The following is a 197,135-nucleotide window of genomic DNA, read 5'->3' as shown; positions in this document are numbered from 1 at the left end:
TGATCAACGTGGGCGACGAACTGGAAATCGTCGGCATCAAGGACACCAAGAAGACGACCTGCACGGGCGTGGAAATGTTCCGCAAGCTGCTGGATCGTGGTGAAGCCGGCGACAACATCGGCGCCCTTCTGCGCGGTATCGACCGTGACGCGGTCGAGCGTGGTCAGGTTCTGTGTAAGCCGGGTTCGGTCAAGCCGCACACCAAGTTCGAGTGCGAGGTCTACATCCTGACGAAGGATGAAGGCGGCCGTCACACCCCGTTCTTCGCCAACTACCGCCCGCAGTTCTACTTCCGCACGACGGACGTGACCGGCACGGTCGAGCTTCCCTCGGGCACCGAGATGGTGATGCCGGGCGACAACCTGAAGTTCACCGTCGAGCTGATCGCCCCGATCGCCATGGAAGACGGCCTCCGCTTCGCCATCCGCGAAGGCGGCCGCACCGTGGGTTCCGGCGTCGTCTCGAAAATCCTCGAGTGATGGGCACTGCCGTTTGAGATCGAAAGGGTCGCCTTCGGGCGGCCCTTTTTCGTTTGAACACCGATTTTTGCACCAGTCGACTTCTGCTTCTAACTATTGTGCAAGAACGTTTTCTTTGGAGGCACAAACCCATGAAGTTTCTTCTCATTCCATTATTTTGCACATTCCCGTTCGTGCTCCTCGCGCAGGATGAGCGCAGCATTGAGAACCCATATGCGCTCTATTTCGGGAAAGTCATTCGTGTCATCGACGGCGACACCATCATCGCCGAAGTCGACCTTTGGCCTGGCTTGACTCAAGAAATCGCCGTGCGGGCAAAAGGAATTGATGCGCCGGAACTCCGACGCGTCGGATGTGAGGAAGAGAGGCAGTGGGGCGAGGATGCCAAGGACCTAGTCGAAAAGTCTTACGGGCCGGGAACGCCGATCCGGTTAGAAGACATCAGCATTGACAGCTTTGGCCGCGCGATAGCCGACATTCGTCGATGGCGGTCCGATCGCTGGTTGTATTTGTCGAACGAATTGGTCGACCAGCAATTGGCTGTTGAATGGGAAGATGATCAGGATGACGTGCCATGGTGCCTGTTGGCCCAAACGCGCGAAGTCGAATAGGCGTCTCCCCTTCCCTTTTCCGCCCCGGCCCCACATTCTGCGGCCATGACCGGAACCCACATCACCTATGCCCACGTCCTGAATGGTCCCGACAAGGGACGTGCCATCACCGAAGAGGAGATGCGGCATGTGCTGAAGGACGACACGCTGGGCTGGGTGCATATCGACGGCAACCACCCGGATGCCGAGGCGTGGATCGGCGAACACCTCGACTACCTCGACCCGCAGGCGGTGGAGGCGCTGGTCGACCGGGCCTCGCGCCCCCGGCTGACACGGCTGGGCGATGGGCTGATGATCATTCTGCGCGCGATCAACTTCAACGAGGGCGAAGACCCCGAGGACATGATCTCGTTGCGGATCTGGGCCGATGCGCACCGGATCGTCACCGTGTCCCTGCGCCGGGTGCGCGCGATCGAGCGGCTGGATGCGCGGCTTTCGCAGGGCGAAGGGCCGGAGACGACGGGCGCGTTCCTCGTCACGCTGATCGAAGACCTCACCGGCAAGATCGGCGATTTCCAGACCGATCTCGACGCCAAGGCCGAGGCGCTGGAAGAGCAGATCATCGCAGAGAGCGGCGACCACCTGCGCGGCGAGGTCGTGAACCTGCGACTTCAGGTCATCGCGGCACGGCGCTTTCTCGGCCCGCAGCGGGACGTGATCCGCGCGATTGCGGAAAGCGACAACCCGGTGATCGACGCCGAGACGCACCGCGAGATCGAGGAAGAGGCGCTGAAGATGACGCGGATCGTCGAAGACCTCGACGAGCTGCGCGATCAGGCGATGATCCTGCGCGAAGAACTGTCGGGGCAGCTTTCGGACCGGCTGAACCGCAACATGTTCGTCATGTCGGTCGTCTCGGTCATCTTCCTGCCGCTCGGCTTCCTTACCGGCCTGTTCGGCGTGAACGTGGGCGGAATGCCCGGTGTGAACGATGGCGATGCATTCTACTGGCTGGTGGGCTGGCTGTCGCTGTTGGTCGGTATTCTGGTCTTTTTCCTGTGGCGCGTGCGCTGGATCAGGTTCAGTAGGCGCCGGCGCTGAGGCGGCGCGTTAACCTCTATTAACTTGGATAATCTTTCGTTTTTCAATGGTTTGTGACGATCTCAGCATTCCAGAATACTAGTATTCTAGTATCCTGTCCGAGACGCCCCATTCGCAATTCCCTTCCTCGCCGCCTGCCCTAGGCTCACCGCATGACAGACCCGACACTCCCCCGCCCCGAGGCCGTGATTTTCGACATCGGTAACGTGCTCATCACTTGGCAGCCGGAGGATCGGTACGACGAGATGATCGGGCGCGCGCGGCGCGAGGCGATGTTCGCGACTGTGGACCTGCACGCCATGAACGAACGCTTCGACCGGGGAGAGGTGTTTCGCGACGTGGTGCAGGAAACCGCCGAAACCTATCCCGAATTCCGCGACGAGATCCTGATGTGGCATGACCGCTGGCTCGACCTTGCCCGCCCGCCGATCGACCATTCCGTCCGGCTCCTGCGGGCGCTGCGGGCCAAGGGCGTGCCGGTCTTCGCGCTCACGAATTTCGGGATCGACAGCTTCGCCCTGTCCGAGGCGCGCGATACGTTTCTGACGGAGTTCGACCGGCGTTATATCTCGGGCCACATGGGCGTGACCAAGCCGGACCCGCGCATCTACGAGATGGTCGAAGACGATTGCGGGATCGAGCCCGAGCGCCTGCTATTTACCGACGACAGGCCCGACAACATCGCCACGGCGGCCCGGCGCGGGTGGCAGGTCCATCTGTTCGAGGGGCCGCAAGGGTGGGCCGACCGTCTTGTGGCGGCCGGCCTGCTGACGCCGGGTGAAGCGGCCTAGGCCAGTTCCAGCGCGTCGAGGTTCTTGTAGGAAATCTCCATCCCGTCGAGCATTCCGGTCTCCATCATCTCCTGGCGGGTCTGCGCATCCGGCAGGGTCATGGTCACGACCATATGCGTTGCCTGACCCTTGGCTTTGAAAAGCGTCTCAACCAGATTGGGCGGGGTCGGGTCAGGCAGATACATCACCTCCTCCTGCAAGATGCGGTTCGGTTCCTCGAGTTCGAGAAAAGTCCCCGTGATCGTAAAGGTATAGTCGGCCGAGGAATGGACGATCCGATATGTGCCGCCTTCGGTCGCGTCGATCTCACACTCGACCACGTTGAACGCGTCGTTCCCGGACTGCCATTTCATGAGCAGGTCCGGCTCCATATGCGCGCGCCAGACGAGCGCGGGTGGCGCGTCGAAGTCACGGGTGACGACGAGTTGCGTGTCACCGATCAGTTCGAAACTTAGGGGTTTGGGCATCGCTTCAATCCTTTTTCAAATCCTGTTTCGCCATTTCTTCGGCCAGAACCGCGTCCAGCCGGTCGTAATTCGCTGTCATGGTCTGGCGCAGCCGGTCGAGCCATGCCTCCAATTCCTCCAGCGTTCCCCCGGCCAGCCGGCAGGGGCGGCGCTGACCGTCGATTCGCCGGGTGATGAGCCCGGCCTGCTCCAGCACTTTCAGGTGGTGCGAAATCGCGGGCTGGCTGATGTCGAAGGGTGCCGCGATTTCGCTGACCGTCATTTCGCCCTTCGCCAACCCGGCAAGGATCGCACGGCGTGTCGGGTCGGACAGCGCGGCAAAGGCCGTGTCCATGTCGGGGATTGCGCCTACTGATTCCATATCCATTTATATAAACAAACATTGATAAAAGGCAAGCCTCACGCAAAGCCGTTGCGTGCCGCCCCCGCAAACGGCACACTCACCGCCAAAAGCGAGCAGTATCCATGGCTTGGTTCATCGTCGGAATTGTCGGCCTTATCGCCATCGCACCCTTCGTGCGCGAGTGGTTTCGCACGCCCGTCAGCGCCGCGCGGGGCGATGACGACGGGGGTTATGCACAGTTGTCGGACGGCAAGACCTATTACCGCTGGTTCGGCGCGCCGACCTCGCATGTCATCGTGGTGATCCATGGGCTGACGACACCGCATTGGGTGTTCTCCGGCCTCGTGCGCGGCCTGAACCTTCTGGGCTACCAAGTGCTTGCCTATGACCTTTACGGGCGAGGGCTGTCGGATCGTCCCACAAACGCCCAGACGCCGCAGTTCTTCGTGAACCAGCTCGACGAACTGCTGACCGAACAGGGGCTGGATGGCCCCGTCTCGCTCATGGGCTATTCGATGGGCGGGATCATCGCGGCCGCCTTCGCCACCGCCAATCCCGCCCGCGTGGATCGCGTCATCTTCCTCGCCACCGGCGGGATCGACTACACCCCCGGCCAGCCGCTTCGCCGGTGCGGCAACCTCGGCGTGATCGGCAACTGGCTCTGGCGGATCACCGGCCCCGGATCGCTGCGTCGCGCCGCCGCGCGCGATGCGTCACAGCCGACCGTAATCCCCGACCTCGAACAACGCATGGGGGACGAGACCGCGCGGCGGGGATACCTGCGTTCGGTCCTGTCCGCACATCGTGAAACGCTGGCCATCGATCTTGAGAACCTCCACCGCGACCTCGGCAAGACCGGCATCCCCGTTCTGGCGATCTGGGCGGGCGACGATCAGGTGATCCCGCTGACCGCGATGGGCAAGATGACCCAGTGGAACCGCACCGCCCGCCACCACGTCGTCGAGGGGGTCGGTCACGCCTTGCCCCACGCCGCCCCGAACGAGATCATCACGGCGATCACCACGTTCTTCCGCGAAGTCTGAACCTCAGAGCCTGCGCACCACGGTGTCGAGGCTCGCGGCCTCCCGATGCCTGTGCCGGCGGGTGTAGACATAGGCCGCAAAACGCGCCGTGAACCATTCCATCCGGTCCGCTTCGATGACGATCTTGTCGGTCCAGATGCAGCCCGTGCCGCTGGGCTGGATCGACAACGTATGATCCCAACGCTTGACCTGCGCGTTGTGCTCACGGCTTTGGATCACCCGCGCGTCCCGGTCGAGGAGTTCGACGAACATCGTATGGCCGGGGTTCTTCATGACGCCGAATAGCGTGATATCGACCACATAGGTTTCGCCCTCGCGCACCACGTCGTCGGGCAGGCCCTCGTACCGCGCGATCCCCTTCATCGCGTCGACCATTTCGGAGAAATGGATCGCTTCGGCAAAGACGGTGTCGGCGTCGCGGGAATAGTGCGCGGTGACGGTAATCTGCCGGGTCATTCTTAGAGCCCCTTCGTGGCACGCTCATGGGCCCGGCGCACCTTGCGGAAATAAGACTTGGCCCGGTCTCGTTTGAGCCGCGACGCGTGATCGTAGAACAGCACACCCTGCGTATGATCGACTTCGTGCTGAACACCGACCGCAAGCGGCCCCGTCGCGACGAGCGACTGCTCTTCTCCATCGCAGTCCTGATAAGCAACTTGGGCGAGATCCCGGCGCGGAATGTCCATCCAGTAATCCGGCATGGACAAACAGCCCTCGGACCCGGTCACCACCCGATCCGACAGAGCGGTGATCCTCGGGTTCACCATGGCGAGACGATGCCGCTCGCCGGACGCATCCGGCATGTCGAGCACGACAACGCGTTTCGCCACACCGATCTGCACAGCAGCCAGCCCAGCCCCCTGCTCGCGGTCGAGGATGCGAAACATCTCCGCCACCAGCGCGGCAAGGTTCGGTCCGAATGCGTCGACCGTCGCACTGGGACGCGACAGGAGCGGATGATCGATGGGAAGGATGGGATCGTCGGGCATGAGAAAGACTCCGTCAAATACGCACCGATTCAGACCCACGGTGTCAAAGACCGCAACCCCAGAAACGACAAACCCCCGGGCGGATGCCACGGGGGTCGTCCGGTCAGCAAGCCGACCTGCATTGCGTCAGAGAAGCTTAGAGCATCCCCTCGCGCTGCGCCTTTTTGCGAGCGAGCTTGCGCTGACGGCGAATGGCTTCCGCCTTCTCGCGCGCCTTCTTCTCGGAGGGCTTCTCGAAATGCTGCCGGAGCTTCATTTCACGAAACACACCCTCACGCTGAAGCTTCTTCTTCAGAGCCCGAAGCGCCTGGTCGACGTTGTTATCGCGAACCGATACCTGCATGTGGTTGTCACCACCTTTCTAGGTTTGAGTTGCAAGAGAAATTGCAGGAAGCGGCCTTATAGCGGCGATCCGCGCGCTTGTCCAGTTCGCCGGACCCGCGCAAATCCACGCCCCCGCCTTGAAGGCGCCTCGCCCACATGCCACTTATTTCCTCATGACCGATCAAGACACGCTTCTCGACGCCATTCAAATGCACGTTCCCTTCGACGGCTGGTCCGACGCCGCGCTCAGGGCTGCCTGCGAGGACACCGACACACCGCTCGACACCGCCCATGCGATGTTCCCGCGCGGGGCCGTGGACATGGCATTTGCCTATCACAAACGCGGCGACCGGCAGATGGTCGAGGCGCTTGAGGCGATGGACCTGTCCACGCTCAAGTTCCGCGAAAAGGTGACGGCGGCCGTGCGCAAACGGCTCGAAGTCGCGGATAAGGAGCTTGTGCGGCGCGGCATGGCGCTTTTCGCCCTGCCCCAGCACGCCGCCGACGGGTCACGCGCGCTTTGGGAGACCTCGGGCCTGATCTGGGACACGCTGGGCGATACCTCGCGCGATGTGAACTGGTACACGAAACGCGCGACGCTTTCGGCCGTCTATTCCTCGACCGTGCTTTACTGGCTCGGCGACGACAGCGAGGGGCACGAGGCCACCTGGGCGTTTCTTGATCGGCGGATCGAGAACGTCATGCAGTTCGAGAAGGTGAAGGGCAAGCTGCGCTCGAACGCGCTGGTCGACGTCTTCATGAAAGGACCAGGTCGCGTGCTGGACAACATCCGCGCGCCCGGCGAACACCGCACCGGATACCCCGGACGTTGGAGCACCCACCGCTGATGACCCTGCCCAAGACCATGCGCGCCGTCGAGATCACCAAGGCCGGCGCCCCCGAGGTGCTGCAACCGACCATGCGGCCCGTGCCCGCGCCGGGTCATGGCGAGATCCTCATCAAACTGGCCTATGCGGGCGTCAACCGCCCCGACGCGCTGCAACGGGCAGGCATGTATGCCCCGCCCCCGACGGCGAGCGATCTGCCGGGGCTCGAAGGCTCCGGCACCGTCGCCGCCATCGGCCCCGGTGTCACCGACTGGGCGGTGGGGGACGAGGTCTGCGCGCTCCTCCCCGGTGGCGGCTATGCCGAATACGTGACGACCCCGGCGGCCCACGCGCTGCCCATTCCCAAAGGCATGGCGCTGAAAGAGGCCGCTTGCTTGCCCGAGACCTATTACACGGTCTGGTCGAACGTGTTCATGCGCGGCGGGCTGAAGGCGGGCGAGCGGTTTCTGGTGCATGGCGGCTCCTCCGGCATCGGCACGACCGCGATCCAGCTTGCGAGCACACTCGGCGCGCGCGTCTTCACCACCGCAGGCTCGGACGACAAATGCAAGGTCTGCACCGACCTTGGGGCCGAGGTGGCAATCAATTACAAAGACGCGGATTTCGTCGAGGTCATGGCAGAAGCGGGCGGCGCGAACCTGATCCTCGACATGGTCGGCGGCAGCTATATCGCCCGCAACATCAAGGCGCTCGCAGACGAGGGCCGGATGGTCCACATCGCATTCCTGACCGGCCCCAAGGCCGAGATCAACTTCGCGCAGATCATGGCGCGGCGCCTGACGATCACCGGCTCGACCCTGCGCCCGCAGTCGGACGCCGCGAAGGCCGCCATCGCCGCCGAATTGCGCGAACACGTCTGGCCGCTTCTGGACGCGGGCCGCGTGAAGCCGATCATGGACAGCACCTATCCGCTGGACGAGGCCGCAAAGGCGCACGCCCATATGGAAAGCTCCACCCATATTGGAAAGATCGTGCTGGAAGTCTGACGCACTCAGGATCACTCCCGGCACGCATCGTCTTCTCTGGTCCTCAAATACCTCGGGGGTGCGGGGGCAGCGCCCCCGCTTCGGTCGGATGGGCTTCAGCCCATTCGAAACCGCTCAGTGCCGCTTGCCGCCGTGATGAATGTCGCCCGTCGTCAGCACCGGCGAGGCGTCGATATCTTCGGCGTCCAGCATCGCCGCCACGCGCTCCAGCGACGCGATGATCTGCGCCTGCTCCCAGTCCTCCAGCGCCTCGAACTTGCGCACGTAACGCTGTTGCAGCGCATCGGGGGCTTCGTCGACGGTCGCCTGACCTTCGGCCGTGATCGTCACGTTGGTCTGGCGCCGGTCGCGCTCCGACCGCTCGCGGGTCACGAGGCCACGCGCCACCAGCTTGTCCACCAGGGCGGTGATGGTCGCTTGGCTCACGCCCATGCGGGTCGCGATGTCCGACGGGGTCGCGTGCCCGATCTCGCCCACGATCTGAAGCGCACGGAACTGCGCGGCGGTCAGCTTGGCCGCATTGGCCAGCTCTTTGCCGTAAAGCTCGGTCGCGCGCAGGATGCGCCGCAGGGCGATCAGGCTGATATCGGTCCGGTCCATCCCATCTCCTTCCAAGAGCTTTGATGGCATAGCGAGGAGGTCTGAAGCAATCATGTTACTTAGATAGACTAATCTTTCATGAATTAAAGGTTTTGAGTCGCTCATTTACTAAGTAAATTCACGCGATTTCCCCATAAAACTGGCGATTTCAGCCAAATTCCGGCATTTTTTCCTTTGAAGGTTGAAACAAAACGCCGCCCAAACTACTTTAGTCTACAAAGGAACTTTGGAGAGGACCGAAACATGCATACTGCGAAAGACCTTCCCCGATCCGGAAAGCTCCGCCTTCGGAAGCCGAATTCCGAGGACGGAGCGCAAATCTGGGACTTGATCCGCGAGTGCAAGCCGCTCGACGAGAACTCCGTCTACTGCAACCTGCTGCAATGCGACCATTTCCGTGACACTTGCGTGGTGGCGGAACTGGACGGCGACATTGTCGGCTGGATTTCCGGCTATCTCGTGCCGAACGAAGAGGCGCTCTTCGTGTGGCAGGTGGCTGTAAGCTCCAAGGCCCGGGGTATGGGTTTGGGTGGCCTGATGCTGGACGAAATCTTCGGTCGCGAAGAATGCGACGATGCCAACGTCCTCAAGACCACCATCACGAAAGACAACGACGCCTCGTGGGCGCTGTTCAAGAAGTTCGCGAAACGCCACGGCGGCGAGCTCGAGGACGAAGCTCATTTCAAAAAGGACGATCACTTCGAAGGCCGTCACGACACCGAACACATGGTGACGATCACGCTGCCGGACGAGGATGACATGGCGAAGGCCGCGTAATCGACGCGGCCCCCCGTCCTTTTCACAATCAGACATCGAAGGAACACGTTATGACGACAGACAAACAGTCTGCGAACAATCCCGTTTTTGAACGCCGCGAGTCGGAAGCCCGCTCGTACTGCCGCGGTTTCCCGACCACCTTCGCCAAGGCGCAAGGCTCGATCATGACCGCGACGGACGGCACCGAGTACATCGACTTTCTCGCCGGGTGTTCGTCCCTGAACTACGGCCACAACGACGCCGACATGAAGGCGGCGCTGGTCGAGCACATCACGAACGACGGCATCGCCCATGGCCTTGACATGTACACCGAGGAAAAGGCGAAGTGGCTCGAAGCCTACGAGAACATCGTGCTCAAGCCGCGCGGCATGGACGACTACAAGGTGATGATGACGGGTCCGACCGGCACCAACGCCGTCGAGGCCGCGATGAAGCTCGCCCGCAAGATCACGGGCCGTCGCAACATCATCTCATTCACCAACGGCTTCCACGGCATGACCATGGGTTCGCTGTCGCTGACCGGCAATGCCGGCAAGCGTGGCGGCGCGGGCACGCCGCTGGGTGGCGTGACCCATATGCCCTACGAGGGCGCGATGGGCGAAGGCGTGGATACGCTCGCTTTCATCGAAACGATGCTGGACAACGGCTCGTCCGGCGTCGACGCTCCGGCCGCGTTCATCTTCGAACCCGTGCAGGGCGAAGGCGGTTTGAACGCTGCGTCGAAGGAATGGATGGAAGGCATCGCCAAGCTTGCCAAGAAACATGGCGCGCTGCTGATCGTCGACGACATTCAGGCGGGCATCGGCCGCACCGGCAAGTACTTCGGCTTCGAAGGCATGGACATCGAGCCGGACCTCATCACCCAGGCGAAATCGCTGTCGGGGTTCGGTCTGCCGTTCGCCTGCCTGCTCATCAAGCGCGAGTATGACGTGTGGAAGCCCGCCGAGCACAACGGCACCTTCCGCGGCAACACCCATGCTTTCGTCACGGGCCGTGTCGCGCTGGAGAAATACTGGGCCGACAAGGACGCGATGGAAGCTTCGACCGCCGAGAAGGCCGAGATCCTCGAAAAAGGTCTCGGGAAACTCGCCGACCTCGTGCCGGGCGCCTACCTCAAGGGCCGTGGCTTCATGCGCGGTGTCGACATGGGCAGCGGTGAGCTGGCCGGAGACATCTGCGCCCGCGCCTTCGAAAAAGGCCTCATCATCGAGACGTCGGGTGCCGACGACGAGGTGGTCAAGGTGCTCGCCGCGCTGAACATCCCGAACGACGAGCTTCAGAAGGGTCTCGACATCGTTGTCGACGCCGCCCGCGAAGTGCTGAACGAAAATCACAAATACGCTGCGGAGTAACGACACATGCTTATTCGCGACTTCAACGAACTGAAGAACACCGACAAGTCCGTCTCGGACGCGCGCTGGAACTCCGTGCGGATGCTTCTCGCCGATGACGGTATGGGCTTCTCGTTCCACATCACCACGATCGAGGGCGGTTCGGAGCACACGTTCCACTACAAGAACCACTTCGAGAGCGTCTACTGCATCTCGGGCAAGGGTCGGATCACCGACCTCGCCAAGAACGAGACGCATGAGATCAAACCGGGTGTCATGTACGCGCTCAACGAGCACGACAAGCACACGCTGGTGGCCGATGAAACGCTGGTGCTGGCCTGCTGTTTCAACCCGCCGGTGACCGGCAAGGAAGTGCATCGCGAAGATGGCTCCTACGCCGCGCCCGACGAAGACGCTGCCTGAAAACGGGGAAAGACCAATGTCTGACCGAAATCATACTGTCGAAAAGATCGGCGGCACGTCGATGAGCCGCGTGAATGAGCTGCGCGATACGCTGCTCATTCGCGAAGGCGATCTTTATAACCGCGTGTTCGTCGTCTCTGCTTTCGGCGGGATCACCAACCTGCTGCTGGAACACAAGAAAACGGGTGAGCAAGGCGTTTATGCCGCGTTCGCCGACAGCGAAACCGACGACCACGCCTGGATGGCCGCGCTGAAGAAAACCGGCGCGGCGATGGAAGAGGCGCATCGCGCGGTGCTCGACCATCCGGCCGACATCGCGGACGCGAACGACTTCGTGGCCGAACGGATGGCGGGCGCACGGTCGTTCCTGATCGACCTCGGCCGCCTGTGCTCCTACGGCCACTTCCGGCTGACCGAGCATATGTCGATGGTGCGCGAGCTTCTGTCGGGTCTGGGCGAGGCGCATTCCGCCTATGTCACGACCCTGATGCTGAAGCGTGCCGGCGTGTCGGCCCGTTTCGTCGACCTGTCCGGTTGGCGCGACGAGGGCGACTGCGACCTGAACGAGCGCATCGAAAAGGGTCTGGCTGACGTCGATCTGGCTACCGAGATGCCCATCGTCACCGGCTATGCCCAGTGCAAGGAAGGGCTGATGAAGGAATACGACCGGGGCTACTCGGAAGTGACCTTCGCCCGCATCGCGGCGCAGACCCATGCGAAAGAGGCGATCATCCACAAGGAGTTCCACCTTTCGTCCGCCGACCCGAACCTCGTCGGCGAAGACAACGTGCGCAAGCTGGGCCACACGAACTACGATGTGGCCGACCAGTTGTCGAACCTCGGGATGGAGGCGATCCACCCCTCGGCAGCCAAGATGCTGCGTCAGGCCGACGTGCCGCTGCGCGTGACCAACGCGTTCGAGCCGGAAGATCCGGGCACCCTGATCGACGACAGCCGCGGCGATACGCCGGGGGTCGAGATCGTGACCGGGCTGGATGTTATCAGCATCGAAGTGTTCGAACAGGACATGGTGGGCGTGAAGGGCTACGACACGACCATTCTGGAGGCGCTCAAGCGTCACAAGGTCTGGATCGTGTCCAAGACGTCGAACGCGAACACCATCACGCATTACGTCAAAGGCTCGCTCAAGGCCGTGAAGCGCGTGGAGGCCGACGTTCAGGAACGCTTCCCGCAGGCCGAGATCAAGATCCGCAGCCAGTGCATCGTGTCGGCCATCGGTCGTGACCTGCGCAAGCAGTCGGTGCTGGGTCGTGGCCTTGCCGCGCTGGACGAAGCCGGGCTGGACGTGATCGCCGCCCACGCGACGCCGCGCAACGTGGACGTCCAGTTCCTGATGCCGCGCGACGAAGCGGACGAGGCCATCAAGGTTCTCCACCGTGCGCTGGTCGAACAGGAAAAAAAAGACCAGCTGCGTGAAGCAGCGTAAGGCATTGCCTGACACTCCAAAGTTCCAAAAAGAACGTCAGGCATAGACTGAGGCCCCCCGGTGACGAGCCGGGGGGTCTTTTTTGTGTGGATCAACTTTGTCTAGGTGGAAAGTAAAAGGTCCGAACGTCTGTCCAATTTGAAGCATCTTCAGAGTACTGCAAAATGTAGAACCCTGGCGCACTAAACGTCACATCCTTTTTACCGAAAACAATTGTGCCCACCACGGTCATTTCATGCTCGGAAAGAACGTCTTCGTCCGAGTTTTCGCCTGTTAGGTCCATGTCAACCTGGAGCGGCACATCGTCTCCGCCTTCAGCAACTAGCCTAAACACAATTGAGGTTGTGTCGGTGATCCCAGCTTCCAGATAGAATGCCAATCTAGCCACCGTAGTCTCTGCGTTCGCATCCAACTCTGGACCTATGGGCGCGGCGCCCAACACTATTGAGCGCCCGGACGCTTCCTGTCTTACCTCGTCACAAAGAACGGCGTTGAAGACGTCAATTGACAACGAAATCGCCCCCTTTGACATACACATGCGTAGCAGCCAGTGAGGCTTTCTCCGTGCGAACCCGCTTCACAGGATGATCAATGCCAGAGACATTCCTCGCAAAATGGAGCATCACGCTCTGATGCGCCCAACTATTGAAAGCTTGAGCCGTTCCCAAATCATGGTGCCTTCGCAACACATGGCCGACGTATTCATTCATGGTCTTACCCTGCGACTTGGCACAGATTGCAAGATCACGATGTAGCTCCGGGGTGACGCGGACGTTGAACGCCCCTTTGAAAGGAACATCCGGATCGACGCCCAGTTCTAAACAGTCCTGCAAATAGTCATCCACAGCGGATTCGAAAGCTATCTTGAGCCCTGATGGCGTTTCCGCTTCGTAGTTGACCAAATCCCGAATGTGCAGAAGTTTGCCAAATAGAAGGTCGTCATTTACATCGACCTCTACTGAACCGACATAACCCTTATATTTCAACATCATATCAGACTCGCTTCCGTCAAGATATCGTGCACCTGCTTCACTGCATACCGTTTCATCGTAGGCTCAGGGTGAGGGCGGTGAAGGTTGATGGTTGGAAGTCCATCACCTCGGAACTTTACGCGTGACCCACTCCCTTGGCGCTCTTCGTAGCCGAGGTGGTTCAGCAATTGCTTCAGCTCTTTCCACTCGAAATCCTTCGGCTGAGACTTCAGTCTTTCCACTAGCTTTTCGCGCGCGGTCATCAGCCCCTCATCCGCGTAACTAGATTTAGTTACTGTACTACTCTTCCAGAACACGCAATGATAAAAATGTGACAACTTTTTGCTAATACGTCAAAAAGAAGCCGAAACTCTCCTCATCCCCGCACCACCGACACCGCCTGATAGATCAGGTTCGCGGGCGCCTGCGACTCCATGAAGGCGATGTCGTAGGCGTCGCGGCCCACTGCGATCTTGGCCAGCGTGTCGGGTGTGCCCATGCCGGTCGGGTCAACGAGGTGCCATGCCCCGTCGAGCCAAACCTCGGCCACCGCGTGGAAATCGGCGGGCCAGACGTCTGGGCCGTAGGCGGCGACCATGCGGGCCGGGATTTGCGCGGCGCGGACCATGGCGCAGATCAGGTGGGCGTAGTCGCGGCAGACGCCCTGACGGCCCGCGAAGGTTTCGAGGACGTTGGTGTCCGCATCCGAGCTGCCGGGCACGTAGGACAGGTTGTGTTCGATCCAGTCGCGGATCGCGGCGACCTTGGCCCCGCCCGTCAGATCACCGAAACGCTTGCCGACGAAGGCCACGAACTTGTCCGACTGCACGTAGCGCGACGGGCGCAGGTAGGGCGCGACTTCGGAGGGCAGTTGGTGGATCGGCACGGCGGACAGGCTGTCCAGCGGCACGTTCTTGCGCGTCACGTCCACCTTGGCCTGATAGGTCAGATACATCTCGTTGCCCGGCACCCGCGCCCAGACCCGCTGGCCGACACCGGAATCGCCCGTGATCCGGTCGATGGTCGCATCCCCGAAGGTGATCCATTCTTCCGCGATTTCCTGCCCGTCGGTATGCGCCGCCTCCAGCGCCAGAAAGACGGTATTCGCCTGCGTGAAGCCGTAGTGCATGGTGACGTCGATGTTCAGGCGCATTGGCGGCTCCACAAGGTTTGGTGACAAGAAACGGGCGCGCTTCGCCAACCCTCACGGGTGGGGAGCGGTTCCGATGTCGGTTTCAGTCAGGGTGTTTCGCCGCCCCACTATCCGGCCTTCGCGCGGCGATCAATGGGGGATTGCGGTGTGGTCCGGCGCCGCGCCCTCGATCCCTCAGTTTCGCAGCACGCTCCCCTCGAACCCGAGGATGTAGTCAGACCCGAACGCACGCGCGGGGGTGAGGAAACCGGGGGCCGTCTGCCCCTCGGACACCGCCTCGGCGATCCGTGTCGCGGTGAGGCTGGTCAGGTGGTAACCCTCGGCGGTCGTCATGACGTGCTGCACGCTATCGCCCTTGGCGTTCTCGGCGCGGCCATAGACGATGCACCGCCCGGTGGACCGTGCTGTGGCGTCGGGGCCTTCCGGCATTCGCGCAAGCACCCGGTTTACGATCGGGCGTCCGGCACCGGCCAGAAAACGGCGCAGGAAAAGCGGCAGCTTCAAAAGCGTCACCATATCCTTGGGCGGGACGAGAAAGACCTCGATGTTCGGAATGCCGGTCGTATGCCAGGCCGTCACGATGTCGCCCCAACTGATCGCGGCCACCCGCTCCGGCCCCTCGCCCATGTCCAGCGTGGAAAAGACACCGCCGGGACGCGGCACAAGGTCGCCGTCGCGGCGCACGTAGGGCGGGTTGCCCAGATGCGGGATCGAGGACATCGCGGTCCCGCGCGACGCCTGCGCCATGCCTTTGAAGGCGAGCGTCAGCTTGTTCGCATCCGGCAGGCGTTCCTTGAGCATCGCCGCCATGCAGTCGGTCGGCACCACGTCGAAGCCGGTCCCCGGCATGATCGTGATCCCCGCAGCCTTGGCCCGTTCATCCAGCGCGGCGCAGCCCGCGAGCACGTCGATTTCACCGGTGATGTCGAGATAATGGGTGTGCGTCGCAAGGCAGGCCTCCGTCAGCGCCGCGTAGGTTTCGCGAAACGGCCCGGCGCAGTTCAGCAGCGTGTCGATTCCGTCGAGGGCCGCGCGGGTCGCCGCACGGTCATCGACGCCGAAGGCCACCCATTCCAGCCCGAGATCCTCGGCAAGCGGCCCCAGCCTCGTCGCGTCGCGCCCGCCGAGGCGCGGGGTCAGACCCATCTTCACCGCTTCGCGCGCGATCAGTTCGCCTGTGTAGCCATAGGCCCCGTAGATCAGGATCTGCCCTGCCATTCCGTCCTCCCCGGTCCCCCGTGGGCCGACGCTAGCAGATCGCAAACGGCCTGTCCCAATCTGTGCCTAGCGGACGGGTTCCACCACCTCGTCGCTGACCATCGGTTCGGCGGCGAGGATCACGTCGAGCGGATCGTGCTCCGCCACCCAATGCCCCGGCGCGATCTGGTTCAGTCGCGGCGTATAGTCCTCGTTCCCGGCCCGCAGCTTGGACGGGAGGAACCTGAGCGCGGCTTTCGGGTCCAGTGGCGAGGGCAGTTCACCGGGGATGCGGATACGTTCCCGCGTGCGTTCCAGTTCCGGGTCCGGAATCGGAACCGCGGAAATCAGCGCCTTGGTGTAGGGGTGCACCGGATCTTCGACCACGGTCCCGGCGTCCGCCAGTTCCACGATGCGACCGAGATAGAGCACCATGATCCGGTTCGAAATCGCGCGCACGACGGACAGGTCGTGGCTGATGAAGATCATCGACATGCCGAACTCGGCCTGAAGGTCTTTCAGCAGCCGCACGATCTGGGCCTGAATCGAGACGTCGAGGGCCGAAACAGCCTCGTCACAGATGATGAGCTTGGGCTTGTTGATCATGGCGCGGGCGATGCCGACGCGCTGGTTCTGACCGCCCGACAGCTCATGCGGGTAACGGTTGAACATGCCGCGTTCCAGACCCACGCGGTCCATCATCGCCAGCACTTCGTCCTTGCGCTGGGACTTCGACAACTCCGGGCGGAAGGTCTTGAGCGGCTCGGCGATGCTGTCGGAAATCGTCATGCGCGGGTCGAGCGAGGCGAGCGGGTCTTGAAACACCAACTGCATGTCCTTGCGCGACTTGGTCAGCGCGCGTTTGTCGAGGTCCGTGAAGGACGACCCGAGCCACGACACCGCGCCGCCCGTGGGTTCGATCAGGCGCAGCACGGCGCGCGCCAGCGTGGACTTGCCGCAGCCGCTCTCGCCCACGACCCCCAGCGTCTCGCCCTTGGCAAGGTCGAAGGTCACGCCGTTCACGGCCTTGAGCGGGATGGTCCGCCCGAACAACCCGCCCTTCACGCGGATCGGGAAATGCACCTGAATGTCGTCGGCGGACAGAAGCGGTTCGGCGGTCTCTGCCGTCCCCTCCGGCGCGCCCTCGTCGTCGATGCGCGGCATCGCGTCGAGCAACTTTTTCGTATAGTCGTGTTTCGGCGCGTTGAAGACCTGCATCACGTCGCCGGACTCGACATATTCGCCCAGCTTCATCACCTCGATCCGGTCGCACATGCGTGCCACCACGCCCATGTCATGCGTGATGAGCGCGATGGCCGTCCCGCTCTGGGTCTGCAATTCGTGCATGAGGTCGAGAATTTCGGCCTGCACCGTCACGTCGAGCGCCGTGGTCGGCTCGTCCGCGATCAGCAGCTTCGGCTCGCACAGCATGGCCTGCGCGATCATCACACGCTGGCGCATCCCGCCCGACAGTTCGTGCGGATACTGCGTCATGCGCCGCTCGGCCTCGGGGATCTGCACGCGATTGAGCCAGTCGAGGCAGGCCCGCCGCGCCGCCGATCCCGACAGTCCCTTATGCACCTTCAGCACCTCGGCCATCTGGTCGCCGACCTTAAGGTGGGGCGTCAACGCAGTGAGCGGGTCCTGAAAGATCATGCCGACGTCCGATCCGCGCAGGCGGTTCAGCTTGCCGACGGGCAGGTTCAGGATTTCGTTCCCTTGAAACGTCACCGATCCGGTGGCGCGGCCATTGGGCGGCAAAAGGCCCATCGCGGCCATGAAGCTTTGCGACTTGCCGGAGCCGGATTCACCGACGATGCCAAGGCATTCGCCGGCCTGGATGTCGAAGGACACGCCTTTGACGGCCTGAACCTCGCCGTCCGGGGTCGAGAAAGAAACGCGCAGGTCGCGGGCGGACAACACGGTCATATCAGCGGTCCTTCGGGTCGAGTGCATCGCGCAGACCGTCACCGATGAAGAACATGGTGATGATGATCGCGACGTAGAAAAACAGGGGGAACAAAAGCTGCCATGTGGTGCCATAGGCCATCGTCCCGGCCCCTTCCGAGATCAGCTTGCCGAGCGACGTGTAGGGTTCGGAAATCCCCAGCCCGAGGAACGAGATGAACGACTCGGTCAGGATCATCTCGGGCACGAGGAGCGAGGCATAGACGATCACGACGCCGATCAGGTTGGGCAGGATGTGACGGATCATGATCTGCACCTCGGACACGCCGGAAGCGCGCGCGGCTTCGATGAATTCTCGGGTCTTCAGCGACAGGGTCTGGGCGCGCACGATCCGGCTCATCGTCAGCCAGCCGACCGCACCCAGCGACACGAAGAGCATGAAGAACGAGCGTCCGGCGATGACCAGCAGCAGAATGATGACGAGGGTCAGCGGAATCGCCAGCAGAATGTCGACGAACCGCATCATGGCGCTGTCGACCCGGCCCCCCACGTAGCCCGCGACAAGCCCATAGGTCGTGCCGATAATGAGCGCGGTGAGCGCCCCCACGAGACCCACGAGCAGCGAGGTGCGCGTCGCCTGAATGACCCGCGAATACAGGTCGCGGCCAAGCTCATCCAGACCGAAGAAGTGGCCGTTGGCGATGGACGGCGCGCCCTCGGACGCGATGTTGCCCATCCGGTCCCAGTCGATCTCTTCGTTCGACCACTGGGCGAAGAGCGGGCCGACGATCACGAAGATCACGATCAGGGCGAGCACGAAGACGCTCGCCATCGCGGCCTTGTTTTGAACGAACCGGATCTGCGCGTCTTTCAGGAGCGAGCGGCCCTTGACCGGGATCTGGTCGGTGAAATCGTCCGCCACGGCGGCGGCACGTTGGGAGCTTCCGAAAACCATGTCGTTTCCCCCTCAGTAACGGATCTTGGGATCGAACCACGCATAGGCGAGGTCGGTGATGAGGTTCACGAACACGGTGAGCGTGCCGTAAAGGATCGTGACGCCCAGAAGCACGGCGTAGTCGCGGGTGAGCGCCGATCCGACATAGGCCGCGCCAAGACCGCCGGTCGAGAAGTAGAGGTCGACGAAGACCGAGCCGGTGAGCACGTAGACGAAGACCGGACCAAGATAGCTGACCACCGGCAGAAGCGTGGGTTTCATCGCGTGGCGCCAGATCACCGTGCGGGTCGGCAGGCCCTTGGCCCGCGCCGTGCGGATGAAGTTGGAGTTCAGCACTTCGAGCATCGAGGAACGCGTGAGGCGCGCGATGTTGCCCATGTATGAGGTCGAAAGCGCGATCACCGGCATGATGAGGTATTGCCACTGCCCGCCGTTCCAGCCGCCGCCCGGCAGCCAACCCAGCCAAAGCGTGAAGACGAGGATCAGGATCGGGCCCATGATGAAGTTGGGCAGCGCCTGTGCGCCGATGCCCATGCTGACGGCGGCGTAGTCGATCCACGAATTGTGCCGGATCGCGGCGGCGACGCCAAGGCCGACGCCCACCACCGTCGCCGCGATGAAGGACAGCGATCCGTAAGTCAGCGAAATCGGGAAACCCTGCGCGATGATGTCGTTCACGTCGCGGTCCTTGAACTTGAACGACGGGCCGAAATCGAAATGCAGGACGATGTTGGTCAGGTAGTCCCAGAGTTGCTTCCAAAGCGGCTGATCCAGCCCGTAGCGCGCTTCGAGGTTGGCGAGCACGGCGGGCGGCAGGGGGCGTTCCGAGGTGAACGGGCCGCCGGGCGCATACTGGATCAGGAAGAACGAGGCGATGATGAGGATCAGGATCGTCGGGATCGCGATCAGAAGTCGCCGGATGATGTAGGAAACCACGGGCCACCCTTTTGGAAAATGGGGTGCGCGCCCCGGACGGTCCGGGGCGCGCGCGTTTCAACGATGTGAAAGGCTCTGATTACTCGGCGATCTTGTAGAGATCTTTCGAGTACCAGTTCTGTTCGACGTTATCGACGGGCCAGCCGCCCAGATCGCTGTCGAGCATGTAGACACCGGCGTAGTGATAGATCGGGATCACCGGCATCTCTTCGTAAAGGATTTCCTCGACCTCGGTGTAGAGCGGCGAGGTGTCGTCGGACGTCTTGGCCTGTTCCAGCAGTTCGTCGACGCGCTCGTTTGAATACTTGCCGTCGTTGTAACCCGACTGGCTGTCGAGCAGGTCGAGGAAGGTCGAGGCTTCGTTGTAGTCGCCGCACCATGCGCCGCGAGCCATTTCGAAGTTCTGGTTGCCGCGCTCTTCAAGGAACACTTTCCATTCCATGTTGGCGAGCGTCGCCTGAACGCCCAGCTTCTGCTTCCAAAGCTGGCTCAGGGCCACCGCGACTTTCTCATGCGCTTCCGAGGTGTTGTAGACCATCTCGAATTCCAGCGGATTGTCGGGGCCGTAGCCCGCTTCGGCCAGAAGGTCTTTGGCCATCTGGTCGCGTTCCGCCTGGCTCATCTCGGTCCACGGCAGGGTCGGCGGCTCGAAGCCCGCGACGGCGGCCGGGGTGAAGGTATAGGCCGGGGGCTGCCCGCCCTGCATCACCTTCTCGACGATGATGTTGCGGTCCACGGCCATGGCGAGCGCCTTGCGCACGTTCACGTCCTTGAACGCTTCGGGGCCGGAATCGGACACGTTGAAGGTGTAGTAGTAGTTACACAGACGCGGGAAACTCACCGCCTCGTCCGGGTATTCTTCGGAGAGGGACGGATACTGACCGGCCGGAATGTCGGTGCGGTCGAGTTCGCCGGCGAGGTAACGGGTCAGCGCCACATTCTCGTCGTTGATGACGAGAGCCACGACACGGTCGATGATCGTGTTCTCGTTGTCCCAATACATCTCGTTGCGCACGCGCACCGAACGCTCGCCCGGCAGGTGCTCTTCCAGCACGTAGGCGCCGTTCGAGACGATGTTCTCCGGCTTGGTCCATTCGCTGCCATGCTCTTCGATCACCGACTGCGGCGACGGGAAGGTGGTGGAATGGGTGGTCATCTGCGGGAAGTAGGGCAGCGGCGCGGTCAGTTTGACCTCGAGCGTGTAGTCGTCGATCGCGGTCACGCCGAGTGTTTCGGGATCGGCTTCGCCCGCGACGATCTCCGACGCGTTCTCAAGCGACATCAGCTCCATGAACCACTGATAGGGGGACGCGGTTTCGGGGTCCGCCGCACGACGCCAGGCATAGACGAAATCGTTCGCCGTCACCGGGTCGCCGTTCGACCACTTGGCGTTCTCACGCAGGGTGAAGGTGTAGGTCTTCTTGTCCTCGGACGCCTCGTAGCCGGTGGCAACGCCCGGCACCAGATTGCCGTCGGCATCCTGGTTCATCAGGCCCTCGAACAGGTCGCGCACCACGTCCGAGCCATCGACGTCTTCGACGATCTGCGGGTCGAGCGACGAGAATTCGTCAAGCTGGCGGTATGTGAAGGTCTGGTCGTCGGCAAGGGTCACACCCTCGGGCACGTGGCTTTCCGCCAGCGCCGCGCCGGTCAGCATGGTGGTCGACATAAGCGCCGCCAATGCCAATTTGCTCATATGTTTCATTTCGCGTTCTCCCTGTTTTGATGAGGTGCGGTTGTCGCCCTTGGGCGGCCCCGATCTTTTTTCCGATCGGTCAACTCTAACCGGGACTAGTCTTCCGGCAAGGTGATGCAAGCCTTACGCGACGAAAGCCTGCGGGAATTTGCTCAAATATTAGCGAGAACGCCGCGTCCACCCTGTCTCAGATAGAAAAACGGCGCGAATCCGTTCGGTATACCGTTGCACACATTGACTTGTGAGCGGTCGTGAATTAGGCGGTCAGCAACCTCACGCGGGGTGGATTCTCCCCTCGCGTCACCCCGATCCAGCGGAGAGCGACACATGGCCAACGGCGATACCCCCGACATCATCTACACCCAGGTGGACGAAGCCCCGGAACTGGCGAGCCACTCGCTCCTCCCGATCATCCGGTCCTTCGCGCAGGCGGCGGATATCGACGTCGCGATCCGCAACATCTCGCTCGCGGGCCGGGTTCTGTCCCAGTTCCCCGACATGCTGACCGACGAGCAGAAGGTCGAAGACGACCTCGCCGTTCTCGGTGAGATCGTGAAGCAGCCGGGCGCCAACGTCATCAAGCTGCCCAACATCTCGGCCAGCCAGCCGCAGCTCGACGCCGCGATCAAGGAGCTTCAGGAACAGGGCTACAAGCTGCCCGACTATCCCTATGAGCCGTCGACCGACGCCGAGAAGGATATCAAAGCGCGATACGACGCCGTCAAAGGCTCCGCCGTGAACCCGGTGCTGCGCGAAGGCAACTCGGACCGCCGCGCCGCCAAGGCGGTGAAGAACTACGCCAAGGCCAACCCGCATTCGATGGGCGACTGGGCCAAGGATTCCAAGACCACCGTCGCCTCGATGCCGGGCAACGACTTCTTCGCGAACGAAAAGTCGGCCACCATCACGGCCGAGCAGGCCGGTGGCGCCAAGATCGTGTTCCTGTCCGATGACGGCAACAGCCGCACGCTGAAGGACGGTCTCAAGTACGAAGAAGGCACCGTGGTCGACGCGACCTTCATGTCCGCCGCGACCCTGCGCGACTTCATCCGCGCCGAGATCGACAGCATGGAGCCGGGGGTTCTGTTCTCGGTCCACCTCAAGGCCACGATGATGAAGGTCTCGGACCCGATCATCTTCGGCCATTTCGTCGCGATCTATCTGGAAGAGTTCATCTCGAAGCACGGCGAAAAGCTGAAGGAACTGGGCTGGAACCCGAATTCGGGCATCGGTGCGCTGGAAAGCAAGATCGAAGGCGACGAAGACCTGAAAGCCGACCTCAAGGCCGTGATGGACAAGCGGCCCCCGATGTACATGGTCGACTCGGATCGCGGCATCACCAACCTGCACGTGTCGTCGGACGTCATCATCGACGCCTCCATGCCCGCCGTGATCCGCGCGGGCGGCATCGGCTGGGGCCCGGACGGGAAGGCCGCGCCGACCAAGTGCTGCATCCCCGACAACTGCTATGCGCCGGTCTATGACGAGACGATCGAATACTTCAAAGAAAACGGCAAACTCGACGTCACCACCTGTGGTGCCGTGTCGAACGTGGGCCTGATGGCGCAGAAGGCCGAAGAATACGGCTCGCACCCGACCACCTTCGAAATCCCGGCCTCGGGCAAGGTCCGCATCGTTCTGGACAACGGTGACATCCTGCACGAGCACTCGGTGAACGAGGGCGACATCTGGCGTTCGGCCACCGCCAAGAAAGCGCCGATCCTCGACTGGATCCAGCTGGGCATCGACCGCACCAAGGCGACGGGCAAGGCCGCCTTCTGGCTGGACGCGAACCGGGCGCATGACGCGGAGCTCATCAAATACGTCGAGCCCGCGCTGAAAGAGGCCGGGATCGACATTCCGATCATGGCCCCGCGCGAAGCCACCCGTTTCACGCTCGAGACGATGGTTAAGGGCGAGGATTGCGTGACGATCACCGGCAATGTGCTGCGTGACTACCTCACCGACCTGTTCCCGATCCTCGAGCTTGGCACCTCGGCCAAGATGCTGTCGATCGTGAAGCTGATGAACGGCGGCGGCCTGTTCGAAACCGGCGCGGGCGGTTCGGCCCCCAAGCACGTGCAGCAGCTGGTGGAAGAGAACCACCTGCGCTGGGACTCGCTGGGTGAGTTCTGTGCGCTGGGTGAAAGCCTCAAATTCCTTGCCGATGCGCGTGGCAATGCCAAGGCGCAGGTGCTGGGCGACGCGGTGGACGTGGCCACGCAGAAGGTGCTGGAAAACGGCAACTCGCCGGAGCGCAAGGTCGGCCAGCCCGACAACCGCACCTCGCACTACTGGTTCGCCCGTTACTGGGCCGAGGCGCTGGCGGCGCAAGACACCGACGCCGACCTCGCCGCGCATTTCCAGCCCGTTGCGGCGGCTATGGTCGAGAACGAGGCGACGATCCTCGAAGAACTGATGGCCGGTCAGGGCGAAGCGGTCGATCTGGGCGGCTACTACCACCCCGACGAACCCAAGACCTTTGCCGTCATGCGCCCCTCGGCGACGCTGAACGGCATCATCGACTAAGGGTCGGTAGGATGGACTGACGAAGGGGCGTGCTGCGGCGCGCCCCTTTTCGTTTGCCGCCTGTGACTAGCCGGGCGAGCGCCTGCCCGTGGGGTGGCGCTCCGAACCTTCATGGTTAGCGCTTTATCCAAGCCAAGACCGGACGACCTCAATCCTCGCGCGAACGTCTACACAGCGCCAGCCCGCGGGAACGGGCAGGCGTTCGTCCGGCGGCCTGACGGCCTTGATTCCGGACGGATCAGAGACCCAACTTCGAAACCACCTCGGCCACCCGTTCCGCATTATCCCGCGCCACGCTCCCGTCCTTGTTCACCAGCGAATTCTCGAAACCCACCCGGCACTTGCCGCCCGCCTTATGCGCGGCGCGCAGACAGTCGGTTTCGCCCCGACCGAAGGCGCAGAGCATCCAGTCCGGCTCCAGCCGCTCGCGTTTCATCCAATCGGTGAAGGGCTTGAGCATCGAGGGTTTCGACACCTGCCCATCGACATAGCGCCCGAGCACAAAGATCAGTTGCAGCGCGGGGTCGCGCAGCAGGCCCTCGGGCAGAGTTGCGGCGAGGCCTTCGGCATCGGCCACGTCATAGAGGATGTGCTGCACCGCGATCCCGCGTTCGGCGGCATAGGCGTAGAACGAAGGCGCGCCCTCTTCCCGCGTGATTTCGCGCCAGGCCGCCGACACCAGCCGCGCCCCGGAATGAAGCGCCACGTATTTCTGGTGGCCGGGGTCATAGCGCCCGCCCGCCTCGGTCGTGATCTGAACGGGAAGCGCGGGGAGTTCGCGCGCCAGATGCTCCAGCGCCTCACGATAGGCGCCACTGTCCAACAGATGCCCGCCCTCGATGTCGCGCAGGTGCAGGTGCAGCCCGTCCGCCCCGGCGGCCATACAGGCGCGGGCGGTTTCGGTCACCTCATGCAAGGTGATCGGGAGCGCGGGATGATCGGTCTTGGTCTTGGTCGCCCCGTTGGGTGCAACCATCAGCGACGGCAGGCTCACAGCACCGCCCCGAACGCCTGACCCAGCTTGTCCACCAATTCGCCCAACTGGTCGTCGGTCAGGATGAAGGGCGGCGCGAGCAACACGTGGTCGCCCTGCACCCCGTCGATGGTGCCGCCCATCGGATAGCAGATGAGCCCGGCCTCGAAGGCCGCCGCCTTGACCTTTTTGTTGATGCCCAGCGCCGGGTCGAACGGTGCCTTGGTCTCGCGATCCGCGACGATTTCGAGACCCCGGAACATGCCGCGCCCCCTGATATCGCCGATATGGGGATGCTGACCGAAGGCCTCGACCAGCGCAGCCCCCAGTTTCTCGCCCATATCCGCCGCCCGCGCGGCCATGCCACCGTCAGTCAGTTTGGTCACGACCACGTCCGCCGCCGCCGTCGCCATCGGGTGGCCGATGTAGGTGTGGCCGTGCTGGAAAAAGCCCGAGCCATTCTGGAAGGCGTCGAAAATGCGCGCGGTGCAAAGCGTCGCGCCAATCGGCTGGTAGCCAGCGCCCAGCCCCTTGGCGATGGTCACGATGTCGGGCGACACCCCGTCCTGCTCGCAGGCGAAAAGCGTGCCGGTCCGGCCCATACCGCACATGACCTCGTCAAGAATCATGAGGATGCCGTAGCGGTCGCAGATTTCGCGGATGCGCTTGAAATAGCCCGGCACCGCAGGCACCGCGCCCATCGTCGCGCCGACCACGGGCTCCGCGATAAAGCCGATGACGGTGTCAGGGCCGACGCGCAGAAGCTCGGCCTCCAACTCGTCCGAGACGCGCTGGCCGTAGGCCACCAGATCCTCGCCCTCCTCCTGCCCGCGATAGGCGTAGCAGGGGGCGATGTGGCTGGTTTCGACCATCAGCGGCTGGAACTGCGCGCGCCGCCACGCATTGCCGCCCGTGCCCAGCGCACCCAGCGTGTTGCCGTGATAGCTTTGCCGCCGCGCGATGAAACGCCCCCGGCTTTCCTCGCCGATCTCGACGAAATACTGCCGCGCCATTTTCAGCGCCGCTTCCACCGCCTCGGACCCGCCGGAGACGAAATAGACCTTGTCCAAGCCTTCGGGTGCATGGGCGATCAGGCGGTCCGCAAGCCGTTCCGCCGGTTCGGAGGTGAAGAAACCGGTGTGGGCGAAGGGAATCGCATCGGCCTGCGCCTTGATCGCCGCGATCACGTCGGGGTCGGAGTGCCCCAGACAGGACACGGCCGCGCCGCCCGAGCCGTCGAGATAGGGTTTTCCAGCCTTATCAAAGATATAGACCCCCTCACCGCGCGTCGCGACGGGGGGTGTTTGTTTGGCGGAACGATGAAAAACGTGGCTCATGGCCTTGGACTCCGGGACCGACTCGGTCGATTGCACGGTTTCAGCATGAAACAGATGGTTCACACGTTGACAAGATATGAAACAGATGAAACGGTCCGAGTCGGGTGTTTCAGTTTCGCCGGGGTAACTTTTCGTGCTGCACAGTTTTGAGGAACGATTGGCCTCGAATTACGACGCGCTGTCGGCGCGGCTGCGCGAAGCGGGCGATTACATCGCCGCCAACCCTCTCGACACCGCCACCCGGTCGCTTCGGGCCGTGGCTGACCACTCCGGCCTTGCCCCGGCGACTTTCACCCGCCTGTCCAAGGCGCTGGGTTACGAGAATTTCGAGGAATTGCGCGAAGGGATGCGGCGGCGGCTTGAACGGCGCCAAGCCAGTTTCGCAGCCCGTGCCGACGCGCTTCAGGGGGCGAGCGACGGGGGAAGCGCCGACCTGATCCGCCGGACCCGCGAAGCATCGCTGACCAATATCGACCGCCTGACGGACGAGATCGACACCGCGAAATTCGACACCATCGCCGATCACCTTCATGCCGCGCGACGGGTCGTGCTGCTTGGCGGTCTCGGCTCCACGGCCATTGCGGAATACGCCGCCTACATGGGCAACTTCCTGGGGGACAACTGGATGCCCGCAGGGCGCATGGGGGCCTCGGTCGGGGCGGCGCTCTCAGACCTCGATCGGCGCGACGCGCTGATCGTCTTCACCAAGCCCCCCTTCGCGAACACGTCGATCCGGGCCGCGGAATTCGCGCGGGCGCGGGGCGTCTACGTGCTCGTCGTCACCGATACGCACACCTGCCCCGCCCTGCGACATGCGTCGGCGCGGGTCGTCGTGCCGACCGAAAGCCCCAATTTCTTTTCGTCCTACGTGGCGACCATGTTCTTCGTGGAAACACTGATGGCCATGATCGCGCAACGCGCAGGACCCACCGCGACCGAACGGATCGCGGATGTCGAGACCGCGAACCGCGCCTTGGGCGAGGTGATCGGCCTCTGAACCACAAGACCAACCAAACTAACGGGAGAAAGATATGACAAAGCATCTCAGATACGGGCTCGCCGCCCTCGCCACCGTGGCCTTCACGGCCCCGGCGATGGCGCAGGAAGAGTTCATCACCATCGGCACCGGCGGCGTCACGGGTGTCTACTACCCGACGGGCGGCGCGATCTGCCGTCTGGTGAACAAGGGGCGCAAAGATCACGGCATCCGCTGTTCGGTCGAATCGACGGGTGGCTCGGTCTACAACGTGAACACGATCAAGGAAGGCGAGCTCGAGTTCGGCGTCGCCCAGTCCGACATCCAGTACAACGCTTATAACGGTGTGGTGCAGTTCGAAGACGGGGCCTTCGAAGGCCTGCGCGCCGTGTTCTCAGTCCACCCGGAGCCGTTCACGGTCGTTGCGCGTGCCGATGCCGGCATCACGACCTTCGACGACCTCAAGGGCAAGCGTGTCAACATCGGCAACCCCGGGTCGGGCCAGCGCGCCACGATGGAAGTGCTGATGGAGAAGATGGGCTGGACCGCCGATGACTTCGCGCTCGCGTCCGAGCTGAAGGCCGCCGAACAGTCCGCCGCCCTGTGCGACAACCAGATCGACGCGATGGTCTACACCGTCGGCCACCCGTCGGGGTCCATTCAGGAAGCCACCACCGCCTGCGACTCGGTCCTCGTCGAGGTGTCGGGCGACGCCGTGACGGCGCTGGTCGACGAATTCCCGTTCTACCGGACCGCCACCATCCCCGGCGGCATGTATCGCGGCAATGACGAAGACACGATGACCTTCGGTGTCGGCGCGACCTTCGTCACCTCGGACGCGGTGTCGGAAGATGCCGTCTATGCGGTCGTCTCGTCGGTCTTCGAGAACTTCGAGGACTTCAAGGGCCTGCACCCGGCCTTCGCGAACCTCGTGCCCGAAGAGATGATCTCGGCCGGTCTGTCCGCGCCGCTGCATCCGGGCGCCGAGAAGTACTACAAAGAAAAAGGCTGGATGGAATAATCCAACCCGTGCCGATCAGGAGGGCGGTCCGCCGCCCTCCCCTCCCAAAGTAAATCAACGATTTCTGAGCGCCGATCTGGCCGGGACGGAGGGACCATGTCCGACAAGGAAAACCGAGCACTGAACGAACAGGAGCTTCAGGAGCTCGTCGCGGCCTCAGACAGCGGAGCGCGTTCCGTTCCGGGCTATCTGGGCATCTTCATCGCGGCCGTCGCGTTGATCTGGTCGATTTTCCAGGTTCTGCTCGCCTCGCCCTGGGCGCCCTATATCCTGCCCTCCGACGCGATCAACAACTCGCGCCAGATCCACCTCGCCTTCGCGATCTTCCTGTCCGCGATGGCCTATCCGCTGTTCAAGCGCGCGCCCAAGCACAAAGTGCCGTGGTATGACTGGGTGCTCGCCATCGGCGGTGCCCTCCTCGCGCTGTACGGCTATTTCTTCTACGACAAGATCGTTTCGAACGGCGGGCTGGCCGACCAGACCGATGCCATCGCATCGCTCGCCGGACTGGCCCTGCTGTTCATCGCCGCTTACCGGACCCTTGGCCCGGTGATGGTGATCCTCGCCATGATCTTTCTTGCCTACGTGTTCTTCGGATCGTCCGACGTGGTGCCGGAGCAGATCCGATGGGCCGGCGCGAGCCTGCGCAAGGCCATGTCGCATATGTGGATCACGTCCGAGGGCGTGTTCGGCATCGCGCTGGGCGTTTCGACCCGGTTCGTCTTTCTCTTCGTCCTCTTCGGGGCGCTTTTGGACAAGGCGGGCGCGGGCAACTACTTCATCAAGATGGCTTTCGGCGCGCTCGGCCACCTGCGCGGCGGCCCTGCCAAGGCGGCGGTCGTCGGCTCGGCGGCCACCGGCCTGATCTCTGGTTCGTCCATCGCCAACGTCGTGACCACCGGCACCTTCACCATCCCGCTGATGAAGCGGGTGGGCTTTTCGTCGGAAAAGGCCGGGTCGGTCGAGGTCGCATCCTCGGTCAACGGTCAGATCATGCCCCCCGTCATGGGCGCGGCGGCGTTCCTGATGGTCGAATATGTCGGCATCTCTTACGTCGAGGTCATCACCCACGCCTTCCTGCCCGCGATCATCTCCTACATCGCGCTGGTCTATATCGTGCATCTCGAAGCGGTGAAGAACCGGATGCCGACGCTTGGCGACAAGGTCGTCAAGTTGTGGCGCACCGTCTTGGGCATGTTCCTGTTCTTCGCGGGCTTTGCGATCCTGTGCTACGCGACGCAATTCCCCGTCCGCCTCGTCACGTCGATGGTGCCGACCGGGTCGGGCTGGATTCTCGCCGCGCTTCTGGGGCTGGTCTACCTTGGCCTGATCTACCTCGCCTCGACCGTGCCGGATCTGGAGCCCGACGATCCGAATTCGGAAAACGTCGAGCTGCCGCACATCCCCAGCATCTACAAGTCGGGGCTTTACTACCTGCTCCCGATCATCGTGCTGGTCTATTTCCTGATGATCGAGCGCAAGTCGCCGGGCCTGTCGGCGTTCTGGGCCACCTTCCTGCTTTTCGGCATCCTGCTGACCCAGCGGATGCTCAAGGCGATGTTCCGGGGTGAATCGGCTGCGGTCGGCAAGCTCAAGGACGGGCTTTTCGACCTCGTCGCCGGCCTGATCGACGGCGCGCGCAACATGATCGGCATCGGCCTTGCCACCGCGACCGCCGGGATCATCGTGGGCACCGTGTCGCTCACCGGGATCGGTCAGGTCATGGCGGACTTTGTCGAGTTCCTGTCGGGCGGCAACCTGATCCTGATGCTGATCTTCGTGGCGATCCTGTCGCTGATCCTCGGGATGGGCCTGCCGACGACCGCGAACTACATCGTCGTATCGTCGCTGATGGTCGCCGTCGTTGTGGAGCTTGGCGCGCAATCCGGCCTTGTCGTGCCGCTGATCGCCGTTCACCTTTTCGTCTTCTACTTCGGGATCATGGCGGACGTGACACCCCCCGTGGGGCTTGCGAGTTTCGCGGCCGCCGCCGTGTCGGGGGGCGACGCGATCAAGACGGGCTTCACCGCGTTCTTCTACAGCCTGCGCACCGTGGCCCTGCCCTTCGTGTTCATCTTCAATACCGACCTTCTGTTGATCGACGTGACGCTGGTGCAGGGGATACTCGTGTTCATCGTCGCGACCATCGGCATCCTGATCTTCACCGCCGCGACGATGGGATGGTTCCTGACGAAAAACCGGATCTGGGAAACGGTGGCGATGCTTCTGATCGCCTTCACCCTGTTCCGCCCCGGCTTCTTCATGGACATGATCCAGCCACCTTATGACGAGGTGGAGCCGACGGCGCTGGAGCAACGTCTGGAACAGGCCCCGGCGGGGCGCGACCTGCGCGTCGTGATTTCGGGCCCCGACTTCGACACGCTCGAGATGAAGGATCTGACCGTCGTCCTTACCGTGCCCGAAGTCGAGGGCGCGCAGGCTCGGCTGGATGAATGGGGTCTCCTGCTCCTGCCCGAAGGCGATCAGGTCATTCTCGAAGAGCCGATGTTCGGCACGCCGCTGTCGGATCAGCTTGCCTCGTTCGACTTCTACGGTGACGAACCCGTCACGATCTCGGCGGTGCGCGCACCTGCCGAGCAATTGCCGAAGGAGTTGATGTTCATCCCGGCGCTGGCGCTCATGGCGCTGATCGCCTTCCTCCAGTCCCGCCGCGCCGAAACGGCGGCCCCTGCCCGCAAAGGAGTGCCGGCATGACCATCAAGACCGTGCTCTGTGCCATCGACATCAACCGGCCCGAAGCCGAAGCGATCGTGCTGAGACGCGCGCACAAGATCGCCGAGGCCGAGGGAGCTCAACTCGACGTCATCACGGTCGTGCCCGATTACGGCATGTCGGTGGTCGGCGGCTACTTCGACGAGAAGCACACGCAAAAGGCCGTGGAACACGCCCATGCGCTGCTTTGCGACGCGGTGGGCAAGGTGCTGGGCGAAGAGGCCAACGCGGCCTGCCGCCACGTGGTCGCGGTCGGCAAGGCTTATCAGGAAATCCTCAAGGTGGCGGAAAAGGACGAGGCCGATCTGATCGTCCTCGGGGCCCATGACCCCGATCTGTCCGACTATCTTCTCGGCCCCAACGCGGCTCGGGTGGTGCGCCACACCAAGGCGTCGGTCTACGTGGTGCGGGAAGTCTGACACGAAAAGGGCGGCTCTTGCCGCCCTTCTCAGTGCTGATGCAGATCGTGGGGATGCGGCTCATACGCCGGATCGTATCCCGGCGGCGGCGCGGACGGCTTGGTCGTCTTGCGCGCGGCCATGCCGGCTGAAATGCCCTGAATAAAGGCCGTGCCGAGCGTTCCGACCGCGGCGACACCGGCGGCAGGCGCGACCGTCGAAACAGGTGCGTTCACGCTGGGCGCCATCGAAATCTTCGCGCGGCTGGTGCGGGTCATGGCAAGGCAGATCAGGCCGAGACCCACGAAAATCCCGCCGAAAATCAGCGCCAGTTGCATCGGCTCGAAGAACGCGGAAAGCGCGATCCAGCCCGCGACGGCGAGAAAGGCGAAGCCCACGAACAGCATGATGCCGCTCGCCACACCGAACATGGTGCGACGAACGGCAAGTCTGATGCGGTATTCAAGCGCGGCGATCATTTGCGCGCCAGAAACAGCCCGACGATGAAGCCGACACCGGCGGCGATCCCCACGGCGGCCGCCGGGTTTTCACGAACCTGGTTTTCGGCGTTGCGATAGGCCGCGACGGTCGCGTCCTGCGCGTCGGCATAGGCCTTTTCACCCTGCGCCCGCGCTTTCTTGGCGGTCGCGGATGCGCGGTACTTGGCTTCGGCACCGGCAGTGGTGGTCAGGTCCTTGAGCGTGGCGGTCAGCGACGACACGTCGGTTTTCAGCGAAGCGACCTGTGCTTCGAGGTCTTTGACGTGGCTGTCCATTGCTTTTCCATTCGAACTTTGTGCGGCAGTGGCCATTGGGAAAACTCCTTCCGGGGTGGTCTGTCCATTCAGGGGTCCAACGCATGCGCGCGGGCGCTGTTCCACCACCAGCAGATTCTTTTTCGGAACTTTCCTGACCCCGGCTCAGTTTCAAATCCAATGATCCGCGCCGCATGGCGCACCCTGTAACAACTTGAAAGAAGGAGGTTTCGTCATGCTCGGTTGGGCTCTCACATTCCTCGTCATCGCCATCATCGCCGCCGTGTTCGGCTTCGGTGGCATCGCTTCGGCCTCGGCCGGGATCGCGCAGATTCTGTTCTTCGTGTTCCTCGTCCTGTTCGTCGTCGCCCTCATCGCCCGTGCGGTGCGTGGTCGGCGCGTGTAGGCCGGACAAGACCCTGAAAAGGTGGGGCGCTCCCGTACCTCGGGCGCCCCATTTTTTTTGCGCTTCAGTCCTTCGGGGCCTCGCCCCCGAACAGCGACTGATAAAACCCTTCAGCCACAAGTCGATGTCCGAAGAAATTCGGATGGAACGTCCCCGAGACCGAGGTGTTGCGCGTCGCGACCCGCACGAGGCTCGGCTGGATCAACACGCTGTCGTTCGCCGTTCGGATCGCGCGCCCGGCGACGCGGTACCCGTAGGGGTCGAGGTCTTCGATGTTCCAGTGACCGGGCCGCCCTTGGGGCACGAGATGCGGCAGCGCCAGATGTTCGCCGGTCCACCAGCCGTGACCCACGAAGGCATCGCGCGTTTCGCACACGAAACTGATCCCGAGCTCCTGCGCCGTATCCGCCAGCCTGACCCGGAAGGTGTCGAAGAAATCCAGCGCCTTCCACGCTTCTTCCTCGGTCACCACGTATTCCCATTGTTTCGTCCACGAGATCACGCGCGTCGCCTCGTCGATCCCGTTCCAGGCACTGAGATCGTCATAGGTATCGCTTTGTGCGCCATAGACGACCTGATCCGTATAGCGCAGCCGCGCGCAGGGCGGCGTAACCGGCGGGACGGTGCGCAAGGGGTCTGGATATTGCGCCATGGAAATCGCCTCGGCCGGAACCCCGAGCCGGTGCTTGAGGATCGAGACCGCCAGCGAAAAACGCTGGTCAATGCCGCCGACAAGCTGCCCGTTCCGCTCGGTCCCGGTCAAAAGGTCCATCGCGTCATAGCCATTGGCACCACGCAGACGGGCGCAGCGCGCATAGGCCGCCGGGTGCAATCTTTTGTCCGCCTGATAGACCGGCGGCGGGCAGACCGCTGGGGCCGCGATGGATTTCAGCCAGCTATCCTCGTAATCGACCGGCAGAATGTAGTAGCGCACCATCTCGCCGAAGGCGACGTCATTGCCGCCGATGGACAGAAACACATGGTCCGGCACCCTGAGTTCGTCACAGTCCATCAACCCGTCGTGCGGATAGGATCGGCTGATCCCCCCCGCCTCGCGCGCCGGGCGCATCCAGGGTTCCGAGCGCCCCCCCGGTGCAAGCTCGGTTCCCCTATAAGTCCTTTCGAAGTCGCGGATCGAAAGTCCGCCCAGTTCCTCGTCCGTCACCGGGAAATAATCGGGATGGGCGCGGTGGCGCGGGTTCTGCGAAAGCCCCCCGGCGCACAGATCCTGCACCACCGCGTTGACCTGAGCATATCTCAGCCAGACCGGCCCGTCGGACCCCTCTTCGATCACGCGACGTTGCGGGAAGATGAGCCCGTCGAAAATCTCGGCCCCGCTGCACGAATAATGCAGAAACGACACGAACCGATGCGGGTCTTCGGAGGCAAGGCGCAGCGCGGTCAGGCCCTGGTAAGAGAAAAAGCTGCGATGGCAGGTGTTGTCGATCCAGCGCCGATCCGGTCCGGGTTCAAGGAATTGGCTGCGCCGTTCCGCAAGCCAGCCGATGTCGTTGGAATTGGGAAACCGCAGCGGTTTCCATTCGGCCGGCAGATCCGGGTTCCCCTCGCCCGACGAATAGGAATCGCCCACCCCGACGATCACCATGTGCTCGGGCTTGATCCAGGCCAGCACGGTTTCCCCCCCGACCTCAACGGAAACGAAACTGCCCCTGAGCGGCACACGTGTATCGAAAGGCGCATCGCAGGGCTGCGGCGCCCCCCCTTCCCACATGCACATCGCGCCCTCGGCAAGCGGGTCTTCGCCCTCGACCGTCAGCCGGAACCGGGCGGAAACGGTCGTCTGCGGGTCTTTCTCGTGCTTCACGAACCGCGTGACCCGCGGCGAATGAAGCTGGCGTATCGGATCCCAATGAAGCGGCGCACCCGACCGGATGGCATCGGCATAGGGCGATTTCATGCCGCCGGGCCTGCGGTCGAGCCGGGCGTGCCAGCCGTCGAAACCCCCGTCCTCTTCGCGCAGCCGATACTCCTGAAACACGGCGGAAGGCAGGTTCAGCGCCTCGAACGGGCCGAACCGATTGGTGATTTCCCAGTCGATCCGATAATCCGGCGCGGCGGTCGCCCCGCTTGCGACCAATGCCGCGACGATCCCCGAAAAAACCAACCTCATCCCGAATGCCATGACGCGACCCCGCAAAATACGACGGGGCCGATCTTAACGCCCCTGCCCGGCAGGTGAAGGCGTCGGCGCGACAAAAAAAGCGGCGCTCCCGAGGGTGGGGAACGCCGTTTCGCACCTTTAGTGTGGCTGGCTCAGGTCTCCAGCGTCTCGGTCGAGGAGAAGAACATCGCCTGGCTGACGGCCGAGCGCACCTGATCCTCGGAATAGGGTTTGGTGATGACGAAGGCCGGTTCGGGCCGCTCGCCGGTCAGGAGCCGTTCGGGGAAGGCGGTGATGAAGATCACCGGAATGTCCCCCGCGCTCTTGAGGATCGCGTTCACCGCGTCGATACCCGAGGAGCCGTCGGCAAGCTGAATGTCCGACAGGATCAGGTCCGGCGTCTCTTTGCCCGCCAGATCGACGGCACCGCGTTCGGTCCGGGCGACGCCGGTGATCGCGTGGCCCATGTCGGCCACGATATCCTGAAGGTCCATCGCGATAATCGCCTCGTCCTCGATGACGAGGATGCGACCCTTCACGCTGTCTTCCATCTCGCGCCGTGCGACGGTGATGAGGTGGTTCACCTCGTCCTCGTCGAGGTCCATGACCTTGGCGATGTCCGAGGTCGGAAACTCCTCGACCGTGTAAAGCAGCAACGCCTCGCGGGTGTTGGTCGTCAGCTTGGCCAGATGACGCTGGGCGCGGGCATGAATGCCCTCTTCCCCAACTTCGACCGGCGAGCCGGAGCTTGACCAGATCTGGTGGAACGCGCGGAACAGCGCGACCTTGTGGTCATAGCCGAGTTCAAAGACCGAGCGATCTTCGAGCAACGCCTCAAGCGTGGCCGCCGCATAGGTGTCGCCGGTCTTCTGGCTCCCGGTCAGTGCACGCGAGTAGCGCCGCAGATACGGAAGCAGCGCGGCGATCTTGACTGAGAGAAATTCTGTATCGGAGTCGGGCATCCCATCCATCCCTGTTTATTTCCCCATTTTTTTCACGTTCGTCGGGAACAAAACACGCCGGACCGGGTTTGGTTCCCGAAGACGGCAAAAAAAGTGTGCGCAATCGAGGCAGATAAGAAACGATGGGACACGGACGACTATGACCAAGGACAACGATAAGGATCGCTGGGACGAAAAGATCGACCAGAACCTCCGGAAAGTCTTTCAAAGCAAGCTAGACGAAGATGTACCGGACAAGTTCATGGAACTGTTGGCGCAACTGCGCGAGCAGGACGATCAGGGGTCCGCTCATGGCAAATGATGTGCGACCTGTGGACCCGCGCGAAGCCGTTGTCGAGCATCTGCCGGCGATGCGTGCCTTTGCCGCGAGCCTGACGCGAAACTCCGCCGCCGCCGACGACCTCGTGCAGGACACGATCGTCAAGGCATGGAAAAACTTCGACAAATTCAAACCGGGCACCAACCTGCGCGCGTGGTTGTTCACCATCCTGCGCAACACCTTCTACTCGGACCTGCGCAAGAAAAAGCGTGAGGTCGAAGATGTGGACGGTGCCATGGCCAGCACGCTCAGCGAAAAGCCCCACCATGACGGACGGCTCGCGATGGCGGATTTCGAAAAGGTCTTCGCCGAACTGCCGGTCGAGCAGCGCGAAGCGCTGATCCTCGTCGGCGCCTCGGGCATGTCCTATGAGGAAGCCGCCGAGACCTGTGGCGTCGCCATCGGCACGATCAAGAGCCGGATCAACCGGGGCCGTGCCCGGCTGGCCGAGCTTCTCGAACTGAACGATGACGATGGACTGGAACTTACCGACAGCGCGACCATGGCCGTCCTGAATTCCGGAATGCAAGTGAGGAAGACCGGTCATTGATCAATACGTTCCGGGAACGGAGCCGGTCGCTTACCTTTCGGATCGCCGGTCTCCTTGCCATCGCGCTCTTGCCCGTTGGCCTCATTTCCGTTGCCACCACCTATCAACTGCTGGATCGCGCCGACCGCGATCTGGCGGACACGCTTCTGGCGCTCACGTCTGACGCCGCCGCCGAACAGGAGGCGGCGATCAGAACCGCGACGGGCGTGGCCAAGACCGTCGTGACCATGATCCCGGTCCTGCGCGAAGCGGGGTATCCGTGCGAGCAACCGATGTCCGCGCTGCTCAGGGACACGCCCGAGCTGTCCTTCATCGGGTATGTCGGGCGCAACGGCGATATTCTGTGTGCCTCCGACGCGATGGGGTCGAGCCTGGCAGAGCGGCCCCTGCACAAGGAATTCGTCGACAACCCCGGCCCGCGCGTCAAATTCTCGCTGCGCGGTTCGATCAGCCAGACCTCGGTCATCGTCGTGTCGCTTCCGGTCATCAATGGCGGCGATTACGACGGCTATGTCGTCGCCTCGCTGCCGCACCGCAGTCTCACGACACCGACCATCACGGATGAAGAGGCGGCGAGTCGCCCCCTCGAACTCATCACCTTCAATGGCGATGGCGAGGTTCTCACCTCGTCTTCGGACGCGACCAACCTGTCGGCGAACCTGCCTGCGAACCGATCCCTCCGGGCGCTTGCCGCCGGTGGCAGCGAAGTGGCCTTCATCGCCGAAAACGCGCGCGGCCAGCGCCGCGTGTTCGCGCTCGTCCCCATTGTGCAGGGACAGGTCTATGCACTGGGAAGCTGGCAGTACCGCCGCAACACCGTGGCCAACGGCATGAGTTTCGGCACCTCGATGCTGTTTCCCCTGCTCATGTGGCTCGTCAGCCTTCTGGTCGCGTTCTACGCCGTGCAGCGCATGGTCATCAAACCGACACGCAACCTGCGCGCCCGGATGCTTCAATTCATGCGCTCGCGCAAACTCGTCGAACCGCGGGCCGACCGCCGTCTGCCGACGGAAATCCGGGACATGGAAGAAACCTGGATGCGGCTGGCCGAGAACATCCTGCATGACGAGGCCGAGCTTTACGACACGATCCACCAGCGCACCGTTCTGTTGAAAGAGGTGCATCACCGGGTGAAGAACAACCTTCAGCTCATCGTGTCGATCCTCGGCATGAAGATCCGCAAGGCGCGCACGCCGGCGATCAAATCCGCACTCGGCGATATTCAGCAACGGGTCATGTCCATCGCCCGCGTCCACCAGAACCTTTACGAGACATCGACGGCCGAACGGGTGCGGGCGGGCGAACTGCTCCAGACCATCGTCGCCCAGATGGTGAAATCCGCCCAGACCGGGGACTCCACCGACGTGCGGCTCGAAGCGCATTACGACGACTGCGAGGTTTACCCGGATCAGGCGGTGCCCCTATCGCTCGCCGTTTCGGAACTGGTCACCAATGCGCTCAAACACATGGGGCCGACGAGCACGGGAGAAACGCCGGTCATCGAGGTCCGGCTGGACTGTGCACCGGGAACGGACCGGGGCGTGGTGACCGTGCGAAACACGCTGGCGCTCGACCGGGAAGAGCCTGAGGACGACGTATCCACCGGGCTGGGCGAGCAACTCGTGCGCGCTTTCGTGGGCACGATGGAGGCCAAGGTCACCCGCGACCAGACCGACACCCATTACTCTGTCGTCATCGACTTCCCGATCCACGGTTTCGACGCCGAGATCATTCCCTCGGACCACACGCATCCGCCGATCCCGGTCGGGAACCGTTAGACGAGATCGAACGTTTCGCTTGCATGCTGCAACGAAAGGAGGCTCCCGATGAACTGGGACCAAGTGCAAGGCAAGTGGAAGCAGATCAAAGGTGACGCGCAGACCCATTGGGGCGAGCTCACCAATGACGACCTCGACGTGATCAACGGCGACCGGACCAAGCTGGAAGGCATCCTTCAGGAGCGCTACGGCAAGTCCAAGGAAGAGGTCCAGCGGGAAGTCGACGACTGGCTCAACGCCGCCTAATCCCGCCCCCTGAAACGCGAAAAGCCCCGCCTGAGCGGGGCTTTTCTTTTGTCCATCGTGGCCGGATCAGGCCGGGCAGGCCGCCTTGTAACGGTTGCCGGCGCTGTCCTGATAGATGCACATATTGCGCTCGTCCGCCGCGCGACCGATCAGGTTGCCTGCGGCCGCACCGGTCGCCGCACCCACGGCTGCACCCGCGAGCGAGCCCGAGGTCAGACCGCCGATCGCAGCACCCGTGGCCGCACCGACCGCCGTTCCGGTTGTCTGGTTCTGGGTTTCACACCCGGCGAGGAAAAGGGCCGAAGCGGCAGCGACCGCGAAAATTGGGGCTTTCATGATTGTCTCCTACGTTCCCTGTTTTTTGCAAGATTCGATGCAACACTAACAAACCTTGCGACAGATTTGTTCCGAAGTTTCCGTAGGTTCCGCAAATAAGCGGAGAGTCACCGGGAACCGCAGGGCCTGTCGGGTGGTTACCCATACCGCCATGCTAGACACACTCGCCCAAGAATTCTCGACCACCACGTTCCTGCCGCTGGGCATCCTCGCCCTCCGTCTGGCGGGCGCCTTGCTGTTGTGCGGCCTCATCGGGTTCGAACGCGAGGCGCGCGACCGCCCGGCGGGACTGCGCACACATATGCTCGTCGGCATGGCCGCCGCCGTCTACTGCATCCTGATGCTGGAACTCATGAACCGGGGCGAGGCCTGGGGCGACGGGGCACGCTATGACCCGATCCGCGTGATCGAGGCGGTGACCGCCGGTGTCGCCTTTCTTGCCGCCGGGATGATCGTCTTCAGCGGCGGCAAGGTTCAGGGCCTGACGACCGGCGCCTCACTCTGGCTGGCGGCCTCGGTCGGTCTGGCCTGCGGGCTGGGCCTCTGGGCGCTGGCGCTGATGGTCACCCTGCCCGCTATCACGATCGTCTGGCTCGTCGGCATCGCCGAACGGCGCCTTCAGGGGCGCGAGCGATCCGGATAGGCCACCGCCGCCAGCCGCTGTTCGAACCCGGCCATCGCCGGTTCCACAAGCGAGAAGACCAGCCAGTCGGCCATGTGGCGTTTGCAGATCCGCGATCTGAGTGCAGGTGTGAGCTTCGCCGCCTGCCCCGCCGCCGCTTCGGAGATGTCGCTCAGCGTCGGCAGGTTGTGCGAGCGCCGGAAATGTTCGAGCGAGGCCGAAACATGCTCGCTCACCCCGAGGAAGGAATAGGTCGACACCAGCCGCTCCAGCATCTCCGACACATTGCCCGCCTTGCCCACGAGTTGCGCAAGCTGCGGGTTCGCGGGGGCGCCGTCGACATAGGCCTCGAACGTCGGAAACTCCTCCAGAAACGCCGCGTGGTCCGGGTTGTCCGGCGACGATTGCGCGACGTAGTCGGAAAACAGCCGGTCCGCCGGATTGCGAATGAAGCTCGCGAATTGCACTTCGCTGGCCCCTTTTACAACCTCGGACAACCGCTTGAACTTGAGCGGCCCGGCAAGAGCCTGACGCAAACGCCCCTTGGCCGCCTCCCGCGCGTCGAGCGCCGCCTGCCACTCGGCCTTGAGGTCCCCGCCCAACGCATTGGCCCCGATGGTCCGCGTTCGGTCGAACACGCCCTTGAGCGTGCCCATCACGGCATTGCCCGCCGTCATCGGCACATGGACGAAAAACAGGATGTCGCGGTCGGTGCCGAACGATCCGGGGATCACCCGGCCCGGGTCAAAGCGCGCCAGTATCCGATCGGCCAGCCCGTTGGGCAGCGCACCCAGCGCCACCTCGGTCTCGGCCCTCAGATCGGCGGGCTGGTGTGCGGCAAAGGATGCGGGCGATGCACCATCGCCCTCACCCACAGGGGCGATCCCGCGACGGTCGCGGGCGTTCAGTCGAACCAGATCTTGCAGTCTGTGGGACATGATACCTCCTACCAGTCTCCCGCGTTCTCCATCGAAGCCCACGGCTCTTGTTTCTCAAGCGCGGGGCCGTCCTGAATCAATTCCACGGAAATATTATCAGGGGATTTAAAGAACGCCATGCGACCATCGCGCGGCGGGCGATTGATCGTCACGCCCGCGTCCATCAGCTTCTGACAGAAGCCGTAGATGTCATCGACCTTGTAGGCCAGATGCCCCCAGCTGCGCCCGGTCTTGTAGGTCTCATCCGAATCCCAGTTGTAGGTCAGCTCGAGCTCGGGCGCGGTCGTCGCCTCGGCGCTCTCCTTGTCCTTGGGCGCGGCGAGAAAGACGAGCGTGAACTTGCCCTCGGGCACATCCTTGCGCCGGATCTCGACCATGCCGACCTTGTTCACCCAGAAATCGAGGCTTTCTTCCAGATCGGTCACACGGACCATCGTGTGCACATAGCGCATGGGAACTCCTTTTCGTTTCCCAACAGGTAAGAAAGGAACGGGTTCACCTCAACCAAAGGTTTCACGAACCCACGGAAACGTGGCGTTGGGCGATCAGGGCGCCCCGGCGCCGACGACGGACATGGCGACGATCCCCAGCCCGAACCCCGCCAGCGCCGCCAGCGACGGGGCTTCGCTGTATTTCAGGTGCGCTTTCACCGCGATGTCTTCGAATGTCAGGAACAGGATGCCCCCCGCGGCGGCGAGCATGATGCTCCCGGTGACCGCAGGCAATTCGCTCAGAAACAGGAACCCGACCGCCGCCGCGATCGGTCCGACTGCGGCCAGCGCGAAAAAGGCGCCCGTCACCCGCGCCGCGCTGCGTTTGCCATGCGCCATCATCTCGCGGAAGGCATTGAACGCTTCCGGCAGGTTCTGCGCCCCGATGAAAAAGGCCAGAAGCGCGCCGTTTCCCGACCCCGTCGCCATCAGCGCCCCCAGCGCCAATGCCTCGGGCACGAAATCGGTCAGCATCGCGCTCAGTTGCGCGTTAGCCGCGCGCCCACGGGCCTTGCGACGCCGTTCGATCAGCGCGAACAGCGCCCCGCCGGCAAAGAACGCAGCCAGCCCCGGCCCGAGCGGGAGAAGCTCCAGCCCATCCGGGACAAGAACGAATGCGACAGCCGAGACGAGGATGCCCCCCGCCAGCGCGATCATGCTGTGGCGGAACTCCTGCTCGAGCCAGCGGGGCTGAAGCCGTTCGATCCGTGCCAGCGCCCCGCCAAGCGGGATCATCAATCCGACGGCGGCGCCATAAAGAAGCGCAAGAATGAAATCGGGCATCACAGACCCTCCCAGAACCGCCGGGCCCCGTCAAACCGGCGCGCCCGGCGCCCGCCGGAACCCGTGCCGCTTTCCCGTCACAGCCCGTCCGGCAGGCGTTCGTAGAAGGCCCACATCCGGTCCACCGGGGCGCGGCAATAGCTCCAGCGCATCAGGAACCCCGGAAAATGGTCGCTGTTGGAAAGCTCCAGCCGCCCCCAATACCACGACCCCATGTATTCCACGTCGCAGCGCACGTCCGACAGGTCCTCGGCCCAGTAGCCTTCAAACACGTGATCGGTGAATTCGAGCCAGAAGCGCCCGTTGTCCTCGGAATAATTGCCGTCGTAGCGCGACCCGTTCTGAAAGACCCAGACCTCGCCCCATTCGGTGTCCCAAGCGCCACCGATGGTCTCCATCGTCTCCCAGTCCTGCGCCACCACACCGCTCGCGCACATCACCGCAAAACCGACAATCGCCCCTAACTTCCGCAAAACGCCCCTCCTGCCCTATCCTGTCAGGCTAGCATCACCCGCCACACATCCGAACCCCAAACGAGCCCCCGTCCAACCTTCTCTGTTTCAAAAATACTTCGGAGGGGGGTTTGGGGGAGGCTGGCCTCCCCCCAACGGGTCGGCGCAGGCGTCAGCCTGCGACGAAACCACTATCGCGGGCCGAGGTGCTTTTCGCCGCGCGCCTTGGACAGCGCGATCTGGCGCTGGCGTTCGCGAAACCGCTCGCGCCGGGCGTCGTCATAGTCGTCGATGCATTGGTGGCAGGACACGCCCTCTTCGTACTCGGGCCGGGCCTTGTCTTCGGGCAGGATCGGGCGGCGGCAGGCATGGCACATCTCATGCGGGCCTTCGACCAGCCCATGCCCCACGCTCACGCGTCCGTCGAAGACGAAGCATTCGCCGTGCCAGAGGCTTTCGTCCTCGGGCACCTCTTCGAGATACTTGAGGATGCCGCCCTTGAGGTGAAAGACGTCCTCGACCCCCTGCCCGATCAGGTAGTTCGTCGATTTTTCGCATCGGATGCCCCCGGTGCAGAACATCGCGATCCGTTTGTTGTGGAAGCGATCCTTGTTCGCCTCCCACCACGCCGGGAAATCGCGAAAGCTCGCGGTTTCGGGGTCGACCGCACCGTCGAACGTGCCGATGGCGACCTCGTAGTCATTCCGGGTGTCGATCGCGGCCACATCGGGCGCCGAAATCAGGGCGTTCCAGTCGGCGGGGTCAACGTAGTGGCCGACCGAGGCGCGCGGGTCGACGTCGGGCTGGCCCATCGTCACGATCTCTCGCTTGAGCCGCACTTTCATCCGTCCGAACGGCTGCTCGGATGCCTGCGAGAGTTTATAGTCGAACCCGGCACAGCCCGGCAGCGCGTTGATATAGGCGACAAGCTCGCGGATCGCCGCGTCTGTCCCGGCCACGGTCCCGTTGATCCCCTCGCGCGCGAGCAGCAGCGATCCGGTGATCCCGCGCTCGCAACAGAACTTCGCCAACGGCCCCTTGATCGCGGCGGGGTCGTCGAACGGCGTGAAGTGATACAGGGCGCAGACGGTGAACATGGCGCGGGGCTTACGCCCGGCGCCGGTTCCGATCAAGTCTCTCTGGTGGGCGTGCGACGCTCAGTAGCGATAGCCACGGGTCAGCGCCACGCGGGCCTGAAGCGACTGGAGCAGGCTGTCGAACGCCTCGCGGCTGCCGAGGGCCGAGCCCGAAATGGTCAGGTTGCCGTCCATATGCCGGATCTCGATCACACGGGTGCCGGAGACCGAACGCGTCTTGATGTCGGAAATGCCCTTGTAGGTCAGGCGCAGAACGGCGGGATTGTCAGGCTGGGCCGGGGCCGAGATCGCCTCGTTGTCCAGCACGATCGGCGCCTTCTGTTCCGACGGGCGCATCCAGTTGCGCACTTCGTCAAAGGTGACCCAGCCGGTCACCAGCCCGAGCACGCCATAGGCGAAGGTCGCCCCTTGCGGGCCGAAGGTCACCGCGCCCAGATCGAGGCTCCCGTTGTGGGTCATCGCCATATAGGCGGCCCAGACCGTAATCAGCCCGCAGATCACCATCAGCAGAAAGCCCTTGGCGGTCGTCAGCGTATATTCGTAGGTTTCGTGGGTCATTCGTCGAAATCCGGGAGTGGCAGCACATTCGATGGGATGAATCTCGCCCCGGATTGAGGCGGCATTTGGGCCGGATCGGTGCATTGTCTTGAATTTGCCGGGGCGCTGCGCCAAATCGAAACGCAACACGGAGGAGCCCATGATCCGCACCCTCGCCTTGTGCATTGCCCTTCTGCCTCTGGCCGCGGCGGCCCCGGCTCAGGTGCCGACCTCGACCGCGCAGATGCAACTGTCCTTCGCGCCGGTCGTCGAACAGGCCGCCCCGGCTGTCGTGAACATCTATGCCTCGCGCGTGATCGAACGGCGCAACCCCTTTGCGGACGATCCGTTTTTCTCGCAGTTTTTCAGGGACTTCGAGATTCCGCCCCAACAGCAGAACTCGCTCGGCTCCGGCGTGATCGTGGGGGACGGTCTGGTCGTGTCCAACTACCACGTCGTCGGCAACGCGACCGACATCCAGATCGTTCTGGCCGACCGCCGCGAATACGCGGGCACACTGGTTCTGGCCGACGAGGCCGCCGATCTGGCCGTGATCCGGCTCGAAGATGCGCCCGATCTGCCCGCGCTCGACTTTGCCGATTCCGATGCGCTTGCCGTCGGCGACCTCGTGCTTGCCATCGGCAACCCCTTCGGCGTGGGTCAGACCGTGTCGTCGGGCATCATCTCCGGCCTTGCGCGGACCGGGCAGGGCGGCGGGGCACTGCTTCAGGGCGGGCGTTATTTCATCCAGACCGATGCGCCGATCAACCCCGGCAATTCCGGCGGCGCGCTGGTCGATATGAACGGTGACCTCGTGGGGATCAACACGCAGATCGTCACCCGATCTGGCGGGTCGAACGGCATCGGCTTCGCGATCCCCGCGAACCTCGTGAAACAGGTGGTCGCTCAGGCCGCCGAGGGCAAAGACCGGTTCGAGCGGCCATGGTCCGGGGTCGAGGTGCAGGTCGTCGATGCCTCGCTCGCCGGCGCTCTGGGGCTCGACCTGCCTATGGGCGTCCTGATCCGCTCGATTTCCAAGGACAGCCCCTTTGCGGCGGCCGGGCTGAAGACGGGCGACGTGATCGTGGCGATCGAGGATTTGCCGGTGAATGCCGCCGCCGAACTCGACTTCCGCCTCGCCACCTACCCGATGGGGGAAAAGGTGTCGGTTCGCTATCTGAATGCCGATGGCTATCACACCGCCCGCGTGACGCTCGTGGCCGCCCCGCGCGGGACGCTCGCGGCGCTGGCCACCATTTCCGTGCCCGGCCCATTTCAGGGTCTGACCCTGTCGCCGCTGTCCCCGGACATCGCGCGCAACCTCGGGCAACCGATGGACGCGATCGGCGTGGTGGTGGTCAATGCCGAAGGGCCCGCCCAGCGCACCGGGTTCCAGCGCGGCGACGTGATCCACGCGGTCAACCAGATCAGCGTCACATCGGCCGATGAGCTTCAGGCCGTAGTCGAAAGCGGGTCACGGTGGTGGCGGGTCGACTTTTCGCGCGGCGGGCGGCGCATCACGGCCCGGTTCAACGGGTGACGGCATGACCGACGCGCTCATCGTCATCGATGTTCAGAACGACTTCTGCCCCGGTGGTGCGCTTGCGGTGGACGGCGGGGACGAGATCGTGCCGGGCATCAACCGGCTGATCCGCGACTTTCCCATCCGCGTGTTCACGCAGGACTGGCATCCGGCCGGCCACAGTTCCTTTGCCTCGTCCCATCCCGGCAAGGCGCCGTTGGAAATGGTCGACATGGACTATGGGCCGCAGGTGCTCTGGCCCGACCATTGCGTGCAGGGCACCGATGGCGCGGCGTTCCACGAAGACCTGATGACGGACCCTGCCGACCTGATCCTTCGCAAGGGGTTTCGGCCCGAGATCGACAGCTATTCGGCCTTTTTCGAGAACGATCACCGCACGTCCACCGGGCTGGAGGGATACCTGCGCAGTCGGGGCGCGACACGGCTGACCTTCGTCGGGCTGGCGACCGATTTCTGTGTCGGCTGGTCGGCGATGGACGCCACGCGGCTTGGCTTCGCGGTGACGGTGCGGCTGGACCTGTGCCGGGCCATCGACGCGGACGGGTCGCTCGACACGGCACTGGCCGGCATGAGCGACGCCGGCGTTACGCTGATCGGTTAGAGATAGCGTTCTTCGAGCTTTGCCGTGCCCGTCACGCCGAGAGATGCCCTGTGGACCGCCAGCCACTCCGCGGCCGTGTCGGACCCAAGTCCGTGCAGGTCCGTGAGCAAGGACCATGAAGGGAACATCTTGGATTTCGGGTCGAACTCCCGCATCGCGATCTCGTTCTGGATTTCATGCAGGCGCAGGTTCGCGATCGACTGGATGAACGGCACGCCGCAGACCGGCGGCCGCCCGTCCAGTTCCGCCTTCAGCAAGGCGATGGCGCGAATGTCCTTGGTCAGCGTCTGGTTGAAGGTCAGTTCCGAAATCCGGTCCGGTATACGGTCCGGCGAGGACGGGGTGCGCCTGCGGTTGATCGGGTTGACCGTGACCAGCACGAGGTCGTGGTTCCCGCTTTCCTGCACAAGCTGCACCAGCGGCGGATTGGCGGAATAACCCCCGTCCCAATAGTCCTCGCCCTCGATCTCGACCGCCGGAAAGGCCAGCGGCAGGCAGGCCGAGGCGATGACCGCCTCCAGCGTCACGTCGTCGTTTCGAAAAATGCGCGCGGCACCGGAGCGGGCATTGGTGGCCGAAATGAAGATGCGCGGCGCGTCCGGGCGCCGGAGCGCCGCGAAATCGACGTGATCGCGCACGATCTCTTCCAACAGCATCTGTGCGGGCCGCCCGTTCTGCGGATGCGGGGTCAGCGACAGTTGTGCGCCGGAGATCAGGTTCAGCCAGGACGCCGTGGCCGACGTCCACTTCGGGAAAGCGTCGAAGACCGCGATGAACGGCGCGAGTTGCCGTGCGCCCCGGTTCACGGCCTCCCAGAACGACGCGAGCGACCGCCGCGCACCGTCCCGGCCCCCGACGGCGAGACCGGAGGCCGCGACGACCGCGTTCATCGCGCCCGCCGAGGCGCCGGAAATCGCGGTGATGTCGATGCTCTCGTCAGCGAGGAGTCGGTCGAGCACACCCCAGGTGAAGGCGCCATGTGCCCCGCCGCCCTGAAGCGCCACATCCAGTTTCACGGCATTGATCGTCGTTCCGTCCATCACCCGGCCTTTCCTTGCTGCATTGCAGCATACTCCGGATATAGGGCACTCGCGAACGAATTGCGAAGCCCCCGCGCGTCACGAGACCGTGGGGTCGCAAATCGTGCGCTTGCGCGCGCAGCTTTTGCGCCACCCTGCCTTGCGGCAGGTCGACGCGGTGGGGAGGCCAGCCTCCCCAGCCGGTCCTTTGCGGGGCAAAGCACCGGCTCCCCTCCGAGGTTTCGGGAAACAGAGAAGATCAGGGGGTGATCACCAGTTTTCCGGCGATCTCGCCGGCCCCCATGCGGTTCAGTGCGGCGGGCGCGTCCGCGAGCGGGGCGGTTTCGCCGATATGGGGCGTGATGTCGCCGCTTGCGACGAGGGCGACCATGCGCCGGGTCATGTCGGGGCCCTGCGGAACCATGAGGAGGCCGGTGCGCTTTGGCGGCAGCGCGCCCGCGATGATGAATCTGGTGGCACCTCCGACGAGGCGGTATTGGCCCGTTGGTGTCAGGCATCCGGCGACGGTCCGCATCGGCCGGGTCGCGACAAGGTCGAGGATGTTGTCGAATGTGGTGGACAGCGTGGCGAAGTCCGTCTTGCGGTAGTCGATCAGGTGATCCGCACCCGCCGCGTGCATCACCACCTGTTTCGCGGCATTGTCCACGGCCCAGACCTCGGCCCCCGCGCGTTTCGCCATCTGGATCGCGAGCGGCCCTGCGCCGCCCCCGCCGCCGTTGATCAGCACCCGTTGGCCGGGAGCGAGCTTGCCCTCGAATGCCTCGATGGTGATGGCACCGGATTGGGGAAGGGCGGCGGCGGTCGTGAAATCCATGTCGTCGGGGAGGCGCACCCAGCGGTCGGTCTTGGCCACGCAAAAGCCGGCGAAGCCCCCGAAGCTTTCGAACGTGTCGGCCACCACGCGCTCGCCCACGGAAAACCCCGTGACGCCTTCGCCCACCGCGTCGACCACGCCCGCGACGTCGGAGCCTGCCACCCGCACCCGCATGACCATTCGGGCCAGCCGCCCGTAAAATGGCCGCCCGGTCGCGAATTCCCAATCGGACGCGTTCGCTCCGCAGGCCATGACCCGGACGCGGACCTCTCCGCGCCGCACGGTTGGCTCCGCGATGTCCTCCACCCGGAACGCATCCGCCCCGTAGCCGCGCATCACAACCGCCTTCATGCTTGAAATCCCCTGCCGCCCCGGCTCACATGCGGATCATGGTCGACATAGCCTCACGCGTCTACAATCACACTTGGAAGATCGATCCGATCGTCCGGTCGCTGATCGACACCGATTTCTACAAACTCCTGATGTGTCAGTCGGTTCATCGCAACCACCCCGACACGCAGGTCACGTTCCAGCTCATCAACCGGGCGACCGAGGTGCCGCTCGCAACCCTGATCGACGAGGAGGAGTTGCGGGAGCAGTTGGATCATATCCGCACGCTGTCACTGACCCGTGGCGAGAGCACATGGATGCGCGGGAACACGTTCTACGGCCAGCGCCAGATGTTCCGCCCGGAGTTCATGGAGTGGTTCGAGGGGCTGCGCTTGCCGCCCTACCACCTGACGCGCGTGGGCGATCAGTATGAGCTGACGTTCGAAGGCGCGTGGCCCGAGGTCATGTTGTGGGAAATCCCCGCCCTCGCCGTTCTCATGGAACTGCGTTCCCGCGCCGTGCTGCGCGACATGGCGCGGTTCGAGCTGGAGGTGCTCTATGCCCGCGCCATGACGCGGCTGTGGGAAAAGGCCGAGCTTCTGCGCGGCCTGCCCGGCCTGAAGCTCGCCGATTTCGGCACCCGGCGGCGGCACAGCTTTCTGTGGCAGGACTGGGCGGTGCAGGCGATGGTGGAGCGGCTTGGCCCGGCGTTCGTCGGCACGTCCAACTGCCTGATCGCCAAGAACCGCGATCTTGAGGCGATCGGGACCAATGCGCATGAACTGCCGATGGTGACGGCGGCGCTGGCGGAGGATGACGCCGCGCTGGCCCACGCGCCCTATGACGTACTGGCGGACTGGCATGAGGAGCATTCGGGGAACCTGCGCATCATCCTGCCCGACACCTACGGGACCAAGGGGTTCTTGGACAACGCGCCCGACTGGCTGGCCGGGTGGACGGGCATCCGCGTGGATTCCGGCGACCCGGTGGAGGGGGCCGAGACGGCGATCCGCTGGTGGCAGGAGCGGGGCGAGGACCCTGCCGAGAAGATGGTGATCTTTTCCGACGGGCTGGACGTGGAGGAGATCGAGCGGCTGCACGGCCTGTTCGCAGACCGCGTGCGCGTCAGCTTCGGCTGGGGCACGCTTCTGACCAACGATTTTCGCGGACTGGCCCCGGACGACGCGCTGGCGCCGTTTTCTCTTGTGTGTAAGGCCGTCGCCGCCGAGGGGCGGCCCACAGTGAAGCTCTCGGATAACCCGGCGAAGGCGATGGGGCCTATTGACGAAGTGGCCCGGTATAAGCGGGTGTTCGGGGTTGGGGATCAGGTTGAGCGGGAGGTTGTGGTTTAAACGTGAAGCGGCGGGCTATTCTTAAGATTCCATAGATTCTTCATATGTGAGACCTCATCCTCTGAAAGTTCTGAAAAAACCTCTGAAAAGCGTCCCGCCATTTCAGAGAGAAGCTTTGTAGGCAACGCAACTGGAAAGTGTCCGTCCAAAAAGGTATAAAAAAAACTGTCGTCGTCTCTATACTCTTAGATCATTCTAGCCTCTTTCTCCGCTTTGAAGCCGGATATTTCGCCGGGGAAGTTTGGGTCTGAGAAGTACCTGTTATAAGCGGCCCTTTCTCGCAGTGAACGGAGCTCGGTGTACACTGCCTCAGTATCCTCAGAGAGGAACCAAGGAGAAGATGCTGAAAGGTCTCGGAGTGCATTCCAATTATATATGTGGCTAGACCGACCGCCTTTTCTAACGTCTCCAGTGTCTACGTTCGCGCAGAACTCGCCCTTGTTTGAAAAAGTTACAACATTAACATCAAGCAGTAGTGCCTTGACCGCATAGAAAGCGCAGTAGTAGAGCTTGATTATGGCCCAACTGGCGCATCCTTTCCGAACACCGTTCAGTGCTTCGGAATACGAAATGAATGCCGCCTTCGAAAGACTCTTTATATCCGATCTGACATACTGGGATATCTCGGAGCTTAGATAGCTTGCGTAGTTGAGTTGAAAGTGTCTCAGCTGAACTCCAGACGGCTTTTGGTCGAGCAAGGCTACCGATATTCGCGCCAGATTTGACATCAAACATTAAACCTTAAACCGTTGCTTGCCGGTCTTTCCGACAAATGCCTCCTGAAGTCGTTCCCGTATGTAGGTGACAGCATCTGAGCCACCCCGCCCTTTGACCTCAGACTGAAATATCAAGTTGCTGGACGACAGCTCCAATGCCTCCGACATTGTTTCCTTTTCAAATGAGTCGGTAACTCGGCAGTAGTCTATCATCTTTGTCCGAAAAAACTCGACCGCTCCAATGAAACCAGATGCATACAGAAATGCGTTATTCCTGTCGCTCCAGTACTTCCCATACTTATCGGCCAATGCCGAAAAGTAGTTTGAAAAAATCTGTTTTTGCAACTCAAGCTCTATAGCACCAATTTGGTCCAATATGGCCTTTTCCTCAACCAGCGGCTTAATCGCTGAAACAGCCGTGGAAAGCGCTACGCCTCCTCGTTGACGTTTTGCGTTCGGAAGCTTAATCCAACCTTCGTATGGCTGGTCCGGCCCGCTTATGAAAGACACGATGTCACCTGCCCTAAGGGCACCCGGGTCAACGAGATCTGTTCCCGCGACACCGTACAGGTCGAAAACAAGGCTTTTTGGTGCGGGTCTTTGCTCGGTGTTAATTGAGATAAAGATTCGTGCGCTCTTCGGTGTGTCTAAATTTTCGTAGATGGCAACGGGGACAACGATGCGGCCTACTTTGTTGTCTTCCTCAATTGCAGCCTGCAACCCAGCGACTCGATGCTGGCCGTCAATAATTTGGGCTGATCGATCGCCTTCACCGACGGACACCTTCCCGTTCTGTTTTCTCAAAGGGCCCTTAACCCAGTTTAAGACAATACTTGCTGGGAAATCACCGCCTTTAAGTGCGAAGTCTCTAATACCTGAAATTCGGGAGTTGTTCAGGATCCTCTGCACCGCACCTTCTTCTTCATCTTGCCGACGGACGGCAGCATATGCGATTTTGACCAGATGTTCAGCTGGAATTGCGGTCAATATGAATTCATCATCGCCCTGTTTAACTGGAATATAGGGATAATCTGCCACGTGGACGTTCCTTCTACTTCAATCAAACTGCTTCGCTTCAACGGTCAATGCGAAATCTAGAAACAGTTAGTATCTGGGTGGTGCAGCCGTTAGATCACAGAAGCCTATGAGTTTGTTTGTGAAACAAAAAGCGTTGGACAGGCAACCTATTTCTAAGGCGATTACGGCCCCCTCACTCCTCCACCTTCCCCCGGAGCGCTTTCACCTCCCCCCGCTTCTTCTTCGCGTCCACGCGTTTGCGCTTCTGGTTGGCGGACACCTTCGTCGGCACGCGTGCCTTTGGCGCCACCAGCGCCTTTCGCACCAGGTCCGCCAGCCGCTCCTCGGCCAGCTCTCTGTTCCGCGCCTGTGACCGGGTGTCCTGCACGAAGACGATCAGCGCGCCGTCGGTCGTCCAGCGCCGCCCGGCCAGCCGCTTGAGCCGCCGTTTCACCGGGTCCGGCAGGTGCGGCGAGCGTTCGGCCTCGAACCGCAGTTCGACCGCCGTTGACACCTTGTTCACGTTCTGCCCGCCGGGGCCCGAGGCGCGCACGAAGGACTCGGTGAGTTCCCAGTCCTGAATGGTGATCTGGTCGTTTACGCGGATCATCACTGACTCATACTGAATTCATATGGGTTTCATATGGAAATATCCGGGCGTTTTTTGACCCCCGAACGCGAAAAGGGCCACCGCTGGGGTGGCCCTTCGAGAAGTCTGGAGGTGGGGCCGGTTAGACACTGTCAGCCTAGCCCGCTACCAACCGAGGGCTGCCCCGGTTGGGCGCTTCTACTTTGTCCCGGCACCTCTCTCCGTGAATTCTCTAGACATGGACACCTCCTTTCCTCGAGTTGAATAACGATAAGAAAAGGGTGCCACATATCTGGTATGGGTCAACATTTTTTACGCAGGATTTGGTGAAAGTTTCGCGACAAGCACACGAAACGGCACAAGTGCCACCAAAGCGAGCGAAAGTTTGACAAGCCAGTCGGCAAAGGCGAGGCTGACCCAGAGCGGGACCACGCCGCCGACGCCCAGAAATGGGACGGCTTCGGTCGCCCAAGACGTCTCCAAGGTCGCGTTTTCACTGAAGAAAACGCCGATGGAGGCGGAAAAGGCGATGGAGAAGAACAGCACCGTATCGACCGCCGACCCGATGAGGGTTGAGGCCAAGGGCGCGCGCCACCAGCGGCCGCCGCGCAGGCGGTCGAAGATGGCGACGTCCAGAAGCTGCGCGGTCAGGAACGCGATGCCGGAGCCGACGGCCACGCGCAAAGATACGGCGGCGAATTCATAGCCGTCGCCCTGCAACATGATCTGGCTGCCGATCAGCGAGCAGACGACGCCGACAAGGAAGCCCGTAAAGACGACGCGGCGCGCGGCCTGCACGCCGTAGACGCGGTTCATCACATCGGTCACGAGGAACGCGATGGGATAGGTGAACGCGCCCCAGGTCAGCCAGTTGCCGAGCAGGAATTGGACGAGGATGTTCGAGGCCACCACGACGGCGGCCATGGCAAGAATGCCGGGAAGAATGCGGGTCATGTGTTTGATCCGTTTTGACATGGTGGTCGGAGACATGGCCCTGCTCATGCAGGACGGGCGGGGCCTACAGGTTCTCGTCGTCCGGATCAAGCGTTTCGTCGGATTGGTTGTCCTCGGGCGGCGGCAGGTCGCCCGGCACGATGTACTCGACGATCTCGTTCTTCTGAAAAAAGCGGTGGTTGTCGTCGGAGATCATGGTGATGCGCATGTCGCCCAGCGCGTCCTGCCAGACCGCGATGCCTTCGAGGTTGTCGTGCGTGCGCGGCTGGGTTTCGAGCAGGGTGATCTCACCGTCGAGCGTATCCTCGCCCAGATCGAAGCGGCGCACGCGGGAGGCGAAGCCAAGCTGTGACGACGACAGGCGGCGTTCGAGCAGGTAGAAGCGCCCGTCCGGGCCGATGTCGGCACCGACGGGCAGGAAATCGCCCCGGCGCGGGATGGTGAAGGGGATCGTCCATTCGCCGTCACGATACCGGAACACGTCGAAGGGCCGGGGCAGTTCGCCCGAGCGTTCGGGCAGGGTATAAAGCGCGCCGTCGGCATCGATCGCCAATGCCTCGAGCGAGGAATTGTTCTGGAGATCCTTGAAGCCTTCGGCGCGCGGCAGGTGGACCGCGCGGTCGACGGCGGCGTCGTTGTATTCGTTGATCCTGTGCTCGGCCTCGAACGACACGAACACGCGGCCATCGGGGGCGACCGCCAGACCTTCGCTGTCGTCCCAATAGCGCGGAAGCGGGTCGCCGTCGGTGTGGGTCAGCGTCAGGATCGGCCCCGTCTCGGTCCCGATCAACCAGCCGTTCGCGTTGCGCAACAGCCGCCCCGAAACGATCAGGCCGCGATCCGATACGGTGACGAAGCCGACCCCGTCGGGATCGACCTCGAACCCCGACCAGCCGCCGAAGGACTCGTCCGCAATCGACCAGAGCGTGCTGGAGGCGAATTGGGCGGGCTGCGGCGATTGGGCGATGGCGGAGGGCGCCAGCGCGAAGGCGGTTATTGCGACTGCAAGACGGCGGCGCATTGCTGAGGCAGATCCGCGAGGCGGATTTCACGGCGCGGCTGCGGGGCCGGCGCATTCGGGTCCGGTGGCGGCGGGTTGAGGATGTTGGCGACCCACTGACGCGCGTCGTCACACCCGTCACCCGGTGGCGGCGGATCTTGGTTCGTGCAGCCGGACATGCCGGCAGGGCAGTTCAGGCGCACGTGGAAATGATAGTGGTGACCGTACCAGGGCCGGATCTTGCGCAGGTAGGACCGGTCGCCGGTCTCGTCGTTGCACATCTGAACCTTGGCGCCGGGAAACACGAAGATGCGCGCGACGCGCGGGTCGGAGGCGGCGGCCTTCAGCACCTGATGATGCTGCGGCGTCCAGTTCTCGTTCACATAGGCACCGTTGGCGCGACGGGTCGAGATCGACGACAGGTTCTCGCGCTCGGTCGGGGTCAGGTCGAGCCGCGTGGGCGGCAGCATCCAGATGTCGGCGTCCAGCCCGATCTGGTGGCTGGCGTGTCCCGTCAACATCGGCCCGCCACGGGGCTGGCTCATATCCCCCACATAAAGCCCGGCCCAGCCCGGCTGACGCGCGGCCTTGGCGGACAGATCCTTGACGTAGTCGATCAGCTGCGGATGACCCCAGTTCCGGTTGCGGCTAAGGCGCATCGCCTGCCACGTCGGCCCGGTTTCGGGCAGTTGCGCCCCACCGGCAAGGCACCCTTTGGAGTAGAACCCCCACGCCGCCGGTGTCTGCGCCGACGGCCCGGATTTATGGCCGAACAGTTGCTTCGCCGGTTCGTTCGCGGTCGAGATGATTTCGCGCGCGGCGGTCAGGTCGTATTCGCTTGCGGGCGGGGCCTTGCCGCTTACCGGACGGTTGTCCGACGAACAGGCCAGAAGCGCGCCCGTCAGCGCGACGGTCGCGACAAGCGCACGGGGAATGCGGCGGATCATGGGGTGGTGAACTCCTCTCCATCCGGTCGCACCCAGACTAACAGAACGAGTCCCAGAAGAAAGAGCAGGATGAGAGGGGATACGCCAAGTCTCGCCGACCCGGTGATGGTCGTGGCGAGCCCGATCAGGGCGGGCGCGATGAAGGCGGTCGCGCGGCCCGACAGACCGTAGAGGCCGAAGTATTCGGTGGGCGAAGCCGGGTCGGCATGGCGCACCATGAGCGAGCGGGACGCGGCCTGAAGCGTGCCGCCCATGCCGCCGATCACGATGCCCGCGCCGAACATGATGATGTCCGGCAGCTTGGAGCTTTCGGCGAGCGCGATGCCGAAAACCGACTGCCGGTCCATGAACACGATGGTCACGATGACGAGGCTCAGGCCGAGGATCGCGCCGACGATCACCGGCTTGGGTCCGATGGAGCTGTCGACCTTGCCGCCGAGCCACGAGAACAGGGCGGCGGAGATCGCCGAGATGATGCCGAAGATCCCGATGGACGTGACCTGCCAGTCGAGGACGAGCGTCGCGTAAACGCCGCCGAAACCGTAAAGCCCGTTCAGCGCGTCGCGATAGAACATCGACGAAAGCAGGAAGTTCAAGAGCGACCGGCGATCCTTGAGCGCGCGCAGCGAACGGCCCAGCCCGCCGAGGGCTTTGGATATGGAATGCTTGCGGCGCGGCAGGTCGTCTTCGCGCACCCACAGGAAGTAAGGCACCATGAAGACGATGAACCAGATCGCGACGAACGGCCCGACGAACCGCGTGCCCTCACGCGTCGAACCGTCGAGGAGGCCGAACGCGGGCTCCAGACCGATCAGGGTCTTGCCGTTGTCACCCTCGGCGAAGATCGCGAGCATGATGATGAGCGCGACGATCCCGCCGACATAGCCGAAAGCGAAGCCGGAACCCGAGGTTTTGCCGACCTCGCTATCCTCGACCAATCCGGGCAACTGGCCGTTGACGAAGATCAACGCGAATTCAGCGCCGATGAAACCGATGCCGAACGCGAACAGCATCAGCCACATATTCCCGCCCGCAGGATCGGTATACCAAAGCGACCAGGCACCGACGACGTAGAGCAGCGTGAACAGGTAAATCCACGGGCGGCGGCGGCCCGACGTGTCCGCAAGCGCCCCAAGGATCGGCCCGCCGAACCCGATGATGAGACCCGTGATCGTCAGGCACATCGACCAAACGGTCTGGGCCCGCGCATCCGCGGCCTGTTCGGCCATCCCGGACGACAGAAAGAACGCCGTCGCGACCGTGGCGAAGAAGGGCCCGTAGATGAATGTGAGCAGAACGGTGTGATACGGCTGGCTCGCCCAGTCGAACCAGTACCAGCCCCATATGCGCTTCCTGTCCCCGGTGGCCATCTGCCCCTCCCACCTCATTATGGTTAACTGTATGGCCGGAGTTATACCTTAGAAGCAAGCACCTTACGTTGGGGAAGGATTAGAATTCCGGCGGCCATGGCCGGTGGGTATCAGCCTCGATCCAGCCCGAAACCCAGTCTGGCAAGGGCGGCGACTTGAGATCGGGATAGCCCATGGCCGCGAGCACACGGTCCGTCGTCACGATCCCGTTTCGGTCGGTCGTGGCGGTCCGCACGAGGATATGGTTGGCGCAGGTCTCGCCCTTCCACATCGACTGCTCGATATAGGAAAACTTGTCGTCCCAGCCGATCAGCCGGGTCCGCAGTTCGATCCGGTCGAACATCTTGACCCGGCGGCGGTACATGACGCTCGCCCCCGCGACCGCGCCGCCCCATTTCTGCTTCGCGGTGGTCTGCGCGATGCCCGTGCGGATACCGAACGGAACGCGGCCCAGATCGAACAGGGTCAGCGTGCGCCCGTTGTTCAACTCCATGAACATATCCAGATCCCACGGCCAACAGATGTGGTGGCTGACGTGAACCCCGTCGATGGGTAGCCGCGACTGGCCGAACGATTTGACGATTTCCTTGGCGAGACGGACGAAGGGATACATGGGGCGCTCCTTTGTCCCCGCGTGCTGCGCCTGCGAAAAGCGCGCGTCAACCGTTCCCGCGCGTCACACTTGCGCTCGCGCCCCCGTGCCCCTAGGTCAGTGCACGGACAAAGAACGGACCGCCCATGCTTTCGATAATGCAAATCCTCCTGGCCATCCTGAACGTGATCTGGTTCATCGTGATCGTTCACATCATCATGTCGTGGCTGATCAACTTTCAGGTTCTCAACCTCGGGCAGCGGTTCGTGGCGCAGGTCTGGTATGGGCTGAACCGGCTCGTCGATCCGGTCTATTCGCGCATTCGCCGCTTCATGCCGGACATGGGCGGGCTCGATCTGTCGCCGGTCATCGTGCTGCTCGCGCTCTTCGCGATCCGCACGGTCATTCAGAACAACATGTACCACTTCTACTAGGTTGCGAGGGGCACGGGTTGTGGCTAAACCCGGCCCATGCCCCGCGACCTCGACCTTCTGAAATCCGTCTTCGGCTTCGACGCCTTCCGACCGGGTCAGGATGAGATCGTGTCGGCGGTGACGGCGGGCGAAGATACGCTGGCCATCATGCCGACGGGCGGCGGCAAATCCCTCTGCTACCAGCTTCCCGCTTTGTTGCGCGACGGCGTAACGGTCGTCATTTCCCCCCTTATCGCCTTGATGCGCGATCAGGTCCGCGCCCTGCGGGCCGTAGGGGTCGAAGCGGGCGCGCTGACCTCCGGCAACACCGAGGAAGAGACGGACGAGGTGTTCCGTGCGATATCCGAGGGCCGGTTGAAGCTTCTTTACATGGCGCCCGAACGGCTTGCCTCCGGCGGGACCGTCAACCTGCTCAAACGTGCGGGCGTGACGCTGATCGCCGTGGACGAGGCGCATTGCGTCAGCCAATGGGGCCACGACTTCCGCCCCGACTATCTTCGGATCGGTGATCTCAAATCCGCGCTTGGCGTGCCGCTTGCCGCCTTCACCGCCACGGCGGACGAAGAAACGCGGGCCGAGATCGTCACCAAGCTGTTCGCGGGCAAGGCGCCGCGCAGCTTTTTGCGCGGTTTCGACCGCCCGAACATCCATCTGGCCTTCGCGGTCAAGGATGGTCCGCGCGGTCAGATCCTCGACTTCGCCGCGCCGCGCAAGGGGCTGTCGGGCATCGTCTACACCGCCACCCGCGCCAAGACCGAAACGCTGGCCGAGGCGCTTCGGGGCGCGGGGCACGAGGCTGTCGCCTATCATGCCGGGCTCGACCCCGAGCGGCGGCGCGACGTCGAGCGGCGGTTCCAGACCGAGGACGGGCTGATCGTGGTCGCAACGGTCGCCTTCGGCATGGGGATCGACAAGCCGGACATTCGCTGGGTGGCGCACGCCGATCTGCCGAAATCCATCGAGTCCTATTATCAGGAGATCGGTCGCGCGGGCCGTGACGGGGCGGCCGCCGAGACGCTCACGCTCTACGGTCCCGACGACATCCGCCTGCGCCGAACCCAGATCGACGAGGGACTCGCACCGCCCGAACGGCGCGCCGCCGATCACGCGCGGCTGAACGCGCTCCTTGGTCTGGCCGAGGCGCATGGCTGCCGCCGTCAACGGCTGCTTGGCTATTTCGGGGAAGAGGCCGAGGGGTGCGGCCATTGCGATAACTGCGACAAGCCGCCCGAGACGTTCGACGCCACGGTGCCGGTGATGAAGGCGCTGTCGGCGGCCCTGCGCACCGGCGAAAGCTTCGGCGCGGGGCACCTGATCGACATTCTGACGGGCAACGAGACGGACAAGGTCAAACAGCGGGGCCATCAGGACCTGCCGACCTTCGCGGTGGGTCGCGACATGAACCGCGGCCAGTGGCAGGCGCTTTTCCGGCAGATGATGGGGCTGGATTTCGTGCGCCCCGATCCCGAACGCCACGGCGCGCTGCGCGTGACCGAGGCGGCGCATCCCGTGCTGAAGGGTGAGGCTTCGGTGACCTTGCGCCGCGATACGGTGTCGAAGTCCAAGGCCCGGCCCGCCGTCAAGGCGCTGGTGTCGGACGAGGATGCGCCGCTGCTCTCTGCGCTCAAGGCCAAGCGCCGCGCATTGGCCGAGGCGCAGCGGGTGCCGGCCTATGTCGTCTTCACCGACCGGACGCTCATCGAAATGGCCGAGACCCGGCCCCAGACAATCGACGAGATGGCCAAAATTTCCGGCGTCGGCGCGAAGAAGCTGGAGCGGTATGGCGACGATTTCCTGTCGGTCATCGCGGGCGAGGCGGAAGCGATGCATCCCTCGCGCCGCAAGCTTGCAGGGTCGGAAAGCGGTGTGCTTTACGACCGTCTGGCCGAAGCCGCACGTGACCTTTATCGCGGGATCGACGGCTATGCGAAACCCCTGTCGCTGACCCCCGGCCAGATCAAGCAGATCGCCGAGCGCCGTCCTTCATCCGAAGACGATCTCGCCCGTATCAAGGGTATGGACACCGCCCGGATCGACCGGTTCGGGTCGGCTTTCCTGTCGCTCATTCACGAGAGGTTCTGATGCTTATCACCGTGTCCCCCGCCAAACGCCTTGATGAGACCGAGGCCGTCGCCACCGGAGGCACCACGCCGTTTTTCGCGGACGAAACCGCGACGCTTGCGAAAACGGCCGTGCTGAAACAGCCCCGAAAGCTCGAGGCGCTGATGGATATCTCGCAGGCATTGGGCAAGCTGAACGCCGAGCGGTTCAAGCGGTTCGGGTCGAGTGAGGGCGAAAAACAGGCGATCGAGATGTTCGCGGGCGACACCTATACCGGGTTCGATGCGGCCTCGCTCGACGTCGACGCGATGGACTATGCGCAGGATCATCTGCGCATCCTGTCCGGGCTTTACGGCCTGTTGCGACCGCGCGACGTGATCGCGCCGCACCGGCTGGAGATGGGCACGCGGCTCAAGTCCCGGCGGGGCAAGTCGCTCTACGATTTCTGGGGCGACCGGATCGCCAAGCGGCTGGTGGCAGAGGCCAAGCACATTGGCACCGACACGCTCGTCAACTGTGCCTCGGTCGAATATTTCACCGCTGCCGACAGGCCCGCCCTGAAACTGCGCGTGGTGACACCCACGTTCTATGAGACCAAGAATGGCGAGCCGCGCATCGTCAGCTTCTTCGCCAAACAGGCGCGCGGCGCGATGGCGCGGTTCATCTGCGAGAACCGGATCACCGATCCGGCGGCGTTGGCGGACTTCAACCTCGGCGGCTATGAGCATCGCCCGGACATGAGCGCACCGGACCGCCCGGTCTTCGTGCGCGGCGAGGTCGATCAGGACGCCGCCTGAGTCTGATCCTTGTCGGGCAGCGCAGGCAGCGCATCCGCCGGGCAATTCGCGGCGATTTCGGCCAGAATGGCGTCTTTCGGAAAGGGCTTGGTCAGGTGTGCGTCCAGCCCGTGCCCCATGATATCGTCGCCATCCCCGGTCATCGCATGGGCCGTGAGCGCGACGATCCGGGTCCGGGTCAGGCCGCGCTCGGTTTCGATCTCGCGGATTTTCCGCGTCGCCTCCTTGCCATCGAGGCCGGGCATGGAAATGTCCATGAAGATCAGGTCGGGCTGGCCGTTTTCGAACTCGTCCACCGCTTCGAACCCGTTCGCGGCGAAGATCAAGTCGATGTCGCAGGCCTTGACCAGTTTGGAAAAGACGAAACGGTTGGTTTTGTTGTCTTCGGCGACCAACACCCGCATCTTGCGGGGCGCGGACGGAACATCGGGCGTCAAAGGCAGATGGGCCTTTGGGTCCGACAGGCCGAACAGGTTGCCCTCGGGAAAATCCGCTTCGTCCTCGGCGGTGTCGCCCGTGAACAGGTTTTCCTCGACCACCGACCGGATCGACCGGAAGCCCGGCAATTTCGGCTCCGGCAGGGCCGCGAGTTGCGCCATGAGCGCGGGCCGGGAATGGGGTTTGTGCAAGATCCGCTCCTCGTTGCAGGCGTGATCGCCGGCGAGCGGATCGGCCACGGTGATGATCGGGGCCGGGGCGTTCGCGCACATTTCGGCCATATCGGCCCGGATCAGTTTCTGATCCACGAAGATCACGTCCATTCCGGGTGACAGCCCCTGCCCCGCCTCGACATTGTCGGCCTCGGCGACCTCCATCCCGAGGGCGATCAGCCGCTTGGCCAAGATCGAGCGGTTCAGGTCGTCGGGCATGACAAGCAGGGCGCGGTCCAGCCAGTCGGGCGCATCGGGCAGGCTCGCCTCGGCCACGACGGGCAGGGACAGGGCGAAACCGAAACACGACCCGATGCCTTCTTCGCTTTCCACCCAGACCTCGCCATGCATAAGCGAGACGAGTTGCCGCGTGATGGCGAGACCCAGCCCCGTGCCCTCGAAACTGCGGTTTCGTTCGTCCTCGACCTGATTGAACTCACCGAACACATGATCCTGCATTTCCTGCGGAATACCGATGCCGGTGTCCTCGACCGTGACGTGCACGCGCTGGCGAGCGTCGCCACCGTCCGGCATCCCGATCACACGGACAAGGATATGCCCCTTGGCCGTGAACTTGACGGCGTTGCCGATCAGGTTGGTAAGGATCTGGCGCACCCGCACCGGATCGCCCTCGTATCGGGTCGGCAGGAACATATCGACGTCCAGCATGATTTTCAGCCCCTTTTCGCGGATCGAGGGCATGACCAGCGCGATCACGTCGAGGATTGTCTGCTCCAGATCGAAAGGCTCGAGATGCAGCTCCAGCTTCGCCGCCTCGATCTTCGAATAATCCAGCACGTCGTTGATGATGGTCAGCAGCGCCCGGCCAGACGAGCGGATCGTATCGACGTAGCTCGCCATCTCCTCGTCCAGATCGTGTTCTGCCATCAGGTCGGCCATTCCCACGACCCCGTTCATCGGCGTGCGGATTTCATGGCTCATGTTGGCGAGGAAAGCGGACTTGGCGCGACTCGCGGCTTCGGCCCGTGCGCGGGCGGCGCGAAGCGCGTCCTGCCGCCGGATCGCTTGCGTCACGTCCATCGCCATCGAAACCGTGTCGCCGCCCGGTGCGCGCCGGTCGACCAGCCGCAGGTAGGCGCCGTTCCACAGCCTGATCTGGCGCGGCTCCGGCGCATCCGTCGCCCAGCGTTCCAGCATCCAGTCGCGCCATTCGGGCACCGTCCGCTCACCGATGTCGACGATGCCTTCGGACAGCGCGGCCTCGACGATTTCCTCGTAATGCGCGCCGGGGCGGATGCATTCCAGCCCGTCGAAAGGCGCGTAATAGGCGGGGTTCGCAATCACCAGACGGCTTTCGGCGTCGAACACCGCGAACCCGTCCTCGACCGTTTCGATGGAGGACCAGAGCCGCCGTTTGGCGATGTCGACTTCGACCGTCTTGCGTTCCAGATCCTCGCGCACCTCGACCACCTCTTCGCGTGTTTCCACCAGATCTTCGGACAATGTGCGCGCATGGCGCGACAGCATCCTGTTCGCCTCGTTCAGTTCGGCCTCTTTCTGAGCGAGCAGCCGTTCCGCCGCCATCCGCGCGCGCCGTTCGCCGGTCAACAGATCATCATTCGTCATCGCGCTCTCCCATCGTCGCCAGTGCCGCGACCATCGCCCAACAAGGTGAACGCCGGCTTAACGGGCAAAGGGCCAAAGGGAGGAATCGTTGTCAGCTCAAGGGGCCTCGTGGCAACATGACGGCGCACAGGAGGACACTGTCATGCGGAAGCTTTTCATTTTCATTGCAATTTTCTTTAGTTTTTCAGCACAAACCATGGCGCAGGATCTCGTCCCCGACCGAAGGTTCGTCCTCCACCGCGATGTCGATTTCTTCGGCTCAGACCTGCAATCGATCTTCGATACGTCCCTCGAAAACTGCGAATCCGCCTGCCTTGGCGATACCCAGTGCCGTGCCTTCACCTTCAACACGCGCAATTCCTCGTGCTTCCTGAAATCGTCGATTTCCGACGAGGCGGAGTATTCCGGTGCCTTTTCGGGCGAGATCGTGAACGAACCGCAGGCCGTCCTCGCCGCCGCAGCCGACCGGGAAGCGGAATTGATGGCGTTCCTGCGCCCCTACGACATTTCCGCCGCCGCACAAGAGGCCCGCTGGATTTCGAACGATTACGTCGCGGGCGGCTGGACCGCCGAAGACCTGTCCCGCATCGCGCTGGATGCCGAGCGCGAAGGGAACTTCGTCAACGCCTATCGCAACATGGGGGCCGCCACGGTGGTGAGCGGCGCGGGGGGCGACTGGCTGGAATACGCCCGCCTGACCTATGCCGCAGCCAATGTCACGACCGAGAACAGCGAGCGTCGGCGGCTGATGCAGCAGGCGTTCGAAGCCTCCATCGCCGCCTATGCCCGCCTGTCGAACCCGGCGGCACGGGCCAATGCGCTTATCATCATGGCCGAGACGCTGGAACAGCTCGACCGGGGCCGCGATATGATCCCCGCGCTGCGGCTGGCACAGGAGTTGAGCCCACGCGACGACACCTCCGCCGCGCTCGACCGGGCCGTGGGGCTGTATGGTTTCCGCGTGACCGATACCGAAGTGCAGTCCGACGCCGCCCAACCGCGCATCTGCGCCAGTTTCTCGGAACCGCTGATCGAGACCGGGCAGGATTATTCCGATTTCGTGCAGTCCGAGACGTCCGGGCTCGCCGTCACCGCATCGGGCAGCCAGCTGTGCGTTGCCGGGGTCGAGCATGGGGGGCGCTATACGATCACGCTGCGCTCTGGCCTGCCTGCCGCCAATGGCGAAGCGCTGCGCGCGCCGGTGCAGGTCACGCATTACGTGCGCGACCGTTCGCCCTCGGTCGTCTTCCCCGGCAAGGCATACGTGCTGCCACGCACCGAGGATGCCGGGCTTCCGGTGATCGCGGTCAATGCTGACGAATTGGCGCTGAAGCTGATGAAAGTGTCTGACCGCAACCTCGTGCGGACCATGCAGGAAAACATCCTGGGCAATTCCATCGACCCGTGGATGTCGAATTACCTCGAAGACGAAATGGCGACCGTGGTGTGGGAGGGCGCGGCCAGTGTTGCCAGCGAACTGAACACCGACGTGACCACCCGCCTGCCGATCGGCGAGGCGATCGCGGATATGGAGCCGGGGGTCTATGCCCTGCAAGCCAGCATCGAAGGCGAAGACCCGTACGACACGCCGCCCGCGACCCAGTGGTTCGTGATCTCGGACATCGGCCTTACGTCGATGTGGGGCGCGGATGGGCTGCATGTCTTCGCCCGCTCGCTCACCACGGCGGACGCGATGGAGGGGATCTCGGTCGAGCTCGTCTCGAACGCGAACGAGGTGATCGGAACCGCGACCACCGACGCGATGGGCTATGCCAGCTTCCCCGCCGCGGTGACGATGGGTCAGGGCTCTGCCGCGCCTGCGCTGGTCGTGGCCGAGGGCGAGAATGACCTTGTCTATCTGTCCCTGCGCGGGCCGGAGTTCGATCTTTCGGATCGCGGGGTCGAAGGCAATCCCGCCGCCCCGCCCATCGACGTGTTCCTGACGACTGACCGGGGGGCCTACCGCGCGGGTGAGACGATCAACGCCACGGCGCTGGCCCGTGACGGTGTGGCCGAGGCGATCCCCGGTCTGCCGCTGACCGCGATCCTGACGCGGCCCGATGGGGTGGAATATTCCCGTCAGGTGTCGGACGGTGCGGGCGCGGGCGGGCATGTCTATGCCCTGCCCGTCTCGGGCGCGGCCCCGCGTGGGACGTGGCGGTTGGACGTCTATACCGACACCGAGGAACCGGCGCTCGCCTCCACCACGCTTCTTGTCGAGGATTTCCTGCCGGAACGCATCGATTTCGACCTGAGCCTGCCCACCGGGCCGGTCAGCGCCGACAGCGCGCCCACGCTGGGCATCGACGCGCGCTATCTGTTCGGCGCGCCGGGTGCGGATCTCGACTATGAGGGCGACATTCGCTTGACCGCCGCCGACAGCCTCGACGCCTTCCCCGGCTACCGCTTCGGGATGTGGGAGGATGAGCTTTATCCGCAATACGGCTCGGTCCCCTCCGGCACGACGGACGAGGCCGGACAGGCGCAGACCACGCTCAGCTTCCCCGACATCGACGCACCGGGGCGGCCACTGAACGCCACCGTGACTGTGCGGGTGAAAGAGGGCTCGGGGCGGCCCGTTGAACGGCAGGCGAGCCTTGCCGTGACGCCCGCGACCGACCTGATCGGCATCAAGCCGGGGTTTGACGGGGACGTGTCCGAGAATTCCACCGCGACCTTCGACCTCATCGGCCTCGGCCCCGATCTAGCGGGTAAGGCGATGGAGGTGACATGGGCCGTGAACCGGGTGCGCACGCGCTATCAGTGGTATTCCTCGGACGGCTATTGGAATTGGGAACCTGTGACGACCCGCGAACAGGTCGCGACCGGGACCGCCACGCTGGGCGCCGATCCGGTCGAGGTGTCCGCACAGGTCGAATGGGGCCGCTACGAGATCGTGGTGAGCCGCACGAGCGGCGCCTACCTCGCTTCGTCGATGGACTTTTACGCCGGCTGGTATGTGCCCGCCGACGTGTCGGAAACGCCGGACATGTTGGAGATGTCTTTGGACGCCGAGGGCTATGCCCCCGGTGACACCGCGACCCTGCGCATCCTGCCGCGCACCCCCGGCACGGCGCTGGTCACGGTCGTCTCGAACCGGCTGATTCATATGGAGGCCATCGAGGTGGACGGGGAGACCACAGTCTCGCTGCCCGTGACCGAAGAATGGGGCGCAGGCGCTTATGTCACTGCCTCGCTGATCCAGCCTTTGGACGAGGCCGAAGGGCGCAACCCGACCCGCGCTTTGGGGCTGGCCCATGCCAGCGTCGATCCGGGCGACCATCGCCTGAGCGTCGGTCTGGACGCACCTGAGACCGCCAAGCCGCGCGGGCCGATGGAGGTCGCAGTAACGGTGGACGGCACCCGCGATGGCGAAACCGCCTATGTCATCCTCGCCGCCGTCGATCAGGGTATCCTGAACCTCACGTCATTCGAGGACCCGGACCCCGAAGATCACTATTTCGGCCAACGCCGCCTCGGCATGGGTATTCGCGACCTGTACGGCAATCTCATCGACGGCATGACCGGCCAGATGGGGGAAATCCGGTCGGGGGGCGATGCCGCCGCGTCGATGCGGATGCAGGCCCCGCCGCCGACGGAAGAGTTGATGGCGCAGTTCTTCGGCCCGCTCGAAGTGGTCGATGGCCGCGCCACCGCCACCATCGACCTGCCGGAGTTCAACGGCTCGGTCCGCCTGATGGCGGTCGCGTGGTCCGACACCGGCGTGGGTCAGGCGGGCGGCGATGTGCTAGTGCGTGACCCCGTGGTGATGACGGCCTCGGTCCCGCGCTTCATGGCGCCGGGGGACGAGGCGCGGATGCTTCTGGAACTCACCCATGCCAGCGGGCCGACCGGCGATGTGACCGTCACCGCGACCTCGGCGGGGCTACAGATCGGCGGCGGCGTTCTGGCCGACGACATCACGCTGGGCGAGGGCGAAACGGCGCGGGTCTCCGTGCCAATCGCCGCCGTGTCCGAAGGTATCCACCAGATCGCTCTGGCGCTGAAAACCCCGTCGGGTGAGGAACTGACCAAGACGCTGACCATTCCGGTCGAAACGCTCGACCCGGAGGTGGTGCGCCAGAACCGTTTCACGCTCGCCGCCGGGGATACCTTCACCTTCACGCAGGACGTGTTCGATGGCCTGACGCTGGCCTCGGCCCGCGCCACCATCGCCGCCGGGCCGCTCGCCAAGATCGACGCGCCCGGTCTGCTCGACCGGCTGGACCGCTACCCCTATGGCTGCACCGAACAGCAGACCAGCCGCGCGCTCCCGCTGCTCTATATGGGCGGTGTGGCCGAGGCGATGGGGCTTGAGGATCGTGACGACCTGCCCCAGCGCGTGAACGAGGCGATCGAGGCGATCCTGTCGAACCAGTCCTCATCAGGCAGCTTCGGGCTGTGGCGCCCCGATAGTGGCGACATGTGGCTCGACAGCTTCGTGTCCGACTTCCTCTCGCGGGCCCGCGCGCAGGGCTACGCCGTGCCGGACACCGCGTTCCGTGCGGCGATGGACAACCTGAGGAACCGGGTGAACTACTACCCGGATTTCGAGGACGGGGGCCAAGACCTTGCCTATGCGCTGTACGTGCTCGCGCGTGAGGGCGCGGCGGCGATGGGCGATCTGCGCTATTACGCAGACGTGAAGGCCGCCGAATTCGACGGGCCGCTGGCGGCGGCGCAATTGGGTGCCGCACTCGCTGCCTATGGCGACCCGACCCGCGCCGACCGGATGTTCGCGCAGGCCGCCGACCTGATGGCCCAGCCGGAGTCGGAGGGGCAGATCTGGCGTGCGGATTACGGCACCGATCTGCGCGATGCTGCCGCCGTCCTGACGCTGGCGGTGGAGGCCGGATCGCAAGCCGTAGACCGGACCGCGCTGGTGAACCGGATCGCACAGGGCGACCGGTACTGGTCGACGCAGGAGGCGACATGGTCGTTGCTCGCCGCCAATGCCCTGCTCGAAGACGCCCCGAACGCCGGGCTGGTTCTGAACGGCGAGCCGATGACGGGGCCGATGGTCGAGGTGATGAACCCCGTTTCGCTGTCTCTGCCCTGGACGGTCGAGAACACGGGCGACGCGCCGGTGGACATCACGCTCACCGCCTTTGGCGTGCCGACCCAGCCGGAGCCGCCGACCTCGAACGGCTACACCATCGGGCGTCAGTATTATTCGATGGAAGGCGAGCCGGTGGACGTGTCGCGGGTGGCGCAGGGCGAACGGCTGGTCACGGTCGTGACCGTCACGCCACAGGGCTATTCGGACGGGCGCCTCATGGTGTCGGATCCGCTGCCGGCCGGGTTCGAGATCGACAACCCGAACCTGATCCGGGGCGGCGACATCAAGGCGCTCGATTGGCTGCAACTGACCAGCGATCTGGAAAACAGCGAGTTCCGGCAGGACCGCTTCCTCGCCGCTGTCGATTGGCAGTCCGACCGGGCCTTCCGCCTTGCCTATATCGTGCGGGCGGTGACGCCGGGGACGTTCCATCATCCCGCCGTGTCGGTCGAGGATATGTATCGCCCCGACTACCGCGCGACGGGTGAGACCGGGACGGTGGTGATCGAGTGACACGCCGCACCACCCTGATCGGTGGGCTGGCCTTCGCCGTCGCGCTCTGGGGTGCGGCGGCGGGGCGCGATGCTTTGGACGACTGGGTGGACCGGACCGAGGTGCCGTTGCTCACCGTAGAGGTGTCGGACGAGGTGCTGGACCGGGACGGGCAGCTCCTGCGCGCCTATACGGTCGCGGATGGGCGCTGGCGGATGGGGCTCGAGGGCGCGCCGGTCGATCCGATGTTCCTCAAGATGCTCGTCGCCTATGAGGACAAGCGGTTCTATCGGCACAAAGGTGTGGACGGGGTCGCCATGACGCGGGCCGTGGGGCAGGCGCTGGTCAATGGCGGTGTCGTCTCGGGCGCGTCGACGCTGACCATGCAGACCGCGCGTCTGCTGGAGGATGGGCCGACCGGGACCGTTTCCGGCAAACTGCGACAGATCAGACTGGCGCTCGCGCTGGAACGGCGGCTCACGAAGGACGAGATCCTCGCGCTCTACCTCGACCGCGCGCCCTATGGCGGCAACACCGAGGGCATCCGCGCCGCGACCCGCACGTGGTTCGGGAAGGAGCCGCGACGGCTGACCCCCGCCGAGGCCGCGCTGCTCGTAGCTCTGCCCCAGTCGCCCGAAACCCGCCGCCCGGATCGCCACCGCGAGGCCGCGCTGGCCGCCCGCGACCGGGTGATCGACCGGATGGAGCGGCAGGGCGTCCTCACTCCCGATCTGGCCGATACGGCGCGGCGCGATCCGGTGCCGCGCGTGCGCCGCGACATGCCTGCGCTTGCCCCGCATCTGGCCGACCGCGCGCGGCGCGAGGGGCCGGGACCGGGCGGGCGCATCGCCACGACGCTGGACGCCGACCTTCAGGCGCGGCTCGAAACCCTCGCCGCGCGCGCGGTGGCCGATCATGGCGCGGGGCGGTTGTCCATCGCGATGGTGGTGGCCGATCACACGACCGGCGAAGTGCTGGCGAGCGTTGGGTCGGCGGGCTATGCGCCGACGGATCGGCAGGGGTTCGTCGACATGACGATCGCCCACCGATCGCCGGGGTCGACGCTGAAACCGCTGATCTACGCGATGGCCTTTGACGACGGTCTCGCCCATCCCGAAACTCTGATCGACGACGCGCCCATCGCATTTGGGGCTTATGCGCCCGAGAATTTCGATGGCGCCTATCGCGGCCCGGTGACGGTGGCCGAGGCGCTGCGCCTGTCCCTGAACATCCCCGTCGTCGCGCTCGCGTCCGAAATCGGCCCGGCGCGGGTCTATGCGGCGCTGGAGGCGGCGGGCACCGATCCGCGGCTTCCCGGTGGAGCGCCCGGTCTGGCCATTGCTCTTGGCGGTCTGGGGGTGACGCCGGAGGGGCTGACCGCGCTTTACGCCGCGCTTGCGAACGGCGGACAGGTGACGACCCTGCGCCATCGCCCGGACACGCCGCGTGCCGTGCCCGCGCGTTTGGTCACGCCTGAGGCCGCGTGGCAGGTCGGGCATATCCTGTCGTCGGTTCCGCCGCCGCCAAACGCGCCGCGCCTGCGCCTCGCCTATAAAACCGGGACGTCTTATGGCCACCGCGACACATGGGCCGTAGGGTTCGACGGGCGCTACGTGGTGACAATCTGGATGGGGCGGCCTGACGGGACGCCCGTGCCGGGGGCGTTCGGGGCCGACATGGCCGCGCCGATCCTGTTCGAGGCGTTCAGCCGCGTGACCCCACAGATCGAACCGCTCGGCCCGCCCCCGCCAGGGACGCTGATGTTGAGCCACGCCGCCCTTCCCCTACCCCTTCGCGAATTCAAGCCGCGCGGCGCCGTATTCGCCGCGCCCAAGGGGCAGCCGGAACTGGCCTTTCCCCCCGATGGCGCGACGGTCGAGACCGGGGGGATGCCGCTTGCGGTCAAGATCAGGGACGGTCGTCCGCCCTTTACCGTGCTCGCGAACGGCGCGCCGGTGCGCGTGGCCAGCCATGCGCGCGAGGACATGCTGGACCTGCCCGGCCCCGGCCATGTCACGCTGTCGGTGATCGACGCCGACGGACGCTCGGCCCGCGCGCAGGTGGAACTGCGTTAACCCGCGAGTTGGGTGCAATGGCCCGGATCGATGGGCCCCTCGACCCAGCCGAGCCCGACCCAGTCCGAGCCTTCGTAGACGGAAACGATCTCCCACCCTGCCGGGCCGAAGCTTTCGTAATCCCACATGATGTCCATGCTGGGGCGCACCGTGCCCACGACGGGCGCATCCATCCTGTGCCCGGCCAGCACCGCGATCTCGGGCCCGCGCCAGCCGATACAGGCCGAGCCCGTTTCGGACGGGGCAGGCAAATCCTCGAGCTTGCGGAACATGTAGTCGTTGGGCATGTCGATCCGCTCGGCGGCGGTGTCGACCTTGCAGCCGTGATACCCTTCCATCTCCTTGATATGATCCACGCCCGCCTGCGCTTCGGCGTCGAGCCGGATGTCTTTGCCGGTGCATCCGGCATTGTCGAAGATGTTCTGCCCCAGCGTGGACCCGAAGCAGTATCCGGCCCGGTCGAAATGCAGGTTCCGGATGAACCACATCTCGTCACAGGCGTCCGCGACGGCAGGAAGGGGTGTGAGAACGGCAAATAGAGGGGCGGCGAATCGCAGCATTAAAGTCACTCCTGAAAATGGTGATCGGATGCTAGCCGCAGCGCAGCAAAAGAAAAGCCCCCGCACCGTGGGTGGGGGGCCTTTGGAACGCTGATGGTGCGACGATCAGTTGTCGTCGTCGTCGTCCTCGTCATCCGAATCGGGCAGGTTGAAGAAGCTGTCCGCATCCACCGGCGCGTTCCGCTTCTCATCCTCGTCGTCATCGTCGTTGCCCGATAGGGTGAAGGTCTCGAGCCCCTCGATCGCGGTCGGCATCTTCGGCTCGGCTTCCATGCCAAGGCTCTGCTCGGTCGACAGCAGCTTGCGACGGTCGTCGTCCGACATCGCGTCGCCCTCGGCGGCCTTCTTCTTGGCGGCCTTTTGCACGGCGGCGTCCAGCTCGGACTGCTTGCACAGGCCCAGCGCGACCGGGTCGATGGGTTCCATCTGCTGAATGTTCCAGTGCGTGCGCTCGCGGATCGACTGGATCGTGGGCTTGGTGGTGCCGACCAGCTTGGCGATCTGCGCATCCGTCAGCTCCGGGTGGAACTTCACCAGCCACAGGATCGAGTTCGGGCGATCCTGACGCTTGGACAGCGGGGTGTAGCGCGGGCCACGGCGCTTTTCTTCGCCCACGGCAGCGGCATTGAACTTGAGCTTCAGCTTGTGGAGCGGGTTTTCTTCGGCCTTGTCGATCTCTTCCTGCGTGAGCTGGTTGTTCGAGATCGGGTCGAAGCCCTTCACGCCCTGCGCGACTTCGCCATCGGCGATGCCCTGCACCTCAAGCTCGTGCAGACCGCAGAAATCGGCGATCTGCTTGAAGCTGATCGTCGTGTTGTCCACCAGCCAGACGGCGGTGGCTTTGGCCATGATCGGTTTGTCCATAGCGACACTCCTTCAGATACGCCGGTGCCAGTCCCCGGAAAGGGGCGCCTGTTGCAGGCTGGGTCACCGTTGTGGGGAAACTTGGCTGCCTTATAGTGCGGGCAAACGTCTGAGGAAAGAGTGAATGCGTGTCCTGATCCTGATCCTGCTGCTCGGCCATTTCGCCCTCCCCGCCCGTGCGGACGGGGAACGCGCCGGTGACTTCGACTACTACGTGTTGTCGCTGTCGTGGTCGCCCAACTGGTGCAAGCTCGAGGGCGATGCGCGCGACTCCGAACAATGCGACCGCGACCTCGGCTGGGTCGTCCACGGGCTCTGGCCGCAGTACGAAGACGGCTGGCCCGCCTATTGCCCGACCACGGCGCGCGCCCCCTCGCGGCAGATGACGGCGGCGCAGGCCGACATTTTCGGCGCGGGCGGGGCAGCGTGGTATCAGTGGAAAAAGCACGGGGTGTGCTCGGGGCTGGAAGCGGGCGATTACTACGACCTTGCCCGCGAGGCCTTTGTGTCGGTGAACAAGCCCGAGGTTCTGCGCAAGATCGACCGCACCTTCGCCGTGCCTGCGAGCCTGATCGAAGAGGCTTTCCTGCAAGCCAACCCGGAGTGGGAGCCGGACATGGTGACGATCACTTGCCGCGACGGCCATATTCAGGAAGCGCGGATTTGCCTGACCACCGACCTTGATCCGCGCCCCTGCGCCCCCGACACCCGGCGCGACTGCACCATGCAGAAGGCGCTGATCGAGCCGATCCGTTAGCCCACCAGCCAGGTCATGAGGTAAAACGCCCCGGCCCCCGACAGGATACCGGCCACGAGGTTCTTGGTAATCATGCCCACCGCCAGCGTGACAGCGGCGGTGACAAGCCGGGTCGCGTCCGGCTCGCCGTTCGTGGCGGCGGGCCACAGGACGAGCGGCGCGACCAGCCCCGGCAGCACGGCAACGGGCGTATAGCGCAGGGCGCGCAGAATCCACGGCGGCAGATCGCGGTCACCGATCAGACCGAGGAACGAGAACCGGATCAGGAATGTGCCGACCCCGAGCAGGACGATGACAAGCCAGACGGTCGAATCGGGCATCGTAATCATGGCACCTGCCTCCGCGCCATCCAGACCTCGACAAGCGAGCCGACCGCCATCGCGATCACCGCCGCGACGATCAGGCCGAGGCCGTAGGGAATGAACGACAGCAGGAGCGTGAACACCACCGACGTCGCCGCCGCCGCCACATGGGCCAGCGTCTTGAGCATCGGGGAGAAGAGCGCGATGAAGGTGAGCGGCACAGCGAAGTCAATGCCGAAGCCGTCCGGAATGCTGGAGCCGACAAGCGCACCTATCAGGGTGAACAGGAACCAGACCGGGACGATCGGGGTCAGCACGCCCATCAGGTAGATGATCTTGAGCGGGATCGGCATGTCCGGCTCTTTCTCGAACTTGTCGTTCGCCACGGCGGCGGACTGATCGACGAGCAGATAGGCGACGAGCGCCCGTTGCCAGAGCTTTGCCTTGCCCAGATAGGGAACGAGCGACGCGGAATACATCGCCATGCGCATGTTCACCGCAAAGGCCGTCGCAAGCACCATCACGACCGGCGCGTTGTCGACCATCTGTTGAATCGCGGCGAACTGCGAGGCGCCCGCGACGACCAGCATGGTCATCACCATCGTTTGCAGGAGGTCGAGGCCAGCCTCGGTCGCGACGACACCGAACAGGATCGAAAACGGCACCACCATGAACATGAACGGCGCGCCGTAGCGCAGCCCGTCGAAATACTGCCGACCCATTGTATACTTCATGGCATCGCCTTGCATACTCACCTCACGCACAACCGCTATCCCGGCGGGCCGGGTCATGCAACCCGGACCTTGCGCAACCGGGTGTGGAAGGCCACCTTTCTGCGATGAGTGGCGACACACAAATCCCGCCCGGCGTCATCCTAGCCGGTGGTCAGGCGCGGCGTATGGGCGGGCGGGACAAGGCGTTCGTGACGCTCGACGGTCGCCCGATGATCGCGCATGTGATCGCCCGGCTGGAACCGCAGGTGTCCCGGATCGCGATAAACTCGAACGGCGACCCCTCGGCCTTCACCTCGTCCCACCCGATCCTGTCGGACAGCATCGAGGATCACCTTGGACCGCTCGCCGGAATCCTTGCCGCGATGGACTGGGCGCTGACTTTGAAGTCGGACTGGGTGGTGACGGTCGCGACCGACACACCGTTCATCCCGGCCAATCTGGTCGACCGTCTGATCCGCGCCCAGAACGCGTCGCGTGCGCCGATCGTGCTGGCCGAAACCCCAGCGGGGGTCGAGCCGGTGGCGGGGCTTTGGTATACGAAACTTGCGAACGGGCTGCGTGGGTCCATCCAGACCGGCACGCGCAAGGTGACGGATTTCACCGAGGAAAAGGATGCGGTCAGCGCGTTTTTCGCCGCCGAGGACTTCTTCAACGTGAACACGCCCGAAGATCTGGACATGGCCGAGGCCCGCCTGCGCGCCCAGCGTTGAACGGGCGGCAAGTTTCCGATCCGCTCCAAACTGCGTCGCAGTGCCCCACCAAATGGTCGCATATGCGCGATTTTCCATCTTGTGCGGGCCGCGGACCAGCCGTAGATGCGTCGGCGGGACACTCCGCCCCAACGCGGAGCATATATCTGGAAGGATACCATGACCGACTTGGTTCAACCGGCAACGCGGCCGGCCAATCCGCGCTTTTCGTCTGGCCCCTGCGCCAAGATTCCGACTTTCTCCCTCGACAAGCTGAACGATGCCGCCCTCGGGCGTTCGCACCGTGCCGCGATCGGCAAGCAGAAGCTCAAGGCCGCGATCGAAACGACGCGCGAGATCCTTGGCATTCCCGCCGATTACAAGATCGGCATCGTGCCCGCGTCCGACACCGGCGCGGTCGAGATGGCCATGTGGTCCATGCTGGGCGCGCGCGGCGTGACCATGCTGGCATGGGAAAGCTTCGGCTCCGGCTGGGTCACGGACGTGGCCAAGCAGCTCAAACTCGACGCGACCGTGATGACCGCCGATTACGGCCAGCTTCCCGACCTCGCCTCGGTCGATTTCGCGACCGACGTGGTGTTCACCTGGAACGGCACGACCTCGGGCGTGCGGGTACCGAACAGCGACTGGATCGCGGACGACCGCGAAGGCATCACCATCTGCGACGCGACCTCCGCCGCCTTCGCGATGGACCTGCCGTGGGACAAGCTCGATGTGACGACCTTCTCGTGGCAGAAGGTTCTGGGCGGCGAAGCGGCCCACGGCATGATCGTGCTGTCGCCCCGCGCCGTCGAGCGTCTGGAAAGCTACACGCCCGCCTGGCCGCTGCCGAAAATCTTCCGCATGACCAAAGGCGGCAAGCTGATCGACGGCATCTTCGTGGGTGAGACGATCAACACCCCGTCGATGCTCGCGGTCGAGGATTACCTCGTCGCGCTCGATTGGGCGAAATCCGAGGGCGGGCTTGCCGGCCTGATCGCCCGCGCCGACGCCAACGCCAAGGTCATTCATGACTTCTGCGATACGCATGACTGGATCGCGAACCTTGCCGACGATCCGGCCACGCGGTCGAACACCAGCGTGTGCCTGAAGTTCACGGACGACCGGATCAAGGACGGTGCGGTGTTCGCCAAAGCTGTGGCCAAGCGGCTGGAAGCCGAAGGCGTGGCGCTCGACATCGGTGCCTATCGCGACGCGCCCGCTGGCCTGCGCATCTGGTGCGGCGGCACGGTCGAAACCTCGGACATCGAAGCTTTGATGCCGTGGCTCGATTGGGCGTTCAACGCCGAGATCGAAGCGCAGTAATATTCCGCTCGTCGGGGGCCGTTGGCCCTCCTCGCGAGGAGAGGGCATGGCCCTCGACGAGCCACCCCCATTCCCAACCAAAGGACCAAGACCAATGGCTCCCAAAGTTCTCGTATCCGACGCCCTCTCCGAATCCGCCGTCCAGATCTTCCGTGATCGCGGTGTGGAGGTCGATTTCGAACCCAAACTCGGCAAAGACAAAGACGCCCTGATCGCCAAACTGCGCGACGGCGGCTACGAAGGCCTTGCCATCCGTTCGGCCACCAAGGTCACGCAAGAGGTGCTGGACGCCGCGACCGAGCTGAAGGTCGTCGCCCGCGCCGGGATCGGTGTCGATAACGTCGACATTCCCGCCGCCTCGCAGAAAGGCGTGATCGTGATGAACACGCCCTTCGGCAACTCGATCACCACCGCCGAACACGCCATCGCGATGATGTTCGCGGTCGCGCGCCAGATCCCCGAAGCCGATGCCTCGACCCAGGCCGGCAAGTGGGAGAAATCCAAGTTCATGGGGGTCGAGCTGACCGCCAAGACGCTGGGCGTGATCGGCTGCGGCAACATCGGTTCGATCGCCGCCGACCGCGCCAAGGGCCTGCGCATGAAGGTCATCGCGTTCGACCCGTTCCTGAGCCAGGAACGCGCCGACAAGCTGGGCGTCGAGAAGGTCGAGCTGGACGAGTTGCTCGCCCGCGCCGACTTCATCACCCTGCACGTGCCGCTGACCGACAAGACCCGTGGCATCCTGAACGCCGAAAACCTTGCCAAGACCAAGAAAGGCGTGCGGATCATCAACTGCGCCCGTGGCGGTCTGGTGGACGAGGCCGCACTGGCCGAGGCGATCAAGTCCGGCCACGTCGCCGGTGCCGCCTTCGACGTGTTCGAGGTCGAGCCCGCCAAGGACAGCCCGCTTTTCGGTCTGCCGAACGTGGTCTGCACCCCGCACCTCGGCGCGTCGACCACCGAGGCGCAGGAAAACGTGGCGCTTCAGGTGGCCGAGCAGATCTCGGACTACCTGCTCACGGGCGCCGTCACCAACGCGCTGAACATGCCGTCGGTGACCGCCGAAGAAGCCAAGGTCATGGGTCCGTGGATCAAGCTGGCCGAGCATCTGGGAGCTTTCGTCGGCCAGATGACCGAAGAGCCGATCAAGGAGATTAACGTGACGCTCGACGGTGTCGCGTCGAAGATGAACGTGAAAGCTTTGGATTGCGCTGTTCTGGCGGGTCTGATGAAGCCGCAGAACGCCGAGATCAACATGGTGTCGGCGCCCATCGTGGCGAAGGACCGTGGCATCAAATCGTCCACCACGACGCAGGACAAAACCGGCGTTTTCGACGGCTACATCAAGATCGTCGTGAAGACCGACAAGCGTGAGCGGTCCATCGCGGGCACCGTGTTCTCGGACGGCAAGCCGCGCTTCATCCAGATCAAGGGCATCACCATCGACGCCGAGATCGGCGAGCACATGCTCTACACGACCAACAAGGACGTGCCGGGCATTATCGGGACGCTGGGCCGCACGCTTGGCGAAATGGGCGTGAACATCGCCAACTTCACCCTTGGCCGCAACCAGCAGGGCGGGGATGCCATCGCGCTCCTCTACGTCGATGCGGAAGTGCCGGCGAACGTGCGCAAGGCGCTGAGCGACACGGGCATGTTCCAGAACGTGAGCGCACTGCAATTCGCGATCTGAGGTTTCGAACCGGCTGACGCCGGTCCGACCGGCTGGGGGAGGCGCTGCCTCCCCCAGACCCCCTCCGAGGTTTTTTGAAACGAAGAAGAGGCCGCCGTTTCGGTGGCCTTTTTTACGTCCAGAGTTCGGGCTGCTGGGTGTAGGCGATGTAGAGCGGGTGTTTCGGGTGGCCTGCTTTGGACAGCCCGAGGTGATAGAGCGGCTTGCCGGTCTGGCGCAGAAGCGCCTCGACCTGCGCACCGCGGGCGAGGTGTTCGCCGTGCGTGCCCCAAGCGCAGATGATCTGATCGGCCCAACCCGTGCTTTCGACGATAGCCGCGTCGTTTTCAGGCCCCACGGGGTCGCCCGCCCGGCGCATCGCGCGCGGGTCGGTGTCGCGCCAGGCGAAGATGTTGAGCACCCGGAACGCGCCGAAACCCAGCGCACGGGCGCGCCGTTCGCAGCGTTCGACGGTCGGATCGTTCTGCACTTCGGTCGCCGTCGACGGGTTCAGCATGATGAACAGCGCGCGCCGGCCCGCCGGGTCCCAGACGCGGGTGAGGGTGTAGCGATACCGTTCGCAGTCGGAATAGACGGCGACCGACGGGGCATCGCCTTTGGTATGTTCTCGCGTAATCATGCGGCGGTTTTTGCCCGGCGTGCGCAGGAACTCAAGTCGCGCTTGCGGAATTTGACCAATAGGTCAAGGTTGGACCCATGTTGATATCCGAAATCATCCGCAAGAAACGCGACGGAGCGACGCTGGACGAGGCCGAGATCGCCGCGCTGGTGGCTGGCATCACCGATGGGTCCGCTTCGGACGAGCAGGTGGGCGCCTTCGGCATGGCTGTCTATTTTCAGGGCATGGAGGCGGAGGAGGCCGCGGCCCTGACGCTTGCCATGCGCGATTCGGGCGATGTGATGCGCTGGGATCTGCCCGGCCCGGTGGTGGACAAACATTCGACCGGGGGCGTGGGCGACAACGTCAGCCTGATGCTGGCGCCCATCGTGGCGGCCTGCGGCGGGTTCGTTCCGATGATCTCGGGCCGGGGGCTGGGGCACACCGGCGGGACGCTCGACAAGATGGAAGCGATCCCAGGCTATTCCGCCACGCCGGACAACGACACCTTTCGCCGTGTCGTCCGCGAAGTCGGCTGCGCCATCATCGGCCAGACCGGAACCATCGCGCCCGCCGACAAGCGGTTTTACGGCATCCGCGACGTGACGGCGACCGTGGAATCGATCCCGCTCATCACCGCGTCGATCCTGTCCAAGAAACTGGCCGCGGGGCTGGATGCGCTGGTGATGGACGTGAAAACGGGCAACGGGGCCTTCATGCCGACCTTCGAGGCGTCGCGGGATCTTGCCCGGAGCATCGCGCGGGTCTCGACGGCGGCGGGCGTGCCGTGCCATGCACTCCTCACCGCGATGGACCAGCCGCTTGCGCGGGACGCGGGCAACGCCGTCGAGGTCAGAAACGCGGTCGAGTTCCTGACCGACGTGCACCGCGACGTCCGGCTTGAATGGGTGACGCTGGCGCTGGCGGGTGAGATGCTGACGCTCGCGGGGCTGACGCAGGACCGCGAAACCGGGTTCTCGGTCGCGCGCGCGGCGCTCGAAGACGGACGGGCGGCAGAGGTTTTCGCCAAAATGGTCGCAGGTCTAGGGGGCCCGGCCGATTTTGTGGAACGCTACGAAGACCATTTGCCGAAAGCGCCGCTGACACGGGACATCGCAGCACCTGTCGAAGGGCATGTCGCCTCGATCGACACGCGGGGCATCGGGCTGGCCGTGGTCGAACTCGGCGGCGGGCGACGGCGGTCGGCGGACGAGATCGATCCGGCCGTGGGCATCACGGGGATGATCGACCTTGGCCAGACGGTTCGGGAAGGCACGGTGATGTGCACGATCCATGCGCGGTCCGAGGACGAACTCGACGCCGCGGAACAGCAGATCCGGGCGGCCTACCGGATCGGGGAGGCCCCGGAGCAGACCGACCCGGTGCTCGAGATCATCACCTAGGCGTTTCGCCGCGCTGGGCGGGTCGACCCGGATGGGGGGCCAGCCCCCCATGGGCTTTCCCGCAAGCGGGCAAGCCCGCCCCCCGAAGTATTTTTGAAACAGAGAAGGGGCGCGTTTACCGACCATTAAGGTTAACGCGCTAACGTGATGGTGCGTTACAGGCTGAAGAGCCGATGAACGTAAACGGAGAAGCCCCCGGCCTTTGGTCGGGGGTGGACCGCCCCCTGCTTCTTCGTTTCGCAAATACTTCGGGGGGTGAGGTTCATTCGCCCCGCGAATGAGGCGAGGGGGGCAGCGCCCCCCTGCCCGGTCAGAGGTTGAAGACCCGGCTGGGGTGAAGTTCGCCCGCCTTGTAGATGCCGACCGCCACCGGCTCACCATCATAGGACGCCCAGGCTTCGTCGCCGTAATCCACGTCGGACGCGATGACCATGCCGGGGTTGCCGTGGCGCAGACGCGTCGCGCCCTCGTGCGTGCAATTCAGTTCCGGCAGGCTGGTCAGGCCCTCGGACAGCGGCAGAAGCAGCGCGTCGATCTCATCCGATTTCGCGAGTTCTTCGATCCGCGCCATGTTCACGCCCTCTTCGGCCACGAAGGGTCCGGACCAGATGCGGCGCAATTCGCGGACATGACCGTAGCAGCCGAGTGCCTCGCCCAGATCGCGGGCGATGGCGCGCACGTAGCCGCCTTTGCCGCAGGTCATTTCCAGCGTGACGTGATCGGCGTCGGGACGATCCACAAGCTTCAAGTCCTCGACGAAAAGCGGGCGGGCCTCGATCTCGACATCTTCCCCGTCGCGGGCAAGCTTATAGGCGCGCTGGCCGTCGATCTTCACCGCCGAGAACTTGGGCGGCACCTGCATGATGTCTCCGGTGAATTGACCCAGCGCACCGGAAATCTCGTCGTCCGACGGGCGTGTGTCACTTTGTGCAATCACCTCGCCCTCGGCGTCGTCGGTATTCGTCGCCTGCCCAAGCCGCACGGTGAAGCGGTAGGCCTTCAGCGCGTCGGTGATATAGGGCACCGTCTTTGTCGCTTCGCCCAGCGCCACGGCCAGAACCCCGGTCGCCTCGGGGTCAAGGGTGCCCGCGTGCCCGGCCTTCTTCGCATCGAACGCCCAGCGCACCTTGTTCACAACGGCATTCGACGTGATGCCCGCCGGCTTGTCCACGACCAGCCAGCCGTGGACGTCGCGCCCCTTCTTGCGGCGTCCCATTATTCTTCCTCGTCGCCTGCGTGGATGTCGCGCTGCACCGTCTCGTCCGAGAACAGGCGGCGGGTCGCGTCCATCTGGTCGAAGGTCTCGTCGATCATGAACCTGAGGTCCGGCGTGAACTTGAGGTTCGTCACCTTCCCGATGAAGCGGCGCAGTTCGTGCTTGTTGCGGGCGAGCGCCTTGATCGCTTCGTCGGGGTTCTTTCCGCCGAGCGGCAGCACGTATGCGGTCGCGATCTTCAGGTCGGGGGACGTGCGCACCTCGCCCACCGTGATCGACATGCGGTTGAGGTCCGGGTCGTGGATCTCGCCGCGCATCAACACGTCGGACAGGGTGCGGCGGATGAGTTCGCCCACGCGCAACTGGCGCTGGGACGGGCCCGTGCCTTCGTTGAATCGGTTCTTCGACATGTGGCGCGATGTAGTGCCGATTGCGTGTTCGCGCAACAGGCACTAGGACAAAGGCCGAACGACGGAGGGTCAGATGAGCGAATTGCCGGGTATCGTGGTGAACGGGGCTTCGGGGCGGATGGGCCAGATGCTCGTCAGACTGGTGTCCGAAAACCCGGCCTGCCGGCTCGTCGGCGCATTGGAACGCGCCGGGCATGACTGGATCGGGCGGGACATCGGAACCGCGATGGGCGGGGCCGAACTTGGCGTCACCGTGACCGACGACGCGCTGGACGCCATGTCGCGCGCGCAGGCCGTCATCGACTTCACCGCCCCTGCCGCCACCGTGCCACTGGCAGAAATCGCGGCGCAGGCGCGGGCCGTGCATGTGATCGGGACAACCGGGCTGGACGAGGACGACATCGCGAAACTCGAGGCCGCCGCGCGCCACGCCGTGATGATCCGGGCGGGCAACATGAGCTTCGGGGTCAACCTGTTGACCAAGCTGACTGAGACGGTCGCCCGCGCGCTGGACGTGGAGTTCGACATCGAGATCGTGGAAGCCCACCACAAGCATAAGGTCGACGCGCCGTCCGGCACCGCCCTCATGCTGGGCGAGGCCGCGGCCGAGGGGCGCGGCGTGCGCCTGACGGATATGGCGGACCGGGGCCGCGACGGGATCACCGGGGCGCGCAAAGAGGGGCACATCGGGTTTTCGGCCATTCGCGGCGGCGACATCGTGGGGGAACATGACGTCATCTTCGCAGGGCCGGGCGAGCGCATCATCCTGCGCCACGTCGCCACCGACCGCGCGATCTTCGCGCGCGGGGCTGTCAAGGCGGCGCTCTGGGGGATCGGTCGCAAGCCCGGCGCCTATGACATGATGGACGTGCTGGGCCTTTGACCCGACCGCCCGCTGCCTGTTTTCACGGCAGGGCGCGGCGACTTCGGGCATGGTATCCGACAACGGACCGCGCAAGGTGCGGAATGTGGGATCGGCGCGTCCAATCCTGACCTGAACCGGGGCGCCTCCGCCAAAAACATTGAAAATGCTGCACCTGCAAAGTAGACTGAATACATTGCAGTATGGGTCTTTCACCATGTCTTCGAAGAAAACGCGTCTCACCGCTCAGGACTGGATCGCCGCCGGTTTCCGCGCCCTCGTCACCAAAGGCCCCGACGCGCTCAAGGCCGAGCCTCTGGCGCGCGACCTCGAGACCACGAAGGGTAGTTTTTATTGGCATTTCAAAGATGTGCCCGATTTCAAGACCAAGATGCTCCATCACTGGCAGTCGAGCGTGATCGTCGCGCTTACCGCGGCCGTGGATGCGGGCGGCACCGCCAGCCAGCGGCTTTACCGGATCAATGAAATCGCCTCGACCGACTCCGGGTCTTTCGGCGGTGCAGCATTGGAGCCGGCGATTCGCGCTTGGGCGCAGTCGGATGTCGAAGTGGCGGATGCCATCGAAGAGATCGATGCCAAGCGCATGGCCTACCTCGCCGCGACGTTGAAGCAGCTCGGTCTGACCAATCCCGAATTCGCGCGCATCCTGTATGGCGCCTATATCGGGATGGGCACGCTCTCCGCCACCGACGGGCAGGACAACACCGATGCGCTGTCGACCCTGACCGCCGCAATGCTCGCGCTTCAGGACGCCTGACGCCGCGACAGGCGATCCACCAGCCGCGCCCGCGCCTCGGGCAGGGGTCGGTCGCCCAACGCATGAGCCAGCCCGTATGTCAGGAAGTATCCCGTCGTGCGCAGGCCGTCGGGGATGCCAGCCAGATCCTGTGTCACGACGCCCAGAAGCTCCTCGGGCAAGGGCAACAGCCGATCGACCCATTCGCCCGCCCCTTCAGCACTGACCGCCCGCCCGGACTTGGGCGAGACATAGGCCAGATCCTCGGCCCCGCCCGTCACCGCGCAGGCAGTCAGGTCGAGGCCGTATCCAAGCTCCTCCAGCAGCGCGAGTTCCCATTGCAGGTATCCGACCGGCCAGGCGGGCGTTTCGGCCAGAAGATCGAGCATGGCGATGCTGCGGGTGTAGAGGCGGGGGTGCGCTTCACGCTCCGGCAGGGCGAAGGACAGAAGCGCGGTGATCGCGTTCAGGCCCGCCAGCGCGTTGCGGTCGCCCATGATCGCCGCAGCACGGCTTTTCACGGGTTCGACGGTGAACGCGCCGATGTGTTCTTCCAGCCGCGCCCGCCACACAAGGTCGAGTTGCGATCCGGGTTGCAGGATCGGGGCGATCTTGCGCGACACGCCGCCCCGGACCACGCCCGCGTGGCGGCCATGTTTGGCCGTGAAAACCTCGATGATGACCGAGGTTTCGCCATGCTTGCGCACGCTCAAAAGCGTGCCCTGATCCCGCCACTCCATGCGCGCCATTGTGCGCGGGGGTGGGACGCACGCAAGGGCTTGATTTACCGGACGGAGTCGGACCTGATGGGGCCATGACACCGATCGCCCGCCTTGCCGCCACCCTGATCGCGCTCGCCGCCCTCGCCGCGCTGGTGATGCAATGCGTGGTGTCCTACGGGCTGGCCGGCGGGTTCGGCGCGATGCTCTGGGTGATCCTCGGGTATTTCACGGTCCTGACCAACATCCTCGTCTTCGCGAGTTTCGCGCGCATGGCCGCGACGGGCCGGATGCTGTCGGCCAGTTGGCTGGCGGGTCTGACGCTCTGGATCGCCATCGTCGGGGTCGTCTACCACACCCTGCTTGCGAATATATGGGAGCCGCAGGGGCTTGCGCTCTGGGCCGATCAGGGGCTTCACACGGTGACGCCGCTCCTCACCCTCGCCTTCTGGCTCGCCTTCGCGCCCAAGGGGGGCTTGGGTGTGATGGACGCGGTGCGCTGGCTGGGCTGGCCGCTGATATACGTGATCTACGCCCTCGTCCGGGGGATCTTCACGCAGAAATACCCTTATCCGTTCATCGACTTGAACGTGCTGACCGCCGGACAGGTCGCGGTGAACTCGGTCGGTCTGACCGTCGCGTTCTTCCTCGGCGGTCTGGTGTTCGTCGGCCTTGCACGGGCCCTGCGCGGACAAAACGTCGCCGCCTGACGCGACGCCCTGCTTTGCGGATACGGTGCCGTCTGGCAGTCTTGCCCCATGACACGCCCTGCCCGCATTTCCGCCAGCCTCGTCTTTCTTCTGGCCCTCGCCACCATCGCCGTTCAGGTGCCGCTCACCTATCAGGATTACGGCAGCCTTGGCGCGACGCTCTGGCGGCTCGGCTGGTTCTTCACCCTGCTCACGAATGCGATGGTCTGCGCGTCCTTCGGCCTCATGTCGATCCGGGGGCAAAGCCTGTCGGCCCATTGGCTTGGTGGCCTGACCTTGTGGATCCTGATCGTCGCCATCGTCTATCACACCCTGCTCGCCCACCTCTTCAACGAAACCGGCCTGCGATGGTGGACGGATCTGGGCTTTCACACCGCGATCCCGCTGGCGACGGCGCTGTACTGGCTCGCTTTCGCGCCGAAAGCGCCCCTGCCGTGGCGGGCCGCGCTGGTCTGGCTTTGGTGGCCGATCCTTTACTGCGTCTACGCGATGCTGCGCGGTCTGGGCTCTGGCGAATACCCCTATCCGTTCCTCGACCTGAATGACCTGACCCTCAAGCAGACCGCGATCAACATCGTGGGGCTGTCGGTGGCGTTCTACCTTGGCGGGCTGGGCATCATTGCCATCGCGAGGGCGTTTCGCCGGTGATATGATCGCGCCATGCCCGCGCTGTGCCGATCCTGCCTGACCACATTCGACGAGGGGACACGCTGCCCCGCGTGCCGGTCGCCGCGTGTCCTGTCGCATCCAGAGCTGTTCAGCCTGTCCATCGCGCATATGGATTGCGATGCGTTCTATGCGAGCGTGGAGAAACGCGACGACCCCAGCCTTGCCGGCAAGCCCGTCATCATCGGCGGCGGTAAGCGTGGCGTGGTGTCGACCGCCTGCTACGTCGCGCGCATCCGGGGCGTGCGCTCGGCCATGCCGATGTTCAAGGCGCTGGAGCTTTGCCCCGACGCCGTGGTCATCAAACCGCGCGGCTCGCATTACGCCGCTGTCTCGAAACAGATTCGCGCGATGATGGACGAGCTGACCCCCGCCGTCGAACCGCTCTCGCTGGACGAGGCGTTTCTGGACATGACGGGCACGGAACGGCTGCACCACCATCCACCCGCCGTAATGCTGGCGCGGCTGGTCAAACGGATGGAGGACGAATTGGGCCTGACCGGCTCCATCGGCCTCAGCCACAACAAGTTTCTGGCCAAGGTGGCGAGCGATCTGGACAAGCCGCGCGGGTTCTCGGTGATCGGCAATGGCGAGACGATGGACTTTCTGGCCGGGAAACCCGTCCGCATGATCTGGGGCGTGGGTGCCGCCGCGCAAAGCTCGCTCGAACGGGCGGGCATCCGCACCTTCACGGACCTCCTGCGCTGGGACAAACAGGCGCTCATCGAACGGTTCGGGGGTATGGGCGAACGGCTCTGGCATCTTGCGCGGGGCGAGGATTTCCGGCGCATCTCGGCCAATGCGCCCGTGAAGTCGATTTCGAACGAAACCACGTTCTTCGAGGACACGTCGGACCCCGACCTGCTCGACGGCCATCTCTGGCGCCTGTCGGAAAAGGTCGCGGACCGGGCCAAGGCCAAAGGGCGCGCAGGCCGGGTGGTGACGCTGAAGCTCAAACGGGCCGACTTCAAGCTCATCACCAAACGCACGAGCCTTCACGACACCACGCAAAGCGCCGACCGCATCTATCGCACGGCGCGCAGCCTGTTCGACACCGTGGCGAACAAAGGGCCGTTCCGGCTGATCGGCGTTGGAATTTCCGAGATCACGGGGGCCGACGGCGCGGACACGGCGGGCGATCTTCTGGACCCGCAGGCGGCGCAACGGCGGGCGGCAGAAAAGGCGACGGATGCGATCCGGGCGAAGTTCGGTGATGGGGCGATCCTGAAAGGCCGCGCGATCCGCTGACTATTCGGCGGCGAGCGGCAGGTCTTGCGGTCGCCCGACCTCGGCAATCCGCGCGATGACGCGGTCCAGCGATTCCCGCATCGCGGTGAAATTGCCGTTCGGGACCAGTTTCGCCTCGTTCATGTACAGCGCCCGGTCGATCTCGATCTGGATCGCGTGCTGGCCGCGTGAGGGGCGGCCATAGTGCTGCGTCGTGAACGCGCCCGCGAACGGCGTGTTGCGCCCGACCTTGAACCCCTCGTCCCGGAACGCCAGTTCGATCTCGTCCACGATCTCGCCCCCGGCGCTGGCGCCGAACCTGTCGCCCAGCACGATTTCGGGTTTCTCGCGCCGACCCCGGCACAGGCTGTCGATGGCTTCGTGGGGCATGGAATGACAGTCGATGAGGATCGCCTGCCCGAACAGGCGATGCGACTCGTTCACCAGCGTCTTGAGCCGCGCATGATACGGATGCCAGTGCGAGCGCAGGCGCGCTTCGGCCTCGGCCAGCGGGATCTTCCCGCGATAGATCTGCCGCCCCCCGGCGACGACGCGGGGGATGACCCCAAGGCCCGAAGCCACGCGCGGGTTGTGCGTGCCCTTCTCGACCCCCCGGATCAGCGCCGGATCAAGCTCTTCCGCCCCACGATTCACGTCGACGAAGGCGCGCGGCACGTTCAGCGACAGCAGCGGCGCACCATGTGACGGAGCGGTGGCGAACAATTCGTCCACGAAGGCATCTTCCGACGAGCGGATGGTGCGCGAATCGAGCACCGTGCGCCGCAGGAACCCCCACCCGTAATCCCGCCCGGAATGGGGCGAGGAAAATATGGCCGAGGTCGATCTGAGGCTCGGATATTCGACGCGATGCGAGGGACTCATTTTCTCTCCTGATCCCACAACATAGACCGATAACAGACCCTGCCAAAAGCCCCTTGCAAGGTGGTTCGACTCCTTTTATAGACACGCGGACCGGCGCGGGGTTTCCCGCGTCTGTTTGTTTGGGTTTGCGCCCGGGCAGGAAATTCAGGGCGATTAGCTCAGCGGTAGAGCACTTCGTTGACATCGAAGGGGTCACTGGTTCGATCCCAGTATCGCCCACCATGAACCGCCTCACACGTGAGGCATGAACACAAAGGCGCGACCAGCGCCGCGAATGAGGAGAAGGGCCATGAAAGTCCGCAACTCGCTCCGCTCGCTGAAGAACCGGCATCGGGATTGCCGTGTCGTGCGCCGTAAGGGCCGCGTCTACGTGATCAACAAGACCCAGCGCCGTTTCAAAGCCCGTCAGGGCTGATCGGCAAGCTCAGTTTTGCAAAAGGGCCGCCGGAACGATCCGGCGGCCCTTTTTCTTTTGTCGGTGGCGGGCCGGGGTCGCACGCCCCGGCCTTGGTGGGCACCCGCCCCGGTCAGAACGCGGCCAGCAGCCGCACCATCGTCTCCTGCGTGACGAACCCCGTGACCGGCAGCCCGCGCGAGCTTTGGAAGCGGCGGATCGCGCGGCGGGCTGTGGGGCCGAACACGCCATCGACCTCGGGAATGTCGAAGCCAAGGCTGACCAGCCTGTTTTCGACCAACAGCCGCGTCACCTGATTTCCGGCCACGGTCTGCTCTTCTCGTTCCGCCGCCGCCATCTGGGCCTCGTTCTGCTGGTTCTGCGAAAGCTGATCCAGCCGCGCCCGCGCCTCCTGCGCGAACAGCCCGTTCGGATAACGGTCGAGGTAGGCGCGGTAACTGCCCGGCTTGTCCTCGTTACGGACGCGATCCCAGAAGTCCCGCTCCTGCGCCTGCGCTTCCGACCGTTTCGCGGCCTCGATGTCGTCCAGACGATCCTGTGCGACCTCGGAAAAGAGCCCGTCCGGGTAACGGTCGAGATAGGCGCGCAGCCCGGCCTCGTCCCGGCCCTGACCGATCTGTTCCCAATACCGCCGATCCTCGCGTTCCTGACGCGCCTGCCGCTCGGCGGCTTCGCGTTCCAACTGCTCGGCGCGGGCGTCCGCCTGTGCGGTCATCCGGGCCAGCATGTCGCGGCTCAGGTATCCCGTCACCGTGAAATTGTTGGCGGACTGGTAGGACCGGATCGCGGCACGGGTCGCGGGGCCGAAGATCCCGTCGATACCCTTGGGGTCGTGCCCCAGAAGCGCGAGGTTGCGCTGCACCTGACGGCGTGCGGCCTGATTTAGGTTCAGCGCCGCCTCGGCGGTCTCATCGCGATTGGCGCGGTTGTCTTCGATCTGGCGCAGGGCCGCGCGCGCTTCCTGATTGTGGGCCCCTCTGGGGAAGTATTCGAGGTAGAGCGAATACCCCTCTTCGTCGTCCATCGTGCGCGCGACGACCCAGAAAGCATCGTCGGGCGATTGCTCGGTGCGCTCGATCACCACCCGGCCTTCGTCGCCTGCGGGCAGGAACGGAACTACGTTGGACACGAACCCGGTCGCGGTGACGCCACCCGGCCCGCCATCCAGACCCTCGCCCAAGGGCAGGCCGGGCACCAGAACCACTTCGTTCGCGACGCGGATGATGCGGTCGACGGGTCCGGTCAGGATGGTAACCCCCTGCGGCGCCTCAAGCTCGAACGTGTCGGACAGGCCCGTTCCCGCCACCTCCTCGCCGGCAGGGGCGGCCATGAGGATGGATTGCCCTTGGAACTCGGCCAGAACGTCGAGGATGGGGCCGATCGCCAGCGCCTCGCCCGCCACCGACACGGCATTGGGCCGGTCCGCCTCGTGCGTCAGGAGGTAGCTGTCGCGCGGACCGCCGACCATATGTCCGGCAAGGTAGACGAACACGCGGTCGCCCCCTTCCGCGTCCTCGCGGAACTCCTGCACGGCATCGCGCACATCGTCCGCCTCCTGATCGAGGGACGAGGTGACGGTGAACCCGCTGTCCTCGAGTTTCTGGGCCAGTGTCACGGCCTGCGCCGCGCCCGAGACGTCGGGCAGGCTTTCATATTCTGATTGCACGATGATGAGCGCCGCGTCGGCGGCGGCGATCTGCGGAACTGTGGCCAGAACGGCGAAGCTGGTCGCCAGCGTGGCGAAGGGTTTGTGTCGCATGGAACCTCCCATTGGTCAGGGTCGCGATTGCTGCAAACCTGTGCCGTCCCGCCCCGATATCCAATATCAACGGGTTGCTATGGGATATGTTCCGGCGGTGATCCGCCGCTCACGGCCCCTAGTCGTAGCTGCGCACGTCGTCGATCACCTTGCCATCGTTGGGCAATGCGCCGGGCGCCACGATCTCGACCTTGCCCTTGAGCTTGAGCACGTCCGCGATGGTCCGGCCATAGGCATCGGCGTCGCCCCCGTTGGATTCGACCTGGACCGTCATCACGTCCGCCTCGCCCTCGCGGCTGGCCACGACGCGCGCCTTGGCGATTTCCGGGTGTTTGGCGACGAAATCCGCGACCTGTTCGGGGCGCACGAACATACCCTTGATCTTGGTGGTCTGGTCGGCCCGGCCCATCCAGCCCTTGATGCGCAGGTTGGTGCGCCCGCAGGGGCTTGCCCCCTCCATCACCGCCGACAGGTCGCCGGTCGCGAAACGGATCAGCGGGTAGTCGGCGTTGAAGCTGGTGACGACCACTTCGCCCACCTCGCCCGGCGCCACGGGGTCGCCGGTGCCGGGGCGCACGATTTCGACGATCACGCCCTCGTCCACGATCATCCCCTCCATCGCGGGGGATTCGTAGGCGATGTTGCCCAGATCGGCGGTGGCGTAGTTCTGTAGGCAGCGGATGCCCCGATCCGCGTATTCCTGCCGCAGCGACGGGAACAGCGCCCCGCCGCCGACGGTGGCCTTGGTGATGCCAAGGCGCATGCCCATCTCGTCGGCCTTGTCGAGAATGATCTTGAGGTAGTCGGGCGTGCCCGCATAGGCGGTCGTTCCGATGTCGGCAGCGGCGCGCACCTGCAACTCGGTCTGTCCGATGCCCGCGGGCACGACGGCGGCCCCGACAGCGCGCGCACCGTTTTCAAAGATCATGCCGGCGGGGGTCAGATGGTAGGAAAAGCAGTTCTGGACGATATCGCCCTTGCCCACGCCCGCGGCGTGCAGGAAGCGACCGATCCGCCACCAGTCATCACCGATCCCGCCCGGCTCATAGATCGGACCGGGGCTTTGGAAGATGTGACCATACTCATGCGTCTTTTTCGCCGCGAAGCCACCCAGCGGAGCATGGGCGGCCTGCGACTTGCCGAGTTCCGACTTTCGCAGGACGGGAAGCGCCGACAGGGCCTCGACACTCGTGATCGCCGCCGGGTCCACGTCGCGCAGACTGTCGGCATACCCCGGCAACGCCTTGGCGCGGGCGATCTGGCGCGGCAGGGCGCGGGCGATATCGTCGGCGCGCTCGTCGGCCGAACGGGTTTCGAGGTCGTCGAAGAACTCAGACATGACAGGGCCCCTTTCCCGGGTGTTGCACGGTTTCTGCGACAATCCGCCCAAACGGCCTGCGCGGAAGTATCGCGTGGACGATCTGGTTAAATTGACGTTGAGTAAGCTGATTTGTGATTCGGGAGAAACTTATATGCCGCATAGGTATTTGCATCGCGTAACGCTGAACGACGATCTTCAGGTGGCCGAGATCGATTTGTCCGGCCTCCGGCTGGACACGTCGGGCGAGGTGAACGCGCTTTACGATGCGATCGAAGCGGCCTTGGCGGAATCCGGTGAAGAGCTGTGGTTTTTCGTCATCAACTACTCGGACTTCCGGATCGACAGCGACGCCTGGTATACCCACCACCGGCGCGGCAAGGCGCTGAACCTCGGTCACAGCATGGGCACGGTCCGCTTCGACATGAGCGAGGAAACGCAGCGCCAGATCGAACGGACGGCGGAGACCGAAAGCTTCGATCCCAACCTGTTCGCGGATCGGGACGGCGCGCTGGCGCGGGTCGCCGAGCTTCCGTCGAAACGTCGCGCGAAGGTCGTTCACGACATGGGTTATTCGGACGCGGAGTTCGCCAAGCGCATTTCGTTCGACGGGGCCGCCGAGATCATGAACGTCGATTTCTCGAGCTTCGTGTTTCACCATTCCGCCGACGTGAACGCGTTCTACGATCATATCGAGGCGCGGCTGGAGGAGACCGCGGTGCGCTGGTTCTTCCTCATCAATTACGAGGGTTGCCGGATTTTCGAAGAAGCCTGGGTCGCCTATGCCCGGCGCGGCAAGCGGCTGAACGAGCGCTGGTCGATGGGCTCGGTGCGCTACGCCCCCGGCTCGGAAACCGAGGAAACCATCCGGATGCGCGCGGAAAGCCAGCAATTCCGCCCGAACATCCGCAACACCCGCGAAGAGGCGCTGGCGCGCATCGACGAGATGAAGTCGGAGATGGCGGAGCATTAGGTCTGCCCACCTGACGGTTATGTTCGCGCTGTGATCGGCCATTACGAGAGCCAGCGTTTCCGCCGGCGGTAGGAGCGCACGTCGCGGAAGGACTTGCGCCCTTCGTCCGACATGCCGAGGTAGAATTCCTTGACGTCCGGGTTCTCGCGCAGGGCGGCGGCGGGGCCGTCCATCACGATCCGGCCGGATTCCAGAATATAGCCGTAGTGCGCATAGCGCAGCGCCACGTTGGTGTTTTGTTCGGCCAGAAGGAAGGTGTAGCCTTCGTTCTCGTTCAGGTTCTTCACGATCTCGAAAATCTGCTCGACGAGCTGCGGGGCAAGGCCCATCGACGGCTCGTCCAGAAGGATCGTTTCGGGACGGGACATAAGCGCACGGCCAATGGCGACCATCTGCTGCTCACCGCCCGAGGTATAGCCGGCCTGCGATTTGCGGCGCTCTTTCAGGCGCGGAAAATAGTCGTAGACCATGTTCAGGTCGGCATCGATGTCGCCGCGCCCGGCCTTGCGGGTATAGGCGCCGGTCAGAAGGTTCTCTTCCACCGTCAGGTGTTCGAAGCAATGCCGCCCCTCCATCACCTGAATGACCCCCTTGGTCACGAGGTCGGCGGGCGACAGATCCTGCACCTTTTCGCCGCGATACTGGATCGACCCCTTGGTCACCTCGCCGCGCTCGGAGCGCAGGAGGTTGGAAATCGCCTTGAGCGTCGTGGTCTTGCCCGCCCCGTTGCCCCCGAGAAGCGCGGTGATGCCGCCCTTGGGCACCGTGAGGCTCACACCTTTCAGGACGAGGATCACGTGGTTGTAGATCACCTCGATATTGTTGACCTCGAGCACTGTCTCGGTCTGGGTCGGCTGGGCGTCGAGCATGGCGAAATCCGTCTGTTCGTCGTGGTCGTGGTCCCCGGCCCGCGGGACATGCGGGCCGGGGGGGGAGGGCTTACATCGCGCAGCCCGGTTCGATGCCGGCTTCCGCCGCGAAGGCTGCCGAGTCTTCCTCGATCAGCGGCGACAGAACGTCGAGATCGGCCTGCATGTAGTCGGTGATCAGGCTCCACTCGCCCGCTGCCGCATCCCACTGCGCCACGGCTGCATAGCCGTCGCCGCCGTGGTTCTGGCAGGACACCGAGAACTCCGGCCCGAAGCCCGGCAGACCCAGATCGGTCATCTTGGCTTCGGTAATCTCGAGGTTCTCCATCCCGTCGCGCATCTGCTGCGGGGTGAGGGTCGAGGTGCCGTGCATCTCCTGCGCCGTCTTGGCCGCTTCGGCAGCGAGCATGGCGGCGTAGAGGCCCCGGTTGTAAAGCGCGGTGCCGATCTGGTCGCCGGCGCCCGCAGCCTTGCCCGCATCCACCACGTACTGCTGGATGTCGTCGAAGACCGGGTAGTCGGAGCCGACGTTGTGGAAGGTCAGCGCCTTGTAGCCGTTCGCACCTTCGCCCGCCGGGAGCACGTCGTTTTCAGAGCCGGACCACCAGATGCCGATGAAGTTTTCCATCGGGTAGCGGATGTTCACCGCTTCCTGAATGGCGACCTGGTTCATAACGCCCCAGCCCCACATCAGGGTGTAGTCGGGCTTGTCACGACGGATCTGAAGCCACTGCGACTTCTGCTCCTGACCGGGGTGGTCGACCGGCAGCGTGATGAGCTCATAGCCATGCTTGGCCGACAGCTCTTCCAGCGTGCGGATCGGCTCCTTCCCGTAGGCGGAGTTGTGATAGACCAGCGCGATCTTCTTGCCTTCCAGCGACCCGCCGTTTTCGTTCAGCAGATACTTGATCGCCACCGAGGCCCCATCCCAGTAGTTCGCGGGATAGTTGAAGATGTAGTTGAACACTTCGCCGTTCTTGGCCGAGGTCCGGCCATAGCCCATCGAGTGCACCGGGATCTCATCCGCCGTCGCTTTGGGGATGAGCTGGTAGGTGATGCCGGTCGAGAGCGGCTGATAGACCAGCGCGCCGGAGCCCTTGGTCGACTCGTAGCATTCGACACCCTTCTCGGTGTTGTAGCCGGTTTCGCATTCGATCAGTTCGATCATCTCGCCGCCGATGCCGCCGTCACGCTCGTTCAGAAGCGTGAAGTAGTCGGCATAGCCATCCGCAAACGGGATACCGTTCGCGGCATAGGGGCCGGTCCGGTAGCTGAGCGCGGTGAACGTCAGGTCGGCCAAAGCCGGGCTGGCCGCGACCGCGGCGCCCAGTGCGACAGTTGCAAGTTTCATTTTCATCGGGTGTCTCCTCCCTTGGTTGGTCCGATGTTTCCAGTCGGGGTTCCCGCCCCGCTTATTGCCCGGCCCCGCCCTAGTGCGGGAAAGGCCAGAGTCTGAGTTTTTCTTTCATCACCTTCCACAGCGCGGCGAGTCCATGCGGCTCCACGATCAGGAAGAACAGGATCAGCCCGCCGACGATCATGAACTCAAGATGCGCGGCAAGGTCCGTGGCCCAGCCCAGTCCGCCCACGAGCGTGTTTTTCAGAAGCACGGGCATGAGGACCATGAAGGCCGCACCCGCGAAGCTGCCGAAGATCGAGCCCAGCCCGCCGATGATGATCATGAACAGGACAAGGAACGACTTCTGGATGCCGAACGCCTCGCCCACTTCGACCGCGCCGAGGTAGACCGAGAAGAACAGCGCGCCCGCGACGCCCACGAAGAACGACGAAACGGCGAAGGCGCTGAGTTTCGCGGTCAGCGGGTTCACCCCGATGATTTCGGCGGCGATGTCCATGTCGCGGATCGCCATCCATTTGCGCCCCGTCGACCCGCGCGTCAGGTTACGCACGATCCAGGCCGACAGGAACACGAACACGAGACAGAAGAGATAGGTCGCCCAAGCCTCGGTCTGCGGTCCGGTCACCTTGATCCCGAACACCGCACGCTCCGGCACGCTGATCTGGCCCGAGGCGGAGTAGTTGTAGAACCACGGCACCCGGTTGAAGAGCCAGACGAGAAAGAACTGCGCGGCAAGCGTGGCCACGGCAAGGTAGAAGCCTTTGATCCGCAACGAGGGCAGACCGAACAGCATCCCCACCAGCGCGGTGATCCCGCCCGACAGGATGATGTGGAAAAAGATGTTCACGTCCGGGAAGGACGTCATGAGCTTGTAGCTCGCATAGGCGCCAACAGCCATGAAACCGCCCGTGCCCAGCGACACCTGACCCGCATAGCCCGTCAGCACGTTCAGCCCCAGCGCCGCGATGGCGTAGATCAGGAACGGCAGAAGCACCGCGTTGGCCCAGTAGTCGTTGATGACGAAGGGCACCACGATGAGCGCAACCGCGATCAGCACGTAATAGGCGATCCGGTCGAACTTGATCGGGAACGTCTGGCTGTCGTCCCGGTAGGAGGTTTTGAAATCTCCGGCCTCGCGATAGAGCATCAGGCGATCTCCCCGTCAGTTTTGAGGTGTGAAGGCACGCGGTTCGCGCGTTTGGCGTAACCCGTGGCTTCCGAATGGCGGACAAGCTGGAACCAGCAGGCGAGGCCGATGGCGGCACCGACGGCCGCCAGCAGCGACGCGACGAGCGCCTGATTGCCGGTATCGGTCGGGGCCGAGAGGGCGAGGTAGCCGAAGGCCCAGAAGCCGGACCATGCAACGGTGTTGGCGATGGCGATGAGTTTCTGCATCGTCACACCCTCTCGATGATCTTTTCGCCGAACAGCCCTTGGGGGCGGAAGACGAGGAACAGAAGGGCGAGGACATAGGCGAACCAGTTCTCGGTCGCGCCGCCGACCAGCGGGCCGATGGCGAATTCGAACAGCTTCTCACCCACCCCGATGATGAGCCCGCCGACGATGGCGCCGGGGATCGAGGTGAAGCCACCCAGCATCAGAACCGGCAGCGCCTTGAGCGCGATGAGCGAGAGCGAGAACTGAACGCCCGACTTGGACCCCCACATGATGCCCGCGACCAGTGCGACGAAGCCCGCGATCGACCAGACCAGCACCCAGATGAACCGGAGCGAAATGCCGACCGACAGCGCCGCTTGGTGGTCGTCGGCCACAGCCCGCAGCGCGCGGCCCTGTTTCGAGTATTGCGAGAACACGGTCAGCGCGACGACGAGGATCACCGCCACGATGGTCGCCGAGATGTCGAGATTGTCGATGAAGAAGCCGTAGCCGAACCAGTTGAAGGTGGTGTCGTCGATGGCGATGTTGATGCCCTGCGGCAGCCCCACGTCCAGCTTCTTGATGTCGGACCCCCACATCATGTCGCCGAAGCCTTCCATGAAATAGGCCAGTCCGATGGTGGCCATGAACAGGATGATGCCCGGCTGGTTCACCAGATGTCGCAGGATGTATCGCTCGACGATCCATGCGAAGGCGACCATCACCACCACGGTCAGAAGGATCGCGAGGATGGCGGGCACATGCCAGCCGAAGTGGTGCACGTCGGTCCCGAAGATCGCGTTGATGAGGTGGGCGAACGGCACCTGCCCGTCCTGAATACCCACGAGCGTCAGCGCGGCGAACAGCGCCATGACGCCCTGAGCGTAGTTGAAGATGCCGGAAGCCTTGAAGATGAGGACGAAGCCCAGCGCGACGAGCGCGTAAAGCACCCCGGCCATCAGACCGTTCAGCGTGACTTCCATCGCGTAGAGAAGCTGATCAGGCATGGGTTCCTCCCGTCCCGAAGCGGCGTGTCCAGCGCGCGGCGCCGTCCATGCCCAAGTATTGCGAAGAACCTCCGACGGAGGCGAGGAAGGTCGCGTCAGTCATGCGCCACCCCCAGATAAGCGTCGATGACCGCCTGATTGCCGCGCACCTCGTCCGGTGTGCCGTCGCCGATCTTCTTGCCGTAATCCATCACGACGACGCGGTCGGACAGGTCCATGACCACGCCCATGTCGTGCTCGATCAGGGCGATGGTGGTGCCGAATTCGTCGTTCACGTCGAGGATGAAGCGGCTCATGTCCTCTTTCTCTTCGACGTTCATACCCGCCATCGGCTCGTCCAGAAGCAGAAGCTTCGGCTCGGCGGCCAGCGCGCGTGCCAGCTCGACCCGCTTTTTCAGGCCATAGGGCAGACGGCCCACGGGCGTCTTGCGGATGTTCTGGATTTCGAGGAAGTCGATGATCTTTTCGACCTGTTCGCGGTGATGGTTTTCTTCCTTTTCCGCCCGGCCGAACCACATCGCCTGACTGAGCAAGCCTGTCTTCATCATGGTCAGGCGACCCGTCATGATGTTGTCCAGCACGCTCATGCCGTCGAACAGCGCGATGTTCTGGAACGTGCGCGCGATGCCCTGTGAAGCCACCTGATAGGGCTTCATCTGCGGGCGGCGCTTGCCACGGAACCACACCTCGCCCTCTTGGGGCACGTAGAAGCCCGAGATGACGTTCAGCATCGACGACTTGCCAGCGCCGTTCGGGCCGATGATCGCGCGTATTTCCCCTTCGCGAATGTCGAAGGAAATATCCTTGATCGCGACCACGCCGCCGAAACGCAGGGTGATGTTCTTCATCTCCATCACCACGCCGCCGATGGTCCGGCCGTCCGCGGTCACGTAGCTGTCCGGGCTCATGTCGTTCATTGGGCCCCTCCGGTTTCGTATTGTGTGAAGGTCATTCCGCCGCGATCCCCTGCTTCGGGGCGGTCGGCACCACCTTGGCGTCGCGGATTTCCAGCGTCGCCCTGATCTTGCCCTTGCGGCCGTCTTCGTAGGTGACTTCGGTTTCGGTGTATTGTTCGGTCTTGCCGGAATAGAGCGCCTCGACCAGATCACCGAATTTTTCCGAGATCACACCGCGCCGCACCTTGCGGGTCCGCGTCATCTCGCCATCGTCCGCATCCAGTTCCTTGTGCAGGACGAGGAAGCGGTGAATCTGGCAACCCGACAACATTTCATCCTCGGCCACACTCGCGTTCACCTCTTCGACATGGCTCTGGATCGTGTCGAGCACCTGCGGATGGTTCGCCAGTTCCTGATAGGAGGCATAGGAGATGTTGTTGCGCTCGGCCCAGTTACCCACCGCGTTCAGGTCGATGTTGATGAAGGCCGTGCACATCTCACGCCCCGATCCAAAGACCACGGCTTCAAGGATGTTCGGATAGAACTTGAGTTTGTTCTCGACGTATTTCGGCGCGAACATCGACCCGTCGGCCATCTTGCCCACGTCTTTGGCGCGGTCGATGATCCGAAGGTGCCCGGTGTCCGGTTCGATGAAACCGGCGTCGCCCGTCGCGACCCAGCCTTCGGCATCCTTGGTCGACGCCGTGCTTTCGGGGTTGTTGTAATATTCGACGAAGGTGCCGGGGCTGCGGTAATAGACCTCGCCGTTGTCGTCGATGCGCAGTTCCACGCCGGGGGCGGGCACGCCGACCGTATCGGGCCGCACCTCGCCATCGGGCTGCACGGTGATGAACACCGTCGCCTCGGTCTGGCCGTAGAGTTGTTTCAGGTTGATGCCGAGCGAGCGGTAGAAATCGAAGATCTCAGGCCCGATCGCCTCGCCCGCCGTGTAGCCCACGCGCACGCGGCTGAACCCAAGCGTGTTCTTGAGCGGCCCGAAGATCAGCAGATTGCCGAGCCAGTAGGAAAAGCGGTCGCCACCCGACACCGGCTTGCCGTCGAGAATCGCGGGGCCGACCCGGCGCGCGACCTTCATGTAGTGGTCGAACAACCGTTTCTTGAGCCGCGTGGCGTCCTCCATGCGGATCATGACCGTCGTCAGAAGGTTCTCGAACACGCGCGGCGGAGCGAAGAAATAGGTCGGCCCGATCTCGCGCAGGTCCGTCATCATCGTCTCTTCGGACTCGGGGCAGTTCACGCAGAACCCGGTCCAATAGGCCTGACCGAGCGAAAAGATGAAGTCGCCCACCCAGGCCATCGGCAGATAGGCGAGAATGTCGTCGCCCGCGGTCAGGTGATCGAATTCGGATGAGTTTTTGGCGCTTTCGATGACGTTGCGGTTCGACAGCACCACGCCCTTGGGTTTTCCAGTGGTGCCGGAGGTGTAGAGCATCACGCAGGTGGAATCGTAGTCCAGCTTCTCGGTGCGCTCGCGCATGATCGGTTCGAGCCGCGAATGCCCGCCGCGTCCTTCGGCCTGCACGTCGTCGAACCAGTTCAGATGCGTATGGTCGTATTTGCGCATCCCGCGCTTGTCGACGTAGATCACATGCTCGATCTTCGGCACGCGGTCCTTCACTTCGATGACCTTGTCGACCTGTTCCTGATCGCCGCAGATCACGAAGCGCGCGCCGCAATGGTCGAGGACATAGTCCATCTCTTCCGGGCCGGCGTCCTGATAAAGCGGCACGGGAACGGCGCCGCATTTCTGCGCGGCGACCATCGACCAGTAATGTGCCGGGCGGTTGCGGCCGATGATGGCGACATGATCGCCGGGTTCGATTCCCAGCGCGATCAGGCCCATCGCCAGCGCGTCGATTTCCTCGGCGGTCTCGGCCCAGCTCCATGTCTGCCAGATGCCGAACTCTTTTTCACGATAAGCGGGACGACCGCCGAATTCCTTCGCATTCCGGGCCAGAAGCGCCGGAACCGAGGACAGACCGCTGGTCGCGGTTTGAACCTGTGCCAAATTGTCTCCTCCCACACCGGCCCTCCCCGACCGGCGTTCCGCGTCACCCGAAGGCGACACGCAATATTCTTGCCAAGCAGAGTTCCACGTCAAACATTTCCGCAGTTTTTCCAGAATGTAACGAATTGTTGCGGGTGCTGCGGACGCAAAACCGGGGGCTTCCAGAGCGGTCGCCACGGTGCTAGCGAGAAAGGGGGAGGACGTTCTCTGAACACCAAGTACACCGATATCGCCGCCTTGACGCAGGCCGGTCTGAACCTGATCCAACAGGCGCTGTCGATCTATGACAGCGACCTGCGCTTCGTGGTCGGCAACCGGACCTTCCAGACGATGTTCGGCCTGCCCGACAGTCTGGTGACACGCGGCGCGCGGTTCGACGATACGATCCGGTTTCTGGTCGAACGCGGCGAATACGGCGAGGTCGACGACCACGAAGCCTTCGTGCAGGACAAGGTCGATCAGGCGCTGGCGTTCGAACCGCATTACGTGGAACGGCAGCGGGCCGACGGGCGCATGATCTCGGTCGAGGGGTCGCCGCTGGCCCAAGGCGGCTGGGTCACGGTCTATACCGACATCACCGCGATCAAGCGGCAGGAAACGCTGCTCAGATCGCGGTCCGAAGAGCTGTCGGATCAGCTTCTGGAACATGCCGAGGAGTTGTCGCACACCAACCGGGCGCTGGCCGCGACCAATGCGGCGCTCGAGGAAACCAAGCGGCAACTGACCGAGATGGAAAGCCGCGCCCGCGTCACGGCCGAGATGATGCCCGCGCATATCGCGCGGCTCGACCGGGATTGGCGCTATTCCTATTCCAACCGTCAGCTTGCCACGATCCTGCCGTTCACGCCGCGCAACATCGTCGGATTGCACGCCCGCGACGCGTTGGGCGACGAGGCGTTCGAGAAGATCACGCCAAGCCTCGAGCGGGCCTTTGCCGGGGATGCCAGCGTCTTGGAATTCGCGCACGAAGGCGTGGCCCGGCGTATCCGCGTGGCCTTCACCCCCGATGCCGACGAGCACGGCGAAGTCACCGGGGTCTATATCCTGTCGATGGACGTCACCGAAGAGGCGCAGGCGCGGGCGGCGCTGACCCAGACCCGCAAACGCGAACTGGCCGCCCAGCTAACGTCGGGAATGGCGCACGACTTTTCGAACCTGTTGACGATCATCCTCGGCCTTCAGGCGCGTTTGGGCTCGATGCCTCTGGGCGAGGATGCGCAGGCGCTGGTGCAGGCGACGACGGGCGCGGCCCGGCGTGGCGGGGCGCTGCTCGACCGGATCTCGTCCCTATCCGGCGCGCGCGAGGTGCGGCCGGAGCCAGTCGAAGCCGCGCGCCTTCTGGCCGAGATCGAAACGCTGGCGAAACCGACACTGCCGGATGGCCTGTCGCTGACCACCGAGGTCGAAGGTCTGGCGCATCCGGTGTTGCTGGACGTGGGCGCGACGCAGGATGCGCTCCTGAACCTCGTGCTGAACGCAAAGGACGCCATCGGGGCGGGCTCAGGCCGGATCGCTGTTGTCGCGCGCGAAGTGGCGGGCACATGGATCGAATTCGAAGTCACCGACACGGGGCCGGGGTTCAGCCCCGACGCGCTCGACCATGCGCTCGACGCGTTCTTCACCACGAAGGGTGGCGAAGGCTCGGGCCTTGGGCTCGCCATGGTCTATGACCACGCCAAGATGTCGGGCGGCCACGTGCGGCTTGCCAATACGGACCGGGGCGCACGGGTCACGATCCGGGTGCCGCTGAAGCCCGCCATGGCGACCGGCGCGCCGCAACTCGTGCTGCTGGTCGAGGATCAGGACGACATTCGCGCGGACGTGCGCGAGATGCTCATCTCGCTCGGCCATCAGGTGATCGAGGCGGCCTCGGGCGAAGAGGCGCTGGACCTCGCCGGGATCGAAGGAATCGATCTGGTTCTGTCGGACATCATGCTGGGCGGCACGGTGACCGGGGACCGGCTGGTCGGCAGGATCGAAGCGCCCGTGATGCTCATGTCGTCGCTGCCGCAGGGCGATGCGCGGCGGGCGGGCCATGCCGTGCTGACCAAGCCGTTCACGCGCGGCCAGCTTGCCGCGTTCCTTGCCGATGCCCTTGCACGGGAGGCCGCGGAATGAGCGCGCCGATGGTTGCCATTCTGGATGACGAGCCCGAGATTCGGCAAATGCTGTCGGACGCCTTGCAGGACGCCGGGTTCCGCACCGCGGGGTTCGGCCGCGCGACCGAGTTCGAGGCCGCGTTGCGCAAGACCGCGCCCGACGTCTGCCTCGTCGATCTCGGCCTGCCGGATCGCGATGGCCTGACGCTCGTTCACCGGCTCGCGTTGGAAAGCGGCGCGGCCATCATCATCATCTCGGGCCGCGCGCAGGTTCAGGACCGGGTGACCGGGCTGGAGCTTGGCGCGGACGATTACATCATCAAGCCCTTCGAACTGGCCGAGGTCGTGGCCCGTGTCCGCGCCCGCGTGCGCGTCGGCAAGGCGGCCAAGCCGGGCCAGTCGAACACGGCGAGCTTCGCGGGATGGACCGCGCATTTCGACCGTTACGTGCTGGAAGACGCGACCGGGGCCGAGACCGGGTTTTCCCATGCCGAGGGCGAAGTGCTTCGCCTGTTTCTCGAAGCGCCCAAACGCCTGATTTCCCGCGCGCATATGCAGGAAAGCCTTGGGGGTGCCGCCGGCGAGAGCTTCGACCGGGCGATGGACGTCCGCATCTCGCGCCTGCGCACGAAGCTGGGCGAAGACCCGAAGAACCCCAAGCTCATCAAGACGATCTACGGCGCCGGATACATCTTTCTGGGCGACGTCACGTGGCGCTAGGTCTTTTCCCTGTCACGTCTTCGGGTTAGCACCCGGTGAGCCAGTTGGGGGAACACGATGTCACAGGTCACGCTGGTCCGGCATGGGCAGGCCAATTCCGGGTCGAACGACGAACACGGATACGACAAGCTGTCGGACCTCGGCTGGCAGCAGACCGGATGGCTGGGCAACTATTTCGACAGCGTCGGTGAACGGTTCGACCGAATCTATTCCGGCACTCTGACCCGCCATGTCGAGACGGCGAAGTCGATGGGGTTTCCCGAACCCGTTCAAGACCCGCGCCTGAACGAAGTCGCCTATTTCGATCTGTCCGCGAAGATGCACGAACAGATGGGCATCAAGCCACCCGAGAACCGCGACGAGTTCGTAAATCACCTGCCGCTCGTCTTCACGGCATGGCGCGAGGGCCAGATCGAGGACGCGATCGAGACCTATGCCGAATTCGAAGGGCGCGTGGACGACGTGCTGCATGAAATCGCGGCGGGCAAGGGCCGTGCGCTCGTCTCGACCTCAGGGGGCTGGATCGCCATGTCGATCAAGGTGGCCATGGGGCTGCAACTGAATTCGATGGCGCGGCTGGCGTTGACCATCATGAACAGTTCTGTGCACCAGATGCACCCGGTCGGCGCCGGGTTGACCCTGACCCAGTTCAACGCGGTCCCACATCTCGCCGACCCGGATCGTCAGTACGCCCAGACCTTTATCTGAGGGTGGCGGCGGATCACTTCAGGTGATCGTCCTCAAGGTCTTCGACATCATAGCCCAACGCTTCCAACCCGGCTTCGAGATAGTCGGCCAGCATCGTCTCGCCCAGCAGGTAATCCTCGGTGGGCGCGGTCGCCTCGGCCTTGGCGGTCGCGATGGCCTCGTCCAGTTCCTCGGCTTCGAACGTCTCGCGCCCGATCCACATGACGGCCGCGAGGCTCGCCTGTTCGTCGGTATTGAGATCCGAAATGTAGTTGCGGATCACGTTCTCGGTGTCGGGCAGTTCGCGGGCCTGAATGGCGATGCGGGCGACGCGGGACGGGCTGATTTCGAGCATGTCTGACCTGTTCATTGCTTGCCCCCCATTTAGGGGCGAAAGCGGGGGCGCGACAAGGGATCAGGTCTTGGGAAGCTGAACCACCGCTGCCGCGTCGTCCTGCGCCAGTTCCTCGAAGTCGAAATTGTCGAGCCGTTTGGCCCGGTTTCCGGCCTTTTCGGCGGAAATCTTGATGTCCGCGATGTCCTTGGAGGCCTGATGGAAATGCCGGTCGAGGTTTGCGACACGGTCGCCCAACCGGCCGACGTCCGCCGACAGCAGGTGCAGTTCCTTGCGGATCGCGCCCGCCTGTTCGCGCATCCGGGCGTCTTTCAGGATCGCGCGCATCGTGTTCAGCGTCGCCATGCAGGTGGTGGGCGAGACGATCCAGACGCGGGCATTGAACCCTTCGCGCACCACATCGGCGAAATTGGCGTGAAGTTCGGCATAGACGGCTTCGGACGGCAGGAACATGAGCGCGCCATCCGCCGTCTCGCCCTCGATGATGTATTTCTCACTGATCGCCTTGATATGGGCGCGCACGGCGGTCTTCATCAGGCGCCCAGCCTCGGCGGCCTGGGCCTGCGTCTCGGCGCGGCGCAACGCCTCGTAAGGCTCCAGCGGGAATTTCGAGTCGATGACGATGGGACCGGGCGGGTTCGGCAGGTGGATCAGGCAGTCCGCCCGCTTTCCGTTCGACAGCGTATGCTGGAACGCATAGCTGTCGGTCGGCAGAGCCTTGGACACGATGTCGTTCAACTGGATTTCACCGAAGGCCCCGCGCGTCTGCTTGTTGGACAGAATGTCCTGTAAGCTAAGAACGTCGCCCGACAGCTTTTCGATATTCGCCTGCGCCTTGTCGATGGTGGCGAGCCGTTCCTGCAATTCGGTCAGCGACTTGGTGGTCTTGACCGTCGAACCTGTGAGCGTTTCGTTCATCCGCTCCTGTAAGTCGGACAGGGCCCGCGCGGATTTCATCGCGTTCTCGTGCAGCCGGTCCTGCATCTGCCGCTGCACGTCGGCGAGGCGCGTTTCCATGGTCTGTATCATCCGGCTCTGCGCGTTGGCCTGCGCGTCCGACACGGTGCGCAGGCCGCCCGACAGCTGGTCCTGCCCCTGCCCCAGCACCTGCACCGCATGACCGATGCCACCAAGCTGACGCGCAAGCTCTGCATTGGTGGCGCTGGCGCGGCCCGACCGCACGAGCAAAACGATCAACAGGAGGACAAGCAGAAGCAGCACCGCCCCGGCCACGAACGCGGCAAGGGTCAGAGGGTCGGAAAGGTCGAGGGTCGTGTCGCCGATCTGGATCATGTGCGCCCGAAAAGCCGTTCGATATCCGCCAGCTTTAACTCGACATAGGTCGGACGGCCATGGTTGCACTGACCGGAATGGGGCGTCGCCTCCATCTCGCGCAGTAGCGCGTTCATCTCTTCGGGGCGCATCCAGCGCCCGGAGCGGATCGAGCCGTGGCAGGCGACGCGCGACAGCACCGCTTCGATCCGGGCCTGAAGGGTCTGGCTTTGGCCGAGGTCCGCGAGTTCGTCGAGGATGTCGCGGATCATGGCTTCGGCATTCACCTGGCCCAGGATCGCGGGCGTCTCGCGCACGGCGATGGCGCCGCCGCCGAATGGCTCGATGACGAGGCCCAAGCGGGCGAGGTCGTCGGCGAGGCCCAGAAGCAGGGATGCGTCGCCCTCGGACAGGTCCACGATCTCGGGGATGAGCAGCGCCTGCGACGCCACGCCGTTTTCGGCCATCTGGCGCTTGAGCTTTTCATAGACCAGCCGTTCGTGCGCGGCGTGCTGATCGACGATCACCATGCCGTCCTCGGTCTGGGCGACGATGTAGTTTTCATGCACCTGCGCGCGGGCCGCGCCGAGCGGAAGGCGTTCGGTGGGTGGCGTTTCGGGTGTCGGCTCCGGTTCGATCACGGGGTCGAACCGGGCCGAGGGAGTTTCCGCGAAGCCCATTGGGGACTGGGCTTCGCGTGCCGTGTGCAGGACGACTTGGGACGGTCTGTCCATCTGGTACACACGGGCGTGCGTTGGCTCGGGCCGCATGGCGCCGAGCGTGGATTGGGCGACGGTGGAGGACGCACGGTGCCCGGCCTCGGCAAGCGCATGGCGGATCGTCGTGACGATCAGCCCGCGCACGAGACCGGGTTCGCGGAAACGCACTTCGGATTTCGCCGGGTGGACGTTCACATCGACCAGTTTCGGGTCGCAGGTCACGAACAGCGCCGCCGCCGGGTGGCGGTCGCGGGACAGGAAATCGGCATAGGCCCCGCGCAGCGCACCGATCAGAAGCTTGTCGCGCACAGGGCGGCCGTTGACGAACAGGAACTGCGCCACCGCCGCGCCACGGGAATAGGTCGGCAGAGCCGCGTATCCCGTCAGCCGGAAGCCTTCGCGCAGCGCGTCGAGCGGCACGGCGTTCTCGGCGAAGTCGCGCCCGAGGACACCGCCCAGACGGGCATAAAGCGCGTCGAACAGATCGCCGTTTTCGGGCGCGGCCCGGAAGGTCACGCGCCCTTCGCCCCCGCCGGACACGTCGCGCAGGGTGAAGCCGATATGCGGCTCGGCCATGGCGAGGCGTTTGACCACATCGGTGATCGCCTGCGCCTCGGCCCGGTCGGTGCGCAGGAACTTGAGCCGGGCGGGCGTGGCGAAGAACAGGTCGCGCAATTCCACGACCGTGCCGCGCGACAGGGCGGCGGGCCTCACCGGCTCGGCCTTGCCGCCGGCCACGCGGATGCTGGCGGCCGCCCCATCGCAGCGCGAGGTGATCGTCAGCCGACCGACCGCGCCGAGCGACGGCAGCGCCTCGCCCCGGAAACCGAAGGTGTGAATGTCGAGCAGGTCGGACCCGTCGATCTTGGAGGTCGCGTGGCGCGACATGGCGAGCGGCAGGTCCTCGGCCGGGATGCCGCACCCGTCGTCGGTGACCCGGATCAGGGTCTTGCCGCCATCGGCATAGGCCACGTCGATGCGGGTCGACCCGGCGTCGATGGCGTTCTCGACAAGCTCTTTCACGGCGGACGCCGGCCGCTCCACGACTTCGCCCGCCGCAATCCGGTTGATTGCAGCGTCATCAAGCTGGCGTATGGCTGGCCGGCTTATATTGGGGGCGTCGTCGGGCATGCCACTAGACCTAGCATGTGCACGCGCGATTCTGAAAGCGCGAAAGACGGCGCGAGGGCCGTCTTTCACAGGGGTGTCGGGGCGTCTTCAGCGCCCCGAGGGCGCGGCCCTCAGTTCACCGTCGGCTCCAGACCTTCGGGCTGGCCGACCACCACGAAGCGCAGGTTCTCGGGCTGGAAAAGCTCCGCCGCGACGCGGTTCGCCTCTTCCAGCGTCACCGCCATGACCTTTTCGTTCCGGGTTTCCGGGTAGTCGATCGGGTAGCCGTCCATCTGCATCGAGGTCAGGATGTTGGCGATGTTGCTGTTGCCGTCGAACCGCAGCGGATAGGCGCCGGTCAGGTATTTCTTGGCATCTGCAAGCTCCTGCTCGGTGATGCCGTCCTCGGCCATCTTGGCCCATTCCTCCTGCACGACCGAAACGGCTTCGGCCATGACGCCGTTCTGCGACGAAAAGCTGCCGCCCAGCACTTCGGAATAGTCGCTGTCCGACAGGTAGGTGCCGATGCCATAGGTCAGGCCGCGCTTCTCGCGCACCTCGTCGAACAGCCGGTTCTCGAAATTCGCGCCGCCCATGATCGTGTTCACGATATAGGCCGCGAAGAAATCCGGGTTGTCGATCTTCATGCCCGGCTGACCGAAGCGCGCCACCGATTGCGGCGTGTCGAAGGGCACGACCGAGATGCCGGGGGTGGCGCCGAAAGGCACCGGGTCGGGGTAAGCCCCGCCTTCTTCGCGCAAATCGCCCAAGATGGTGTCCAGCACCGTGCCCAGTTGCTCGGGCGTGATGTCACCGACCGCCGAGACATAAACCCGGTCGCGCGCGATGGCGTTTTCCCATGCGGTCACGATGTCGTCGCGGGTCAGGGCGGTTACGCTGTCGACGGTGCCCCCGTCGAAGCTTCCATAGGGATGGTCGCCATAGGCCGCGGCATTCATCGCGTCGCCCGCAATTTCGTCGGGGTCCGTCTGGCGCGAGTTGATGTAGGACAGAACCTGCCCGCGCACACGCTCCACCGCGACATCATCGAACGTCGGCTCGACCAGCGAGGCGCGGATCAGGTCGATGGAGGGCTGCATGTTCTCGGTCAGGAACTGGGCCGACACGGTCAGGACATCGCCATACACGTCGAAGTCGATCGACGTGGCGAGGTCTTCTTTCGCCTCGGCGAAGGCGCGGCTGTCCATGTCGGCCGCCCCCTCTTCGAGCAACCCGGCCATGAGGTTCGTCGCACCGCGCTTGCCCGGCAGGTCGAGCGACGTGCCGCCCCGGAACCGAAGCTCGAGAGCGACGAAGGGGATCGAATGTTCTTCGACCAACCAGGCCGAGATGCCGCCGGGCGACGTGACCTCCTGAATCGGAACCTGAGCACGGGCCGGAACGGCGGCGATCAGGAAAAGCGCAATGGCGAGACGGATCATTGGATGGCCTCCGCGTCGGTATCAGGGGTCGTGGTGGGGCCGGTCAGCCAGCCGGTGACGGCGTGCGAGCGTTGCAGAACCTTCTCGGCAACCGCCATCACGTCGTCCGGCGTCACCGATTGCAGAACCTCGGGCCAGGCTTTGACGTCTTCGATGGTCAGACCGCTCGTCAGCGCCGCGCCATAGCGGTTGGCAAGGCCACGCATGGAATCCTGCGCGTAGATATCGCCCGCACGAATACGGGTCTTGATCCGTTCGAACTGCGCCGGGTCGATCCCGTTCTCCATGAACTCGGCCAAGGTGGCATCCATCGCGGCTTCGGCTTCGGCCAGCGACACGCCCTGCGCCGGAACCACGCCGATGCGGATCGACGATATGTCGAGGTTCAGCGCGCTGTAGCCCGCAAAGGTCGAGACGGCGATGTTCTGGTCAAACTCGAGCGCCTGACCGAAGACCGACGTTGCCGAGTTCCCACCAAGGATCTCCGCGAGATAGACGAGCGCGGCGGCCTCTTCCTGTTCACCCGGATTGCGTTCGGGGGCGAGGTAACTGCGCACGACATAGGGTTGGCTGACACGCGGGTCTTCGTATGTGATGCGGCGTTCCGCAAGCGGCACGGGTTCCAGCGGTCGCGCGCGCGGCTCCAACCCTTCGGTCGGTTCGAGCGGGCCATAGTGCTCCTCGGCCATCGCGAGCACCTCTTCCGGTTCCACGTCACCCGCCACCACGAGGATTGCGTTGTTGGGAGCATAGTATTTGCGGTAATAGGCCATCGCTTCGTCCAGCCCCAACTGCTCCATCTCGTGCCGCCAGCCGATGACGGGGATGCCGTAGGGGTGGTTCTGGTAAAGCGCGGCCTGCATCTGTTCGTTCAGCAGTGCGCCCGGCGAATTGTCGGTCCGCATCGCGCGTTCTTCGAGGATCACGTCACGTTCGGTCGCGATGTCGTCTTCGGACAGCTGAAGGTCGCGCATCCGGTCGGCCTCCATCGTCATCATCAGGTCGAGCCGGTCGGCGGCGACGCGCTGGAAGTAGGCGGTATAGTCCTGACTGGTGAAGGCGTTGTCAGACCCGCCGTTTTCAGCCACCACGCGGCTGAGTTCGCCGGATTCCATGTCGTCGGTCGCCTTGAACAGCAGATGTTCGAGGAAGTGGGCGATGCCGGAGACCCCCGGATCTTCGTCGGCGGCCCCGGCGCGATACCAGACCATGTGGACCACGACCGGCGCACGATGATCTTCGATCACCACTACGTCCATACCGTTGTCGAGGGTGTAGTCAGTGACCTCCTGCGCCGTGGCAGGGAGCGTGACGGCCATGATGGCGAAACAGGCCGAGAGAAGTCGCTTCATCTGAAATCCTCCGTTCCACTGACACAGTTAGCCGGAGCGGCCAGAGGAGCAACCCCGCATGACGGTGGTGTGAATTGGATTACAGGTTGTTAACACGCCTGTGTGGCGCGGGAAAAAGAAACGGGCCCAGCCGGGCCCGTCGCATCTTTCGCCTCACTCGAACCGCTCGGGATCGGGGGGTGCCGCCGGGGTCCAGACCCCGCGATTGCGGACCCGGTCGAGTTCGAGCTGCTGGTCGAGCGACTGCTGGCTGTAGCTGTCGTAATAGACGTTCACGTTGAACAGGCGCTCAAGCAGCTTGCCGTTGTTCTTGCGGCGGTATTCCAGGTCTTCCTCGGCCAGCACCGTGCGGATGTTGCCGTTGGTGCCATAGCGACCGGCATGGGCGAGAAGCGTGCCTTCACCGGCATTCGCGCGATCCGAGGTGAGCGCATCGGGATTGCCGCCCAAGGCCGCCACCGCATCTGCGGTCGGCGTGGCATCGGCGCGGTTCGTCTGACCGGGGGTCGGCGTCGGAAGCGCGCTGTAATCCTCGGGCTGTTCAAGCGGCTTGTTGGGCAGGATCGAAAACTCGTCCGGGGTCGAGGACCGGATGTTCATGAGGTCGGGATTGCCGTCGTTGGAACAGGCCGCAAGCAGCCCGAGACCCACAAGGGCTAGTCCGAATTTCATGGCAGGAACCCGCATCTATGCCTCCAACACCCGTTTCGACCTCTTTACCGCAACTCGCGGGCCCCGTCACGGGGCCTTTTTCCCATCGGCTTTGTCGGCCAGCAGGATCAGACCGATGGCCCCGGCAAACACTGCAATATCAGCGACATTGAAGGAATAGGGATTGGTAAATCCGCAACAGGACATATTGAGAAAGTCCGCGACGGCACCATAGACCACGCGGTCGATCACGTTGCCCAGCGCACCACCGACGAGCACGCCTGCGGCAATGCGTGCGGCCAGCGTCATGGATTTGCGCCGCACCCACCATAGCACGCCCAGACAGATCGCGAGCGCCACACCGATCAAAATCCAGCGCATCGTGTCCTCAGACGACGAGAACAGTCCGAAGTTCACGCCTTCGTTCCACGCCATGCGGTAGTTGAGGAAGGGCGGCCAAACGTCGATCGCCCCGACCTCCTTCAGGTTCATCACCTGCACGACCCAGTATTTCGTCACCTGATCGAGGACGAAGACGATGAGCGCGGTGATCGACAGCGCGCGCATCAGTGACGGAAGTGCCGCATGCCGGTGAACACCATGGCGAGGCCGGCCTCGTCAGCCGCCTTGATGACCTCGTCGTCGCGCATCGACCCGCCCGGCTGGATCACGCAGGTCGCGCCCGCTGCGGCGGCTTCCAGGAGGCCGTCGGGGAACGGAAAGAACGCGTCGGAGGCGACGGCGGAGCCGATGGCGGGGCTTTCGGCAAGGCCCAGTTCAGCCGCCATGCGACCCGCTTTCGTGGCGGCGATGGTGGAGCTGTCCAGACGGCTCATCTGGCCCGCGCCCACGCCCACGGTCGCGCCGTCTTTGACATAGACGATGGCGTTGGATTTGACGTGCTTGGCCACTTTCCAAGCGAAAAGCAGGTCTTTGAGCTGTTCGTCGGTCGGGGCCTTCTTGGTCACGACCTTCAGGTCATCGAGCCCGATATGCCCGTTGTCCTTGTTCTGGAACAGATAGCCACCCGCGACCTGACGGATCGTCTGGCTGCCGATCAGCGGATCGGGCAGACCGGCGGTGGTCAAGAGACGCAGGTTCTTCTTGGCCGCGAAAATCTCTTTCGCCTCGTCCGAGGCACCGGGGGCGATGACGACCTCGGTGAAGATCTGGGTGATCTCGCGCGCCGTGTCGGCGTCGAGCGGCTGGTTCAGCGCCACGATGCCCCCGAAAGCCGAGGTGCGGTCGCAATCGAACGCCTTCTTGTAGGCGTCGAGCAACGTCGCGCCCCGCGCCACGCCCGAGGGGTTGGCGTGCTTGATGACGGCGACGGCGGGACCATCGGCGGGGTCGAATTCCGCGACCAGTTCGAACGCCGCATCGGTGTCGTTGATGTTGTTGTAGGACAGCTCCTTGCCCTGATGCTGCACGGCGGTCGCCACGCCTTCGCGGGCCGAGCCATCGACATAGAACCCTGCATCCTGATGCGGGTTCTCACCGTAGCGCATGACCTGCTTCAACTCGCCCGCGACCACGCGGCGACGCGGCGCGGCCTCGCCAATCGCGCCCGCCATCCAGCCGGACACGGCGGCGTCGTAGGCCCCGGTGCGGGCATAGGCGATCTGGGCCTGACGCTGGCGGAAGGCATAGGTCGTCGCGCCATCGTTCGTTTTTAGCTCATCCAGCAGCGCGCCGTAATCCTCGACATCGACGATTGTCGTGACGAAGCCGTGGTTCTTGGCCGCCGCACGGATCATGGCCGGGCCGCCGACGTCGATGTTCTCGATCATCTCGTCGTAATCCGCGCCACGGGCCAGAGCGGCCTCGAACGGGTAGAGGTTCACCACCAGCAGGTCGATCGCGCCGATCCCATGCTCGGTCATCGCGGCGACGTGGTCGTCGTTGTCACGCAGCGCCAGAAGGCCGCCGTGCACCATCGGGTGCAGCGTCTTGACGCGGCCATCCATCATTTCGGGAAAGTTCGTCACCTCGGACACGTCCTTGACCGCAACGCCCGCATCCCGCAGCGCCTTGGCCGATCCGCCGGTGGACAGGATCTCGATCCCCATCCCCTCCAGAGCCTTGCCCAGATCGACCAGCCCGGTCTTGTCGGATACGGAAATCAGCGCGCGGCGCACGGGGGAAAGGTCGGTCATGTGGTGTCCCTTGGGTCAGTCTGGCAGCTCGTCCACCTCATCCCGCACCAGATCGCGCACGCCGATGGGCGTGTCCTGCGCCTTGGCGAGGGACCAGCGGATGCGCGTCGCATAGTCTATTGCCGCGCCGGATAGAACCACTTGTTTCGACGCACGGGGCTTCAATCGGTTCTTTTCGAGGTAAACCGAGGGTTCGAGCGACAGTTTCGCCGCACCATCGTAGCGGAACACCCAGATTTCCCCGGATTTGAGCGCCATCGACACTGCGGTGCCGCCAAGGTCGATGGTCGCGTCCACGTCCGGGTGCAGGTGGAAGCGGATGTTGAAGGGCACGCCCTTTTCGCCCTCGCGTTCAAGCGCGCGCCCGAACGTGGCCTGTTCGGATTCTGACACGGCCGCCAGCGTTTCCTCGCCCGCGATGGTCCGCCCATCCACGGCCAGTTCCAGCCGCCGGATATAGGCCAGACCGAACCGCGGCTGATAGCCATCGTGGCCGCTGACGAGGCCGATCATGTCGGCATCGCCGATCCGCCGCGCCTCGACCTCGTTCGGGACTTCGACCATGCGGGCACGCGGCCCGTAGGGCGTGGCCTCCATTTCGCCGAGGCGCGAGGACGACACGCCGGTCAGGCCGAGCACCGAATGCGACGGGGTGGCGCGGCCCGCTTTGCCCCAATCCTCGCCGAATTGCCGCCCGGACCCGCAGTTCACGATCAGCGGGCGACGACCCGAAGTGACCTCGAGCGCGAGGGTTGAGGCGTGTGCGTTCCACGACGCCGGCCCCAGCGGCGGCTTGTCGGCATCGACGATGATCGAGGTGCGGCCTGCCGACAGGCGGGCGAAACCCATCGCCGGGCCATCCGTCGGCCCACCGCGCACACCGGATGTGGCAAGCGCCTGATCCAGCCGCCCTTCGGCCCCGCGCCCGCCGCCGTGAAACCGGGCCAGACCGCCGTCGGCATGGCGCAACGCGCGCAGCGTGGGTGCGATGCGTTCGATGGCCGACTGGTGGGCGGGCTTCGGCGTGATCTCGGATTCGCGCAGCGCGAGGGCGGCCCAGTTGAGGAGCGTGAAGACTTCGAGCAATTCTTCGGGGTTGCGGGTCGGAATGCCGCCCGCCGCGTCGATCTGCCGGTCGCATTCGCGGGCCAGCGCCTGTGTGGCGGGTTCGGTCAGATGCTCCATGCCGGAGAGCGAAAGCCCCGCATAGATCAGGCCGGTGAGCGCCTCGAACCGGGGCAGACCGGGCGAGGTGCCCTGCCACCGCTTCGACAGAAAAATCGCTTGCTGACCGAGACTGCGGTGAAACCGGAGCGAGGCGTCGCTGTCCTGCCCGTTGAGGATCAGGAAGGCATGGTTAATCCAGCGGATAAGCCTGCGGCCCGCGACATCGGGCACCCAGCCGGGGCCGGTGCCCCGCCCGAAACGGTCGATCCAGTCCATCGTCCAGAATTGCGCGCGCGCCTTGGCGTCGCGGTCGCCCAATGCCGCCAGATCGTCCATCCAGCCGAAACCCTGAAGCGCGGCTTCGAAATCGTCGGAGGGGGGCGTGATGGCCCAGATGCTGTCGGCGGGAGACTGGACGAGGTGCCCTGCGAACAGGAAGTTCCCCGCGACCATCTGTTTGCCCTTGGCGAAGCTGCCGATGGTGCGCGGTTCGGGCTTGGACGTGAAACCCGTCGCCGGCTTCGCGCGGGCCGCCCGCCGGGCGTGCCAACGGTTGAGCCACCGCGTTCTGCGGCTGGTCATGGGAAAATCCTTGGCCAACGTCGCCTTGCCTTACCTCAGATGCCGACCCTTACCGGGTTCTGGCCGCACTCTACAGGTCGGGGGGGCGCGAGTCATGCCTTAACGAGGCAGGCGATGTAGAACCCGTCCATTCCGCCCTTGTCGGCCCAGTAATCCGGGCGCAGGCGCAACCCGCCCTCATCCGTGCGCCAGTCGGGGTCGATGCCGGGCCGGTCGAGCGCGGCGGTGTCCACCGAAAGCCCCTCATGCCGCCCGAGCGCGTCGCGCACCTGTTCCTCACCCTCGTCGATCAACAGGCTACAGGTGCAATAGATCAGCCGCCCGCCGGATTTGAGCATACCCAGCGCCCGGTCGATCAGGTGTTCCTGAAGCTCGAAGAGGCCGGGAAAATCGCTCCCGTCCTTGGCGTATGGAAGATCCGGGTGACGCCGGATCGTTCCGGTCGCCGTGCACGGCGCGTCGAGCAGGATCGCGTCGAACGGCCCGCCCTCGTATTCCAGCGCGTCCATCGTGACGAGGTCGGCGGACAGGCCACAGCGCGCGAGGTTCTCGCCCACCCGCGCCATGCGGTGTTCCGAGATATCGACGGCAGTGACCTCGGCCCCGGCGGCGGCAAGCTGCATCGTCTTGCCGCCGGGTGCGGCGCACAGGTCCAGCACAGTCTCGCCCGGCTGGGCGTTCAGCACGCGGGCCGGAAGGGCGGCGGCGGCGTCCTGCACCCACCAGTCACCCTCAGCGAACCCCGGCAGGGTCGAGACCTGCCCGGCCCCCGTCACACGCACCGATCCGGTGGGCAACACCGTGCCGCCCAACGCCTGCGCGAGCGTCTCGGCATTGCCCTTGGGTGTCAGGTCGAGCGGCGCACCGGCGTAGAACGCCGTCTCCATCGCCGCCACGACGTCTTTGCCGTAATCGTCGGTCAGGGGCTTTCGCAGCCATTTGGGCAGGCGCGGCGTGGGCAGCGCGGCCCACCCTTCGGCGTCGACCTTGCGCAGGATCGCGTTGACCAGCCCCGCCATGCCCGCCGTCTTCTTGTCGGCGCGCGCAAGTTCGACCGCCGTGTTCACCACGCCGTGCGGGGCGGCGCCGAGTTCGCAGATTTCCGCGACCGACAGCCGCAGGATATTGTGGATGCGCAGGGTCGGGCGTTTGCGCAGGTGCGGGCCGAGCACGCGGTCGGCGCGGTCCATCACCCGGAACGCCGTCGCGACGAGCCGCTGCGTGCGCGCGCGATCCTCGGGCGCGAGCTTTTCCAGACGGCGCGGCAGCACCTCGGGCAAAAGCCGTCCATGCTCCATCACGTCGCCCATGAGGTCCAGCGCGACGCGGCGCGGCAGATTGGGATCACCGGCCATGCGGCCTCCTTTGCCAAATCGGTGGCGACGGCCTATATCAAAGGCGCGAGACAAGGAAGCCTGCCATGAGTGACGAAACCAAACGCGACCTGCCCCCCGCCGCCATCCGCGCGCTGGCCGAGGCCGAGGAACGGCGCAAGAAGGCCGCCGCCCTGAAGCTTCCCGAAGAGCTGGGCGGGCGCGACGGGCCGGAGCCGGTGCGCTTTGGCGACTGGGAGAAGAAGGGCCTCGCCATCGATTTCTGAACGGCGTTAACCGTCTCGGGGCGGTCGATTTCCGCCGCCCTAACTCCTCTTCCCTCAAATTAGACCCATCGAATGTGCGGCTTCATCCGAATGCCGCCCGCACCGCCGTTCAAGGAGCTGCTTCATGGGTCTTCTCAACCACCCCGACGTGATGCGTGCCGTCAAGCCGGATCAGACACCGGTCGCCGGGGCCTGCCGGTTCGTCTTCAAGGCCGGGTCCGACAATCTTTGCCCGATCTTCCGGGACCGTCACCTGACCTATACGATCGGCAATCCGATGATGTCCGACAGCAATGGCGATTTCGCGCCCTGCTACCTGCTGGAAGGGGCGTATCGGGTTCGTATCGAGGATCGGTTCGGCAAGGTTCTGGTGGATGTCGACGGCATTGAGGTGACCGAGGCTACGGGCGGAGGCGGGTCCACCATCACGCAGACGGGCGCCAGCACGCTTTTGCCCAGCGTGACGGCGCTGATCGCGGACGAGGTGCTCGCTTACATCGAGGAGGCGGACCGGGTGCAGGTCAGCGCCGGGGATTCGGTTCGGGTCGAAGCGCCCGCCTATCTGTACGAGGTGGCGGCACCGGACGCGACGGACTACCACACGATGACGGCGGGTGGGCTGAAACTCTACGCCCTGCCGGACGGTCTGGGGCAGATCTTCACGTCGCAGTTGAATTGGGCGGCCGGAACCGACGTGACCGACGACATGGTCCGTCTTTTCGCCCGCTGGCCGGAGGGCGCGCGGACGCTGCGCCAGACGGCGGACTACATGATCCGGGGTTCGGAATACACGCTTCCCACTGCTTTGCGTGCGTGGCTTTCGGATGACTACGAACTCTTGTCCCACGGCGAGGTCGCATCGCGGTCGCTGTTGCTGATGGATGCCTGCGACCAGTCCGCGGACAGTCATGGCCTGACCCGTGATCTGAAAATCCGGTTCTTCACGCCCTCGGGGTTCAAGGTCGGTGGCCTGCGGTTCGACCACAGCGTCGCGGTGGACGAAACTCAACTGGTCGCGGGGGGCAATGCCTCCGAAGTCTTCAACTGCACCGACAACGCCATTGGCCTGACGGTGGACAAGTGCCGCTTCGACTTCGAAGGCGGGACGGCCGTTCAGATCGTGAATTCAAAGCACTGGGCCTTTACCGCGAACCATGCAGGCAAGCAGAAATACCTTCTGAACCTCGTGGGCGGCGCACACTTCGGAACGTATTCGCACAATCGCGGTGAAATGGGTTTTGTCGGCCTCAAGGCGAACGGGCAGCCCTCGACGATCTTCGGCGACTACATCAAGACGACCCCGACCGACAATGTCGGACCGCGCTACTGCAAGTGTGAATACAACGAGTTCATCAACGAGAACCGGGATGGACCTGACGGCACGGGCGGCTTTCACGGCTGGACGTTCGCCGAAAACTATTTCCGCGTCGCCGTCGCGGCCATCGACATCAAGATCGCCTATAACCTCGCCACCGATTTCGCCACGCGTGAGAACCAGTATTCGAACATCACGATCCGCAACAACATCTTCGACGGTTGCGGGCTGGTCTATACCTGCACCTGGAAAGAAGCGGTGACGGGGGTTGCGAACAACCCGGACCTGATGCTGCGCCATATCGTGAGCCTGGGGAACCACTTCATCCCGCGCCCCGGCAAGGGCTCCAGCGCGCATTTCTTCAAGTCCTATCGTGGGACGTTCCTGTCGCTGGGCGACACCATGTCGACCTTCACGGGCGCGAACGCAGGGACCTTCGACGCCTCGACCGGCACGTTTCCCGCGAATGCGGTCAAGAACAGCTATTACACCGTCACGGTCGCAGGGGTCGTCGATGGTCAGAGCTTCGCGGTCAACGATATCGTTTACGCCCTCAAGACCGGAGCCTCGACCACGACCTATGCGGGCAATTGGTACAACACCGGCAAGACCTACCCCCGGATCGCGGCACCCACGCCGTTCAAATGCGGCATCGACGGGGTCGGGACGCATACGGTCAACAAGGGGACATGGAACGCGGCATCGGGGAGTTTTCCGAGCGGTGCGGTTCTGGGCGACTTCTACACTTCGACATCCGACGGAACGGTGGGCGGGGTGAAGTTCCGGGCGGGCGACATCATCGTCGCCACCACCGCCACGCCTTCGACCTCGACCTACGAAGGCCAGTGGGAGGTCCGGACCCCGGATTCCGGTCTGAACGAGAACATGGTGTTCCGCAGCCTCGTCTTCGACGGCCGGGGGGCGAGTGCGCTTCAGATCATGTCCTGCCGGAATGTCTCGGTCGATTTCGCGGATTATCAAAGCGACGGGCTGGGGACGATCAGCGTGTCGGGCGAGGATATCACCCTCACCGGGAACATGCGGTCCGAGGCCCTTCCGCCGCTGGATTCCGGGGTCTGCGATATCATCGTCCTGAACGGATGCCGGAACGTCCGGATCGATACGACCTACAGCCACAAGCGGGGCGCATCGCATGGGGGTGCCCTCGTCCGCGTCACGGGAAAGGCGACTCGCGTCTGGATCGACGGGACCGTCACCGGTTCGGCCGAACTCGTCGAGGTCGCGAACGCGGGCGTGCTGACGGACCTTTACCTTGGGCAGCGATCATCCCTGACCGTCGAAGCCCTCTCCGCACGCGTGCTGACGATCACGGGGACGGCGAATGGCGTCTGGCAGGGGCGTCTCGACAACCCCGATGGCGTGCCGCTCTTCAACAACCCGCCTGCGGTCCATAACCTCGGCCAGCTGTCGAAAGGTCAGGGCCGGGAACTGACCATCGCATTGGGCACGGTCAAGGCGCAGCGCACGGCGCATCGGGTGGATACCGAAGGCGACGCGGCGAGCGACGATTTGGTCACCGTGTCCGGCGGCGCGCTGGGGGATCAACTGATGATCTGTTGCGCCGACGCCGGCCGGGCGGTGGTCGCCAAAACGGGCACCGGCAATCTCAGGCTGGTTTCGGACCGGACGCTCGCCAACCTCGGTGACACGCTGGTTCTTGAGATGCGGGGCGATGGGAACTGGCACGAAGTCAGCTTCACCGATCAGGTCTAGGAACGGACCCTGCGCGGTGTAAGCCCGTGACGCAGGACGGGAAACAGCAAGGCGAAGAACCGGAATTGCGCCAGCTCGAAGCGGGTCAGGTCCGGTGCCTTTGGCGGGGGGCGAAGCGTGACCGTTTCGGCCCCCTTCGTACCGCGCGTAATCCAGATGTTTCCCGTGTAGACATGCGCTTGGTCGAGCCGGATATCGGCCGGGCCGGTGCGCCCGAACGACACGGTGCGCCCATACCATCGGGACAGGGCCTTTTCGGTTCCCTTGGGGTCGGACACAAAGTCTTCGTAGTTCAGGTAATAGACGCTGCGGGGCGGAATGCCCCTAAGCGCGCTTCGCATCTGCCGGTAGTGGTGCAGAAGCCAAAAGACATAGGCCGGGGCGAGGGCTTGCCGGTAGTATCGATTGCGCCGCCGCGCGCGCTTGATACGGGCCGCGAAGGCATCGACGGGGCGACGTGACATCGCGATGACCCTGAGCGGCAGGTCGGATGCTTCGGCAAAGACCTGCAAGCGCCGAGCGTTCTTGGCCGCGTCGATGACCTCGTGACTGCCGGTCTCCTCAAGGGCCAGCTCCATGAACCCGATGTGATCCTGACGGTAGGCGCGCAAGTCCTCGGCGCCGTAAATCCCCTGTAAGGATCGTCCGAAAATCAGCGCCAGACGGGTCGCGAGCGACGGGTTGCGCCGGTCGACCGCGCGCAGACGGGTCGAGGTGTCGAACGAGAGCATGGGGCGGCCCGCAGCCCGTTCCGCCTTCGCCCGCGCGATCAGTGGCCCCCAGAACGCACATTCCGTCACCAGCGCGCCGCAGCTACAGGTCCGCCGTTCATTCAGGTCGTTCTCGAGGTAATTCATCTCGCCCAGGTTCACGAACCCGTCGGCATTTCCCAATGCGAGCGCGAACAGGCTGGACCCGGAGTAGGGCAACGCAAGGATGTAGGTCAGTCCGCGCTCGGGCGGTGGCGCACCCCGTTCCGCCAACGGCCTAAGCCTCCTGAAGCGTCTTCAGCACGTCCGTGAAGTAGTCGACCGTGCGCACCAGCCCGTCTTCGAGTTGAACCGAAGGCTCCCACCCAAGGGTCGATTTGGCCAGTCCGATGTCGGGGCGGCGTTGCTTCGGGTCGTCCTGCGGGAGCGGTTCGTAGACGATCTTGGACCCCGATCCGGTCATCGCGACCACCTGTTCCGCAAGCTCGGCGATTGTGAATTCGCGCGGATTGCCGAGGTTCACGGGGCCGGTCACATCCTCGTCCGTCGCCATGAGGCGCAGGAACCCTTCGACCAGATCGTCGACGTAGCAGAACGACCGGGTCTGGCTGCCGTCGCCGTAGATGGTGATGTCGCGCCCCGACAGCGCCTGAACGATGAAGTTCGACACGACGCGCCCGTCGGCGTGATGCATGCGCGGCCCATAGGTGTTGAAGATCCGCGCGACCTTGATCTCAAGCCCGTGCTGGCGGTGGTAGTCGAAAAACAGCGTCTCGGCGCAGCGTTTGCCTTCGTCATAGCAGGACCGCGTGCCGATCGGGTTCACGTTGCCCCAATAGCTTTCCGGCTGAGGGTGAACCGACGGATCGCCATAGACCTCGGACGTCGAGGCTTGAAAAATCTTGCAGCGCAGGCGCTTGGCCAGACCGAGCATGTTGATCGCGCCATGCACGCTGGTCTTGGTCGTCTGCACCGGATCGTGCTGGTAATGCACGGGCGAGGCCGGGCAGGCGAGGTTGTAGATTTCGTCGACCTCGACATAGAGCGGAAAGGTCACGTCGTGACGCATGAACTCGAACCGTGGGTTGCCGTGCAGGTGGTCGATGTTGCGCTTCGTGCCGGTGAACAGGTTGTCGAGGCAGATCACCTCGTGCCCCTGATCCAGCAGGCGGTCGATCAGGTGCGACCCGATGAACCCGGCACCGCCGGTGACGAGGATGCGTTTCCGGCTGTCGTAAAGGCGTGCCACTGTCGTTTTCCTTTGCGTCGAAATCAGGGAACCTGTTGCAAGCGCGGCGGGGCCAGTCAATCGGCTATTTACCCGCCGCCCCCGGTTTGGGGGGCCAGTGCCGCGCGCAGGGCGGTTCTGTAGGCATCTATGACGATCCGTTCATCGAAAAGCGTTTCCGCCCGTTTACGCGAAGCGGCCCCCATCGCCTCCCGCGCCACGGGCGTGAGGTCGGCGAAGGCGTTGAGTTTCTCGGCCAGATCGCCCGCGTCGCGCGGCTGGCACAGGAACCCGGTCGTGCCGGGCGCAACGGTGTCGCGGCACCCGGCGGTGTCCGTCGTGACGATGGGGCGGCCCATCGCGGCGGCTTCGATCAACGCGCGGGGCGTGCCTTCGAGATAGTAGGAGGGCAGGACGACCGCGTCGGCCTCGGCGATGAGTGGGCGGACGTCGCCGACTTCACCGAGGTAGTCGATGACGCCCGCGGCCTGCCACGCCGCGAGGTCGGTTTCGGGCATGTATTCCGGGCCGGAGCCATGACCGCCGATCAGGACGAACCGCGCCTTGGGATGTCGCGCCTGCACCGCGCGGGCCGCCGCCGCATATTCCGCGACCCCCTTGTCACGCAGCACCCGCGCGATCATCAGGAACGTGGGCGCGTCGTGCGCGGGCATGGGGGCGGCCCGAAACTTGTCGAGATCCACGCCGGAGCCGGGCAAAAGCGTGCTGCGGTCGAGCGATCCGATCCCGTGGTCCAGAAAGAACGCCCGGTCCTCGGGGTTCTGGTAAAAGACGCAGGCCGCGCGATTGAAGGCAAGGCGATAGGCCGCGAGCACCGCCCTGACGGTCAGGCCCGGCTCTTGGAACACCGCCCCCCGGCCGCTGACATTCGGCAGGAACGGAATGCCGAGCAGGCGACAGGCGATGCCGGTATAGATGTTGTTCTTGATCGTGAAGCTGATGACCGCGTCCGGGCGCAGGCGGCGCAGGGTGCGATAGGCATTGGCGACCACGCCCGCCTCGGTCACGGGTGACTTGCCGCGCCGGGTCATGGCGATGTGTTCGAAGTCGCAGCCCAGGGCCTCGAGCGCCGGGGCACTGTCGTCGCGCGGGGCAAGCAGGGTCACCCGGTGCCCCTCGTCCTGCAACATGCGGATGATCCCGGTGCGGTAATTGAGGAGGTTCCACGCCGCGTTCACGGTCACGACGATATGCTTGCCACCGTTCATCGCGCCACGGCCCCGTAGATTTCGGACATGCGGGCGGCCGTCGCGGACCACGGGAACTCCCGCGCCCGTGCCAGCCCCCGCGCGCGCAGATCGGCGGCCAGCGTGGCGTCGGACCCGACCTTCACGATTGCCTCGGCGATTTCGTCGGGCTTCATCGGATCGACCAGCAGCGCCGCGTCCCCCGCCACTTCGGGCAACGACGACAGGTTCGAGGTGACGACCGGCGTCCCGCTCGCCATCGCTTCGAGCACCGTCAGCCCGAACCCTTCGTAAAGCGACGGGTGAACATAGACCGCGGCACGACGATAGAGCGCATGGAGCGCGGCATCCGACACGTAGCCCGCGACATGCAGGCGTTTCGACAGGACCGGGTCGTCCAGAATGGCCTCGATCTGCTCCATGTCCCAACCGCTGCCGCCGGTGACGACGAGGTGGTGGGGAATGTCCTGCATCGCGATCCTGAGCGCGGCGATCACGCCCTGCACATTCTTGCGCGGGCTGATCTTGCCTGCGGTCAGGATGAACGGAACGTCGTCCGGCGGGAGCGGGATGCCGTCGAGCGCAGCGTCGTCCGGTTCAGCGAAGAAACGGTCGGAAACGCCGGACGCGACCACGTGCAGCCGATCCCACGACTGGCCCGGATAAAGGCTCATCACCTCCTCCGCCGTCGCCTGCGAGATGCAGACCAGCGCATCGGCGCGGTGCACGGCCTGATCCAGCGCGCGTTTCATCAGCCATGGTCGGTTGTGACTGAAGTATTCGGGATGGGTCAGCGGGCCGATGTCGTGGACCGTGACGACCAGAGGCTTCGCCGTCGCGATGGGGTACCCCATGCAGACCGAATGGGTCACGTCCACCGGCCCGTCCATCATCCATTCGATGCGCGGCAGCCCTACGAAGGTCCAGCCATAAGACGTGCCACGCCGCCCGGATTTCAGAAGCGTGAGGCCGGTATCAGACCGAAGCGCCGCGAGCCGGTCGGGCGGCAGCGACGACCATGCAGAGGCAGGGCGAACGTCGACGTCGCCCTGCGCCGCCAGAGCGTCGCGCAACTCGCGCGCATAACGGGCCAGCCCGTGCCCGTGCAGGTCGGCGAACTGGTTGGCGAAAAAGGCGACCGTCGGTTTCATGGCGTCGGCCCCTCGGGCGGCAATCCAATCTCGGCCAGAATACGGTCGACCTTGGATTGCCACGAATGGGTCGTGGCAAAGGTGTCGATCGCCCGATCACGGTCCGGGTCGTCCGACAGCGCGCGGGCGATGGCGGGGGCGACGGCACCTTCGTCCGACAGCACCTCGGCAGGCGGCGCGAGGTGGGCATATTCGTCATGCGGCGTGGACAGGATCGGGAGGCCTGCCGCCGCGTATTCGTAAAGCTTGAGCGGGTTCTGCCCTTTGTAGACCGCCTGTTTTGTCCGGTCGTAGAGCATCACGCCGAGGTCACAGTGGACGAGCCACGCGGGCAGCTCGCGCGGGGCGACGGACCCCATAAGAAACACGGTCCCCGGATAGCGGGCGGCGAGGTCGTCGGCCCAACCCGCACCCGGTCCGATCAGCGCAAGGCTTCCGCCCCGCGCCTTCATCTCGGCCGCGACGGCTTCGAACAACGCCGGATCGCCCTTGCTCAGAACGCCGGTCCACACCGCACGCGGATGGGGCAACGGGGCGAGCGCCGCGGGTTCGGCCGGATCGCCCGCATAAATCTCGCGCTCGACACCCTGCCCCAGCACGTGAACCTTGCCCTCCGGCACGCCAAGCTCATCCACGGCATACGCCTTGAGCGTCGTCGAAATCGTATGAACAACGTCGACCGAAGCATAATCCTCGGCCTCGATCGGCTTCACGGCGTCACCCCGGAACGCCGGGTAATAATCGACCACGTGAAAGGCCACGCGCGCCTTGGGAAAGGCACGTTTCAGCGCGCGGCCCGATCCCGGCACGGTGGTCCAGACGAGGTCGGGGTCCGGCATCACCTGCGCGAGGCCGGGCCGCGCCAGACCATAGCGCAGATGCGAGGCGGTCCGTGTCGAGAGCGGCCAGATGTCGCGCACGGGAACCGGCGTCGCCTGCGTCACGATATGCACCCCAGCCTCGGACCGGGGCGTGGCGCGCCAGACTTGCAGGTAGCCGCCCGGCCCCCGCAAGAGGTGCACGGGGTCGAGCGGTGCCTGCAAATAGGTCACCTCATGCCCGCGCGCTGCCGTGAGCCGCGACAACACCTTGGTCGAGCACTGGATATCCGAGGCCCAGACCGTCGGCCGATGAAACAGAACGCGCGCCATGATGGGTCAGCCAGCGCCCCCGCCGCGGGTCCACTGATCCTGAAAATCCGCGTCGATCTGCGACCGCGTGATCGCGTTCTGACGGTCCCAGACGATTGCATTGGCCCGGAAAATGGCGGTCGCGGAATGGACGGCCGAAATGAAGCCCGGAACCCCGTCCTGAAACCCCTTCTTGGCCACGTATTTACGGAAGAACTCATAAATGGGGCGCCCCGCGATATCGATGAAGCGGACCGGGCGCCCGCGCCCCTCGACCCCCTTCACGACCTCTTCCATATACTGCCCGCTCTTGCGGAACCGTTTCTCGAGGTTGTCCTCGTTGAAATGCACCATGAGGGCCGAAAGCTGACCGACGCGGCTTTCGGGTGCGTCGAGCAGGCAGTCCTCATGGAACATGCCGCCGAAGCGGAACTTGTCGCGTCGCGCGAGGTGGACGAGGTTCCAGTCCCGCCAGCCGCCGCCCTTCATCGGACGGTGCATGAAGTAGTTGAGGCGGCGATAGCGGTAGCCGTCCTTGCCGTCGTCGCAGATCGCCTCCTGCACCTGTCGGGCAAGCTCGGGCGTCACGCGTTCGTCCACGTCCATATGGAGCAACCAGTCGCTCGTCGCTGCGTCGATCCCCTTGTTGCGCTGGTGCGAGAAATACTCGCCCTCCACGCGGGGCGACCGCAGGAACCGTACCTTGGGGCCGGCGGCCTTCGCCAGGTCCTCGGTCGTGTCGGACGAGCCGTCGTCGACGATGATGATTTCATCCACCCAGTCGATCAGATTCGCAAGGAAGCCGGGCAGATCGCGTTCTTCGTTATAGCTGATCGTCACGACGCCAAGCGTGGGGCGGGTCTGGTCGGGCATGTGTGGTCCTTGCGGGTCTAGCGATACGGCGATTGCCGGCGCATGCGGATGGGCCGGTAGATGCGGTCGCGGAAACGGTTCTTGAGGGTCGTGAAATCGGGGATCGGACGGCTGGGCGGAGGTCCGAGGTCGAGCGGCGCGCCATGCGGGTTCGTCAGATCGTCGTCCGAATAGCCGAAGGCGCGGGCCACTTGGATCACCACCGGGTCGAGCGTCAGGCGATAGTCGGGATCGGTCCGCCAGCGGTCCTGCGTGCGGTCGGTGATCGAAGACCCCATGTCCGGGGTCGGCGCGATTCCGACGTGGCCGCAGACGCTGGCAAAAGACGCCTGCGGATCGGCGATGATGTCTTCGTGCCGGATCAGCATCAGCCGTTCGGGCGGCAACATCTGGCGGAGCGCCAGCAGGTTGCGATGGATTTCGGCCCAACCGAACTGGCGATCATAGGGCGCGGTGCCGAACAGTTTCTGCGATGAATGCTGGACGGCGAGCGGGTTGCGCACGAGGCCGACGAGGCGCACGTCGAATGTCGTTTCTTCCATCCAGTTCAGAAGCATCGACACCGCCGCCCAGTTCGCCAGCACCTGCGGTGATTTCTCAAAGAAAACGGGCGCTGCGAACCGCGTGCAAAGCGCCTCCCACCCGTCGCGGATCAGGGCACGGTCGTCGGCAGGCGGCACGAAGTCCGGGATGTTGCCGCGCACCGTGTCGATCATGTAGGTGCGCGCGTTCCGTGCGCCGCCATAGCCGGGATAGGGAACGCCGCCCGAGAACAGCCGCGCGGGTTGACCCGTCATCACGGCGGCCTTCAGCCAGTGGTGGCTTTCGAGATAGGTGTGCGACGTGTAGTCGAGCCCCCGCACATCGGGATGGGCGATCAGTTCGCTCTGAAAGATCGTGGAGCCGGACCGTTTGTCCGACAACAGGATCACCACGGTCGGGCGAGACGCAGACGTGGGCCGCTCAGGCATGGCTTTCCTCGGGCAGGAGCGTGTCGTCGCGCACCGAAGGGGCCTCGTCGCGCAGGGCGACATTCGCCGGTTTCGACAGCGAAGCCATCAGATCGGGGTTGCGCAGGGCCGAAAGCAGCCCGAGCACGAAAATGAACATATAGACGCCGCGCACATTCGAGCCAAAGGCCGGGGAAAAGGCTGCCACCGGGAACATCGGAAGATATGCGAGATACAGCGCCCGTGGCCAGTCCCGCGCGAGCGGGGCCAACCGGGCGGCGTTTCGTCGATGCACGTTCGCATAGTTGAACGCGGAAATGAGCAGGAAGACGAACAGGAACGTGCTCAGCATCCCGTGGGCGAAATACCCCTGCCCGATCAGCGAGTGGTTGTTCTCGAACCGCCCCATCTCGAAGTCGTCCTGCCGGTCCGACGTCGATCCGGCCCCGACGATGAAGAACTGCGGATAGTCCAGCACGTGTTCGAAGGGCGTCACGAACGACAGGAACCGACGGGATTCGCGTTCATCGGTGAAGGGGTCGTTGAACGTCGCCGTGAACCGGTTCACGTATCGGTCGAAGAAGAACAGCGACGACCCGACCCCAACGAAGATCACCACCCCGACCGAGATCAGGACGGGCCTGAGCATGATCGAACGAAGCTGCCAGAACGGGAAAATCAACAGTGCGCCGAGGATCAGAACGAGTTCGGACAGGGCCTGCCGGGAATAGGCCATGACGATCCCCATCGGAGACAGGAAGATGCCGGCGGTGGTCACGAAGGTCCAGAATGCCGTAAGGTGGAAGCGTTTCGTCTTGAGATAGCTGACCATCGGCCAGGCGACCGCGACGAAGGTCGCGCTCAGAATGGACACGCCGACAAGGCTCTTTCCGCGCACGCCATAATCGCCGTAACGGATCGAATAACGGTTCGCCGAGTTGGCGGGGTCGAGCTGCGGGATCGAAAAGATCGCGATGGCGATGGGCCGGGTCTGCGGCAGGGAACTCATGATAATCATCGAGGCGGTGACAAGCAGGCCGAGCGACAGCGCCTTGAGCACAAGTTCAACGTCCTTCGCCGTGCGCACGAACTGCGGAATGGCGAAGACCATCCCGAAGGCGAGGAAGAACTCGATCGCGGTGTAGATGCCGAAAAGCGCCGACCCGCCGTAGACGACGACCGAGACTTCGCTCAGCACGATCAGCGCGGTGATGATCGCGATCAGGCCCCGGAACGGATAGCGGGCGACGGAGTAGTGGCGCGCCATGATGTAGCCGCGCAGGATGATATACGCCGCCACCCCGTCGATGATGTAGATCGGGATCGGGCCGAGCTTCACGTTCAGGCGCGGCATGGCGAAGAGGATGAAGGTGAAGACCGCCATGACGGCGATGCCCCGTGTGCGCTCGACCGTCATGCCGCGACCCTTTCGGGCAAGTCCCGCCACATGGCGAGATAGTCGCGGGCCATGCCCACCTTGTCATAGCCCTTGGCCGCCTCGAACCCGGCCAGACCCAGTTGTGACCGTTGCGCGGGCGCGTCGATCAGACGGCCCAGCGCCTGCGCGAAACCCTGCACATCGTCGGGTGCGATGACCGGGTTTCCGACGGGCGCGACGATATCGCTCAACCCCGGCACGTCCGATGCGACGACCGGCAGGGCCGCGTTCATCGCCTCGACGGCGGCCAGCCCGAACCCTTCCCAAAGCGAGGGCAGCAGGAAGATGTCGGCTGACCGCAAAAGCTCCGTCACGTCCGTCACATTGCCCAGAAACGTCACGCGATCGGCGATCCCAAGTTCGTTCGCCCGCGCTTCCAGCACCGGGCGCAGCGCACCATCACCGGCGACGACATAGTTCCACGGGCGATCCGCGATCAGGTGGAGCGCGGCCAGCGCCGTTTCGATGTTCTTCGCGCGCGCCAGTCTGGCGACGGTCAGGATCGTGGGCGGGGTCGAGGTGTCCGGCCTTTCCGGCGGCGTCGCGAACCGAAGCGCGGCGCCGTTGCGCACGGTGACCGTTTTGGCGGCGACCTGCGGATGCGCCGTGGTCAGCGCGTCACGGGTCTGGGTGCTGATGGCTGCGATCCGGTCGAACTGGCTGTAGATCGCACGATCCAGCCTGCGCCACAGCCCGCCGTCGCGCCGTTTGTTCCATGTACTGTGTTCCGTCATCGCGCAGGGTGCCGCGATACGACCGGCGCGGCGTAGCATCGAGAGATGGAGGATCGTTGGAAACAGGTGGCCGTGAACGACGCTGTCCGGCGTAACCAAGGAGCCAAGCGCCCGCGCAAGTCGGATCGCGGCACGTGGATCACGCGGGTTGGAGGCGCCGAGAGACTGGGCGTTCTTCAACTCGTCGGTCGCGCAGGGTTCGATTGCGATGATATGCGCGTCTGCGCCCAGATCGAGCAGGTCGGAGTGCAACCCACGTGCAAGTCGTTCGGCACCGCCGCGGTCCAGCCCGAAGCTGTTAATGACCTGAACGACCCGCATCCGTCAGGCCACCGCCTCGAGCGCCCGAAACTTCGAACTCTCGACGTTTCGCCCGGTCAGACGCTCCAACTCAATGATGTCCGGTTCGTAGAAGCGCCGCAACGCGAGATCGAGATGAAGGGGCAGTTCCTTGCATTCGAGCGTTTTGGAACAGACGAACGAGCGGACCTGTACCCGCAGGATAGGCGGCAGAAAGCGTCGCACCGCCTTGAGCGGGCCCTTGCGCGTGGTGAGCGACTTCATCAGCCAACGAGAACATGGAACGCCGCTGCGTTGCGTGTGAACGGCGACGGGCACGAAACTGTCGTCGACGCCGAGCCACCTGTAGATTTCGACGGCAGTCCTTGCCGCGTGATCCTCGAGATCTTCGAAGAGGACGAAATGCACATGGTCCACGCCGAATGCCTCGACCCAGGGCTTCACCAGCCGGGCCTGCCGGCCCTTGCCGATCCTCGATTCCGGCGTGAAATCGACGACGCGGCCATCATCCGAAAAGGTGGCGTTCTGGCGCAGAAAGCTCTCGAATTCCCCTTCGAAATGACCAGCCCGCACGCCGCGCATGAATTCCGAGAATAGCCGCTCTGCCGGATTTCGCAGCGACACGATGATCCGGGCGTCCGGTGACGCGGCACGGATCAGGTCCGCCGTTCCTTGCGCGTAGATGTAGTGCGACGATTCCCCGATCCACCGTTCGGTGGTGACGCCGTCGAAAAGGCCCTCGTAGGCCTCGGGTTCGGCATAGGGCCGTGCTGCACCGGACGTGTCCGTCTCGCCGGTGGCACGAAGCATCTCCGCCCGCCAGTACATCGGCTCCTTCACAGGGGACATGAAGATCTCGGGGTGCTGCGACAGAAGCAGGTTCAGCGTGGTCGAGCCACAGCGCATACCACCGATGAAATAGAGGTTCGGAACGATCTTCATGCCTTGCCTTCCGCCCGTCGCTCGGTCGGGTCAAATCCTTGGGCAGGCAGCCACGCCGAGCGACCCCTGCGATCAACGCTGCCTACATAGCAACGCGACCCCGGAATAGCCAATTGGAATGACCCGGTGATGTGCAGGGGTCCGCGATGGCCGCCACCGGGGCCAGTCGTTTCATCGACCATCGGACAGGATGCCTTCAAGATCGGCGGCGATGCGACGGGTATCGAAGCGATCTTCGACGATCTTGCGGCCAGCCGCACCCATGGCGCGACGCTTCGCGGTGTTTCCGGCCAGTTCGGATAGCGCGCGCACCCAGTCTTCGGGCGAGCGCAAGAGATGACCCGACACGCCCTCCTCCACGATCTCGGCATGGTTGGCCGCGTCGCTTGCCAGAACCGGAATGCCGGTGGCCATGTATTCCAGCGCTTTGAAGCCGCATTTGTAGTCGTTGAACGGACCCGCGAAGAGCGGGTAGAGCCCGATGTCGAAGGGGGCGACGGCGTCGGAGATCGCGGCAGGTGAGGACCAGTCCACCCCGTCGATCACCTCGGCTGTCAGGCCGGGGATGCCATCGAAGGCCGTATGCAGGCGTTGCTCGCCATTCGCGCCGACGATCCTGAGCGTCAAGGGACGGTCCGCCGCCACCTTGCGCAGCGGTTCGGTCAGGATACCCAGAATGTCATCGGCATAATGCGCGCCGTTCCCGATCCAGCCCAGACAGACGCGCGCCGGGTCATGCGTGTCGACAGGTTGCACGACGTAGTTCTCAAGCCGGATGCCGGAGGGCACGAAGTGCACGCGGTCATGCTCTTCCCGCGCGACCCGGACGAGGGCGGATGAACCGGCCAGCACGCCGTGACAGTTGCGCATCATCCATCGCGCCGTGCGTTCGACGCGCGGGTTTCCGACCCGCGAGGGCGCATCGTCTATGTCGAAGAAGACCCGCTTTCCCGCCGCGCGCGCAAGTCTGAGGATCGCGGGGTGATAGCGGCTGTAGGATTTCTGAAAGATCACGACGTCGTGGCGCGCAATCCGGGCGGTCAGCCGCAGGTAATCGGCCTTGGAGTTCACATGGGCGTAGGACACCCTATGCCCCAGCTCTTCCAGTGCCTCACCGATCCAATAGCCGCGCACCCGCGAACTCGCCTTGTTTCGGTCCCCTGCCAGATTGAACAGGATCCGCATCTTTCCATTCGTCATGCTGCGCCTTCGAAATCCTTGGCCTGCGTCACCCTACGAAACTCTTCGTTCCGCATCGCGTCATCGACCGAAGCATCGACCGAAACCCGGCCACCGGCGAACAGGATCACCCGTTCGGCATGGGTGAGTGTGTCGAGGTGATGTGTCACGGAAATGACTGTCGGGTTCTGTGGCAGGGTGGCGATCGCATTCATCACCTTGGATTGCGTGGCGCGATCAAGGGCCGAAGTCGCCTCGTCCAGCACCACGACCGAGGGTTCGTGATAGAGCGCACGCGCGATGCCGACGCGCTGCCGCTGCCCGCCGGACAGGTTGCCGCCACGCTCCCCCACCCTTGTGTTGATACCGTCGGGCAGCGTGGCGATGAAATCGGTCAACTGCGCGCTGTCGAGCGCCATGCGCAGACGCTCGGGATCGTGCTTGACTTCGGGCAGGCCCAGGGCGACGTTCGCGGCAATCGTATCGTCGGTCAGGAAGACGGTCTGGGGCACGTAGCCGATCTGCCCGTTCCAGATCGCCAGAACCGAGGCGAGATCGGCCCCGTCGAGTTTCACCTGCCCGCTGGTAGGTTGGATAAGACCCAGCAGCATCACGAGGAAGGTGGACTTGCCCGCACCGGTCGGCCCCATGATCGCGACATGCTCGCCCCGCTTGAGCGAGACATTGATGTCCGACAGGGCGGCGGCGTCGGTGCCGGGAAAGGTAAAGCCCGCATTTTCGAAGGAAAGCTCGGCGAACCCGTCGGTCGGAGCCTCGATCAACGAAACGCCCGCATCCTCCTGGGCGCGGTGGTCTTCCAGTTCTTTCAAGTCAGCAGCCAATGGCGGGAAGGCCGCGCTGAACGAACTGATCCGGTTCGTCGAGTTCGCAACCTTTGTCAGCGTCTGCCTCAACCGAAAGATCGCAACCGCCAGCACGGTCGCCTGCCCGAACGCCGCCTCGATGCTGTCCGCTGTCAGAACAATGAAGCCGATGATGAGAACCAGCGCGACGAGCATAAGTGTTTCCAGGAGCACCGGCGCGATCTGCATGGCGAAAATGGTCTTGCGGTTCGCCGCGCCGAAATCGCGGGACTTTTGCGCGAAGGCCCGAATGAACCCATGTCGCGTGCCCATGAGGCGCGCTTCGGTAAGGGCGCCAAGCCCTTCCTGCACGGCCTTTATCATGTCACCCGTCGCATTCCGTGCCTCGCGTCCGGCGCTCTGCAACTGTCGGTTCGCGCCTTTCCCGGCGACGAAAAGAGCGGCGGCAAGGGCGCAGATCATACCGACCAAAATCGGCGGAAGGGCGAGGACGATGAACCCCAGAACAGACAGCGCCATCACGAGGTTCAGCGCCAGTTGCAGAAGCTGCAGGACAACGCCGTTGGAAATCTGGGACGTGTCCGCAGTGAGGTTGCGCTGTAATTCCGACGTATGGCGCCCGAGGTGCCAAAGGTAGGGCGCATATTGGTAGGCTTGAAACAGGCGGTTCGAAAACGCTACCGTTTGAAGGCTCACCGCGCGAGCGAGCAGGGCATAGGTTCCGATCCCGATAGCCAGCTTCAACGCGAACAGCAGCATGAGCGCGGCAGAAAACACCACGAGCCGGGTCCGCAAATCCATCGTTGTCACCCAGGGCCCAATCGTGCCGGGCAGATCGGGCGCCCGCGAAGAAATGAGGCTCATGTAGACCTGAATGCCGTAGAGAGTCGCAAGCTCGACTACTGCGAGCAGCAACATCGCTCCGAATAGGCCAACGAGGCGCAAACGTTCCCGGCGCGAGAAGATGCACCACAGACCGATGGCAACGGTTCCCAGCCTCACGTTCGCCTCGGCGGACGACCGTTCCTCGTCCGGTGTCGTCGTCATGCTGGTGACTGCCCCGATATGGTCGCGAGGTTCTGTGCGTCCGCTCGACCCGCAACCGAGCCTTTAGGATAATTCTGCGTCGGCATTCTCGCGCCTCAACCCAAGTCGTTCAGGCCCTGCACTGGGCCAACGTCCATCTAGCATGCTGCAGTGCAGGAGGTAAGGCCATACCGGGCACAGGCAAAGGTCAGATCACGAAAAATGTTTTCTTTGCAAAAACAGGTCATTCCTTATGGCCTTTCACGGATTTGCTGGGCTACATACGCATTGCGCGCCCCGTTTTCACGGGAATTCAAGCCCGATCGGCACAAAGGCTATTCCAAAACATGACGGACACGTCACCCAGCCAGTCAGGCATTCTGGAAGACGAACTGGACCTCATGCGGCTGCTCGGCCTTGTTTGGCGCGGGCGCTGGATCATCATCGCCTGCGTAGCCGTGGCCATATTACTTTCCATGCTTTACGTGCGCAACATCGCAGTCCCGAAGTATGCATCGACCGTGCGTCTCGTGATCGAAGCCGAGGATCGCAACGTCGTCGACATCGAAGCGGTCGTCAGCGGCATTTCCACGAGCGAAACGTCGATCAATACAGAGCTGTCGATCATCACCTCGCGCGGCATGATCGAGAAACTCATCCGTGACCTCGAGCTTTATAAGGATCCCGAGTTCAACGGCGCGCTCTACGAGCCGAACCCCTATTCGATCGCGGGCATCCGGAAACGGATTCTCGCGCTTTTCGGACAGGAAGACGCGGCGGGGCCAAAACAGTCCATCGAACAGGCCGTCCTGTCCACGATTCCCCGCACGACACGCGCGATCCGGGCCGTATCGGTGCAGAAAACGCTGCTCATCGACATAACGGTGACGACCGAAGACCCGCGCAAGTCCACGCAGATGGCGAACCGGCTTGCCGAGATCTATGTCCAGTCCCAAGTTGAGACCAAGTTCGACGCGGTCGAATATGCGATCAACTGGCTGACCGAGCGTGTGACCGAACTCGAAGGCGAATTGCGCACGCGCCAAAACGAATTGGACAACGTCCGGTCGGAAGCGGCGCTCGTCGGGATCGAAACGCTCGAGGCGATGACCGTGCGCAGTGTCGAGCTGCGCAGCCGCCAGTCGAACCTGACGAACACCATCACGGAAAAAAACGAGTTGCTCGAACGGGCACGCGTTCTGATCGAGGCGGGCGATGGCGACGGGCTTGTCGCCCTTTTCGACGACCGAATCCTGAACGAAATCGCGGGCACGGTCGACGACGGCGCCCTTATGGAATACGAGCGTTTCAACGCGCGCATCGGCACCCTCGTCGATCAGGAAATGAGCTCGATTCAGCGTCTGACGTCCCAGCGCGACGTGTTTCGCGATTCGCTCAACCGCTTGAACGAGGAAATCTTGCAGCAGACCACAGCCTTGAAGCGGGTGGAGGAGCTGAACCGCGATCTTCAGGCGGTTCAGACGCTCTACGAGACGTTCCTGTCGCGCCTCAAGGAAACCTCGCTTCAGATCGGGTTGCAGCAGGCCGACAGCCGCGTCTTGTCGGAAGCGCCGCCCTTTGGCCGTCGGGTCGCGCCGCAGGTTCGCCGGACCGTATCGCTCGCCATCGTGTTCGCCTTTCTCGTCGGCGTCGGCATCATCCTTGTCGTGCAATTCACGCAGCGCGGTATCCGCAGTGCCGGTGAGCTTGAATCCCTGTCGGGTCAGAACGTGATGGGGCAGATCCCGCTCTCGCCGGTGAAAGACCGCAAGAAACTGCTCGAATACCTGCGCAACAAACCGACCTCCGCCATGTCCGAGGCGGTGCGCAACCTGCGCACCTCGGTCACGCTGACGAACCCGAAGAACCCGCCGAACGTCATCATGATTACCTCGTCCGTGCCGGGCGAGGGTAAGACGACAGTGGCCGCGAGCCTCGCACTCAACCTCGCGAGCCTCGGCAAGAAGGTTCTGCTGATCGACGGCGACATCCGCCGCAATACGCTGTCGGACTATTTCAAGGGCGTGGATACGGAGAACAAGCCCGGGATCGTGTCCCTGCTCGACGGAGACGTCAGTCTGCAAGAGGCCGTTCTGACGCTTCCCGACACCGGCATCGACGTTCTGATGAGCGAGAAGAGCGTTCAGAACGCCGCCGACATCTTTGCCTCCGAGCCGTTCTCGAATTTCATGAAGACGCTGCGCGAGCATTACGATCACGTCATCATCGACACGCCGCCGGTTCTGGCCGTGCCGGACGCCCGCGTGATCGCCCGCTTCGCCGATGCGGTGCTCTACATCGTCGGTTGGAACAAGACCCACCGGGAGCAGGTCCGCGAAGGGATCAGCGAGCTTCGGTCGCTCGGCGTGACGATTTCCGGCGTTGTCCTGAACCAGATCGACGGGCGCAAGATGTCGCGCTACGGCTATGGCTACGGCGGTTATTCCCGGTACGGCTCCCGCAAATACGGGCAGGGCTACTACGACAACTGAGGGCGATCACTTCGCCAGTCGTTGCAGGTAGCGACCGTATTCGGTCTTTCGGAAAATCTCGGCCCGCGCCAGCAATCCGGCGCGGTCGATCCAGCCCGCCTCATACGCGATTTCTTCGGGGCAACCCACCTGCTGACCCTGCCGCTCTGACAATGTGCGCACGAAGTTCCCGGCGTCGAGAAGCGAGGCATGAGTACCGGTGTCGAGCCAGGCATAGCCCCGCCCCATCTGCTGCACCGAAAGCGCCCCGTCTTCGAGGTAGGATTCGAGAAGCGCGGTGATCTCAAGCTCCCCCCGCGCCGAAGGCGTCACATCGCGTGCCCGCGCGGGCGCTGTCGCGTCGAGGAAGTAAAGACCCGTCACGGCAAAGGGCGATGGCGCGACCTCGGGCTTTTCGATGATCTGGCGCACGGTACCATCGGGCGCGAAATCGACCACGCCATACCGTTCGGGGTCGGCCACGCGGTAGCCGAAGACCGTGCCACCCGCGACCTGCGCATCGGCGGCGCGAAGTTGGTCGGGCAGGCCGTGCCCGAAGAAGATGTTATCCCCCAGCACCATCGCCGAGGGGCAGCCATCAAGGAAGTCCTCGGCGATCAGATAGGCCTGCGCCAGACCATCCGGCGACGGCTGGATTTCATAATGCAGTCTCAGGCCCCATTGCGACCCGTCGCCCAGTGTGCGTTGGAACTGCGCTTGATCTTCCGGCGTGGTGATGACGCAGATCTCGCGAATGCCCGTCAGCATCAGGACGGTCAGCGGATAGTAGATCATCGGTTTGTCATAGACCGGAAGCAGCTGCTTCGAGACGCCCATCGTGATCGGATACAGACGCGTGCCGGAGCCGCCTGCGAGGATGATGCCCTTCCGGGTGCTCATGATGCCTTGTCCGTGAGAGAGTTCAGAATATCGGTCAGACCAACGCGCCAGTCCGGGCGCACGACACCGAACGCGGCTTCGGTGGCGCTGCAATCGAGGCGTGAATTGGCCGGCCGTCTGGCCGGGGTCGGGTAGTCCTTGGTGGAAATGTCCTCGACCACGGTGGCGCGGCCGGATTGTCGGAATATCTCACGCGCGAAATCGGCCCAGCTGACGTCCGGCGCGCCCGAGAAGTGGAAAGTGCCGCCTTTCGACGGGTCCGCAACCAGCGCCACGGCCATCGACCAGAGTGCTGCGGCGATGTCGGATGCCGGGGTCGGCCCGCCGATCTGGTCGGCGACGATCGTCAGCCGGTCCCGCGTTTCGGACAGCCGGAGCATCGTCTTGACGAAGTTGCCGCCGTGTTCGGACACGACCCAAGACGTGCGAAGGATCGCGTGGGGTCCGCACGCTGCCCGGATCGCGGTTTCCCCGGCCAGTTTCGAGCGCCCATAGGCGTTGAGCGGTCGCGTCGGCGCGTCGACCGCCCAAGGCGCATCGCCGTCCCCGGAAAACACGTAGTCCGTAGAAACATGCAGAAACGGGATGCCCAACGCGGCGCAGGCCCGCGCCATTTCGCCGGGGGCCTCGCCGTTCACGACCGTCGCGAGCGCCTCGTCCTCCTCGGCCCGGTCGACGGCGGTGAAGGCCGCAGCATTGATGACGACATCCGGCGCGGCGTGGCGGATCGCCTCAGCACAGGTCTCGGGGCGCGACAGATCGGCCCGGTCACGGCCCAGCGCCTCCAACCTCACACCTTTGGGCGTGGTCGAGGCGAGTTCGCGGGCGACCTGCCCGGTCGTGCCGAACACCAACGCCTTCATGATGCCCGACCCAGACGCCGGCCGACCCCGTCGCGATCCAGAAGCGCCTGCCACCAGTCGCGGTTGTCGAGATACCAGCGCACCGTCTTTTCCAGGCCCTCCTCGACCGTGACCGAGGGGCGCCAGCCCAGCTCGTCCCGAATGCGGGTCGGGTCGATGGCATAGCGGGCATCGTGGCCCGGACGGTCCGCGACGAAGGTGATCTGGTCGCCGTAGCTAACCTCTTTCGGCGCCATCCGGTCGAGGATCGTGCAAAGCGTGCGCACGAGGTCGAGGTTCGAGCGTTCGTTTTCGCCGCCGATATTATAGCTGCGGCCAATCGCACCCTTTTCGAGAACCAGAAGCAAGGCGTCGGCATGATCCTCGACATAAAGCCAGTCGCGCACGTTCGACCCATCGCCGTAGATCGGGATCGGCTCGCCCGCCAATGCTTTCAAGATGACGATGGGGATCAGCTTTTCAGGGAAATGATAGGGGCCGTAATTGTTCGAGCAATTCGTCAGAACGACCGGCAGACCATAGGTTTCGTGCCACGCGCGGACGAGGTGATCGGACGAGGCCTTGGACGCCGAATAAGGCGACCGGGGGTCATATGGCGTTTCTTCCGTAAACTGCCCCTCGGGGCCAAGCGACCCGAACACCTCGTCCGTCGAGATGTGGTGAAACCGGAACGCAGGGTCGCGCCCCTGCCCGTCCCAATACGATCTGGCCGCTTCGAGCAGGTTGAAGGTGCCCATGACATTGGTTTCGATGAAGGTCGCGGGGCCGTCGATGGACCTGTCGACATGGCTTTCGGCGGCCAGATGCATGATCGCGTCCGGGCGGTGGTCGGACAGAACGCGGTCGAGCGCGGGCCTGTCGCGGATATCGACCTGTTCGAAGGCGTATCCCGGCGCATCGGCCACCGAGGCCACGTTGTCGAGACAGGCGGCATAGGTCAGCGCATCGAGGTTCACGACCTCATGCCCGCGTGAAATCGCAAGGCGCACCACGGCGGACCCGATGAAACCAGCGCCGCCCGTGACGAGGATCTTCATGCCGCGCTCCCGATGGTGAACGGGTTGTCGAGATCCCTGAGGAACGGGGCCTTGGCGTCTTTGTCGGACAGGACCGGCGCGTCCGTCAGGCCCCAGTCGATTCCGATGTCGGGGTCGTCGAACCGCACGGCGCGGTCGCATTCGGGCGCGTAGTAGTTCGAGCATTTATAGACGACTTCGGTGTCCGGCTCGCGCGTGACGAAGCCGTGGAGGAAGCCGCGCGGGACCAGCAGCTGTTTTCCGTTCTCGGCGCTCAGTTCGACCCCGACCCATTGGCGAAACGTCGGGCTGTCGGTCCGGATGTCCACGGCCACATCGAACAGCCGCCCGCGCCCACACCGCACCAGCTTGTCCTGTGCGAAAGGCGGGGTCTGCATGTGGAGGCCGCGAAGCGTGCCCGCTGTGGCCGACACCGAATGATTGTCCTGAACGAAGTCGATATCGACGCCGGCCGCGGCCAGTTGGCGGCGGTTCCACGTTTCCGCGAAGAAGCCGCGGGCGTCGCCGTATCGCTCCGGCGTGAAGACGAAGACACCGGGTATTTTCGTATCTTCAACCTTCATTCGCCCCACCCGTCCTTGCGCACCGGGCGCGCCCGGAAAGTATCTTCGACGGCGCGATTGTACGTCGGCTCAATCAAATGTGTAAAATAGCGCCCAAGCATGTCGGGATCATGTCTGCACCGCAACGTGACGCCGGTTCAAGCCTGAATTCCGCGCCGCAGAAACCGGTTGCGCGGTCCGGGTCAGATCCCGGGTGGGTTGCCGGTGTCGCGATCACCCGGCAGGTCGAGCGGAACGGCACGGCAGATTTCGCGCAACGCACCGCGCAGCCCTTCTTCGACCGTGGGGTGGTAGAACGGTTTCGACAGCAGGTCGCTCGCCGTCATGCCCGCATCCACCGCCCAGGCGATGAGATGGCCAAGATGGTCCGCGCCGGGGCAGAACAGATCGGCCCCGATCAGTCGTCCGTCCGGGGCGGCGGCGTAGAGCCGGGCGAGCCCGACATTGCGCGCTTCGACCTTGGCGCGCCCCTGATCGGTGTAGTCGGCGGTGCCGATCTGCGCGCTGTCGTCCGGCCCCTGCCCGATCGAGACGAGCGGCGGATCGGTGAAGGTGATGGTGAACCGGGGGGACCGGGTGGCGTGGGTGAGGTCCGGAAAGGCCGCCGCGTTGCGCCCGGCGACGGCGCCCTCTGTCGATGCCTCGTGCAGGACGGGTCGGTTCGCGTTCGCATCCCCCGCCATGAATATCGCGCTGTCGCCACACCGGAGCGTTTCCGGGTCGACGTCCGGCAGCCCGTTGTCGTCGAGGTGAAGCCCCGACGCGGACAGGTCGAGCCCGTCGAGCGATGGCGGGCGCCCTGTCGCCACCAGCACACGGTCGAACGTGTCGTCGCCCGCCTCCCAGACATGGCGAATGCCGCCCGCCACGGCCTCGGGCTTCACGTCCACGCCAAGGAAAAGGTCCATGTCCTTGGTGAGTTCCGCCTTCAGCGCGTCGTGGATCGCGTCACACCGGGCCCCGGCGATCGTGTCGCCCTGGTCGAACACGGCCACGCGCACGCCGAGGCGCGCGAAGGCCTGAGCCAGTTCGATGCCGATGGCGCCCGCCCCGATCACGGCGAGGCTTTGGGGAAGGTCGGCTTGTTCGAACACCGTCCGGTTGGTCAGCACGCGATCCCCGCCGATGTCGCGAAAGGGCGGCGGGACCATGGGGTGCGATCCGGTGGCGATGACGATGGCATTCGCCGCGACCTTTCGTCCATCGTCGAGCGAAAGCTCGCCCGGTCCGGTGAAGCGCGCCCTTGCCCGGATGCAGGTGCAGTCCGGCAGATCGTCGAAACCCGCACGGGTCGCGGCGGCGAAGGCATCGCGTTCAGCCCGGACCCGCGCCATGACGGCGGCGCCATCCACGGACACCGACGTTGACACACCGAAAAGCCCAGCCGTCCGCGCGTCATGGGCGCGGTGCGCCGCAGCGATCAGCAGTTTGGACGGCATGCAGCCCACGGTGGCGCACACCGTTCCGGCGAAATCCGGGTCGATCAGAAGCGTCTTGGCCCCTTGTGCGCGTGCGCTGCGTTCCGCGGCGATTCCTGCGGTTCCCGCCCCGATCACCGCAACGTCGCATGTCAGGTCCGCCATTTCGTCCTTTCTCCCGGCCAGTGTCCGGAGTTTCGATTGCGAAAGACAAACCGCCGCGCGCCGCCTGCGGTTCCTGACTTTGATGGCGACGAAGGGTCAGGCGAAGATGTCGGGCGTCACATCGACCAGCACGTCGGAGGCCGTCGCATCGACCGCGCCCCGCAGGATCGCGACGATCTGACCGTCGACCGACACCTGCGCGTCGAGACCGTCCGGCGAGGGCGCGACAGTGACGGTCAGGTCGCCATGGTCAAGCTCCGGGTTCAGGGACACGCGCAGAAAATCGAGCCCGGGTTCGAAATCCATGACCTCGGCGGCCCCGATGCCTTCGCCCGCGTCATGGTAGACCCAGAACGTATCGAGCCCTTCGCCGCCCGCCGCTGTGTCGTGGCGATCCATGATGAGCAGGTCGTCGCCTGCGGCACCGTCGAGCGAGTCGGGCGCGCCGTCGGTATGCCAGCCAAAGTCGTGGCGTTCCCAAGCAACCTCCTCCTCCACCCGGCCATGATGGTCGATGATGTCGTCGCCGCTGCCGCCGAACAGGGTATCGGCACCATAGCCGCCCGCGATCCGGTCGTTGCCCGCACCGCCGTCGATCCAGTCGTCGTCGGCGGTGTCGGCACCCGCGCCATCATGCGACCCGCCGAACAACATGTCGTCTTCCGTGCCGCCGAGCAGCGTGTCGTCGCCCGTGCCACCGTCCATGAAGGCTGGCATCGGGCCGCCTGACAGAACATCTTCGCCCGCCCCGCCGAACAGGGCGGCGGTGCCTGTCGTGGCTGCAAGCTGGTCGTCCCCGTCACCGCCGAAGGCATAGGTCGCCGCATTCCCGAGCACGATCGTGTCGTCACCGCCGGCGCCATCGACGACCGTCAAAGCCCCCTCGGTGTCGATGATCGGAGTCCCGTCGAACGAGTCGAGCGAACCCTCGCCCGCGCCATCCTGCGGCAGCACGACAAGCGATGCTTCGTCGTCCAACAGGTAATCCTGCGTGTCCGAGACCTGATCGCCAAGCCAGCCGAGACCGATGCTGAAATCGGATTCGCGTTCGATAAGGTTCTGCAACGTGCTTCCATCCCCGCCGACGCCGCCCTCACCGGGGACATCGACAGGGTCGAGCACGGTCGCGGGGTCCACCCATTCACCGATCACCGGCGCCTCGTCGTCATCGTTCGGGGTGAGGATCGTGTCGGGGTCGACCTCGGCACCGACGTAGGGTGCGGGATCGTCGGTGATCGGTTTCAGCGGTGAGGTGTCGCCATTGGCCGTTTCATCGTCGAGAAGCGAGGCGAGGCTTTTCGGCGGGGCTTCGTCGGCTTCGGCTTCGTCATCTCCTGACGCATCGTCGCCCGCCCCCGGAAAGACATCTCCGAGGAACAGCAGCGGCAACAGGCCGAGAAGGACGAGCACGACACCCATGACGATACCGACCAATGACCCCGGGCGGAAACGTCAGCAGCACCGCGGCAAGGCCCCCAAGCGCCGGGTAACTCCGGCAGACGGCCGAACATAGCACGAACACCGATACGCGGCGGGCCAAAATAGGAAGAATTCAACATTAACACCCGGTTGTGAGCCGCGGATGCCCGGCCTACCGTGATCGGGAAGGGGAGCACATGGCCGAGAACGACCGATACAGCGATATCGCGGACGAAATCGACGGATTGCGCGCCGAGGTCGCAAAGCTGAACGGGCATCGCTATATCCGGCTGCACGACAATCTGTGGAAACTCGGGCTATTCCAGTTGTTTCGGGGTCTGGCCTTCGGGCTGGGATCCGTCCTGGGCGCGACCTTTCTGGTTTCGGTCGCCGCCTATCTGCTCGCCCAGATCGACTTTATCCCGATCATCGGGGATTGGGCCGCCGACATCGCCCGCGAGATCGACGCGGACAACGCGGAAAGCTACGGGATCGCAGAGGAAACAGGCGAAGAACCGGCCAGCGCGGACGAGACGGATGACGAGGCGGCGGCGGAAGAGAACCCCTCGCCCGGCGGACAGCCCGCAGGTGACGATGGGATCGACCGGGGCGACTTCGGCATCACCGCGCCGGCCGCCGAGTAACAAAAGCCTTTCCTTGCTGGGCGATTCCCCCTATACGCCCGCATCTGCGGACCTGTCCGCACTCCACGGGCCCTGCTGGACGACATCCCGGCTTGCGCCATAACCCTTAACTCTGAAGGAGACCCCGATGTCGATCACCGCTGAAGAGAAGAACAGCCTTATCAAGGAATTCGCGACGAAAGACGGCGACACCGGTTCGCCCGAAGTTCAGGTCGCGATCCTGACCAAGCGCATTTCCACGCTGACCGAGCACTTCAAGACCCACAAAAAGGACAACCACTCCCGCCGTGGTCTTCTGATGATGGTCGCCCAGCGTCGTAAGCTTCTCGACTACCTCAAAGGCAAGGACGAGGGCCGTTACCAGGACCTCATCAAACGCCTCGGCATCCGCCGCTAAGGTTTTCGGTTCCTCGCGAACCCGAAGCGCCCGCTCAATTGAGCGGGCGTTTTTCGTTCGGTCCGGTCTTGCCCGACACCATCCGGCGAAGCGTGCCATCCGACCGATGAAGCGCGCCTGCGATGTGAAGCAGAACAACGGCGGCGAGCAGTTTCGTGAGCGCGCCGTGCGCGGCGAAGAACCCGGTTTCCCTTGCCTGCGAGACGGGCGCGATGCGTGGAAGCGTCACGGTTCCGAATATCACCACGTCGATCCCGGTCGCCGCGCTCGCGATCCAGCCAGTCAGCGGCACCGCCAGCAGGAGACCGTAAAGCGCGATATGCGCGCCTTTCGCGAGCCGACGTTGCCAGCCCGGCACCGTTGCCATCGGCTGCGGGGGCGGCGACAGGCGATGCCAGAGGATGCGCAGGACGATCAGAGCCAGCAGGACTATACCGACGGTCTTGTGCCAGCCGAACAGGTGGAAGTTCGACATATCGACCTGCATCCGCGCGATATAGGTGCCGAAACCGAGCATCCCGATCACGAGGAGCGCCGTGATCCAGTGGATCAGGCGGGTCAGCAGACCGAACCGGTCCGGATCGTTCCCGATCACCTCAGCCTGCCCGGTTCAGCCGGGCGACGATCTGAATCACCACGCGGTCCGAAACCATGTCGCTCCACCCGTTCGCGCCGAAATCCGAGCGGTTGACCGCGCCGGATATGTGCACCGACATCTTCGACAGATCGCCCGGATCGGTGCCCTGCTGGCGAAACACCTGCGCCGACAGCCGGATGGGCCGTGTGACACCCCGGATCGTCACCTGCCCATCGACTTCGGCGGTCGTGGTGCCGATCCGAAATGCCGACGATCTGAAGACGAGGTCGGGGAACTGCCCGGTCGCCAGCACCTTGGGGCCTTTCAAAGCCTGCTCTGCGAAGGGAAAGCTGGAGCTCGCCCCGGCTGCGTTCAGCACGACGGCCACGTTGCTGTTGGCGTTCCGCTGGAAATCGAGCGTCACGTCGGCGGACTTGATCGGCATACGCCCCGTGATCTTGTCCTGCCCGAAGCCGACCTCGTAGCTGACGACCGAATTCGCGGCGTCCAGCACGTATTTCACCGGCTCGGCCAACGCGGCGGACACGGAAAAGATCAGCGCAAGCGCGCCTGCCCAGACATAGTGCATCGCATCCTCCCAACCTGCGCGTCCCGACCTTGACTGTCAGACATTACGGCAGGACCGCGCAACAGGTTCATTTGCCGCGCCACAAGACCCCTCGCGTTTCTGACCTTTCAAATGTGGGCGTTTTCCTGTATGGCGCGTCCATCTGAGACGTGACGCTCTGACCCCGGCGCATGAAAAGGTAGAGGGGTCGGCGGCAATGGGGCCGCCATGACAACGGGAGACCCGGAGGGCCGGGAGTGCTCCCATAAGGATACGCTACATGTTCAACGAAGTGAAAAAATCCATCCAGTGGGGCGAAGAGACGCTGACACTGGAAACGGGCAAGGTTGCCCGTCAGGCCGACGGAACCGTGATCGCCACGCTGGGCGAAACGTCGGTCATGGCGAACGTGACGTTCGCCAAGCAGCAGAAAGAAGGCCAGGACTTCTTCCCGCTGACGGTTCATTACCAAGAGAAATACTACGCGGCCGGTAAAGTGCCGGGCGGCTTCTTCAAGCGCGAAGCCCGCCCGACCGAGAAGGAAACGCTGACCGCGCGCCTGATCGACCGTCCGATCCGCCCGCTGTTCGTCGAGGGCTTCAAGAACGAAGTGCTCGTGATGTGCACGGTTCTGTCCCACGACCTCGTCAACGATCCCGACATCGTCGCGATGATCGCCGCGTCGGCCGCGCTCACCATCTCCGGCGCGCCGTTCATGGGCCCGATCGCCGGTGCCCGCGTGGGTTATGAGGATGGCGAATACATCCTGAACCCGACCTGCGACGACATGCACGATCTGCGCAACAACCCGGATCAGCGTCTGGACCTCGTCGTCGCCGGCACCAAAGACGCCGTGATGATGGTGGAATCCGAAGCTTACGAGCTGACGGAAGCCGAAATGCTGGGCGCCGTGACCTTTGCGCACGAGCAGATCCAGCCGGTCATCGACCTCATCATCGATCTGGCGGAAGACAGCGCGAAAGAGCCGTTCGACTTCGCCGCGCCGGACTATTCCGCGATCTTCGAGGCCGTCAAAGCCGCTGGCGAAGACAAGGTGCGCGCCGCCTATGCCATCACCGACAAGCAGGAGCGTGTGGCCGCCGTCGCCGCCGCGAAGGAAGAGATCAAAGCCTCGCTGTCGGAAGAGCAGCTGGCCGATCCCTCGCTCGGCACCGCGCTGAAAAAGCTCGAGTCCAGCGTTCTGCGCGGCTCGGTCGTGAAGGAAGGCAAGCGGATCGACGGTCGTGCGCTGGATCAGGTTCGCCCGATCCTCGCCGAAGTCGGCCTCCTGCCCCGGACCCATGGCTCGGCGCTGTTCACCCGTGGGGAAACGCAAGGTCTGGTCGTGACCACGCTGGGTACCGGCGACGACGAGCAGATGATCGACGCGCTCACCGGCACCTACAAGTCGAACTTCCTGCTGCACTACAACTTCCCGCCGTATTCGGTCGGTGAGGTTGGCCGCGTGGGTTCGCCGGGTCGCCGTGAAATCGGCCACGGCAAGCTGGCCTGGCGTGCGCTTCAGGCGGTTCTGCCGGCTGCGACCGATTTCCCCTACACCATCCGCGTCGTGTCCGAGATCACCGAATCGAACGGCTCGTCCTCGATGGCGTCGGTCTGCGGTGGCTCGCTGTCCATGATGGACGCCGCCGTGCCGCTGAAGGCTCCGGTCGCCGGTGTGGCGATGGGTCTGGTGCTGGAAGACGACGGGTCCTACGCCGTGCTGACCGACATCCTTGGCGACGAGGATCACTTGGGCGACATGGACTTCAAGGTGGCTGGCACCGAAAACGGCATCACGTCCCTTCAGATGGACATCAAGGTCGCGGGTATCACGCCGGAAATCATGGAAAAGGCCCTCGCGCAGGCGAAGGACGGCCGGATGCACATCCTTGGCGAGATGAACAAGGCGCTGTCGGCTGGCCGCACCGAGTTCTCGGCCCACGCCCCGCGCATCGAGACGATGACGGTGCCCACCGACAAGATCCGTGAAGTGATCGGTTCGGGCGGCAAGGTCATCCGCGAGATCGTGGAAGTGTCCGGTGCCAAGGTCGACATCAACGACGACGGCGTCATCAAGATCGCCTCGCCCAACAACGACTCGATCCAGAAGGCCTATGACATGATCCACGCGATCGTGGCCGAGCCGGAAGAGGGTCAGGTCTACAAGGGCAAGGTCGTGAAGATCGTCGACTTCGGCGCCTTCGTGAACTTCTTCGGCAAGCGTGACGGTCTGGTCCACGTGTCCCAGATCGAAAACCGCCGCCTGAACCATCCATCGGATGTGTTGAAGGAAGGTCAGGAAGTCTACGTCAAGCTTCTGGGCTTCGACGACCGTGGCAAGGTCCGCCTCGCCATGAAGATGGTCGACCAGGAAACCGGCGCGGAACTGCCGCCGGAAGAAAAGAAAAAGAAAGAAGACGCTGAGTAAGGCGGACCTCTTTCGAGGACCGAGGCCCCGGTGGAAACGCCGGGGCCTTTTTTTGTCGCGTCAGCTCGTGCGCGAGGTTTTCCGGGCGAAAAAGTCGTGCGGGTTCAGCCAGTCGACATGGGTGTCGATCCCGGCATAGCGGCCTTCGAAGAACCGCTCGGGCGGCGCCGCGCGGCGCACCGCGTCCGGCATCGCGACGAAGGCTTCGACACCGTCATGGGCCCATGCGATCAGGATCTTCGGATCGTCGCAGGAAATGGCCGAGACGAAATGCTCCTCAAGCCGGACCGGCGGGTTGGTGCGGCTGAACTCGGCAACGTCGATCTCTTCCGACGCATCCCGGAACTCGGACCAGATCGTCACGTCGTCGACCCCCAGCGCGGTCAGGTAGCGGTGGATCATCGGCTCCATCACCACGGGCAACGTGTCCTCTTCGGGCGGATAGAGGCCATAATGGGCCAAACCGTCGAGCGATGCGGCCATCACGCGGTCGATGTCCGGCCGCTTCGCCTCCAGCGTCCAGAGCCATGCGGTGCGTGCGAAGGTGTTGAAGTCGGACGCGCCGATGTCGCGCTGAACCTCATCCCACCTGACGGGCTGTCCGCGCTCCTTGATCCTGATCTCGAACCCTTCGGGGGCCTCGTTCTCGCGCACTGGCGGATTGTCGATCAACTCGCCTATGTCGTCGAATTCACCGCGGTTCGCATGGATCGGGCCATAGGCCGCGGTTTGCGGCGTGTAGCCGGGCACACGGAAGAACGGATTGAACGCAATGAAGACGTGGTCATAGTCCTCAGCCCACCAGTCAAGCAGCGGGTGCTCGAAGGGCGGCAACAGCAGATGGCGGGGCGTCCTAGCCACGGGGCAGCACGGCTCGCCCGCCCTCGGTCAGCAACCAGGCCTCGCGCCCCTCGATCACGACGGCGCTCATGGGGCGGAAATAGCCCGCGCCGCTGTCGATGTTCAGCCGGTTGCCGTAATGCGTCGCGACATCGGCGGGCGTGTGACCATGGACGATGAGCTTGCCGTGGTCGTCGGTGGACGACAGGAACGGCTCTCGTATCCAGACGAGATCGTCCTCGACCTGATCGGCCAGCGGAACACCGGGGCGCACGCCCGCATGACAGAAAAAACACTCGCCGCGTTCATAGGTGACGGGAAGGTCGTTTAGAAAATCGACATGCCGCACGGGCACACGCGCGACGGCATCGGCGTGAAGGGTTTCGATCGGCTGGTCCGTATCGACGCCATAGGAGGCCAGCGTTTCCCGGCCCCCCAGACGTTCGTCGAGCCAGTGAAGGCCCGCGAGCAGCCGGTCGGGCGTGCGCGGCGTGGGTTCGAGGAACGCGGTCATCATGCGGTCATGGTTGCCGGTCAGAACGACCCACGGCGCACCGGAGGCCAAGCCCTGCATCAGATAGTCGATCACCCCTGCCGTGGCGGTCCCCCGGTCGCACAGGTCACCGATGTGAACGGCCGGCGCGTCCCGGTCGCCGCAGGCCACGCGGTCGCGTTCGATCAGATCGTGCACGCGCTCGAGCTCGGAAAGCTGCCCGTGGATATCGCCGATAGCATAGGTTCTCATGGCGCCCTGTTAACCGCTGGGATGTCCGGGCAAAACCCGCAAAACGAAAAGGCCGGACAGATCGCCCGGCCTCGTCCCGTTCCTCGCCCGCCTCAGACGTGCGGCGCGAGGATGTAGTCGTTGTCGTTCGGATCGTCGTCCTGATAGAATCGCTCAGTCACGCCGGGAAGCGCCTTGAAGTCCTTCATCGCGGCGACCGGGAACAGCGTCGAGCCGATGCTCTCGAAGCCCGGAAGCTGGCGCAGCACGGCGGTCACCGCCTGCGTGCACATCGCCTTGGGCACGGCGCCGTATTCCTGCACGAGCCGGATCGCCTTTTCGGCGACGGCGGGGCTTACGATGATGTCGTGGCGATAGACGTCCCACGTGATGCGGGCGTGGTAGTCGATGTAGAACTCGACCGCCGGTTCGGAGATGCCGAAATGCACGTCGTTCCGCTCGGGGATCTGGGGGTGATACCAGGTGCCCGCCGGATCGAACAGGATGCGCTGCGACCCGTTGATCATCAGCGCCGCATGGCCACCCTGACCGTTGTTGCGACCGACCACCGTGAACAACGAGATCATCGGCGGACCGTTGTGCACGTACGTGGCCCGCGTCACCTCTTCGGTCGAAGCCCATTTGCTTTCAGCCGCACAGGCGGCGAGCCCGAACAGGAGAATGATCGAAAGAAGGATGCGGCGCATGGTCAGAACCACCCTGTCTGAAAATGAAAAGGCCGGGCCAAAGGGCCCGGCGGTTCCTCAGGCGCCGACGATGGCGAGAAGGATCAGAACCACGATGATCGCGATCACCGAACGGACGGTGAATTTCATGAACCCTTCAAAGGTCTTTTCCTGCACCCGAATGTCCATCGAGCCGTGCTTGTGTTCAGCCATTTGATCCCTCGTCAGCCGTGTTTCGCGCTGTCGATTAGACGATTTCGGCGGGCCTGTCACGCCGCGATGGGCGCAAATGCCTTATTCTTCGCCCGGTGTAGCGCCCGCGTCGCGTTCAAGGTCGGCGGCAAGACGAAAGCCGATGCGATAGGGTTCGTCTTCGCCCTTTTCCCGGGGCATCGCCCTGAGAATCACGTTGAGCTGGCTGACGTGCTGGACGAGCTGGGTCTTGGTGCCCGTCAAATCCGTGCCGTAGAAGGTCACGATGTCGGGGGCGAAATACCCGATCCCCTCAATCCTGAGCACGCCCGCATCCGAGCCGGTAAAGCCCATCGCGACCTCATGCTCGTTGTCGAGCTGCTCTTCGAAGTTCTGGATATAAAGGATGATGCGCTGATAGGCCCATTCCGCCGGGCTCTTGTCCTCTGGCGGCGTGTCGGCGACCGATGGCGGCAGCGGTGTCTCTTCGGCGGTCGGTGCGTCGTGGTCCGAACACCGGGCGACGGCGCGGCGCGGATGTTTCTTCTCTCCGATCGCGCTCACGCTCACGCGCGGCCCCCTTTCGCCTGCCACAGCCACGCATCGTCGTCGCGCCGGGTGCGCGTGACCTTGCCGGTCTGGAACAGGTGATTGAGGTGGGCCAGCGCCTCGACCAGCGCGAGGCCGTATTCCCCTTCGCCAATGGTGCGCTTGAAGATCGCCGGGAAGCACTCGACCGCGGTTTTCGGCGTGTCGAGGTAGGCTTCGAGCCGCTCCAGCGCCGAGTGGTGGTTCTGGATCAACTGGCGCATCCGGGTCGGCAGACCCTTGTAGGGCAGCTTGTGGCCCGGCAGGACCAGCTGTTCGTCACGGGCGAAATGGATGAGCTTGCGGCAGCTTTCCAGCCACTCGCCCACCGGGTCGGCCTCGGGCTCGGTCGCGTAGACGCCGAGATTGGGGCTGATGGTGGCGAGAAGCTGATCGCCGCCATGAACGAGGTTGTCGTCCTGCGACCAGAAGGTCGCGTGCTCCGGCGCATGTCCGTTGCCGATCCGCACGTCCCACGTCCGGCCTCCGAAGGTGATCGTGTCGCCTTCCTTGACGCGCGTGAACCCCAGCGGGAGTTCGGCTACCACGTCGGCAAAGTTAAAGGGCCGTTCGCGTGCCCGTTGTTCGTAGATCGCGCGGTCCATCCCGGCGGACCGCCAGAACGCCAGAGTCTCGTCCACCGGCTTTTCGTGCTCGTCGAGCCTGAGCATCCGGGCCATGAGCCACGCGGTGCGGGTGGTGACGAGTTCGGCGCCATGTTCGCGCTGAAACCAGCCGGCCAGCCCGATGTGGTCGGGGTGGTGATGCGTGACGATCAGGCGCTTGATCGGCTTGCCGCCGAGGGGTCCGGCCAACAGGCCCTCCCAGATCGCGCGGGTCTTTTTCGAATCGAACCCCGTGTCGATCAGCGTCCATCCATCGCCCTCGTCGAAGGCGAAGACATTCACATGGTCGAGTTTCATGGGCAGCGGCAGGCGGAACCAGAGCACCCCGTCCGCGACCTCGACGGCTTCACCGATGTCGGGCGCCGTCTCCCATGGAAAACTCAAATGCACGTTCAAACCGCCAGATCCTCGACCGAAAGGGCATAGAGCCCTTCCGCTCCGGCCCGCGCCTGCTCCAGCAACGACGCGTGGTCGGGCAGAAGCCGCTCGACATAGAACGCGGCCAAGGCGGTGCGGGGCCCCCGGCCCTCCTCCGCGATCGCCGACTTGAGGTGATAATAAGCCCCCAGAACACGAGCGAAAGCCGATTGATAGGGCACGGCCCCCGCAAAGCGCGTTTGCAGGTCCTGCTCGACGAGCCATTCGGTCGCCTCACGCAGGGTTTCGGCCGCTTCCCAGACGGGCTTGGCCAGTTCCCCGAGCGTTTCGCGCGCCCCTTCCGCCGTTCCCTCGATCTCGTCCAGCAGGCGGAAGGCCATGTCGCCCCCGTCCATCATCTTACGGGCGACGAGGTCCATCGCCTGAATACCGTTGGTGCCTTCGTAGATAGAGGTCACGCGCACGTCGCGGTAATACTGCGCGGCGCCGGTTTCCTCGACATATCCCATGCCGCCATGCACCTGCACGCCGAGTTCCGCGACCTTGATGCCCGTGTCCGTCCCATAGGACTTCGCGATGGGCGTCAGGAACGCGGCGCGGGCCTTCCAGCCCTTGTCGCCGGTTGCCCCGGCCATGTCGATTGCCGTGGAACAGGCCAGCGATATGGCACGCGCGGCATAGGTTTCGGCACGCATCTGGACGAGCATCCGGCGCACGTCGGCGAAATCCGCGATTGTGCCGGTGCCGTTCTCGACGGGCGTCTTGCCCTGCTTGCGGTCCAGCGCATAGGCGAGCGCGTGCTGATAGGCACCCTCGGCCACGCCGACACCCTGAACGCCCACGTTCAGGCGGGCGTTGTTCATCATGGTGAACATCGCGGCCATGCCGGCGTGTTCCTCGCCCACGATCCAGCCGATCGCGCCCTCGTAACTCATGACGCAGGTGGGCGAGCCGTGCAGGCCCATCTTGTGCTCAAGCGACACGACGCGCAGGTCGTTGGCCTTGCCGGGATTGCCGTTCTCGTCGGGGATATACTTCGGCACCATGAACAGGCTGATGCCCTTGGTGCCCGGCGCCCCGTCGGGCAGACGGGCGAGGACGAGGTGGCAGATGTTTTCGGCCATGTCGTGATCGCCCCAAGAGATATAGATCTTCTGCCCGGTGATCGCGAAAGTTCCGTCGCCGTTCGGCACGGCCTTGGTCGTCAGCGCGCCCACGTCCGAGCCCGCCTGCGGTTCGGTCAGGTTCATCGTCCCAGTCCATTCGCCGCTGGTCAGCTTGGGCAGGTATAGGTCCTTGAGTTCGTCCGACGCATGGGCTTCGAGCGCCTCGATCTGGCCCTGCGTCAGAAGCGGGTTCAGACCGATGGCAAGGCAGGCGCCCGCGATCATGTCGTTGACGCTGGCCGTCAGCGTGAAGGGCAGGCCCATGCCGCCGTATTCCGGATCGCCGGAAATGCCGATCCAGCCGCCTTCCGCCATCGCTTCATAGCCTTCCTTGAAGCCCGGGCTCGAACGGACCACGCCGTTTTCGAGCACCGCGCCCTGAAGGTCGCCGTTGCGCTGAAGCGGTGCGATCACCTCATCCGCCAGCTTTCCCGCCTCGGTCAGGATCGCGGTCACGGTATCGGCCGTCGCCTCGGCGAATTTTTCGGTCGCGGGGACGGCCTCGAAGCCGACGACGTGATCGAGCAGGAATTGGAAATCGGCGACCGGGGCGCGATAGGGCATGGGAACCTCCCGTTGGCTTGTGAAAGCGCGACTGCCACGCTAGGCAGTTGGCCGGAACCTAAGACTAATCGCTTTCGACACAAGGGAAACGCGGCGTCATGGCCGATCTGCACGCCACCGAACGACTGGTGCCGGATGACACCGGGATCGCGCGGGCCGCCGAGGTCCTGCTTGCGGGCGGGCTTGTCAGCTTCCCGACCGAAACCGTCTATGGCCTTGGCGGCGTCGCGACCGACGACATCGCCGTCGCCCGGATTTTCGAGGCGAAGGGCCGGCCCCATTTCAATCCTCTGATCGCGCATGTGCCTGATCTGGAGGCGGTGTCGAAGATCGCGGAACTGTCAGGACGCGCGCACGATCTTGCGCAGGCGTTCTGGCCCGGCCCCCTGACGCTGGTGCTGCCGATGCGGGCGGATGCCGGCCTGTCGCCGTTGGTCAGTGCCGGTCTGACGACCGTTGCCGTGCGCATTCCCGATCATCCGCTGGCGCAAAAGCTCCTCCGCGCCGTCGGGAGGCCCGTCGTCGCCCCCTCCGCGAACCCCTCGGGCCGGATCAGCCCGACCGAGGCGGCGCACGTGCTCGCGGGTCTTGGCGGACGGATCGAGGCGGTGCTGGACGGCGGACCCTGTTCGGTCGGCGTCGAAAGCACCATCGTCGGGTTCAATCCCGAACCCGTCCTGCTGCGCCCCGGCGGGCTACCCGCCGAAGCCATCGAAGACGCGCTGGGCGCACCGCTCGCCAGACGCGCAGAGGGCGCGGGGATCAACGCGCCGGGTCAGTTGGCCTCGCACTACGCGCCCGACGCGCGGGTTCGGCTCGATGCCGAAGCCGCGCGGCCCGGTGAGCGGATGCTGGGGTTCGGAGATGCGGACGGCGAGATGAACCTGTCGCCCTCCGGCGATCTGGTCGAGGCGGCGGCGAACCTTTTTCGTATGTTGCATGCATTGGACGCGGCTGGCGACGGACCGATTGCGGTGGCCCCCGTGCCAGACACAGGGTTGGGACGGGCGATCAACGACCGGCTCAGGCGAGCAGCGGCACCGCGGGACTGAGTTTCGCGGCAGCAAGCTGCCACGATCCATGCGAGGGGCGCTGCCCCTCGCGCTCCCCGAAGTATTTTTGAAACAGAGAAGTAGGAAGCGCTCAGGGTTCGCGGAAGGCTTCGCGGCTCTTGTAGAGCGGCTTCATCAGGTAGTGCAGGATCGTCTTCGATCCGGTGTGGAGTTCCACGTCCGCGACCATGCCGGGGCGGATTTCCAGGCTGCGCTGGCGGTCGGTCAGGCCGGACAGGTCGAGGCTGAGGATCACGCGGTAGTGCGGGTCGCCATCGCGCACCCGGTCGTCCTTGAACGTATCCGCCGAGATCAGGTCCACGGTGCCCTTGAGCGAGCCGTAGATGGTGTAATCGTAGGCCGACAGCTTGACCGTTGCCTGCTGGCCCGGCTGGACGTTGGCGATGTCCTCGGGCTTCACGCGGGCTTCGACGAGGATCTGATCGCCGAGCGGGATGATCTCGGCCAGTTCCTCGCCCGGCCTGACGACGCCGCCGATGGTCGTCACGGCGAGGTTGTTGACGATCCCGCGCATGGGCGAGGTCAGGACGGTCCGGTCGAGCTGATCCTGCGCGATCTTGAGGTTCTGGCGGAGCGTCGCCTGATCGCGCAGCACCTCGGCATATTCCTCGGCCCGCTTGAGTTCGGTCTGGGTGACGATCTCGTTGTGGCGGGTCAGCGCGTCGGCATGGGCCTTGCGCGCCTTGGTCACTTCGATCAGCGCGACGATCTTCTGATCGAGCATGTTTTCGAGAAGCTGCAATTCGGTCGCGGCTTCGTCCAGCACCTGCTTGGCCCCATCCCGGCGCGAGATGAAATCGGCCTGACGCGCGGCGAGCAAAGCGGCCTCGGACGCGACCATGTTGGGCGTGCGGGCGGCGAGGTCGGCGGGCACGTCGAAGGTGTCATGGCCCGCAAGTTCCGCTTCCAGCCGCAGACGTTTGATTTCAAGCGCGGCGATCTGTTCGAGGTAATCGGTGACGGTCGAGCGGAACTCGGTCCCGTGCAGGCGCGCGATGACGTCGCCCGGTTCGACCCGGTCGCCTTCGGACACCAGAAGCTCGGCGAGAATGCCGCCTTCGAGGTTCTGGATGATCTGGGGACGGGCGGATGAGATGACGTCACCGGGCGCGCGCACGATCTCGTCCACCCAGGCGATGGCGGCCCAGAACACGAACACCGCAACGGCGGCGGCGGAGACCCAGATGACCATGCTGGGCCGTTTCAGCCCCGCTTCGAATTCTGCGTCGATCACCGCCATCAGCCGGCCTCCCGTCGTGCTTGCGCGTCGCGCAGATGGGCCAGCACCTCGTCGCGCGGACCATCGACCGCGAGGCGGCCGTTTTGCAGGATCACGGTGCGTTCGGTCAAGGCGAGGATCGGCACGCGGTGGGTCGCGATGACCGCCGTGCGCCCCTCCAGCCACGTCTGAAGGCGCGACACCAGCGTCGTTTCCAATGTGGTGTCGAGCGCGGCGGTGGGTTCGTCAAGAAGCACGACGCGCGGGTCCTGAAGCCAGATGCGCGCCCAGCCGATCGACTGGCGCTGTCCAGCCGACAACCCTTCGCCATTGTCGCGGATTTCAAGGTCGAGGCCCTTGGCATGGCCACGCACATAGGGGCCGAGGCCCGCGAAATCGAGCGCGGCAAGCAGGCGGTCGTCGTCGCGTTCCAGAAGCGCGAGGTCTAGGTTGTCGCGTAGGGTTCCGGCGAACAGGCGCACGTCCTGCCCCAGATAACCCACGTTGCGGCGCAGATCGCGCGGTTCGATCTGGCCCATGTCCACACCGTCGATCATGACACGGCCTTTGGTCGGTCCGTAAAGGCCCGCGAGCATCTTCAGCAGCGTCGACTTGCCCGATCCGTTCGCGCCGAGCACGGCGATGTGCTGGCCCGCTTCGATGGCCAGCCCCGGCACGTCGAGCACGGGGGCTTCGTCGTCGTAGGCGAAACCCGCCTCACGCAGTTCGAAGGCGCCGTGGATCACGTCACGGCGCAGAAGCGTGCGCCCTTCGGCGGCGTCCTGTTCGGCGGTCGCGACGGCATCCAGCCCGGACAGCGCGTTCTTGACGTTCGACCAGCGGGCGAGCGTTCCGGCGAGTTGCGTGAGCGGGGCGAGCGTGCGGCCCGACAGGATGCCGACGGCGATGATCGTGCCAACGGTGAATTCGCCCGCGAACACCAGATAGGTGCCCGCGATGACGGCAGCGACATAGGTCGCCTGCTGCACCCCCTGCGCCCAGAAGGTGAGAAGCGCGGACAGCCGCCGCTGCTCGGTCGATTTCAGCGCCGACAGCGTCGTCAACTCGTGCCAGAGCCGCATGAACCGCGCCTCGCCCCGCGCCGATTTGATCGTGTCGAGGTCGTAGATCGCCTCGTGCAAGAGGCGCGAGGTCTTGGCCGAGGCGCCCTGCGTCTGGCGGCTGAGTTCGACCATCCGCCGTTGCAGGAACAGGCCCGGCAGGATCATGAGCACCCCGCCTGCGATCAGCACCAGAACGATGGGTCCGGCAATCGACGATACGAGCGCCAGAAACAGGATGATGAACGGAATATCCGTCAGCGATCCGATGGAGGACGCCGTGAAGAATTCGCGGACCGACGAAAACTCCCGCATCGCCGCGAACAGGCCCGATGGGGTGGTGGGTCGTTTGTCGGATCGCATCCCGAGAATGCGGGACAGGAGAAGCGATTGGACGGTGAGCTCGATATGCCGCCCGGCCCCGTCCATCAACCGCGCCCGCGCGATCTTGATGCCGCCTTCAAGTGCGAGCGCCAGTCCGGCGCCAAGCGCCAGCATCCAGAGGGTCGGCACCGACTGGTGCGGTATCACGCGGTCATAGACCTGAAGCGAAAACAGCGCGACGGACACCGCCAGCAGGTTGGCCACGAAACTGCCCAGCGCCACATCGCCGAAATGCTTCTTGTGCTTCGCAAGTTCGCCCCAGAACCAGTGCGGCGGGCGTTTGGCCAAGGCGTGCCGCTCGTCCAGCCTGGCCGCGGGGGCGAAGGCCCGGACGGTGACACCGGCGTAAACCGGCGCGAAATCCGATACAGGCACTTCGGCCCTGCCATCGGGGGCACCTTCTTCGTAGAGGGTGAGCGTGTCGCCATGCTGATCGAGGACAAGCACCGCCTGCCCGTTCTTCATCATGGTGATGACCGGAAGCCCGTCGGGGTCCGGGTCGGACTTGGTCTGAACCTGAAGGCCCGTGGCCCTGAGGCCGACCGCAAGCGTTTCCGCGTCGATGGTTTCGCCCGGATTGCGCGCGAGCATCGCCTCCAGAATGTCCTGCACCGCCGGTTTCGCGCCGAGTTGCCGGGCGTATACGGCGAGCAGTTGCGCCCGACGCAAAAGCCGGTTGGGGTCCGGGCCTTCGCGCTTTTCGACCTTGGTTTCGCTCGACTTCACGCGGATGCGCGGCGCTTCGGCGGTATTGGCGCTGTCGGGCCGGGCGCGGACAGCGGCGCCTGTGATCGAGGGGAAGGCGACCGTGTTCGTCATATCTCGCCCCCGTCGGCGAGCAGACCGAGTTCGCGCGCGATTTCGATATCGGCCCGTGCGCCCGCGTATTTCGCGGCAATCGCTTCGGCTTCCAGCCGCGCCATGGACTCGATCACCGTCACCACTTCGGACACCGTGCGGGTGCCCGCATCGAACTGGCGGCGGAAGAGGTTGGCATTGGCCTGCCCCTGAGCCGCCAGATCGACGGCGCGACCGGCGCGGGCGGCAAGGCCCGCCCGTTCCTGCGACAGGGCGGCAAGGCGGCGGGCGGCGTCTTCGCGCGCCTGCGCGACCCGGCGCTCGGCGGCCTCTTTCGATGCATCGACGGCCTTGAGGTTGTCGGGCGTCGAAAACCCGATGCCGTTGTCCGAGGACAGGACCAGATCGGGCCCTGTCACACCGTCACGGCTGGAGATCGCGGCCCCGGCGGACAGACCCGGCAACAGCCCGGCGCGGGCGATTGCGGCCTCGGCGATGTCGCGGTCACGTTCGGCATGGGCTAGGTGAAGCGACAGGGGATCGACGGCATCGCCGGGTATGGTCAGCTTGGCGATGCCATGAACGGTGTCGAGCGACCCTGCGGTCATCGCGGCCAGTTCGGCGCGGGCCGTGCGACCCGCCTGAACGGCATCCGCCTGCGTCGCGGCGAGTTCCGCGACCTTCGAGCGGATCACGGCAAGTTCGGACATGTCCGAGATGCCGCCTTCGACCCGCTTTGCCATGATCGTTTCCATTTCGCGCATCCGGGTGACGGCCCCGCCGCTCGCCGCCGCAAGTTCGCGCGCTTCCTCGGATTTGAGGTAGAGCGACAGCGCCGTATGGACACGGTCGTTTTCATCCTGCGAAAGGGCGACCGCAGCCGCCTCGACATCCGCGCGGGCGAACTCGCGCTCGGCCTTCTTCTTGCCGAAGTCGAACAGGACCTGATCCACGACGAGCGAGGCGACGATGGACGACAGCGACAGAAGGCTCACGCTCGGGCCGAGCGACGGAAGCCAGTTCTTGTCGGCGGCGCGGGAGCGTAGGCGGGCCTGCCGCAGCTCCGCCTCGGCCGTGCGGGACGAGGCGGCGAGGGTGGCATCGGCCACGCGGGCATAGGACGACCCCTCCGGCAGGACGGACCGGCGCGCGATCAGGGCTTCGATGATCTGTGACTGGTGGTCTTCGCCACGCTCGCCCTGCGCTTCGGCGAAGGCGCCCGCATTGCGGGTGACGTCCGGATCGTCGCTTGTCGCGAATCCGTCGCTCATGCATCCCGACAGGGCCACGCAAGCCGTGGCTGCCAGTACTCCCTGCCGTATCGTCCGCCTCAAATGTCTGCCCCGTAGTCTTGGATTCGAACCGCCCGGCACGCTCATTCTCGCGGCGCGCCGTGGTGGGCCCGGATCAGGTCGTCAGTCGGATGTCGTCGTCGATGATGAGCGTGCCGCCTTCGTCTCCCAGCGTGTAGATGGAATAGGTCTCGCCGCCGATGGTCACGTTCGTGTTGGTGTCGGACATGGCCGCGCCGTTGGTCCGGTCCACATTCACCGCATCGTCGCCCGATCCGTGGATCGTCAGCGTGTTCGAGTTGCTCGAAAGCCCTTCGAGCAGGTCCGAGGTTATGACCAACGTGCTGTCTTCCGCGAACCGCAGGTCGACCGCCTCGATCTCGTGCCCGGAGAGACCCGGATTCGACAGATCGACCGCATTCGGCAGGCCCTTGTCGAGCGCGAAGAGCGTGGCGCTTTCGTTGCCCGCGTCATCGGTCTTGGTGATGACGAGGTGCGAGCCGTTCGGAAGCGTCTGGGTGAAGTAGAAATCCACCTCGCCGGTCGCGATCGGGTTCGCGAACTGCATGTTGCCGATGGTGCCCTGCGACCCGTGCAGCCCGACGGTCGACAGTGCCGCCGTCGCATCGCCCGCATCGACCGAGAAGCCGCGCAGAAGGTCGCCCGACCGATTGAACGCGGTGACGAAGGCCGCGTCGGGTGCTTCGGTGTCCAGTTCGACGGTATCGGTGATCGTGCGCGTGTTGCCCGCCGCATCGGTGGCCGACACGGTGACGTCGAGCGTGTCTTCGCCCGTGCCAAGCTCGGCCGCCGCGAAGCTGGCGGTCCAGTTCCCGGCCCCGTCGACCGTCGCCGTGTGGCTCGTCCCGTCGATGTCGACGACGACCGTCGATCCGGCTTCGACGACGCCCGTAAGCGTGAGGCCCAGCGCCGCTTCGGTCGCGTTGATGTAGCCGTCGCCCGCGATGGGCGTTGCGATGGCGAGGCGGTTCACCTCGGTATCCACCACGACCGTGTCGGTCAGCAAGGCCGAGTTGCCGGCGGCATCGGTCGCGGTCACGACCACGTTCACCCCCTGCTCGCCCGTGGGCACGCTGGATTTGGCGAAATCCACGGTCCAGTTGCCCGAACCGTCGACCGTGGCGGTCTGGGTCACGAGACCCATCTTGACCGAGACGACCGAGCCCGGCTCGACCGTGCCGGTCAGGGTGATGCCGTCAGCCCGTTCGACCGCGTTCACCACGCCGTCATTGTCCACCACGCCGTCGGACGAGAAATTCGTGACGACCGTGTCGATGGCGACGCTGTCGGTCACCGTCTTGGCGTTGCCGTAGCCGTCGTTGATCGACGCGGTGATCTGCGAAACATAGGTGCCCGCCGGGATCTGGTTGGCCGGGAAGGTGGCGGACCACGTGCCGTTCATCGCGGCCACGGTCGTCGTCTGCGCGGCGCCCAGCCCGACGGTGACCACCAGACCGGGGGTCGCCGTGCCGTGGATCACCACGCCATCGGCGCGTTCGGTCAGGTTCACCACATCGTCGATTTCGATTGCGGCCGGAGACAGCGCGAGATCGCCCGCCACCGTGTCGATGCGCACGGTTTCGGTCAGGATCGAGGTGTTCCCCGCCACGTCCGTCGCGGTCACGGACAGAAGCGTGTCGTATTCGCCGTTGGGGATCGACCCCGGCGCGAAGCTCACCGACCAAGACCCGTCCGGATTGACCGTTGCCACGCGCGTTGTGGCACCGATGCTGACGGTGACCTGCGCGCCGATTTCCACGGTGCCGGTAAGGTTCAGACCACTCGAAAGCTCGGACCCGGCCAGCACACCGTCACCGCCCGTGGGCGAGCCGGTGAAAGCGAAGTCGGTGACGAGCGTGTCGATCCTGACGGTGGTGGTCGCCGTCGCCGTGTTGCCCGCCGCATCCGTGGACGTGACCGACACGTTGGCGGTGTATTCGCCGGACGCGATGCTGCCTTGAGGATAAGTGACGCTCCAGCTTCCGTTCGCGGCGACCGTCGCCGGGCGGACGACGCCGCCGATGCTGACATTCACGCTCGCCCCCGGTTCGGCGATCCCGGTGAGGGTCAGACCCGCGACCGTTTCGGCATAGTTCGCGATGCCGTCGCCGCCTGTGCCCGAAAGCGTGGCGGTGACCGAGGTCATGGTGTCGACCTGAACGATCTCGGTCATCGTGGTGACGTTGCCCACGATGTCGGTCGATTTCACGAACACGGTCGCCTGATAGGCGCCCGTCGGAACCTCGCCTCCCGCGAAAGGCACGCTCCACGACCCGTTCGCGGCGACCGTTCCCGTGTGGGTGCGGCCCTGGAACGAGACGGATATCGAGGCACCCGGCTCGCCGATCCCCGTGAACGTGACGCCGGAGGCCGCTTCGGCCTTGTTGATGATGTTGTCCGCCCCGCCGAAGTTCATGGCGAGCGCCAGCAGGTTCTCGGTGTCGACCAGCATGGTCCCCGACGCGGTCGAGACGTTGCCGGCCAGATCGGTCGCGGTGACGTTGATCTGCGTCGTGTATTCACCGCCGGCGATGTTCATCCCCGGCACGACCGCGGTCCACGTCCCGCCGGACCCGGCGGTGGCGGAATAGGTCATGCCACCGACACTGACGACGATGGACGATCCGGCCTCCGCCGTGCCGGACAGGAGGACGGTGCCCGCCTGTGCGACGCCGTTCACGACCACTTCGCCGCCCGATCCCGTGCCCGAGGACAGGGTGACCGCGCCGTCGGTGTCGATGTCGATGGTCGAACTGGTGTTGGTGACGTTGCCTGCGGCATCGGTCGCCTTGACCGTGATCGTCGAGGTATAGGTGCCGGACGGAATCTCGGATGAGGTGTAGGTGACCGACCAGCTTCCGGTGACGGATGCGACCGTCGTGTGCGTCACGCCGTTCATCGTGATTTCAAGCCGCGCGCCGGGTTCGGCGGTGCCCGTGATCTCGACCCCGGCATGGCGTTCGGATGCGTTCACCACGTTGTCGGTCGACAGCGTCAGGTCGATCGCCGCCGCGGGCGCGATCGTGTCGACGGTCATGGTGTGGGTGATCGTGGTCGCATTGCCGTAGGCGTCGACCGAGGTGATGAACACGTCGATATCGTATTCGCCGGTCGGCAGGTCGCCGTGGCTGAAATCGATGCTCCATTCCCCGTTCACGTTGACGGTGGTCGAACGGGTGAACCCGTTGACCTGAATTGTGACCTTGGCCCCCGCTTCGCCATTGCCGACGAGCGTGAAGCCGGACTGGTTTTCAACCGCGTTGACGACGAAGCCCTGAACACCGACGTAATGGTCGAATTCCACGTTCGGCGGTGTGGTGTCGATGACGACATGCTGGCCGGACAGGTTCACGGTCGTTCCGCCCGGTTCGGTCACGACCACGGTCACGCGGTAATCGCCGTCGCCCGGGAAATTGCCGCCCGTGAACTTGGCGCTCCAGCGGCCTTCGAAGTTGGAATAGACCGTGATGGACTGGCCGCCGATGGTGACGAGCACTTCGGAATTCGGCTCGGCCTGCCCGTTGATCGTGACCGTCTTGGTGCTGGACCTGTTGAAGCTGTAATCCGCGTTCGCGTCGAAGATTTTCGCGGTGATCGAGGTGCCCGATCCGCCCGTGGTTCCACCGCCGGTGCTGGTGCCTCCGGTGTTCTTGACCGAGGTGGCCGACCCGACCAGCGCGGCAGCCCCCAGAACCCCGGTGCCGAGCACGATCCCGGTTCCGGCGGTGCCGAGCCCGGCCAGCGGTGCAAGCCCGAAACCTGCGAGCATGGTGGGCGCATCGTCGCTGCGCGATGACCCGACATAGCCGTTCTGGTCGGCGAGGGCGGCGGCGACCGCCTCGTCCGCGTCGTCGTTATAAACGCCTTCGGCCAGAACCACCGGGTCGTCGGGGAAGGTGAGCACGGCGAGTTCGCCGTACTTGCCCCAGATTTCGGTGTCGTGGTGGCTGACCTCGCTGGTGGCCGAAACCACGGTTCCGATCAGGTGGCCGCCTTCGTTGAGATACAGGTCGGCCTGCGGATTCCCGTCGGGACCGAAATAGTCCTCAAGCAGAATCTGACGCCCGTCGGCCATCAGAAGGACAAGGTCGTCGCCCTTCCGGATGTAGCCGGACACGTCCAGCCGTCGCATGTTCAGGGATACGGCGCCGCCCGCCGAAAGTGCCAAATGTCCGTCAAATGAAGAATCGAAGACCGTTCCCTGCTGGTAATTGCCAACAGCATCACGGGCCACGAATTGAATCGCGCTCATGGTCTCTTCCGCCTACCTCAATGTCGCGTCGTTTTTTTAAGAATTTGGTGACGCGTACTTTATGCTCTGATTTCCCAATAACTTTTCCGGGTCAGGATTTCCACCATTATTGAACCATTCGGTTCGTTCTCATCCGAAAACTTATCCCTGCGACCGAAATGCCACGCGGCCCGCTGGCGAGAACTGCCTAACAAAAAGGCAGGATCAGCCGATTGTCGGGGTGTCTCACGCCCTGTGACGTTCGAATGCGCCAAACCGTTTGTGTGTCTCGTTTGCGCGGATACAATGACGGTATGAGCGACGAAAAAATCTTCGACGAAATGTGGGGGCGGGACGAACAGCTTCGCGACCCCTATGCAAATTTCCAATCCTGGTTCGACGGCGAAGACCCGGCCCGATTGCGTGCGAAACAACGCGAGGCCGACGATCTGTTCCGGCTGACGGGCATCACCTTCAACGTCTACGGACGGCAGGAGGCCGAGGAGCGGCTCATCCCCTTCGACATCGTGCCGCGCGTCATCGCCCAGCGCGAATGGCAGAAACTCAGTCGTGGGATCGAACAGCGGGTGCGCGCGATCAACGCGTTCCTGAACGACATCTACGGGCGGCAGGAAATCATCAAGGCCGGGCGTCTCCCGCAAGAGATGATCGCCAAGAACGCGGCCTTTCTGCCCCAGATGATCGGCGTGCATCCACCCGGCGGGGTCTATACCCATATCGTCGGCATCGACCTCGTGCGGACCGACGACAACGAGTTTTATGTGCTCGAGGACAATGCGCGCACGCCCTCCGGTGTCAGCTACATGCTCGAAAACCGCGAGACGATGCTGCATATGTTCCCCGAGCTTTTCGCCAAGAACAACGTGTTGCCGGTGTCGACCTATCCGGCGGACCTGCGCCGGTCGCTCTCCGCCTGTGCGCCGCCCGCCTGCGACGGGCCGCCCACGGTCGCGGTGCTGACGCCGGGCATCTACAACTCGGCCTATTTCGAACACAGCTTCCTTGCCGACCAGATGGGCGCGGAACTGGTCGAAGGCCACGACCTGCGCGTGGTCGACGGGCGCGTCGCGATGCGCACGACCCGTGGTTACCAGCCCATCGACGTGCTCTACCGCCGTGTCGATGACGACTTCCTCGACCCGCTGAACTTCAACCCGGACAGCCAGTTGGGCGTGCCGGGGATCATGGATGTCTACCGCGCGGGCGGCATCACCATTGCCAACGCGCCCGGGTCCGGCATCGCCGACGACAAGGCGATTTACAGCTACATGCCCGAGATCGTCGAATTCTACACGGGCGAGCGGCCGCTCTTGCAGAACGTGCCGACGTGGCGCTGTTCGGACAAGGAAAGCCTGCAATACGTGCTCGACAACCTTTCCGACCTCGTCGTGAAAGAGGTCCACGGATCGGGCGGCTACGGGATGCTGATCGGCCCGACCGCGTCGAAAAAGGAAATCGCCGAGTTCCGAAAGAAGCTCGAAGCGCGGCCGGGCAATTACATCGCACAGCCGACGCTGTCGCTGTCCACCGTCCCGATTTTCACCAACAAGGGGCTATCGCCGCGCCATGTCGACCTGCGGCCCTTCGTCCTCGTCTCGCCGGAAGGGATCAACATCACCCCCGGCGGCCTCACCCGCGTCGCCTTGAAGAAAGGCTCGCTCGTCGTGAACTCGTCGCAGGGCGGCGGGACCAAGGACACCTGGGTGCTGGAGGACTGATATGCTGGGAAAAACCGCAAACGGCCTCTACTGGATGTTCCGCTCGCTGGAGCGGGCCGAGAACACCTCGCGCCTGATCGAAACCGGACAGCGCATCGGCCTGACCCGTTCGGGCAACATGGAATGGGGCTCGGTCATGCAGACCGCCGGCGTGGCCGAGGGCTATGCCGCGCATCGGGGCGAAATCGCGCAGGATCAGGCGATCGACTGGATGCTGCGCGACACCGACAACCCGTCTTCGGTCCTGTCCTCCATCGCCTCGGCGCGTCAGAACGCCCGCATGGTGCGAACGGCGCTTACCACGGATGTATGGGAGGCGACGAACGCAGCCTACATGCGGTCGAAGGAACTGCTGGCCCGCAAGGTGCCGGAGCGCGACCTTCCGAACACGCTCAAGCTCATCCGCCAGCGCACGGCGCTGGTGCGCGGGGCCACGCACGGGACGATGCTGCGCAACGACATCTACGACTTCGCGCGCATCGGAACCTTCCTCGAACGCGCCGACAACACGGCGCGTATTCTCGACGTGAAATACTATGTGCTTTTGCCCTCGGTCTTCGCCGTCGGCTCGACCATCGACAACGTGCAGTGGGAAACCATCCTGCGCTCGGTCTCGGCCTCGGGAGGCTACCGCATGGCATACGGCAATCAGGTCAACGCTCGCGACATCGCGAAATTCCTGATCCTCGACAAACGGATGCCACGCAGCCTGAACTTCTGCGTGTCCAAGTTGCGCGACAATCTGGGGTATCTCGCCTCGGACTACGACACCACGCTTCCGTCGCATGAGATCGCGGACAAGCTGGCGCAGAGGTTGTCGTTGCATGACATCGACGAGATCTTCGAATACGGTCTGCACGAATACATCCAGACGATCCTCGCCTCGATCGGGGAGCTGGGCGCTCAGATCGAGCAGGATTACCGCTTTTACGTATAGGGTGGGCGTGCATGCGGCTTAGAATAAAGCATACGACACGATACAGGTTTGCCGAACCGGTGGCCTATGGTCTGCAACAGCTTCGCAAGACGCCGAAGTCCGGGCATCAGCAGGAGGTGCTGGACTGGACGACGACGGTCGAGAACGGGCGCAAGGAAGTGTCGTTCGAGGATCATCATCACAACGTGGTGGAACTCATCTCCATCGACCGTGATGCGACCGAGGTGACGGTCGTCTCGGAGGGCGAAGTGACGGTCGAAGACAGTGGCGGCGTCGTCGGTCGCCACCCCGGACCCTCGCCGCTCTGGCTTTATGAGCGTGAGACGAAGATCACCAAATGCGGCAGCGGCGGGCGCGCCATCGTGCGCAAGATCGACGCGACGGGCGACTTGGACAGGCTTCATGCCCTGATGCGCCAGATCGGCGAGCAGGTGACATATGCCACGGGCGAATCCCAGTCGGACTGGACGGCGGAAGAAGCCATCGCGCATGGCAAGGGCGTCTGTCAGGACCACGCCCACATCTTTCTCGCCTGCGCGCGCGAGATGGGGTTCCCGGCCCGCTACGTCTCGGGCTACCTGATGATGGACGACCGCGTCGAACAGGATGCGACCCACGCATGGGCCGAAGCCCATGTCGACAACCTTGGCTGGGTCGGGTTCGACGTGTCGAACAACCAATGCCCCGACGCACGCTACGTTCGTGTTGCAACGGGCCTTGATTACACCGAAGCTGCGCCGGTTATCGGGTCGCGAGTCGGTGGGTCAGCCGAAACGCTGGATGTCCAGATACAGGTGGCACAGCAATAAAGGGCTGACATGACCTATTGCGTCGGAATGATGCTCGACCGCGGGCTCGTGATGATGTCCGACACCCGCACGAACGCGGGTGTCGACAATATCGCCACGTTCAACAAGATGCACACGTGGGAGGTCGAGGGCGACCGCGCGCTGATCCTCATGTCCGCCGGCAACCTCGCCACGACGCAGGCCGTCGTGTCGATGCTGGACGAGCGCACCAAGGCGCACGACCAACGCAACCCGTCGATCCTCGAAGCCCCGTCGATGTTTCAGGTCGCGCGCCTCGTCGCCGACACGCTGCGCGACGTGATCGGCATGCACGAGGATGCGGGCCCCCGTGCGGCGGCGCAGTTCGGCGCGACCCTGCTCCTCGGCGGACAGGTCGCGGGCGGGCCACCGCGTCTCTTCATGATCTACCCCGAAGGCAACTTCATCGAGGCGAGCGCGGACAACCCGTTCTTCCAGATCGGCGAGACAAAGTACGGCCGCCCGATCCTTGTCCGGGCCTTCGATCCGCAGATGAGTTTCGAGAAGGCCTTGAAGCTGCTTCTGGTCAGCTTCGACTCGACGCTCAAGGCCAACCTGTCGGTCGGTCTGCCCTTCGATTTCCAGCTTTACGAGACGGATTCGCTGCGCCTTGGCTATCGCTCGCGGGTTCAGGGTGACAGCCCGTATTTCCAGCAAATCTCGTCCGGGTGGGGCGAGGCGCTGAAACAGGCGCTGGATTCGCTGCCGGATTTCGTGCTGGAGAAGTGACAGGCGCCCAAGCGCCGCCTATGATGGCCGCCGCTTCCGGGAGCCTTGTCGATGCCTCGACTGATCGCCTTTCTGCTCGCCGCCGCGCTTCTTGCCGGAAGCGTGGGGTGGTCGGCGTATCGTGACGCGCTCGACCGCCTGACGGAACGGGGCGAGGCCGACCTGTCGCTCGCCGCCGACCGGGTGACCGGCCAGCTTCTGCGCTACCGCGAGCTTGCCGTGATCCTCGCCCGCCATCCCGATCTGAAACGGCTTCTGATCTGGGGCGGGTCGCCCGGCGCTTCGGTGGAAGTCGTGCAGGGCATGGCCGACATGACGGGCGCGTCGGACGTGGCGGCGGTCGACCTCCATGGCCGCATCGTCGCGGGCAGCAGCGGCAGCTCGGTCGCCCGCGACCCGAAGGAACCGCCGCTCGAACGCGCACTGGACGGGGCCTTGGGCACGTCGAACGAAATCGTCGCCGGCCCCCTTGGCCCGCGCCGGTACTTTGCCTTCGCCGCACCTGTGCAGAGCGAGTCCGGCGTGGTCGTCGGCGCCGTCATGACCCGCGTGTCGGTGGCGCAGATCGAAGACAACTGGCCCGGCGACGCGCCGCCGGTGTTCTTCACCGACCGCCAGAACCGCATTTTCGTGACCAACCGATCCGGCCTCGTCCTCGCGGACCGCAGCGACGGAATGCCCGACTATGAAAGCGCCATCACGGCGGGGCGCGAGGTCTGGCGCATCTTCGGGGATCGCTACCTGCCCAATCGTGCGATCCACCTGCAACGCGATCTGCCGACCATCGGCATGACCGCCGAAATCCTCATCGACAGTTCCGGTGCATTCTACTCGGCCGTTCTGTGGGGCCTGATCGCGGCGGGTGCGCTTTTGACCTTCGGCGCGATCCTGTTCTTCGTGCAGCAGAAACGCGCGGCGCTGGCCGACCGGTTGACGGTCGAAGCCGCGGCGAACGCCCGTCTCGAAGCGCGCGTCGTCGAACGCACGCAGGAACTGACCGAGGTGAACGCGGACCTGCGCCGCGAAGTGTCGGAACGGAAAGAGGCCGAGGCGGCGCTGAAACGCGCGCAGGACGAGCTTGTGCAGGCGGGCAAGCTGTCGGCGCTCGGCAAGATGTCGGCCGGGATCAGTCACGAACTGAACCAACCGCTCATGGCGATCCGGTCCTTCGCGGAAAACGGCGAGCAGTTCTTTGACCGGGGCAAGCCGGAACGCGCACGCGACAATCTCGGCAAGATCTCGGAACTGGCACGCCGGATGGGCCGGATCATCCAGAATCTCAGGGCCTTCGCCCGGCAGGAAAGCGGTCCGGTCACGGATGTCGATCTGGTCGACGTCATCGACGCCTCGCTTGAAATGACCGCCGACAAGATCCATCGCCACGAGGTCGAGCTTGTCTATGACCGCCCCCACCTTCCGATCATGGTGCGCGGGGGCGAAGTGCGGCTTCAACAGGTCGTCGTGAACCTCGTCTCGAATGCCGTCGACGCGATGAGCGATGCGCCCGAACGCCGGCTTTCGCTGACCCTCGACACCGACGGCCCCGCCGTGCGCCTGACGGTGCGCGATTCCGGCCCCGGCATCGCGGACCCGGACCGCGTGTTCGATCCGTTCTATTCCACGAAAGAGGTCGGCGCGGCCGAGGGCATGGGGCTGGGCCTGTCGATCTCATACGGTCTCGTCCAGAGTTTCGGCGGCGCGATCAAGGGCCTGAACCACCCCGAGGGCGGCGCGGCCTTTACGGTCGAACTGGTGCCCGCCGGGCTGGAGGTGGCCGCGTGACCCGCCGGGTTCTGCTGGTCGACGACGATGCGTCGGTGCGCGAGGCGCTTGGGCAGACGCTTGAGCTTGCCGATCTGGTCCCGGTCCTCGCCGGCAGCTACATCGAAGCCAAGGACCACATCACCCCCGACTTCGAGGGGGTCGTGGTCAGCGATATCCGGATGCCGGGCAAGGACGGCTTCGCGCTCCTCGGTTTCACCCATGAGGTCGACCCGGAACTGCCCGTGATCCTGTTGACCGGAGAGGGCGACATTCCGACGGCCGTGCGGGGCATGGCGGCTGGGGCCTTCGACTTTCTCGAAAAACCCTGTGCGCCCGCCGACCTGCTGACCGTCGTGGAAAAAGCCCTGAAGACCCGCGCTCTGGTGCTGGAAAACCGGTCGCTCAAGGCGCAGGTCGAGGCGGGAGATGCCGCCGCGCGCCTGCTTCGGGGCACCTCGGCGCTGTCCGAAAAGATGCGCGACGATGCCCGCGCCGTGGCCCGCACGATGGCCGATGCGCTCATCACAGGTGAGCCGGGGGTGGGCACGTCGAAGATGGCGGAAGTCGTCCACCTGCTTTCCGCCGTATCGCGCGGCCCGTTCCTGAAAATCCCCGGCGCGGGGACGACGCCCGACACGCTGGCCGCCGTGTTCGACGAAGCCGAGGGCGGCACGATCTTCATCGACGAGGTCGCGGGGATGAGCCAGCCCGCGCAATTCGCGCTGCTCGAACGGCTCGAACAGCCTTCCGCGCCACGGGTGCTGGCCGGGACCTATCAGGACCTTGCCAAGCTGACGGAAACCGGCGCGTTCAACCCGGACCTTTATTACCGGCTCGAGGCCGCGCGCATCCACATCCCGCCGCTTCGCGAACGGCGCGAGGATATCCCGACGCTCTTTCGGCATTACGTCGAAATCGCCTGCGAACAGGCCGCGCTGCCCAAGCCCGACATCCCGACCGATGTCACGCATCGTCTGATGGGGCAGGACTGGCCGGGGAATGCCCGCGCGCTGATGAACGCCGCGATGCGCTTCGCGATGGGGCTGGCGGAACCCGACGCCGCAGGCGGGCAGGGACTTGCCGAGCGCATGGCGGATGTGGAGCGCGCCTTTCTGATCGAGGCCTTGCGCGATCACGAAGGCCGCGCGACCGAGGCCGCGCGTAGCCTGAAACTCCCACGCAAGACGTTTTACGACAAGCTCGCACGGCATGGGCTGAAACCCGAGGATTACCGCAGCTAGGCTTCGGCGACCCGCCGTCTGGCCACCCCGTAATGCGCCCCGATGGTCACCAGCGCGAGCGCGACGGCGGGCCAGTGCACCTCGGGCATCCGCATCAGGATGCCGATGGCCAGCGCCAACCGGACCAGCAGCTCGACACGGCCCAGTCGCCGGGCGTCGAACCGCACCAGCGCGCTTGCGATGAGGTAGAGCGCCAGAACCAGCCGCACCAGCAACAAGGCGAGCCCCGGCCAGTCGATCCCCGGCCCGTAACCTTCTAGGAACGCGACCGCCCCCGGCGTCGCGAAGGGATCGAGCTTGGCCGCGTCGATGAGCAGAAGTTCGGGGTAGAAGGCGAAGATGAACGGCAGGATGAACATGACGATCCCCGCCCCCACCGCCGCGAACCCCGTCTTCATCGGGTCGGCATGGGTAATCGACGCGGCGGCAAAGGCCGCGACCGCCACGGGTGGCGTGATGGCCGAGGCGACGGCGAAGAAGAAAATGAACATATGCGCGGTGAAGGGCGCGATCCCCAGCCCGATCACGAGCGGCCCCATCAGAAGCGCGACGTTCACGTAAGCCGGGACCGTCGGCATCCCCATGCCCAGCAGAATAGCAAGCAACATGGTCACGAAAAGGGCCGCGAACAGGAACACGCCGCCGTCCTGCAACTCCGGCCCGAAGAGGCGCAGAAGCCCGGTCACGTCGCGGGCGATGAAGCCGGACAGGCCGGTGAAGTTCAGGCAGAAGTCGATGACCGACACCGACAGGAACATGAGGTAGAGGGTCGAGATCAGGATGCCCGCCTCGGACAGCGCGCCGAAGATCTGCGTCGGCCTCTCGCGGAATTTCGGGTCGAGGAAGAACAGGACCACCAGAAGCATCACGGCCCACCAGCCGGCCGACCCCGCATCGCCCGCGCTGTTCTGAATGAGCTTGAACAGGAACGGCAGATCGGTCGCCAGACAGCTATCCCCGTTCACGACCCTTTCGACCCCGAAGAGCGCGGCGATGGGACCGCAGCCGATCGCCTCTTTCGGTGTCACGAGGAGGAACAGGATCATCAGGATCGGCGCGAAGATCATGACGAGGTTCAGGTAGTCCTGCCGGCTCAGGAGCATGTCCGGGGTCTTTTCCCCCACCGCCTCGATCCCCTGCTTGCGGGCCTGAAAGACCACCGTCAGGAACAGAACGCCGAAATAGGCCGCGGCGGGCAGCGCGGCGGCGATGATGACCTCGCGGTAGGGCGTGACGGTCATCGCGGCGAGCACGAAGGCCGCGACCCCCATGACGGGCGGCATGATCTGCCCGCCGGAGGATGCCGCCGCCTCGACCCCGCCTGCGAAGGTGCGGGAAAAGCCGCGCTTCAGCATCATCGGGATGGTCAGAACGCCTGTGGACAGCACGTTGGTCACCGGCCCGCCCGAAATGGTGCCGAACAGCGCCGACGACACGATAGCGGCATGGGCGGGGCCACCGCGCAGACGCCGGGTCCACAGGAACGCGACCTTGATGAGCGATTGACCCCCTGCGGAAATCCCGAAAAGCGAGCCGAGCACGATATAGGGAAAGACCGACGACAGCAGGATGCCCATAAACCGGCCCAGAAGGCCCTGCGAGGTGTTGGTCAGCACGTCCTCGACATTCGGCCGCCCGTCCATCAGCGTTCGGGGTTCTCCGCCCAGCTTGGTAATGGCGTATTTGTTCATGTCCTCGGACCCGAAGACATACCAGATCGCCACGGTGATGAGCGTATAGGCGGCGATCAGGATCGCGACGGCCACGAGGGGGAAGCCCCAGACGCGCACGTTGTAGGCGAGGAATACGGTGATCGCCGCGCCGACGATGGCGAAGATCCACGACCCTGTGGTGTTGATACAGGCCGGGTCGTCGACACTGGTGGGTTCCGGCAGGCCATAGAGTTCCGCGAACTCCTTTTCCTCCTGCAAGGCGCGCGCGATCAGATCGGCGCGTTCGCCCGTGAACTGGTCGATCAGGCAGATCGAGTCGATTTCGATCACGTAGGTCAGCGACACCATGATCGCCATCGTCACCAGCGCGACATCCATGACGATCGCGAAGGCGCGGCGCATCGGCGCCTTGTCGCGGTCCTTCATGTAGAAGGAATGCTTGGCGACGACGATCAGCATCATCAGCACGAAGGCGATCGGGTAGAGGTATTCGTAGGGGTATTTCCGGATCACGATATCCGGGTCACCGGTGATGTTGGCGACAAGCTGGTCCAGACCCGGGATCGACGGGATCGTGTTCATCAAGCCGATGAAGACGAGCACCAGTCCCAGCCCCTTGGCGAGGGGCATAAGTCGATTCACGGGCGGTGGGGCCGGCGTCTGGGTCGCGCTCATGTCATGCTCCGGGGTGTTTACGCTGGTCTACCGTATCCGGGTGGAACGGGGCTGTGCGCCCCGTCCCGGCTCGCGGAGTGGTGGTGTCCGGGCGAAGGTGCCGCCCGGACGGTTGATTCATTCGGCTTCGGCGCAGTCGGGCACGTCGTAGCCCGCCTCTTCCCAGGCCGCGACGGCACCGGGATGGTACTTCAGCGACAGGCCGCCGCAGAACCCGGTGGACTTCTGGTCGAGCACGTCGAAGTTCACGGTCTTGCCGTAGGGTGCCCGCGCTTTCAGCTCGTCGAGCGACGCGATGTAGGTGGCGGTGAGCGCCTTGACCGTCTCGAAGTCGAGATCGGCCCGGACCATCGTCGCGAAAGGCACGCCCGGCGAACGGAACACGCCATCCTCGGAAATCAGGTGCACGCCCTGATCCGCGCCATAGCCAAGGTCGGCCTCGGCCACTTCGACGGGGGCGTTGCCGGGGGCCGACAGGAATTTCTGCATCGCCTCGCCTTCCCAAATATCCTTGGGGATCGAGATGATGTTCACGTCGCCGGTCGACAGCATCGTGACCACCCGGTCCGAGGGCGAGGTGATCGGGACCATGACCGCATCGGCCGAACCATCGACCAGAACCGAGGGAAGCTCGCCCCAGTTGGTCTGGTAGCCCTTGTAATCCTCACCGTCCTTGTAACCGCCCGAGCCGAACAGGATCGTCTGGCGACCCACGGTCAGAGCCGCGCCGCGGGGCGGGCCGTTCCAGACCGTCTTCCCTGCCAACTGCTCATAGCTCGTGATGCCCGACGCGACCGGCGTGATAAGGCCATAGGCCCCGGCGTTATAGGGCGCGATGGCGCGCACGTTGGCGGCCAGCGCCGCCCCGTCCTCACCGATGGCCGAGAACGGGCCGCGCCCCGCTTCGAGCAGGAAGTGCAGCACGGTCGGCGCGGTCACCATGTCGGATTTGCCCTCGGCCACGTTGACGATCGAGTTCGTCGCGGTCTGCCCCTCCTGCACCTGAATGTTGGCGACGCCATCGCGGGCCGCCACATCGGCGAGGTGGATCATCATCAGGTGCGGCGAGTTGCCGGGCGAGGATGTCTCACCCGTCAGGTTGGCCTGCGCGAACGCCGCGCCGGCGGCCAGCAGAACACTGCCTGCCGACAGGGCGGCCAGTGCCGTTTTACGGATCATCGAAGTCATAGGTCTCCTCCCTTTTTGACCGATGGTGCCGGGTCACGCCCGGCGCGTTTCCTTGTCCCGCATGTCCGGCACCTTGCGGTTCCGGTATTTGGCGGTCAGCTCCTCGGGCAGGTCATCCTCCGTGACCACGCCGATCAGCACGCCGGTCCGTGCGGGGCCGGACGTCCGGGCCGCACGAATGGTGTCGTTCGAAATGGTGGTCCGCGCTGCGGGCCGCGCGGTCCAGTCGAACAGGCGGTCGTACATCATGTCGATGACGTCCGCATGGGCGTTGGTTCCACCCAGATCGTTGATCTCGCCCGGGTCGTCCCTGAGGTTGAACAGCATCGGGCGATGGCCGCTTTCGAAGTGGATCATCTTCCACGTCTTGTCGGCAACCATGAACATCCGCGCGTCCTTGGGGTCGATGTCGAGCCGCCCTGCCAGCGGGCTGGTCGAGAAATCGTATTCGCAGATCACGTAATCCCGGTCGGGCGCGTTCCCCCCGCGCAGCATCGGAAGCAGCGACTGACCCTCGAGGATATGGTCGAGCTTCGACGCATCACCCCCCGCCACCTCCACGAAGGTCGGCAGAAAGTCGATGCATTCGACCAGCGCATCGGTCGACGTGCCGCGCGTCGCATCCGCCTCGCGCGAGGGGTCGTAGATGATGAGCGGCACCTTCACCGACGCATCGTGGAAAAAGGTCTTCTCCCCCATCCAGTGATCGCCCATGAAATCGCCGTGGTCCGAGGTCACGACGATCATCGTATCCTCCATCCGCCCGGACTTTTCGAGGAAGTCGAACAGCACGCCCATCTGGTCGTCGCACTGCTTGATGAGGCCCATGTAGGCGCGCAGCACCTTGGCGCGCACGTCATCGCGCGAGAACGCCTTGCCGACCGGCGAATTCTGGAAGCCCTTGAACACCGGATGATCGGTCTCACGCTCCGCCTCGCTGCGCACCGGGTCGATGAAATGCTCAGGGCCATACATGCTCGCGTAGGGTTCCGGCACGATATAGGGCCAGTGCGGCTTGATATATGACAGGTGGCAGCACCACGGCTGATCCCCCTGCGCTTCGATGAATTCGATCCCGCGCCGGGTCAGATAGGGCGTTTCGCTGTCGTCTTCGGCGATATTCGCGGGGAGGTCGGAGTTCTCCAAGAACCAGCCCGACAGCACGTTGCCCTCGTCGTCACGGGCCGAGTTGGCATAGTCGTGCCAAGGATTGTCGCTCTCATACCCCTTGGACCGCAGATAGTCGTTGTATTTGAGCGCACCGCCCTCGTCATAGAACCCGTCCGGCCCTTCGGGGCGCATCCCGTCGTCACGCTCGAAGACGTCGAAGCCGCACTCCGACACCCGCGCACCGATGACGCTGTCAGGCTCCAGCCCAAGCCGCCGCATCCCTTCGGCATCCGCCGCCATATGCGTCTTGCCGATCAGGTAGCAGCCCATGCCGAGGTCGCGCAGATGGTCGCCCATCGTCAGCTCGCCCACCTTGAGCGGCGTGTTGTTCCAGCTTGCCCCGTGGCTGTGGACGTAGCGCCCGGTGTAGGTCGACATGCGCGACGGACCACACAGCGGCGATTGGATGATCGCGCGGTCGAACCGCACACCCTTCGCGGCGAGCCGGTCGAGGTTCGGGGTGTGCAGATGCGGGTGGCCGTAGCAGCTTAGATAATCCCAGCGAAGCTGGTCGAACATGATGAAAAGGATATTCCGAGGTTGCCCCATCCTGCCAGTATCCTCCCAAATCCCGTAAGCATGGCGTTGGATTCTGGTTTTATCGCAAAATTTCCCTTCAGGATAATAGAAGGTAGCACTTCGATATATCAGTCTCGATATGTCAGCCGAATTGCCGCGCCGCGGCGCGAACGTGGTCCGCGAACCGTTCGGCCTCGGCGGACAGCGCCCTGTCGCGAAAGAACGTCAGACCGACGGAGGACACCAATTCATCGCCCCGCAACGCAAGATCGACAAGCGTTCCCGCCGCTAATTCCTGCCGCACGGCCCCGCGCGGCAGCACCGCCACGCATTGATGCCGGGCGAGGTAGGATCGGGTGAACTCGAACGACACCGTTTCGATCTGGTTGGGAAACTCGCTCACCCCGCGCGCCACGATGAACTTGTCCATCTCGCGCCGGATGATCGTGCCTGCGAGCGGCACCAGCATCTGCTGCGTCTCGAAGTCCTGCACGGTGAGCGGACCGTCGAGCGCGACGAACGGGTGATCCGGGCGGGCGACGAATATGATGTCTTCGGCATAAAGATGCTCGAACGTGACGCCCTTGAGGTGTTCCAGCGACAACAGCCGCCCAAGGATGAAATCCAATTCGCCCCGCGCCAGCCGCGCGATCAGTTCGTCCACCGCCGCCCAGTGAATCTCGACGTCGATATCGGGTGCGGTGCGCTTGAATTCGGCCACCGCATCCACCGCCACCGTGCGGGCCACGTTCGGCAGAACCCCGAACGCCACGCGCGCCTTGGCGGAATCGCCCTGCGCCGCCACCGCCCCGGCCTCGATCTGCGTCAGGGCGATGTCGAAATGGCGCATGAGCTTGGCCCCGGCATCGGTCAGCGAGACGCCCCGGCCCGTCCGGTCGAACAACGGACTTCCGATGATCTCTTCGATCTCGGCAAGCGTACGCGACACGGCCGGCTGGGACGAGTTCAACTGCCGCGCCGCATGGGTGACGGACCCGGCCTTGGCCACGGCAAGGAAACAGCGGATATGGCGCATCCGCAGACGACTGAACACGCGCGAACCCTCCCTTGCCCGTGTTCGACCAGACTACCGACCCGGGCGGGCATGTCTATCGGCGCGACACGGCCCGAATGGCTCCGGCCAGAGCGAAGGCTTCCAGCCGTTCCCCGAACCCCACGGGCGAGGCGAGGTTCATGCGTCGCATCTTGTCCTCGGGCTTGGGCGCGAACATGCCGCTCAGGATCAGCTTGGCCACCGCCAGCCTGCTCCCCTGCGCGTTGGACAGATGCGCCAGAACGGGCAGCAGACCCTTTTCCGTCTCGTCGAAATCGGTGCCGAACGGGAAGTCCGGCAGGTCATGGGGCGCAAGCCACGCCTTCACCCGCTCCGGTGTGTTTTGCCGCCACGCCGGGTCGATCGTGAAATCCTTGGCCAGCTTGCCCGCCGATTTGGCCTTGTCCAAAAGCGCGTCCTGAAACCGGCTGTCGGTGATCCTGAGCATCGCCGCGACCGCATCCTCATCACGCTTGCCGCGCAGATCGGCGATCCCGTATTCCGTCACGATCACGTCGCGATAGGCGCGCGGCACGCTTTCATGCGGATGCTCCCACACGATGTTCGACGTCGTCTCGCCTTTGCTGGTCCGGGTCGCGGGCAACGTCAGGATCGCGCGCGCCCCGTCGAGCGCGAAGGCCTGTTCGATGAAGTTGAACTGCCCGCCGATCCCGCTCACTTCCTGCCCGTCGCTTGTGACGTCGCTGACCAGCCCGCCCAGAAGCGTGACCTTCATCGCGGAATTGACGAACCGCGCATCGACCCGCGCGGCGCGTTTGGCAGGCTCGTCGCCGTAAAGCTGGTTGGTGAAGGACACGGGCATCATGCGGATCTTGGCGCGCTCGGCGTCGGAGAGCGCCCGGAGGCGTTCGTAGAAGTCGCGGCAATCGACGAAGAACCCGGCATGGATCGCCGCCCCATCCACCTCGCGCTTGACGATGCCGCGCTCGAACAGGTGCAGGAGCCCGTCCACAAGCATCTCGGTCACGCCGTAAAGCCCGGTCTCGAACCGCCCGTCCTCATCGAACCCGTCGGTGTCGAACGGGCAAGTGCGCGTGACCTCGGCCAGCCCGCCGGACTGGCGCAGGATCAGGGCGTTCGCGACCGCATCGCCGATGGTCCCGATCCCGATCTGAAGCGTCCCGCCATCGCGCACGGCGCGCGCCACGTGCAGCCCGATGGCATGGGCCGCATCGCTGACCGGCTGTTTGACGACCGAGAACAGGTCGAAATCCGGCGCGGGGTCCAAGAGCAGGTCCACCTCGTCCCGCGCGACGCGCGCCTCCGCCCCGTCCATCGCAGGCAGTTTCCCGTTCACTTCGCCCACCAGCAGGAAATCCATCCGCCCCGCGCGACGGTCCCGCAACAGGTCCGACGAAATGTCGGTGTTGCACGACAGGCTGAAGCCTTCGTCCAGCGGTGCGAGAAGCTGAAACATCAGGTTGGGTTTCCACGCCGCGAGCACGTCATACGCATGGGTATAGTTGGCGGGGATGTAATGCCGCTGGGCCGACGGAACGCCGATCCAGCGCCCGGCGAGCATGAAGAATTCCGACACCTCGATATTGTCGGGGAGCGTTCCCGCGCGCTGCATCTCGGCATAGTCGAGCGTGGGATAGGCCCCAAACAGCCGATCCTTGGCCGGTTCCAGAAACCTCCGCGCCATGCCCGATGACATATCGGGGGGCTCGAGCGTCAGGGCGGTCAGAATCGACAACTTCACCTCGGGCCGTGCCGCCACCGCACGCGTCAGCGCGTTGACCAAGGTGACCGGCTTGCCCAGCCCAAGCGGGAGGGCGAGGCGCATGTCGCCCCCGGTCTTCTCGATGATCTCGGCGGCGATGGCATCCGCGCGGGCCGTGAACTCCGCCTCGGTCTCAGCCAAAGTCGTCCCACCCCGGATCGGGTGCGAAACGGGGGCCATGCTGTTTTTCCAGCCGCGCCAGAACCTCCGGCACGTCGCCGCGCACCCTGGCGTAGTGCAGCGGCCCGCCCCGGAACGGTGCGAAGCCAGTGCCGAAGATCACCGCCGCATCCGCCGTTTCGGCATCCGCGACCACGCCCTTACGCAGACATTCGACCGCGGCATTGCACATCGGCAGGGTCAGCCGATCGATGATCGCCGGGTCCGGCTTGTCGGCTGGCTCTTTCGGCGGCTTTTCGGACCCGTAGTCATAAAGCCCCTTGCCCGCCTTCTTGCCCGTTTCGCCCGCCTCGACCTTTTTGACGAGCCAATCGGGCGTCTCGGCCACCGGCACGTCCAATCCGGCGTTCAGCGATCTCGCGACTTCGAGACAAATATCCAGCCCCACCTGATCGGCGAGCGTGACCGGCCCCATCGGCATCCCGAAGGCCAGCGCGGCGCGGTCGATGGCGACCTTGTCGTGGCCCTCGTCCAGCATCACCATCGCCTCCATCATGTAGGGCGCGAGCACGCGGTTCACGAGGAAACCGGGATAATCCGTCACCCGCGCAGGCAGGCGGTCGATCCCCGCCGTGAACGCGGCGCGACGGTCGAGCGTCGCATCCGACGCCAGATCATGCGACACCACCTCGACCAGCGGCATGGAACTGACCGGGTTGAAGAAATGCAGCCCCGCGAACAGCGCCGGGTCGGGCGCGGCGTCGACCAGATCAGCCAACCGGAGGCTCGACGTATTGGTGGCGAGGATCGCGCCGGGCTTCATCACATTGGTGAGTTCCGCGTAGATGCTTTCCTTCAACTCCGCCTTCTCCGGCGCGGCCTCGATCACCAGATCGGCCCGCGCACGTCCCAGCCCGTCCGGGTCGGGCATCAGCCGGTCGAGCGCATCGCGCGCGTCGATCCCGCTCAGGTGTTTCTTCTCATAGATCTTCGCGGCCCGGCGGATCGTGTCGCCCAAGGGTGCAAGCTTCACGTCCTCGATGGTCACGCGCTTGCCCTGCATCGCGGACCACGCGGCGATCTCCGCCCCCATCGCGCCCGCGCCGATCACGTGGACATGCGCGATCCCGTCGTCCTCGCCCGCGCCCGACTTCAACCGACGCCGCAGAAAGAACACCCGGATCAGGTTCTGCGCGGTGGTGCTGTCGAGCAGTTCGGCGAAGGATGCGATTTCGGCGGACTGCATCCGTTCCGGGTCGCCCCCGTGATCTTCCCACAGGTCGATCAGCGCGAAGGGCGCCGGGAAATGCGCGCGCGGGGCCTGCTTTTCGCTTTCGCTCCGCATCCGGTTCGCGGCGAGGCTGCGCGCCGCACGGGTGCGCAGGGCGGTCGCCTTGAACCCGCCATTGTCACGGGTGAGCTTGCCCTTGGCCGCCGCGTCGATGGCGGCATCCACATGCCGTTCGGGCACCAGCGCATCCAGAATGCCCAGCTTCTTGGCCTTGCGGTCATGGGCGCTCTTGCCCGTCAGCATCATCTGCATCGCCGCGACCGGGTCGATCAATCGCGTCAGACGGAAGGTCCCGCCAAGGCCCGGATGCAGGCCAAGCTGGATTTCGGGGAAGCCCAGCTTCACGCCCTCGACGCCGATCCGATGATCGCAGGCCAGCGCCAGTTCGAAGCCGCCGCCAAGCGTCGCACCATGCACGACCGCCACGGTGGGGAACGGGAGCGCGGCCAGCTTGTCGAGCACCGCGTGACCCTGTTTCAGCATATCCACGGCGCCCTCGCCCCGCAGGTCCGCGAACCCGTCGATGTCGGCCCCGGCAGCGAACCCGCCGGGCTTGGCCGAGCGGATCACCAGCACATCGGGCTGCGCCTGTTTCGCCTCGTCCAGAAGCGTGTCCAATTCCCGCAGCACCGCCTCGGAAATCACGTTGGTCCCGGCGCCTTCGCAGTCGAGCCACAACGTGATCCGCCCGCCCTGATCCTCACGCCGCCAATGCGCCGTCTCGGCGGGCTTCGGAGCGTCCGTCGACTCGTCGGGGGTGATCTGATCCAATACGTCGCTCATGCGGCCTCCAACAGCATCGCGCCGCCCAGACCGCCGCCGATGCATTCCGTTGCGATGCCCCGCTTGGCCCCGCGCGCCTTCATGGCGTTGGCGAGGTGCAGGACGATCCGGTTCCCACTGGTGCCTACCGGATGGCCAAGGCTGATCGCCCCACCGTCCACGTTCAGTTTGTCGCGGTCGATCCGGCCGAAGGCTTCGTCATAGCCCAGAATGTCGCGGCAGAAGTCGTCGTCCTGCCACGCGGCAAGGCACGACAACACCTGCGCGGCGAAGGCTTCGTTGATCTCCCACAGGTCGATGTCATCGCAGGACAGCCCGTGGCGCTGCGCGAGCGGCGTGGACGACAGCACCGGCCCCAGCCCCATGATCGACGGGTCGAGACCCGCCCACTGGCTGTCGACGATCCTTGCGATCGGCTCCAGCCCATGCGCGTCGACCGCCGTTTCGGAAGCGAGAATGACCCAGGACGCACCATCGGTGATCTGGCTCGAATTGCCGGGAGTCACCTTGCCATAGGGCTTTTCGAACGCCGGGTTCAGCTTGCCCAGCTTCTCGACCGAACTGTTCGGTCGCACGCCATCGTCATGCTTATGCACGCGACCGTCCCTGTCGAAAACCGGAACGACCTCGCCCTTGAGCCGCCCTTCCTCCTGCGCCGCGGCAAGGCGGTGGTGGCTTTCGTCGGCATAGGTGTCGGCGGTGATCCGGTCGATCCCGAAGCGATGCGCCAGAACCTCGGCGGTCTGACCCATGTTGAGCTTGGTGATCGGATCGGTCAGCCCACGTTCCAGCCCGATGACGGGCGAAAAGAAATCGGGGCGCACATCGGCGAACGCCTTGGCCTTGTCCAACGGGCTCTTGGCCTTGGCCAGATCGCCATACCATTCGGTCGCGTCCCGGCTGTAGACGAGCGGCGCGTGACTGAGCGCCTCGGTCCCGCCGGCTAGGATCATCTCGTGACTGCCGTCACGGATATAGCGCATCGCCGTGTCGATGCTCTGCATCCCCGATCCGCAGTTGATCTGCACGGTAAAGGCCACCTGCTGCTCGCCCATACCAAGGCGAAGGGCGGCGACGCGGGCCGGGTTCATTTCGTCCTGAATGACATTGACGCAGCCGAGGATCACGAGGTCGAAGGCGCTCGCCGCGAACGGCTGGCGCATAAGCAACGGGCGGCCAGCCTGCACGGCAAGATCCACGGGCGTGAACGGCCCCGGCTCGCCGCGAGCCTTGAGGAACGGGGTCCGCGCCCCATCGACGAGGTAGACGGGTCGGCTCATTCCGCCGCCTCCTTCCAAGTCGTTGGCCGCTGCATGTCGGGGAACAGTTCGGCCAGTTCGTCGGGGGTGTAATCGTCCACCGCGATGACTTTCTGCACGGCCACCGCCACCTCTTCGAGTTGCTGGAACTCGGCATCCGACAGGATGCCCGCCTCCAGCCCCTCACGCGGGGTCTTCTTGGCATCGCGCAGACGTTTTTCGAGCGGCTCGGCCTCGAGCACCAACGCATAGGCGTGGTTGAGCAGGCCAAGCCCACTGTCTTCGGCTGCACGATAAAGTCCGCTCGTCAGCCGTGTCCGCGCCTCGCAGGGTTCATAGACGATCTTTGCCACGGCCTCGGTCACCTCGTCCGACGGGCCGCGCGCGTGGTGTCCCGGTCGGACCAGCGGGCGCAGCAGCCAGCCGACCCATTTGGCGGGCATGTTGGCGATGGTTTCGTCCAGCGCCTCACCGATCCGGGCGAAGGATGTCTCGGCTGCATGATGGACGAGCGGCAGGTCGTCCTCGTTGCGCCCGTCATCCTCCCACCGCTTGAGCACTGCGGAGATCAGGAACATCTCGGACAGCGCATCACCCATCCGGGCCGAGATCATTTCTTTCCGCTTGAGCGCACCACCCAGCGTCAGGAACGCCATGTCGGCGACGACCGCATAGGCAGCCGACCAGCGCGACAGGCGGCGATAGATCGGGGCGACCTTGCCCACATCCGCAGGCGCGTTGCCCTGCCCGGTCCAAGCCGACCAAGTGGCGCGGAAGGTCGTCTTGATCGCATGGCTCACATGAGCCCAGAAATGCTTGTCGAACGCGTCGAGCGACTTTTCTTCGTCCGGCTCCTGCAACGCCTCGATTTCGTCCAGCATATGCGGATGCGCCCGGATCGCGCCTTGGCCGAAGATGATGAGGTTTCGCGTGACGATGTTCGCGCCTTCGACCGTGATGCCGACGGGAATGGTGCGGTAAATCGGCTGAAGGTAGTTGAGCGGCCCGTCGATCACGGCCTTGCCCGAATGCACGTCCATCGCATCGTTGATCGCGTCGCGCATCCGGTCGGTGGCGTGGTATTTCATGATCGCCGAGATGACGGCGAGCTTGTAGCCCTCGTCCAGCACCGCCGTCGTCAGTCGCCGCCCCGCGTCGATGGTGTAAGCGGACGAAGCGATGCGCGCCATCGGCTCCTGCACCCCACCGAACAGGCCGATGGGCAAGTTGAACTGTTTGCGGATGCGGGAATAGGCGCCGGTCGTATGAGCGGCCATCGCCGTGGCGGCAGCCGACAGGGACGGCAGCGAAATGCCCCGCCCGGCGGCCAGCGCGCTCATCAGCATCATCCAGCCCTTCCCGGCATAGTCCGGCCCGCCGATGATGTTTTCGAGCGGGATGAAAACGTCTTTCCCGGTGGTCGGGCCGTTCATGAACATGGTGCCCGATGGCAGATGGCGCCGTCCGGTTTCGACCCCCGGCAGGTCGGTCGGCACGAGCGCGCAGGTGATCCCGATGTCCTTCACGTCACCGAGCAACCCGTCCGGGTCGCGAAGCTGGAATGCAAGGCCAAGGACGGTCGCGACCGGGGCGAGCGTGATGTAGCGCTTGGCCCAGTTCATCCGAATGCCGAGCACCTCTTCCCCGTTCCACTCGCCTTTGCAGACGATGCCCTCGTCCGTCATGGCCCCGGCATCCGACCCGGCGTCTTCACTGGTCAGCCCGAAGGCAGGAAGCTCGCTCCCGTCGGCGAGACGCGGCAACCACGTCTGTTTCTGCTCGTCGGTGCCGAACTGATGGATCAACTCGCCCGGACCGAGCGAATTGGGCACCATTACCGTCACCGCCGCGACGACATTGTGGCTCGCGATGTAGCGGACCACTTCGGAATGAGCGAAGGCCGAGAAGCCCAGCCCGCCGAATTCCTTCGGGATAATCATCCCGAAGAACCCCTTTTGGCGCAGGAAATCCCACGCCTCGGTCGGCAGGTCGCCGGTCTTCTTGTCGATTTCCCACCCGTCGACCATGTCGCAGAACGCGCGGCAGGGCCCGTCGATGAAGGCACGTTCGGCATCGGTCAGCGTCGGCGCCTTCACGGAACGCAGCTTGTTCCAGTCGGGATTGCCGGAAAACAACTCCGCCTCGAAATGGACATCGCCCGAACTCACGGCCTCGGCCTCGGTCTCGGACAGGGTCGGCAATACGCCCTTGGCCCATTTATGGATCGGCTTGGTGATGAAATCTTTCCGGAACGACATGGATGGTACCTCCTGCATCCGCAACGCATCGTCGGGGGCAGGGTTCCGTGGCGCGGGGTGGCGGCGACTGACGGTCGGGGCCGAGGCGTTGCGGGTCCGACGGCCCCGACCGGGCGACCTCAGCGCGACGAGTCGTGTGTGGATTTCCGCACAGATGCCCGAATGCCCCGTGCGATTTCCCGCACACCACAATCTTTCCCAAAGGCCAAGGGGTCTGGCGATTTCGTCTAACCACCTGACTTTTATGCATTTTCCCGATCAATGCCCCCGCGTCAAAACAACGCTTGCCCGGTGCGCCGGCCCGCCGCCACATAGCCGCGGACCCTTCGGGGCCGGGAGATACATGGAGGAGCAATCATGAAATTCCTGACGACCGCACTTACCGCGGCCACCCTCACCGCTGGCACCGTTGCCGGCACCGCCGCCCTCGCCGCCTGCGACGATGGCGAAATGGTGATCAAGTTCAGCCACGTCACCAACACCGACAAGCACCCCAAAGGCATCGCCGCCAACCTGCTCATGGAGCGGGTGAACGAAGAGATGAACGGGACTGCCTGCATGGAAGTGTACCCGAACTCGACCCTCTACAACGATGACCAGGTGCTCGAAGCCATGCTTCAGGGGGACGTGCAGCTCGCCGCGCCGTCGCTGTCCAAGTTCGAGACTTTCACCAAGGTCTTCCGCATTTTCGACCTGCCCTTCATGTTCGTGAACATGGACGCTGTCGATGCGTTCCAGAACTCGGAGACCGGTCAGGCGATGATGGACTCGATGCAGCGCCGCGGCCTGCAAGGTCTGGCCTTCTGGCACAACGGCCTGAAGCAGTTTTCGGCCAACAAGCCGCTCGAAGTGCCCGCTGACGCCGCTGGCCTCAAGTTCCGCGTGCAGCCCTCCGACGTGCTCGTCGCACAGATGGAGGCTCTCGACGCCTCGCCGCAACCGATGGCCTTCTCCGAAGTCTACGGCGCGCTTCAGACCGGCGTCGTCGACGGTCAGGAAAACACCTGGTCGAACATCTACGGCCAGAAGTTCTTCGAAGTGCAGGACGGTATCACCGAGACGAACCACGGTGTGCTCGACTACCTCGTCGTGGCCTCGGTCGACTGGCTCGACAGCCTCGACGAAGGTGTGCGCGATCAGTTCATGACCATCCTCAAAGAGGTCAGCGACGAACGGAACGCCGCCATCGCCGAAGTCGATGCCGAGAACCGTCAGGCCGTGCTCGACGCGGGCGCGACCATCCGCGAACTGACGCCGGAACAGCGCCAGCAGTGGGTCGACGCCATGAAGCCGGTGTGGGAGCAGTTCGAAGGCGACGTGGGCGCCGACAACATCGCCGCCGCACAGGAAATCAACGCCAGCATGTAAGCGGGCACGGGGCGGTGCGGGCAATTGGCCCGGGCCGCCCTCTTTCCATCCATCGCATGGGATTTTCGGGGGAGACGCCATGAGCGCGCCGGGACATCGCCGGGGCTTCGAAGAAACGGCCATCGCCATTCTTCTGGGCCTCATGACCACCGTGACATTCGTCAACGTGGTCCTTCGCTACGTTTTCAATGAATCGCTGATCTGGGGGCTCGAAATCACGCTGATCCTGTTCGCCTGGCTCGTCATCTTCGGGGTCAGCTACGGGGTGCGCGTGACGATGCACCTGGGCGTCGATGCGATCACCGGGCTTCTGTCGACCGGGCCGCGCCGCACGCTGGCGCTGATCTCGGCGGCCATCTGCCTCGTCTACGCCTTCCTCCTGCTCAAGGGCGCTTGGGATTACTGGGCCCCTTATGCGGGCATGTGGCAGACCGAGGGGCGCTGGTTCCCGCTGGGCTTCGATACCGGCACCCGTGACCGCGCCTTTTACATGACCGATCAGGTGCCGATGCCCGGTTTCCTCAAGTTTCTCGAGGACTGGATCAACATGGGCGAGGAATACGACAAGCTTCCGCGCGTCATTCCTTATGCGATCCTGCCCGTGGGCATGGCGCTTCTTCTCTTTCGCTTCATTCAGGCCACCATCGGCATCGTGCGTGGCCATTCCGACAGCCTCATCGTTTCCCACGAGATGGAAGACGATGTCGAAGCCGCCCGTGTGGAGGACTGATCCATGGACGTCGCACTTCTTTTTGTCCTGATCATCGGGCTTCTGCTGATCGGCGTGCCGATCGCCATTGCGCTTGGCTTCTCGTCGGTGCTGTTCCTGCTGGTCTTCTCGGAAACCTCGCTCGCCTCGGTGGCGCAAAGTTTCTATCAGGCGATGGCGGGACACTACACGCTGCTCGCGATCCCGTTCTTCATCCTCGCGTCCAGTTTCATGTCGACGGGCGGGGTGGCGCAACGGATCATCCGCTTTGCCATCGCGGTCGTGGGCCATTTCCGCGGCGGTCTGGCCATCGCGGGCGTCTTCGCCTGTATGCTCTTCGCCGCCCTGTCGGGCTCGTCGCCCGCCACCGTGGTCGCCATCGGCTCCATCGTCATCGCGGCGATGCGCCAACAGGGCTACACCAAGGACTTCGCGGCAGGCGTCATCGCCAACGCGGGCACGCTGGGCATCCTGATCCCGCCGTCCATCGTCATGGTCGTCTATGCCTCGTCCGTCGAAGTCTCGGTGGGCCGGATGTTCCTGGCAGGCGTCATCCCCGGCATCCTCGCGGGCCTGATGCTGATGATCGCGATCTACGTCATCGCGCGCATCCGCAACATGCCGGCGGGCAGCTTCGCGGGTTGGCGCGAGATCTACATGTCCTTCCGTGACGCGATCTGGGGTCTGCTCCTGATCGTCATCATCATGGTCGGCATCTACGGCATCCCCGGCATCACCGGCGCTATCTTCACGCCGACCGAAGCCGCCGCCGTCGCATCGATCTACGCTTTCATCGTGGCGACCTTCATCTATCGCGACATGGGGCCATTGGCCGAGAAGAACAACGATGGCGTCAAGAAGTCGCTCCTGTCCAAGCCGCAGGCGATCATCACGTCGCTGTGGCACCGCGACACCCGCGACACGCTGTTCGAGGCGGGCAAGCTGACCATCACCCTGATGTTCATCATCGCCAACGCGCTGATCCTGAAGCACGTGCTGACCGACGAACAGATCCCGCAACAGATCGCCAATGCGATGCTGTCGGCGGGCTTCGGCAAGATCATGTTCCTGATCATCGTGAACCTGATCCTGCTGATCGGCGGTCAGTTCATGGAGCCCTCGGGCCTTATCGTGATCGTGGCCCCGCTGGTGTTCCCGATCGCCATCGAACTGGGCGTGGACCCGATCCACCTCGGCATCATCATGGTCGTGAACATGGAAATCGGGATGATCACGCCGCCCGTCGGCCTGAACCTCTTCGTGACCTCGGGCGTGGCCGGGATGCCGATGATGAAGGTGGTGCGCGCGGCGCTCCCCTTCCTCGCGATCCTCTTCGTCTTCCTCATCATGGTGACCTACATCCCGATCATATCGACATGGCTGCCGACATTGATGATGGGACCGGAGATCATCACCAACTGACGACAAAGGCCGGGGCACCACCCCGGCCTTTCTCCTTGATACCTGGCCCGGCTTTCCGGTCCGGAAGTATCCCGGGGGTGCGGGGGCAGCGCCCCCGCCCGGGTCGGGCCGGTTCACCGGCCCGAAATCACCCCGGGGCCCGCTCTGCCCAACCCGCGAAAATCTTCTCCAGCGCCACGACGATGTAGTAGAGAACGATCCCCAGCAGCGCCAAGGCGATCAGCACCGCGAACATGAGCGGATAGTCCGAGTTGGTCTTGCCGCTGTCGAAGAGCGCGCCCAGCCCGCGCCCGTGGGGCGACACGATCTCCATAAGGTTCGTGCCGATGAAGGCCAGCGTCACGGCGACCTTCAGCGCGCCGAAGAACTCCGGCAGGGTCTTGGGCAGCGCGATTTTCCAGAAGATCGTCGCCTGTTTCGCGCCCAGCGCGCGCAGGATGTCGCGATACTCCGGCTCCAGCGTCGACAGGCCGATGCTGACCGAGACGGCGATGGGGAAGAACGAGATCATGAAGGCCATGAGGATCGTGTTGAAGTTGTGCTCGCCCACGAACATCAGCGCGACGATGGGCACCACGGTCGCCTTGGGGATGGCGTTGAATCCGACGAGCAGCGGGTAAAGCGCATCGCGCATCAGGCGCGAAAACCCCATTATCATGCCAAGGAACAGGCCGACGATCACGGCCAGCACCAGCCCCACGACCGTCCGCCACAGGGTCTGCCAACCCATCGTGATGAACAGGCCCCAGTATTTCGCGTAGGCCGGAGGTAGGTCCGAGGGTGAAGCCATGACGTAGTTCGGCCAGCCGTTCACCCAGACGAGCAATTCCCAAAAGACGAGGAACACCACCATCGCGGCGATCGGGGCCAAAACCGCGCGGCTGGTCAGGGCCTTGACGAACGAGCCGCCGGGCGTTGAGGGTTTCAGATCGGGTACGTAAGCCATTATGCAGCGGCCCTTCCTTGGGCCACTTCGATCTGGTGGCGCAGAATGTTCAGCATCTCCGCCGCTTCCGGCGTGTAAAGGTGGTCGAGGTCGCGGGGGCCGGTGTTGGGCACGTCCAGCACGTATTGGGTCATGGCCGGACGCTGGCTGAGGACGACGACCTGATCGGCCAGAAAGATCGACTCGCGCAGGTCATGGGTGATGAGGACACCTGTGAACGGCTCTTCCTCTTTCACCTTGTGCATGGTCTGCCACAGGTCTTCGCGGGTGAAAGCGTCGAGCGCGCCGAAAGGTTCATCGAGGATCAGAACTTCAGGCTTGTGGACCAGCGCACGGCAGAGCGACGCCCGCTGGCGCATCCCGCCCGACAATTCCGAGGGGCGCTTGTCGCCAAACCCCGTCAGGCCGACGAGGTCCAAGAGGTAATTCGCGCGCTCTTTCTGCTCGGCCTTGGTCATCTTGGTCGAGACGATTTCGAGCGGTAGCATGATGTTTTCCAGAATGGTCCGCCATTCCAGCATCACCGGGTTCTGGAACGCCATCCCGACGGTCGAGCGGGGGCCGGTCACCACCTCGCCATGCACCATCACGCGCCCCTCGTCCGGCTTCATCAGCCCGGCGATCAGACGGGTCAGCGTGGACTTGCCGCAGCCCGACGGGCCGACGACGGCGACGAAGCCCCCCTCGTTCACCGACACTTCCAGCCCGTTCAGAACCGGAAGCGGCCCCTTGGCGGTCTTGTAGGCGTGGCGCACGCCCTCGATTTTTATCATTGGGTACATGGTCCCACCCCTTTCCCCGGAACGGATTCCGGGCGCGAGGTACCCCCCGCGCCCGGCAAAAGGATCACTCCAGCGAGAAGCCGCCTTCGGGCAGGTATTCCTCGGTGAAGTAGAGCGACGCATCGGGTTCGTTCTGGAACTCGTAGGTCAGCTTGATCTGCTCGATGGCGCTGTCCATCCGCGCCTCGTCGATGGTGCCGAAGGCGGTCATCGCGGCTTCGGTGGCGACGTTCGCGTCGATGGACAGTTGCAGACGGCGGGTTTCCAGATCGGCATCCGCCGCCGGGTTCCGCTCCATCAGGCTGGTCACGGCCGTCGCCGGATCGGCAATCGCGTCTTTCCAACCCATCGCGACGGCTTCGAGGAAGCCTTTGACCACGTCCGGGTTTTCGGCGGCGAAGTCAGTGTTCACGATGATCGCGTTCCCGTAAAGGTCGACGCCGTAGTCGGCCATGAGCAGCGTGACGAGGTCATCTTCCTCCACACCCAGACGCGCGGCGTTCAGGTAGGAGGTGAACGAAAACCCGGTGATCGAGGCGACGTTGCCCTCGGCCAGCATCGGTTCGCGGGTCGGGAAACCCACGGGTTCCACCGTGATCGCATCCATGTCGAGGTCGTTTTCGGCGGCGAAGATCGGGAACTGCGCCCAGGCGCCATCGGGCGGCGGCGCGCCCAGCACTTTGCCTTCAAGCGACTTCGGATCGTCGGTGATGCCCAGCGAGGCCCGGCCGATCACGGCAAACGGCGGCTTGTCGTAGATCATCATCACGCCGGTCACGGGTGCGCCGGGGTTCTGGTCGAGGAACTTGATGACCGAGTTGATGTCGGCGAAGCCGATCGGGAACGCCCCGGTGGCGATTTTCGGGATCGCGTCGAGCGACCCGGCGCCTTCCGAAATCTCGACCGACAGCCCCTTTTCTTCGAAATATCCTTTGTCGATAGCGACGAAATACGGGGCGGCCGGGCCCTCGAATTTCCAGTCCAGCGCGAAAGGAACGTCGGTCTGGGCCGACGCGGCACCACCGATCAGCGTCAGAGCGGCGGCGGTTAGAACAGCGCGATGAAACACGATTGAGTCTCCCTTGTTTTCAAAGCCTCGGAACCATTGTTTCAGTTGAAACGGGCGGTCCAGAATATCCGTGCCCTTTTCAGGCGTTCGGAAGGCGTGCCTTAGGATTGCACACTTCGTGTCAACGTTTGCCTAAAATTTGACCTCAGGCAATGCTGCCGATCACTCGGCGGCCTGCGGGCGCAGGTGCGCCTCCAGCAGCGTGCCAAGCTCGGCGCGGCAGGAGCCGCAGTTCGTTCCCGCCTGAAGCTGCGCGCCGATGGCATCGACGCTCATCAGTCGGTGCTCTTCGATGGCCGCGACGATGGTGTTCAGCCCGACGCCGAAGCACGAACAGATCGTCGGCCCCGGATCGGGCATGTCTGCGGGCGCCCGGCCCGACAGCGCGGCGGGCGCGTCGGTGCCGACCAGCCCGGCCAGATAATCCCGCGTGATCGCCGCCGGTTCGCGCGAGATGAACAGGGCGGCCTCCAACCGACCATTCACGGTGAAGGCAAAGCGGTGCATGCCCCGCGTGGGGTCTTCGACCGCCTGAACTTCGGCACCCGTATCGAACAGATCGCGGGCAAAGCCCTCCCAATTCGCAGGCGTCGTCAGCCCGGCGAGTTCGGCGCGATACCCAGCATCGGTGCGGGTGCGCGTCCAGTATTCGGCCTTTGGCGATAGGTCGCGCGACGACACGGCAAACCCGTACCACGCAGCTTCGAAAGGCTCGACGCTGACGGTTGCGGCCTTACTTTCCGGCTGCCCCGACACCGGGTCCACGTGCCCCGGCACCAGCGCATCGACGCGGGCCGAAGGCGCGGTCTCACCCGTCCAGTGCATCGGCGCGAACACCTGACCGGGGCGCACCGCATCGGTGACCAGCGCGCGCAGAATGGCCGCGCCGTGATCGTTCGTCACCCTGACCAGCGCCGCGGGTTTCAGCCCCAACGCGCGGGCGTCTTGCGGGTGAATTTCAAGAAACGGCTCCGGCAGATGCGCGGATAGACGCGGCGATTTGGCGGTGCGCGTCATGGTGTGCCACTGGTCGCGCACCCGGCCCGTGTTGAACCGGAAGGGCCGTGCATCGGACAGGCCCGACACCGGCGCACGGTGCGACACCGGAACCATCCGCGCCTTGCCATCGGGGGTGAAAAACCGCCCGTCGCCGAAGAACCGCCCGCCGCTGCGCGTGGCCGACACCGGCCAGCGCACCGGGGCGAGCGCGTCGTAGTCCGCGTCGCTCAGTTCGGCCAACGCCGAGATGTCGAAGTCGCGCCCGAAACGCGCGGCCAGACCCGACAGCGCGGCATATTCGCGAAAGATCTCGGCGGGCGACTGGAAATCGAAGGCAGCGCCCCAGCCCATTCGCCGCCCGACCTCGGCGATGATCTCCCAATCCGGGCGGGCCTCGCCCGGTGGGGTCAGCGCCGCGCGCTGGCGACTGATCGTCCGGTCGGAGTTGGTCACCGTTCCCGACTTTTCGCCCCATGCCGCCGCAGGTAGCAGCACGTCGGCCATTCGCGCGGTATCGGTTCGGTCGGTCACGTCGCTCACGACCACGAAATCGCAGCCCGCGATGGCATCGCGCACCCGGTCGGCATCCGGCATCGAAACCGCCGGGTTCGTATGGATGATCCAGACCGCCTTGATCTGCCCCTCGCCCACGGCGCGGAACATATCGACGGCCTTCAGCCCGGCAGCCTCGGGCATCTCGGGCGAGGTCCAGAAATCCTGCACCGTGGCCCGGTGTTCGGCGTTTTCCAGATCGAGATGACAGGTCAGCATGTTCGCCAGCCCGCCCACCTCACGCCCGCCCATCGCGTTGGGCTGACCCGTGACCGAGAACGGCCCCATCCCGACCCGCCCGATCCGGCCTGTCGCGAGATGACAATTCAGGATCGCGTTCACCTTGTCCGTGCCCGAGGTCGACTGGTTCACACCCTGGGAAAAGACCGTGACGACCTTCTCGGTCCCGCACCACAGATCGAAAAAGGCCCGGAGCTCGGCCTCGCCAAGCCCCGTGGCCGACAGATCGTCTCCGGCGGCGGAAACGAGAGCCTCCTCAAGCCCGGTGACGTTTTCGGCAAAGGCGTGGTCGATCTTTCCACGCAGGGAGATTTCATTGAGCAGACCGTTGAACAGCGCCACGTCGCCACCCGGCGCGACGGCAAGGTGCAGGTCGGCCCCGTCGCAAGACGCGGTGCGGCGCGGGTCGATCACCACCAGCTTCGTGCCGCGTTTTTTGCGCGCCGCAAGGATGCGTTGGTAGAGAACCGGATGACACCATGCGAGGTTCGATCCCGTCAGCACGATCAGGTCGGCCTCTTCCAGATCTTCATAGGTGCCGGGCACCGTATCGGTCCCGAAGGCCCGCTTGTGCGCGGCCACGGTCGACGCCATGCACAGGCGCGAGTTGGTGTCGATGTTCGCTGTGCCGAAGAACCCTTTGGCCAGCTTGTTCGCGACGTAATAATCCTCGGTCAGCAACTGGCCCGAGACATAGAGCGCCACGCTATCGGGGCCGTGCTTGGCGATGGTGTCGCCAAACCGCTCCGCAACCATGTCGAGCGCCTCGTCCCAACCCGCCGAGCGCGCGCCGATGCGCGGGCTCATCAGCCGGTCGTCCAGCCCAAGGGTCTGGCCAAGTTGCGAACCTTTGGAGCACAGCTTGCCCCGATTCGCCGGATGCGCCGGGTCACCCTTGACCTCCATCCCGCCCTGCCCGTCGGGGCGAAGCAGCACGCCGCAACCCACCCCGCAATAAGGGCAGGTCGAGCGGATCTCGGGCAGGCCCGTCCCGTCCATCAGGCGGCGCTCCTCGCAGCGAGTTCGGTGATGTCGAGGAACAGCCGGCCCCCTTCGACACGGATCGGATAGGTCGCGATCACGCCCTCGTCCGCCCCCTGCGCCTCCCCGGTTTCAAGGCTGAAGACCCAGTTATGGAGCGGGCAGGTCACCTTGTTGCCGTGCACGATCCCCTCGGACAGCGGACCGCCCTTGTGGGGGCAACGATCCGAGGCCGCGAAGACCTCGTCGCTCGCCGTGCGGAACACCGCGACGCAGCCCGAATGGGTTTTCACAAGACGCGCGCCCCGTTCCGGGATGTCGTCGATATGGCCGATGTCGATCCAGTTCATTCCGCAGCCTCCAGCATGAGATTGGCGAGCGGCGCATAGCGCTCGGACTTGGCGACTTCCGCCGCCCACGGGTCGGTGCGATAGACCGATTGGGAAATCTCGAACCGCTCCACGAGGTCCGCGCGCGTGCCAGCATCCGCCAGCGTATCCTTGACCCAGTCGAGCCCGACCTTGGCGACCCATTTGTAGGGCCGGTCGAGATACTTGGCGCGCTCGCGGTAAAGCTGGATGAACGCCGTCACCCATTCGAGCACTTCGTCCTCGGTCTTCACCGCGACGAGCGCCTCGGTCTCCTTCACCTCCATGCCCGCAGCGCCCGCGACCGAGATCTGGTAGCCGCTGTCGACGCAGACGACGCCCACGTCCTTGCAGGTCGCCTCGGCACAGTTGCGCGGGCAGCCAGAGACGCCCAGCTTGACCTTGTGCGGCGTCCACGACCCCCAGAGCAGCTTTTCCAGCTTGATGCCCAGACCCGTCGAATCCTGTGTGCCGAAGCGGCACCATTCCGATCCCACGCAGGTTTTCACCGTGCGCAGACCCTTGGAATAGGCATGGCCCGACACCATCCCGGCGGCGTTCAGGTCGCGCCAGATCGCGGGCAGATCCTCTTTCTTGACGCCCAGAAGGTCGATGCGCTGACCGCCCGTCACCTTGACCACCGCACCGTATTTGTCGGCGGCATCGGCGATGGCGCGCAGTTCGTTCGCGTCGGTCATCCCGCCCCACATCCGGGGCATGACGGAATATGTCCCGTCCTTCTGGATGTTGGCATGGTTGCGCTCGTTCACGAACCGCGACTGCGGGTCGTCCATGTAGTCGAGCGGCCAGTCCGCGAGTAGATAGAAGTTCACGGCGGGGCGGCAGACGTGGCAGCCGTTCACCGTCTTCCACCCCAGTTCCTGCCAGACGGCGGGTTGGGATTTCAGTTCCTGCGACTTGATGAGCCGTCGAACATCCTCATGCGTATGGTCGGTGCAACCGCAGATCGGCTGGGCCGTCGGCATCTGGAAATCGTCGCCCAGCGTGGCGGCAAGCACCTGTTCCACCAGCCCCGTGCAGGTGCCGCAGGAACTCGACGCCTTGGTCGTTGCGCGAACGGCGGCCAGATCGCCTGCCCCGCCTTCGATCGCCTGAACGATTGTGCCTTTGCAAACGCCGTTGCAGCCGCAGATTTCCGCATCATCCGGCAAGGCTGCAACGGCCGCCAAAGGGTCCGCCGTGGCCCCCCCTTTGAACGCTGGTCCGAAGATCAGGGTATCGCGCATCTCGGCGACATCCGTGCCGTCCTTGATGTGGTTGTAGAACCATGCGCCATCGCCGGTGTCGCCATACATCACCGCGCCCACGATCCGGTTGCCTTCCAGCACCAGCCGCTTGTAGACGCCGCGCGCCGGGTCGCGGAACACGATATCCTCGCGGTTGGCGGCTTCGGCGAAATCCCCCGCGCTGAACAGGTCGCAGCCCGTCACCTTGAGCTTGGTCGACACCTCCTTGTTCACGAAGGTCGCCTCTTCGCAAAGCAGGGTCTTGGCGAGCACCTTGGCCTGATCGTAAAGCGGCGCGACAAGGCCGAAAATCGCCCCGTTGTGCTCCACACATTCGCCCAGCGCGAAAATGCTGGGGTCCGAGGTCACCATCTGGTCATCCACATGAATGCCTTTGCCGGTGGCAAGCCCGGTGTCCTGCGCGAGCGCGATGTTGGGCCGGATGCCGACCGCCATGACCAGGAGGTCACAGGGCAGTTCCGTCCCATCATCGAGCATCAGGGCCTTCACCCGGCCGTTCTCGCCGATGATCTCTTTCGAGTTCGCCTGACAGAGAACGGTGATGCCCTTGTCCGTGAGTGATTTGCGCAGAAGGTATCCGGCCGCCTCGTCGAGCTGACGCTCCATGAGGTGACCCATGATGTGAACGACGGTGACGTCGACACCACGCGCGGCCATCCCGGCGGCGGCTTCGAGACCCAGAAGCCCCCCGCCGATCACCACAGCTTTCGCACCGGGCTTGTCGCCGAGCTGCATCATGGCCTCGGTGTCCTCGAGGTCGCGGTAGGGGATCACACCGTCCAGATCGTGACCCGGCAGCGGAATGATGAACGGGTTCGACCCGGTGCCGAAAACCAGTTTGTCGTAAGTGACTTCGCCCTTCTCACCGACGACCACCTTACGCTCCCGGTCGATGCGCAGCACGGGCTCGCCGAACCGGCAAGTGACGCCGTTCGCGGCATACCAGTCGTCGTCATGCGTGACGATCTCGTCATAGGTCTTGTCGCCCGACAGGACCGGCGACAACATCAGACGGTTGTAGTTCCCGCGCGGCTCGGCGTTGAACAGCGTCACGTCGTAAGCGTCGGGGTTGGCGTCGAACAGATGCTCCAGCATCCGGCCCGAGGCCATGCCGGCCCCGATGACAACGAGTTTCTCGGTCATTGCAGCGCCTCCTTCGGGTAAGCGGCTTGTTTCATCACGGATGACAGGGTGCCGTAGGCTTCGATCCATGCGGTCCGCACGTCGGACGTGAAATCCGGGCCAAGCCCCTGCTCCAACGTGCGGATGAGCGATGCACCGACCTTGTCGTAATGCTCAGGCTGGACGCCGTAATCGACGTGCCGGATGGCGAGCGCCTGCGCGGCGGGAACGATCTGGTCGAGCTTGTGCAACCCGTTCACAACGACGGCGAGCGTGCCCATCAGCTTCATGCCCTGCTCGTTCATGTTGCCTTTGAACAGGGGGCGCACGTCCGGTGCGGTCGCGAACAGGTCCGAGTAGAAGAGTTCGGCCGCCGTCGCCTTGATCGGTTCGACCTTGGCGAAGCTTTCCTGAACCAGCGTGATCGTCTTGTCGTCCATGCCCGTCACTCCGCGGCCACGGCTTTGGGCGCGTCCACATCCGCAGCTTTGGGTTTCGGTTTCGCGCCGTGCTCATATTCGTCGAGGAAGTTCAGAACCTCTTCGCGGTAGTGGTAGTAATCCGGGTGTTCCAGCAGCGCCTTGCGCGTGCGCGGGCGCGGCAGATCGACCTCGGTGATCTTGCCGATGGTCGCCTGCGGCCCGTTGGTCATCATCACCACCCGGTCGGCCAGCAGGATCGCCTCGTCTACATCATGCGTGACGCAGATCGCGGTGACCTTGGTGCGGTCCCAGACCTCCATCAGCACTTCCTGAAGCTCCCACCGGGTCAGGCTGTCGAGCATCCCGAAGGGTTCGTCGAGGAGCAGGAGTTTCGGTGACAAGGCAAAGGCGCGCGCGATGCCGACGCGCTGGCGCATCCCGTTCGACATATCCACCGCCGACTTGTCCATCGCATCGCCCAGACCGACGCGTTCGAGGTAGTATTCCACCACGTCCTGACGCTCGGCCCGCGAGGCTTTCGGATAAACCTTGTCCACCCCGATCGCGACATTCTCTTTCGCGGTGAGCCACGGGAACAGGTTGGGCGACTGGAACACCACGGCGCGCTCCGGGTCGGCCTCGACCACTTCCTTGCCGTCCAAAATGATCCCGCCCTTCGAGATCGCGTTCAGCCCGGCGGTCATGGTCAGGACCGTCGACTTGCCGCAGCCCGAATGCCCGATCAGCGAAATGAACTCGCCTTTCTTCAGGTTCAGGTCGAAATCCTCGACCACCGTGAGCGGCCCCTTGGGGGTCGGGTAGATCTTATGGATGTGCGAGAATTCGAGGTATTTCTCGTCCAGCTTCGACTTCGCCGCCTCGACCACCGCATTCGGGGCCTCGGGGTCCATGTTGTGAATGGCTGTCACATTGGGCAGCTGGCGGATGCCCTCCGCCTTGGCTTCGATCCCCACGTCCATCAGGTAAGTCGTCACCCGCGCCCTGAGCGCCTTGAACGTCTCGTCATGGTTCATGGCCGAGCGATCACGCGGACGCTCGAGCCCCACCCTGAACTCTTCGCCCAAGCTGCCGTCCGGGTTCAGCGCGATGATCCGGTCGGCCAGCAGAATGGCCTCGTCCACATCGTTGGTGATGAGCACGCAGGTCTTCTTGTCGGCGTTCCAGATCGCCTCGATCTCGTCGCCCAGATTGGCGCGGGTCAGCGCGTCGAGCGCGGAAAGCGGCTCGTCCAGCAGCAGAACCTCGGGATTCATGGCCAGCGCACGCGCGACATTCACCCGTTGACGCATCCCGCCCGACAGCTCCGCCGGGCGGCGCGTGACGGCGTGGGACAGGCCAACCATCTGCACGTACTTGGCAACGGTCGCTTCCTTCTCGGCCTTCGGCATCTTGGGGAAGACGGATTCCAGCGCCAGCATGACGTTCCCGTGCACCGTGAGCCACGGCATGAGCGAATAGCTCTGAAAGATCACGCCGCGCTCGGGGCCGGGGCCGTCGATGGGTTTGCCGCGGAAGGTGACGCTGCCCTTGGTCGGAAACTCCAGACCGGCCATCAGGTTGATGAGGGTGGTCTTGCCGGAGCCGGAGAACCCGAGAAGGACAAGAAACTCACCCTCCTGCACCTCAAGGTCGATGTCTTTCAAGACATGGGTCGCTTCTGTGCCTTCACCGAAGGACTTCGAGACGTTCTTGAACTGGATGACGGACATGACGCTCACCGATTGTTCGAGAAGGTGAAGGCCGACTGAAGCGCATACATCACGCGGTCGAGCAGGAAGCCGATGATGCCGATGGTGAACACCGCGACCATGATCCGGGCGAGCGATTGGCTGGAACCGTTCTGGAACTCGTCCCACACGAACTTGCCGAGGCCGGGGTTCTGGGCGAGCATTTCGGCGGCGATCAGAACCATCCAGCCCACACCCAGCGACAGGCGCAGCCCGGTGAAGATGAGCGGCAGGGCGGACGGGAGCACCAGCTTGGTGATCTTGGTCCAGGTGTTCATCTTGAGCACCTTCGAGACCGAGACGAGGTCTTTGTCGATGGAGGAAACACCCAGCGAGGTGTTGATGAGCGTGGGCCAGAGCGAACAGAGCGTCACGGTGATGGCCGAGATGATGAAGCTTTTCGGCAAGAGCCCGTCCGTGCCCTCGGCCGCCAGCGCCGAGACGATCATTGTCACGATGGGCAGCCAGGCGAGCGGCGAGACCGGCTTGAAGATCTGAACGATGGGGTTGATCGCGGCGTTCGCGATGGGCGACAGGCCCGCGACGATGCCGAGCGGAATGGCGATGGCCGAACCGATCAGGAAGCCGAAGAACACGGTCTTGATCGAGGTCCAGATCTGGTCGTAGTAGCTCGGCGCGCCGGTAAAGGGGATGTCCTTCACTTTGTCCATCTCGCCCGCTTCGATGTAACGCTGGTTGCGCGCCTCGACGCGCTCGTTGTGCTGGGCTTCCTTGGCGGCCTTTTCCACGGCGTCGCCATGCAGGCTGACCACTTCGGTCCAGACCTGCGCGGGGCCGGGGATCGCCCCGAGCGAGGTCTGAACCTTGGGCGCGAGCGTGCCCCAGAGCACGAGGAAGGCGAGGATCGCGACCAGCGGCACACCCAGCAAGCGCCAGACATCTTTCATCTGGGCTTTCGGGTTGTCGCCGGCGACGGCTTTCAGGATCGGGGTGATCCAGGCGAGGCCGAGAACCTTGAAGTAGGTGTCGGCCTTGTTGATGCGGGTGAAGAGCCGGGCCTTGCGGGCCTCGCGCGCGTCCGCCTCAGCGAAATTGGGATCGACGGTTGTCATGGGTTCTCGTCCTAAAGTTCGAGTGTGGTCAGGAGGGTCGCTCCTCCGCTCGTCGAGCGACGTCGCTCGTCAGAGCGGAGGAGCAATTGGCTTAGCCTTGGATTTCGTTACCCACGACTTTCTGTTCGCCCTTCAGGCCGATCGGCAGGCTTTCGAGATAGGCGTTGGGCTGCGAGCCGTCGAAACCGATGCCGTCGATTACGTCTTCGGCCGGGGTCGGGTCTTTGTAGCCATCCTCATCGGCAGGCGGGAACATATCCTCGGTCGCGTAGCCCTCTTCGATGAGGAGCGCGGCGGCTTCCATGTAGATGTCCGGCTTGTAGACCGAGCGGGCGACCTCGTCGTACCAGCTATCGGGCTTGGCTTCCGCGATCTGGCCCCAGCGGCGCATCTGGGTCAGATACCAGACCGCGTCGGAATAGTAGGGATAGGTCGCGTTGTAACGGAAGAACACGTTGAAGTCGGGGACTTCACGCTTGTCGCCCTTCTCATACTCGAACGTGCCGGTCATCGAGTTGGCGATGACTTCGTAATCCGCGCCGACATATTCGGGACGCGACAGGATTTCCACGGCTTCCGGCCGGTTGGCGTTGTCGTTTTCGTCCAGCCACATGGCGGCACGGATCAGCGCCTTGGTCACGGCGAGCGTGGTGTTCGGATACTGCTCGGCGAACTCGGCGGTGATGCCGAACACCTTTTCCGGGTTGTTCTTCCACAGCTCGTAATCGGTGATGACCGGAACCCCGATCCCTTTGAACACGGCCTGCTGGTTCCACGGCTCACCCACGCAGTAGCCCGAGATGGTGCCAGCTTCGAGCGTGGCGGGCATCTGCGGCGGCGGCGTCACGGACAGGAAGGCTTCGGCGCCGATCTGGCCGGTCACGTCCTCGGGCGAGTAATAACCGGGCTCGATCCCGCCGGCGGCCAGCCAGTAGCGCAGCTCGTAGTTATGGGTCGAGACCGGGAACACCATGCCCATGTTGAAGGGCTTGCCGTTCGCGTTGAACTCTTCGATCACGGGCTTGAGGTAGCTGGCCGAAATCGGGTGCGACACGAGGCCGTCGTCGTTCG

The 197,135-nt window shown here is 64.3% G+C and carries 177 protein-coding genes and 1 tRNA gene (1 of these 178 only partly in view); 62 read left to right on the top strand and 116 right to left on the bottom strand.

Annotated features, from left to right (window positions below; all coding sequences use genetic code 11):
• The 4 genes from FCT00_RS08065 to FCT00_RS08050 all read left to right on the top strand — a co-directional run.
• On the top strand, window positions 1–479 hold a 479-nt coding region (locus tag FCT00_RS08065), incomplete at its 5' end, for an EF-Tu C-terminal domain-related protein (protein ID WP_268920909.1).
• 131 nt (window positions 480–610) lie between these two features.
• Window positions 611–1,090, top strand: a complete 480-nt coding sequence (locus FCT00_RS08060; protein WP_138422525.1) for a thermonuclease family protein — start codon at window positions 611–613, stop codon at window positions 1,088–1,090.
• A gap of 45 nt (window positions 1,091–1,135) precedes the next feature.
• Entirely contained in the window at window positions 1,136–2,131 is a 996-nt protein-coding gene (locus FCT00_RS08055; RefSeq protein WP_138422524.1) for a zinc transporter ZntB, read from the top strand.
• 152 nt (window positions 2,132–2,283) lie between these two features.
• On the top strand, window positions 2,284–2,922 hold the full coding sequence (locus FCT00_RS08050; RefSeq protein ID WP_138422523.1) for an HAD family hydrolase: 639 nt from the start codon (window positions 2,284–2,286) through the stop codon (window positions 2,920–2,922).
• On the opposite strand, the gene FCT00_RS08045 is transcribed toward FCT00_RS08050, so the two are convergent.
• Window positions 2,919–3,389 carry an SRPBCC family protein gene (locus FCT00_RS08045; RefSeq protein WP_138422522.1) on the bottom strand — a complete coding sequence of 157 codons (471 nt, stop codon included), beginning with the start codon at window positions 3,387–3,389 and terminating at the stop codon, window positions 2,919–2,921. The two genes, FCT00_RS08050 and FCT00_RS08045, sit on opposite strands and share 4 nt — an antisense overlap.
• A gap of 4 nt (window positions 3,390–3,393) precedes the next feature.
• Complete coding sequence (locus tag FCT00_RS08040) at window positions 3,394–3,750, bottom strand: ArsR/SmtB family transcription factor (protein WP_235888955.1); 357 nt, start codon at window positions 3,748–3,750, stop codon at window positions 3,394–3,396.
• A 104-nt stretch (window positions 3,751–3,854) separates the two neighbouring features.
• On the opposite strand from FCT00_RS08040, the gene FCT00_RS08035 reads away from it, so the two are divergent.
• Entirely contained in the window at window positions 3,855–4,775 is a 921-nt protein-coding gene (locus tag FCT00_RS08035; RefSeq protein ID WP_138422521.1) for an alpha/beta fold hydrolase, read from the top strand.
• Window positions 4,776–4,778: 3 nt separating this feature from the next.
• On the opposite strand, the gene FCT00_RS08030 is transcribed toward FCT00_RS08035, so the two are convergent.
• From FCT00_RS08030 to rpsU, 3 genes are all read right to left on the bottom strand, one after another.
• Window positions 4,779–5,231, bottom strand: coding sequence for a hypothetical protein (locus tag FCT00_RS08030; RefSeq protein ID WP_138422520.1), 453 nt, complete (start codon window positions 5,229–5,231; stop codon window positions 4,779–4,781).
• A gap of 2 nt (window positions 5,232–5,233) precedes the next feature.
• Complete coding sequence (gene def, locus FCT00_RS08025; protein WP_138422519.1) at window positions 5,234–5,764, bottom strand: peptide deformylase; 531 nt, start codon at window positions 5,762–5,764, stop codon at window positions 5,234–5,236.
• A 136-nt stretch (window positions 5,765–5,900) separates the two neighbouring features.
• Complete coding sequence (gene rpsU / locus FCT00_RS08020) at window positions 5,901–6,107, bottom strand: 30S ribosomal protein S21 (RefSeq protein WP_008331758.1); 207 nt, start codon at window positions 6,105–6,107, stop codon at window positions 5,901–5,903.
• A 154-nt stretch (window positions 6,108–6,261) separates the two neighbouring features.
• Between rpsU and FCT00_RS08015 the strand changes: the two genes are divergently transcribed.
• Together FCT00_RS08015 and FCT00_RS08010 are read left to right on the top strand one after the other, a co-directional pair.
• Window positions 6,262–6,936, top strand: a complete 675-nt coding sequence (locus FCT00_RS08015; protein WP_138422518.1) for a COQ9 family protein — start codon at window positions 6,262–6,264, stop codon at window positions 6,934–6,936.
• Between the two features lie 5 nt (window positions 6,937–6,941).
• Complete coding sequence (locus FCT00_RS08010) at window positions 6,942–7,922, top strand: NAD(P)H-quinone oxidoreductase (protein ID WP_138422588.1); 981 nt, start codon at window positions 6,942–6,944, stop codon at window positions 7,920–7,922.
• 114 nt (window positions 7,923–8,036) lie between these two features.
• Here the strand turns inward: FCT00_RS08010 and FCT00_RS08005 are convergent, their stop codons facing one another.
• A complete protein-coding gene (locus tag FCT00_RS08005) occupies window positions 8,037–8,522 on the bottom strand; it encodes a MarR family winged helix-turn-helix transcriptional regulator (protein WP_008331762.1) in 486 nt (161 codons plus the stop codon).
• Window positions 8,523–8,765: 243 nt separating this feature from the next.
• On the opposite strand from FCT00_RS08005, the gene ectA reads away from it, so the two are divergent.
• Genes ectA through FCT00_RS07985 form a run of 4 tightly spaced genes read left to right on the top strand, consistent with a single transcriptional unit; the run spans window position 8,766 to window position 12,500 of the window.
• Window positions 8,766–9,299, top strand: a complete 534-nt coding sequence (gene ectA / locus FCT00_RS08000; RefSeq protein WP_008331763.1) for a diaminobutyrate acetyltransferase — start codon at window positions 8,766–8,768, stop codon at window positions 9,297–9,299.
• Between the two features lie 50 nt (window positions 9,300–9,349).
• Window positions 9,350–10,651, top strand: a complete 1,302-nt coding sequence (gene ectB, locus FCT00_RS07995; protein WP_138422517.1) for a diaminobutyrate--2-oxoglutarate transaminase — start codon at window positions 9,350–9,352, stop codon at window positions 10,649–10,651.
• A 6-nt stretch (window positions 10,652–10,657) separates the two neighbouring features.
• Window positions 10,658–11,053: an ectoine synthase gene (locus FCT00_RS07990; protein ID WP_008331765.1), complete on the top strand. Its 396-nt coding sequence runs from the start codon at window positions 10,658–10,660 to the stop codon at window positions 11,051–11,053.
• Window positions 11,054–11,069: 16 nt separating this feature from the next.
• Complete coding sequence (locus tag FCT00_RS07985; protein WP_008331766.1) at window positions 11,070–12,500, top strand: aspartate kinase; 1,431 nt, start codon at window positions 11,070–11,072, stop codon at window positions 12,498–12,500.
• 91 nt (window positions 12,501–12,591) lie between these two features.
• On the opposite strand, the gene FCT00_RS07980 is transcribed toward FCT00_RS07985, so the two are convergent.
• The 9 genes from FCT00_RS07980 to FCT00_RS07940 form a co-directional block, all read right to left on the bottom strand.
• Window positions 12,592–12,879 carry a hypothetical protein gene (locus FCT00_RS07980; RefSeq protein WP_138422516.1) on the bottom strand — a complete coding sequence of 96 codons (288 nt, stop codon included), beginning with the start codon at window positions 12,877–12,879 and terminating at the stop codon, window positions 12,592–12,594.
• 121 nt (window positions 12,880–13,000) lie between these two features.
• Window positions 13,001–13,489 carry a type II toxin-antitoxin system HicB family antitoxin gene (locus FCT00_RS07975; protein WP_138422515.1) on the bottom strand — a complete coding sequence of 163 codons (489 nt, stop codon included), beginning with the start codon at window positions 13,487–13,489 and terminating at the stop codon, window positions 13,001–13,003.
• Complete coding sequence (locus tag FCT00_RS07970) at window positions 13,489–13,734, bottom strand: type II toxin-antitoxin system HicA family toxin (protein WP_138422514.1); 246 nt, start codon at window positions 13,732–13,734, stop codon at window positions 13,489–13,491. Before FCT00_RS07970 ends, FCT00_RS07975 begins: the two co-directional genes overlap by 1 nt.
• A 113-nt stretch (window positions 13,735–13,847) precedes the next feature.
• On the bottom strand, window positions 13,848–14,624 hold the full coding sequence (locus FCT00_RS07965) for a transglutaminase-like domain-containing protein (RefSeq protein ID WP_008331768.1): 777 nt from the start codon (window positions 14,622–14,624) through the stop codon (window positions 13,848–13,850).
• A gap of 174 nt (window positions 14,625–14,798) precedes the next feature.
• On the bottom strand, window positions 14,799–15,842 hold the full coding sequence (locus FCT00_RS07960; protein ID WP_138422513.1) for a saccharopine dehydrogenase family protein: 1,044 nt from the start codon (window positions 15,840–15,842) through the stop codon (window positions 14,799–14,801).
• 66 nt (window positions 15,843–15,908) lie between these two features.
• On the bottom strand, window positions 15,909–17,750 hold the full coding sequence (locus FCT00_RS07955) for an ABC transporter ATP-binding protein (RefSeq protein ID WP_008331771.1): 1,842 nt from the start codon (window positions 17,748–17,750) through the stop codon (window positions 15,909–15,911).
• Between the two features lies 1 nt (window position 17,751).
• On the bottom strand, window positions 17,752–18,684 hold the full coding sequence (locus FCT00_RS07950) for an ABC transporter permease subunit (RefSeq protein WP_008331773.1): 933 nt from the start codon (window positions 18,682–18,684) through the stop codon (window positions 17,752–17,754).
• Between the two features lie 12 nt (window positions 18,685–18,696).
• On the bottom strand, window positions 18,697–19,620 hold the full coding sequence (gene oppB, locus FCT00_RS07945) for an oligopeptide ABC transporter permease OppB (protein WP_008331775.1): 924 nt from the start codon (window positions 19,618–19,620) through the stop codon (window positions 18,697–18,699).
• Between the two features lie 79 nt (window positions 19,621–19,699).
• Entirely contained in the window at window positions 19,700–21,325 is a 1,626-nt protein-coding gene (locus tag FCT00_RS07940; RefSeq protein ID WP_040884783.1) for a peptide ABC transporter substrate-binding protein, read from the bottom strand.
• A gap of 318 nt (window positions 21,326–21,643) precedes the next feature.
• Here FCT00_RS07940 and FCT00_RS07935 point away from each other — a divergent pair, with 318 nt between their 5' ends.
• Entirely contained in the window at window positions 21,644–23,845 is a 2,202-nt protein-coding gene (locus tag FCT00_RS07935; RefSeq protein ID WP_138422512.1) for an NADP-dependent isocitrate dehydrogenase, read from the top strand.
• 238 nt (window positions 23,846–24,083) lie between these two features.
• Here FCT00_RS07935 and FCT00_RS07930 read toward each other — a convergent pair whose 3' ends face one another.
• Window positions 24,084–24,821 (bottom strand): 3-keto-5-aminohexanoate cleavage protein, encoded by a 738-nt coding sequence (locus FCT00_RS07930; RefSeq protein ID WP_171042921.1) that lies wholly within the window; start codon window positions 24,819–24,821, stop codon window positions 24,084–24,086.
• Window positions 24,822–24,835: 14 nt separating this feature from the next.
• Entirely contained in the window at window positions 24,836–26,155 is a 1,320-nt protein-coding gene (locus tag FCT00_RS07925; RefSeq protein WP_138422510.1) for an aspartate aminotransferase family protein, read from the bottom strand.
• Between the two features lie 133 nt (window positions 26,156–26,288).
• Here FCT00_RS07925 and FCT00_RS07920 point away from each other — a divergent pair, with 133 nt between their 5' ends.
• From FCT00_RS07920 to FCT00_RS07905, 4 genes are all read left to right on the top strand, one after another.
• Window positions 26,289–27,152 carry a MurR/RpiR family transcriptional regulator gene (locus FCT00_RS07920; RefSeq protein ID WP_138422509.1) on the top strand — a complete coding sequence of 288 codons (864 nt, stop codon included), beginning with the start codon at window positions 26,289–26,291 and terminating at the stop codon, window positions 27,150–27,152.
• A gap of 34 nt (window positions 27,153–27,186) precedes the next feature.
• Window positions 27,187–28,152, top strand: coding sequence for a TAXI family TRAP transporter solute-binding subunit (locus FCT00_RS07915; RefSeq protein ID WP_008331782.1), 966 nt, complete (start codon window positions 27,187–27,189; stop codon window positions 28,150–28,152).
• Window positions 28,153–28,248: 96 nt separating this feature from the next.
• Complete coding sequence (locus FCT00_RS07910; protein WP_138422508.1) at window positions 28,249–30,867, top strand: TRAP transporter permease; 2,619 nt, start codon at window positions 28,249–28,251, stop codon at window positions 30,865–30,867.
• Window positions 30,864–31,304 (top strand): universal stress protein, encoded by a 441-nt coding sequence (locus tag FCT00_RS07905; RefSeq protein ID WP_008331784.1) that lies wholly within the window; start codon window positions 30,864–30,866, stop codon window positions 31,302–31,304. The genes FCT00_RS07910 and FCT00_RS07905 overlap by 4 nt, the downstream gene beginning before the upstream one ends.
• Before the next feature lie 29 nt (window positions 31,305–31,333).
• Here the strand turns inward: FCT00_RS07905 and FCT00_RS07900 are convergent, their stop codons facing one another.
• Window positions 31,334–31,762: a phage holin family protein gene (locus tag FCT00_RS07900; RefSeq protein ID WP_138422507.1), complete on the bottom strand. Its 429-nt coding sequence runs from the start codon at window positions 31,760–31,762 to the stop codon at window positions 31,334–31,336.
• A complete protein-coding gene (locus FCT00_RS07895; RefSeq protein WP_008331788.1) occupies window positions 31,759–32,058 on the bottom strand; it encodes a DUF883 family protein in 300 nt (99 codons plus the stop codon). The genes FCT00_RS07900 and FCT00_RS07895 overlap by 4 nt, the downstream gene beginning before the upstream one ends.
• A gap of 214 nt (window positions 32,059–32,272) precedes the next feature.
• Between FCT00_RS07895 and FCT00_RS07890 the strand changes: the two genes are divergently transcribed.
• A complete protein-coding gene (locus FCT00_RS07890) occupies window positions 32,273–32,443 on the top strand; it encodes a DUF1328 domain-containing protein (RefSeq protein ID WP_008331790.1) in 171 nt (56 codons plus the stop codon).
• A gap of 64 nt (window positions 32,444–32,507) precedes the next feature.
• Here the strand turns inward: FCT00_RS07890 and FCT00_RS07885 are convergent, their stop codons facing one another.
• The gene (locus FCT00_RS07885) at window positions 32,508–34,574 is read right to left on the bottom strand and encodes an SGNH/GDSL hydrolase family protein (RefSeq protein WP_138422506.1); all 2,067 of its coding nucleotides are present in this window, start codon (window positions 34,572–34,574) and stop codon (window positions 32,508–32,510) included.
• Window positions 34,575–34,717: 143 nt separating this feature from the next.
• Window positions 34,718–35,527, bottom strand: a complete 810-nt coding sequence (locus FCT00_RS07880) for a response regulator (protein WP_040884787.1) — start codon at window positions 35,525–35,527, stop codon at window positions 34,718–34,720.
• A gap of 139 nt (window positions 35,528–35,666) precedes the next feature.
• Here FCT00_RS07880 and FCT00_RS21430 point away from each other — a divergent pair, with 139 nt between their 5' ends.
• The 4 genes from FCT00_RS21430 to FCT00_RS07865 are packed head-to-tail and all read left to right on the top strand — an operon-like array spanning window position 35,667 to window position 38,420.
• Window positions 35,667–35,828: a NepR family anti-sigma factor gene (locus FCT00_RS21430; RefSeq protein ID WP_008331795.1), complete on the top strand. Its 162-nt coding sequence runs from the start codon at window positions 35,667–35,669 to the stop codon at window positions 35,826–35,828.
• On the top strand, window positions 35,818–36,396 hold the full coding sequence (locus FCT00_RS07875) for an RNA polymerase sigma factor (RefSeq protein WP_040884789.1): 579 nt from the start codon (window positions 35,818–35,820) through the stop codon (window positions 36,394–36,396). The genes FCT00_RS21430 and FCT00_RS07875 overlap by 11 nt, the downstream gene beginning before the upstream one ends.
• A complete protein-coding gene (locus FCT00_RS07870; RefSeq protein ID WP_008331799.1) occupies window positions 36,393–38,174 on the top strand; it encodes a sensor histidine kinase in 1,782 nt (593 codons plus the stop codon). Before FCT00_RS07875 ends, FCT00_RS07870 begins: the two co-directional genes overlap by 4 nt.
• A gap of 48 nt (window positions 38,175–38,222) precedes the next feature.
• A complete protein-coding gene (locus tag FCT00_RS07865) occupies window positions 38,223–38,420 on the top strand; it encodes a CsbD family protein (RefSeq protein WP_008331802.1) in 198 nt (65 codons plus the stop codon).
• Between the two features lie 66 nt (window positions 38,421–38,486).
• Here FCT00_RS07865 and FCT00_RS07860 read toward each other — a convergent pair whose 3' ends face one another.
• Window positions 38,487–38,756 (bottom strand): glycine zipper domain-containing protein, encoded by a 270-nt coding sequence (locus FCT00_RS07860; protein WP_008331803.1) that lies wholly within the window; start codon window positions 38,754–38,756, stop codon window positions 38,487–38,489.
• 151 nt (window positions 38,757–38,907) lie between these two features.
• On the opposite strand from FCT00_RS07860, the gene FCT00_RS07855 reads away from it, so the two are divergent.
• A complete protein-coding gene (locus FCT00_RS07855; RefSeq protein ID WP_008331804.1) occupies window positions 38,908–39,399 on the top strand; it encodes an MgtC/SapB family protein in 492 nt (163 codons plus the stop codon).
• Here the strand turns inward: FCT00_RS07855 and FCT00_RS07850 are convergent.
• The 6 genes from FCT00_RS07850 to FCT00_RS07825 all read right to left on the bottom strand — a co-directional run bounded on the left by FCT00_RS07850 (window position 39,375) and on the right by FCT00_RS07825 (window position 43,697).
• Window positions 39,375–40,316 (bottom strand): hypothetical protein, encoded by a 942-nt coding sequence (locus tag FCT00_RS07850; protein WP_138422505.1) that lies wholly within the window; start codon window positions 40,314–40,316, stop codon window positions 39,375–39,377. The genes FCT00_RS07855 and FCT00_RS07850 overlap by 25 nt on opposite strands.
• An 8-nt stretch (window positions 40,317–40,324) precedes the next feature.
• Window positions 40,325–40,768, bottom strand: coding sequence for a VOC family protein (locus FCT00_RS07845; protein WP_138422504.1), 444 nt, complete (start codon window positions 40,766–40,768; stop codon window positions 40,325–40,327).
• 93 nt (window positions 40,769–40,861) lie between these two features.
• On the bottom strand, window positions 40,862–41,590 hold the full coding sequence (locus FCT00_RS07840) for a ZIP family metal transporter (protein ID WP_138422503.1): 729 nt from the start codon (window positions 41,588–41,590) through the stop codon (window positions 40,862–40,864).
• Between the two features lie 77 nt (window positions 41,591–41,667).
• Complete coding sequence (locus FCT00_RS07835; protein ID WP_138422502.1) at window positions 41,668–42,027, bottom strand: hypothetical protein; 360 nt, start codon at window positions 42,025–42,027, stop codon at window positions 41,668–41,670.
• A gap of 206 nt (window positions 42,028–42,233) precedes the next feature.
• The gene (trhO, locus tag FCT00_RS07830; RefSeq protein ID WP_138422587.1) at window positions 42,234–43,139 is read right to left on the bottom strand and encodes an oxygen-dependent tRNA uridine(34) hydroxylase TrhO; all 906 of its coding nucleotides are present in this window, start codon (window positions 43,137–43,139) and stop codon (window positions 42,234–42,236) included.
• A gap of 60 nt (window positions 43,140–43,199) precedes the next feature.
• Entirely contained in the window at window positions 43,200–43,697 is a 498-nt protein-coding gene (locus tag FCT00_RS07825; RefSeq protein ID WP_008331822.1) for a hypothetical protein, read from the bottom strand.
• A 139-nt stretch (window positions 43,698–43,836) separates the two neighbouring features.
• On the opposite strand from FCT00_RS07825, the gene FCT00_RS07820 reads away from it, so the two are divergent.
• Together FCT00_RS07820 and pncA are read left to right on the top strand one after the other, a co-directional pair.
• Entirely contained in the window at window positions 43,837–45,216 is a 1,380-nt protein-coding gene (locus tag FCT00_RS07820) for a trypsin-like peptidase domain-containing protein (RefSeq protein WP_138422501.1), read from the top strand.
• Between the two features lie 4 nt (window positions 45,217–45,220).
• On the top strand, window positions 45,221–45,820 hold the full coding sequence (gene pncA, locus FCT00_RS07815) for a bifunctional nicotinamidase/pyrazinamidase (protein ID WP_138422500.1): 600 nt from the start codon (window positions 45,221–45,223) through the stop codon (window positions 45,818–45,820).
• Here the strand turns inward: pncA and FCT00_RS07810 are convergent.
• A complete protein-coding gene (locus FCT00_RS07810; protein WP_138422499.1) occupies window positions 45,817–46,860 on the bottom strand; it encodes a patatin-like phospholipase family protein in 1,044 nt (347 codons plus the stop codon). The two genes, pncA and FCT00_RS07810, sit on opposite strands and share 4 nt — an antisense overlap.
• A 238-nt stretch (window positions 46,861–47,098) precedes the next feature.
• Window positions 47,099–48,025 carry a zinc-binding dehydrogenase gene (locus FCT00_RS07805; protein WP_138422498.1) on the bottom strand — a complete coding sequence of 309 codons (927 nt, stop codon included), beginning with the start codon at window positions 48,023–48,025 and terminating at the stop codon, window positions 47,099–47,101.
• Between the two features lie 38 nt (window positions 48,026–48,063).
• Between FCT00_RS07805 and pncB the strand changes: the two genes are divergently transcribed.
• On the top strand, window positions 48,064–49,356 hold the full coding sequence (gene pncB / locus FCT00_RS07800; protein WP_138422497.1) for a nicotinate phosphoribosyltransferase: 1,293 nt from the start codon (window positions 48,064–48,066) through the stop codon (window positions 49,354–49,356).
• Between the two features lie 185 nt (window positions 49,357–49,541).
• Here the strand turns inward: pncB and FCT00_RS07795 are convergent, their stop codons facing one another.
• From FCT00_RS07795 to FCT00_RS07760, 8 genes are all read right to left on the bottom strand, one after another.
• Window positions 49,542–50,054 (bottom strand): hypothetical protein, encoded by a 513-nt coding sequence (locus FCT00_RS07795; protein WP_138422496.1) that lies wholly within the window; start codon window positions 50,052–50,054, stop codon window positions 49,542–49,544.
• Window positions 50,055–50,090: 36 nt separating this feature from the next.
• Window positions 50,091–51,110 (bottom strand): DGQHR domain-containing protein, encoded by a 1,020-nt coding sequence (locus FCT00_RS07790; protein WP_138422495.1) that lies wholly within the window; start codon window positions 51,108–51,110, stop codon window positions 50,091–50,093.
• A 172-nt stretch (window positions 51,111–51,282) separates the two neighbouring features.
• Window positions 51,283–51,699 (bottom strand): alternative ribosome rescue aminoacyl-tRNA hydrolase ArfB, encoded by a 417-nt coding sequence (gene arfB, locus FCT00_RS07785; RefSeq protein ID WP_138422494.1) that lies wholly within the window; start codon window positions 51,697–51,699, stop codon window positions 51,283–51,285.
• A 291-nt stretch (window positions 51,700–51,990) separates the two neighbouring features.
• Entirely contained in the window at window positions 51,991–52,632 is a 642-nt protein-coding gene (locus FCT00_RS07780) for a queuosine precursor transporter (protein ID WP_138422493.1), read from the bottom strand.
• A 64-nt stretch (window positions 52,633–52,696) separates the two neighbouring features.
• The gene (locus FCT00_RS07775; RefSeq protein ID WP_138422492.1) at window positions 52,697–53,653 is read right to left on the bottom strand and encodes an esterase-like activity of phytase family protein; all 957 of its coding nucleotides are present in this window, start codon (window positions 53,651–53,653) and stop codon (window positions 52,697–52,699) included.
• The gene (gene mepA / locus FCT00_RS07770; RefSeq protein WP_008331840.1) at window positions 53,626–54,579 is read right to left on the bottom strand and encodes a penicillin-insensitive murein endopeptidase; all 954 of its coding nucleotides are present in this window, start codon (window positions 54,577–54,579) and stop codon (window positions 53,626–53,628) included. The genes FCT00_RS07775 and mepA overlap by 28 nt, the downstream gene beginning before the upstream one ends.
• Window positions 54,576–55,949, bottom strand: coding sequence for an MFS transporter (locus tag FCT00_RS07765; RefSeq protein WP_138422491.1), 1,374 nt, complete (start codon window positions 55,947–55,949; stop codon window positions 54,576–54,578). Before FCT00_RS07765 ends, mepA begins: the two co-directional genes overlap by 4 nt.
• Before the next feature lie 79 nt (window positions 55,950–56,028).
• The gene (locus tag FCT00_RS07760) at window positions 56,029–56,562 is read right to left on the bottom strand and encodes an acyl-CoA thioesterase (protein ID WP_008331843.1); all 534 of its coding nucleotides are present in this window, start codon (window positions 56,560–56,562) and stop codon (window positions 56,029–56,031) included.
• A 125-nt stretch (window positions 56,563–56,687) separates the two neighbouring features.
• On the opposite strand from FCT00_RS07760, the gene FCT00_RS07755 reads away from it, so the two are divergent.
• Genes FCT00_RS07755 through yaaA form a run of 3 tightly spaced genes read left to right on the top strand, consistent with a single transcriptional unit; the run spans window position 56,688 to window position 59,833 of the window.
• Entirely contained in the window at window positions 56,688–56,975 is a 288-nt protein-coding gene (locus tag FCT00_RS07755; protein WP_040884796.1) for a YggT family protein, read from the top strand.
• Between the two features lie 36 nt (window positions 56,976–57,011).
• Window positions 57,012–59,057, top strand: coding sequence for a DNA helicase RecQ (recQ, locus tag FCT00_RS07750; RefSeq protein WP_138422490.1), 2,046 nt, complete (start codon window positions 57,012–57,014; stop codon window positions 59,055–59,057).
• On the top strand, window positions 59,057–59,833 hold the full coding sequence (gene yaaA, locus FCT00_RS07745) for a peroxide stress protein YaaA (RefSeq protein ID WP_138422489.1): 777 nt from the start codon (window positions 59,057–59,059) through the stop codon (window positions 59,831–59,833). Before recQ ends, yaaA begins: the two co-directional genes overlap by 1 nt.
• On the opposite strand, the gene FCT00_RS07740 is transcribed toward yaaA, so the two are convergent.
• On the bottom strand, window positions 59,818–62,070 hold the full coding sequence (locus FCT00_RS07740) for an ATP-binding protein (protein WP_138422488.1): 2,253 nt from the start codon (window positions 62,068–62,070) through the stop codon (window positions 59,818–59,820). The two genes, yaaA and FCT00_RS07740, sit on opposite strands and share 16 nt — an antisense overlap.
• Before the next feature lie 142 nt (window positions 62,071–62,212).
• On the opposite strand from FCT00_RS07740, the gene FCT00_RS07735 reads away from it, so the two are divergent.
• Together FCT00_RS07735 and pbpC are read left to right on the top strand one after the other, a co-directional pair.
• Window positions 62,213–67,642 (top strand): alpha-2-macroglobulin family protein, encoded by a 5,430-nt coding sequence (locus FCT00_RS07735; protein ID WP_138422487.1) that lies wholly within the window; start codon window positions 62,213–62,215, stop codon window positions 67,640–67,642.
• Entirely contained in the window at window positions 67,639–69,696 is a 2,058-nt protein-coding gene (gene pbpC / locus FCT00_RS07730; RefSeq protein ID WP_138422486.1) for a penicillin-binding protein 1C, read from the top strand. Before FCT00_RS07735 ends, pbpC begins: the two co-directional genes overlap by 4 nt.
• Here pbpC and FCT00_RS07725 read toward each other — a convergent pair.
• Both FCT00_RS07725 and FCT00_RS07720 read right to left on the bottom strand, forming a co-directional pair.
• Window positions 69,693–70,256 carry a DUF4453 domain-containing protein gene (locus tag FCT00_RS07725; RefSeq protein WP_138422485.1) on the bottom strand — a complete coding sequence of 188 codons (564 nt, stop codon included), beginning with the start codon at window positions 70,254–70,256 and terminating at the stop codon, window positions 69,693–69,695. The genes pbpC and FCT00_RS07725 overlap by 4 nt on opposite strands.
• A gap of 105 nt (window positions 70,257–70,361) precedes the next feature.
• The gene (locus FCT00_RS07720; RefSeq protein ID WP_008331870.1) at window positions 70,362–71,120 is read right to left on the bottom strand and encodes a DUF1013 domain-containing protein; all 759 of its coding nucleotides are present in this window, start codon (window positions 71,118–71,120) and stop codon (window positions 70,362–70,364) included.
• A 124-nt stretch (window positions 71,121–71,244) separates the two neighbouring features.
• Here FCT00_RS07720 and FCT00_RS07715 point away from each other — a divergent pair, with 124 nt between their 5' ends.
• Window positions 71,245–71,877 carry a ribonuclease T2 family protein gene (locus FCT00_RS07715; RefSeq protein ID WP_008331871.1) on the top strand — a complete coding sequence of 211 codons (633 nt, stop codon included), beginning with the start codon at window positions 71,245–71,247 and terminating at the stop codon, window positions 71,875–71,877.
• On the opposite strand, the gene FCT00_RS07710 is transcribed toward FCT00_RS07715, so the two are convergent.
• Window positions 71,874–72,206 carry an AzlD domain-containing protein gene (locus tag FCT00_RS07710; RefSeq protein WP_008331872.1) on the bottom strand — a complete coding sequence of 111 codons (333 nt, stop codon included), beginning with the start codon at window positions 72,204–72,206 and terminating at the stop codon, window positions 71,874–71,876. The two genes, FCT00_RS07715 and FCT00_RS07710, sit on opposite strands and share 4 nt — an antisense overlap.
• A complete protein-coding gene (locus tag FCT00_RS07705; protein ID WP_138422484.1) occupies window positions 72,203–72,913 on the bottom strand; it encodes an AzlC family ABC transporter permease in 711 nt (236 codons plus the stop codon). Before FCT00_RS07705 ends, FCT00_RS07710 begins: the two co-directional genes overlap by 4 nt.
• Window positions 72,914–73,017: 104 nt before the next feature.
• Between FCT00_RS07705 and mobA the strand changes: the two genes are divergently transcribed.
• From mobA to serA, 3 genes are all read left to right on the top strand, one after another.
• On the top strand, window positions 73,018–73,623 hold the full coding sequence (gene mobA, locus FCT00_RS07700) for a molybdenum cofactor guanylyltransferase MobA (protein ID WP_138422483.1): 606 nt from the start codon (window positions 73,018–73,020) through the stop codon (window positions 73,621–73,623).
• A gap of 159 nt (window positions 73,624–73,782) precedes the next feature.
• Entirely contained in the window at window positions 73,783–74,928 is a 1,146-nt protein-coding gene (locus FCT00_RS07695; protein WP_138422482.1) for a phosphoserine transaminase, read from the top strand.
• A gap of 94 nt (window positions 74,929–75,022) precedes the next feature.
• Window positions 75,023–76,621, top strand: a complete 1,599-nt coding sequence (gene serA, locus FCT00_RS07690; protein WP_138422481.1) for a phosphoglycerate dehydrogenase — start codon at window positions 75,023–75,025, stop codon at window positions 76,619–76,621.
• A gap of 112 nt (window positions 76,622–76,733) precedes the next feature.
• On the opposite strand, the gene FCT00_RS07685 is transcribed toward serA, so the two are convergent.
• Window positions 76,734–77,240: a DUF1643 domain-containing protein gene (locus tag FCT00_RS07685; protein WP_138422480.1), complete on the bottom strand. Its 507-nt coding sequence runs from the start codon at window positions 77,238–77,240 to the stop codon at window positions 76,734–76,736.
• Window positions 77,241–77,317: 77 nt separating this feature from the next.
• On the opposite strand from FCT00_RS07685, the gene deoA reads away from it, so the two are divergent.
• A complete protein-coding gene (gene deoA / locus FCT00_RS07680) occupies window positions 77,318–78,622 on the top strand; it encodes a thymidine phosphorylase (protein WP_138422479.1) in 1,305 nt (434 codons plus the stop codon).
• A gap of 310 nt (window positions 78,623–78,932) precedes the next feature.
• Here the strand turns inward: deoA and truB are convergent, their stop codons facing one another.
• A complete protein-coding gene (gene truB / locus FCT00_RS07675) occupies window positions 78,933–79,838 on the bottom strand; it encodes a tRNA pseudouridine(55) synthase TruB (RefSeq protein WP_138422478.1) in 906 nt (301 codons plus the stop codon).
• Window positions 79,838–80,248, bottom strand: coding sequence for a 30S ribosome-binding factor RbfA (gene rbfA / locus FCT00_RS07670; protein ID WP_008331891.1), 411 nt, complete (start codon window positions 80,246–80,248; stop codon window positions 79,838–79,840). The genes truB and rbfA overlap by 1 nt, the downstream gene beginning before the upstream one ends.
• Window positions 80,249–80,321: 73 nt before the next feature.
• Here rbfA and dapB point away from each other — a divergent pair, with 73 nt between their 5' ends.
• The gene (gene dapB / locus FCT00_RS07665; RefSeq protein ID WP_138422477.1) at window positions 80,322–81,131 is read left to right on the top strand and encodes a 4-hydroxy-tetrahydrodipicolinate reductase; all 810 of its coding nucleotides are present in this window, start codon (window positions 80,322–80,324) and stop codon (window positions 81,129–81,131) included.
• A 196-nt stretch (window positions 81,132–81,327) separates the two neighbouring features.
• Window positions 81,328–81,888: a TetR/AcrR family transcriptional regulator gene (locus tag FCT00_RS07660; protein WP_171042918.1), complete on the top strand. Its 561-nt coding sequence runs from the start codon at window positions 81,328–81,330 to the stop codon at window positions 81,886–81,888.
• On the opposite strand, the gene recO is transcribed toward FCT00_RS07660, so the two are convergent.
• Window positions 81,876–82,607 carry a DNA repair protein RecO gene (gene recO / locus FCT00_RS07655; protein ID WP_138422586.1) on the bottom strand — a complete coding sequence of 244 codons (732 nt, stop codon included), beginning with the start codon at window positions 82,605–82,607 and terminating at the stop codon, window positions 81,876–81,878. The genes FCT00_RS07660 and recO overlap by 13 nt on opposite strands.
• 74 nt (window positions 82,608–82,681) lie before the next feature.
• Here recO and FCT00_RS07650 point away from each other — a divergent pair, with 74 nt between their 5' ends.
• Genes FCT00_RS07650 through FCT00_RS07640 form a run of 3 tightly spaced genes read left to right on the top strand, consistent with a single transcriptional unit; the run spans window position 82,682 to window position 85,210 of the window.
• Complete coding sequence (locus FCT00_RS07650) at window positions 82,682–83,296, top strand: Pr6Pr family membrane protein (protein ID WP_138422475.1); 615 nt, start codon at window positions 82,682–82,684, stop codon at window positions 83,294–83,296.
• Window positions 83,297–83,344: 48 nt separating this feature from the next.
• Window positions 83,345–83,944, top strand: a complete 600-nt coding sequence (locus FCT00_RS07645) for a Pr6Pr family membrane protein (RefSeq protein ID WP_008331905.1) — start codon at window positions 83,345–83,347, stop codon at window positions 83,942–83,944.
• A 12-nt stretch (window positions 83,945–83,956) separates the two neighbouring features.
• Window positions 83,957–85,210 (top strand): DNA polymerase IV, encoded by a 1,254-nt coding sequence (locus FCT00_RS07640; RefSeq protein WP_138422474.1) that lies wholly within the window; start codon window positions 83,957–83,959, stop codon window positions 85,208–85,210.
• On the opposite strand, the gene FCT00_RS07635 is transcribed toward FCT00_RS07640, so the two are convergent.
• Window positions 85,211–86,071 carry an N-formylglutamate amidohydrolase gene (locus FCT00_RS07635; protein ID WP_008331910.1) on the bottom strand — a complete coding sequence of 287 codons (861 nt, stop codon included), beginning with the start codon at window positions 86,069–86,071 and terminating at the stop codon, window positions 85,211–85,213.
• A gap of 147 nt (window positions 86,072–86,218) precedes the next feature.
• Here FCT00_RS07635 and FCT00_RS07630 point away from each other — a divergent pair.
• A tRNA-Val gene (locus FCT00_RS07630) sits at window positions 86,219–86,293 on the top strand.
• 67 nt (window positions 86,294–86,360) lie between these two features.
• Entirely contained in the window at window positions 86,361–86,486 is a 126-nt protein-coding gene (gene ykgO, locus FCT00_RS07625) for a type B 50S ribosomal protein L36 (RefSeq protein ID WP_005850168.1), read from the top strand.
• A 112-nt stretch (window positions 86,487–86,598) separates the two neighbouring features.
• Here the strand turns inward: ykgO and FCT00_RS07620 are convergent, their stop codons facing one another.
• Complete coding sequence (locus FCT00_RS07620; RefSeq protein WP_171042917.1) at window positions 86,599–88,245, bottom strand: peptidoglycan-binding domain-containing protein; 1,647 nt, start codon at window positions 88,243–88,245, stop codon at window positions 86,599–86,601.
• Between the two features lie 118 nt (window positions 88,246–88,363).
• A complete protein-coding gene (locus FCT00_RS07615; protein WP_138422472.1) occupies window positions 88,364–89,584 on the bottom strand; it encodes a phenylacetate--CoA ligase family protein in 1,221 nt (406 codons plus the stop codon).
• Between the two features lie 133 nt (window positions 89,585–89,717).
• Here FCT00_RS07615 and FCT00_RS07610 point away from each other — a divergent pair, with 133 nt between their 5' ends.
• Window positions 89,718–90,536 (top strand): hypothetical protein, encoded by an 819-nt coding sequence (locus FCT00_RS07610; RefSeq protein ID WP_138422471.1) that lies wholly within the window; start codon window positions 89,718–89,720, stop codon window positions 90,534–90,536.
• Window positions 90,537–90,577: 41 nt separating this feature from the next.
• Here the strand turns inward: FCT00_RS07610 and FCT00_RS07605 are convergent, their stop codons facing one another.
• The 7 genes from FCT00_RS07605 to FCT00_RS07575 form a co-directional block, all read right to left on the bottom strand.
• The gene (locus FCT00_RS07605) at window positions 90,578–91,405 is read right to left on the bottom strand and encodes an ABC transporter ATP-binding protein (protein WP_008331922.1); all 828 of its coding nucleotides are present in this window, start codon (window positions 91,403–91,405) and stop codon (window positions 90,578–90,580) included.
• Between the two features lie 70 nt (window positions 91,406–91,475).
• The gene (locus tag FCT00_RS07600; protein WP_008331925.1) at window positions 91,476–92,762 is read right to left on the bottom strand and encodes an ABC transporter substrate-binding protein; all 1,287 of its coding nucleotides are present in this window, start codon (window positions 92,760–92,762) and stop codon (window positions 91,476–91,478) included.
• 73 nt (window positions 92,763–92,835) lie between these two features.
• Window positions 92,836–93,912 (bottom strand): branched-chain amino acid ABC transporter permease, encoded by a 1,077-nt coding sequence (locus FCT00_RS07595; RefSeq protein ID WP_008331927.1) that lies wholly within the window; start codon window positions 93,910–93,912, stop codon window positions 92,836–92,838.
• A complete protein-coding gene (locus tag FCT00_RS07590; RefSeq protein WP_138422470.1) occupies window positions 93,912–94,160 on the bottom strand; it encodes a hypothetical protein in 249 nt (82 codons plus the stop codon). The genes FCT00_RS07595 and FCT00_RS07590 overlap by 1 nt, the downstream gene beginning before the upstream one ends.
• A gap of 2 nt (window positions 94,161–94,162) precedes the next feature.
• Window positions 94,163–95,149 carry a branched-chain amino acid ABC transporter permease gene (locus FCT00_RS07585; RefSeq protein WP_008331931.1) on the bottom strand — a complete coding sequence of 329 codons (987 nt, stop codon included), beginning with the start codon at window positions 95,147–95,149 and terminating at the stop codon, window positions 94,163–94,165.
• Between the two features lie 95 nt (window positions 95,150–95,244).
• Window positions 95,245–96,066, bottom strand: coding sequence for an ABC transporter ATP-binding protein (locus tag FCT00_RS07580; RefSeq protein WP_008331932.1), 822 nt, complete (start codon window positions 96,064–96,066; stop codon window positions 95,245–95,247).
• A 31-nt stretch (window positions 96,067–96,097) separates the two neighbouring features.
• The gene (locus FCT00_RS07575) at window positions 96,098–98,074 is read right to left on the bottom strand and encodes a long-chain fatty acid--CoA ligase (protein ID WP_138422469.1); all 1,977 of its coding nucleotides are present in this window, start codon (window positions 98,072–98,074) and stop codon (window positions 96,098–96,100) included.
• 237 nt (window positions 98,075–98,311) lie between these two features.
• On the opposite strand from FCT00_RS07575, the gene FCT00_RS07570 reads away from it, so the two are divergent.
• The 3 genes from FCT00_RS07570 to FCT00_RS07560 are packed head-to-tail and all read left to right on the top strand — an operon-like array spanning window position 98,312 to window position 101,601.
• Window positions 98,312–100,192 (top strand): hybrid sensor histidine kinase/response regulator, encoded by a 1,881-nt coding sequence (locus FCT00_RS07570; RefSeq protein WP_235888953.1) that lies wholly within the window; start codon window positions 98,312–98,314, stop codon window positions 100,190–100,192.
• Complete coding sequence (locus FCT00_RS07565) at window positions 100,189–100,893, top strand: response regulator transcription factor (RefSeq protein ID WP_008331935.1); 705 nt, start codon at window positions 100,189–100,191, stop codon at window positions 100,891–100,893. The genes FCT00_RS07570 and FCT00_RS07565 overlap by 4 nt, the downstream gene beginning before the upstream one ends.
• Window positions 100,894–100,950: 57 nt before the next feature.
• On the top strand, window positions 100,951–101,601 hold the full coding sequence (locus tag FCT00_RS07560) for a histidine phosphatase family protein (protein ID WP_138422468.1): 651 nt from the start codon (window positions 100,951–100,953) through the stop codon (window positions 101,599–101,601).
• A 13-nt stretch (window positions 101,602–101,614) separates the two neighbouring features.
• Here the strand turns inward: FCT00_RS07560 and FCT00_RS07555 are convergent, their stop codons facing one another.
• The 10 genes from FCT00_RS07555 to FCT00_RS07510 form a co-directional block, all read right to left on the bottom strand.
• Entirely contained in the window at window positions 101,615–101,935 is a 321-nt protein-coding gene (locus tag FCT00_RS07555; RefSeq protein WP_138422584.1) for a DUF3775 domain-containing protein, read from the bottom strand.
• A gap of 60 nt (window positions 101,936–101,995) precedes the next feature.
• A complete protein-coding gene (locus FCT00_RS07550) occupies window positions 101,996–103,228 on the bottom strand; it encodes a DNA recombination protein RmuC (protein ID WP_138422467.1) in 1,233 nt (410 codons plus the stop codon).
• The gene (gene mutL, locus FCT00_RS07545; protein WP_138422466.1) at window positions 103,225–105,057 is read right to left on the bottom strand and encodes a DNA mismatch repair endonuclease MutL; all 1,833 of its coding nucleotides are present in this window, start codon (window positions 105,055–105,057) and stop codon (window positions 103,225–103,227) included. The genes FCT00_RS07550 and mutL overlap by 4 nt, the downstream gene beginning before the upstream one ends.
• Before the next feature lie 110 nt (window positions 105,058–105,167).
• On the bottom strand, window positions 105,168–106,478 hold the full coding sequence (locus FCT00_RS07540; protein ID WP_138422465.1) for a M16 family metallopeptidase: 1,311 nt from the start codon (window positions 106,476–106,478) through the stop codon (window positions 105,168–105,170).
• Window positions 106,475–107,830: a M16 family metallopeptidase gene (locus tag FCT00_RS07535; RefSeq protein WP_138422464.1), complete on the bottom strand. Its 1,356-nt coding sequence runs from the start codon at window positions 107,828–107,830 to the stop codon at window positions 106,475–106,477. The genes FCT00_RS07540 and FCT00_RS07535 overlap by 4 nt, the downstream gene beginning before the upstream one ends.
• A 153-nt stretch (window positions 107,831–107,983) precedes the next feature.
• Complete coding sequence (locus FCT00_RS07530) at window positions 107,984–108,517, bottom strand: DUF3035 domain-containing protein (RefSeq protein WP_040884810.1); 534 nt, start codon at window positions 108,515–108,517, stop codon at window positions 107,984–107,986.
• A 51-nt stretch (window positions 108,518–108,568) separates the two neighbouring features.
• Window positions 108,569–109,048, bottom strand: a complete 480-nt coding sequence (lspA, locus tag FCT00_RS07525; RefSeq protein WP_008331950.1) for a signal peptidase II — start codon at window positions 109,046–109,048, stop codon at window positions 108,569–108,571.
• The gene (gene purH / locus FCT00_RS07520; RefSeq protein WP_138422463.1) at window positions 109,048–110,637 is read right to left on the bottom strand and encodes a bifunctional phosphoribosylaminoimidazolecarboxamide formyltransferase/IMP cyclohydrolase; all 1,590 of its coding nucleotides are present in this window, start codon (window positions 110,635–110,637) and stop codon (window positions 109,048–109,050) included. The genes lspA and purH overlap by 1 nt, the downstream gene beginning before the upstream one ends.
• Before the next feature lie 15 nt (window positions 110,638–110,652).
• The gene (locus FCT00_RS07515; protein ID WP_138422462.1) at window positions 110,653–112,386 is read right to left on the bottom strand and encodes a heparinase II/III family protein; all 1,734 of its coding nucleotides are present in this window, start codon (window positions 112,384–112,386) and stop codon (window positions 110,653–110,655) included.
• A 92-nt stretch (window positions 112,387–112,478) separates the two neighbouring features.
• The gene (locus tag FCT00_RS07510; RefSeq protein ID WP_138422461.1) at window positions 112,479–113,741 is read right to left on the bottom strand and encodes an RsmB/NOP family class I SAM-dependent RNA methyltransferase; all 1,263 of its coding nucleotides are present in this window, start codon (window positions 113,739–113,741) and stop codon (window positions 112,479–112,481) included.
• Window positions 113,742–113,806: 65 nt separating this feature from the next.
• On the opposite strand from FCT00_RS07510, the gene FCT00_RS07505 reads away from it, so the two are divergent.
• Complete coding sequence (locus FCT00_RS07505) at window positions 113,807–113,986, top strand: DUF1674 domain-containing protein (RefSeq protein WP_138422460.1); 180 nt, start codon at window positions 113,807–113,809, stop codon at window positions 113,984–113,986.
• A gap of 124 nt (window positions 113,987–114,110) precedes the next feature.
• On the top strand, window positions 114,111–117,035 hold the full coding sequence (locus FCT00_RS07500) for a hypothetical protein (RefSeq protein WP_138422459.1): 2,925 nt from the start codon (window positions 114,111–114,113) through the stop codon (window positions 117,033–117,035).
• Here the strand turns inward: FCT00_RS07500 and FCT00_RS07495 are convergent.
• The 12 genes from FCT00_RS07495 to FCT00_RS07440 form a co-directional block, all read right to left on the bottom strand.
• Window positions 117,032–118,018, bottom strand: a complete 987-nt coding sequence (locus FCT00_RS07495) for a sulfotransferase (protein ID WP_138422458.1) — start codon at window positions 118,016–118,018, stop codon at window positions 117,032–117,034. The genes FCT00_RS07500 and FCT00_RS07495 overlap by 4 nt on opposite strands.
• Before the next feature lie 4 nt (window positions 118,019–118,022).
• Complete coding sequence (locus FCT00_RS07490; RefSeq protein ID WP_008331957.1) at window positions 118,023–118,994, bottom strand: UDP-glucuronic acid decarboxylase family protein; 972 nt, start codon at window positions 118,992–118,994, stop codon at window positions 118,023–118,025.
• 68 nt (window positions 118,995–119,062) lie between these two features.
• On the bottom strand, window positions 119,063–120,202 hold the full coding sequence (locus FCT00_RS07485; RefSeq protein WP_138422457.1) for a glycosyltransferase family 4 protein: 1,140 nt from the start codon (window positions 120,200–120,202) through the stop codon (window positions 119,063–119,065).
• Entirely contained in the window at window positions 120,199–121,332 is a 1,134-nt protein-coding gene (locus tag FCT00_RS07480) for a glycosyltransferase family 4 protein (RefSeq protein WP_138422456.1), read from the bottom strand. Before FCT00_RS07480 ends, FCT00_RS07485 begins: the two co-directional genes overlap by 4 nt.
• Window positions 121,329–122,483, bottom strand: a complete 1,155-nt coding sequence (locus FCT00_RS07475) for a glycosyltransferase (RefSeq protein WP_138422455.1) — start codon at window positions 122,481–122,483, stop codon at window positions 121,329–121,331. Before FCT00_RS07475 ends, FCT00_RS07480 begins: the two co-directional genes overlap by 4 nt.
• Window positions 122,484–122,489: 6 nt before the next feature.
• Window positions 122,490–123,335, bottom strand: coding sequence for a glycosyltransferase family 2 protein (locus FCT00_RS07470; RefSeq protein WP_138422454.1), 846 nt, complete (start codon window positions 123,333–123,335; stop codon window positions 122,490–122,492).
• 17 nt (window positions 123,336–123,352) lie between these two features.
• On the bottom strand, window positions 123,353–124,306 hold the full coding sequence (locus tag FCT00_RS07465; protein WP_171042916.1) for a sulfotransferase: 954 nt from the start codon (window positions 124,304–124,306) through the stop codon (window positions 123,353–123,355).
• Window positions 124,299–125,702 carry a hypothetical protein gene (locus FCT00_RS07460; protein WP_138422452.1) on the bottom strand — a complete coding sequence of 468 codons (1,404 nt, stop codon included), beginning with the start codon at window positions 125,700–125,702 and terminating at the stop codon, window positions 124,299–124,301. Before FCT00_RS07460 ends, FCT00_RS07465 begins: the two co-directional genes overlap by 8 nt.
• Complete coding sequence (locus FCT00_RS07455; protein ID WP_138422451.1) at window positions 125,699–126,778, bottom strand: glycosyltransferase family 4 protein; 1,080 nt, start codon at window positions 126,776–126,778, stop codon at window positions 125,699–125,701. Before FCT00_RS07455 ends, FCT00_RS07460 begins: the two co-directional genes overlap by 4 nt.
• Before the next feature lie 3 nt (window positions 126,779–126,781).
• A complete protein-coding gene (locus FCT00_RS07450; RefSeq protein WP_138422450.1) occupies window positions 126,782–127,699 on the bottom strand; it encodes a sulfotransferase family protein in 918 nt (305 codons plus the stop codon).
• 171 nt (window positions 127,700–127,870) lie between these two features.
• Window positions 127,871–128,899, bottom strand: coding sequence for a glycosyltransferase family 4 protein (locus FCT00_RS07445; RefSeq protein ID WP_138422449.1), 1,029 nt, complete (start codon window positions 128,897–128,899; stop codon window positions 127,871–127,873).
• Window positions 128,896–130,749, bottom strand: coding sequence for an ABC transporter ATP-binding protein (locus tag FCT00_RS07440; protein WP_138422448.1), 1,854 nt, complete (start codon window positions 130,747–130,749; stop codon window positions 128,896–128,898). Before FCT00_RS07440 ends, FCT00_RS07445 begins: the two co-directional genes overlap by 4 nt.
• Before the next feature lie 326 nt (window positions 130,750–131,075).
• Here FCT00_RS07440 and FCT00_RS07435 point away from each other — a divergent pair, with 326 nt between their 5' ends.
• Window positions 131,076–133,220 (top strand): polysaccharide biosynthesis tyrosine autokinase, encoded by a 2,145-nt coding sequence (locus tag FCT00_RS07435; RefSeq protein WP_138422447.1) that lies wholly within the window; start codon window positions 131,076–131,078, stop codon window positions 133,218–133,220.
• Between the two features lie 6 nt (window positions 133,221–133,226).
• On the opposite strand, the gene rfbA is transcribed toward FCT00_RS07435, so the two are convergent.
• The 6 genes from rfbA to FCT00_RS07405 form a co-directional block, all read right to left on the bottom strand.
• Window positions 133,227–134,099: a glucose-1-phosphate thymidylyltransferase RfbA gene (gene rfbA, locus FCT00_RS07430; protein ID WP_138422446.1), complete on the bottom strand. Its 873-nt coding sequence runs from the start codon at window positions 134,097–134,099 to the stop codon at window positions 133,227–133,229.
• The gene (rfbD, locus tag FCT00_RS07425; RefSeq protein WP_138422445.1) at window positions 134,096–134,962 is read right to left on the bottom strand and encodes a dTDP-4-dehydrorhamnose reductase; all 867 of its coding nucleotides are present in this window, start codon (window positions 134,960–134,962) and stop codon (window positions 134,096–134,098) included. The genes rfbA and rfbD overlap by 4 nt, the downstream gene beginning before the upstream one ends.
• Complete coding sequence (gene rfbB, locus FCT00_RS07420) at window positions 134,959–135,999, bottom strand: dTDP-glucose 4,6-dehydratase (RefSeq protein WP_138422444.1); 1,041 nt, start codon at window positions 135,997–135,999, stop codon at window positions 134,959–134,961. The genes rfbD and rfbB overlap by 4 nt, the downstream gene beginning before the upstream one ends.
• Complete coding sequence (rfbC, locus tag FCT00_RS07415) at window positions 135,996–136,562, bottom strand: dTDP-4-dehydrorhamnose 3,5-epimerase (RefSeq protein ID WP_138422443.1); 567 nt, start codon at window positions 136,560–136,562, stop codon at window positions 135,996–135,998. Before rfbC ends, rfbB begins: the two co-directional genes overlap by 4 nt.
• 182 nt (window positions 136,563–136,744) lie before the next feature.
• Complete coding sequence (locus tag FCT00_RS07410; RefSeq protein WP_138422442.1) at window positions 136,745–138,145, bottom strand: dihydrolipoyl dehydrogenase; 1,401 nt, start codon at window positions 138,143–138,145, stop codon at window positions 136,745–136,747.
• Window positions 138,146–138,241: 96 nt separating this feature from the next.
• Complete coding sequence (locus FCT00_RS07405) at window positions 138,242–139,579, bottom strand: calcium-binding protein (protein ID WP_138422441.1); 1,338 nt, start codon at window positions 139,577–139,579, stop codon at window positions 138,242–138,244.
• Between the two features lie 182 nt (window positions 139,580–139,761).
• Here FCT00_RS07405 and FCT00_RS21595 point away from each other — a divergent pair, with 182 nt between their 5' ends.
• Together FCT00_RS21595 and rpsO are read left to right on the top strand one after the other, a co-directional pair.
• Complete coding sequence (locus FCT00_RS21595) at window positions 139,762–140,208, top strand: DUF5665 domain-containing protein (protein ID WP_212747996.1); 447 nt, start codon at window positions 139,762–139,764, stop codon at window positions 140,206–140,208.
• A gap of 127 nt (window positions 140,209–140,335) precedes the next feature.
• Window positions 140,336–140,605 carry a 30S ribosomal protein S15 gene (gene rpsO, locus FCT00_RS07395; RefSeq protein ID WP_138422440.1) on the top strand — a complete coding sequence of 90 codons (270 nt, stop codon included), beginning with the start codon at window positions 140,336–140,338 and terminating at the stop codon, window positions 140,603–140,605.
• Window positions 140,606–140,639: 34 nt separating this feature from the next.
• On the opposite strand, the gene FCT00_RS07390 is transcribed toward rpsO, so the two are convergent.
• Window positions 140,640–141,200, bottom strand: a complete 561-nt coding sequence (locus tag FCT00_RS07390) for a cytochrome b (protein WP_138422439.1) — start codon at window positions 141,198–141,200, stop codon at window positions 140,640–140,642.
• A 1-nt stretch (window position 141,201) separates the two neighbouring features.
• Window positions 141,202–141,771 (bottom strand): YceI family protein, encoded by a 570-nt coding sequence (locus FCT00_RS07385; protein ID WP_138422438.1) that lies wholly within the window; start codon window positions 141,769–141,771, stop codon window positions 141,202–141,204.
• Window positions 141,772–142,030: 259 nt separating this feature from the next.
• On the opposite strand from FCT00_RS07385, the gene pnp reads away from it, so the two are divergent.
• Complete coding sequence (pnp, locus tag FCT00_RS07380; protein ID WP_138422437.1) at window positions 142,031–144,181, top strand: polyribonucleotide nucleotidyltransferase; 2,151 nt, start codon at window positions 142,031–142,033, stop codon at window positions 144,179–144,181.
• Window positions 144,182–144,241: 60 nt separating this feature from the next.
• On the opposite strand, the gene FCT00_RS07375 is transcribed toward pnp, so the two are convergent.
• The 7 genes from FCT00_RS07375 to FCT00_RS07345 form a co-directional block, all read right to left on the bottom strand.
• On the bottom strand, window positions 144,242–145,042 hold the full coding sequence (locus tag FCT00_RS07375) for a hypothetical protein (RefSeq protein WP_138422436.1): 801 nt from the start codon (window positions 145,040–145,042) through the stop codon (window positions 144,242–144,244).
• Window positions 145,035–145,766 (bottom strand): metallophosphoesterase, encoded by a 732-nt coding sequence (locus FCT00_RS07370; RefSeq protein WP_138422435.1) that lies wholly within the window; start codon window positions 145,764–145,766, stop codon window positions 145,035–145,037. The genes FCT00_RS07375 and FCT00_RS07370 overlap by 8 nt, the downstream gene beginning before the upstream one ends.
• Window positions 145,767–145,858: 92 nt before the next feature.
• Window positions 145,859–146,452: a hypothetical protein gene (locus FCT00_RS07365; RefSeq protein ID WP_008332007.1), complete on the bottom strand. Its 594-nt coding sequence runs from the start codon at window positions 146,450–146,452 to the stop codon at window positions 145,859–145,861.
• Window positions 146,453–146,509: 57 nt separating this feature from the next.
• Entirely contained in the window at window positions 146,510–146,644 is a 135-nt protein-coding gene (locus FCT00_RS07360; RefSeq protein ID WP_008332009.1) for an aa3-type cytochrome c oxidase subunit IV, read from the bottom strand.
• A gap of 81 nt (window positions 146,645–146,725) precedes the next feature.
• Window positions 146,726–147,187: a DUF6173 family protein gene (locus tag FCT00_RS07355; RefSeq protein ID WP_407943652.1), complete on the bottom strand. Its 462-nt coding sequence runs from the start codon at window positions 147,185–147,187 to the stop codon at window positions 146,726–146,728.
• A 2-nt stretch (window positions 147,188–147,189) separates the two neighbouring features.
• Complete coding sequence (locus FCT00_RS07350; protein ID WP_040885675.1) at window positions 147,190–148,221, bottom strand: MBL fold metallo-hydrolase; 1,032 nt, start codon at window positions 148,219–148,221, stop codon at window positions 147,190–147,192.
• 8 nt (window positions 148,222–148,229) lie between these two features.
• Complete coding sequence (locus FCT00_RS07345; protein ID WP_138422433.1) at window positions 148,230–149,945, bottom strand: acyl-CoA dehydrogenase; 1,716 nt, start codon at window positions 149,943–149,945, stop codon at window positions 148,230–148,232.
• Window positions 149,946–150,043: 98 nt separating this feature from the next.
• Between FCT00_RS07345 and FCT00_RS07340 the strand changes: the two genes are divergently transcribed.
• A complete protein-coding gene (locus FCT00_RS07340; RefSeq protein WP_138422432.1) occupies window positions 150,044–150,997 on the top strand; it encodes an L-threonylcarbamoyladenylate synthase in 954 nt (317 codons plus the stop codon).
• A 91-nt stretch (window positions 150,998–151,088) separates the two neighbouring features.
• Here FCT00_RS07340 and FCT00_RS07335 read toward each other — a convergent pair whose 3' ends face one another.
• The 4 genes from FCT00_RS07335 to FCT00_RS07320 all read right to left on the bottom strand — a co-directional run bounded on the left by FCT00_RS07335 (window position 151,089) and on the right by FCT00_RS07320 (window position 160,045).
• Window positions 151,089–152,258: an HlyD family efflux transporter periplasmic adaptor subunit gene (locus FCT00_RS07335; protein ID WP_138422431.1), complete on the bottom strand. Its 1,170-nt coding sequence runs from the start codon at window positions 152,256–152,258 to the stop codon at window positions 151,089–151,091.
• Complete coding sequence (locus FCT00_RS07330) at window positions 152,258–154,501, bottom strand: ATP-binding cassette domain-containing protein (RefSeq protein ID WP_138422430.1); 2,244 nt, start codon at window positions 154,499–154,501, stop codon at window positions 152,258–152,260. The genes FCT00_RS07335 and FCT00_RS07330 overlap by 1 nt, the downstream gene beginning before the upstream one ends.
• A complete protein-coding gene (locus FCT00_RS07325; protein WP_008332028.1) occupies window positions 154,498–155,751 on the bottom strand; it encodes a TolC family protein in 1,254 nt (417 codons plus the stop codon). The genes FCT00_RS07330 and FCT00_RS07325 overlap by 4 nt, the downstream gene beginning before the upstream one ends.
• A gap of 136 nt (window positions 155,752–155,887) precedes the next feature.
• A complete protein-coding gene (locus tag FCT00_RS07320) occupies window positions 155,888–160,045 on the bottom strand; it encodes a beta strand repeat-containing protein (RefSeq protein WP_138422429.1) in 4,158 nt (1,385 codons plus the stop codon).
• A 293-nt stretch (window positions 160,046–160,338) separates the two neighbouring features.
• Between FCT00_RS07320 and FCT00_RS07315 the strand changes: the two genes are divergently transcribed.
• The 6 genes from FCT00_RS07315 to FCT00_RS07290 are packed head-to-tail and all read left to right on the top strand — an operon-like array spanning window position 160,339 to window position 167,261.
• Window positions 160,339–161,763 carry a circularly permuted type 2 ATP-grasp protein gene (locus FCT00_RS07315; RefSeq protein WP_138422428.1) on the top strand — a complete coding sequence of 475 codons (1,425 nt, stop codon included), beginning with the start codon at window positions 160,339–160,341 and terminating at the stop codon, window positions 161,761–161,763.
• Between the two features lies 1 nt (window position 161,764).
• Complete coding sequence (locus FCT00_RS07310; protein WP_008332034.1) at window positions 161,765–162,700, top strand: alpha-E domain-containing protein; 936 nt, start codon at window positions 161,765–161,767, stop codon at window positions 162,698–162,700.
• Window positions 162,701–162,711: 11 nt separating this feature from the next.
• A complete protein-coding gene (locus FCT00_RS07305) occupies window positions 162,712–163,509 on the top strand; it encodes a transglutaminase family protein (protein WP_040884817.1) in 798 nt (265 codons plus the stop codon).
• Window positions 163,510–163,518: 9 nt separating this feature from the next.
• Window positions 163,519–164,256: a proteasome-type protease gene (locus tag FCT00_RS07300; RefSeq protein ID WP_138422427.1), complete on the top strand. Its 738-nt coding sequence runs from the start codon at window positions 163,519–163,521 to the stop codon at window positions 164,254–164,256.
• Between the two features lie 51 nt (window positions 164,257–164,307).
• The gene (locus FCT00_RS07295; protein WP_138422426.1) at window positions 164,308–166,038 is read left to right on the top strand and encodes a sensor histidine kinase; all 1,731 of its coding nucleotides are present in this window, start codon (window positions 164,308–164,310) and stop codon (window positions 166,036–166,038) included.
• Window positions 166,035–167,261, top strand: a complete 1,227-nt coding sequence (locus FCT00_RS07290; RefSeq protein ID WP_138422425.1) for a sigma-54-dependent transcriptional regulator — start codon at window positions 166,035–166,037, stop codon at window positions 167,259–167,261. Before FCT00_RS07295 ends, FCT00_RS07290 begins: the two co-directional genes overlap by 4 nt.
• Here the strand turns inward: FCT00_RS07290 and FCT00_RS07285 are convergent.
• The 8 genes from FCT00_RS07285 to FCT00_RS07250 form a co-directional block, all read right to left on the bottom strand.
• Window positions 167,258–169,609, bottom strand: a complete 2,352-nt coding sequence (locus FCT00_RS07285) for a TRAP transporter permease (RefSeq protein ID WP_328591395.1) — start codon at window positions 169,607–169,609, stop codon at window positions 167,258–167,260. The two genes, FCT00_RS07290 and FCT00_RS07285, sit on opposite strands and share 4 nt — an antisense overlap.
• A 117-nt stretch (window positions 169,610–169,726) precedes the next feature.
• Window positions 169,727–170,797, bottom strand: coding sequence for a TAXI family TRAP transporter solute-binding subunit (locus tag FCT00_RS07280; protein ID WP_138422424.1), 1,071 nt, complete (start codon window positions 170,795–170,797; stop codon window positions 169,727–169,729).
• Between the two features lie 33 nt (window positions 170,798–170,830).
• Window positions 170,831–172,516 (bottom strand): sulfatase-like hydrolase/transferase, encoded by a 1,686-nt coding sequence (locus FCT00_RS07275; RefSeq protein ID WP_138422423.1) that lies wholly within the window; start codon window positions 172,514–172,516, stop codon window positions 170,831–170,833.
• Between the two features lie 112 nt (window positions 172,517–172,628).
• Window positions 172,629–173,540 (bottom strand): LysR substrate-binding domain-containing protein, encoded by a 912-nt coding sequence (locus tag FCT00_RS07270; RefSeq protein ID WP_235888951.1) that lies wholly within the window; start codon window positions 173,538–173,540, stop codon window positions 172,629–172,631.
• A 55-nt stretch (window positions 173,541–173,595) separates the two neighbouring features.
• On the bottom strand, window positions 173,596–175,425 hold the full coding sequence (locus FCT00_RS07265) for an acetyl-CoA hydrolase/transferase C-terminal domain-containing protein (RefSeq protein WP_138422422.1): 1,830 nt from the start codon (window positions 175,423–175,425) through the stop codon (window positions 173,596–173,598).
• Entirely contained in the window at window positions 175,418–177,478 is a 2,061-nt protein-coding gene (locus FCT00_RS07260) for a 3-hydroxyacyl-CoA dehydrogenase NAD-binding domain-containing protein (RefSeq protein WP_138422421.1), read from the bottom strand. Before FCT00_RS07260 ends, FCT00_RS07265 begins: the two co-directional genes overlap by 8 nt.
• Window positions 177,475–178,758: an acetyl-CoA C-acetyltransferase gene (locus FCT00_RS07255; RefSeq protein WP_138422420.1), complete on the bottom strand. Its 1,284-nt coding sequence runs from the start codon at window positions 178,756–178,758 to the stop codon at window positions 177,475–177,477. Before FCT00_RS07255 ends, FCT00_RS07260 begins: the two co-directional genes overlap by 4 nt.
• A complete protein-coding gene (locus FCT00_RS07250) occupies window positions 178,755–180,995 on the bottom strand; it encodes an acyl-CoA dehydrogenase (protein WP_138422419.1) in 2,241 nt (746 codons plus the stop codon). Before FCT00_RS07250 ends, FCT00_RS07255 begins: the two co-directional genes overlap by 4 nt.
• A gap of 357 nt (window positions 180,996–181,352) precedes the next feature.
• On the opposite strand from FCT00_RS07250, the gene FCT00_RS07245 reads away from it, so the two are divergent.
• The 3 genes from FCT00_RS07245 (at window position 181,353) to FCT00_RS07235 (ending at window position 184,494) form a co-directional block, all read left to right on the top strand.
• The gene (locus FCT00_RS07245; RefSeq protein WP_008332061.1) at window positions 181,353–182,363 is read left to right on the top strand and encodes a DctP family TRAP transporter solute-binding subunit; all 1,011 of its coding nucleotides are present in this window, start codon (window positions 181,353–181,355) and stop codon (window positions 182,361–182,363) included.
• Window positions 182,364–182,442: 79 nt separating this feature from the next.
• Window positions 182,443–183,093, top strand: coding sequence for a TRAP transporter small permease (locus FCT00_RS07240; protein ID WP_138422418.1), 651 nt, complete (start codon window positions 182,443–182,445; stop codon window positions 183,091–183,093).
• Window positions 183,094–183,096: 3 nt separating this feature from the next.
• Complete coding sequence (locus FCT00_RS07235; protein ID WP_008332065.1) at window positions 183,097–184,494, top strand: TRAP transporter large permease; 1,398 nt, start codon at window positions 183,097–183,099, stop codon at window positions 184,492–184,494.
• Between the two features lie 127 nt (window positions 184,495–184,621).
• On the opposite strand, the gene FCT00_RS07230 is transcribed toward FCT00_RS07235, so the two are convergent.
• The 10 genes from FCT00_RS07230 to FCT00_RS07185 form a co-directional block, all read right to left on the bottom strand.
• Window positions 184,622–185,347, bottom strand: coding sequence for an ABC transporter permease (locus FCT00_RS07230; RefSeq protein ID WP_050772036.1), 726 nt, complete (start codon window positions 185,345–185,347; stop codon window positions 184,622–184,624).
• A gap of 92 nt (window positions 185,348–185,439) precedes the next feature.
• The gene (locus FCT00_RS07225) at window positions 185,440–186,222 is read right to left on the bottom strand and encodes an ABC transporter ATP-binding protein (protein WP_138422417.1); all 783 of its coding nucleotides are present in this window, start codon (window positions 186,220–186,222) and stop codon (window positions 185,440–185,442) included.
• A gap of 64 nt (window positions 186,223–186,286) precedes the next feature.
• On the bottom strand, window positions 186,287–187,291 hold the full coding sequence (locus FCT00_RS07220; RefSeq protein ID WP_138422416.1) for an ABC transporter substrate-binding protein: 1,005 nt from the start codon (window positions 187,289–187,291) through the stop codon (window positions 186,287–186,289).
• Window positions 187,292–187,453: 162 nt separating this feature from the next.
• On the bottom strand, window positions 187,454–190,081 hold the full coding sequence (locus FCT00_RS07215; RefSeq protein WP_138422415.1) for a nitrate reductase: 2,628 nt from the start codon (window positions 190,079–190,081) through the stop codon (window positions 187,454–187,456).
• A complete protein-coding gene (gene nirD, locus FCT00_RS07210) occupies window positions 190,081–190,413 on the bottom strand; it encodes a nitrite reductase small subunit NirD (protein ID WP_138422414.1) in 333 nt (110 codons plus the stop codon). The genes FCT00_RS07215 and nirD overlap by 1 nt, the downstream gene beginning before the upstream one ends.
• A complete protein-coding gene (nirB, locus tag FCT00_RS07205) occupies window positions 190,410–192,842 on the bottom strand; it encodes a nitrite reductase large subunit NirB (protein ID WP_138422413.1) in 2,433 nt (810 codons plus the stop codon). The genes nirD and nirB overlap by 4 nt, the downstream gene beginning before the upstream one ends.
• The gene (locus tag FCT00_RS07200) at window positions 192,839–193,261 is read right to left on the bottom strand and encodes a globin family protein (RefSeq protein ID WP_138422412.1); all 423 of its coding nucleotides are present in this window, start codon (window positions 193,259–193,261) and stop codon (window positions 192,839–192,841) included. Before FCT00_RS07200 ends, nirB begins: the two co-directional genes overlap by 4 nt.
• Before the next feature lie 5 nt (window positions 193,262–193,266).
• Window positions 193,267–194,973: an ABC transporter ATP-binding protein gene (locus FCT00_RS07195; RefSeq protein ID WP_138422411.1), complete on the bottom strand. Its 1,707-nt coding sequence runs from the start codon at window positions 194,971–194,973 to the stop codon at window positions 193,267–193,269.
• Between the two features lie 5 nt (window positions 194,974–194,978).
• Window positions 194,979–196,064, bottom strand: a complete 1,086-nt coding sequence (locus FCT00_RS07190; RefSeq protein ID WP_138422410.1) for an ABC transporter permease — start codon at window positions 196,062–196,064, stop codon at window positions 194,979–194,981.
• Window positions 196,065–196,155: 91 nt separating this feature from the next.
• Window positions 196,156–197,135, bottom strand: partial view of a CmpA/NrtA family ABC transporter substrate-binding protein gene (locus tag FCT00_RS07185; protein WP_138422409.1) — the 3' portion only. Its footprint extends 391 nt past the window's final position; the window shows 980 of its 1,371 coding nt (coding positions 392–1,371); its start codon lies off the right edge, out of view — the gene reads right to left on this strand; its stop codon occupies window positions 196,156–196,158.

It is taken from the genome of Maritimibacter alexandrii, from assembly GCF_005871115.1.
Classification (GTDB): Bacteria; Pseudomonadota; Alphaproteobacteria; order Rhodobacterales; family Rhodobacteraceae; genus Maritimibacter; species Maritimibacter alkaliphilus.
Note: the sequence above shows the minus strand (reverse complement) of the source record. Positions and strands in the feature narration are given on the sequence as shown.

Excerpts from the sequence above, each read along its gene's own strand:
- FCT00_RS07595 (WP_008331927.1), bottom strand. The coding sequence starts at position 93,912 with ATGCTCTATCGCGAGGCCGGAGATTTCAAAACCTCCTACCGGGACGAC.
- FCT00_RS07300 (WP_138422427.1), top strand. The coding sequence starts at position 163,519 with ATGACCTATTGCGTCGGAATGATGCTCGACCGCGGGCTCGTGATGATG.
- FCT00_RS07195 (WP_138422411.1), bottom strand. The coding sequence starts at position 194,973 with ATGTCCGTCATCCAGTTCAAGAACGTCTCGAAGTCCTTCGGTGAAGGC.
- FCT00_RS07960 (WP_138422513.1), bottom strand. The coding sequence starts at position 15,842 with ATGGCAGGGCAGATCCTGATCTACGGGGCCTATGGCTACACAGGCGAA.
- FCT00_RS07555 (WP_138422584.1), bottom strand. The coding sequence starts at position 101,935 with ATGCTCGAAATCAGCCCGTCCCGCGTCGCCCGCATCGCCATTCAGGCC.
- FCT00_RS08015 (WP_138422518.1), top strand. The coding sequence starts at position 6,262 with ATGACCGATCAAGACACGCTTCTCGACGCCATTCAAATGCACGTTCCC.
- FCT00_RS07590 (WP_138422470.1), bottom strand. The coding sequence starts at position 94,160 with ATGCAGAAACTCATCGCCATCGCCAACACCGTTGCATGGTCCGGCTTC.
- FCT00_RS07930 (WP_171042921.1), bottom strand. The coding sequence starts at position 24,821 with ATGGTTGCACCCAACGGGGCGACCAAGACCAAGACCGATCATCCCGCG.
- yaaA (WP_138422489.1), top strand. The coding sequence starts at position 59,057 with ATGCTTATCACCGTGTCCCCCGCCAAACGCCTTGATGAGACCGAGGCC.
- FCT00_RS07660 (WP_171042918.1), top strand. The coding sequence starts at position 81,328 with ATGTCTTCGAAGAAAACGCGTCTCACCGCTCAGGACTGGATCGCCGCC.
- FCT00_RS07695 (WP_138422482.1), top strand. The coding sequence starts at position 73,783 with ATGACCGACTTGGTTCAACCGGCAACGCGGCCGGCCAATCCGCGCTTT.
- FCT00_RS07235 (WP_008332065.1), top strand. The coding sequence starts at position 183,097 with ATGGACGTCGCACTTCTTTTTGTCCTGATCATCGGGCTTCTGCTGATC.
- lspA (WP_008331950.1), bottom strand. The coding sequence starts at position 109,048 with ATGCGCGCGCTGTCGATCACCGCGCTCATCGTCTTCGTCCTCGATCAG.
- FCT00_RS07475 (WP_138422455.1), bottom strand. The coding sequence starts at position 122,483 with ATGGCGCGCGTTCTGTTTCATCGGCCGACGGTCTGGGCCTCGGATATC.
- FCT00_RS07325 (WP_008332028.1), bottom strand. The coding sequence starts at position 155,751 with ATGAGCGACGGATTCGCGACAAGCGACGATCCGGACGTCACCCGCAAT.
- rfbA (WP_138422446.1), bottom strand. The coding sequence starts at position 134,099 with ATGAGCACCCGGAAGGGCATCATCCTCGCAGGCGGCTCCGGCACGCGT.
- ectA (WP_008331763.1), top strand. The coding sequence starts at position 8,766 with ATGCATACTGCGAAAGACCTTCCCCGATCCGGAAAGCTCCGCCTTCGG.
- FCT00_RS07460 (WP_138422452.1), bottom strand. The coding sequence starts at position 125,702 with ATGACGGTCGAGCGCACACGGGGCATCGCCGTCATGGCGGTCTTCACC.
- FCT00_RS07410 (WP_138422442.1), bottom strand. The coding sequence starts at position 138,145 with ATGGCGGACCTGACATGCGACGTTGCGGTGATCGGGGCGGGAACCGCA.
- FCT00_RS07850 (WP_138422505.1), bottom strand. The coding sequence starts at position 40,316 with ATGTCCCACAGACTGCAAGATCTGGTTCGACTGAACGCCCGCGACCGT.
- FCT00_RS07285 (WP_328591395.1), bottom strand. The coding sequence starts at position 169,609 with ATGAGCGCGACCCAGACGCCGGCCCCACCGCCCGTGAATCGACTTATG.
- FCT00_RS07805 (WP_138422498.1), bottom strand. The coding sequence starts at position 48,025 with ATGAAGGCGGTTGTGATGCGCGGCTACGGGGCGGATGCGTTCCGGGTG.
- rfbD (WP_138422445.1), bottom strand. The coding sequence starts at position 134,962 with ATGAAGGCGTTGGTGTTCGGCACGACCGGGCAGGTCGCCCGCGAACTC.
- trhO (WP_138422587.1), bottom strand. The coding sequence starts at position 43,139 with ATGTTCACCGTCTGCGCCCTGTATCACTTCACGCCGTTCGACGACCCC.
- FCT00_RS07635 (WP_008331910.1), bottom strand. The coding sequence starts at position 86,071 with ATGAGTCCCTCGCATCGCGTCGAATATCCGAGCCTCAGATCGACCTCG.
- FCT00_RS07640 (WP_138422474.1), top strand. The coding sequence starts at position 83,957 with ATGCCCGCGCTGTGCCGATCCTGCCTGACCACATTCGACGAGGGGACA.
- dapB (WP_138422477.1), top strand. The coding sequence starts at position 80,322 with ATGAGCGAATTGCCGGGTATCGTGGTGAACGGGGCTTCGGGGCGGATG.
- FCT00_RS07860 (WP_008331803.1), bottom strand. The coding sequence starts at position 38,756 with ATGAAAGCCCCAATTTTCGCGGTCGCTGCCGCTTCGGCCCTTTTCCTC.
- FCT00_RS07480 (WP_138422456.1), bottom strand. The coding sequence starts at position 121,332 with ATGAAACCGACGGTCGCCTTTTTCGCCAACCAGTTCGCCGACCTGCAC.
- FCT00_RS07250 (WP_138422419.1), bottom strand. The coding sequence starts at position 180,995 with ATGTCGTTCCGGAAAGATTTCATCACCAAGCCGATCCATAAATGGGCC.
- FCT00_RS07320 (WP_138422429.1), bottom strand. The coding sequence starts at position 160,045 with ATGAGCGCGATTCAATTCGTGGCCCGTGATGCTGTTGGCAATTACCAG.
- FCT00_RS07810 (WP_138422499.1), bottom strand. The coding sequence starts at position 46,860 with ATGGACGGAACGACGATCAATGCCGTGAAACTGGATGTGGCGCTTCAG.
- FCT00_RS07910 (WP_138422508.1), top strand. The coding sequence starts at position 28,249 with ATGTCCGACAAGGAAAACCGAGCACTGAACGAACAGGAGCTTCAGGAG.
- FCT00_RS07975 (WP_138422515.1), bottom strand. The coding sequence starts at position 13,489 with ATGTTGAAATATAAGGGTTATGTCGGTTCAGTAGAGGTCGATGTAAAT.
- FCT00_RS07560 (WP_138422468.1), top strand. The coding sequence starts at position 100,951 with ATGTCACAGGTCACGCTGGTCCGGCATGGGCAGGCCAATTCCGGGTCG.
- FCT00_RS07825 (WP_008331822.1), bottom strand. The coding sequence starts at position 43,697 with ATGACCCACGAAACCTACGAATATACGCTGACGACCGCCAAGGGCTTT.
- FCT00_RS07600 (WP_008331925.1), bottom strand. The coding sequence starts at position 92,762 with ATGAAAATGAAACTTGCAACTGTCGCACTGGGCGCCGCGGTCGCGGCC.
- FCT00_RS07505 (WP_138422460.1), top strand. The coding sequence starts at position 113,807 with ATGAGTGACGAAACCAAACGCGACCTGCCCCCCGCCGCCATCCGCGCG.
- FCT00_RS07260 (WP_138422421.1), bottom strand. The coding sequence starts at position 177,478 with ATGAGCGACGTATTGGATCAGATCACCCCCGACGAGTCGACGGACGCT.
- FCT00_RS07255 (WP_138422420.1), bottom strand. The coding sequence starts at position 178,758 with ATGAGCCGACCCGTCTACCTCGTCGATGGGGCGCGGACCCCGTTCCTC.
- recQ (WP_138422490.1), top strand. The coding sequence starts at position 57,012 with ATGCCCCGCGACCTCGACCTTCTGAAATCCGTCTTCGGCTTCGACGCC.
- FCT00_RS07855 (WP_008331804.1), top strand. The coding sequence starts at position 38,908 with ATGCTAGACACACTCGCCCAAGAATTCTCGACCACCACGTTCCTGCCG.
- rbfA (WP_008331891.1), bottom strand. The coding sequence starts at position 80,248 with ATGTCGAAGAACCGATTCAACGAAGGCACGGGCCCGTCCCAGCGCCAG.
- FCT00_RS08055 (WP_138422524.1), top strand. The coding sequence starts at position 1,136 with ATGACCGGAACCCACATCACCTATGCCCACGTCCTGAATGGTCCCGAC.
- FCT00_RS07465 (WP_171042916.1), bottom strand. The coding sequence starts at position 124,306 with ATGCCTGAGCGGCCCACGTCTGCGTCTCGCCCGACCGTGGTGATCCTG.
- FCT00_RS07735 (WP_138422487.1), top strand. The coding sequence starts at position 62,213 with ATGCGGAAGCTTTTCATTTTCATTGCAATTTTCTTTAGTTTTTCAGCA.
- FCT00_RS08040 (WP_235888955.1), bottom strand. The coding sequence starts at position 3,750 with ATGGAATCAGTAGGCGCAATCCCCGACATGGACACGGCCTTTGCCGCG.
- FCT00_RS07740 (WP_138422488.1), bottom strand. The coding sequence starts at position 62,070 with ATGACGAATGATGATCTGTTGACCGGCGAACGGCGCGCGCGGATGGCG.
- pncB (WP_138422497.1), top strand. The coding sequence starts at position 48,064 with ATGGTCGACATAGCCTCACGCGTCTACAATCACACTTGGAAGATCGAT.
- FCT00_RS07865 (WP_008331802.1), top strand. The coding sequence starts at position 38,223 with ATGAACTGGGACCAAGTGCAAGGCAAGTGGAAGCAGATCAAAGGTGAC.
- FCT00_RS07605 (WP_008331922.1), bottom strand. The coding sequence starts at position 91,405 with ATGCTCGACGCCCAGCCGACCCAGACCGAGACAGTGCTCGAGGTCAAC.
- pnp (WP_138422437.1), top strand. The coding sequence starts at position 142,031 with ATGTTCAACGAAGTGAAAAAATCCATCCAGTGGGGCGAAGAGACGCTG.
- mutL (WP_138422466.1), bottom strand. The coding sequence starts at position 105,057 with ATGCCCGACGACGCCCCCAATATAAGCCGGCCAGCCATACGCCAGCTT.
- FCT00_RS08045 (WP_138422522.1), bottom strand. The coding sequence starts at position 3,389 with ATGCCCAAACCCCTAAGTTTCGAACTGATCGGTGACACGCAACTCGTC.
- FCT00_RS07885 (WP_138422506.1), bottom strand. The coding sequence starts at position 34,574 with ATGAGGTTGGTTTTTTCGGGGATCGTCGCGGCATTGGTCGCAAGCGGG.
- FCT00_RS07510 (WP_138422461.1), bottom strand. The coding sequence starts at position 113,741 with ATGGCCGGTGATCCCAATCTGCCGCGCCGCGTCGCGCTGGACCTCATG.
- FCT00_RS07335 (WP_138422431.1), bottom strand. The coding sequence starts at position 152,258 with ATGGCGGTGATCGACGCAGAATTCGAAGCGGGGCTGAAACGGCCCAGC.
- FCT00_RS07540 (WP_138422465.1), bottom strand. The coding sequence starts at position 106,478 with ATGATCCGTCTCGCCATTGCGCTTTTCCTGATCGCCGCCGTTCCGGCC.
- FCT00_RS07835 (WP_138422502.1), bottom strand. The coding sequence starts at position 42,027 with ATGTGCGCGAGCGGTGTGGTGGCGCAGGACTGGGAGACGATGGAGACC.
- FCT00_RS07280 (WP_138422424.1), bottom strand. The coding sequence starts at position 170,797 with ATGACTTCGATGATCCGTAAAACGGCACTGGCCGCCCTGTCGGCAGGC.
- FCT00_RS07755 (WP_040884796.1), top strand. The coding sequence starts at position 56,688 with ATGCTTTCGATAATGCAAATCCTCCTGGCCATCCTGAACGTGATCTGG.
- FCT00_RS07470 (WP_138422454.1), bottom strand. The coding sequence starts at position 123,335 with ATGCCCGACCAGACCCGCCCCACGCTTGGCGTCGTGACGATCAGCTAT.
- FCT00_RS07955 (WP_008331771.1), bottom strand. The coding sequence starts at position 17,750 with ATGACCGTGTTGTCCGCCCGCGACCTGCGCGTTTCTTTCTCGACCCCG.
- FCT00_RS07715 (WP_008331871.1), top strand. The coding sequence starts at position 71,245 with ATGCGTGTCCTGATCCTGATCCTGCTGCTCGGCCATTTCGCCCTCCCC.
- FCT00_RS07775 (WP_138422492.1), bottom strand. The coding sequence starts at position 53,653 with ATGCGCCGCCGTCTTGCAGTCGCAATAACCGCCTTCGCGCTGGCGCCC.
- FCT00_RS07765 (WP_138422491.1), bottom strand. The coding sequence starts at position 55,949 with ATGGCCACCGGGGACAGGAAGCGCATATGGGGCTGGTACTGGTTCGAC.
- FCT00_RS07310 (WP_008332034.1), top strand. The coding sequence starts at position 161,765 with ATGCTGGGAAAAACCGCAAACGGCCTCTACTGGATGTTCCGCTCGCTG.
- FCT00_RS07245 (WP_008332061.1), top strand. The coding sequence starts at position 181,353 with ATGAAATTCCTGACGACCGCACTTACCGCGGCCACCCTCACCGCTGGC.
- ykgO (WP_005850168.1), top strand. The coding sequence starts at position 86,361 with ATGAAAGTCCGCAACTCGCTCCGCTCGCTGAAGAACCGGCATCGGGAT.
- FCT00_RS07970 (WP_138422514.1), bottom strand. The coding sequence starts at position 13,734 with ATGACCGCGCGCGAAAAGCTAGTGGAAAGACTGAAGTCTCAGCCGAAG.
- FCT00_RS07650 (WP_138422475.1), top strand. The coding sequence starts at position 82,682 with ATGACACCGATCGCCCGCCTTGCCGCCACCCTGATCGCGCTCGCCGCC.
- FCT00_RS08060 (WP_138422525.1), top strand. The coding sequence starts at position 611 with ATGAAGTTTCTTCTCATTCCATTATTTTGCACATTCCCGTTCGTGCTC.
- FCT00_RS07215 (WP_138422415.1), bottom strand. The coding sequence starts at position 190,081 with ATGGACGGGACGGGCCTGCCCGAGATCCGCTCGACCTGCCCTTATTGC.
- FCT00_RS07345 (WP_138422433.1), bottom strand. The coding sequence starts at position 149,945 with ATGCCCTATCGCGCCCCGGTCGCCGATTTCCAATTCCTGCTCGATCAC.
- FCT00_RS07895 (WP_008331788.1), bottom strand. The coding sequence starts at position 32,058 with ATGGACAGCCACGTCAAAGACCTCGAAGCACAGGTCGCTTCGCTGAAA.
- FCT00_RS07200 (WP_138422412.1), bottom strand. The coding sequence starts at position 193,261 with ATGGACGACAAGACGATCACGCTGGTTCAGGAAAGCTTCGCCAAGGTC.
- FCT00_RS07620 (WP_171042917.1), bottom strand. The coding sequence starts at position 88,245 with ATGCGACACAAACCCTTCGCCACGCTGGCGACCAGCTTCGCCGTTCTG.
- FCT00_RS07190 (WP_138422410.1), bottom strand. The coding sequence starts at position 196,064 with ATGACAACCGTCGATCCCAATTTCGCTGAGGCGGACGCGCGCGAGGCC.
- FCT00_RS07340 (WP_138422432.1), top strand. The coding sequence starts at position 150,044 with ATGGCCGATCTGCACGCCACCGAACGACTGGTGCCGGATGACACCGGG.
- rfbB (WP_138422444.1), bottom strand. The coding sequence starts at position 135,999 with ATGAAGATCCTCGTCACGGGCGGCGCTGGTTTCATCGGGTCCGCCGTG.
- FCT00_RS07685 (WP_138422480.1), bottom strand. The coding sequence starts at position 77,240 with ATGATTACGCGAGAACATACCAAAGGCGATGCCCCGTCGGTCGCCGTC.
- FCT00_RS07710 (WP_008331872.1), bottom strand. The coding sequence starts at position 72,206 with ATGATTACGATGCCCGATTCGACCGTCTGGCTTGTCATCGTCCTGCTC.
- pncA (WP_138422500.1), top strand. The coding sequence starts at position 45,221 with ATGACCGACGCGCTCATCGTCATCGATGTTCAGAACGACTTCTGCCCC.
- FCT00_RS07230 (WP_050772036.1), bottom strand. The coding sequence starts at position 185,347 with ATGGTGGTGTTCCTCGTCTTTTGGGAATTGCTCGTCTGGGTGAACGGC.
- FCT00_RS07780 (WP_138422493.1), bottom strand. The coding sequence starts at position 52,632 with ATGACCCGCATTCTTCCCGGCATTCTTGCCATGGCCGCCGTCGTGGTG.
- FCT00_RS07720 (WP_008331870.1), bottom strand. The coding sequence starts at position 71,120 with ATGGACAAACCGATCATGGCCAAAGCCACCGCCGTCTGGCTGGTGGAC.
- FCT00_RS07500 (WP_138422459.1), top strand. The coding sequence starts at position 114,111 with ATGGGTCTTCTCAACCACCCCGACGTGATGCGTGCCGTCAAGCCGGAT.
- FCT00_RS07610 (WP_138422471.1), top strand. The coding sequence starts at position 89,718 with ATGCCGCATAGGTATTTGCATCGCGTAACGCTGAACGACGATCTTCAG.
- rpsO (WP_138422440.1), top strand. The coding sequence starts at position 140,336 with ATGTCGATCACCGCTGAAGAGAAGAACAGCCTTATCAAGGAATTCGCG.
- FCT00_RS07485 (WP_138422457.1), bottom strand. The coding sequence starts at position 120,202 with ATGAACGGTGGCAAGCATATCGTCGTGACCGTGAACGCGGCGTGGAAC.
- FCT00_RS07890 (WP_008331790.1), top strand. The coding sequence starts at position 32,273 with ATGCTCGGTTGGGCTCTCACATTCCTCGTCATCGCCATCATCGCCGCC.
- FCT00_RS07445 (WP_138422449.1), bottom strand. The coding sequence starts at position 128,899 with ATGACGAATGGAAAGATGCGGATCCTGTTCAATCTGGCAGGGGACCGA.
- FCT00_RS07725 (WP_138422485.1), bottom strand. The coding sequence starts at position 70,256 with ATGCTGCGATTCGCCGCCCCTCTATTTGCCGTTCTCACACCCCTTCCT.
- FCT00_RS07820 (WP_138422501.1), top strand. The coding sequence starts at position 43,837 with ATGATCCGCACCCTCGCCTTGTGCATTGCCCTTCTGCCTCTGGCCGCG.
- FCT00_RS07900 (WP_138422507.1), bottom strand. The coding sequence starts at position 31,762 with ATGATCGCCGCGCTTGAATACCGCATCAGACTTGCCGTTCGTCGCACC.
- FCT00_RS07225 (WP_138422417.1), bottom strand. The coding sequence starts at position 186,222 with ATGTACCCAATGATAAAAATCGAGGGCGTGCGCCACGCCTACAAGACC.
- serA (WP_138422481.1), top strand. The coding sequence starts at position 75,023 with ATGGCTCCCAAAGTTCTCGTATCCGACGCCCTCTCCGAATCCGCCGTC.
- FCT00_RS08050 (WP_138422523.1), top strand. The coding sequence starts at position 2,284 with ATGACAGACCCGACACTCCCCCGCCCCGAGGCCGTGATTTTCGACATC.
- rfbC (WP_138422443.1), bottom strand. The coding sequence starts at position 136,562 with ATGAAGGTTGAAGATACGAAAATACCCGGTGTCTTCGTCTTCACGCCG.
- FCT00_RS07450 (WP_138422450.1), bottom strand. The coding sequence starts at position 127,699 with ATGAAGATCGTTCCGAACCTCTATTTCATCGGTGGTATGCGCTGTGGC.
- FCT00_RS08030 (WP_138422520.1), bottom strand. The coding sequence starts at position 5,231 with ATGACCCGGCAGATTACCGTCACCGCGCACTATTCCCGCGACGCCGAC.
- mepA (WP_008331840.1), bottom strand. The coding sequence starts at position 54,579 with ATGATCCGCCGCATTCCCCGTGCGCTTGTCGCGACCGTCGCGCTGACG.
- FCT00_RS07315 (WP_138422428.1), top strand. The coding sequence starts at position 160,339 with ATGAGCGACGAAAAAATCTTCGACGAAATGTGGGGGCGGGACGAACAG.
- FCT00_RS07365 (WP_008332007.1), bottom strand. The coding sequence starts at position 146,452 with ATGCGCCGCATCCTTCTTTCGATCATTCTCCTGTTCGGGCTCGCCGCC.
- recO (WP_138422586.1), bottom strand. The coding sequence starts at position 82,607 with ATGGAGTGGCGGGATCAGGGCACGCTTTTGAGCGTGCGCAAGCATGGC.
- arfB (WP_138422494.1), bottom strand. The coding sequence starts at position 51,699 with ATGATCCGCGTAAACGACCAGATCACCATTCAGGACTGGGAACTCACC.
- FCT00_RS07385 (WP_138422438.1), bottom strand. The coding sequence starts at position 141,771 with ATGCACTATGTCTGGGCAGGCGCGCTTGCGCTGATCTTTTCCGTGTCC.
- FCT00_RS21430 (WP_008331795.1), top strand. The coding sequence starts at position 35,667 with ATGACCAAGGACAACGATAAGGATCGCTGGGACGAAAAGATCGACCAG.
- FCT00_RS07585 (WP_008331931.1), bottom strand. The coding sequence starts at position 95,149 with ATGCCTGATCAGCTTCTCTACGCGATGGAAGTCACGCTGAACGGTCTG.
- FCT00_RS07565 (WP_008331935.1), top strand. The coding sequence starts at position 100,189 with ATGAGCGCGCCGATGGTTGCCATTCTGGATGACGAGCCCGAGATTCGG.
- FCT00_RS21595 (WP_212747996.1), top strand. The coding sequence starts at position 139,762 with ATGGCCGAGAACGACCGATACAGCGATATCGCGGACGAAATCGACGGA.
- FCT00_RS07940 (WP_040884783.1), bottom strand. The coding sequence starts at position 21,325 with ATGAAACATATGAGCAAATTGGCATTGGCGGCGCTTATGTCGACCACC.
- FCT00_RS07535 (WP_138422464.1), bottom strand. The coding sequence starts at position 107,830 with ATGAAGCGACTTCTCTCGGCCTGTTTCGCCATCATGGCCGTCACGCTC.
- FCT00_RS07435 (WP_138422447.1), top strand. The coding sequence starts at position 131,076 with ATGACGGACACGTCACCCAGCCAGTCAGGCATTCTGGAAGACGAACTG.
- FCT00_RS07275 (WP_138422423.1), bottom strand. The coding sequence starts at position 172,516 with ATGGGGCAACCTCGGAATATCCTTTTCATCATGTTCGACCAGCTTCGC.
- FCT00_RS07925 (WP_138422510.1), bottom strand. The coding sequence starts at position 26,155 with ATGAGCCACGTTTTTCATCGTTCCGCCAAACAAACACCCCCCGTCGCG.
- FCT00_RS07455 (WP_138422451.1), bottom strand. The coding sequence starts at position 126,778 with ATGCGGGTCGTTCAGGTCATTAACAGCTTCGGGCTGGACCGCGGCGGT.
- FCT00_RS08005 (WP_008331762.1), bottom strand. The coding sequence starts at position 8,522 with ATGGACCGGACCGATATCAGCCTGATCGCCCTGCGGCGCATCCTGCGC.
- truB (WP_138422478.1), bottom strand. The coding sequence starts at position 79,838 with ATGGGACGCCGCAAGAAGGGGCGCGACGTCCACGGCTGGCTGGTCGTG.
- FCT00_RS07880 (WP_040884787.1), bottom strand. The coding sequence starts at position 35,527 with ATGCCCGACTCCGATACAGAATTTCTCTCAGTCAAGATCGCCGCGCTG.
- ectB (WP_138422517.1), top strand. The coding sequence starts at position 9,350 with ATGACGACAGACAAACAGTCTGCGAACAATCCCGTTTTTGAACGCCGC.
- FCT00_RS07440 (WP_138422448.1), bottom strand. The coding sequence starts at position 130,749 with ATGACGACGACACCGGACGAGGAACGGTCGTCCGCCGAGGCGAACGTG.
- nirB (WP_138422413.1), bottom strand. The coding sequence starts at position 192,842 with ATGACCGAGAAACTCGTTGTCATCGGGGCCGGCATGGCCTCGGGCCGG.
- FCT00_RS08035 (WP_138422521.1), top strand. The coding sequence starts at position 3,855 with ATGGCTTGGTTCATCGTCGGAATTGTCGGCCTTATCGCCATCGCACCC.
- FCT00_RS07580 (WP_008331932.1), bottom strand. The coding sequence starts at position 96,066 with ATGAACGACATGAGCCCGGACAGCTACGTGACCGCGGACGGCCGGACC.
- FCT00_RS07530 (WP_040884810.1), bottom strand. The coding sequence starts at position 108,517 with ATGCGGGTTCCTGCCATGAAATTCGGACTAGCCCTTGTGGGTCTCGGG.
- FCT00_RS07935 (WP_138422512.1), top strand. The coding sequence starts at position 21,644 with ATGGCCAACGGCGATACCCCCGACATCATCTACACCCAGGTGGACGAA.
- FCT00_RS07615 (WP_138422472.1), bottom strand. The coding sequence starts at position 89,584 with ATGTCTGAGTTCTTCGACGACCTCGAAACCCGTTCGGCCGACGAGCGC.
- purH (WP_138422463.1), bottom strand. The coding sequence starts at position 110,637 with ATGACCGACCTTTCCCCCGTGCGCCGCGCGCTGATTTCCGTATCCGAC.
- FCT00_RS07330 (WP_138422430.1), bottom strand. The coding sequence starts at position 154,501 with ATGACGAACACGGTCGCCTTCCCCTCGATCACAGGCGCCGCTGTCCGC.
- FCT00_RS07915 (WP_008331782.1), top strand. The coding sequence starts at position 27,187 with ATGACAAAGCATCTCAGATACGGGCTCGCCGCCCTCGCCACCGTGGCC.
- FCT00_RS07550 (WP_138422467.1), bottom strand. The coding sequence starts at position 103,228 with ATGATCCAGATCGGCGACACGACCCTCGACCTTTCCGACCCTCTGACC.
- rpsU (WP_008331758.1), bottom strand. The coding sequence starts at position 6,107 with ATGCAGGTATCGGTTCGCGATAACAACGTCGACCAGGCGCTTCGGGCT.
- FCT00_RS07875 (WP_040884789.1), top strand. The coding sequence starts at position 35,818 with ATGGCAAATGATGTGCGACCTGTGGACCCGCGCGAAGCCGTTGTCGAG.
- FCT00_RS07845 (WP_138422504.1), bottom strand. The coding sequence starts at position 40,768 with ATGCGCTATGTGCACACGATGGTCCGTGTGACCGATCTGGAAGAAAGC.
- FCT00_RS07360 (WP_008332009.1), bottom strand. The coding sequence starts at position 146,644 with ATGGCTGAACACAAGCACGGCTCGATGGACATTCGGGTGCAGGAAAAG.
- FCT00_RS07990 (WP_008331765.1), top strand. The coding sequence starts at position 10,658 with ATGCTTATTCGCGACTTCAACGAACTGAAGAACACCGACAAGTCCGTC.
- FCT00_RS07705 (WP_138422484.1), bottom strand. The coding sequence starts at position 72,913 with ATGAAGTATACAATGGGTCGGCAGTATTTCGACGGGCTGCGCTACGGC.
- nirD (WP_138422414.1), bottom strand. The coding sequence starts at position 190,413 with ATGAACTGGATCGACATCGGCCATATCGACGACATCCCGGAACGGGGC.
- FCT00_RS07305 (WP_040884817.1), top strand. The coding sequence starts at position 162,712 with ATGCGGCTTAGAATAAAGCATACGACACGATACAGGTTTGCCGAACCG.
- FCT00_RS07950 (WP_008331773.1), bottom strand. The coding sequence starts at position 18,684 with ATGGTTTTCGGAAGCTCCCAACGTGCCGCCGCCGTGGCGGACGATTTC.
- FCT00_RS07240 (WP_138422418.1), top strand. The coding sequence starts at position 182,443 with ATGAGCGCGCCGGGACATCGCCGGGGCTTCGAAGAAACGGCCATCGCC.
- FCT00_RS07645 (WP_008331905.1), top strand. The coding sequence starts at position 83,345 with ATGACACGCCCTGCCCGCATTTCCGCCAGCCTCGTCTTTCTTCTGGCC.
- def (WP_138422519.1), bottom strand. The coding sequence starts at position 5,764 with ATGCCCGACGATCCCATCCTTCCCATCGATCATCCGCTCCTGTCGCGT.
- FCT00_RS07370 (WP_138422435.1), bottom strand. The coding sequence starts at position 145,766 with ATGAGAACCTATGCTATCGGCGATATCCACGGGCAGCTTTCCGAGCTC.
- FCT00_RS07295 (WP_138422426.1), top strand. The coding sequence starts at position 164,308 with ATGCCTCGACTGATCGCCTTTCTGCTCGCCGCCGCGCTTCTTGCCGGA.
- FCT00_RS07760 (WP_008331843.1), bottom strand. The coding sequence starts at position 56,562 with ATGTATCCCTTCGTCCGTCTCGCCAAGGAAATCGTCAAATCGTTCGGC.
- FCT00_RS07840 (WP_138422503.1), bottom strand. The coding sequence starts at position 41,590 with ATGCCCGATTTCATTCTTGCGCTTCTTTATGGCGCCGCCGTCGGATTG.
- FCT00_RS07985 (WP_008331766.1), top strand. The coding sequence starts at position 11,070 with ATGTCTGACCGAAATCATACTGTCGAAAAGATCGGCGGCACGTCGATG.
- FCT00_RS07905 (WP_008331784.1), top strand. The coding sequence starts at position 30,864 with ATGACCATCAAGACCGTGCTCTGTGCCATCGACATCAACCGGCCCGAA.
- FCT00_RS07515 (WP_138422462.1), bottom strand. The coding sequence starts at position 112,386 with ATGACCAGCCGCAGAACGCGGTGGCTCAACCGTTGGCACGCCCGGCGG.
- FCT00_RS07965 (WP_008331768.1), bottom strand. The coding sequence starts at position 14,624 with ATGCGCCTGAACATCGACGTCACCATGCACTACGGCTTCACGCAGGCG.
- mobA (WP_138422483.1), top strand. The coding sequence starts at position 73,018 with ATGAGTGGCGACACACAAATCCCGCCCGGCGTCATCCTAGCCGGTGGT.
- deoA (WP_138422479.1), top strand. The coding sequence starts at position 77,318 with ATGTTGATATCCGAAATCATCCGCAAGAAACGCGACGGAGCGACGCTG.